The following is a 230,686-nucleotide window of genomic DNA, read 5'->3' as shown; positions in this document are numbered from 1 at the left end:
ATATTTTGATGATGTTTGCTATTTCAGTATTATTGATTTTCTTTGAAGAACTTTCACTCATTCTTCTCTAATTAGGGAGTGAAAGCTGATATACAAAAAATGGGGAGGTCATTGCTATCTTTAGAAAAAGTAGTTTGTTAACAATCCTGTCGTTGGTCGTGCTCAGTATCGTCCTTGCTGCCTGTGGTGGAAGTGACGGCGGAGACGGCAACGCCAGCGGTGATGGTGGAGAAACGTATAACTGGAAGTTCGTAACGGAAGAAGTGGATGGACAAGTCCAATACGAATACGCAGAAGAATTCGCCAAACGGATGAATGAAAAATCGGATGGAGCCGTTAATATTGATGTATACGAATTTGGTGGACTTGGTAGTGAGACTGACCAAGTAGAACAACTTCAAAACGGAACCGTACAGATGGCGATTATGTCTCCTGGTTTTACGGGGAATATGGTAAAAGAGGGACAAATTTTCGCTTTGCATTTCCTTTTCCCTGATAGTGTGGAAAAAACACAACAAATATTGAATGATAGTGAAGCACTAAACACAGATCTTCGTGAGCTGTATGAAGAACATAGCATTTCGCCTCTATCCTACTGGACAGAGGGTGCGATGCAGTGGACATCCAGCAAGCCGATTGAAAAACCTGCTGACTTTGAAAACTTTAAAATGCGCACACAGACGTCACCTCTAATCTTGAAGTCCTATGAAGCATATGGAGCAGACCCTACTCCAATGAGTTGGTCAGAACTTTACACAGCATTGGATAGAGGTACAGTGGAAGGGCAAGAAAATCCAATCTTCTTCATTGGAGATGCTTCCTTCAACGAAGTGCAGGATTACATGACTCTATCCAACCACAACAACTATGTAGCCATGACGACAGTCAACACAGATTGGTACCAGGGTCTTGATGATGAGATGAAAACGATGGTGGACGAAACTGTTAAAGAAATGCAGGACTGGGTATTCGAAGAACAGAAAAAGCAAAATGAAGAATACCTAGAAACGATTAAAAATGATACAGAAAACCCGACAGAAATTATTGAGTTGACAGAAGAACAGCGCCAAGCTTTCAAAGAAAAAGCGCTTCCTGTCCGAGACTTCTACCGTAGCGATGTCTCTACAGTAGACGGTAAGGTCCTTGATAAGCTTCTTGAAGAGATTGAAGGATCAGGCGAATAAAGCATAAAAAAAGTCCAGAGCTCACCGCTCTGGACTTTTTCATGCCTTTTTCTCCTCTTCATCTAAAGCTCCCGATTGTGGAAGACTCCGTTTCGAGACTTTTGTTGAGTGGATGGGGGCTGCGGGGAATGACTCGCTTTCCGCGGGAGCGCGGTGAGCTTCCTCGGACTGCGTCCTGTGGGGTCTCACCCTGCACTTTTTTCTTCGTGATATCCGGTTTCGGTGCCTAGCGGCTAGTGAGACTTCCCTCGCTTCTGTACGATAAGTCAACATCGAATCACTCCGTTCTTCGTGTTTCCTTTATCTCCGCCAGCTCAGTCCAGTCCATACGCCGCTGATCGAGGCACCTCCACACTTAAGATAGGAGTCTCGCCATTCCCCTCCGCCCCTCGGCCTGATAAGTATCTCGAAACCACTCCCAGAATTAGGTGCGTTCTATACGTATTAGGAACTGTAACACAAAGCTTCCATTGTATGGATAGAGCTCATAACCGCTTGTAATAGAGCTATTTCTTGTTATAGGAAGTGATGGTGTAAGATACACCTTCCTGGTATAGGGGTTCGTTTCTCACATAATCGAATGGGGTGGTTGGAAAGCTGCGAGACTCCCGCGGGAATGGAATGGCTGGCGAGACCCCGCAGTGCGAAGCAGGCTTGCCTCAATCACCAAAGGAAATCGAGTTGCTTCCCAGCCACCCCTAACGCCCATAGCAGGCACGAACCCCGAAATATCTCGAAATTGAGTCTTCCACAACCCTGCCATATTTAATAGAATTGTTTTATTCGGGAGCTACCCATGGTTCGGTTTGTTTTCTGTAGTCTAAAATCGTAAGCACTAGAACGAGAACAAACAGGAAGCTGGACAGCTTGAATAACGTAGCTGTTTCTACAAACTGGTAGATAAACCCGAGAATGAATGCACTTGATCCGATTCCGAGGTCGATGGATGAATAGTACATCCCATTAGCAATCCCGCTACGCTCAGTTGTCGTTTTAGAAATGACCCATGCTTGAAGAGCAGGCATCATGGATCCGAATCCGATGCCGAATATAGCTCCTGCAATGATTAAGTGAACGTTTGAACTGGCAAGAGCGAGCACCCACATGGCGCAAAACGAAAGAATGGAACAAATCATGATCAACTTCCATGGACCGTTTTTATCAAAGTAGCGGCCGGTGATAGGTCTGGACAGGGTCGCAAAAACAGCATTGAAGAAATAGAAAAGAAACGTTCCGGAAAGTCCTTGTTCATTACCGAAAATCACGATATACGTAACGACAGACCCGTAGCCGAAAGTGTTCAGGATCGTAACGAGGGCTGGATACCAGCTTCGTTTTTCAATGAGTGAACCCACAAAAGAGAAGCGGGGAGGACTTTCCTGGTTCTTATATACCTGATCAGGTGTTACAAATTGAGTAACGGAAAACAACAGAATGGCAATGATCCCCAAACCGACAGCGATGCCGACCAGTAGATCAAACGAATAATTTTGATAAAGGTAGATGCCTAGACTTGGGGCCATAATCATCCCGACTGTCACGGAGAGACCGAAATACCCCATGCCCTCTCCCACGCGTCTTCTAGGAACGAGGTCAACAGCCGCGGTTCCGTTTACCGTTGTCGACCATCCCCATGCAATCCCGTGAATGAAACGGATGATCAGTAGAATGACAACCACTTGTGTGATTGGGTAAAGAGCGGTCATGACGAGCAGGGAGATGGCTCCAATCAACACAAGGATTTTACGTGGACGCGTCATTAGTAAATGGCCGATGAAAGGGCGGATGATGATTGCGGCAAAAGCAAACGTTGTCGTAATCAGTCCTACTTGTAAACTCGAACCTCCGATCGATTCAATATAGGGAGGCAGGTTAGGAAGAAGCATCTGAAAGCTCATGAATGTGAATAGGTTGGCTAAAATCAAAAAGATAAAGGGCCATGTCCAAAGTTTCGGTTGTGACATTTTCATTTCCTCACTTCCATATCGTGTTGCATTTGCTTGGTACGCGCAAAAAATGAAACCCACTATAATTAGCGGGCTTCACCTGATATTATTCTGGATTCGTTGTTTCTCTTCTCTCTAGCCACTCTTCATAAAAATGACTGACGATGGCTTTCAATACGGCATAAGTCGGAATCGCGAACAGCAATCCAAGGAAACCAGCGAGACTTCCTGCTGCCAGGATCAACGTAATGATGGTCAGTGGATGGATGCTTAGTGCTTTCCCCATAACGTTCGGGGATACAAAGTTTCCTTCCAACTGTTGCGCGATGATGGTAATGACAGCGACCCAAACAGCAAGGATGGGATCCTGGAACAGTCCCACTAGTAACGCTGGGATCACAGCCAAAAATGGTCCGACAAAAGGAATGACGTTCATCACCATCGCAAACAAAGCGAGGGTGAGCGCATATCTCAAGTCTATGATCATGTATCCGATTAACAAAAGGAGACCTACGACAATACTTACGGTCATTTGTCCCAAGATGAAAGCATTCAGTGTGTAGTCGACGGATCGAGCCAGCTTTTCAAAGCTTTTGGCAGCACGGTCATTTAAGAACTTTTTAATGAAGGGAACAAGCTTATCTCCATCTTTTAACATAAAGAAAAGGAAGAAAGGGATCAGCACGAGTGCAAAAACAAAACCAATCAGCTGACTGACGACGTTGATAATGACCGTCGGTGCTCCTTGTAAATATGTCTCTAAATTATTGACTACATTATCAATGGTACTGTTGAACTCACTTGGAATAATATCCTGATTTTGTTGCCAGTACGTAACGGTTTCACTTAGCATTTCTGCCATATCAGGGATATTGTCCACGAGCTTTGTGAATTGCTCCTGAGCAATCGGAGCAATGAAACGGGTGATCAAGAATCCGATGAATATGTAGAGAAGGAAAATGATCAGAATTCCTAGGATCCGAGGGACGCGGTATTTTTCTAATAGCTGCAGCATCGGACGAGAAATATAAAAAAGAATTCCCCCGCCAATGAGAGGAACAGCGATGGCTGCGATATACGTCAGGATGGGTTCAAAAAAGAACTGAATCTGGTTTAATAATAAAACCAACAGGGAGAGAAGAATGGCGGTAACAATGACTTGGAACCAACGTTTATGAATCAAAAGCGTACACACCTTTTTATAAGAGTTTAATCACTAAGTTAAGAATACCAAAGTTTGTCTGTGAAGCAATACATTTACTTTTAATCTTAGTAAGAATAAACTGAAAAAAGAAGCATGGAATTGAAGGAGGAATTTGAATGAAGAATGAATTGCTGGAACGTTTTACTTCCTACGTGAAAATGGATACACAATCGGATGAAAACAGTCTGAACACTCCTTCCACGGAAAAACAATGGGAGCTGGCTAATAAATTGGTGGATGAGCTGAAGGAAATGGGAATGGAAGAGGTCACAGTTGATGACCACGCCTATGTGATGGCCACCCTTCCAGCGAATACGGATAAAGAGGTTCCCGTCATCGGTTTTCTTGCGCACATTGATACAGCTACAGACTTTACAGGGGCAGGAGTAAACCCACAATTGGTAAAAGATTATGACGGCGGAGCTATTCAATTGAACAAGGATGTGATCCTCTCGCCGGAAGAGTTCCCGGAGCTTGCTACATATAAAGGGCAGACATTGATTACGACAGACGGTACGACACTTCTCGGTGCGGACAATAAAGCTGGAATTACGGAAATCATGACAGCTCTGCATCATTTGATCAAGCATCCTGAAATCAAACACGGGAAGATTCGTGTAGCTTTCACACCGGATGAGGAGATCGGCAGAGGTCCCCATAAATTTGATGTGGAACGTTTTGGTGCATCTTACGCCTATACGGTTGACGGAGGGCCACGAGGTGAACTCCAATATGAGAGCTTCAACGCGGCCACAGCCAAAGTGATCTTTCACGGCCACAGCGTGCACCCTGGCACAGCGAAAAATAAAATGGTGAATGCGGCTAAGTTGGCGATGGCGTTTGAAGAAGCTTTACCCGACCATGAAGCTCCAGAGCATACAGAAGGGTATGAAGGATTTTACCACCTTCACTCCATTCAGGGAGATGTTGAGAGAGCCGAGTTGACCTATTTGATTCGGGATCATGACAAAGAGAGGTTTCATCAGAAAAAAGAGAAGATGAAGCAAATAGCTGAAACCATCCGTCTTGAACATGGCATGAAACGAGTGGATCTGACCATTGAAGATCAGTATTACAACATGGGGGACAAAATCGAACCTGTAAAACACATCGTAGATATTGCACATGAGGCTATGCTGAATAAAGAAGTAGAGCCACTTGTGCAACCAATCCGGGGTGGGACGGATGGATCTCAACTCTCCTATATGGGATTACCGACACCGAATCTATTTACTGGGGGAGAAAATTTCCACGGAAAATACGAGTACATTTCTCTTGAAAGTATGGAAAAAGCAACCCAGGTCATTGTCGAGATTGCCCGCTTGTTTGAAGAAAAGGCTGAAAAGTAACCAAAGGCGCGAATGAATCAAACGTCCGTTCAATCGTGCATAAGGAAACCGTCCTGTCCTCATACTAGGATTATTCAATAAAGTGGGCAGGAAAGTCGTTGACAAAACATGGTTGCATGCTATGATGAAGGATAGATGTAGCATTCCTAAAGGGGAGTAGCTGGGACAATAAAGTCGTCATTTCGGGAAATCTTCCCCGGCTTTATTGGCAACGGAAGTTGTTAGCGAGACCTTTACCACTATGGTAAAGGTCTATTCTTTTGGTCCTTACCATTGTGGTGGGGGCCATTTTTTTTGGAAAAGGAGAGAAAAGATTTGGATGCTCAATTATTAATTGAATACGGTTGGGTTTTGATTGTGCTTGTTGGCTTAGAAGGGATTCTTGCTGCGGACAACGCCCTTGTATTAGCAATCATGGTCAAACACCTGCCGGAAGAAAAAAGGAAAAAAGCGTTATTCTATGGTTTAGCTGGTGCATTCATACTTAGATTTGGATCTCTATTCATTATTTCCTTCCTTGTAGACGTATGGCAGGTACAAGCATTAGGAGCCGCCTATTTACTATTCATATCAGGGAAACACCTCTTTGATCGTTGGCGGACCAAGGGGGATGATTATGAAGAAGAAATGGAAGAGGACGCAGGGAATCAACGAGGCAAAGGCTTTTGGGTTACTGTCCTTAAAGTAGAGCTTGCGGACTTGGCTTTCGCTGTAGACTCTATTTTGGCGGCCGTCGCTCTGGCCGTCGCTTTGCCTGAAACGGATTTACCTGAAGTCGGAAGCTTGGATGGTGCACAATTTGGTGTCATTCTTGCTGGTGGGATGATTGGAATTATCATCATGCGATTTGCGGCAGGTTACTTTGTAAAACTGTTGAAATCCCGTCCAGGTTTAGAAGTAGCGGCCTTCGTCATTGTGGGCTGGGTCGGTGTGAAATTAGTTGTATCAACCCTTGCACACCCGAATGTTCAAATTCTGGATGAACACTTTGCTCATTCAGCCTTATGGAAAATCATCTTCTATTCTGTCCTTGTCCTTATTGCAGCACTAGGATGGTTCTTATCAGAGAAAAAAGAAGTGGAAGAAGAATAATTAAAAAGCTGTGGCCTTTGCCGCAGCTTTTCTTATGGGCAAAATCTTTTACTTTCGTGATGAGCAAGGTAAGATGGAAGGAGAGGAAATAAAGGAGGGGTTACCCATGGGCAAGGCAGCTCAACATCCTTCGCAGCAGTTTCATTATATAAAAAATAGAATCCAAATGCTCAATCAAGTCGTCTCCAGTATGGATGAAGAACATGTGGATTTCGAAGATTTCAATCGTGTTCTGGATATGATTGAGCAGTTGCAGTTGAAAATGTCCCGGTTCAAAAAAGATTGGGAACAGGATTCATGAACGTTCAATGGACACCAATCACACAACAGGAAGCAGAAGAAGTGGCAGGATGGAAATACTCTGATCCTTATGATTTTTATGATATGACGGCTGACGAGGAAGATTTGGAGCTGTTTATTAATCCTGAGAAGCGGAGTCCACACACGTATAGCGCACATATGGATGGTGTGTTGATCGGTTTTCTTACGGTAGACGTGAACGAGCATCCAACCGTTGGTCTTGGATTAGGTATGCATCCGGATGAAGTAGGGAAAGGGCAAGGAGAATGGTTCGTTCAATCGTGCCTTACCTTTGTAAGAGAGAAATACGAAGTGGATGCTTTTACACTTTCCGTTGCAACGTTCAATCAGCGTGCCATTTCTGTTTACGAGCGTGCAGGGTTCAGAAAGAAACATACGTTTATGCAGGCAACGAATGGGGGACATTATGAGTTCCTTTTCATGCAAAAATAAAGAAGGAGAGTGACATCATGGCTTTGCATCATTTTCACTTAAAAGCGGATTGGCCAGGCGGCCGGAACGAAGTCGGCTATATTGAATCAGAAAAACTGAAAACAAAAATATCGATCCCGAAAGAGATGGATGGCCCGGATGTAGGCACCAATCCAGACGAGATGCTTCTTGGGGCGGCAGCGACCTGTTACATCATCAGCCTCGCCGCTATGATTGAACGAGCAGCGTTGCCACTGGAAGAAATGGACATGCAGTCAGAAGGCATTGTCGATGTTACGGACGGTGTCTTCACCTATCAAAAAATTATCCACAGACCGCGCGTCGTTCTTCGTAGAGGAGCGGAAGAGAAGGATGTAACGAAACTCAACCGCCTAATTGATAAAGCAGAGAAAGGCTGCATGATATCAAAAGCCATCCAGGGGAACGTTGAGCTTGAAATGGAAGCAGACACAAGCATTGCCAAATGAAAAAGGACGGCCCCCAAGGTGGCCGTCCTTTTTTGTGCTTTTAAGCTGATCGAAGACAATAAAAATTATTGTAGCAAGTAGACACGTGCTTCAAATGGTTTGAGTGTAAAGCTCCTTAGATCTACATGTTTATCAACAATCAGGTTGGAGAGGATTAAATCCTCAGAATTCAGTGCATAGGAGGATTGGAATACTGCTGTGTTTTTCGTCAAGTTCGTAATCACTAAAGCGGTCTTGTCACCAAGCGTCCTTGTATAAGCATAAATCTGTTCGTCGTCTGGCAGAATCAAATCATACGTACCATACGTAAACAGCTCATGCTGTTTTTTCAAACGAATCATTTCTTTATAGTGATTCAGAATGGAGTGGGGGTCGTCCTGTTGGTCGGCCACATTAATCATTTGGTAGTTCGGATTGATTTTCATCCACGGTGTACCGCTTGTGAATCCGGCGTTTTCCTCATGACTCCACTGCATAGGCGTTCGACTATTATCTCTGGAGGTGTTCCAAAGAATCTCCATGATTTTATCATGGGACATGCCTTGCTCTTTTTTCGTTTTGTACAAGTTCTTCGCTGCGACATCATCATAATCTTCAATGGAAGGGAAGGCCATATTTGTCATGCCGATTTCCTGCCCTTGATAGATGTAGGGAGTTCCTTGCATAAAGAAATACATCGTTGCGATCGATGTTGCACTTTCACGCCAATAAACTTCATCGTCTCCCCACGTAGATACAACGCGGGCCTTATCATGGTTTTCTACAAACAGAGCGTTCCAGCCGTCGCCTTCCAAAGCTTTTTGCCAGCGAGTGAGGACTTTTTTCAACCCTGGGATATCCAACTGCTGTTCAGCGTCTTGATCCCAAAGATCCAAGTGCTCAAATTGGAAGATCATATCCATTTTACCATTGTCCCCAACCCAAAGGTCCGCTTCGTCAGCACTGACACCATTCGCTTCGCCGACGGTCATGACATCATAATTGCTGTACGTTTCATCTTTGAATTCTTGTAAAAATTTATGAATGCCTTCCTGGTTCATATGCATATCAAAGGAAGAGACGTATTTCTCTTTCTTAGGGTTTGGCATGTCAGGAAAGCCCGGACGTTTTTTTATGTGACTGATCGCATCGATACGGAAGCCATCAATACCTTTTTCCAGCCACCAGTTGACTGTATCATACAGCGCTTCACGAACTTCGGGATTTTCCCAGTTCAAGTCGGGCTGTTTTGTGGAGAACACGTGCAAGTAATATTGTTCTGTTTTTTCATCGTACTGCCAGGCTGAACCATCAAAGATACTCTCCCAGTTGTTTGGCTCTGCACCGTTTTTACCATCACGCCAAATGTACCAGTCACGTTTCGGATCGTCTTTAGAGCTTCTTGACTCTATGAACCATGGGTGTTCATCACTTGTGTGGTTGAGAACAAGGTCAATGATCAGTTTCATGTCCCGCTTGTGCACTTCCTGAAGCAAACGATCGAAATCTTCCATCGTTCCGAATTCTTCTAATATATCCTGATAATCGGAGATATCATAGCCATTGTCGTCTTTCGGAGACTTGTACATCGGACAGATCCAAATAAAATCAATGCCCATTTCTTTTAAGTAATCAAGTCGTTCAATCATTCCTTGTAGATCGCCGATCCCGTCACCGTTCGAATCTTGAAAACTACGCGGGTAGACTTGATACCCAATCGCTTCCTTCCACCATACACGTTCCATACGAATCCCCTCGTTTCCTTAGTTTCCTTACGTTAATAGATCGATCACCACCAAATGCAACCGATTGCGCATCCGGGTAAAAAATAAAACTTGATGACCATCCAAGTTATGTCAAAAATTATTATTGAGTTAGATTCTTGCACCAATTTGTGCAAACGTTTTCCTAATGTAATCTATCTTAGCTGATTTCATCTAATTTTACAATAGGGAGTATTGTAAAAAGTGAAAATCGACAAGTTCATTTGAATTGCACTTCCATAATAAATCCGATATGATTTAAGATGTAACATACAATTGAATAATGAAACCTTCGGGGTCGGGTGAAAGTCCCAGCCGGCGGTAATGAGCATAAGCTCCGAGCCCGCGACGGAGAATCAGTGTTAGGCACGGTTCTCCCTGATTTGGTGAAACTCCAAAGCCGACAGTTAAAGTCTGGATGGGAGAAGGTTGCAGAAACGTAAAGGTACAAAAATTCAACACACGTGTACCCTTTTTTAAGTGTATGCGATTTACGTTCAATGACCCCGGAGAAGTCTGTCTTCTTCGGGGTTTTTTTATTTGTCAGCTTATGCATGCTGACTAAAAAAGGTGGTGAAGGTCTTGAATCGGGATGAGAGATATATGAAAGTCGCGATCGATATGGCGCGGGAAACCGTCGGGCAAACGAGTCCAAATCCTTCTGTTGCTGCGATTGTCGTTAAGAATAATCAGGTTGTTGGAGTAGGTGTTCATGTGAAAGCAGGAGAACCTCATGCCGAGGTCCATGCCCTTCGCATGGCAAATGAGAAGGCAAAAGGTGCTGAAATTTATGTCACGCTCGAACCGTGCAGCCACCATGGGCAGACCCCCCCATGCGCAGAGGCCATTATCGAGGCTGGCATAAAAAGAGTAGTCGTTGCATCGAATGACCCCAACCCTAAAGTGTCCGGAAGAGGAATACAAATGATGAGGGAACATGGGCTTGAAGTGAAGACGGAAGTGTTGAAGAAAGAAGCGGATGAGATGAATACGTCCTTTTTCCACTTCATGCAAAAGAAAGAGCCTTATGTTCGTTTGAAAACGGCCATGAGCCTTGATGGGAAGATTGCGACGTCTACAGGGGAGAGCCAGTGGATTACAGGAAAAGAAGCACGCCTGGATGGACATCACTATAGACACCGCTCAGATGCCATTTTAGTCGGAATCAACACGGTGCTGATGGATAACCCTAAATTAACGACGAGAATAGAAGGGGAAGGCCGTCATCCGAAAAGGGTCGTCCTGGATACCCACCTCCGAATACCTCCTTCTTCTCAGTTGATTCAGGACAATTCGGCCCCAACATGGATTTTCGTAGGAGATCATGTAAAAAAAGAAGATAGGAAGATCTATGAAAACTATGAACATGTCACCATCATTCCGCTTCCTGGTGAGCAGGTTTCCATAGAAGAAGTCCTTCGGTATTTAGGAGAACAAAAAGTCACATCTTTGCTTGTTGAAGGAGGGGCGACGATTGCTGATGCGTTCGTCCGTGCAGGAAAAGTGGATGAAACCGTAACGTATCTGGCTCCTAAGCTGATTGGAGGAAAAGATGCCTTGACGCCTGTGGGTGGGAAAGGGATCCAGCAATTAAAAAATGTAAGTTCCTTCGAAATCGTATCGACTGAAAAAATAGGGGATGACATTAAAATTGTTTCCGTTAGAAAGGGAGAGTCTTAATGTTTACTGGGATTGTTGAAGAAATAGGAACATTAAAGTCAGTGAAAAATAAAACCGAAGCACTGGAAGTGAACCTGTCTGCTAAAGAAATCTTAGCAGACGTCAAGTTAGGTGACAGCATATCTGTCAACGGCGTTTGTTTGACTGTAACAAATTTTACGAAAGACACGGTATCTTTTGACGTGATGCCGGAAACGTACCGGGCTACGAATATTCATGAACTGCAGCAAGGCGACCCGGTCAATTTAGAACGGGCGATGGCTGCAGGCGGGCGTTTCGGAGGTCACTTAGTATCCGGCCATATCGACGGAACAGGCAAAATCGTCTCAAAAAAGCCTGAATCAAACGCCGTTTATTATGAAATTGAACTATCCGAAGAACTAATCCAATATTTCGTATATAAAGGTTCCATTGCTGTAGACGGTACTTCCCTGACGGTATTTGGTGTGGATGACTCCAAAGTGACGATTTCACTTATTCCTCATACGATGGAGCACACGGTGCTCGGTGCAAAAGGACCTGGCGACAGTGTCAATATTGAGTGCGACATGATCGGGAAATACGTGGCTCATTTTTTGAGCGGACAAAATAACGAAGAGCCGAAGTCGAGACTATCCAAACAGTTTCTTTCCGACAACGGCTTTGCATAAGAGGGTGTAATGATGTTTGATTCAGTAGAGAAGGCAATTGAAGATTTAAAGCAGGGCAAACTTGTCATTGTATGTGATGACGAAGACCGTGAGAATGAAGGAGATTTAATAGGGGTTGCTGAATATGCGTCTGCAGAAATGATCAATTTCATGATCAAGCATGGCCGCGGACTTGTCTGCGCGCCGGTGACCAATGAACTGGCTCAGGACCTGAAACTTGTACCTATGGTCGATAACAATTCGGACCCTAATCAGACGGCCTTTACCGTAAGTATCGATCATAAAGATACGACAACAGGGATCTCCGCGGATGAAAGGGCTTTGACAATTAAGGAAATGTTGAATCCAGAAGCGACGGCAGCAGACTTTCAGAAGCCTGGACATATATTTCCTTTAATTGCGAAAGAAGGAGGAGTCTTGCGTCGTGCTGGGCATACAGAAGCGTCTGTAGACCTTGCGAAACTTGCCGGAGCGCGTCCGGCTGGTGTCATTTGTGAAATCATCAAAGACGATGGAACGATGGCTCGTGTGCCTGACCTTAGAAAAATGGCCGATGAGTTCGATCTTCCCATGATTACGATTGCAGACCTTATTCAATACCGCCATAAGAAAGAAAACCATGTCAAACGTGAAGTAGAAGTGAAAATGCCGACAGAATACGGGGATTTCCGTGCGGTCGGTTTTTCAAACGATATTGATTTTAAAGATCATATCGCGCTGGTCAAAGGGGAGATCAACCCGGATGAACCGACGCTCGTTCGTGTCCACTCCGAATGTTTGACGGGTGATGTGTTCGGCTCCTACCGCTGTGACTGTGGTCCACAGCTGCACAATGCACTGAGACAAATCTCTGAGAACGGAAGCGGCGTGCTTTTATATATGAGGCAGGAAGGTCGCGGCATCGGACTCATGAATAAACTTCAAGCTTACAAACTTCAGGAAGAAGGTTTGGATACAGTTGAAGCGAATGAAAAGTTGGGTTTTGGCCCTGATTTAAGAGATTATGGAGTAGGTGCACAGATTCTTAAAGATCTTGGCATTACAAAGCTGCGCCTTCTCACGAACAATCCAAAGAAAATCTCCGGCCTGGGTGGTTTTGGATTGGAAGTTGTGGATCGCGTTCCAATCCAAATGGAATCGAGAGAAGAAAATGAAAGATATTTGAAAACAAAACAGTCTAAAATGGGACACTTATTTCACTACTAGAAGGGATGATGAAACATGGTAAAAACATTAGAGGGTAATCTCGTAGGCACAGGACTAAAAGTAGGAATCGTTGTAGGTCGTTTCAACGATTTTATTACAGGTAAATTGTACGAAGGTGCTGTTGATGCGTTCAAGCGTCATGGCGTCGAATTGAATGATGTTGAAGTCGCTTATGTACCAGGAGCATTTGAAATTCCTTTAGTCGCAAGCAAAATGGCGAACTCAGGGAAATACGATGCTGTCGTTACACTTGGAGCCGTGATCCGGGGATCTACACCGCACTTTGATTATGTATGTAATGAAGCGGCCAAAGGAGTATCGCAGGCGTCACAACAAAGTGGCATTCCTGTCATCTTCGGAGTCATTACGACTGACACCATTGAGCAAGCGATTGAGCGTGCGGGAACGAAAGCAGGAAACAAGGGTTGGGAAGCAGCTACCGCAGCCATAGAAATGGCAACCCTGCTCAAGAACTTCGAATAAATGAAGGGGAGCTGACCAGCACGAGGGTCAGCTCTTTGATTAGCGAAGGGGGATCCGATTTGAGGATCCCCCTTCGCTAATCAAAGAGCAAAAGATGATCCCGTAGTTTATCTCGACATGTAAAAAGGAAGGGTAAGGAATGAAGGAGGCGGAAGGATGACGAGGAGAGCTGTATGGTTTAGGCGAGACTTAAGGTTACAGGACCACACCGCTTTAGCTAAAGCGATAGAACATACAAAAGACGATGATCAAATCGTTCTGTTTTTTCATATCCATCCATCATTGAATGAAACCTTTACACCGAGACATGATTATTTTTTCCAGACTTTAAAGAGTCTCGTAGACAGAGCAGAAGAAGTGAAGGCTCCTGTCCATTTCATACATGGGGATACCGATGAAGCGTTTCAACACCTCGTTGAGGAATTGAAAGTGGATAGGGTTTATTTCAATAGAGATGAAGTCGGATTTGGGAAAGAGCGGGATGATTCTGTTACCGAATACTTACGTGATCAGGATGTGGAGATTTATTCATACCTTGACCATCATCTGCATGGGGCGGATGAAGTGAAGAAAAACGATGGGGGAGCCTACAAAGTGTTCTCACCCTATCTTAAAAAGTGGAAGCAGCTACAGAAACCGGCCATTCAAAAAGTGGATAGGGATCAGTTATCATCTGCTGCACTGGATGAGAGGAAGAAGTTTTCTAAAGGCCAGCGTGCCTATGATGATTTGATTCGAAAAACAGAGGGTACTTATGAACGCGTTGGAGAGAACGATGCGCTAAAGCGGCTGGAAGATTTTCTGGATGAGGACATCTACGATTATGATGATCGAAGAGACTTTCCTGCCGTCGATGGGACTAGTCTGATGTCTCGTTTTCTTCGTACAGGGGCCATATCCGTCAGGACCATCTTTCATAAAATCGACGAGGAAGTAGATTTTAGAAAAAATACATCTGGGGTGGATACGTACATTTCTGAACTTGCCTGGCGGGACTTTTATAACATGATTTACCATCATTACCCGGATGCTGATTCTACAGAAATGGTGGAAAAATACAGAGGGATTCCGTGGAACAATGATGACGATATGCTTGAAAAGTGGAAAGAGGGTCAGACAGGCTTTCCGCTTATTGATGCCGCGATGCGTCAACTGAATGAAACAGGTTGGATGCATAATCGGTTGCGTATGGCTGTCGCTTCATTTTTGACGAAAGATCTGCTCATGGACTGGCGCGAAGGGGAACGGTACTTCGCTGAACGGCTGGTGGATTATGATCCTGCTTCTAATATAGGTGGGTGGCAATGGGCGGCTTCAACAGGTACAGATCCTGTCCCGTACTTCCGTGTCTTCAATCCGACAAGGCAGTCGGAGCGGTTTGACCCTCATGGCCGTTTCATCAAAGAGTGGATGCCTGAACTTGAAAACGTGAAAAAGAAATACATCCATGAACCCGCTAAGATGACAGAAGAAGAGCAAAAGGAAGCAGGCTGTATCATTGGGGAAGACTATCCTGAACCCATCGTCGACCACAAAACGATGAGAGAACGAGCCATTGAAATGTTCAAAGACAAGGCGTGAAAGCGTTCGTTCTAGGAAACATATCAGGATTATGAAATAATAGTAAGAGAATGAAAAAGTTGGAGGGGTAGACATTGAGTAAACATCAAAAACAATTAGAGAAATATGCAGACCTCGCATTAAAAAAAGGTGTGAATCTACAAAGAGGCCAAGGGTTGATCATCAATGCTCCCATTGAAGCCGCTGAGCTCGTCCGCACAATCTCAGCCAAAGCTTATGGCAGAGGGGCGAAGAATGTTCATTTGGAATGGAATGATGAAGTCCTCAGTTTCATGAAAATGAAGAATGCTCCTATGGAAGTCCTGGAGAGCTTTCCGAAATGGAAAGCGGAAGGGTTGGAGGAAATGGTCAAGGATGGGTATGCGCTTCTATCCATTTACGGACCAAACCCGGACTTGTTCCAGGGCATTGATTCCGAGCGGATTGCTAAAGCGAATAAATCCAGTGCAGAAGCTTTGACGAAGTATAGAGACTATATCATGAATGATAAAACTACATGGTCAATCATTGCCTACCCGCAAGAAGCATGGGCCCAAAAAGTATTCCCGGATGATTCTGCTGAAGAAGCGCAGGACAAGTTATGGGAACAAATTTTCCATATTACCCGCTTGGATCAGGAAGATCCGATCAAGGCATGGGAAGAACATAACGAAAAGCTTCGTAAAGCACGAGAGTATTTGAATCAGAAGCAGTATAAAAAACTTCACTATAAGGCACCAGGTACAGAGTTGTCCATTGAGCTTGTGCACAACCACATCTGGCACGGTGGTTCAACCACTTCAGAAAAAGGGACAGAATTCAACCCGAACATCCCGACAGAAGAAGTGTTCACCATGCCACACAAAACAGGGGTTCAAGGAAAAGTTACGAGCACGAAACCTTTCAATTATGGAGGGAACTTGATTGAGAACTTCACCCTGACATTCGAAAATGGGAAAGTCGTGGACTACAAAGCTGAATCTGGAGAAGAAACATTGAAACATCTACTCGAGAGCGATGATGGTGCCAAACGTCTTGGAGAGGTTGCTCTAGTTCCGAATGAATCGCCAATTTCTAAGTCAGGACATATTTTCTTCAACACCCTTTATGATGAAAATGCTTCCTGCCATTTGGCTCTAGGGAAAGCTTATCCGACGAACATCCGCGGAGGATCTTCCTTCAACAAAGAACAAATGGAGTCCCACGGCGTCAATGACAGCTTGATTCATGAGGATTTCATGATGGGTTCGGATGAGCTTGATATTGACGGTGAAACAAAAGAAGGTGAATTTGAAGCGATTTTCCGTAAAGGCTCATGGGCAATCGACTTTGAATAATACCAAAGAGGCATCCTCAACGGATGTCTCTTTTTTTTGATATCACCATTCACAACAAAAGATAACAATCTGGTTACAGATGGTTTAAGAATGAATAAAAGTGACTTAAAAAGTACAGGAATGTGGTAAATATGAGATAGAGAATGAATCGATAATGAAAGGTGAGACAACATGAAACGTGATGCCTTTTTTGATAATGCCAAACTCGCTTTAATTTTTCTCGTCGTCTTTGGTCATATCATTCAGCCGTTTACAGAGGGATCAAGGCCGATGTACACATTATATACTTGGATTTATACATTCCACATGCCTGCATTCATTTTTCTTGCGGGGTTCTTTGCGAAGGGATCAGGAGAGAAAGACTACATCTTACAATTAGCTAAAAAATTGATCTTGCCTTATCTCATTTTTCAACTCGTTTATACAGGATACTACTTCTTCATTGGAAAAGGAGCGACCTTGAGCGGAATCTTCTATCCTCACTGGTCTCTCTGGTTCCTGTTCAGTTTGTTCTGCTGGCATATCCTGCTTTATTGGTTCAAAAAAATCCCTCCATTCCTTGGAGTGGCTATAGCGGTGCAAATCGGAGTGCTCGTTGGGTATTTCAATGACATCGGTCATCATTTCAGCTTGTCACGAACGTTCGTCTTCTTCCCTTTTTTCCTTGTAGGATATTGGTTGACGAAAGAACATGTGCACAAATGGAGAACCCGCCGAGTGAAAGAAGCGAGCCTAGTCGTTATGGCCATTGTAGCCGCGGTCATCGCTTCATTTCCGGAATTCAGCTCAGGTTGGCTGCTCGGTTCCAAATCGTATGAAGTGCTGGGAAGTCCTGAAATGGGAGGCGTGTTCCGTTTAGGTGTCTACGTGCTTGCCGCCATCATGACGATCAGTGTATTTGCGTGGGTTCCCAATACGCAATACCGACTAACTTACCTCGGTGGAAGGACATTATACGTGTACCTGCTGCACGGGTTTTTCATTCAATTTTTCCGCCAGGCCGACTGGTTCAAGGTCGACCACGTGTTTGATGTCTTAGGTCTTGCGATTGTAGCAGCTGTGATCGTGTATATGTTATCCAGTAAGATTATACGAACGCTCACTCAGCCATTTATCGAAGGGCGCATACAGCTTTTGAAGAAGTGGTGGTACCGAATCCATCATAAAGACTCTTCCCTTCAGTCCTAAGAAGGAATTCCCTCCTCTATAGAGAATGTTAGATTAGGAATAAACGGAGGAGGAAAGAAGATGAAAGTGGTGTCTATGAAAGACTGTTCGACTGAAGATGCTCTTACAGCGTTAAATGAGGGTTTTCAAGATTATCCGGTATCCATTCATATGGATCGGGATGGATTTCTAAGCATGATGAGTGCCAAACGCTTGTCTTCTGCGTATTCATTCATCGTGTTCGATGGGCTGAAGCCTGTAGGGATCGTTTTGAATGGCATTCAAGAAATAGAAGGAATAAAAACGGCATACAACGGAGGGACGGCTGTACATCCTTCGTATCGAAAAAGAGGAGTGGGACGTCTATTGGTCCACTCCTCTTTAACTATGTATGAAAAAGAAAAGGCATCGGTAGCTACATTAGAAGCGATTTCTACGAACCGAGCCGCCATCGCTTTGTATGAAGCCTATGGGTATGATGTCATGGATCGTTTACATATTATGAGATCAACCAAAAGTGGGAAGACTCCCGAAATTCAAATACGTTTAAAATCTATGGATGAGCCAGCTTGGAATGAACAGTCTTTCAAAGGGATATATCCTTGGCAGAACCAGGCCTTTTGCAATGAGAAAGCCGAGCGGGTCAAAGTCCTATACGAGGAGGGAGTCGTCGGTTGGCTGATGTTCACGCTGCCCCAAAAGGGGAGGATGACGCTTTTTCAGATCCACTCAGAAAACAGATGGATAGAAACGGTGACAGCTCTCCTTGCGAGGTATCCAGATACCGTCATCACCGCTTTCAATATACCTGAGAAGTCCCCGGCGTTCGAGTCATTGAAGCAAGAAGGTTTTGAAACCCAAATGCAGCAAGTGTGGATGAAAAAAGTATTGTGATTGAAATGCATTCATTTGTAAATAATAGGAGGGATATGGACAAGGAGGTTGCTGATCATGGATCAAAAGATATTGATGATTGTGACGAATGCGGACCAATTGGACGGAAAACATGAAACAGGATTGTGGCTGCAGGAATTTGTCGAGCCTGCCACGGAATTTCAGGAAGCGGGCTATGAAGTTGTAGCAGCCAGTCCCAAAGGAGGACGTCCTCCCATTGACCCTAATAGTTATAGCAATGAACTGCCAAGAGTCTGGGATGGCGTCATGAAGCCAATCAATAAGACAGTTCCACTTGTAGACATAGACCCAACAGAATTTGCAGGAATTTTTCTTTGCGGTGGACATGGAACGATGGTCGATTTCCCGGATAACCAGGAACTTGAAGAATTACTTCGCCACTTTTTAACCGAGCAAAAAGTGATTGGAGCCGTCTGTCATGGACCAGCAGGCTTTGTAGGCGTGGAAGACCATAATGGTCGCCCGCTCGTAGAAGGAAAAAAAATCACGGGTTTTACGAATGAGGAAGAAAAAGATACGGGTCTCGATTCCGCTGTCTCCTTTCTGCTGGAGGATCGTTTGAAAGACGCGGGAGCAGAGTTTGAGTCAGGGGAAGCCTACTCTGATCACGTCGTCACTGACGATCCCTTCGTCACCGGGCAAAACCCACAGTCCAGCCTGACAACAGCACAAAAAATGCTCGAACTCCTAAAAAACCGCTAAGCCCCCAAAGCTTAGCGGTTTTTCTATATAACCTCCCGATTGTGGAAGACTCAGTTTTGAGATAACCGGGGTTCGTTTGCCGAGTTGAAAGTTAGGGGTATGAGAAAACGAATCCCTTTACCAAGTTGAATTGTCTTCCACTATCAACTGTTAGAAATGAAAGCGCTCTGCATCAAGGTTTTACGTCCTGTAGAACGGTATATATACTCCATTATCGTTTATGATAAAAGCTGATATTCAGGTGTGGTTTCGAGAATCTTGACATGGCAAAGGGGCGGAGGGAAACGGTGAGACTCCTGTGGGAAGTGCGTGGTAGATGAGACCCCGCAGAGCGTTAGCTCGAGGAGGCTCATCACTCGCCCACGGAAAGCGAACCTTTTCCCGGAGCCCCTTAACTCCCACAAAAGTCTCGAACCTGAGTCTTACAGAATCCTGTCATTTACACTAATAAGTAATCAGGGTTTTATAGAGTAGGATATAAAAAGCCCTTCCTTGGTGGAGGAAGGGCTTTATGGGTTAGAACAATAGATGTGCAATTAGAGTGATAATCGGCAGCGTGATGATTGTCCGTAGAAGGAAGATAATGAAAAGATCTTTGATATTGACTGGGACTTTAGACCCTAGCAATAGCCCACCAACTTCAGACATATAAATCAATTGCGTTACAGATAGCGAAGCAATGATAAAACGAGTCAATTCACTTTCAATGGAAGAGCCGATGATGGCAGGGAGGAACATGTCAGCGAAACCAACAAGAATGGTTTCTGACGCTTCCTTAGCATAAGGAACCTGCATCAGCTCAAGAAGTGGAATGAAAGGCATGCCGATCCATGTGAAAAATGGAGTGAACTCAGCAATGACAAGCGCGATTGTACCCAGCGCCATAACGATTGGAGCCACACCCATCCACATATCAAGAATGTTCTTGCTTCCTTGCTTCAGGAAGTGACCGACTCCTTTTGCTTGGCTGCCTTTTTCTACAGCTTTTGTATACCCATAGGTAATTAGATTGTGATGTTCTGGTACTTCTTCTTTTTGATCACTTGGTTCTTCCGTTACATACGTATCCGCTTTTCTTGACAGAGGTGGGATTCTTGGCATGATCAAAGCAGCAATGAATCCTGCAATAGCAACGGTTAAGTAAAATTGACCGAACATATCGCCAAGACCGACCTCTTGAATGACTACAAGACTGAAGGTGATGGATACGACGGAGAAGGTTGTCCCGATGACAGCTGCTTCACGCTTCGTATAATAACCCTCTTCGTATTGTTTACTCGTAAGAAGGACACCGATGGTTCCATCTCCTAACCAGGAGGCTAAGGAATCGATGGAAGAGCGTCCAGGCAGGCGGAAAAGTGGACGCATGATTTTTGTTAAAATGATCCCGAACAGTTCAAGCAGCCCGTAGTTCAGAAGCAGTGGTAAAAATAGACCTGCAAATAGAAAAACGGCGAAGAGAACATGCAGAAGGGAATCAAGAAGCAACCCACCTGTGTTTGCGCTGGTGATTGCTTCAGGTCCAATTTCAAGGTAAACCATGATAGCGAAAATCATACCTAAAAGGCGAGTAACCACCCATACCGGTGGAACATTAAATAGAGACTGGAAAAATGGTGAACCGCTCAGTGCTTCTTTTCCAGCCAACTTTGCTATGACCGTTCCAATGGCAGTAATCGTAATAATAATCGTCATGATCAAGGATAAATAGTCGGCTAGCCATGTCTCCACCCAACCGGCAAGAATTGCGATCGGTATGGTCACGGCTCCGTCATCCCCGAAGATCGGAAACATAAATAGGAAAATCCCGATCAAGGATGGAATAATGAATTTTAAATGGGAAGATGCATTGAAGTCTTTCGCTTTCATCCAAAATCTCTCCTAACGTCGTTTGTTTTATTTATAAGTGGTTGAGAATAATTATGCAACATTACTTATTCTATTACGTTTTCTGTCAAAAACCAATAGGAAATTTGTAGATGTATGCCAAGTTGTGTTTATGGGAGTGGAAATTGAGGAACGTTTGCTAATACTTGTATTTGTGAGAAAGGGGAGAGGATCATGAGTGATTTCCCGAAGCCAAAAGTTGTTGTCAGTCGTTGTCTGGAGTTTGCGGAAGTTCGTTATAATGGTGCTGTTATTCCGGATAAAGCCGTTCAGCGTATGCAGTCGTATGTGGAATTCATTCCGGTTTGTCCAGAGGTTGAGATTGGACTTGGGGTGCCACGTGAAGTGATACGTATGATAGATGGAGAAGAAGAGCAACTCGTCCAGCCAAAAACGGGGAAGAACCTTACGGATACGATGAAACAGTTCTCAGAAGGTTTTCTCGATCATCTAACTGAGGTCGACGGTTTCTTGTTGAAAAACCGATCACCGACATGCGGCATGCATGATGTGAAAGTTTATCAGAGTGAAGAAAATTCTCAAGTGGTTGGAAAGACCTCGGGGTTATTTGCTAAAGAAATTCTTCATCGCCATGGAGGTCTTGCGATTGAAGAAGAAGGGAGATTGAAGAATTTCACCTTAAGGCATCATTTTTTAACGAAATTATTTACGCTGGCTGATTTCCGGGAGGTGAAGAAAGAAAAGGGGATGAAAGGTTTGCAGCAGTTTCACGCCCGAAACAAATATCTATTTATGGCCTATCATCCTGGTACGCTCAAGAAGATGGGGCAAACCGTTGCCAATCATGATCACCTTGCATTTGAAAGTGTCATTCAAATCTACGAACCCTTGCTCCATGAACTCATGAGTAAGCCGGCTAAACCGAGTGCCCACGTGAACGTCTGTCAGCATATTGCAGGATACTTCAAAAAAGAATTGTCTAGAGAAGAAAAGGAAAGCTTCCAGAGCTTGTTGGAACAATATAAAGTTGAAAAATTACCATTGAGTGCTGTTTTGAGTGTATTGAATTGTTGGGTCGCCCGTTTTCAAAGTGAATACCTTAAACAGCAAACGTATTTTGAGCCTTATCCTCTGGAACTTGTAGAAATATCGGATTCAGGAAAGGGGAGAGCCTATTCCTGAATCATCCGATGTAGGATTTCAAAATCCGGTCCACTTGTGATCCGTACATTTCACCAAACATATTAAGGTGGACGAGCAAATAGAAAAGCTGATAGACCGCCTTTGTATCTTGATAGTCATCGGGAAGTTGGAAATGCGTATGGTACTGCTCCAGGAAATTTGGCGGAAATCCTCCAAACAGCTCAGTGAAGGCAAGTTCAAACGCGTGGTCTCCATACAAGATAGACGGATCGATTAAAACAGGTTCACCCTCAGTAGTGGTCATCCAATTCCCTCCCCATAAATCGCCGTGCAGGAGAGAGGCTTTTGGTTTATCTGGAATGTAATCTTCGATTCGCTCCATCAGTTTTTTCAATCGTTCTTCACGATGTCCTGTTATCGTACCTTTTGAAACGCCTATTTCTAACTGTCCACCTAATCGATAGCGACTGTAATACTCTGTCCAAGATTTGCACCACTCATTCTGTTGATCCAATTCACCAACGAACGTTGGCTTGCCATATCCGTACTTCTCAGATGTATGCAGATGCATGTGAGCCAGGCTTTTACCGAGGGAATGGGAAGCATGATTGGGTCCTTTTTCAATCCATTCCATGACAAGAGCGGCTTTTTCATTCCCTTCAGGACAGTCATAATAGTACACGTCAGGCACTCGGATCGCTCCTGTTTCTTTGATCAGACGCAAACCCTCTGCTTCTGCTTTAAAAAAGTGGCTCTCTACTTTTTCATTGACTTTAATAAAATAAGGACGACGATCTGTTTCTACATAATAGGATTGATTGATATCCCCACCGCTCACAGATTGGATGGTACGTAGCGGGGAGGTGTCGTTAACTTTTTCTACTGTTTCACGAATGAAAGATTCCATCGTACTCCCTCCTAATGAATGGTCATGGAAATCGGTGGTTCGGGTTTCATTTCTTTTTGATAGGCATAGATGGTATGAATCTCTTTGAACCCGAATTGTTGATATAAGGCCTCTGCCTGCTCGTTCTCTGTTCTAACCGAGATAGTGACCACATCCAATTCGAGGGCAAAGAATGCATATTGCAGTGCATGATGGATAAGTTCCGAACCGACACCACTGCTCCGGTGATCAGCGGCTACATTTACAAAGCAGATTTCCCCTTCATGGCCTGGGATAATCGTTTCAAAGTAGATGTATCCGATCAACTCTCGATTTTGCTGGTAACCCCAAAGGTAATTGCCCTCATCTCCGGATAGATGCAACATTTCTTTCGTCGTGTAGTAGGCGGCGGAAGGGTGAATGTCATTCAATGCCGCATAGTCTTCCTGTTTAAGTCCGACGATGGATGTGTTTTTTGCTTCATTGGCTTCATACAAAGATTTATGGACAGCTAACGTCCGTTCTACATTGTACATTTGAAAATCATGTCTCTCTGAAAAGGAAACGAGTGCTTGATTTGCAGCAAAACAGGCAACCTTCACGACGTCAAAGTGCAGCTGCGCTGTTAAAGAAGCCTTGTCCCATAAACGCTCAATGACTTCCTCTTGGTTCTTGATCGCGAAAGGCCCCAGTAAACGGCATAACTTTTGTTCGAAAAAAGGAAGAATGCCGAGGAATCCAATGATTTCTTCTCCTTCCCAAGCCACATAGGCAAGAGGCTCTTTGAACTGCGTCAACGTCCAGATCTGTTCAAAGATCTCGTTTTGTTCAGAAGCCATCCAGGCCACATAATGGTGATCTTGTTCATTCATTTTAAACAGCCACTCAGCGACGGTATGCAACTCTTTGACTTCCAATTCACGAATATGCATGAGCAACACTCCTTTGTATAGTAAATTTTCACACAGTTGGGATAGAAGGCGCAACTGTTAGGGGAGATAGCTGCGTGCTGCCATCATCTCTTCTCTTCTTCTAATGTTGACCTCTCTTGAAGTGCCCTGTGAAAACCTATGAAACAAAGCTTTTATTTTTATGATTGACTGAAATGATAGAAGGGAAGAATGAAGTACAGAAGTGTGAAGGGGGAGGAAAATGGGACAACGGTTAAAATACATATCCATATACAGAATTTCCATTATCGTCTGGATGGCGTTGAAATTTCTCATACAAATTTTCTGGTTTGAAAAAAGGCACCGGATTTGGGATCAGGATACGAAGCGCAAATGGGAGGAGATGCTGGCAAAGCAAGCGGAAGAATACCGGAAAAAAGCTGTTTTGTTAGGTGGCCTCTTAATCAAGTTCGGTCAATTCTTAAGTTCAAGGGGAGATCTATTACCTCAATCGTTTATTAGAGAATTAGAGGGGCTCGTGGACAGAGTTGAGCCCATTCCCTTCCAGTATTCAAAGCAGACCATAGAGGAAGATTGGCAGGCCCCTCTCGATGAATACCTTTCAACGATTAATGAAGATTCCATTGCATCCGCTTCGATTGGAGAAGTGTATAAAGCTCATTTGAAAGACGGCACCCCCGTTGCGGTCAAAGTTCAAAGGTACCGCGTCCGCGACACATTTCAAATGGACTTTAAAGCATTGAAAATTGTATTTTGGATGCTGGATAAGCTTACTGTTTACGGGAAGAAAGCAGATCTCCCCGCTTTGTATCGGGAAGTTGTTCGAGTGATCAGCAATGAACTGGATTTCACGATGGAGCTTGAAAACGGCAACCATTTCAAAAAGAGGTTTGCAGACTTTGATGATGTCTATATTCCTGACTATTATTCAGAATTATCGACGAAGCGTGTCCTTGTCATGGAATGGATTGAAGGAGCGAAAATTACGGACTTATCGTTTATTAAAAAGCATAACATCGACAGGGAGAAAATTGCCCGTACGTTGTTTGATTTGTGTGTGGAACAGTTTCTGTATGCAGGCATGTTCCACTCTGATCCTCATCCAGGAAATTTGATGTTAAAAGAGGATGGAACGGTCGTTGTCATCGATTTTGGAATGGTTGGAGAGATCAAAAACGAAGATGCCAATTCAATCCGGAAAATGATTCAAGGCTTCATATTGGATGATTACGACAGAGTCATTGAATCGCTGCAGGAAATGGATTTCTTACTTCCTGATGCAGATACAGAAAAAGTAAAGAAACTGTTGAAACAGACCACAGACATGTACTTGGATGGGAACTTTGACAAGTTGGATGCGCATATGATGAATGATATGCTGGGCGATTTACAAGAGTTTGTGAAAGAGCAGCCGATTCAGCTCCCGGCCGATTATGCATTTTTGGGACGTGCGACGTCAATCATTGTAGGAGTACTGACAACGGTGTATCCTCAAATCGATTTGATTCAGTGGGGCAGACCAGTGATTAAGAAATGGATGTCAGGAGAAGCTTCCAGTTTTTCTTTATATAAAGAAATCGCCAAAGAGACAGCCAGGCCACTCCTTTCCTTACCGAGAGCGTTGGTCGAGTTTCTAGAAGATGGAGATAAGGAGAGAGAATGGAAGAGTTATCATCAAAAAAACCATTTATTTCATCAATTTTATCTCGTTTATACATTTTTTTCACTCGTGATCGCAGGAATCGGTGCAGCTGCTCTTTATTACACATTCATCGTTCCTGTCCTCCCTAATTTATGGATCGGGGGCATTTTATCAGGAATCGGTGTATTAGGATTTCTCGTAAGTTCGTTCAATCATTTGAGGATGTTAAAACGAATTCATCACAATAGGAGGAATGAAGGATGAGTGATCTATTAAAGAAAGGATTCCATCTTGGCTTAGGAGCTGCCATCAGTGGCAAGGAACGTTTTGAGAGAATGGTCAACGATATGGTGAAGCGCGGAGAAATCAGCCCTTCGCAAGCGAAGACCATGGTCAACAATTGGATGAATCACTGGATTTCAAAAGGGCAAAGCAAAGACAAAGAATGGAATGAGCAAGCTAAAGCCAAATTCCAGGACCAAATGAAGGAATTAGGCTTTGTTTCAAAAGCAGAATACGAAAAACTGGAAGCTCGCATCGAAAGGCTTGAAAACATTCATGGAAGATAATCAAAGAAATGCCCCCGTCTCACAAAAACGGGGGCATTTCTTTTTGAAAAACCTTAGTATTAATGGCAGGGTTGCGAGAGGCTTAAATTCGAGATAGACGGGTACGTTGCCCCATGTCGAGGGAGAGACGTACCTATATTTATAACAGTAATGTGTCCCATCAAGTTGGTAAGAAGCCTCTTTTAGGGGAGTCTACCTCGTTTTCTTGATGAGCTTGTAAAGAAAATACGTAAGGGAAAAGACTAAAAATGCTGTAATAACGAGACTGATATAATACATAACCCCTTCTCCCATCCAATCCAGAGGGGTCCCTGCCATAGGAGGACCATTCAAATACAAGTAATTGGTCTGGAAGAACGTATTGAAAATGAAGATGAGCACACTGTAGATCAGTAGGTAGAAGAAAGTTTCCACTAAGTCTTTGCCTTTAATGGCAACCTTTGTCGTTACGATCAAAAAAAGACTGGTCCAGGAGATAGCCATGTGATGCACAAAGAACTTCCAAAAGCGGAAGTGCTCATATCCATGAGGGATGTCTGGAGTGATCAAGGCAATGGCAGCTGGCAGAATCCCTATGAAAAAAGTAATCTTTATGAGTTTCGGTTGATAGGTAAGGAGTGCGACCACACCTAATAAAGAAGCGACCCCGCATAAATGGAGGGGGAGGTGGCTCCCTTCCATCCAAAGCCCATGCATAATCGTCCACGTTTGGTAACTGATTTCAGAAAGAATGAGCAACAGTAATAGACTGTAGCGGACGATGTTATGTAGTCGTACGGATTTTTTTAAGGGTTTATGCATAAGCAGAATCGCTACAGAAACAATCAAATAGGTGCTGAGCATCCATTTATGTCCAGTACCGAATGCAGTAAAGGATTGTTCGATTTGTTCACTGAACCATCTTTCCATAATAGCCTCCTAGAGTAAGGGCTTTAGCTGTGCTATGATTCTACCATATCATTTGGCAGAAAAGAGGGTCGATATGCAAAAGATGAACTGCTTTCGATGCAAGCATTTTCGGACGACCTGGAACCCGGCTTTTCCAAGAGCGTGCGAAGCTTATGGCTTCAAAACGAAAGAAATGCCATCCGCTCTGGTTTTAAAATCGACAGGTACCGAATGCCAGCAATTTGCTGAAAAGAATCTAAAAAAGAAGGAGAGTCGACCTGAGACTTCTTCGATGATCGATTATCGACTGTAAATTAAATGAAATTTCAGAATATGTATTTACACTCGCTTATTCTATGGTATGCTGATGAATATTTCAGTAAGCTGAAGAAAAATAGAGAGCGGCTGAAAAAAGATGAATGAGTGAGAGGAGTGGAGTAAAGTGAGTATGGCGAGAGAACAGTGGGGGACGAAGCTGGGCTTTATGCTAGCCGCAATGGGTTCAGCTGTCGGACTTGGAAATATATGGAGGTTCTCCTTCGTAGCAGGAAATAATGGTGGAGGCGCCTTTTTGATCTTGTATTTATTATTTGTACTCTTAATCGGTGTGCCCCTGTTATTGACTGAAGTTAGTATTGGAAGGAAAGCGGGAAGTGACGTTGTCGGTTCATTCCAGAAGCTGGCCCCTAAGACTCCCTGGTATTTAACAGGGTTCTTTGGTATTGCCAGTGCTTTCTTGATCTTAGGGTTTTATGCCGTAGTAGCTGGATGGGCGATCTTTTACTTTTGGAATTATATCAATGGTTCATTCTTTACTTCGCCTGAAGTTGGCTATGATGGGGCATTTGGTCAATTTATCAGCCACTCCTGGCACCCCATTGCCTGGACGGCACTATTCATGATTCTGACCATCGTCATTGTTTTGAGTGGTGTAAAAAAAGGAATTGAAGCGGCAAACAAAATTTTCATGCCCCTGCTGGCCATCATTTTGATTGGTCTTGCAGTCTTCAGCCTTTCTTTAGATGGGGCTTCAGAAGGTTTGAAATTCTTGTTCCAGCCCGATTGGACGGCATTTAGCAATCCATCCATCTATATAGCTGCCCTGGGTCAAGCCTTTTTCTCCCTGAGCCTTGGTATGGGAGCCATGCTGACGTACGGCAGTTATTTGAAAAAAGAAAACAAGTTGCCGAGTGCAACACTTGGCATCGGGATTATGGATACATTTTTCGCCATCATTTCAGGTGTGGTGATTTTTCCAGCGGTGTTTGCCTTTGGCATTGATCCAAGTTCAGGACCGCCTCTTGTGTTTATTACCCTTCCAAGTATTTTTGAGCAGATGCCATTCGGCGGAATGATCGGATTGGTGTTCTTCTTTGCCTTGATCCTGGCATCCTTATCCTCATCTGTATCTATCTTGGAAGTACCGACTGCCTACTTCATGAGAGCTTTCGGGTGGACGCGTTTTGCTACGAGTGTGTTAGTTGGGTCCATCATGTTTGTCTTTGGAATTGGTGTTTCCCTTGGCTTTGGCTTATGGTCCGGCGTGACACCGATTGGAGACTTGAACATCCTTGATTCTATGGATTATATAGCTTCCAACATCCTGCTTCCACTAGGTGGACTATCCATGGCCCTTCTTGTAGGCTGGTACTTCAAGAAGTCCGAAGCATTGGAAGCTACCGATATGAAAAACGGGCTGCTTGGCAACCTATGGTTCACAATCGTCAAGTTCATAGCCCCTGTTATGATCATAGTGATCTTCCTAAACCAAATCGGAGTCATCTCCCTATAAAGCCACAACCCAAGCCCCCGACCTATCGTCGGGGGCTTTTTTACACGTGGGCTCTTTACATATCCTTATTAAAGAAAATGGCAGGATTGTTCAAGACTCGATTTCGAGACTTTTGTGCTGTGGGTAGGGGCTGAGGGGAATAGCTCGCTTTCCGCGGGAGCGCGGTGAGCCTCCTCAGGCTAACGCCTTGCGGGGTCTCACCCTGCACTTTTTTCCCGCAGGAGTCTCGCCATTCCCCTCCGCCCCTTTGCCATGGGAGACTCTCGAAATCACTCCTGGAAGAATCAGCTTGTAAGATTGAATAAATACGAGAATATTAACCTCCCGACGTCGGGTATTCAGGACCTAAAAGCTCGATACATAGCGCATCATGCCTGCGTAGGAGGGAAGAGTGTCCTCTACTACATTGGTGTTAGGTATAATGATTAACAACCTCCTCTCCTTGTAGGTAAAGCAGCTTATCCTGGAAGGAGTTTCGAGATCCTCTTATGGTCAAGGGGCGGAGGGAAACGGTGAGACTCCTATGGGACGTGTGGGACAGGTGAGACCCCGGAAGGCGTAGCCTGAGGAGGCTCACCGCCCGCCCCATGGAAAGCGAACCTTTTCCCTCCGCCCCTAGAATCACACAAACGTCTCGAAACTGAGTCTTCCATAAAAGGGAGCTTTTCTTCAAAATCAGTAGGGTCACTTTTTAACATTTGATGAAACTGCTGGGAAGAAAAGGACAGAGGAGAGGGGAACGTGTTAAACTACGACAGAGTACCATCTTTTTATGGAAAAGGAGAAAACAACCTATGGCAATCACAAACAAAACAGTCTTGAAAAAGATGTCCAGTGAGATACAGGAAGCCATGCTGCAGCATGGAAACGAACACAAAGTGAGGGAGCATGTGCGTTCTGTGAAACTGCTTGCCGACTTATTGTTAGAGGAAGGCGCAAGTCCACAAAGTTCACCAGGGCCCGTTCAAGAACCAACAGTTGAAGAAATCCGCAAGATGATGGGATCAGACAAGTCTGAGCCTGTCCAGAAAGAGAATAAAGAAACAAAAATCGACCATGATGAGGCCAATGGGTCTTCCATTTTCGATTTTTAAGGGGGAGAAGAAATGAAGCTCTTATTAGTTTTAGCCGTAATCAATGGATTCTTATCCGTCGCTTTAGGTGCGTTCGGAGCTCATGGACTTGAAGGGAAAGTCTCAGAAAAAGGATTGGATCAATGGGGGAAAGCCGTCGATTATCAAATGTTTCATACGATGGCATTGTTCGTCACAGCTTTATTGATGAGCAAAATCCAGACCGGTGTTATGACCGGTGCGGGGTGGTTTTTCTTCATAGGAATTCTGCTTTTCTCCGGAAGTCTTTACATCTATGCTACGTCTGGGATCAAAGTATTTGCCATGATTACTCCGCTCGGAGGCCTGTCATTTTTGATCGGCTGGATTTTGCTGGGCTATGCCGTCATTAAATATATTTAATGTTAAAAGTACAGGATGGTCGTGAAAAATAATAGGATGACAGCTCTCAATAGTTGAATGATGGCATTTACTTTTTGCTGTCTTTTCATCTCGAGCATACCTTCCAGGGCGAAGCTCGCCGCTAGAACATAAAACATCAGTAAGATGATCCACTGGTGGTCGAGTTGGAATATACCAATCACGGCAAGGATGACAGCTAATAAAAGGGCACCTAATTGGGCTCTGTGGTAACTCTCGTATGGAGGTCGCATATGCACACCCTTTTCTTTTGGCGTTTAGCCAGTAATTTTGAATACGGAAATGAAAAACTCGCTACCGAAATAGCGAGTTTTTTACTTCGTTAACGGGGCTGATAATTGGCCATACCCTGACCTGCGCCAAACGGGTAATTGTAGTTGATTTCTTCGTCGAATGTAATGTAATCCAGATAGACCATCAAGAGTAAATAACGTTTCCCTGTTTGAGGATCACTGAGGATGATGTGGTCTCTTCCTGCCGCTTCCACGATACCTTTGAAAACTTTGGCGTTCCATTGGTCGTTGTTTTCAAAAGTCATATACACCGTGGCGGGCTTCCCGGCATTCAGTCGTAAAATGTTTTCAATGTATGATTCTTCGGAAGGTAACATATTCGGAGGGTTTACTCCTTTTGATTGGGCTTGCTGCATTTGTGGAACTTGTAGACCGCCTTGCTGCCCTTGCGGTGGGAGCATACCCTGGTGCATCTGTGCACTTGGATAGTATTGCATATACGGGTTTTGGCCGTAATACGGGGAAGATTGACCGCCATACATCGGCTGTCCTTGACCTTGCCCCTGACCCTGTCCGCCCATTTGCGGTTTCTTTTGTGCCAATTGAATCACTCCTTATTGGAATTAATAAACAGTAGGACAGTCAGACCGAGTCGGAGAATAGAAGCAGTGGGATTTGAACCTGCCCGTATTCCATTGGCCGAACCACTGAGCTGGACAGTCTCCCGAAGGCTTGAAAAACCAAAGAGAATTCGTGGCAGGGTGGAACCGCTCACCGTTGATCGTCCTTCTTGCCAGCCGTTTGTCTTTTTCCCGTGCCCTTTGGTAGAAGTATCCCTTTTGAGTAGCCTCAAACCCACCTGGACTCTGGTACACCATCTTACGAATCGAATCGATGTCCGTAAAATCAATGCAATCCCCACGCACACGGTTGACCCCTGTATTTCCGACCATAAGCATGCCTAGTTTACCTTCTCCCTCAGCCTCTGCTCTCATAAGTCTGGCTAACAATTTGACGTCGGCCTGATTGAAGGGGATAACAGCCATGCGGTCACCTCACTTTAATAAAGGCATGATTGCATGTTCTTTAACACTATATGTTGGACGCCCATGGAGTTATGATTAAAAATAATTTCTGCTGGACAACAAAAAAAGGACCTCCCACGCAGGGATGGTCCTTTTGCTATTCTTAAACAATATGGCAGGTTTCTATAAGACTCAATTTCGAGATGGTTCGGGGTTCGTTGCTGAGTTGAGCGTCAGGGGTGGTTGGGAAGCTACTCGCTTTCCTGCGGGGATGGCGGCAAGCCTCCTCGAGCTAAAGCTCTGCGGGGTCTCGCCAGCCAATCCATTCCCGCGGGAGTCTCGCAGCTTCCCAACCACCCCATTTAATAATGTGAGAAACGAACCCACGCACACGCATGGAGGGTCTTCTAAAATCAATGCTCCCTAACTTAAAGCGCTATATAGCAAGCTTAAAAATACAATTGGGTCGATGCTTTAAGTTAAATCGACCAAATCCTATGACGCAGGAAAACTGCTTATTCTTGAAGTGGTTTCGAGACACTTATATGGCAAAGGGGCGGAGGGGAATGGCGAGACTCCTATCTTAAGTGTGGAGGCGCCTTGGTCAGCGGCGTATGGACTGGACTGAGCTGGCGGAGATAAAGGAAACACGAAGAACGGAGTGATTCGATGTTGACTTATCGTACAGAAGCGAGGGAAGTCTCACTAGCCGCTAGGCGCCGGAACCGGATATCTACGAGGAAAAAAGTGCTTGGTGAGACCCCGCAAGGCGTTAGCCTGAGGAGGCTCACCGCGCTCCCGCGGAAAGCGAGTCATTCCCCACAGCCCTTAAAACCTCTCACAAACATCTCGAAACTAAGTCTTCCACAAAAGGGAGAGTTAGTGGAGGAGGTTGGGGATGTAAAAAAGCTGCCAGGTGAGCTGGCAGCTTTTTTCTTATACTTGTAAAAATTGTTCGACAGCGTCTGGTTTGAGGATATTTCCGATATAGAAAGACCCGAAATCACCATAACGGGAGGTCACTTCATCAAAGCGCATTTCATAAACGAGCTTTTTGAACTGAAGCACATCATGAGCAAATAGCGTGACGCCCCATTCCCAGTCGTCAAAGCCGATGGATCCTGTGATGATCTGACGGATTTTTCCTGCGTACTGACGTCCTGTCATGCCGTGAGCATACATGAGTTTGGCACGTTCATCTTTCTCAAGAACATACCAGTTGTCATTGCCTTGACGGCGCTTGTCCATTGGATAGAAACAAATGTGATTCCATTTTGGAAGGGTAGGGCGCAGGCGTGCCTGAATTTCAGGATCATCCTCATTCGCATTCCCCATGTAATTGGAAAGCTCTACGACAGAAACATACGAATAGGAAGGCTTCGTGAATTCTGCCAACTTGGATTTGTTGAAAGCTGTTTCAATTTCATTCAACTCTTCCATTGTCGGGCGTAGAATCATCATCATGAAATCTGCTTTTTGACCGACTATTGTATATAAAGCATGACTACCTTCTTTGTTACGTTCTGTTTCTTCCCATTGACCGATCAATTCTTTAAATTCATTGATCGCTTCTTGACGGTCTTCGTTTGATGCATGTTTCCATGCTGTCCAGTCGACAGAACGAAAATCATGCAAACAATACCAACCGTCCATGGTAACTACTGCTTCTGGCATAGGATCGATCGCTCCTTTTACAATGAAGTATTGTCCTAATAAAACATCCTTCATAAATATAACACATTTACATTTGGATAGATAACGATGCGGGTATGACAAAAGAGTGAACAGTTTTTGGAGTATCAACTGTAGAGAAATAGGGTAAAGTTATAAAATGAAATCGCTTCAACTGGAAAACTTGATTCGAACCACTTTCATTTGAACACAAAAGGTCTTATCATGTATAACAGAATGAAAAATGGAGGGTTAATCATGAGTAACCTATTTGATACTTTGAAGTCTAAAATTGATGGAAAAGGCAAGAAAGTCGTATTTCCAGAAGCATTAGATGAAAGAATCCTAACAGCAGTAAGTCAATTGGGTGCTGAAGGAATGTTGACACCTGTATTAGTCGGTAATAAAGAAAATGTAGAACAGAAGGCATCTGAATTGGACGTGGATATTTCTGCTGCGGAAATTCTTGATCCTGCTAACTATGATGAGTTTGATGAAATGGTCGCAAGCTTTGTAGAGCGTCGTAAAGGAAAAGCAACAGAAGAAAAAGCTCGTGAAATTCTTCAAAACGGCAACTACTTCGGTACAATGCTCGTGTACATGGGCAAAGCCGATGGTCTTGTGAGTGGTGCGGTACACTCTACGGCAGACACGGTTCGTCCTGCTCTTCAGATTATCAAAACGAAGCCGGGTATCAAGAAGACATCCGGCGTATTCATCATGGTTCGTGATGAAGAGAAATATGTATTTGCCGATTGTGCCATCAACATCAACCCTGACAGTCAGGATTTAGCGGAAATCGCGTTAGCAAGTGCAGAAACAGCGCAACTCTTCGACATCCATCCAAAAGTTGCAATGTTAAGCTTTTCAACGAAAGGTTCTGCTCAGTCCCCTGAAACGGAGAAAGTGACGGAAGCATTGGAGATTGCCAAAGAACAAAACAATGATCTTTTAATCGATGGCGAATTCCAATTCGATGCAGCCTTTGTTCCATCCGTCGCAGAGAAAAAAGCACCGGATTCTCCACTGATGGGTGAAGCGAACACGTTTGTATTCCCAAGCCTTGAAGCAGGAAACATCGGTTATAAAATTGCCCAGCGCCTAGGTAACTTTGACGCTGTCGGACCTATTTTGCAAGGCTTGAACCAGCCAGTGAACGACCTATCTCGTGGTTGTAACTCTGATGATGTGTACAAACTTGCCATCATTACAGCTGCTCAAGCTCTATAAAGTCTTTTGGTCATCCAAAGAAGAAATAAAAAAGCGCTCGACACCCTTATTCCAGGTTGTCGAGCGCTTTTTCGTTTCGTTTAATCATTTGCTCAAACCGCTTATGAAACCAGTCGATTTCGTCTCCTTCTAGGGCATCGGTCACAAGGTGCCCGGAAAGTTCATGCAGCTTCATTAAGATTCGGTCACGGACATCGGCAACGCTTAAAGTGGTGCCCAATAACTCATTCAGGGAAGCCATTACGCCTGGATCGATATCGGGATAGCTGAAGCGCGTCTCTTCCCCGCGTTTGCCCAGTTCATAGAACCGTTTTAAAAGGGCCGCACGCTCTGCACCGCTGCCACTTACGTCAAGGTAAATTTGGACAGCCGACCCGTTTTTGACCCGGCGTTGGGAAATGCCGGCGAATTTTTTACCGTCGATGCTCAAATCATACGTCCCCGGACAATAGGACTGGGTGATTTCATAGGCTTCAATTCCATTAGTAAGATCGGAAAAGAGGTGGCGGATAAATGAGACCATCGCCTCATATCCGTCATGGATGTTTACCTGTTTAGAATCAGGGAAGATCAGGGAAAGGTTCAAAACGCCGTCATCCAGTACGACAGCAAGTCCTCCCGAATTACGGACAATTACATCATAACCGTTTGATTTTACATGTTGGATCGCTTCTTTTATATAAGGAAGGCGGGCATCAGGAATTCCGAGTACAATGGTATCGTGATGGACCCAGAGTCTTGCCGTTGTCGGACTCATACGTTCGCCGACACTCATAGATAACGCATCGTCCATAGCAAAGGATTGTAAAGCCGAAAATCCGGGGCCTAAATTGCTTTGATCGATAAAGCGATACGTATCAGGTTTTAATAATGGATGTAGTTCACTCATAACATTCGTTCTCCTTTTCGAGTAGCAACGTTCATTATACCAAAAGTCGCCTCTTGCATGAATGGATGATCGGTTGTAAAATTCTCTGATGGATAAAAATTTATCGTTTAAAGTTTGAGCGCTTATTGACAGGACTCCAGGCGAATACCTGTCAATTTCTGTCTGTCAAGATGTTTTTTTGTCGGAATTTAAGGTATATAATAGATAAAAATGTCGTGTAGAAAGGACAAACTGATGGCCTATCGTGATGAGAAGTTAAGTGAAGAAAAGGTTTTTAAAGACCCCGTACATCGTTATGTCCACGTTCGGGAACGAGTGATTTGGGATTTGATCGGCACGGCCGAATTTCAAAGACTCCGTAGAATCAAGCAGCTTGGTACATCTTATTTGACGTTCCATGGAGCTGAACACAGCCGTTTCAACCATTCTCTAGGTGTTTATGAAATCGTGAGAAGGATCATCGAGAATTTCAAAGACCGACCGAATTGGAATCAGGAAGAACGTCTGCTTTGTCTTTGTGCTGCACTGTTGCATGACCTTGGGCATGGTCCTTTTTCGCATTCCTTTGAAAAAGTGTACAAACTGGATCACGAAGATTTCACCCAGGCCATTTTACTTGGGGATACGGAAGTGAACAAAGTTCTAAGTAGAGTGGAAAAAGGGTTTCCGAAAAAAGTAGCGGATGTCATCAACAAGACGTACGAAAACAAACTTGTCGTCAGCTTGATTTCCAGTCAAATTGATGCGGACCGGATGGATTACTTGCAGCGGGATGCCTACTTTACAGGTGTTAGCTATGGGCATTTCGATATGGAACGGATTCTACGAGTCATGCGTCCGATGGAAGATCAAGTCGTCGTGAAAGAAAGTGGCATGCATGCCGTCGAAGATTATATAATGAGCCGTTATCAAATGTACTGGCAAGTGTATTTCCATCCTGTAACGAGGAGTGCGGAAGTGATTTTGACTAAAATTCTCCACCGTGCGAAGGAACTATATGAAGATGAGTACAGCTTTAAGCTGGAGCCGGTTCATTTCTTGTCGTTCTTTTCTGGTGAACCTTCCCTGAGTGAATATTTGGCACTGGATGAAGCGGTTGTCCTCTATTATTTCCAGACGTGGATGGAGGAAGAAGATGCGGTGCTGAGTGATTTATGCCATCGTTTCGTGAACCGTAAACTCTTCAAATATATTGAGTTCAATCCGAATGCTCAAATGAATGAATGGATGGAACTATATAAACTCTTCACGAAAGCCGGCTTGAATCCTGATTATTATTTGGTTGTCGACTCCAGTTCAGACCTCCCGTATGACTTTTACCGTCCGGGTGAAGAAGGGGAGAGGCTGCCGATTCACCTTCTGCAGCCGAATGACGAGTTGAAGGAACTATCCAGGCTTTCTGATATAGTTGAATCGATTTCTGGTAAAAAACGGACGGATCATAAATTGTATATTCCTCTGGATCGCCTTGAGGAAATGTCCAATCGCAGCAAAACGAAGAAGCGGATTATGGAAATTTTGTTTGGATAAGGAGTGAACCTCCATGTTGGAGAATCATGCGAAGTTGATGCAGTTTTTCTCAAGCACCGATGAAATTGTAGGCCGAAAGAAGTTACAGAAGATGATTTACATACTGAAAAAGTGTGAAATCCCTTTTGAAGAACGTTACCAATTTCATTTTTATGGCCCCTACTCAGAGGAGCTGACGTTGAGAGTTGAAGAAATGTGTAACCTAGGCTTTATCAGTGAAACGAAAGAAGAAAAGAAGAATTATTATCAATACCGTTACGAGCTGACCGATAGTGGCAGAGATTTTTTGACCCACTATGATATGGACCTGCCACCATTGAATGTCCACATTGAAGAAATGAATGGACGCAGCTCGCGTTTCCTTGAATTGGTTTCCACCATGCTTTTCTTTGAGCATCTGCCGAAAGAAGAAATCACCGAAAAAGTGTTCACGGTCAAGAGCGCTCAAAATTACACAGAAGAAGATATTGATGAGGGATGGAAATTTATTGAATATTTACGTTCCATTCATTAAGATAGATGTAGGTGTACAATGAAGTACACCTTTTTTATTATCTTACAATGTCAGATTATTGAAAAAATAAACTGGGAGCATTCAGTATGATCGTCATACATATCAATGCAAGTCGGTAAAACAAATAAAATGTAGAGTGAGGACGGGTATGTGAAATTCATCAAATTTACTCTTTATTATGCCTTAGGCCTTTTGGGGATTTTATTGATCAGCACATCGCAAGCTTTATTCAGGAATGGATCCTTTTTGGAGTTTAGGAATTATTGGGTGAACTTACGTCAACTTTCGGCCTCTCTTGTAAATCCTGAAGAATGGGTATATCTATACAAAGGGAATGAGGTTCCGATTCTTGAACATTTATGGGACCCTTATCAGTATTCCATGATCGTGTTCTTCGGGGCGATTCTGCTGGGGTTTATTTTGGCGTGTGCAGGAGCCTTATTGACTGTTTTTTTACCAAAGTGGCTGAAAGGGATCGTTGATCGAGGAGTAAGTTTGCTGGAAAGTGTCCCGGACTTATTGTTGGCTTTTTCGTTACAGTTGATCATTGTCTGGGTGTACAACCAAACCGATATCCTTTTGTTCCGGTTTGCTTCCCTTGGGCAGGATAAAGTTTATTTCCTCCCGATGATCGCCCTTGCCGTCCTTCCGATGGTCACGATGTACAGGATTGTTCTTGCACTACTAGAGGAGGAGTGGACCAAATCCTATGTTCAAATGGCCAAAGGAAAAGGTTTAAAAAAGGTGACTATTATTTTTGTACATATTTCACGAAATATAGGCAGGAGCATTTTTTACCACTCTAAAATCATCGTGTGGGGAGCTTTATCCAGCTTACTAATGATCGAATATATATTTAATATGAACGGGATTACGTCTGCCTTTCTTAATGATTTCCGACCGATCGTTACTTTTTTTATTCTCCTCCTGCTTTTTACACCCTTTTATCTTCTGTACCAGGGGACAGAATTGATTCTTACAGCCACTTCTCTGAAGAGGAAGGGGCAGTGGATTGTACTTGCAGTTAAAGAGATTGGTGCTCATTTTAAGAATGTGAAGTTTCTGATTGGGTTTATCATTATCGGGGGTTCAGTTGTGACGAGTATCGTATATACGATGACAGCAGAACCGCTGATCGATCAGTACAGGTTGATTTATGATGACGCTGGAAACCTGGTCAGCTCGGTCCCTCATTCCCCTGAATTTGTTTTTTTAGGGACAGACCCACAAGGTTTCAGTGTATTTGATCAAATTCTTGTAGGAGCAAAATATACCATTCTGTTCGGGATGGCGATCGCCTTGTTGCGAATGCTTCTGGGATTTATCCTTGCGATTCCTTATGCCTTTCTTCTTCCGCAGAAGCTTCAACTTTTTTTCACCAAAATGACGGATAGCATGCATTTTTTACCCATGACCATCTTGGCCTTTTTATTGTTGAGACCGGTTTTATGGATGCCTTATGAGGGATTTACGACAACAGAAAGTGAGAGGATCTTGTATCAAGGCTTCGTTTTAACAATTTTAGCCGTTCCACTTGTCCTGACATTGTTCGGAAATGAAATGAAAATCCTCATGCAGAAAGAGTTCATTACAAGCGCCAAGGTGCTGGGTGGAAGCTCTTTTCATTTGCTTTGGAAACACCTGCTGCCCCATTTGAGTACAAAGATGGGCATTATCTTTGGGCAGCAATTCATTCAAACGATGCTCATTTTTATTCATTTAGGTGTGTTTGATATTTATTTCGGAGGGACGAAGGTAAGTTACGATCCCTTTCAAGCAGACCCTCCCACGAGTACGACTTATGAATGGTCTGGGATGATCGGTGCTGCTAAAGATTCATTGATGACTGGGCAATGGTGGCTCATCGTTCCAACGCTTGTTTGTTTTATGGGTATCATCGTAGCGATGCAGTTAATGATTCAAGGAATGAAGGAAGTTCAGCAACAGCGTGTAGGAGTACCTGTAGAACAGAACACATGGATGAAAAAGATGTTCCGAAGAAGAGAAAAACAAAGGATGAAAGAAGGTTTGGTGAAGGAAGCGGATTTTGTTTTTGTTCAACGCGCTTATGCACGAAAGGGTTCAGAACCTGAAGAACACCAGCCGCAGAGGAGATCTGTGTAATACCGTTTTTTTAACCTGCATCTTTGGGTGATTTGTTTAATCAAAGGTGAGGGAGTAAAGGGAAACAAATGAATGGGCTCTCGTCATGTACGTCGTAGAGGATTCTTAACTTGAAAACTTAAGTGGTTAGTGGAAAAGGAGAATTTAGTATGTCGCATGTTCCTACGTTTCAATTAAAAAAGCGACAGATGAGAGGTTTGGAATTATCTGATGCGCCTTCCCTGTTTTCGTTCATGAGCCGTCCAGATACGATGAAGTACATCACTCCACATCCCGTCCTGTCTTTAAAAGAGATGGAAGCATACGTGGAAGAAAGGTTGGATGGATTTCAGAAGCAAAAAGAAATTCCTTGGGTGATTGAGAATGAAGCAGGGGATTGCATCGGGTTCTTCCGTTTTCACAAATTAAATCTGTGGCATAGGAAAACAGAGATGGGGGCTGTCATTCACCCGAGCAGCCAAAAGACAGGCATAATGACAGAAGTTCTTGAAACGGTACTCCCTTATGGGTTTGACACGCTGAATCTGAACCGGATTGTAGGAGACATTTTCGCTGAGAATGAAGGGTCACGCAGACTGTTAAATAAATTTGGCTTTCGGGAAGAAGGGGTAATGAGGGAAACAGATTTTGATGGGGAAAAATTTCAGGACACGGTCGTGTTTTCTTTGTTGAAGCGGGAATACGATAAGTTTGAACAAACGTTTGATCAAACATGAAGCATCTCATCTAACAAGATCTGTTTTGTATGTTAAAATGGGACAAAATAGTAGGACGAACGAAGAGGAGGATGGCTTTATGAAAGAGTTCGATCAATTTAAGAATCCAGGAGAAAACAGCGATAAAAAGAAAAACCAATTCACTATCATTAAAGATGATTCAACCGATGGTCATGGCGGATATGGTGTCGGTTCCATTAGTCTTGAAAACATGACGCCGGTCATAGTGGATCCGAATGAAGAGGAAGCCTATGTCGATATGGGGGCCCTTCACGCACGTAGTAAAGTAGAAAAACGGATCAAATTTATTACGGATCGTGAAGTGGTTAAAAACGGCCTGCAATATTGGATCGTCTGGGTAACCGTGGATAATCAAGAGGGGAAACCGTGTTACCATGGCGTAGCTGCCAGTGAGCTTGTCGTGGACAGGTCGATCAAGCGTGGATACAAATTGATGCCTGAACACGTCAACCATATGGATAAATCTTTGAAGGGCCGCTTTGTCGTCGATCATCTTGATGAGAAGTCGAAAAAGCTGCTCGGTGAATATTTGCGTGACTTCAAACCAGAACTTTGGGAGAACACAGCCCAGGAATTAAAAGCCTCTCTAGGCGTACAATAATTTATGATTGCAAACGCATAGCATCGGTTGGGAGAGGGGAATCTGAAGGATTTCCCTCTTTCTCATTACATGGTTCATAGAGGAAAGGGGTGGATTTCTATGAAGAAGATTTTAGAAAATGATGTGGTGTTTCACTTTGTAATTGCTCTTGTCGGTTTGATTTCAGGCATTCTTCATTTCCTGTCCAAATGGTCTTTTTATGCGAAGCATGAGTATTTAACATCTGGGTTATGGTTTGTATCCGGCGCATTCGTCATTTATGTGAGTTGTATTTTCGTGTTCGGATATCAGAAGAAAGCAAACGCAGGAAATAATGAAATGGAGTAGATGATGAGTCTATTCCATTGCTGTTCCACCCGGAAGAGCTGCATGAAAATCAGGGTCAGTTTTTCCAAGTATGAAAATTCCAGTTTACGATGCCCTCTTTTATGATAGAATAAGAACAAACGTTCGTGTTGGAGGGAGCCGATGATGGATAACCGGAATCGTGATCGCGGGACGATCAAGTGGACATCGCTCATGTTACCGGAGCATGTAGAAATGGTGAAAAAACTTTGGAAAGAAGATCAGCGTGTAGAAAAAGGAATCATGGATGAACAGAAAGCTGTAGAAATCGACTTTCTATTGCAGCGGGCACTAACGGACAATCTTACGGTCCAAGTTAGAGTCCACAATGGTTTCGAGTATGAAGATATAACGATGAAAGTGACCCATGTCAACCGAAGCAATCACACCGTAGCAGGGGTGGATGGACATACGAAAGAGCAGGTTCGTATACCCCTGGATGATATCGCTGACCTGGCTATTTTATAAGGTGTTCACTTTTTGTTCACAAAATGTTCATGAAAAAAGTGCAAGAATTCAGACGCCGAATCTTGACGAATAAGCGAAAAGGGTAATATATTAAGTAACACATGGGTTATACATGTTTACTAGGACAGAGAAAGCGACCGGTTCCCCCGGTCGTTTTCTCTGTCTTTTTTTAGTGTATGAGTAACGTGAGGAGGGCATCATTGAATGACAAAAAGCGAAAGGTCATCCGTTTTGATGACCTCTCGCTCCAAAATGATTGATGAAAGCATTAAAAGAACCAGTCCACGACATCTTTGAACCATGGATCATCTTTGAATTCATCATTAAGGTCTTTGCTTTCATCACCGCCACAAACATCCTCCGGCACATCGGATTCTTTCATGTACACTAATCGTTCCTGCGGACAATTGGGACCTGCGACGTAGCCGGTTTCCGGGTCAATGTAGACCCCTTTCACCCCTGGGGGTGGGATAAAGGCCGCAGTCGGTTCTGTTTCATGTATTCTCTCCATCGTATCAGCCCAAATGGCTTTCGCGTACCGATGATCGTTGAAGTCTTTGAGTGGCTTGCTTCCTTCATCGTATCCCACCCATACACCGGAGACGTATTGGGGGCTGAAGCCGATCATCCAGCTGTCGTTGTTTGTCGTTCCGGACTTTCCTCCATACATGCGTGACAGCTTTCCTTTGATTGGAGTCCCTGTAACCGATGCATAATCGGCATCCAAAATTGGATCAAACATACCTGTCATCATGTGGGTGACAGAGAATGCCCGTACTCGATCGACCGCATCGTCTTTATTGTAAGTCGGCTTGTATTCATACAGGACATTCCCATGCCGGTCTGTAATTTCAGCAATGGTATGGCCTTCGATTGATTCCGTTCCTTTCACCATTTTTCCATAGGCGCTGACCATATCGAAAAGGGAGATGGATGAGTAACCTAAGGCAAGAGAAGGGTGTGGGTGGAACGTTTCGTCAACGCCGAACGTCTTCATCGTCTCTCCTAATTTTTCCGGACCAATATCCATGTGAGTTTTCACCGCATAAATATTATCCGATACGGCAAGAGCTTGAGCCATAGAAATCGGTTCTTCTGCATATTGGTCGTTGAAATTTGATGGAATATAAGGTTCCGTTTTACCTTCTACTTTGATCTCAATAGGCTGGGTCTCTTTCATCGTCACTGGGGAATATCCTTCCCCAAGCGCAGTGTAATAAAGAAAAGGTTTGATCGTTGAACCGACAGAACGTTTGGCTTGAGTAGCTCGGTTGAATGGACTTTCTCCATAGTCCTTCCCACCGACAAGGGCTGTAATAGCTCCAGAGTGACTATCCATTACAGCGGAAGCGACCTGAATTTCTTCACTCCCTGGAATATTTCGATTCACTTGTTCTTCCAAAATCCGTTGATGGTCTTCAATCAGCGTGGTGTGAATATGGTACCCGCCGGCCTGGACACTTTCTCTGTCTATATCAAGCAGCTGAGCGGCTTCTGTAATGACTTGGTCTTGAAAATAAGGAGCAATCTCCTGAACCTCTTCTTCTTCATCGTCAGCATAGACGATGCTCGCTTCTACAGCTGCTTGTTTTTCAGAGGAAGTGATATAGCCGTTCTGCTCCATGACAGCTAAGATTTGCTGTTGTCTTGCTTCTGCTCGTTCGGTGTTGGCGAGTGGTGAGTAGTAGGTCGGGCCTTTAGGGATGCCGGCTAACATCGAAGCTTCCGTCAAAGTAAGGTCAGAGGCATGTTTATTGAAATATTGCCGGCTTGCGGCTTCAATGCCATACGCCCCGTGGCCGTAATAGATCGTGTTCAAATACCCTTCCAATATTTCGTCTTTGTTATAAAAAATCTCTAATCTAACGGCATAGAGAGCCTCGTTGAGTTTACGCTTCCATGTTTTATCATGGGAAAGGTAGAGGTTTCTCGCATACTGCTGGGTGATGGTACTGGCGCCTTCGGCCATTCTCATCTGCCTAAGATCCGTCAGTGCAGCTGCTGCAATACGTTTCAAGTCGAAACCGAAGTGGTTATAGAAACGCCTATCTTCAATGGCGAGTGTCGCGTCTTTGATAGATTCGGGCATTTCTTCTATGTTAATCCAGTAACGCTCTTCAGCTCCCCGCTCTTCCCCTATGATCTCCCCGTCTGTCCCGTAAAAGACCGTATTCTGTTCGGTCATCAACGATGGAGGGCCTTGAGTGATGGCATAGATCAACACTCCGATAATTCCGACAACCCCTACGATTGTGCCAAAAATAGCGAGTTTCATGCTACGGATTGTCCATCGATAAGTCGTTCTGAAAAATGATCGCATTCTTTTATACTCCTAACTGTTACGAATGTATAAAGACTGCTATTATTATGTGAGAATACGTAGTAAAATAAACTTCTTGAGTGAAACAAACGACTACTAGGATGAAAGTTATTCATAGATGAAAAAGGAGAAATGCAACATGGGTACATGGTTTACTGAGAAACAGACCGATCATTTCGGGATTACGGCGAAGGTCAATCGCTCCCTTCATAGTGAGAAGACAGACTTTCAAGATTTAGAGATGCTGGAAACAGCGGAGTGGGGGAATATGCTCGTTCTTGATGACATGGTCATGACGACAGAGAAAGATGAATTTGTCTATCACGAAATGGTTGCCCATGTTCCATTGTTCACCCACCCGAACCCGAAAAACGTTCTTGTCGTCGGTGGTGGTGACGGAGGCGTCATTCGTGAAGTATTGAAACATGAAAGTGTAGAAAAGGCGACACTTGTGGAGATTGACGGGAAGGTCATCGAGTATTCGAAAAAGTATCTGCCTTCCATTGCAGGGGCACTTGAAGATGAGCGGGTGGAAGTGAAAGTCGATGACGGCTTCATGCACATTGCGAAAAGTGAAAATGAGTATGATGTCATCATGGTTGATTCCACAGAACCTGTAGGGCCTGCAGTCAATCTTTTTTCCAAAGGTTTCTATGAGGGGATTGCCAAAGCGTTGAAAGAAGATGGCATTTTCGTTGCCCAAACGGACAACCCATGGTTTAAAGCGGATCTCATTCGCCAGGTGTACAGCGATGTGAAAGAGACTTTCCAGATCACAAAAGTTTATACAGCCAACATCCCGACATATCCAAGCGGACTGTGGACGTTTACGATGGGAAGTAAAGTTCATGATCCCCTGGAAGTGGGAGAGGAACGTTTTACAGAAATCGATACGAAATATTACACCGACGATATTCATCGGGCGTGCTTTGCCCTGCCGAAGTTCGTCAAAGACCTCACGAAGGAGTGACCGGCATGCGTTTTGATGAATCCTACTCTGGAAAAGTATTTATCATGAGCCGGGCGACCGAAGAGGAAGCGGATGCAGTCATATACGGCATGCCGATGGACTGGACCGTCAGCTTCAGGCCAGGATCACGCTTCGGTCCGAACCGTATTCGTGAAGCTTCCATTGGTCTTGAGGAGTACAGCCCCTACCTGGATCGTCATCTGGAAGAGGTGAACTATCATGATGCCGGCGATTTGATGCTGCCTTTCGGGAATGCTGCACGTAGTCTTGATATCATTGAAGGATATCTGGATGAACTGCTTGAGAAAGGGAAATTCCCCCTTGGTCTTGGAGGAGAACACCTCGTCACATGGCCTGTCATTCAGGCGATGTACAAAAAACACCCGGACATTAAGATCATCCATATCGATGCCCACGCGGATCTGCGTGAGGAGTACGAAGGAGAAGTATTGTCCCACTCGACACCGATCCGTAAAGCGTGTGAGTTGTTAGGAGCAGACAATGTGTATTCATTCGGCATCCGCTCCGGTATGCGTGAAGAGTTTCAATATGCAAAAGAGTCCGGTATGCATATGACCAAGTTTGAAGTGTTGGAACCATTGAAAAAAGTTCTTCCATCGCTTGCCGGCCGTCCGGTCTATGTCACCATCGATATTGATGTGCTCGATCCTGCCTACGCACCTGGAACAGGGACAGCAGAAGCGGGAGGCATCACGTCGAAAGAACTCATTGCGAGTATCCATGCTATAGCCGCGAGTGATTTGAACATCGTAGGAGCGGACCTTGTTGAAGTCGCTCCAGCATACGATCCGACTGAGAAGACGCAGATTGCAGCAAGCAAGTTCATCCGCGAAATGCTTTTAGGGTTCGTGAGATAAATGATAGAATAGAAATTAGCCACTGTGAGAGGTCTTCATAGTGGCTTTTCTGTTTGTGAAGTCTTCATGTTTAGTGGCGGAAGGAGACCGTTCACTTTTCTATAAACAGAAATTTAAAGGACGGCTCTAAATGACTAAGAGCTATGTTCTCCCTTTAAAGATAGAGTGACACGCAAAGACACGATACAAAGGAGCTTTTGTTTTGGATAAAAAGACAATTGGAGTGGCAGGGATTTACCTTTTGATCATGCTCCCTTTGCTGCTTCTCACATACGGAGCAAATTGGAACCCATCTAACATCTCGTATGAGTTGAATGGAGATACACTCCTCATCCTTGAAGGAATCGGGGGAGAAGAGGTGGCAGAAGTGAATGTGGAAGATCGCATGAACGACCTTCTGCAGTTCACCCTCGCTGTCTCTGTGGAAAATAGACAATGGAGCATAGATGTATGGGTGATCGGCCTTCTGCTTCCGTTTTTACTTTTCTCGATTGTCCCGGACCGCCGTCCGTTCAAAAAAAATCTATCGTTCAAGTGGTACTTGACGATTGTTTTGGCTATCCTAGTTCTATATGCGGCTTATTCGATTCCGAATCACGTCGTCCAAGTGCAGGAAGTTCATGAGTACGTTAACCTTCTACTAGAATGATGCTTGCGTTTTTCTGTTCGAATTCTTATAATATATTAGTTATAACTTGTACGTAAAAATGGCGATAGAAAAGGTGGAGGGAAGATGCCAAGTAACGCAAAAGATGTCCAGGTTCAGCTTGTAACCGAAATACAGGATGGGGATCGTAAAGAGACAATGAAGGTCCAGGAACCGGGACAGTTTTTCAAACGAGGCGATACGCAAGTGCTCACCTTTATCGAGCACCCGGAAGATGGAGAACCGGTCAGTACAATGGTGACGATTAAACCGGAACATGTCAGCATCAAACGGAGCGGTGGTGTGGATATGCGCCAGGTTTTCCAGCCATCTACGGAAACGGAAAATTTATATCATCATACGTATGGTGATTTTCATATGAAGACAGTTACAGATAAAGTGGAATTCCGTTCTTTGGAAGAATCCACACAGGGGCGACTGTATTTAAGTTATACCATGACTTTAAACCATGAAGTGACTCAAGCCCACCGCTTGACGTTGACGTTTGAGGAGGAGAGCGATTCATGAATATCGTTGAACAAATGGAACAGAAACTGAAAGATGAAATCGTCCGCTCAGTCCTTGCTGCTGAACTCGCATCTGAGGAAGAGATGCCTGAAGTGATCCTTGAGCAGCCGAAAGACAAAGCGCACGGAGATTATGCCACGAACATGGCAATGCAGTTGGCACGCGTAGCGAAAAAAAATCCACGCGCCATCGCGACCGATCTTGTGGAGCAGTTTGATAAGTCCAAAGCATCAATTGAAAAAATTGAGATTGCTGGTCCAGGATTCATCAATTTTTACATGAACAATCAATATTTGACTGAATTGGTACCTACGATTCTAAATGCTGGCGATCACTATGGACGCAGCAATAGCGGGGAAGGGCACAAAATCCAGGTGGAGTTCGTTTCTGCAAATCCGACAGGTACCCTTCACTTAGGTCACGCACGTGGCGCGGCTGTGGGTGATTCTCTATGCAATGTTCTGGATGCCGCAGGGTACGATGTCTCCCGTGAATACTACATTAATGATGCCGGAAACCAAATGGCGAATCTGGCGAAGTCTTTGGAAGCCCGCTACATGCAAAGTCTCGGGAAAGAGTGGAGCATGCCGGAAGACGGTTACCACGGCCAGGACATCATCGGCTTAGCTGAGAAGCTCGTCAGTGACGATGGAGAGAAGTGGGTGGATGTTGCGGAAGAAGAGCGCCTGCAGTTTTTCCGTGAGTATGGACTGAAGTTCCTATTGGATAAAATCAAAACTGATTTAGAAGAATTCCGTGTTCCATTTGATGAGTGGTTCTCTGAAACTTCTCTGTATAACGACGACCAAATCACAGATGCCCTTGCTGTATTGAAAGACCAAGGCTATGTGTTCGAAAAAGATGACGCGACATGGTTTGAAACGACGAAGTTCGACGATGACAAGGATCGTGTCCTCATAAAAAATGATGGAACGTACACGTACTTGACTCCGGATATCGCTTACCATAAAAACAAATTGGACCGTGGGTTTGATACCCTGATCAATATTTGGGGTGCTGATCACCATGGCTACATTCCACGTATGAAAGCGGCGATTCAGGCGCTTGGTTATGAGAAAGATACACTGGAAGTAGAAATCATCCAAATGGTCAACCTGTTCCAGGACGGCGAAAAAGTGAAAATGAGTAAGCGGACAGGAAAAGCGGTCACCCTTCGTGAATTGATGGAAGAGGTAGGAATTGACGCCATGCGTTATTTCTTCTCCATGCGCTCCAGTGATTCCCACCTGGACTTTGACATGGACCTTGCCCGTTCAGAGTCGAACGAAAACCCTGTGTATTACGTACAATACGCACATGCCCGCATTTGCACGATGCTGAAACAGGCAGAAGAGAAGGGGCTAGTGAAAGACTCCTATGATGGAAGCTATCTCACAGCTGAGAAAGAAGAAGATCTTCTCAAGCGTCTGGGAGAATTCCCGCAAGTGGTAGCGGATGCCGCAGAAAAACGTACCCCGCACCGCATCACTCAATATGCGTTCGATCTCGCATCCAACCTGCACAGCTTCTACAATGCCGTCAAAGTGCTGGATGACGAAAACACAGAACTGACAGCAGCAAGAATCGCCTTGATGAAAGCTGTCCGTACGACATTGAATAATGCCCTTCGATTAATCGGAGTTTCTGCACCAAACCAAATGTAATCCCATATACTAGGAAAAGGGCGTCTTTGCTAATAGAGCAGGGGCGCTCTTTTTCTATACTTATATCAGATTAGTGAAGTGTATAGCAGGATTCTTGAAGACTTGATTTCGAGATGTTCCGGGGTTCGTTTGCTGAGTTGAGAGTTAGGGGTGGTTGGGAAGCAACTCGTCTAGCTCCATCGCCCAGACACTCGCGTCATAAGCAGAACAGCAAAGGAATGAAAAGCACATTCCGTTGCTGTTCTGCTTATGCCAGTCGTGTCTACCAGGGCGATTCCGCATTTGAACACTTTCCTGTGGGGGAGTGGCGAGCTTCCTCGGACTGCGTCCTGCGGGATCTCGCCGATCTCCTCTTTCCCACGGGAGTCTCGCAGCTTCCCAACCACCCCAATCAATAATGTAAGAAACGAACCCCTATACCTTGCAGGAGCATCTTCCACCATCACTACCTATAGGTGGAGAGCGCTTTATCACAAGCGGTTAGAGCTCTATTCATACGATGGAAGCTTTGTGTTACAACTCCAAATATGTGTAGAACTCACCCAATTCTGGAAGTGGTTTCGAGATACTTATTAGGCCGAGGGGCGGAGGGGAACGGCGAGACTCCTGCGGGAAAAAAGTGCTTGGTGAGACCCCACAGGACGGTAGTCCGAGGAGGCTCACCGCGCTCCCGCGGAAAGCGAGTCATTCCCCGCAGCCCCTAAACGCACACAACCATCTCGAAACTGAGTCTCCCACAAACGGGAGCTTGTATGAGAAGCTATTGTGTTATAAGGAGGAGAGGTTTCGTAATATAAAAAGAAGCTTGCATGACAAGAAGCATGCAAGCAAAAACTATTTCTGTGTCTTACCTATCGAAAGGTTGTGGAAAAGATGAAAGAAGTTATTCTCGCACTGATTACAGGGTTCATCGTTGGACTCGTTTTTGCAGGATTCAAACTGCCGATCCCAGCCCCGCCTGCCTTTGCAGGAGTCGCAGGAATTGTAGGGATCTACCTCGGCTTTAGAGTTATGGCATGGGCAGGTCCCATGTTAGCTGAAATTTTCAAGTGAAGGAATTACAAGAAAGGCCTCAACAATACCGCAATTCTCTGGTTCAAACGAGTAGTGAATGAACGGCGTTTGAGCCAGTGTTCATCGAATGGGATCGCATCAGCGGCATCTTCGAAATAAGCGGCCCTCAAGTCTTGGATGAAGTTCTCGTCATACACATAGGTGTTGATTTCCTTGTTCAAAAAGAAGCTCCGGCGGTCAAAATTGGCCGTTCCAATATCCGCGAATGTTCCGTCAATGATGACGATTTTCGAGTGGTAAAAACCTGCATCAAACAAACGGATCGTAGCCCCTTTATGATAAAGCTCTTTTAAATAGGGGATGGCTGCTGGTTTTACAAATGGATGATCGGCCTTCATTGGAATCATGATGTGAAGCTCAACCCCACGGTCAATCGCCTGCTTTAGGCCATTCTGCAATCGGTCTGTTGGAATGAAGTAGGGGGTGCCGATCAGAATTTCTTGTTTTCCAGAATCAATCATCTTCGCAAATTCTTCTTCCAGTTCCACCCCATCCGTCGCCATAATGTTCATTATAAAATCGCCGTCCTCCGAAGGCTCACATGGCGACAGTGTTTCTCCTGAAGCCAGGTACCAATCATCCAGCATCACTTTATGGATTTCTGAAACGACAGGACCGGTCAAACGCAGGTGATAGTCTCTCCAATCCCCGAATTTTGCTGATTCGCCTATATAATTCTTTCCGATATTGAAACCACCCAAATACCCCACTTTTCCGTCAATAACCGTGATTTTTCTATGATTTCTTCTGTTCAATCGATAAAAAAAGAAGGGGAATCCAGGAGTTTCGGCGAAGTAGAAAGCAACACCAGCGTCTTTTAACTTCTTTCTGACGGACTTGTTTATTTTGTATCCCCCGAGTCGATCGACAAGTAATCGAACAGGAACACCGTTACGCGCTTTGTTCTTCAATACTTCTAAGAAATTTTCACTAATATAATCGTTATCGATCAAGTAGAAGTAGACGTCGACCTGTTTCTTCGCTTCGGAAATTTCCTGGAACATCTGCTCGTAAAGAACCGAACCATTTTTATAGAGTTTGTAATTGCCGCGCGTTTCCGGTAACGGAAGGGGCCTGTGATTTTGTTTATGCTTTGCCCGTCCCATTTTGAAGTCAATGAAAAGGAATAAGATAAACAAAAGGATGAATAGAATGATTGTGACGAGCATCTTTCATGCCTCCTATAATAATTGTTCCTGATAGTTTCCCCGTTTTTATAGGTTTCAAAAGGAAAAACACGAAAATATGTTGACTGAATGCTCATTCATAATTTATAGTAAAGCTATAAGATTCAGAAAATTTTAAGTTTCTTTGTCGATTTTCTGATCGGAGAAAAGGGAAGTCGCCATCGTGCGACAACAACAAAGAGGGGGAGAACCAATGAATCCGTTGTTGGTGGCAAACTGGATTTTATTCCTTGGCGTGCTTGTCTACGGCCTTTACTTGTTCGTCCGTGTCGTTCAGACCCGCGTCGCTTACATTAAACTGGGGAAAAAATTCGAGTATGACAGACAGCTGAAGAGGCGTTTGCAGAAGATTTGGATTTACGTATTCGGACAGAAGAAGCTATTGAAAGATAAGAAGTCAGGCATCATCCACGTCATGATGTTTTATGGATTCATCCTCGTCCAATTCGGGGCCATAGACTTTATCTGGAAAGGACTAGCTCCAGATTCTCATTTGCCTTTAGGGCCTTTCTATCCAGGCTTTACATTCTTCCAGGAAATTGTGACACTGACGATCCTTGTCGCTGTCATTTGGGCGTTCTACCGCCGTTATATTGAGAAATTGGTACGCTTGAAGCGTGGCTTCAAAGCGGGACTTGTTCTTATTTTTATCGGAACATTGATGGTCACCGTTCTTGTGGGAAATGGCATGGGCCTTATCTGGCACGGACATGAAGGAGCGTGGACGGAACCTGTTGCGTCTGGAATTGCAAGCGCTTTCGGTTGGTTGCCTCCTGTAGCAGCTGCGACTGTGTTCTTCATCATGTGGTGGATTCACCTGCTTATCCTGCTTACATTTATGGTTTATGTACCTCAATCGAAACACGCACACTTAATTGCGGCACCTGTCAACGTATTTTTAAGCCGTGAAGAACCACCAGGAAAACTGAAGACGATTGATTTTGAAATCGATGAGGAAGCGGATGAAGAAGACGTTTCTTTCGGAGTTGGAAAAATCGAAGACTTCAACCAGCTGCAAATGATCGATTTTTACGCCTGTGTCGAATGTGGACGTTGTACCAATGTTTGTCCTGCTTCAGGTTCAGGTAAAATGCTTTCACCGATGGACCTGATCGTTAAATTGAGGGATCACCTGACGGAAAAAGGAGCGGCTGTCACTGGTCAATCTCCGTGGGTTCCAGCCTATGCGTTTTCTGGAACAGAAGGAAATACACTCGCACAAATGTCCCGGTCTCAAGGTTCTGATGAAGCAGCAGCTACGCTTGATGCAGTCAATAATAAGAGTTTAATCGGGGACGTCATCACAGAAGAAGAGCTTTGGGCTTGTACCACATGCCGTAACTGTGAAGATGCCTGCCCGGTTATGAACGAACATGTCGATAAAATCATCGACCTTCGCCGTTACTTAGTTTTGACGGAAGGGAAAATGGATGCAGATGGTCAGCGTGCGATGATGAACATCGAGCGTCAAGGAAACCCGTGGGGGCTTTCTAAGAAAGAACGGGAAGACTGGAGACAATTGGACGAAGACGTTCATATCCCTACCGTGAAAGAGTTGAAGAAATCAGGAGAAGAATTTGAGTACCTGTTCTGGGTCAGCTCTATGGGATCATACGATAACCGGAGCCAGAAAATCGCGATGGCGTTTGCAAAGCTGATGAATGCCGCGGATATTAAGTTCGCAATTCTCGGGAACAAAGAGCAGAACTCTGGGGATACGGCTCGCCGCATGGGGAACGAATTCCTTTTCCAGGAGCTTGCTGAAAAGAACATGAAAGAATTCGAGAAGAATGATGTGAAGAAGATCATCACGATTGATCCTCACGCCTACAACATATTCAAAAATGAGTATCCAGACTTCGGACTTGAAGCTGAAGTTTACCACCATACGGAATTGCTTGCGGAATGGTTGAAAGAGGGACGCCTGAAACCAGAAGGGGTCGTGAAAGAGAAAATCACCTATCACGACAGCTGTTACCTCGGCCGCTACAACGAAGTCTATCAGCCGCCTCGTGAAGTGCTTGAAATGATTCCTGGGGTTGAAGTGGTTGAAATGAAGCGTAACCGCTCGAACGGCATGTGCTGTGGAGCCGGGGGCGGAATGATGTGGATGGAAGAGAAATCCGGAAACCGCGTCAACGTCGCTCGTACCGAACAGGCACTTGAAGTTGAACCAACGATGATCTCCAGTGGCTGTCCATTCTGTCTGACGATGCTTTCCGATGGAACAAAAGCGAAAGAAGTGGAAGAGGAAGTCAGCACGATGGATATTGCTGAAATCCTGGCTAAATCCATGTTTGATAAAACAGAGGAAAAGACGGCTTAATCAAACGTTTGACCAATAATTTCACCCGTCGAATAAAGACGGCAAAAGAAAAAATAGTATGAAAATTGTGGAAAGTGTACAACGTTTTATGTACACTTTCCTTATGGGACGAATTTGAGCGAGCGTTCAATCGTCTATTTTGAAAGCGTTACCAATAAGAGGAGGAATAAACATGCGTAAAACTGTAATTGTTGCTGGAGCCCGTACCCCTTTTGGAAAACTTGGAGGATCCCTTGCACCTTTGACAGCTGCGAAGCTTGGTGGAATCGCGATTAAGGCGGCTTTGGAACGTTCGAATGTAAAACCGGAAGATGTAGGTGAGGTCATTATGGGCAGCGTCCTTCAGGGCGGACAGGGACAGCTTCCTTCCCGCCAGGCTTCAAGAGAAGCGGGCATTCCCTGGGATGTAAAAACAGAAACCGTAAACAAAGTATGTGCCTCTGGTATGCGTAGTGTAACGATGGGCGATCAGTTCATACGGTTAGGGGAAGAGGACATCATCGTTGCAGGTGGAATGGAAAGCATGAGCAATGCGCCTTACTTCATGCCGAAAGCCCGCTTTGGATTCCGTATGGGCGACGGGGCTGTGAAGGATATGATGGTGCATGATGGATTGACATGTTCCTTTGAAAACGTCCATATGGGCAACTATGGAAACCGTACCGCTGAAGAATATGAATTGACAAGAGAAGCGCAGGATGAATGGGCTTATCGAAGTCATCAAAGAGCTGTAAGAGCCATTGAAGAAGGAAAGCTTGGCGAAGAAATCACGGCTGTCGAAGTTCCTCAAAGAAAAGGGGAGCCTAAAGTCATCGATACAGATGAAGCCCCTAGGAAGGACACGACGGTCGAGGCCCTGGCTAAGCTTCGTCCTGTGTTCGATAAAACGGGAACAATTACGGCAGGAAATGCGCCGGGAGTCAACGACGGAGCTTGCGCTATGCTGCTCATGTCTGATGAGAAAGCAGAAGAATTAGGTGCGGAGACACTGGCTACGATTCTAGCGCATGATGAAATCGCAGTGGAAGCTCAGGACTTCCCGCAGACGCCTGGACTTGTCATTAATAAACTATTGAAAAAAACAGGGAAATCCATAGAAGACATCGATCTATTTGAAGTAAACGAAGCTTTCGCTGCCGTCTCCTTAGCGAGTGGCAAGATTGCGGGTCTTGATCATGAAAAAGTAAACGTCAACGGTGGAGCGGTCGCTCTTGGACACCCAATTGGAGCGAGTGGTGCGCGCATTCTTCTCACTCTTGCACACGAACTGAAGCGACGCGGTGGCGGACTTGGAATCGCGGCCATTTGTTCAGGTGGAGGCCAAGGCGACGCTGTATTGATCGAGGTACCGAAACAATAAGGAGGAATGCGGGATGACAATTAATCAAGTCATGGTCATTGGAGCAGGACAGATGGGGGCGGGTATTGCCCAGGTTTTTGCTCAGGCCGGATTGAACGTGAAACTAAATGATATGAGTCAGGATGCCTTGGATCAAGGACTCTCCGGCATCGAAAAGCGCCTGAGACGTGCCGTTGAAAAAGGGAAGATGACCGAAGAAGCTCAGAAGGCTACGTACGGCCGCTTATCAACGACGACCGATTTGAAGGACGCTTCGGACTGTGACCTCGTGGTGGAGGCTGTTGTTGAGAATATGGATGTGAAGGTGAGTGTTTTTCAACAGCTCGATGCGATCACTCCTTCTCATGCGATTTTGGCTACGAACACGTCTTCTTTACCGATAACGGAAATTGCTGCGGCTACAAAGCGCCCAGAGCAAGTGATCGGCATGCATTTCATGAATCCTGTACCGGTCATGAAGTTAGTGGAAATCATCCGTGCCATCCAAACGAGTGATGAAACGTATCAGGCGATTGAAGATATGACGAAGAAATTGGAAAAAACGCCCGTAGAAGTGGAAGACTTCCCTGGGTTCGTCTCCAACCGTATTTTGATGCCGATGATCAACGAAGCCATCTATACCGTCCACGAAGGCGTGGCATCTCCTGAAGATGTGGACGCGGTCATGAAGCTGGGTATGAATCACCCGATGGGACCACTTACGCTTGCGGACTTTATCGGACTTGATACATGTTTATATATTATGGAAGTTCTCCATGAAGGATTTGGAGACAGCAAATACCGTCCTTGCCCGCTTTTACGTAAATATGTCAAGGCAGGCTGGCTCGGGAAGAAATCTGGCCGCGGTTTTTACACCTACGATTAACGTGTAAAGGGGAGAACGAGAATGAATTTGCAGTTCACGGATGAACAGGAAATGATGAGGAAAATGGTCCGCGATTTTGCGGAAAAAGAGGTAGCTCCTGCTGTGGAGCGTATGGAGCGGGAGGATCGTTTCCCTTCCGAGTTGATTCCAAAAATGGGGGAGCTCGGGTTGATGGGCGTGCCGATTCCTGAAAAGTACGGCGGCGCCGAAATGGATTACATCTCTTATATTATCGCAATTCATGAAATTTCAAAGGTGAGTGCGACGCTCGGGGTTATTTTATCCGTTCACACCTCTGTTGGAACGAACCCGATTTTGTATTTCGGGACAGAAGAACAGAAGAATCAATACATTCCTAAACTGGCATCGGGTGAGTATTTGGGTGCTTTCGCCCTGACAGAACCGAGTGCAGGTTCCGATGCCAGCAGTTTGAAAACGCGAGCGGTTAAGCAAGGGGATCGTTACATTCTTAACGGTTCTAAAGTGTTCATCACGAACGGAGGAAATGCAGATACATTCATCGTTTTCGCCCGTACCAATCCAGACGTGGACACGAAGAAGGGATTGAGTGCGTTTATCGTAGAACGTGACACGCCTGGTTTTTCCATCGGCAAAGCGGAGAAAAAGATGGGACTTCACGGCTCCAGTACGGTATCGCTGAACTTTGATCAATGTGAGGTTCCGGTTTCCCAAAGGCTCGGAGAAGAAGGCGAAGGCTATAAAATTGCGCTTGCCAACTTGAACGTCGGACGAATCGGCATTGCCGCCCAGTCCCTGGGAATCGCAGAAGCAGCGCTTGAGCACGCGGTCTCCTATGCCAAAGAACGCGAACAGTTCGGCCGTCCAATCGCACATTTGCAAGGAGTTTCTTTTAAGCTCGCTGATATGGCGACAGAAGTGGAAGCTTCGAAGCTTCTCGTCTATCATGCCGCATCTCTGCAAGCAGAAGGCAGAAAGTGTGGCAAAGAAGTGTCGATGGCTAAATTGATGGCTTCCAAAACAGCGGTGAAAGCATCTATTGAAGCTGTTCAGGTCCATGGTGGATACGGATATACCGAAGATTATGCGGTCGAGCGTTTGTTCAGAGACGCCAAAGTTTGTGAGATCTACGAAGGTACAAGTGAAATCCAAAAGGTTGTTATCGGCAACCATCTGATTAGAGATTAGGGGGATAACCAGAATGAATTTTACTTTAACAGAAGAACAAGAAATGCTTAGAAAAATGGTCCGTGATTTTGCCAAGAATGAAGTGGAACCAACGGCTGCTGAAAGGGATGAAGAAGAGCGGTTCGACCGTGAGATCTTCGACAAGATGGCAGAGCTTGGTCTGACAGGAATTCCATGGCCTGAGGAATACGGTGGCATTGGATCCGATTTTGTCAGTTATGTCATTGCGGTTGAAGAGCTCTCCCGTGTCTGTGCTTCTACAGGAGTCACTCTTTCCGCGCACATCTCATTGGCAAGCTGGCCGATCTATAAATTCGGAACCGAAGAACAGAAGCAGAAGTATTTGACTCAACTCGCTTCAGGTGAGGCGCTGGGAGCTTATGCTTTGTCTGAACCAGGAGCGGGGAGTGACGTGTCTTCCATGAGGACACAAGCGAAACTGGATGGTGACCACTATGTGTTGAACGGAAGCAAAGTGTGGATTACGAATGGTGGCGTGGCGGATATTTATGTTGTGTTCGCAAAGACGGACCCGAATCAAGGCAACCGAGGCATCAGTGCGTTCATCGTAGAAAAAGATACTCCAGGTTTTACAACAGGTAAGAAGGAGAAAAAACTCGGCATTCGTTCGTCACCGACGACTGAACTGATCTTCGAAGATTGTAGGATTCCGAAAGAAAACTTGCTAGGGGAAGAGGGCAAAGGCTTCAAAGTAGCCATGATGACCTTGGATGGAGGCCGTAACGGCATTGCCGCCCAGGCTGTCGGAATCGCTCAGGGGGCACTGGACGAATCTGTAAGCTATGCGAAAGAGCGTGAACAGTTCGGCAAGCCAATCGCTCATCTGCAGGGAATTTCTTTCAAGCTCGCTGATATGGCAACGGAGATTGAAGCGTCTCGTTTGCTCACATATCAGGCCGCCTATTTAGAGTCAGAGGGACTGCCTTATTCCAAAGCATCTGCTATGGCTAAATTGTTTGCTGGAGACACAGCAATGAAAGTGACGACAGAAGCCGTACAGGTTCACGGTGGCTATGGATATACAAAAGATTATCCTGTCGAACGTTACATGAGGGATGCGAAAATCACCCAAATCTATGAAGGAACCCAGGAAATCCAAAGGCTCGTTGTCGGCCGTATGGTTACGCAATAGAAGGTCATCGTTATGCATCCACTGGCTGAACGAATCCAAAAGCAGGACATGAGGGCGTTGGCCCGAGCCATTACGTTGATCGAAAATGAAGATAAAGAGAAGCTTTCGCTGATGAGTGATGTCTTTTCGATACAAAAACAGGCGCACTACATTGGCATTACAGGTTCACCTGGAGCAGGGAAAAGCTCACTGATCAATCAATTGCTCACCTATTTGAGACAACAGGATCTCACAGTCGCTGTCATAGCAGTCGATCCTACCAGTCCATTCAGCGGTGGTGCGTTGCTTGGGGATCGTACGAGGATGAACCAGCATTTTCTCGATCCCGGTATTTTCATTCGTAGCATGGCGACTAGAGGAAGCCTGGGTGGGTTAGCCCGGGCGACGAAAGACAGCATCCGTGTTTGCGATGCTTACGGATTTGATGTCGTTCTTGTTGAAACGGTGGGCGTCGGTCAGTCCGAACTCGATATAATGAAAGTCGTAGATACAACAGGACTGGTGTTGACTCCGAACAGTGGAGATGTCCTGCAAATTTTCAAAGCAGGAATTATGGAAATTGCCGATCTGTTCATCATCAACAAGGCAGACCTTCCTGGAGTAAGAAAGCTGAAATCCACGCTCGAAGAATACATGATGATTGTCCAGCCGGAAGGATGGGAACCACCAATCGTCCAAACGATTTCGACGGAAGCCAAGGGAATGGAAGAACTCTATGAAAACATGAAAAGCCACCGTGACTTTTTGTATGAGACGAACAAAGGGGCGGAGCGGCGGAAACAGCAGCTCCAGCTCGAAGTGTACGACTTAATCAGGGAAGAAATCTGGCGGGAAGTTAAGGGAGAGATCGAAAGAGACAAACAGAAGCTCGAAGTTTTTCAAAACCCGGATGCGGATCCTTATGAGTTGGCCCGGTCTTGGTTTCGTGAATGGGGAAGGAAGGGTGAGTGAGTTTGGCTGAAAAACAAGTACCTTCAACCATTAAAGATGAAGCGCTCGTCACCAAGCGTAGGAATCAGATGATCAAGGGCGCAGTCACTCTTTTTATAGAAAAAGGGTTCCATAAGACGACGACCCGTGAAATCGCCAAGGCTTCCGGGTTCAGTATTGGAACGCTCTACGAATACATTCGAAAAAAAGAAGATGTCCTGTTTCTCGTCTGTGATTCCATCTACCAGCGAGTAAAAGAACGTATGGAAGATTCCATAGATCCTCACCAGACGAGTGTGCAAAGTCTGATTCATGCGATCCGTTCCTATTTTCAATTGATGGATGATATGCAGGATGAGGTGCTCGTCATGTATCAGGAAGTCAAATCCCTGTCGCGTGATGCTCAAGAATACGTGTTGCAAAAAGAACGCGACATGGTGGCTATGCTTGAACAAGTGATCATCAACAGCCTTCCTGGAGAGCACCCCGAAGAAGAAATCAAGCTGATCGCCAACAATATCTTCGTTCAGGGACAGATGTGGGGATTCCGCCGCTGGATTCTTCAGCGCACGTTCACGATTGAAAGCTATACCGATACGCAAATTCAGTTGTTATTGAAAGGTCTCGATCAGGAAGAAACACTTCAATAGAAAGGAAGATCGGATATGGAACAACCGACAGTCTATAAGCCGAAAAACCCTGTCCGTTTCGTAACGGCCTCGAGTCTCTTCGACGGCCATGATGCATCCATCAATATTATGAGGCGGATTCTACAGGCGACAGGGGCAGAGGTCATCCACCTCGGCCATAACCGTTCCGTTGAGGAAGTGGTCAACGCGGCTATCCAGGAAGATGCTCAAGGAATAGCGATTTCTTCATATCAAGGCGGGCATGTAGAATACTTTAAATACATGGTCGACCTGCTGGATCAGAAGGGCGCTGGGCACATCCGCGTCTACGGCGGAGGGGGAGGAGTCATCATCCCTCGTGAAATCAAAGAGCTTCATGAGTATGGGGTAGCGCGTGTGTTTTCGCCAGAAGATGGCCGTACCTTGGGCCTTCAGGGCATGATCAATCGAATGATTGAGGAGTGTGATTTTCTGCCGCCTCTGGATGTGGAAAAAGGAGTCGAAGGCCTCTCATCTGGTGATCATCAGTCCATCGCGCGATTCATTACTTATGTTGAAAATACGCCGAAGAAAGAAAGAGAAGCCGTTGCGGCCTTTGAGACCGCTGTTGAAAAAATGCAGGAAAAAACGATTCCTGTCCTTGGAATTACAGGAACAGGGGGAGCGGGAAAGAGCTCGCTTACGGATGAATTGATCCGCCGCTTCGTCAATGAAATTCCGGATAAGAAGATTGCGATCTTATCTGTCGATCCTACGAAAAAGAAAACAGGTGGAGCCTTACTCGGTGACCGCATTCGCATGAACGCGATATTCAATCCACGCGTTTACATGCGCTCCCTTGCCACAAGGGACGCCCGTTCTGAACTTTCAACAGCCGTGGAGGAAGCGATTCAAGTCGTCAAAGCGGCCGGTGTCGATTTTATCATCGTGGAGACAAGTGGCATCGGGCAGGGAGATGCAGCGATCACTGATGTGACTGACTTATCCATGTATGTCATGACTGCGGAGTTCGGTGCGCCATCACAGCTTGAGAAAATCGATATGATCGACTTTGCTGACTTTATCGTCATCAATAAGTTTGAACAAAAAGGGTCAGAAGACGCCTTCAATCAGGTGAAAAAGCAGTACCAGCGCAGTCATATGCTTTTCCATGAAGACGACAGCAAGTTCCCGGTCTATGGAACGATTGCAAGTCAATTCAATGACCCTGGCACCAACACGTTGTTCGCAGCTATTGTCGACAAGCTGAACGACAAGTTTAGCTGGGAAGACGAAACCTCTTTTTCAGGATTGGAAAAGGTGGAAAAGCAGAATGTCATCATCCCTAATGAGCGCAAGCAATATTTGCGTGATTTGGCTCTGGCTGTCCGTAATTATCATAACGAAACCGAAAACCAGGCAGAAAAAGCGCGTAAACTCTATCAGTTGAAAGGGACGGCTGAGCTCGTGAAGGATGAAGCAACCAGGGAAAACCTACAGCGCTTGATGGACGACTATGAACAGCACCTCTCTCGTGAGGCAAAAGAGAAGCTTGAAGACTGGGATGACCTTCACGAACGTTATAGCGGAGATACGTACACATTTAAAGTGCGTGATAAAGAAATCACCATGGATATTATGACTGAGAGCCTGAGCGGGACGAAGGTTCCGAAAGTTGCTCTTCCGAAATACACCGACTGGGGCGACCGTTTGTCATGGCTGTTACGTGAAAATGTTCCAGGAGCTTTTCCTTTTACCGCTGGAGTATTTCCGTTCAAGCGGAAAGGGGAAGATCCGAAGCGTCAGTTCGCAGGAGAAGGAACGCCGGAACGTACGAATCGTCGCTTCCACTATTTGTCGGAGGGAGACGAAGCAAAACGCCTCAGTACCGCTTTCGACTCTGTGACATTATATGGAGAAGACCCAGATGAGCGCCCGGATATTTACGGAAAAGTCGGAGAAAGCGGCGTCAATATTTGTACTCTGGAAGATATGAAGAAATTGTACGATGGGTTTGACCTCGTCGACCCTTCCACGTCGGTTTCCATGACAATCAATGGTCCGGCGCCGATCATCCTGGCGATGTTCTTTAATACAGCCATCGATCAACAGCTTGAAAAATTCAAGGAAGAGAACGGTCGTGAGCCGAATGCTGAAGAAGCGTCCTCAATAAAAGCTCAGACCATCAATGTTGTCCGGGGTACGGTACAGGCAGACATTTTGAAAGAAGATCAAGGACAAAACACGTGCATCTTCTCAACAGAATTCGCGCTGCGTATGATGGGGGATATTCAACAATACTTCATCGACAACGAAGTTCGCAATTACTATTCGGTGTCTATTTCCGGCTACCATATTGCAGAAGCTGGGGCGAATCCAATTACCCAGCTTGCCTTCACACTTGCTAACGGGTTCACCTATGTCGAGTATTACTTGAGCAGAGGCATGGACATCAATAAGTTCGCACCAAACTTGTCGTTCTTCTTTTCTAATGGTCTGGATCCAGAGTATACGGTGCTTGGTCGTGTAGCCCGACGTATTTGGGCGATCGTCATGCGTGATAAATATGGAGCGAACGAGCGGAGCCAGAAGTTGAAGTATCACATTCAAACATCCGGACGGTCCCTCCACGCCCAGGAAATCGACTTTAACGATATTCGTACAACGTTGCAGGCCCTGATCGCCATCCAGGATAACTGTAACTCCCTGCATACGAATTCCTACGATGAGGCGATCACGACACCGACAGAAGAATCTGTCCGGAGAGCGATGGCCATTCAAATGATCATCAGTAAAGAGTTCGGCCTGACGAAAAACGAAAACTCCTTGCAAGGCTCTTATATTATTAGAGAGCTGACAGACCTAGTCGAAGAAGCTGTTTTGCAGGAGTTCGAGCGGATCAATGATCGTGGTGGAGTGCTCGGTGCCATGGAACGCCAGTATCAACGAGGAAAAATCCAGGAAGAATCTCTTTACTATGAAGGGAAAAAACACTCCGGCGAACTTCCGATCATCGGCGTGAATACGTATTTGAACCCGAATCCACCATCTGAAGAGGAAATCGACTCCATGGAACTGGCTCGTGCTTCCAAGGAAGAAAAAGAGCACCAGATCACTGAATTACGCAATTTCCAAGCCTCACACGAAAATGAAGCCGGAGAAGCGTTGGCTCGTTTGAAACAAGTAGCGTCCGGTGGTGGGAACATTTTTGAGGAATTGATGGAAACCGTCAAAGTTGCGAGCCTCGGTCAAATCACGAACGCGCTTTATGAAGTGGGTGGGCAATACCGAAGGAATATGTAGCGGTTACCCATATATTGGGTGGAGTTGCTAATATAGTGCAGGAACCAGCTAATATAGGAAGAAATCAGAAAAACAGCCCTCGCTAACTTAGCGAGGGCCATTCTATTAGTGACCACCCACTTGATCATTGTCGTGGGCCTGGTTCACTTCGGTTACATAAGGTTTTTTCGTTCCATACCATTCATACGTAAGGTTATACGTTTCGCCTTCTTTTAACAGCATCCATGTACTCGTATCTTTGACGTGGATTTTCTTATCATCCACTTCTACAAAATACCCTTCATCATTATGAGATTTGGATGTGATTTCTGCTTCTTCTTTGTGTTCCTCATGGATCATACCGAAGCTAGTAAATAGCCAGACGCCTAAGGCTAAGGCAGCAATAATGGTAGCAACCCAATTGAAAGGATGATTTTCCACAGTTCGTCTCTCCTTCTTTCTATTCATTCTACTTTTATTTTAAAATAAAATGGCAGGAACACCAACATTTATGTCTAACCTCTATTTTATATCGAAAGTTTAAAATCATGTGGGTTTGTCTACAAAAGGTAAAGAAGACTACATTTGATTTTTGTACGGCCAACTCATATAATGGATGGTATGATTAAATGTGATTCGTATGCCCATGAGGTCACTTATTCTATTTTGTTTATATAAAGGAGTGCTGGACCGTGAGCTTAAAAGAAATGAGCCAAGAGCAAATTGAAGAAACTTCCATGATTTTGCTGGCTACTAAAATTCTAGAAGAAGAACGTGAAGCGATTGACTTTAACGAGATCTTTAAACGCATCGCAGACATGAAAGGTTTTACTGATGCACAAAGAGAACAATACATTGCTCAGTTCTATACGGACATGAATATCGACGGTCAATTTATGACAATCGGAACAAACCGTTGGGGCTTGAAAAAGTGGTACCCGGTAGAACAATTGGAAGAAGAGATTGCCAACCTTCCACAAAAACGTAAAAAGAAGAAGAAGAAAAAGAAGAAGCCTTCCAAGCTGCTTGAAGATGAATTGGGTGTTTCTGAATATGATGATGCCGAAGAGGACGAGCTCGAAGATGATCTTGAGCTGACAGATGAAGATCTAGATCTTGATGATGACGATGACTTCGAAGGTGATTATGAAGATGATGACCTTGATGAAGAAGAGGAAGAAATCGTCGAAGATGATATTAGCTTCATTGGAGATGACGACGAAGAAGAAGAAAAATAAGGTGGTTGACTTTTAAAAGTCAAATCAGTAGAATCTTATTTGGGCTCTTTAATTTCCTGAAACGAAATTTCCAAACGCTCCCCGAGACAGGGGAGCGTTTTTTGTTTTTTATATGTAAACGCGAGTGGCGCCTTGCTCATGGCTAAGGCGCCTGTGCTTTTGTATTAGTCAGTGTCAGGTGAGGAATCTTCTTCATAGAGAACTCCTCGACACTTGTGCTTTTATGTAATTGCCCCTTATCAAATCGCATGGATTAGTGAATAACTAAATAAGACAAATAGAGAAAGAGGGATTCAACGTGGCAACAAAATACATTTTCGTAACTGGCGGTGTCGTATCATCCTTAGGTAAAGGGATTACGGCGGCATCTTTAGGTCGTTTGTTAAAAAATAGAGGCATGAAGGTAACCATTCAAAAATTCGATCCATACATCAACGTAGACCCGGGGACAATGAGCCCGTATCAACACGGAGAAGTATTCGTAACCGATGATGGAGCGGAGACAGACCTTGACCTTGGTCACTATGAGCGTTTCATCGACATTAATCTGAATAAATTCAGTAACGTAACGACAGGAAAGGTTTATTCCAACGTCATTAAAAAAGAGCGTCGCGGTGATTACCTGGGAGGAACGGTCCAAGTCATCCCTCACATTACGAACGAAATCAAAGAACGCGTCTTCCGCGCGGGTCACGAAACGAACGCAGACGTCGTCATCACGGAAATCGGTGGTACAGTCGGGGACATCGAATCCCTTCCATTCCTTGAAGCGATTCGTCAGATCAAGAGTGACATCGGACGAGAGCATGTGATGTACCTGCATTGTACACTTGTCCCTTATTTGAACGCGGCAGCAGAAATGAAAACCAAGCCGACACAACATAGTGTTAAGGAGCTTCGTTCACTAGGAATCCAACCGGATGTCATCGTTCTTCGTACGGAAATGGCGATTTCTGAAGATATGAAAGAAAAGATTGCTCTGTTCTGTGACATTAATAAAGATGCGGTCATTGAAGCGCGCGATGCCGACACGCTTTACAACGTGCCGATTACTTTGCAGGAACAAAAGCTGGATGAGCTGACGTGTCAGCACTTTGGCTTAGATTTACCACCAGCAGACATGACAGAGTGGAACAAACTGATTGAGCAAGTGAAAAACCTTCAGCATAAAACGACCATTGCGCTTGTTGGTAAGTATGTGGAGCTTCCTGATGCGTACATCTCTGTTGTCGAAGCATTGAAACATGCCGGCTACAGTTACGATTCCGATGTAGAAGTAAAATGGGTGAACTCCGAGAATCTGAATGCACAAAATGTTGCAGATGAACTGCAGGGCGTAGACGGAATCCTTGTTCCTGGAGGCTTTGGTGATCGAGGAATCGAAGGGAAAATCGATGCCATTCGTTACGCGCGTGAAAACCATGTACCATTCCTTGGAATCTGCCTGGGTATGCAGCTGGCAACCGTTGAATTTGCCCGTAATGTCCTAGGTCTAAAAGGGGCCCACTCAGCAGAGATCGATCCTTCGACAGAGCATCCGATCATCGACCTTCTTCCAGAACAAAAAGAAGTGTCTGATCTTGGTGGTACTCTTCGTCTTGGTATCTATCCTTCCCGTCTGCAAGCAGGTACCAAAGCGATGGAAGCTTACGGCGAAGAAGTGGTTTACGAGCGTCACCGTCACCGTTTCGAATTCAACAACCATTACCGTGAGCAAATGGAAGCGGCAGGATTTAAATTCTCCGGTACAAGCCCGGACGGCCGCCTTGTTGAAATTATTGAGGTGGAAGATCACCCATGGTTCGTAGCCAGCCAGTTCCACCCGGAATTCAAATCACGCCCGACCCGCCCGCAGGAACTATTCCACGGCTTCGTCGGCGCAGCAATGAAAACACACCAATAAAACCCGAAAAGAGGCGACATCCTAAAAGGGTGTCGCCTCTTTTATATACAGTCCTTCAAGTATTTGGCAGGACTCATGAAGACTCCGTTTCGAGATGCCTGTGTGCGTTTAGGGGCTCCGGGAAAAGGGTAGCTGGGTGAGACCCCACAGGACGGAGTCCGAGGAGGCTCACCGCGCTTCCGCGGAAAGCGAGCTATTCCCCGTAGCCCCCATCCACTCAACAAAAGTCTCGAAACGGAGTCTTCCACATACAGGAGCGCTAGTGGAAGAGGAAATTATTGCAGGAATTTTGACAAACAGAACGTACGTGCGCAGGAATAAGCAATTCATGTATAGAAAATACATGGATAGAGAGATAGTGAGTGGAATCTAAACAAAACGAATATAGAAGGGAAGGTAAAAAGCATGGCCAATCGAATTCTAATCGTGGACGACCAGCCGGGGATCCGTCTCTTATTAGAAGAAATTCTAAAGACAGAGGGATATGAAACAGCAAGCGCAAAAACGGGAAGGGAAGCCTGTGACTTTGTGGAAGAACAGGATTTGGACCTCATCATTATGGATTATAATCTTCCTGTCATGCATGGGAGAGAAGTGTTGAATTACTTAGAAGAAATGAACTTTGGTTCACCGGTCATCATTATTACAGGGGAATCCAAAGAGTCCATTGAGAAGGAAACTGATTTTCCTTTTGTAACTGATATCATAGCTAAGCCATTTGACATCCATAAATTGAAAGAAATGGTTAATGGAACCCTTGTTCATAGCCGTTCATGACTTTTTTCTCGATGTAAGCGCTATATAATCCTCCTGCTGTTGCACCATAGAAAGGGTATTGGTATTCTAATACTGTAACCAAACTTACATGGTGTGTTTTCGTATGGAAACAGACTTGTAAATACAATGCAGTACGCTAACTAAAGGAGGATTCTTTCATGCCACTAGTATCAATGAAAGAAATGCTAGAAAAAGCCAAGGAAGAACGCTACGGCGTAGGTCAGTTCAACCTTAATAACTTAGAATATGCTCAAGCGATTCTTCAGGCTGCTGAAGAAGAGCAGTCTCCAGTAATCCTGGGTGTATCTGAAGGTGCAGGACGTTACATGGGCGGCTTCAACGTTGTTGTCGACATGGTGAAAGCACTTATGAAATCTTATGGTACAACGGTACCTGTTGCGATTCACTTGGACCATGGTTCAAGCTTTGAAAAATGTGCTGAAGCGATCCACGCTGGATTCACTTCCGTAATGATCGATGCTTCCCACGATCCACTTGAAGACAACATTGCGGTCACTCGTAAGGTTGTTGAACTTGCACACATCCACGGTGTATCTGTTGAAGCAGAGCTTGGCCGTGTAGGTGGACAAGAAGACGACATCATCGTTGACGATGCTGAAGCAGCATACGCAATCCCATCTGAGTGTAAGCAATTGGTTGACGAAACAAACGTTGACGTATTTGCACCAGCTCTTGGTTCTGTACACGGACCTTACAAAGGTGAGCCAAACCTTGGCTTTGACCGCATGGAAGAAATCATGGGACTTGTTGACAAGCCACTTGTTCTTCACGGTGGTACAGGAATCCCGACAGCTGATATCAAGAAAGCAATCTCTTTCGGTACAGCTAAAATTAACGTAAACACTGAGAACCAAATGGCTCAGGGTAAAGCCGTTCGCCAAGTTCTTGCTGAACAGCCTGAGCAGTACGATCCACGTAAATATCTTGGACCTGGCCGTGAAGCGATCAAGGAAACGGTTATTGGCAAGATGCGTGAATTCGGATCTTCTCAAAAAGCGTAATAATTGTTTGAAGGAAGCCGCTACTCTGTAGCGGTTTCCTTTTCATCACGTATGAAAACGCCATCATTCGACTTTTTTCATCAACTTGGAGCAATAAATTAAGAAGCGAAGAGGAGTGGGGATATGAAATTTTTCATTGATACGGCAAACATAGAAGACATTAAAGAAGCGAATGCACTAGGACTCTTGGCCGGGGTTACAACAAACCCGAGTCTTGTAGCAAAAGAAGGGGTCTCTTTTCATGACCGTCTGAAAGAAATTACGGATGAAGTGGATGGCTCTGTCAGTGCTGAGGTCATCTCTGAGGATGCGGAAGGGATGATTCAGGAAGGGAAGAGTCTTGCTGCTATTGCCCCGAACATTACAGTTAAAGTGCCGATGACGCTGGAAGGTCTAAAAGCAGTGAAAGCTTTCAGTGATTTGAATATCAAAACCAATGTAACTTTGATTTTCTCAGCCAATCAGGCGTTGATGGCTGCTCGTGCAGGTGCTTCTTACGTATCGCCATTCCTTGGAAGGCTTGATGATATCGGCCATAACGGGATGGAACTTGTTGCCCAGATTTCAGAAATCTTCGACCGCCATGCCATAGACACGGAAATCATTGCAGCATCTGTCCGCCATCCTGTCCACGTAACAGAAGCTGCGATTCATGGGGCGCACATTGCTACGATTCCTTTCAAGGTTCTGAGCCAGATTGTTAAACATCCGTTGACAGATCAGGGGATTGAAAAATTCTTGAATGACTGGAATAATCAAAAATAGTCGTGTGTTATGGAAAATATTGCACATACTAAAATTATAATCTTCACCTTAAAGCGAGGAATTTTACATGCATAAACTATTAGTGGAAGGCGGAAGGCCTTTACGTGGACAGGTACGGGTCAGCGGCGCCAAAAACAGTGCTGTCGCTTTGCTGCCAGCAGCGATTTTGGCTGAAACGCCTGTGACGATTGAAGGTCTCCCGGACATTTCTGATGTCGGAATTTTGTCGGACTTGCTGGAGGAAATTGGAGGAACGGTGCGTAAAGACGGAAGAACCGTCCATATCGATCCTTCTGAAATGGTCGACATGCCATTGCCAAATGGAAAAGTTAAAAAGTTGAGAGCCTCTTATTATTTTATGGGGGCGATGCTTGGGCGCTTTAATAAGGCTGTCATCGGCTTACCTGGAGGTTGCCATTTAGGGCCGAGGCCGATCGACCAGCACATTAAAGGATTTGAAGCTCTTGGTGCGAAAGTGACCAATGAACAAGGTGCGATCTACCTTCGTGCCAGAGAACTGAAGGGTGCACGTATTTATTTAGATGTCGTCAGTGTCGGAGCCACCATCAATATCATGCTGGCTGCTGTAAGGGCGAAAGGGAAAACAGTTATCGAGAATGCGGCGAAGGAACCTGAAATCATTGATGTGGCGACGCTTTTGACAAGTATGGGAGCGAAAATCAAAGGAGCAGGAACAGACGTCATCCGTATTGAAGGTGTGGATACACTGAAAGGATGTCTTCATACGATCATCCCGGACCGGATTGAAGCAGGGACGTACACGATTATGGCTGCTGCTCAAGGAGAAGAGATGATCATTGATAACGTCATCCCTCAACACCTGGAGTCGCTTTTAGCCAAGCTTCGTGAAATGGGCGTAACCATTGAAGAAAATGATGAACAGCTTTACGTGAAACCAGGAAAAGAATTGAAGAGTGTCGATATTAAAACACTCGTTTATCCAGGCTTTGCGACAGACCTGCAGCAGCCGTTCACTTCATTACTTACTCAAACGCAAGGTACAGGTGTGGTCACGGATACCATCTATCAGGCCCGTTTCAAGCATGTTGATGAATTGAGACGTATGAATGCTTCGATTAAAGTCGAAGGCGGTTCTGCGATTGTGACAGGGCCTTCTAAGTTGCAAGGAGCCAAAGTGAAAGCAACGGACCTTCGTGCGGGTGCCGCTCTTGTCATAGCTGGATTAATGGCTGAAGGCGTTACAGAAATCACAGGTGTGGATCACATTGAGCGAGGATATGAAAACATTACGAACAAGCTGATTGATTTAGGTGCAAAGGTCTGGTATGAGGAAATGTCAGCCGAAGAAATCGAGCAATTCCAAAATTCGTAGGTTCATGATTTCCATGGGGAGATGAGGAAAAATCTTTGATTGATTGGGGAGATCACCATGGAAAGAAGTCTATCGATGGAATTAGTGAGAGTTACGGAAGCAGCTGCACTGTCATCTGCGCGTTGGATGGGAAGAGGAAAGAAAGAGGAAGCCGACGATGCGGCGACCTCAGCCATGCGCGATGTGTTTGATACGATCCCGATGAAAGGGACCGTCGTGATCGGAGAAGGGGAAATGGATGAAGCACCAATGCTTTATATCGGTGAAAAACTCGGCAATGGGTACGGAGCAAGAGTTGATGTCGCTGTCGATCCACTGGAAGGGACGAACATTGTGGCTCAAGGAACGTGGAACGCCCTTGCTGTTATCGCCATCGCTGATCATAAACAGCTTTTACATGCCCCGGATATGTATATGAATAAAATAGCCGTCGGTCCTGAGGCTGTAGGAAAAGTGGATATCAACGCATCCATCTCAGAAAACCTGCAAGCCGTCGCGGAAGCGAAAAAGAAAGATGTAGAAGATGTCGTAGCCGTCGTTTTGAATCGCGATCGCCACCAGCGGATCATTGAGGAGATCCGTGAGGCTGGCGCAAGAATCAAACTGATCCCTGACGGTGATGTCGCTGCAGCTATCAATACAGCCTTCGATCACACAGGTGTAGATATATTGTTCGGAACGGGCGGTGCCCCTGAAGGTGTACTCGCAGCCGTCGGACTAAAGTGCCTGGGTGGTGAAATCCAGGGCAAGCTTCTGCCTGCCAATGACGAGGAACGACTTCGTTGTGAACAGATGGGGATCGAAGATGTGGACAAAGTCCTATACATGGAAGATTTCTGTGGAGGGGATGATGCCATCTTCGCAGCCACTGGTGTGACCGATGGAGAACTTCTGAAAGGTGTACAGTTCAAAGGACAGAAAGCGACGACTCAAACGTTAGTCATGAGGGCGAAATCAGGTACGGTCCGTTTCATTGATGGAGACCACAGCCTGAAGAAAAAGCCGAATCTAGTCATGAAGCCCTAATGAAAACATCCTTCATCAAAGAAAGAGGAAGCTTTGGTCAATCCAGCTTCCTCTTCATCTACAAAAGCCCACCTTCTTAAACATTTCTCAAATTAGCATTGAAACTGTAGAAAGACAGGAGTACAATAAAGATTGTTTGATTAGGATAGAAGATAATGACACCCGTCCCCTTATGCTTCTATTTACTGACTTCACTTAACTTCTTCTCATTCTTCTAACCAAAAAGTTCTGCTGAAAGATTGGATTCCTTTATTGGGAAGCAGATCTTCTATATAGGCAGGCTCATTCTATAAACCCTTTAGAGAAGTATTAACTTTATATGTAAGAAGTTCGAGAGGTTTTTTAACCTTTCCATTTTTCTATTCTGAAAAACATGAGGTCTATAGAGACGTTAATGATTTTCTTCTGTATGAATGATAAATAATGAAAATAAATAAAAAGTGGTGATTACGTGGCGGATTTAACAATCTCCAATCTAGAAACGATGACATTGAAAGGGCTTTATGCGAAAGCTAGGCAGTATAAAGTCTCTTACTATGCAAAATTGACCAAACGCGAATTGATTTTTGCGATTTTAAAAGCCCAGGCTGAAAAAGATGGTTTCCTTTTCATGGACGGTATCCTTGAAATCATTCCTTCAGAAGGGTTCGGCTTCTTACGACCAATCAATTATTCTCCAAGCGCAGAGGACATTTACATTTCTGCCTCACAAATCCGTCGTTTTGACTTGAGAAACGGGGACAAGGTATCTGGTAAGGTGCGTCCACCGAAAGAGAACGAACGTTACTATGGTCTTCTTCACGTAGATGCTGTAAACGGTGAGGATCCAGACTCTGCTAAGGAAAGAGTGCACTTCCCTGCTCTGACTCCGCTTTACCCGGATCGTCAAATGAAGCTGGAAACAGAAACCAAAAAGCTATCTACCCGAATCATGGATCTCATGTCTCCGGTAGGCTATGGCCAGCGTGGGTTGATTGTTGCTCCACCAAAAGCGGGAAAGACGATGCTTTTGAAACAAATGGCCAACAGCATTTCCGCGAATCACCCGGATGCTAAGCTCATCATTTTGCTTGTCGATGAACGTCCGGAAGAAGTGACAGACATTGAGCGCTCGGTAGCTCCGGATGTGGATGTAGTCAGCTCTACGTTCGATGAAGTTCCTGAAAACCACATCAAAGTTTCGGAGCTGGTCTTGGAAAGAGCCATGCGTCTCGTTGAGCATAAACGTGATGTCATTGTTCTCATGGACAGCATTACTCGTTTAGCTCGAGCTTACAACCTGGTCATCCCTCCAAGTGGACGTACATTATCGGGCGGAATCGACCCTGCTGCTTTCCACCGACCGAAACGATTCTTCGGTGCAGCGCGTAACATTGAAGAAGGGGGAAGCTTGACGATTCTTGCTACCGCTCTTGTCGATACAGGTTCGCGTATGGATGACGTCATTTATGAGGAATTCAAAGGGACAGGAAACATGGAGCTGCACCTTGATCGCAGTCTTGCTGAGCGCCGAATCTTTCCTGCGATTGATATTCTTCGGTCAGGAACAAGAAAAGAAGAACTGCTGCTTCCTCAAACACATCTGGATAAAATCTGGGCCATCCGGAAATCCATGTCGGATTCGCAGGACTTTACGGACAGGTTCCTTCGCCGCTTGAGAGCATCAAAAAATAATGAAGAGTTTTTTGATCTTATGGATAAGGATATGAAAGGGAAAGCAACAGCCGCACGTCGTTAAAGGTGGACTCAAGATCTTATGTTTCTTGAAACTGGATGTTGCATCAGGGGGTAGCCCCTGTTATAATCATTCTATGTGAGTTTCAGTACAAGGTGTTATCACGAACCTTCGACGGCTCTTACAATAACTCTGTTTCCAAAGGATTCAGGGCAAAAAGGAGTGGAAGAACATGAAAGCAGGAATTCATCCAGAATACCGTAAAGTTGTATTCCTAGACACAAGTTCTAATTTCAAGTTTCTAACAGGGTCTACTCAGACTTCTGAAGAAACAATCGAGTGGGAAGATGGAAACACGTATCCATTGATCCGCGTAGAGATTAGTTCTGCGTCTCACCCGTTCTACACAGGTAAGCAGAAAGCTGACAAAGCTGGCGGCCGTGTGGATCGCTTCAAGAAGAAATATAACCTTTCATAATTATGATACCCTCTCTTTTGAGAGGGGCTTCATCATTTTGAACAAAAACAGGCAAATTGTCTCAGAGGTTTGCCTGTTTTTTTGTCAAAAAATAGGGGTATAAAAGTCTTTGTTGGAAAGACTTTATCGTATACTCTTCAAAGGACTTATCAATAAGGGGAGCTGTCCTTGGTGATCAAATCAAGGGAGCTCTTTTTTGTTGACATAAAGGGGAGGATACCGGATGATCCCCCCATATTTGAAGCTTGATCGTGTGAGAAGGGAGCGACAGTAGACGTGTATGTAATGAAACAAAGTGGATGGGTCGAACTCATCTGCGGAAGTATGTTCAGCGGAAAATCGGAAGAGTTGATTCGTCGCGTCAGACGTGCAACTTTCGGTAATTTGACGGTCCGTGTCTATAAACCTGCGATTGATGACCGGTACAAGGAAGATGCGGTTGTCTCTCATAATGGCACCTCTGTAATGGCTCGTCCTGTGAAAAGCTCGTTGGACATCCTTCAACATGTGACGGATGAAGTGGATGTTGTAGGAATTGATGAATTGCAGTTTTTTGACGAGCATATCGTAGAGGTCGTGGAGTGTTTAGCAGATAAAGGCATACGCGTCATCGTCGCTGGACTGGATACCGACTTCAGAGGGGAACCTTTTGGCAAAATGCCGGCTATGATGGCCCTAAGTGAAAGTGTTACAAAATTGAACGCAATCTGCCCTGTTTGTGGTTCACCGGCCAGCCGTACTCAACGTTTGATTGATGGAGCGCCCGCTTCCTATGATGACCCGATTATTTTAGTCGGTGCGTCGGAATCATACGAACCGCGTTGCCGCCATCATCACGAAGTACCGAATAAGCCCAGGCAACAGGAAGTGAAAAAGGTTTACGCTGAAAAAACAACATAAACTACTACTTAGACAGCTGACCTCAGCTGTCTTTTTTTCTGCCCAAAATCATGATCTATCTTGCATAAAAGCTCCCTTTTCTTGAAGACTCAGTTTCGAGATGTTTGTTGAGTGGATGGGGGCTGCGGGGAATGACTCGCTTTCCGCGGGAGCGCGGTGAGCCTCCTCGGACTGCGTCCTGTGGGGTCTCACCCTGCACTTTTTCCCCGCAGGAGTCTCGCCATTCCCCTCCGCCCCTTTGCCATATAAGTATCTCGAAACTACTTCCAGAATAAGCAGCTGTCCAGCGTAATGTAAGTTCGTGAATCCAACTAAAAACAAGCAGTTCTCTGCACTTTAACGCTTGCTATGAAGCGCTTTTTTTACTGGAAAGCAGTGTTAATGGAAAATGCTCCAATTGTGTAGGTGGGTTCGTTTCTCACAATATCGAATGGGGTGGTTGGAAAGCGAGTTGCTTCCCAACCACCCCTAACACTCAATTCAGCAACGAACCCTGAAACATATCGATACTGAGTCTTCAACAATCCTGCCAGTTAGATAAACAAATGTTCTGTAAAATATTCTCAATGTGCTGGATTCCGTTTAAATAAACGAGTTTAGTGATATCTTAAAGGATAGATAAACGTATGGTCTGGGGGGATGGGTATGGATAAAAAATCCATTCAGTCTGAAATGTCAAGCTACATTGGCAAGCTGTTGCGTGACCACTTCGGAAAAGGGCCTTCTTCGGTATTCGTATCCATAGAAGGAAAGTTTCTGACTATTTATTTGAAAGATTTTCTAGCGCCAATGGAGCGTGTGTTAGTCGGGCAGAAAAATGATAAAAAAGTGGAAGAAACACGAGACCTTATGATGAGGGAACTAATTCCTGATATAAAAGCAACGTTTCGTGCCAGTTCAAATATCTATATCGATACACTATATTATGATTGGTCGTTATCTAGACAAACCGGCATGCTCATAGGCATCATTGCTACGGATAACACAGAGGATGAAGGGCTTAAATCCTATGCACAAAAAGACGCGGTTCACGAAGAAGTCGAACAACTGAGCCGAAAAGCTGAGAAACCACCCGAGTCCATTCGTTCTTTTTTACTGAATGAACGCACATTGCTCATTGAGCGGAACGGGATCCTCGTAGCGATCGAAAAAGAATTAATCAACGCAGGTTATGAGCAGCCTTTGAAGATTTCTAAACGCCGGTTAGAAAAACGTCTTTTGAACTTTTCTTCTTTTGAAACGGTTCTTGGAAAAACGATAGAAGACGGCTTTGTGGATTGGGATTTTGATAAGGATCGCAGTTATATCGTTCTCATATTGAAGCCGTAAAAAAGGGGGGAGGGCAATGGTCGATGAAAAAGACAGCCATCTGCTGGAGAAGACATTATTACTGGAAGAATGCATGAATGCATATAAATACGCTGTAGAAACTGTACAAAAAAACAGCCCGATGAGAGAGGATATGGTTAGTTCCTGTGCGGAGGTTTGCAGGAAGGCGGCGGAAGATTCCTTGGCTCTCGGAGAACGGGAAAACGGCAGAATCTACCTTATGTGTATAGAATATGTGCACTTGTGTGAAGAACTTAAGGGGTATCATTCGTTTCGGGAACAAAAGAACATGAAGAAATCCATGTAGCTCAACCGGTTTTCATTTCTCCCATTTTGTACTATAATAATGATTGGGATGAAACAAAGACGTTTGATCCTTACTTGTGCTTAACCATTGAACGCTGATCACATTTAAATATATCCATTCGGTATCATTGATCTGGACAATAGAGCTAGACAAAAGCCGAAAAGTATCTTTCTTTCCACAGGTGGATACTTTTCGGCTTTTTTGCGTTTTTCGAGCAAAATTTTGCTCAACGAAAGGAGTATGCGCTCTGTATCGTATAGTTGGATTAGACAGCAACCGTATCGTTATTGAGTTTAGAAAAGATAACAAAGATTTGGTTTTTCAGGATTACGCCGAAGCAGAAAAATTTCTAGAAAAAATCAAGCAAGAGGACATTATCCCTAAAAAATATCAGTTGCTCATCGAAAAGTAACACCCCAAACCCAAGCGGCCTTCCCGCTTGGGTTTTTTTACGCTTTTTTCACTATTGCTCCCTTTTATGGAAGACTCAGTTTCGAGACGTTTGTGTGATTCTAGGGGCTCCGGGAAAAGGTTCGCTTTCCATGGGGCGGGCGGTGAGCGAGCTATTCCCCGCAGCCCCCATCCACTTAACAAAAGTCTCGAGATCGAGTCTTCCACAATCCTGCCATTATGTTGAATAGTTATTGGAGCATAAGTGAAAAGGTTTCGGAGACAATAACGGTAAAAAGAGAAGAGGTGCAAGAGATGATACGATTAATTCTCATGACAGGAATGGCAGTGTTATTGTTGAGTGCGTGCGGCATGCAGGGAGAAAAATACCAGGGCATGACAAGCCGGGATGATGTGGAAAACATGGGCTACACCAATGAAGTGACACGTGGGCAGGAGAGTCCTCGTTCAATGAATAAAGTCGGGGATACATGGGGCCTTAAACAAGACCGTCAAATGATCAAAGAAGCAGCTCAGCAACTTCCTGGCGTTGAAGTGAAACGGATTGCGCTTGAAGCGAGCCAAGTTTGGGTGACGGCACACGTTGAAGGGGATAAGGATTTTTCCAAAGAAGAAAAAGCAGATTGGGAAAAACAAATCCAGGAAGCTGTATACAAGGCTGTCCCCCGGTATGACATTCACGTGAAAATCAATTAACTTTTTAAATGATTTATCCATTTGTTAGAAGGGGAATGACTAGGTTTCTACGGGAGATCCGTGGAAAAGGTTGTTTCCCTTTTCTTCCTCTAGAGAAGAATGCAGCGGCGAAGTCAATCCCTGGTCATCATCTTTTTGTGGAATAGGTTGAGCGGTTGTAACCATGACCTCTCTATAATATAATTAGAATGTTATGGAGAAAGAGGTGCATACCATTGATCGAACGTTTACAAACATTAGAAGATCGTTATGAAAAATTGAATGAATTACTTAGTGATCCTGAAATTATTTCTGATACGAATAAACTGCGCGAGTATTCCAAAGAACAATCCGGATTGCAGGAGACTGTGACTGCTTATCGTGAATATAAAGAAGTGACAGAGCAACTGGATGATGCTAAAGCGATGCTTGACGACAAAATGGATGCGGATATGGTGGAAATGGTCAAAGAAGAAATTCATGAACTTTCCACACGCAAACAGGACCTTGAAGAGCGCTTGAAAGTCCTCATGCTTCCGAAAGACCCGAACGATGATAAGAACGTTATCATGGAAGTGCGTGGAGCTGCGGGTGGAGACGAAGCCGCTCTATTTGCTGGTGACCTTTACCGCATGTACGCACGCTATGCAGAGGCGCAGGGTTGGAAGACAGAAGTCATTGAAGCGAATGCAAGTGATGTCGGCGGATATAAAGAAATTATCTTTATGGTGTCAGGGAACATGGCCTATTCCAAGCTGAAGTTCGAGAACGGCGCTCACCGCGTCCAGCGTGTACCTGAAACGGAATCAGGCGGACGTATTCATACTTCTACCGCGACTGTCGTAGTTATGCCTGAAGCGGAAGAAGTCGAAGTGGAGTTGCACGATAAAGACATCCGAGTCGATACGTTTGCTTCAAGTGGTCCAGGAGGACAAAGTGTCAACACGACCATGTCCGCTGTACGTCTGACTCACGAACCTACAGGAACCGTTGTATCTTGTCAGGATGAAAAATCACAAATTAAGAACAAAGAGAAGGCGATGAAAGTTCTTCGTGCTCGTGTTTATGATAAATTCCAACAGGAAGCACAGGCAGAATACGATGAAAACCGTAAATCTGCTGTAGGTACAGGAGACCGCTCCGAGCGTATCCGTACGTATAACTTCCCGCAAACACGTGTGACGGATCACCGTATCGGTTTGACGTTACAGAAGCTTGACCAGATTCTTCAGGGAAACATGGATGAAATCATTGATGCCCTGATGATCGAAGAGCAAACGAAAAAAATGGAGCAGATTGGTGAATAGTATGCAGCCTACTTTTACGTCGATTCGGGAAGCCCGCCGCTGGGCTTCTCTTTTTTTACAACAACATCAACGAGAACCGAGGGTGGCTGATTTGTTGCTGGAACACCTTTTGGATTGGACACCATCCCAACTTCTTGCTTTTGATGATGAACCAATACCTGCTGAAGTGGAAAAAAGGTTCGTCCAAGATGTGCGGCAGCATGCGGACACAGGGGTGCCTGTCCAGCATCTGACAGGAGTCGGCCATTTTTATGGCAGGGAGTTTAATGTCAATGAAGACGTATTGATTCCGAGACCTGAAACAGAAGAGCTGGTCCTTGGCGTTGTTGATTATGTTCGTGAGAAAAACTTGAAAGCACCTAAAATTGTTGACCTTGGAACAGGGAGCGGGATCATTGCAATCACGCTTGCGACCGAAATCGATGGCAGTGATGTGACTGCGGTGGATGTATCAGAAAGAGCGCTTCGTATGGCTGATAAAAATGCAAAGCTTCATAACGTGGATGTTCGATTTGAACAAGGGAACTTTTTAGCTTCTATGCTAGATGAGCCTTTTGACATCATCGTATCCAATCCACCTTATATCGCTTATGCAGAGAAGCAGGGAATGGTTGATACCGTGGTGGATTTTGATCCGTCCATGGCTCTATTTGCTGAGGAAGAAGGATTGGCCGCTTATCGAACGATTCTCACCCAAATTTCCCTCATGAAACAAAAACCAAACTGCGTCGCTTTTGAAATCGGTCATCAGCAAAGCGAATCTGTATGTGCCCTCATCCATGAGCTGCTGCCTGAATTCACTTCAGAAGTTCGTCAAGATATCAACGGCAAAGATCGTATGGTTTTTGTCTTTTCCAAACATAAAATAGAAGATTGATAGATTGATGGTTTAAAGTAGAGCCTCCCTGACCATACTAGCGACTAGTAGAGGGACAGGGAGGAATTGAGAATGAAAAACAGTTGGCTCTTATTGTTATCTTTATCTATTATTGTTGCAGTCCTCCCATGGGGACAACAATCGAACGCACAACCTGAATTTCAAGTGATTCCGGATGAAGCCATCCGTCTTCGTATATTAGCGGATAGTAACGATAAGAAGGATCAGAATGTTAAACGTTTGGTGAGAGATGAGGTCAATGCTGAAATTACTGAATGGGTAGCCGAATTGACTTCCATCGAAGCCGCGCGAGACTTGATTCAAAGTCGTTTGCCAGAGCTTGAAGAGATTTTAGGGCAGACCTTGGAGAAGCAAGGGATCCAACAGAATTTCACCGTCGACTACGATTCCACGGTTCAATTTCCAACGAAGTTGTATGGCTCGTTTATTTACCCGGCAGGAGAATATGAAGCGATTCTTATCACATTGGGAGAAGGGAAAGGCGATAATTGGTGGTGTGTCTTGTTCCCGCCTCTATGTTTCCTTGATTTCTCAAATGGTACAAGCGTGGCAGAAGCAGAAGAAGTGACGGAAGAAGTAGAGGAAGAAGAGAAAGAAGAAAAAGTAGAAGAAGAAGTACAGTTCTTTGTCGTAAAAATATGGGAAAGCATCTTTTCCTAGCATACAATCCACATCCCTTTTCATAGAGTAGAACAAAGGGGTGTGGATTCTATTATGTATATTGAACAAATAGAAGATGAGCTATATCAGTTAAAAAAAGCCGACCAGCCGATCGGATCGTTCCGCCTGATTCATTTATCTAAGGGAGCAGGTAAGCTAGAACAGCTTCAAGTGAAAGATCATATTTCTCCAGGTAAAATTTTAGCAGTGTTTGAATTGATTCAGTCCTATGTAAAAAAAGCAGGATTGAGAGAATTGCATGTGGAAAGCCATTCCGACACCTTGGATTTTCTTTTGCAGCACCAACAATTCAAGAAGAAGGATGTCGAAAAAAGATTGTGGGTATATGAAGTTAATCACAACTAATTGTGCATAAGTAGCTTAGTTATTCACAAAAAGGGTATTGATTGTTAATAACTTGTGAATATAAAATTTTCAGTCTCATATTTACTAACGGATTCTTTGGATATGTGGGTAAAAATGTGTATAACTTGAGGACATCTTGTGAATAATGTCTAAATTTGCGATATTTTGTAGAATTAATCATAATAGATAGTGACAGTAGATACGGAATAAAGGGGTACGTAAGATGAGTATGGATACGAAATGGTGGAAACAAAGGAAGAATCCTAAGGAGTTTGACGCTCAAGTCGAAGAAGCTTCAGCTCTTCTTAGAGAAAAGCAGGTAGTCGCTTTTCCGACAGAAACGGTGTACGGGTTAGGTGCTGATGCAACGGACGCAGAAGCTGTACAGCGGATCTTCGAAGCCAAAGGTCGTCCAGCAGATAACCCTTTGATTGTTCATGTGGCAAACGAAGATCAAGTGAGCCCGCTAGTTTCAGAGATTTCCCCTGTCGCAAGGAAACTGATGAACGAATTCTGGCCAGGCCCGTTAACTCTTGTCCTCAAGAGCAACGGAACAGCGGCTGAAAATGTGACCGCGGGATTATCCACAATTGGAATTCGAATGCCTGATCATCCACTTGCTTTGGCCTTGCTTCAAAAAACAGGAAAACCATTAGCTGCACCAAGTGCAAATCGGTCAGGACGACCAAGCCCGACAACGGCTGATCACGTCTATCAGGATTTGGATGGAAAAATTGCAGGCATCCTAGACGGAGGACCAACAGGGGTTGGGGTGGAATCCACTGTTGTTGACTGCACGACTGAAATTCCTGTCATTTTAAGGCCAGGTGGGATAACTAAAGAAGATTTAGAATCCGTTCTTCCGCAAGTCATGATGGATCCCGCTCTTGCTGATGAAAAAGAGAAGCCTAAATCACCGGGAATGAAGTACAAGCATTATGCACCGGAATCACCGCTTTGGCTGGTGGATGGCAATGACGATTTCTTCTCGAAGCAACTCCAACAACTAAAGGAAGATGGAACCAGCGTCGGGGTCATTGCAAGTGATGAATTAGCACAAAAACTTGACCATCTTCCTATAATTCGATGTGGTTCAAGGAATCATCTTAATGAAGTAGCAGAAAAACTTTATGGTGCCTTAAGGGAATTCAAAAAGTCTGATGTGGACTTGATCTTATGTGAAACGTTTTCCGAAACAGGTGTAGGAGCGGCTATCATGAACCGACTGAATAAAGCCGCTGTCAAAAGAATCCAGACCTACTGACATACGATTCTCCTCCCATGCATACGATGATATAGCATGTCCGGGGAGGGGAACACTCAGTTGGAGCACATGACATCGTTAATTTTGTTATCAATCGCCTTAGGGTTGGACGCATTCTCCGTTTCTTTGGGAATGGGGATGCAATCAGTAAGGTTAAGGCACGCTTTTTTCACTGGGATTGTCATCGGTGTTTTTCATATGATTATGCCTGGATTAGGTATTTGGCTTGGGAAATGGCTGTCTGATAGCGCGGCTGAATGGGCCGAATTGTCAGGTGGGGTCATGTTATTCGGCTTAGGTGCTTATGCGGTCTTTGCTTCATTCACTGAAAAGCACTCCGTCTCTTACCGAATGACCGGCATTGGGCTGTGGTTGTTCGCATTAAGTGTAAGCATTGACAGCTTCCCGGTTGGTTTCAGCTTAGGTTTAAGGGAAGCGGAAATGGTCATGTCTGTTCTTGCCTTCGGTGTATTTAGCATGGCTCTTACATGGACAGGCTTTATTATTGGCCGTCGAGCAGGAGGTTTACTTGGTACGTACAGTGAACTTCTAGGAGGAAGCATCTTGTGTGCATTAGGATTGAATGCCATTTTTTAACATGTTTTTTCGTCTGATCTGTACCTATGATACTATATAGTAAATGGACTATCGATGAGGAGAAGATTGGTTATGAATATACTATTTGTCTGTACTGGGAACACATGCCGAAGTCCAATGGCAGAAGCATTGCTGAAATCGAAATTTGAAGAAGGAAACGTTCAATCCGCAGGAATCTTCGCAGGAAAAGGCGAGCCTTTAGCGAAGAATTCTGAACTGGTTCTTAAGGAGATCGATTTGGACCTCAACCACCAAACAAAGCCTATAGATCAAGATCTTCTTGAATGGGCAGACCTTGTGCTTACCATGACAGATCGACACAAACAAACCCTAGCACTTCAATACCCAGACGACCAGGAAAAATATTACACACTTAAAGAATATGTTCTCATGGATGAAGCCAAATGGAAACATTTAAAGAACCTTTACGCGTCCTTTGAAGAAAAACGTTTATCTATCTTGAACGAATATAAAGGCAAGATGGATGAGCAGGAATTGGAACAAAAGTTGTTCGACGAACTTGAGGACGAAATAAAAGAGATCGACGAGCGGGAGAAAGAACTGCCTGATATGAATATCATAGATCCTTTCGGTGGGAATGTAGCCATCTACAGGAATACCCGTGATGAGCTAAACCATTACATTGAACGTTTAATAGCTAAACTTCGCGACGAGGAATAAACCGGTTTCCTTAAACATAATACCCTCGTCGCCCAATGTTTTTATGACATCCTTCATACATATCAAAATCCCAGAGAATCCTCTGGGATTTTTTATATCCTTCTTTTCATTCCCCACTCCCAGAAAAGCTCCCTTTTCTTGGAGACTCCGTTTCGAGACTTTTGTTGAGTGGATGGGGGCTGCGGGGAATGACTCGCTTTCCGCGGGAGCGCGGTGAGCCTCCTCGGACTGCGTCCTGTGGGGTCTCACCCTGCACTTTTTTCCCGCAGGAGTCTCGCCATTCCCCTCCGCCCCTTTGCTATATAAGTTTCTCGAAACCACTTCAATAATAAGCAGTTTTCCTGCGTCATAGGATTTGGTCGATTTAACTTAAAGTATTGACCCAATTGTATTTTTAAGCTTGCTATATAGCGCTTTAAGTTAGGGATCATTGATTTTAGAAGACCCTCCATGCGTGTGCGTGGGTTCGTTTCTCACATTATTGAATGGGGTGGTTGGGAAGCTGCGAGACTCCCGCGGGAATGGATTGGCTGGCGAGACCCCGCAGAGCTTTAGCTCGAGGAGGCTTGCCGCCATCCCCGCAGGAAAGCGAGTGGCTTCCCAACCACCCCTGACGCTCAACTCAGCAACGAACCCCGAACCATCTCGAAATCGAGTCTTATAGAAACCTGCCAATTAGTTTAAAAATAGATAGTTGGAAAGAGTCGGAGGGAGAGCATTGACAGGGTGAAGGGAAACTGTCACGATAAGATTGATATTAGAAGACGGGAGTGTCTATAGATGAAAGTGATCCTTGCCTCCGACCATGGCGGAGTAAACTTACGAAAAGAAGTAGCAGACGTGTTGAATGAATTAGAAGTGAAATTCGAAGACATCGGGTGCGACTGTGAAGGTTCCGTCGACTATCCAGACTACGCAATCCCTGCAGCAGAACGTGTAGCAACCGGAGAATTTGATAAAGCGATCCTCATCTGTGGAACAGGTATCGGCATGTCGATCTCCGCGAACAAAGTGAAGGGAGTTCGTGCTGCGTTGGTGCATGACCTTTTCACAGCTAAAGTTACCCGCGAACATAATGACTCGAACGTCTTGTGTATGGGCGAACGCATCATCGGACCAGGTCTAGCTCGTGAAATTGCGCGAACATGGGTGTCTACAGACTTTGAAGCAGGTCGTCACGAAAGACGTGTAAGTAAGATTGCCGAATATGAAAATAAGTAATACAATGGGATATAGAAAAGCTGAAGCTTTTACTAGCTGACGCTGACAATTGAAGGAGGAGCCTGACGCTTCTCCTTTTTTTGTAGAACAAGCCGTTTATAGGAAAATCCTTTCCTATATGTGCTGACACATAGAGGAGGTAGAAGAGTGACGGATTTGAAAAAGATTCAAGCGGATGTTCGCTCTGTTGTTGATCAGCTTATGGAATCAGGGAGTCTTCAACCAGGTGCTTTTGTCATCGGTTGTTCAACAAGTGAGATTGCAGGAGAGAAAATCGGTACTTCAGGAAGTGAAGCCATTGCTGAAGTGGTTTATAGTGAGCTGCAAAATCTTACAGAGCGCTCCCGAGTTCACCTCGCTTTCCAGTGCTGTGAACATTTGAATCGATCATTAGTTGTCGACCGTTCAGTGATGGAAGAGCAGCGTTTGACAGAAGTATCTGCTATTCCTGTTCCGACAGCGGGCGGATCGATGGCCTCCTTCGCTTACAAGCACATGAAAGATCCTGTGCTTGTGGAAGGGATAGAAGCCAAGGGCGGGCTTGATATCGGTGATACACTCATCGGGATGCATTTGAAACGTGTAGCCGTGCCGCTTCGAATGGATCAGAAATCTATCGGCCATGCTCACATTACGGCAGCTAAAACCCGACCTCCTCTCATTGGTGGGGCACGTGCGGTTTATGTAAGTCAAGAAGAAGCAGGTTCTTGTGATCATTAGGAATGGAAAGGGGAAGCTAGACCATGAATCATGTAAAATCAGCAGATGCAGAAATTTTCGCAGCCGTACAGGATGAAAGACAACGCCAACAGGATAATATTGAATTAATTGCTTCAGAAAACTTCGTTTCAGAAGCGGTTATGGAAACGATGGGTTCTGTGCTTACGAATAAATATGCGGAAGGGTATCCAGGCCGTCGTTACTACGGGGGTTGTGAACACGTAGACGTGGTTGAAAATTTGGCCCGCGACCGCGCGAAAGAACTGTTTGGTGCCGATCATGCAAATGTGCAGCCACACTCAGGTGCACAAGCGAACATGGCTGTCTATTTCACCGTGCTTGAGCATGGAGATACAGTTCTTGGTATGAATCTGAATCACGGCGGTCACTTGACCCATGGCAGCCCCGTCAACTTTAGCGGGAAGTTATACAACTTCGAAGAGTACGGCGTGGATGAAAAGAATGAAACGATTGATTATGAGGCTGTTCTAGAGAAGGCTAAAGAAGTACAACCTAAATTGATCGTAGCAGGTGCCAGTGCTTATCCGAGAGAAATCGACTTTGCTAGATTCCGTGAAATCGCTGATGAGGTCGGAGCCTACCTCATGGTCGACATGGCCCATATCGCAGGACTGGTAGCTACAGGTTTACATCCAAACCCAGTACCTCATGCTCATTTCGTGACGACAACGACCCACAAAACATTGCGTGGTCCTCGTGGCGGAATGATTCTTTGTGAAGAATCTTTCGCTAAGAAGATTGATAAGACGGTATTCCCAGGTATGCAAGGTGGACCTTTGATGCACATCATCGCGGCTAAAGCCGTGTCCTTCAAGGAAGCGTTGCAACCAGAATTTAAAACATATTCCCGACAAATCATTGCCAATGCCAAGCAACTCGGCGAATCCCTTGTAGAAAAAGGGGTAGACCTAGTTTCTGGAGGAACAGACAACCACTTACTTTTACTTGACTTACGCAGCAAAGGCTTAACCGGCAAAGTGGTCGAAAAAGCTTTAGATGAAATTGGAATTACGACAAACAAAAATGCCATCCCGTTCGATCCTGAAAGCCCGTTTGTCACAAGCGGTATCCGTATCGGTACTGCGGCTGTTACAAGCCGTGGCTTCAAGGAAGCGGAAATGGAAGAGATTGCAGACCTGATTGCATTCACTTTAGACCATCACGAAGATGAATCTAAAATGAAAGAAGCGGAAAAACGCGTCCGTGAATTAACCTCCCGCTTCCCGTTATATCAGACACTTAACTTTTCTTCCATTTAATAAATGAACCACCAAGAGCCACTAGAATGATCTAGTGGCTCTTATTAAAGAATTTGGCAAGATAGTTAAGGAAAGATTTCGACGTAACAGGGGTTCTTTAACATGTTGAGCGACAGGGGTGGTTGGGAATCTACTCGCTTTCCTGTGGGGGAGTGCCGAGCTTCCTCGGGCTAAAGCCCTGCGGGATCTCGCCGATCTCCTTTCTCCCACGGGAGTCTCGCAGCTTCCCAACCACCCCATAGAGGTTGTAAGAAACAAACCCCTTTACCACGAGGGTGTGTCTTCCACTTCCTCGGAGGTGAAGCCATAAAGCGCTCTATATCAAGCTTTCATATTTAGAATAGCTGCGTGGAAGTAAATACTCTCCTCTTTCCTTGTGTACAAAGCAACTTATCCGAGAAGTGGTTTCGAGACACTCTTATGATAAAGGGGCGGAGGGGAATGGCGAGACTCCTGCGGGAAAAAAGTGCAGGGTGAGACCCCACAGGACGCAGTCCGAGGAGGCTCACCGCGCTCCCGCGGAAAGCGAGCTATTCCCCGCAGCCCCTATCAACTCAACAAAAGTCTCGAAACGCAGTTCCACAAATGAAGCAAATCTGTAACAATTCGTAATCTAATCATAGGTTGCGGATGGGGTTCTTTTTCTGTACAATTTAAAGGATGTAAATTTTCAGAAGGAGTGAATGGCAATGGCAAACGTTTATGTACTGGATCACCCATTGATTCAACATAAGTTGACGTACATACGTAAAAAGGAGACAGGGACGAAAGACTTCCGTGAATTAGTAGATGAGGTAGCGGCATTGATGGCCTTTGAAATCACCAGAGATCTTCCGCTAGAAGAAGTGTCTATCGAAACACCAGTCGTACAGGATGCAAAGGCAAAAGTACTGACAGGGAAGAAAATCGGCCTTGTTCCTATTCTAAGAGCTGGGCTTGGGATGGTAGATGGAATCATCCAATTGATTCCTGCTGCGAAGATCGGACACGTTGGACTCTACCGCGATCCAGAAACATTGCAGCCCGTCGAATATTATGTGAAGCTTCCAAGTGATATCGAAGAACGTGAACTGATTGTCATCGATCCGATGCTTGCGACAGGCGGATCAGCCAATGAAGCAATCCACTCCTTGAAGAAACGTGGAGCACGACAAATTCGTTTGATGTGTCTAGTAGCTGCCCCGGAAGGTGTTGAAGCTGTACAGGAAGAACACCCTGATGTGGACATTTACCTTGCCGCTCTTGATGAGAAGTTGAACGAAAAAGGATACATCGTACCAGGTTTAGGAGATGCAGGAGACCGTTTGTACGGAACGAAATAAAACCACTTCCTCATTAAAGGAGGAGCACTCATGACAGAACGTATCAAAGTAATGACGATTTTCGGGACAAGACCGGAAGCTATAAAAATGGCACCGCTTGTTCTTGAACTTAAAAAACGTACAGAGCAGTTTGAACCGATCGTTGCCGTAACCGCTCAGCACAGAGAGATGCTGGACCAAGTATTAAATATATTTGATATCGAACCTGATTTTGACCTCGATATCATGAAAGCACGGCAGTCCCTTGCTCAGGTAACCACTCGTGCTTTGGAAGGCTTAGACGAAGTGATGAGAGAAACGAATCCTGATGTCGTCCTTGTTCATGGAGATACAACGACTACATTTGCCGCTTCCCTGGCTGCCTATTACAACCAGATTCCAGTAGGTCATGTGGAAGCAGGATTACGTACATGGGACAAGTACTCTCCCTTCCCAGAGGAAATGAATCGCCAATTGACAGGTGTCATGGCTGACCTTCATTTTGCACCGACGAATAAATCTAGAGATAATCTTTTGGCTGAAAATAAGTCAGAGGACCATATCTTTGTAACCGGCAATACAGCCATCGATGCTTTGCAAACAACGGTTGCGGAAGATTATGCATCTGAGGTGCTCAAGGAAGTAGGAGATAAACGCCTAGTCCTTATGACGGCACACCGCCGTGAAAACCTCGGGAACAATATGAAGCAGATGTTTCGTGCAATCAAGCGCCTTGTACAAGAACATGACGACATCCAAGTCGTCTATCCCGTTCACCTAAATCCGGTAGTCAAAGAGACAGCAGATGAAATTTTAGGAAATGACGAGCGAATCAAGCTGATTGAACCCCTTGATGTTATCGATTTCCACAATTTCGCATCGAGAGCTCACTTGATCTTGACTGATTCAGGCGGCGTACAAGAAGAAGCTCCTTCCTTGGGTGTCCCGGTCCTGGTCCTTCGTGACACGACAGAGCGTCCAGAGGGAATTGAAGCTGGTACGTTGAAGCTCGCAGGAACGGAGGAGGATCATATCTTCCATCTTGCTCATGAATTGTTATCAGACGACAAGAAACATGAAGCGATGGCCAAAGCCTCCAATCCATATGGTGATGGACAAGCATCTGCACGTATCGCAGAAGCGATTCGTTACTTCTTCAAACATCGCGATGACAAGCCTGCACCATTTGAAATTGAATAAGCTTTATGCAAAAGGACGAGGTCACTATGACCTCGTCCTTTTTGGTTTATCCTCTAATCAGGGAAGAATATGACTGCTTACTGATAAATAACAAAAACTCACCTATAAAAGTACGAAAGCCACTGATAAAAGCTCAAAAGTCCCTGATAAAAAACGAAACCCACCGATAAATACCTGAAACCCACTGATAACATCCTGGCAATGCCCACTTGAACGATGAAAACCGCATCCCTCAGTGCCAACTACTCTTGAAGATCGACGTAAAAATGACTGAAAGATAAGCTGGAGCTTTCGCATAAACGTGTAGCAATAACAAATGCTATGAAAAAAGGAGCACAAGTTTATGCGATATGGGATTCTCTTTTTTACATGCCTCTTTCTTTTGACCGGATTCAGTGCTCCTGACCCGAACGATGAAGTGACTATCATTGTCGAATTAAAGGAATCGCCCGAGAGTTTCTTAAGAGAAGTAGAAAGAAGACTCCCGAGACTTGAAGTGGTGACGAGTTACGACACCATTTTTTACGGAGTAGCCATTAGAGGGACGGCAGAAGAGCTGGAAAAAGTGGCGCGGATGGAAGCTGTAAAGAATCAGTATCCCATCCACACCTATGAAGCACTAGAGGTGGAGGAAGGTGCATCTTTTTCTACTGCGTCCATTCGAAAGCAGATGCGCCATTCACAAACAGGGAAAGGTGTGAAGGTCGGTATTATCGATACGGGGATCGACTACAACCACCCGGATTTGAAAAAGAATTACAAAGGCGGTTATGACACGGTTGATTTTGATGACGATCCTATGGAAACCGAGGAGGAGGAGGGGGCGACGATTCATGGCACCCATGTCGCCGGTGTTGTAGGAGCGAATGGAGAAATGGTGGGGATTGCATCAGATGCTGATCTCTATGCCTACCGGGCGTTAGGGCCTGGAGGGGTGGGATCATCTGTCCAAGTGATTGCAGCGATAGAAGAAGCGGTTAAAGATGGAATGGATGTGATCAACCTTTCCCTGGGAAACGATGTAAACGGTCCGGACTGGCCCACGACCCACGCCGTCAATAAAGCGGTAGAGTTAGGTACCGTTGTTGTTGTCGCTGCAGGTAATTCAGGTCCGAATGGTTGGACGATTGGATCGCCGGCTACTTCTTCTGATGCCATCACAGTAGGGGCTTCAGCTTTATCTATGAAGGCCCCTGTTCTCATAGTTCCGGGTGAAAAGGAGAGAGTGTTGATTCAAACGATGTCCGGGTCGGCTCCTTGGGAGTTATCAAAAAAATATCCAGTCACCTATGCCGGGACTGGGGAAGAAGAGTTTGGCGATGTACGTGGGGATATTGTTTTGTTTGAACGAGGAAGTATTCCCTTCAGTCATAAAGCTTTAAAAGCCTACCAAAAAGGAGCGGTAGCTGTTCTCATTTACAACAATGAAGATGGAAACTTCCGCGGAGGATTAGATGGGGTGGAACTCCCTATTCCTGTAGCTTCTCTATCAAACGAAGCAGGAAAATGGTTGAAGGAAAAGGTGATCCAACAAAATCAATGGGTCGAAACGTTGAATGTTTCTTTGGGCGATCAGGTTGCTCCCTTCAGCTCGAGAGGCCCTGTTACAACGAATTGGGAAATTAAACCGGACATACTTGCACCTGGAGTGGATATATACAGTACCGTTCCAGGCGGATACCAATCCCTGCAAGGGACGAGCATGGCTGCTCCTCATGTAGCTGGGATGGCAGCGTTGATGAAAGAGGCGCATCCGCATTGGAGTCCAGCAGAAATCAAACAGGCACTAACAAGTACGGCGGATCTGATTCTAACGGGCAAACAGCCTTTTCCTCCAACAGAGCAAGGAGCTGGCTTTGTAGATGTGAATGAAGCTTTGGACCCTGAACTGCTCATAGAACAAAGCTCGCTATCTTTCGGTAAGATAGAAGACCGGCTCTATCGAAAGCAAATGCCACTGACGATTAAGAATTTAAAAGACGAATCTGTGACCCTTTCCATTGAAAAACCGCCCATGGAAAGTGGAGTTTCTTGGACGGTGCCCATGTCGGTAGAGATCGACCCTGGGCAAACACAGGAACTGTCTGTTGAACTTCGTGTGTCTGCGGCTTTTGTAGATGACGGTGTTCATGAAGGTTTCCTTAAAGTAGAAGAGGGAGAGAAGGAGTACACAATCCCTTATGTATATGTGAAAGAGACGTCGAGTTATGAGATCGTTTCAGGTTTTGAAGTAGAGACGTCCTGGCAGAACGATCGAGTGGCCGATTACCGCTTTCACTTAGCGGAAGGTGTAGAAGCATTGAGAGTGGATCTATACCGCGTAGGAACAATGTTAACAGCGGGTACTCTATTAGATGTCAAAGATCTGCAAGCTGGGTTGATCGAAGGAGAAGTCGATATAGATCAAATGAACCTGGATGGTACCTATCTCGCTGTCGTTACGGTTGGAACGGATAAAAAAGAGTCCGTCTACTCGTTTCCTATTTATATAGAAAGAACTAGGTGAAAACGTTGCGCTCTGAAGCGCAGCGTTTTCTATATGGTGGAAGAATAATGCGGGAGGACCAATGATTAGAAAAGATAATTTTTGTATTGTGTCCCATATTTTTGAAGCATGTGTAAATTCGTCGTAAATGTGACGAAAATGTGATCGAATTTTGTCTTTCATTTGTACTTTTACTCACAAACTCATTGACATCATACCACCCCTATTGTATTCTTACATAGTGTGGAATGATAAGGTTTTCATAGGTGACATACAAGGTTTTCAGCCACTAGAAAAATGTGGAGGAAGAGCGGATGAAACAGACCGGACCACCCTTCAAAGCGATGGCTTTAACCAGCATGATCACATCCCAACTCGCAGGCGGCCCTTTAGCCGGCGTTTTCCTCGGGAAATGGATCGATCATCACTTTTCCACAGAACCCATTTTCTTAATCATAGGATTACTCCTCGGGTTAGGGGCAGGTACATATGGGACCATTCATTTAGTACGGACGTACACGGGAGACGATTGACATGCAGCAAGGATATCAACAAATGATGACCCGTCAGCGAAAATGGATGTTCTACCTTCTGGCTTTATTTGTACTTGGTTGGGGCATCACCCCTTGGCAACCGATTTTCCTCGGACTTCTGTTAGGAAGTGCATTGAGCTTCTACAACCTCTGGCTCATGCAAAGAAAGATTCGCAAGCTTGGCGAAGCTTCCGCAGATAACCGCTCCGTTAGAGGAATAGGTACGTTTACGCGATTGGCTTCCGGCGCACTAGCCGTAGTCATTGCCCTTCAGTTTGAAGAATATTTCCATTTGATTGCAGTAGTTTTGGGCTTAATGGCAGCCTATATTGTCATTTTAATAGATTATCTGTTCAATAAATCAACAGTTTAGCATGATGGAAGGTAGGTGAACAGTTTGAATCACGAAGCACCGATGTGGGAGGATGCGTTTGGAATCTCTTGGTTGGATTTCAACTTATCAAACGTTTTGATGATGTTTGTCGCGTCATTAATCGTATTCATCCTCGGCGTAGCGGCGACAAGAAACATGCAGCGATATCCGACAGGTTTTCAAAATTTCATGGAATGGCTGATCGATTTCATCAAAGGAATTATCGGTTCCAACATGGATTGGAGAACAGGTAGGCTCTTTTTACCGCTGGGACTGACATTATTCGCCTACATATTCGTAGCGAACATGCTCGGGGTTGTCACGAATGGTGTGGTTGGACACACACTATGGTGGAAGTCACCGACAGCTGATCCGGGGATCACTTTGACACTCGCGACACTAGTCGTCGTATTGTCCCATTATTATGGAGTGAAACTGCGGGGAGGTAGCGAATATGCAAAAGGATTTGTACGTCCATTGCCGTTCTTGCTACCATTCAAGATTATTGAGGAGTTCTCGAACACGTTGACTCTTGGTCTGCGTCTTTACGGGAACATTTATGCAGGTGAAATCCTATTGAGCTTGCTCGTTGGACTTGCAGCGACTGGCGTAGGTGGGTTTATCGGAGCGACCGTTCCGATGATTGCATGGATGGGCTTTAGTACTTTCATTGGTTTCATCCAGGCGTTTATTTTCGTTATGTTAACGATGGTTTACTTGTCTCACAAGGTGAGCGAAGACCATTAATATAAAGCTTTATAATAATTTTTTTAAAAATATTGAGGAGGATTTTCATTATGGGTCTTTTAGCAGCTGCAATTGCAGTAGGTTTAGCGGCACTAGGTGCTGGTATTGGTAACGGTTTGATTGTTAGTCGTACGGTAGAAGGGATTGCGCGTCAACCAGAATTGCGCAGTGCACTTCAAACAACAATGTTCATCGGTGTTGCCCTAGTAGAGGCGATTCCTATCATCGGCGTTGTTATTGCATTTATCGTAATGGGACAATAATTAGGACGAGCATATACGCTTATGGCGAAGTTCAACTCCATCGATCTTCGCCTTTCCTTTATACCTTACGAAAACTTTATACCCAAAAGTCACGGTAAGAAAACTTCGACGGAAGCTGTATGAAACAGCGGAAGCCGGGTTTTTCGCTTGTCTAGCCCTAGCAACACGGTAGGGCTTTGGCATTAATGAAGTGTAAACCTGTTACGAGATGGTGTGGAGAGGAGTGAAAACTGTGCAAGGATTCACAGAGAGTCTGGTCCTCGGAGCTGGAGGACTTAACATAGGTGACATGATCATTCAACTTGTTTTCTTCCTTGGTCTACTTGCTCTTTTAGGTAAGTTCGCATGGGGACCATTGATGAACATGATGAAAGAACGTGAAGATTACGTAGCAAATGAAATCGACACGGCCGAAAAAAGTCGTGAAGAGGCACAGCGCATGCAGCGTGAAGCTTCGGAAGAGTTGAAAGCGACACGTCAGGATGCACAGAATATCATAGAGGATGCTCGTAAAACAGCAGGCCAGCAAGAAAGAGATATTCTTGAGTCAGCACGCACGGAAGCTGAACGCATCAAGGAATCTGCTCGCCAAGAAATTGAGCAGGAGAAAGAAAAGGCTGTCCAGGCCCTTAAAGATCAAGTGGCAAGTATGTCTGTCATGATTGCTTCGAAAGTGATTGAGAAAGAACTTTCACAAAAAGATCAAGAGGCGCTGATCAACCAATATATCGATGAGGCAGGCGAAGAGCGATGAGTCAATCTATCATTGCCAAACGCTATGCAGACGCACTTTTTCAACTTGGAAAAGAGAAGTCGAAACTAGAAGAGTTTGAATCCGAATTGGTCACATTACGTGATGTTTTTCGCGGCAATAAGGAAATCATCTCATTCCTGAACCACCCACGTTTCTCCATGGAACAGAAGAAAAAGTTTGTAGGCGAATCTTTTCAGTCTTTTTCTACTGAAATCGTCAACACTCTAAAGCTTTTGGTGGAAAGGCACCGTGAAGAAATCATTGTTGATATGATCGGTTTTTATATCGAAATGATGAACGATGCGAAAGGTATTGCAGATGCGGATGTTTATTCTGTAAGGGAACTTTCTGAAGCTGAGAAACAACGCATTTCAGAAACATTTGCACCGAAAGTAGGTAAACAATCCTTGAACCTCACGAATATCGTAGACCCTTCCATTCTAGGCGGCCTTCGTCTGAGAGTCGGTAATCGCATATTTGATGGTTCTGTCAGTGGAAAACTTCGCCGCATAGAGCGTAAGTTAGTTTCTGCGAACAATAGATGATAGGGGTGAAATGGCATGAGCATCAAAGCTGAAGAAATCAGTGCGCTGATTAAGCAGCAAATTGAAAACTATGAATCAGATATAGAAGTCAATGATGTGGGAACCGTAATCGAAGTTGGTGACGGTATTGCCCGTGCTCATGGTCTTGATAATGTCATGGCTGGTGAGCTCGTTGAATTCTCTAATGGTGTCATGGGACTGGCACAAAACTTGGAAGAAAGTAACGTTGGTCTTGTCATTCTAGGACCATATACAGATATTAAAGAGGGCGACGAAGTACGTCGTACCGGACGAATCATGCAAGTACCTGTCGGGGAAGAAATGCTTGGTCGTGTCGTAAACCCACTCGGACAACCCGTCGATGGACGTGGACCGATTGAAACGACAAAAACACGCCCAATCGAATCTCCTGCCCCAGGGGTTATGGATCGTAAATCCGTTGATGAGCCACTTCAAACAGGTATCAAAGCCATCGATGCGCTTGTACCAATCGGACGTGGGCAACGTGAATTGATCATCGGTGACCGTCAGACAGGTAAAACATCTGTCGCGATCGATGCCATTATTAACCAGCATGATCAGGACATGGTTTGTATTTATGTAGCGATCGGTCAAAAAGAATCAACCGTTCGTGGGACAGTAGAAACTCTACGTCGCCACGGTGCGCTTGACTACACGATCGTAGTAACGGCAAGTGCTTCTCAGCCTGCTCCACTACTATACCTTGCACCATATGCGGGTGTATCCATGGGTGAAGACTTCATGTACAACGGCAAGCACGTCTTGGTCGTTTATGATGACCTTTCAAAACAGGCGGCTGCCTACCGTGAACTTTCCCTACTCCTACGTCGTCCTCCAGGCCGTGAAGCCTTCCCAGGAGACGTTTTCTACCTACACTCTCGTTTGCTAGAGCGTGCGGCGAAGCTTAGTGATGCTAAAGGCGGCGGTTCATTGACTGCTCTTCCTTTCGTAGAAACACAAGCAGGAGATATCTCTGCATATATTCCGACAAACGTAATTTCCATTACCGATGGTCAGATATTCTTGCAGTCAGACTTATTCTTCTCAGGTGTACGTCCAGCGATCAACGCGGGTCTTTCCGTATCTCGTGTTGGTGGTTCCGCACAAATCAAAGCGATGAAGAAGGTTGCCGGTACGCTACGACTTGACTTGGCTTCCTATCGTGAATTGGAAGCATTCGCCCAGTTCGGTTCTGATTTGGATAAATCCACTCAGGCGAAATTGAACCGTGGTGCTCGTACGGTTGAAGTCTTGAAACAAGGTCTTCACCAACCACTAGCCGTTGAAAAACAAGTCATGATCATTTATGCACTGACAAAAGGATTCTTAGATGAAATTCCAGTCGGAGATATCACTCGCTTCGAATCTGAATTCCATAACTGGTTGGACAACAACCGTAAAGAGCTTCTTGCTCAAATCCGTGAGACAGGCAAGCTTGCAGAAGATGAAGACATGAGTGGTGCTGTGAAAGAATTCAAGAAAACGTTTGTCGTTTCTGAATAAATGAATCATAGCTAGAAAGGGTGGTGAAACAGCGTGGCATCCCTTAGAGATATTAAAGGTCGGATTACGTCAACAAAAAAGACGAAGCAAATCACGAAAGCGATGGAGATGGTATCTGCCTCCAAGCTTAACCGTGCCGAGCAGAATGCGAAAAAGTTTGTTCCGTATAGTGAGAAAATCCAGGAAGTCGTGGCAAGCATCGCCCAAGGTGGCGGAGATGCAAGTCACCCGATGCTTGAGGCCCGTGATGTCAAAAAGACAGGGTACCTCGTCATCACTTCTGACCGTGGACTCGCAGGAGCATTCAACAGTAGTGTTCTACGTAAGGTGTACCAGCAAATCAAAAGCAAGCATACGTCAGCGGAAGAATATACCTTGATTACGATCGGACGTATCGGGCGTGACTTTTTCCGTAAGCGGAACATGCCAGTGGATATGGATATCACAGGAGTATCTGATCAACCAGATTTCACTGATATCAAAGATATTGCTTCTGATACCGTACAGCTGTACACAGATGAAAGAATAGATCAGCTTTATATCTATTACAACCATTATGTCAGTGCAATCACTCAAGAAGTGACAGAGAAGAAGATTCTTCCACTGACAGACATAAATAAAGAGGGCAAAGCGAGTCAAAGTTCGTATGAGTATGAGCCGAACCAAGAAGAGATTTTGGAAGTCTTGCTTCCTCAATACGCTGAGAGCTTGATTTATGGTGCTTTACTCGATAGTAAGGCCAGTGAGCATGCAGCACGTATGACGGCAATGAAGAGTGCAACAGATAATGCTGATGATTTGATCGGAGATCTTACTCTTTCTTACAACCGTGCCCGTCAAGCTGCTATTACCCAGGAGATCACCGAAATCGTCGGCGGTGCAGCTGCCCTAGAATAGGATCTCTCGGATTTTGAACAGTAAGTTAGGAGGGAAATCGATGAGTAATGGACGCGTGACCCAAATCATGGGACCCGTTGTTGACGTAACGTTCGATGATGGACATCTCCCTGATCTTAATAACGCATTGCACGTAAGTTACGAAGCGAAAAACGAAAACGAAAAGAGCGTCGACCTTACATTGGAAGTTGCCCTTCACCTGGGTGACAATACTGTCCGTACCGTTGCCATGTCATCTACGGATGGTGTCATGCGTGGTACTACAGTTACGGATACAGGTAACCCGATTTCTGTACCTGTAGGGGAAGTAACTCTTGGACGCGTATTTAACGTAGAAGGAAACACGATTGACCTGGATGAGCCAATTGGTGATGTACGTCGTGACCCAATTCACCGCGAAGCTCCTAAATTTGAAAACCTGGCTACAGAAACAGAGATCCTTGAAACAGGAATCAAAGTTGTAGACCTTCTAGCCCCTTATGTCAAAGGTGGTAAAATCGGTTTGTTCGGTGGTGCCGGTGTAGGTAAAACCGTACTGATCCAGGAATTGATCAACAACATCGCACAAGAGCACGGCGGTATTTCCGTATTCGCTGGTGTTGGTGAGCGTACACGTGAAGGAAATGACCTTTACTATGAAATGACCGACTCAGGAGTTATCAAGAAGACTGCCATGGTATTCGGACAGATGAACGAGCCACCTGGAGCACGTATGCGTGTGGCCCTATCTGGACTAACGATGGCCGAATACTTCCGTGATGAAGAGGGACAAGATGTTCTATTCTTTATCGATAACATTTTCCGTTTCACCCAAGGTGGTCTTGAAGTTTCTGCCCTGCTTGGTCGTATGCCATCAGCCGTTGGTTACCAGCCGACGCTTGCTACAGAAATGGGTCAGCTTCAGGAGCGAATCACGTCTACAGACAAAGGTTCCGTAACATCCATCCAGGCGATCTATGTCCCTGCCGATGACTACACGGACCCAGCGCCTGCGACAACCTTCGCCCACTTGGATGCAACAACAAACCTTGAGCGTAAGCTGTCTGAACAAGGGATTTACCCTGCCGTGGACCCACTTGCTTCCACGTCTCGCGCTCTGGACCCTGAAATCGTAGGCGACGAGCACTATGAAGTTGCCCGTGAAGTTCAGCGTACGCTTCAGCGTTATAAAGAGCTTCAGGATATCATTGCGATTCTAGGTATGGATGAACTTTCTGATGAGGATAAACAGACGGTTTCCCGTGCACGTCGTGTACAATTCTTCCTTTCTCAGAACTTCCACGTTGCTGAACAGTTCACTGGCCAGCCTGGTTCTTATGTGCCTGTTTCAGAAACGGTTAAAGGCTTCAAGGAAATCCTTGACGGCAAGTACGATGATCTTCCTGAAGATGCGTTCCGTCTAGTAGGACGAATCGAAGAAGTCGTTGAAAAATCAAAACAAATGCAATAAACAGGTCTGGTGGATAGAGGGGCTTGAAAAAAGTTCCTCTTCCGCTTCATGATCAGCCAAGGAGGAATACGAATGAGCACACTGACGGTGAGTGTAGTCACTCCTGATGGCCCGGTGTTGGAAGATGCATTTGAGATGGTGAGCTGTAAGGCGGAAAGCGGTGAACTTGGAATTCTTCCAGGACACATACCGATGGTCGCACCTTTGACGATCAGCGCTGTTCGTCTCAAAGGGGAAGGCAAATCAGATCGTATTGCGGTAAATGGCGGTTTCTTGGAAGTTCGTCCAGATAAAGTCACGATTCTTGCTCAATCTGCTGAAAAACCAGCGGATATTGATATTGATCGTGCCCGTATGGCCAAAGAACGTGCCGAACGTCGCCTTCAGGACAAACAAGCCGACATTGATTTCCAACGGGCTGAAATGGCACTCAAGCGTGCCTTGAATCGCTTGAATGTTTATGAGAACAACTTCTAAACTGCTTTCTTTATGAGAGCAGTTTTTTTGTGAAAAATACGGCTTTTTTCGTCAGAGAAATTTGGATAGTCCCGTCAAAAAGATGTGAAATGTCTATTATTGCCCGGGAAATGGAGTGGAACATTCCCTCTTTTGTCATTTTATATTCATTGAATGATGAAATAAGGGGGGATCTCGACAAACTTCAGGGAAGGAGAGTCACCTATGGAATCATACTTTGCGGAAGAAGCGATTCTCAGCATGACCTCACACTTAATTTTCATCATCATTACCTGGAGAGTTTTACAGTCGGTTAATTTTGATGCATTTTTCAGAAAGAACAAGGTCTTTGAAGCTAGAGCATTGCTAATTATAGTCACCATCGCTCTTGGTACAACAGTCAGCAACTTTTTTCTTGATTTTATAAAGTGGTCAAACAGCCTCATTTATTTATTTTAATGATGATAGACAAATGTCTAAAGTTGTTAGGAAATGTTCCGTATGAATGTCCTCTTCTCAGGTCAAACTTATAGTAAGTAAATGCTTGGGGAGGCATTCAAAATGAAAAGTGTTTTGGCTGGAATCATTGCTCTATTTATTATAGGAACAGGTGCTTATCCACAGGAAATGACAGAAGCTCAAAAAACTCTTATGGAATTTTCGTCATTTGCTGCGGATAAGCAGCTTGAAGTAAGTGGCTGGACGATAACGATGAAAGAAAAGGTGTCTAGAAAAAAGGCAGATCAGTTAAAGAAGGATCTTTTAGAGTTTTGGTCTGATCCTGTCGTTACGGAAGAGATTACGTTGAATGCCGTGAAATATACCGTCAAAAACAGTCATAAAAACGGACAAATCATCGAAATGTTTAGCATGATTGTTCCAAAAAATGCTTGGAGCGATGTAGAAGTGGTTTATGCCACAGAAGGACAGGGAACACCTTCATTAACAAACATCAATGAAACAAAGTTGAACGCAATATCCCGTCGATTCTTCTCAAGAAATGTCACTATTTTCACTTGTATTAAGGCCGAATTTAGTGGTATTATTGATGATGTTTTAGTGTATAAAATATTCGAACAAGCTTTCGACATAACAACAATAGATGAAATCGACGAAAACGGTTGGACAAGCAGGACCGGATACAGCCAAAAGTGGGATCAGGCCATTGATACAGGGGATCGATTGATGAACGTTCAATTCGCAACCCGAACTTTGGGCGGGGAGACAAACATCACGATTGGCACACCCATAATAACTGCTGAATATTAATAATAATGAATATGGACGCGGAGGAGAATGAACCTTGGAAAAAATCATCGTCCGTGGTGGGAGGCAGCTGAATGGTACCGTGAAAGCTGAAGGTGCCAAGAATGCCGTACTGCCTGTCATCGCAGCAAGTATTATCGCAAGTGAAGGAAAAAGCGTACTGCACGAAGTACCCGCTTTAGCTGATGTATATACGATCAATGAAGTGATCCGACATATGAATGCAGATGTAAATATGGTGGGGAACACAGTCACGGTAGATGCTTCTAATGAATTGGAAACAGAAGCACCAATTGAATATGTGAGGAAAATGCGCGCCTCTGTTCTTGTATTGGGACCACTTTTGGCCCGGTATGGCCATGCTAAGGTTGCCATGCCTGGTGGATGTGCCATTGGTTCACGTCCGATAGATCAACACCTTAAAGGCTTTGAAGCCATGGGTGCTGAAGTAACTGTCGGAAATGGTTATGTTGAGGCTGAAGTAAACGGCCGCCTTAAAGGTGCAAAAATATACTTCGATGTTCCAAGTGTTGGTGCGACAGAGAACGTCATGATGGCTGCAGCTCTTGCAGAAGGAAAGACGATTCTTGAAAATTGTGCGAAAGAACCGGAAATTGTCGACCTGGCTAACTACTTGAATAAGATGGGTGCAAACATCGTCGGTGCAGGTACAGAAACCATCCGAATCGAAGGTGTAGAAAAGCTTATCGGTACGACTCACACCATCATCCCAGACCGAATTGAAGCAGGAACGTTCATGGTAGCTGCAGCGATTACCGGTGGAAATGTTCTCGTACAAGGTGCCATGCATGAACATTTACGTCCTCTTGTATCGAAAATGGAAGAGATGGGCGTAATCATTCAAGAAGAAGAAAGTGGTCTTCGTGTTATCGGACCAGATATTCTTCAAGCCACAGACATTAAAACGATGCCACACCCTGGCTTCCCAACAGATATGCAATCTCAAATGATGGCTCTCATGCTGAATGCAGCAGGAACGAGTGTCATTACGGAAACGGTTTTTGAAAATCGATTCATGCATGTTGAAGAATTCCGTCGTATGAACGCGAATTTGAAAATTGAAGGCCGCAGTGTCATCGTAGATGGACCATCATCCTTACAAGGTGCAGAAGTTGCTGCTACTGACTTGAGAGCAGGAGCTGCCCTAATCCTTGCCGGTTTAGTTGCTGATGGCTATACAAGAGTAACTGAGCTTAAGCATTTAGATCGCGGATATGTGGATTTTGCTGAGAAATTAGCAGCACTCGGTGCTGATATCGAACGTGTTAGAGAAGAAGAAATTTATTCAGAAGACCACGAACCAAGCGAATCAGTATCGACATTATAATATACATCTTTGCAGCTTGCCTGTTTCAATATTTTTGAAATAGGCAAGCTTTTTTAGTTCTATCATTTTCTATTTCTGGATACAATTTTAGTAGAGGGATTTACTTTGTAACCAGGAGGATGCGGATGAAAAAAAACAATGGTATTGGAATCCTTGCTGTATGTGGTTTATTTGCAACAATACTTATCCTACCAACAATGATCGTCGTCCCATTTACGAATTCCGGGGGTACAGAAGAAGTGAAAGAGACTCCGCAAACGGAAGAGGTCGTGAGCGTGGAACAATCTGCGTTTGACGTTAAAGTATTGCGTAGCACCACAAAAGAAATTGAGGAAGTACCTTTAGAAAATTATGTTGCTCGAGTTGTTGCTTCTGAGATGCCCGTGAATTTTGAGATGGAAGCACTAAAAGCACAAGCCCTTGCTGCAAGAACTTATATTACCCGCCATTTGGTCGAACGTGAGAAAGTGTCTGCAGAAGCAGATGTTACTGACACGGTTAGCCACCAGGTCTATAAAGACGAGAATCAACTGCGAAGTCAGTGGAAAGACAGTTTTGAAGAAAATATGAAAAAAATCACAGAGGCTGTCAACGCTACAAAAGGTGAAATCATTACGTACGATCATAAGCCGATTACAGCAGCATTCTTTTCAACGAGCAATGGGTACACAGAAAACGCCGGGGATTATTGGGAGCATGATATCCCATACCTACAAAGTGTAGAGAGTCCGTGGGACCAGGAATCACCGAAATTCGCTGATCAAAAAATCATCACAGTTTCAGCACTTGAACAGACTTTAGGTGTAAGTATAGGGGCAGGAATTCAACAGACAACGATGACGAAGACTGAAGGGAACCGCGTAGATGAAGTTCATTTCGGGGATCAATCATTTTCCGGAAGAGAAATCCGTGAAAAAATCGGGCTGCCCTCCAGTGACTTCAGCATTAAGCAAAAAGGAGAACATGTCATTTTCACAACGAAAGGGTACGGTCATGGCGTTGGAATGAGCCAATACGGTGCCAATGGTATGGCGAAATCAGGCAAAGATTATAAGGACATCATTCATCACTACTACCAGAACACAGAAATTGCTCCTTTAAGCACACAAACAGCTTCCTTAACCATTGAAAAAGAAGAAACCGTAAACTAAAGAGCTGCCCCAAGCAGCTCTTTTTTTGTTCAAACTTATTGTCTTCAACAATATGGCAGGATTGTTGAAGACTCGATTTCGAGACTTTTGTTGAGTGGATGGGGGCTGCGGGGAATGACTCGCTTTCCGCGGGAGCGCGGTGAGCCTCCTCAGGCTAACGCCTTGCGGGGTCTCACCCTGCACTTTTTTCCCGCAGGAGTCTCCCCATTCCCCTCCGCCCCTTTATCATGGAAGATTATCGAAATCACTTCTAGAAGAATCAGCTTGTATTATTGAATGAAGAGGAGAATGTTAACCTCTCCACATTGGGTATTCAGGAAGTAAAAGCTCGATCCATAGCGCTTCATGCCTGCGTAGGAGGGAAGAGAGTCCTCTACTACATTGGTGTTGCAGGCATAATGTGTTCTATACCATGCTTCGTGGTCAGATTAGAAGCCATAGAAGTTAACATCCTCCTCTTTCCTTGTAAGTAAAGCAACTTATCCAGGAAATAGTTTCGAGATCCTCTTATGGTCAAGGGGCGGAGGGAAACGGTGAGACTCCTATGGGACGTGTGGGACAGGTGAGACCCCGGAAGGCGCAGCCTGAGGAGGCTCACCGCCCGCCCCATGGAAAGCGAACTGTTTCCCGGAGCCCCTAAACGCACACAAACGTCTCGAAACTGAGTCTTCAAGAAAAGGGAGCGTATGTTGAATAACGGTTCAATGAGTTAATAAATTTTCCCTGTGGATGTATATAATCCCAAAGAAGTGTTCAGAATGGTTTTTGAGGTGATGAACATGAAAGAGGAAGGTAAGAAAAGCGTGACTAAATTAAAGTTCAAACGCTTGATGCGCAAGAAGTGGTTGTATCCAGCATTGTATTTGTCAGTGGCGGCCTTAGTCCTTGTCGGAGTATTCTGGTATCAACAAGGTGCTGGTGATTTGGAAAATCAAATTGCAGAGCAGCCAGATTCCAAAGTTCAAGATGAATTTTTGACGGCGGACAACGAGAAAGAGACTGTACCAGTCATGGAACATCAGGAAAACTTGGAGATGCCAGTTGCTGATGAAAAAGCTGCATCCATTGTCACTAAATTCTATGATTACGACGCTTCCGAGCAAGATCAAGAAAGTGCACTGGTCCTATACAACAATAAGTATTACCAAAGCGAAGGCGTAGACATTACTAGAGAAGATGGAGAAGCTTTCGAAGTTACAGCAGCCTTGTCAGGAACAGTCACAGAAGTGAAAGAAGATCCGCTATACGGCAATGTTATTGAAATCACACATGATGAAAACCTTTCAACTGTGTATGCTAGTTTAGAAGATGTCGATGTATTAGCAGGATCTGATGTAGCCCAAGGTGATGTTCTTGGTTCTGCAGGTAAAAACTCCTTCGGTCAAGCAAGTGGTGTTCACGTACATTTTGAAGTACGCAGCGATGGACAACCTGTCAATCCTGAAGAATTTTTCGGTCAGCCAATGAGTAACATCATTGAGAAAGCCGGAGAAGAAGCTAAGGAAGAAGAGGATGCTCCAGCTGAAGAGCCACAAGAAGATAGCGAAGAGCCTTCTGAAGGAACAGAGCAATCTACCGAAGAAGAATTGAATACGGATGAAGATCCAGCTGGTTCTGAAGATGGAGAGCAAACACCAGATGAAGATAGTGCCTCTTCCATCTCTACCACACAGACTTAAAAAATGAGGGTTCTGCCCTCATTTTTTTATTTTTCTACTATTAACTTGAAAGGTTAGAGATGTCATACGTTTAAGCTTTTAGGAAGACTTGGATGTACATATGATGAAGAAATGGTTTTATATGGTATGGATCAAGCATGAAATTACAAGAAATCACATCAGCTCATGCATCATCTGGCATATCTTAGAACTTTTATTAATACAATGAGGATAACCGAGCACTCGGTAACATCCAGGGTGATCCAGCATGATTTAACATCCATAGAAAACACCCACCCCATACAATTGAACTGCTTTCCTAAGAATCCCACCCCCTTGGATAGTCAATCACAGGAGGCGAGTGGAGTGCATGATTACATCAAAGAGAGGACCATCAAGATTGGAGAGCACATCATTGAAACGAAAAAAACGGTGAGAGTGATTGCCAAAGAGTTTGGTGTTTCTAAAAGTACGGTACACAAAGACTTGACAGAAAGACTTCCTGAAGTGAATCCTGAACTTGCGAAGGAAGTGAAGAAGATCCTTGATCATCATAAAGAAATCCGCCATCTCAGAGGTGGAGAAGCGACCAGGAGAAAGTACAAATCCCAGTTTGTGGATGATCAACCTGTTCAACCTCTAGCATGAACACTGATTTCCTCCCATTGTCACATTTCCTCGACATTTGGTAACTTTTTTCATCTCTCAAGAGACGGATTTCGTAATTTTGTGATAGAATAAAGTACTAGATGTGCATGAAGAAAATGAAAATATAACTTGAAACAATAGGGAAATATAAGTTGAAGGAGATTGATCTCCATTGCCGGTGTAACGTAACGGATTACGAGGGTCCAGGACGTTACTTGGATTATGTTTTTTACAATAGGGAGGATCTACAGAACATGTTTGCGAGAGATATAGGAATTGACCTGGGTACTGCGAACGTACTCATCCACGTAAAAGGCAAAGGAATTGTATTGAACGAACCGTCCGTGGTTGCCATGGACCGTAACACAGGAAAGGTGCTTGAGGTAGGTGAAGAAGCCCGCCGGATGGTCGGACGTACGCCAGGCAACATTGAAGCCATCCGCCCGTTAAAAGACGGGGTCATTGCAGATTTTGACGTCACTGAGGCGATGCTTAGGCATTTTATCCAAAAAACGAACGTGAGAGGATTCTTATCAAAACCGCGCATGTTGATCTGCTGCCCGACAAATATTACGAAAGTGGAGCAAAAAGCGATCAAAGAAGCGGCTGAGAAATCCGGTGGTAAAAAAGTTTATTTAGAAGAAGAGCCTAAGGTAGCAGCGATTGGTGCCGGTATGGATATCTTCCAACCAAGCGGAAACATGGTTGTCGATATCGGAGGCGGCACGACGGATGTCGCTGTTTTGTCCATGGGTGATATTGTCACGGCTTCTTCTATTAAAATGGCCGGGGATAAGTTTGATCATGAGATTCTACAATACATTAAAAAAGAGTATAAATTGCTAATTGGAGAACGGACAGCTGAAGATATTAAGATCAGCGTGGCCACGGTTTTCCCTGGTTCAAGAAACGAGGAAATTGAAATTCGTGGTCGAGACATGGTGTCCGGATTACCACGAACAATCTCGGTCAACTCTGAAGAGATTGAAAGATCATTACGCGAGTCTGTCCAGGTGATCATTCAAGCAGCGAAACAAGTGCTTGAACGTACACCACCTGAATTGTCTGCGGACATTATCGACCGTGGAGTGATTATGACGGGTGGCGGGGCTCTTTTGCATGGAATTGACCAACTGCTCGCTGAAGAGCTGAAGGTTCCTGTTCTTGTAGCGGAATCTCCAATGGATTGTGTCGCTACAGGTACAGGCATTATGCTCGAAAATATCGATAAGCGTATTTCAACGAAGCTATAGTCTAAAAGGGACGGAAGGAGTGTAGACACCTTGTTGAGGGGATTTTACACAGCAGCAGCAGGTATGATGGCCAACCAACGGATGCAGGAAACATTGTCGAATAATATGGCAAATGCGTACACACCAGGGTACAAGGCAGACCAGGGAGCGATGCGTGCTTTTCCAGAGCTATTAATTGAGCGGATGGGAAGCAGCAAGACGATTCCTACGAAAAATGGATTCACAATACCTGATGGCGGACATGTAGGATCCCTGAACACAGGTGTATATATGCAGGAAGCGATTCCTTCTTTTGTTCAAGGAGACGTTAAAGAAACAGGGGTAGGGACAGACCTTGCCCTTATACAAAATGCAGTACCTGACGAAACCGGTTCCCTTTTCTTTCGGGTCCAGAATGAGGACGGAGAAGAGCGGTATACACGTAATGGAAACTTCACCGTAGATGGAGAAGGTTTCCTGACAACAAATCTCGGGTATTATGTTTTGGATGGAAACGGAGATCCCATCTTTACGGACGGCATGGAGTTTAATGTTTCACAAAATGGACAGCTTACGGTAGATGGACAGGCATTCAATCTTGGAGTGTCTTACACCCCGGATGCTTCTCAAATGGTTAAAGAAGGAAACGATCTTTTTCGTCTTTCTGAAGAGGGGGTCATCGTTGTAAACGCTGAAGCGGAAGATGGAGTGGCTTACTCGATTCGTCAAAACCATCTGGAGCGTTCCAATGTGGATCCGAACAGAACCATGACAGAAATGATGAATACATACCGGTCATTCGAAATGAACCAGCGTGTCTTGAAAGCCTATGATCAAAGCATGCAGAAAGCAGTGACGGAAATCGGAAGAATTCGTTAAGGAGTGTGGCATCGTTCATGAACCGTTCAATGATCCAATCAGCAGTAACGATGGGACAACTGCAAAAGAAGCTGGACCTTGTCGGAAACAACTTGTCCAACAGTGAAACGACAGGGTACAAAAGCCGCAACGCTGATTTTTCTTCGTTATTGTACCAGCAAATCAACAACCAGTCGCATTCTGATGCTGAGATCAGTCGGATGACACCAGAAGGAATCCGGATGGGTACAGGCGCAAAGCTTGGACACACAAACCTTGATCTGACTCAGGGAAGCCTGAAAAACACGGGCAGGGAACTGGATGTAGCTTTATTGGAAGGTAACCATATGTTTGGCCTTAGAGTATCGACGGAACAAGGGGAGGAAGTACAATACACCCGTGCAGGAAACTTCTATTTGAACCCGGTGGATGACGGTCAGTTGCTTTTGACAGATGCGAATGGGCATCCAGTCATCGGAGCAGACGGTGAAAACATTGTACTGGAAGACAATTTTCAATCCATCACGATCGACGCAAATGGACGAATGATCGTCACGCGGGATCAAAACCAAGTAGTTGAAGGCACAGTAGGTGTTCGTGAAGCTGTCCGACCACGTATGTTAGAATCGGTAGGGGCAAATCGTTTCCGTATTCCTGACAATGTTGAAGAGGATGGAATGATGGGAGACGTGCTTGCTGAAGATAAAAAAGTGCAGTCCCGATCGCTTGAAACATCGAATGTGGATGTCGCAAAGCAGATGACAGAAATGCTTATGGCTCAGCGTGCTTATCAATTCAACGCCAAATCCATATCTACAGGTGATCAAATGATGGGGCTTGTGAGTCAACTGAGATCATAAACGTAAGGAGTTTGACGGACCATGGCAACAGATCCTAATTCAAAAGGCAAAAAGCTAAATAAAGAAAAGGAAAGAGAAAAAAAGCGTCAAGCTTTAGATGAAGCCACGAAGCAGAAGCCTGCGAAAACATCGTCCAAACAGAAAAAGTCGGAAGCGAAAGAAAAAGCTCCGAAAAAAGGACGGCGGCGAGTCCTGCCGATATGGCTGCGTATCATCCTTGTCCTTCTTTTCAGTGTGGCTGCCTTACTGATTGGATTGATGGTCGGATATGGGGTTATTGGTGATGGAAACCCGACAGACGCGCTCGAGATGGATACCTGGCGCCATATTTGGGATATCGTTACGAAAACAGAATAATGGAAACCTTGTACTTCATTGTATGGGATGAGGGGACTGAATATGCAGAACACGAGTCGTTACGGCTCGTGTTCTTTTCGTTTCATCTGTGATTTATTGAACAGAAAGTCTGACACCACCCTCCGCCCTTAGCGTACCTGGAACCTAACTTTCTCTTCATGGTACCAGGTAAGGATCATTCACCTCCTGTACCCGGTTCAGCGAAGCATCCGATGTTTTCAAGCTGTGGATTAGGGAATTACACCCTTACAGAGAACAAAGCAGAGGGGAGGGGCAAACATGAAGGCGGATGTATTCATTGCAGGTGGCGGCGTAGGAGGGCTTGCTCTTGCTGCGAAGCTTGCGAGCCGGGGTGTGCACGTGGTTATAGCGGAGCAACTGAAAAGAGAGTCCCCGGTGTATAAAGGAGAACTCTTGCAGCCGAAGACATTAGCTATCCTTGAAAGATTGGGAGTTTTAGACGAAGTAGAAAAGAACGGTCATGTCATCGACCAGCTGCGCTTTCAGGAAGTTCATCGCAACCGTGGCAGTACCCCTGAAGAGATCAACCTTACAGAACTAAGTTACAGCCGAGTGGCAAGCGTTTATGATCACGCTTTAATGGTGCCACATGAAAAGACGAAAGAGATTCTGAGGAATAAAGGGAAAGAGTTTGATGAATTCTTTCATTATCTTCCCGGGGCAAGGTTTCTAGGTTTTGAAAAAGGAATGGCCAAAGTGAAGCGGAAAAAGGAGATCTTCTACGTCCAGGCTCAAGTGTACATAGGGGCAGAGGGACGAAGTTCGCCAACACGTGATGCGATGAATGTCCACGTGAAAAGAAAGGATTACAATCACCACTTTCTGACTGTAACCATCCCAAGGCCGGAAACATTCACAAAAGGGAAGATCATTACGACCTCCAGCTGTTTTCTTGGATTGTTTCCCCTACCTGATAACGAAGTACGAACGGTATTTTTAATCAAAGCGGGAGAGTATAAAAAGATTCAGGAAAAAGGATTGGAAACACTCTATCAAGCTTACAGTGAGCTGGAACCTGAGCTTGCAGAAGGGGTGCGGGCCATCGAAGATTGGAAAACCGTCCAGCTGATGATTCCGTTTACGTATCATGTGGATCGCTATTATTCCGGAAATCTAGCCATCATAGGAGACGCTGCCCACACGGTTCATCCGATGGCAGGAGAAGGGATGAATCTTGCCATCCAGGATGCTGATGTTTTAGGGGAGCTTCTGGCTTGGTGTAAGGAAGAGGGAAAAAGCTATACGGACTACCTTCATTATTATGAAGATATTCGGAGACCACGTGTAGAATTTCTGCTCAACTTGAGCCATTTATCCGCTCTAGTATATTCGTTCCAATATGAGTGGTGGAGAAAGTTTCGAATGAAGGCCGTTCAGAGAATCTTTGACGATGACCAACTTCACGTCAAACAAATGTTGAACATATCAGGACTGGGTAAATGGGATTTCAATTTGGTGGACAGAGCCGTCCAGGGCAGTATGCTTCCATCGAGAAAAAAAAGGGTATCAGATCAAAAACAGCGTCAGTATCTCTTTTCTGAAGCGGAAGACTATCCTTGGAAAAGAATCGAGAAAGGAAGGATATCATGAATGAATGGGTAACGGCGATGCAGGCAAGGAAATGGATGAAAAAGAATGAATCTTTTTTACCAAGCTGGCACGCGTACGTAGGATCAGAACTTGGTCTTTTTGATGAATTCAGGACGGCGCGAACAGTTGAAGCGATCAGTGAGAAAACGGGCTATCCGTATGACTTGCTCGCCTCCTGGGTTAAGGTGGGTGTGGCGGTCAAACATATAAAGAAACGCCCCAACAACCGCTATCGAACCTCGAAGCGAAAATGCGCAAGCTTGATGGGAGACGATCAGTCGCCTGGTATCAAAGCTTTACTAAAAGAAATGATGGAATTACACCTGCCGACATTGTTGAAGTATCCAGACATCATGAAATCCCATGAACGGGCAGAATTTAATCATGAGCGCCATGGAGAAGTGGTGGCAGAAACGTCCGCTCTTCTAGAGCATTTTGCCATTAAGAAAATTAAGCGGATGATCAAAGATAAAAAAGTGACTTCTGTCGTGGATTTAGGTTGTGGACATGGAGGTTATTTAAGGAAGCTAGCTATGGAATATCCACACCTTGAAATGATCGGAGTAGATATCAATCAGAAGGTCATTGATAAAGCACGTACGTTATCAGAAGGTTACCCAAATATCAGTTTTGAAGTGGGGGATATAAGTGAGTGGAAGCCTCGTGAGGGGGAAAAGGTAGACGTTGTTCTCTTACACAACATCTTTCACTATATCCACCCGGATGACCGCAGGAATCTATTGAATCACCTTCACACCTATGTGAATAACCAAGGGCTGATTTCTGTGATTACACCGATCAATGAAACGGAACATGGAGAAGCGTTCTCTTCAGCATTCAACAGTTTCTTTGTCGCTCACTCCAACTTATTCGCCTTACCTAATAAAGGAGAGTTGAAAGAAATCTCTCAAAACTGCAAATATCAAATGTTCGACCTTGATCCAATCGTCAAGGAAGGTTCCTGGTACACGTTTTGGTTGACTCCGACGAGTCCAGTAAAGGAAATGAGACATACGCAAATGGCAGGAAGCAGCGAACAGTCGCTTTCGACCAGCACCCCTAGAGCAAATGAGCTCACACGCAGCTCATAAAGAAAACCGCTATGGGTTATTACCATAGCGGTTTCTTTATTTTGCTATAAGCGACCGCGGCCTTGCACTAGACGGACGATGAGGACGACAAGCGCTACCACTAGCAGAATGTGAATCAAATTGCCGGCAATTCCTCCAAGCAAGCCTAAGAGCCAAAGAACGAGGATAACAATTAAGATCGTCCAAAGCATCGCAGTGGCCTCCTTTTTTGTATTAAGTAAACTATTTGTATATTTTCCCTTCAAAACGCGTTTGAAACAAACCTTCTAGAAAAAACTTTGTCCCGGGCTCATGCTTCTTTTATAATGAAAGAATGGAATAGGAAAGGAGCCTGATTATGCTAGACATACAACAAATTAAAGAGATCATCCCACACCGTTATCCCTTTCTACTCATTGACCAAGTAGAAGAGATTGTAGAAGGCGAACGAGCGGTTGGATACAAAAATGTAACCATGAACGAGCCGTTCTTCCAAGGTCACTTCCCTGATTACCCTGTTATGCCAGGGGTGCTAATTACAGAAGCCCTGGCCCAAATGGGTGCAGTGGCTATGTTGAAAAAGGAAGAAAACCAGGGCAAACTGGCCTTTTTCACAGGAATTGACAAATGCCGTTTTAAACGTCAAGTCAAGCCGGGAGACCGTTTGAAATTGGAAGTCGAAATCGTCCGTCTGAAAGGCCCGATAGGAAAAGGAAAAGCAACAGCCTCCGTTGATGGAGAAGTAGCCTGTGAAGCAGAAATCATGTTTGCTTTGAAATAAGCCAGAAAAAGAACGCAGCAACCGCTGTGTTCTTTTTTTGGTATATGGCAGGATTCTTGAAGACTTGATTTCGAGACTTTTGTGGGGGTTTAGGGGCTCCGGGAAAAGGTTCGCATGAAAACCGAATGAAAACACGAACGTGTATGCCTTTCTCCTGACTGACCCAAAACATTGCAAATCGTCGTTTCCCCGACCCTGTATCCAAGGCCCGGAATTGTCATTCATTATTTCTACTGGACAAGGCCTCCTGTAAGGATGCGCGGTGTGTGATCACCGCCCTCCCGCGGAAAGCGAGCTATTCCCCGCAGCCCCATCCATTCAACAAAAGTATCGAAACAGAATCTTCCACAAAGGGGAAGATAGAAAAATTTTTTCGTCAATATGGATGAACTTACAGGATATGGACATACTAGTTTTGGAAATCATTAAAAGGAGGAAACACCAATGAAAGCATTACTTATGAAACTGTTGGTCGCGTTCTTTGCCGTATCCCTACTAGGAGCTTGTGCAGCTGAAGAAGAGCCTCAAGAAGAAGAAAACATGGAAGAAGAAGAAAATATGGAAGAAGAAGATATGGATGAAGGGAACAACGAAGAAGGCGACATGAATGAAGAAGAAAAAGATAAAGAACAAGATGATATGACAGACGGTGAAAATGGAGAAAACGGCACGACCGATGATGGTGCAACAGAAGACGGAGAAAACAACAACGAATAATAGAAAGCCGCCCTCTCAGCGGCTTTTTTTCATGGAAAGAAAGGTGGAAATGACGAGCATACACACTCCACCAATCGTGAAAACAGGGATGAGAAATGTGAGAACGCTCGGTGGTTGGAGGAGGTAAAGACCTATTCCGATCAAAAATAAGATGAAGCCAATCAGTCCCAGACGTTGTCCCATATCAATCACCCCTTGAAGAGGAGACCGTAGTGCCCTACGGTCTTTCCTTTTTTTACCCTTTCAAATCAATTCGATTGCCAAGATCAGGGTGCGGAATGGATTGCTCTAGCATTTCGACCATTTGGTTTCCCTTTTCTTCCGCATCTCCTTTCACTTTATCCATCAACGCGAGACTGGATTGTTGCTTCAGGCTGGTCGTACTAATCGCCATGGATAGTGCTGCGATGTCCATCAAATCCCTCCTTTTCTTTTACCATCGGTTGTTTCTTTATAAACTGAAGCGGGCAGGCGAACGATAACTTAGTCCGGATCTTTGAAAACCTTTGGAAAACACGCCATTCTTATGTAGAATGGAAGTAGAAATATTCATAAAAAATTTACAATCAGGAGTTTTCAGGTTTCTCATGTGTGGAATAAGCGAATAGAGGTGATTATTGATGAAATACAGAACGGCAAAAGACTTGAAAGATTTGATCTTGGAAGATCATGAAAAAGTAGTGAATCGCATTCCATTGGAAAAGTTGGATGTGTATCTCTATCTTCATACGGTCTTTCAAGATACTTATGTACCTGACGACACGCTCTATCAATTCATCTTTCGGCACTTCTTCCGCCTAGACAACCCAAGTCTGACGAAAGAGTTTGAAACGTACTATTTTAAACTCATGGAAGAACAACGTGGATATGAACGCCCGAACATCGTCCACATTACGAAAAGCCTTTACGAGGTGAAAAATCACAAAGGAAACCCAACGATGCAATTTCCTTTAGCGGCATCGATGCTGCATACCATCAATCCGAGTTTCCCAACGTATGATAGTGATATTGTCAAAGCTTTTGACTACTCATCCACCTACCATTTGTCAGGCTTTGATAAAAAGATGAAGCGTTACATCGGACAGTACCAACATACGTTCCTGACTTACGAAGAACTCCTGGAAGATGAAGCACTAGAACCTGTTTTCGAGCACTTTGATGAACGTTTTCCTGGCTATGAGCTTCCGAAAGTCAAAAAGCTGGACTTGATTGTTGCACAGCTCGGTAATCTTCTGCAATAAAGAATAGAAGCTGAACCTCATCTAAGAGGTTCAGCTTTTTTGTGGGTTTTTTCGGTATCTTTTACGTACCATATCTTTTACGTACCAGGTACAGAGCAGGAAGTATGTCGTACCTGGTACCATGCCTTTGTTAATTGGTACCAGGTACGATTTTTTGTTAATCGGTACCAGGTACAATTTTTAAAACTGCTGTACCTGGTACCAGAAAAGTGATGGAAGTGCCAGGTATGAGATTAGATCCCATCCAGAACCAGTCACAATATTGTCATTTTCGTTTCAATGCTACAAGTTGCATTACAAATCGCGATTTAGTAACATTAATCGTAATTATGACTACATGGTCAGTACGTTTAAATAGGGTATCTCCCCGCGATTTGAGGGGGAAAATAGAGAAAAGTAATCCAGATGTCCGGGAGATTTTACGAGAGTCTGAAATGGAGAGGAAGTCTTAGATGAAACGGTTGATTTTCATGTTCATGGTGCTCTTCTTTGTAACCGCTTGTAATCAGGAAGAAACCAATGAAGAAATAGAGGAGCGGATTACGCCAGTCAAAGTGGAGTCCGTGAAAAAAGATGATTTCGTGGTAGAACGTAAGCTGATCGCCCGTGCGACCGCTGCAGATACGTCACCCGTGCTGCCTGAAACTCCGGGTGAATTAGCGACCTTGAACGTTGCCAAAGGGGACCGAGTGGAAAAAGGTGAAACAGTGGCAGTCGTCCGTCCAGGAGGTAATGTGGATAATCAAGTAGAATTGCAGCAAATTGCCCTCCGCCAAGCACAAACGCAACTTGAAAATGCACAAATATCAAAAAAACAAGCAGCGCAAGGGGTTGAAAATGCCAAGGAGCAGGTGGACCTAGCTAAACAAGCCTCACAATCAGAGGCGAGTCAGACGGCTCAGGCAGCAGAAGCAGCGCAGCAACAATATGAACAGGCCAAGCAGCTGGCGGATGAAACAAAGAAATTGGCCGATGAAGGTACCATTCCTGATGCGCTCTATCAACAAGCGAAAAATCGCGCAGACCAAGCCTATGCTCAATACCAACAGTTGAAAGGTCAACAGCCCCAGTCTTCGTCCGCTGTCGCACAAGCAGAGGCGCAAGTCGATCAAGCGGAACAACAATTGGAGCAGGCTCGTGTAGCAGTTGATCAAGCAGAGCTTCAGGTAGAACAAGCCAATGTTCAATTGAACCAGGCTCAGGAACAAGCAGAAAATGAAGCGATTATTGCACCCACTTCTGGTGAGGTGTCGACAGTGAATGCAAAGGAAGGGGACATGGTAAGCAATCAACAACCGCTTGCCACCATCGTCAGCCTTGATCCTATGACAATCACAGCTTCTGTTACGGCCGACCAACTTTCCCTTTTTGAAAAAGGAGAGGAGTTGACTGTCGACCTTCCTTCTCTGGAAGAACAAGTCACCTCAACGGTAAGCTACGTCTCTTCTGTTCCGGATGATACAGGACTGTATCCCGTGGAGGCGACGGTAAACAATGCAGATGAGAAGATTAAACCGGGGATGATGTCGACCTTCCTACTTCCTGAAAATGTGGTGGAAAATACGCTGATTGTCCCGACAGACAGTCTTGTAGAAGAGAATGATGAAACATTCGTTTATCAGGTTGTCGATGAAAAAGCGGTGCAGGTTCTCGTTTCTGTGCTGGAATCCCAGACGGACTTCACTGCGGTGTCTGGGAACCTTCCTGAAGATGCGACCGTGATCACGACAGGACAACTCACCTTGTCAGACGGCGATCAAGTCACCATCATGGAGGAGGATTCCTGATGAAGCTTGTGAACCTTTCCGTAAAAAGACCTGTCGGAGTCATTATGATCGTTGCTGCGATTCTTGGCCTCGGTTTTGTTTCTTTACGAAGTTTGACCATTGATTTATATCCGGAAATCGATTTGCCGATTGCCGTCGTTTCGACCTCCTATGAAGGAGCAGCACCACAGGAAGTCGAAAAACTGGTCAGCAGACCCGTAGAATCTTCCGTCAGTAGTATCGAAGGACTCGAGGTGCTCCAGTCTCAATCACAGGCTGGGGCGTCACTCGTTCTGATGCAATTCAATACAGGTGTGAATCTTGACAGCACACTCTTGCAAGTAAGAGAAAATGTCGACCAGGTGACAGGGCTTTTGCCAGAAGGGGCATCAGACCCAAGTGTCCTCCGCTTCGATCCGCAACAGCTGCCGATCATGACGGTCGGCCTGTCGGGAGATACTCCGGATGAGCTTCAAAAAGTAGCGGAAAACCGGCTGGTTCCTTTTCTGGAACGACAAGAAGGTGTCGCCTCTGTCAGCATTGAAGGAGGACAGACGAAAGAAGTTCAAGTCCTCGTCGACCGGGCTCAAATGGCTACATACGGCTTGGATTCCCAAACGTTGATTCAGGCGTTGAACGCAGCCAACCAATCGGCATCAGCCGGAACCATCCAAAAAGGACAGAAGGACCTGCAAATCCGGATTGATGGAGAATTCGGCTCTGTCGAAGATGTGAGAAACACGAGGATACAATCTCCTACAGGGGCACAAGTGACACTTGATCAAATTGCTGAAGTGAATGACACGCTGACCAATTCCAACACCATCAGCAAAGTGAACGGCTCTTCTTCTGTCGTGCTTTCCATTTTGAAGAAGACGGATGCGAATACCGTGGAAACCGCTGATAACGTTCGGGAAGCGATGGATGAGCTTGAAGCTGACCTCCCTGAAGGTGTTGGCACAAGCATAGTTTTAGATACATCAGAATTTATTAAAATATCAATCAACAGCGTCGTCTTGAACATTATTCTCGGCGGTATTTTTTCCATCATGATCTTGTTGCTGTTTTTGAAAAGTGTACGCGCAACGCTCGTCATTGGATTGTCGATCCCGATTGCAATTATATCGACATTTACCTTGATGTACTTCACCGGTGAAACGTTGAATGTGCTAACAATGGGTGGTCTTGCTCTTGGTATTGGGATGATGGTCGATAGTTCCATCGTCATCTTAGAAAACATCGTCAGCTACCGCCAGCGGGGATATTCGATGGTCGAAGCGGCTAAAATCGGAGCTTCAGAACTTGCTCCTGCCGTTGTGGCTTCAGCAACTACGACACTCGTCGTGTTTTTACCGATTATATTCGTAGAAGGCATCGCATCTGAATTGTTCACCCCTCTTGCATTGACCATTATGTTTGCGCTCATTGCTTCCTTAGCGGTCAGTGTGACTTTGATCCCGATGTTGTCTTCGAAACTATTAACAAAATCTTTGAAAGAAGAAGGGCGCAGGTATTGGTTTAACCGCTTTTTGGACAAAGTGAATGATGGCTACCGCTCGATCCTTAGATGGGTATTGAAATTCCGGAAAACAACGATTGCCATCACATTTGCCCTTATAGCAGGAAGTGTAGCTCTTATTCCATTGATTGGCACAGAATTTATTCCGCCTTCGGATCAAGGCCAGGTGGAAGTACGAGTGAACATGCCGGAAGGGACATCTCTTGAGGAGACGGAAGCCCTCACAGAAGAGATCGATGAAAAAATCGAGACTTATAGTGAAATCATTGATGTCAGCTACCTTTCCATTGGAGGCGGTTCGATGGGAAGCATCGGTAATGGCTCGTCTGATTTTGCTTCCTACACCATTCAGCTCGTTGAACCTTCACAACGGGAGAAAACAACGCAAACCGTCATGGAAGAATTGAGTGATTCCCTCTCAAGCATTCCAGGTGCTGAAATAGAAGTGAGTGAGCTGGATGCCGGATTAGGAACCGGTGCACCATTGCAAGTGCAAATCAACGGTGGAGAATATGAAGTATTGGATGAGCTTGCTGACCAGGTTGCTTATTTGATGAATGAAATCGATGGGGTCCAGAATGCTACTTCTTCAACGGATGAAGGACGTCCTGAAATGCAGATTGAGGTGAATCAGGATAAGGCGTCACAATACGGCCTTACCGACCAACAAGTCATCAGCCAGGTCCAACTCGGGTTTAACGGTCAAGTAGCCACCCGGTATCGAAATGGAACGGATGAAATTGATGTGCGGTTTATCCTGCCAGAAGATGAACGCCAGACCATTGCAGACTTGGAAGGGATGTCAGTCCAAACACCGAACGGGGCACTCATTCCTCTCGCTACCATTGCAGAGTTGAACCAAGTGCAGGGTCCCGTGTCTCTGCTCCGTCAAAATCAACAGCCGCAAGTGAATGTGGAAGCGGAAATCTCAAATATTGATTTGGGGACAGCAACTGAAGAAGTGCGGGCAGAATTGGAGCGTCTGAATTTCCCTGATGGTTATTCCTATACCATCGGAGGACAGGCACAGGATATGCAGGAAGCCTTTGGCGACTTGTCCCTTGCTTTGATATTCTCGATCTTCCTTGTTTATGCTGTCATGGCGATACAATTCGAGAACTTCTTGTTCCCGTTTATCATTATGTTTTCTCTACCGGCAACGATCATCGGAATTTCAGGAGGCTTATTTGTAACCGGCCTGCCATTCAGTTTGCCGGCCTTTGTAGGAATCATTATGCTTGCAGGTATTGTCGTGAACAACGCCATCGTACTTGTGGATTACATCAACATTTTGAGACGTAAATCGTACGATCGTTATGAGGCCATTTTAGAGGCAGGACCCAACCGTCTGCGCCCAATCCTGATGACGACATTAACAACTGTACTTGGAATGGTTCCATTAGCCATTGGAATAGGACGGGGAGCGGAAGCACAGCAGCCGCTTGCGGTCACCATCATCTTTGGCCTGACCGTATCCAGCTTCTTCACGCTGGTACTCATCCCTGTCGTCTACACATACTTTGACGACTTATCCAACAAAATTACCGGCTTCTTCCGAAGAAGAGCCCAAAAAGAATAACTTCCATTTTTTAGTGTAACAGGTCATCCAATATTTGGATGACCTGTTACACCATTTTTTTACATATGATTGATCTGCGAGGTGCCAGGCCCTATATGAGCACCCATTGGCTAACCAAAACAAAAGAAACTCATTAAAACACAGCAAAATAAAAAAGCCTCCACTACGGAGACTTCGGTTATTTTTGATCATTTCGTACAGCTTCAAGGGACTCCCCGAGCTTTTCAATGATCTCTTTGAGCTGATTTGGAAATTCAAATACGTGGACGCCACACGTCATATGCTGTTCTTCCGTTTTCATCCAAATAAGTCGCCCTTCAGCTGTGAATGTCTTGTTTTCATAGATGAAAGAGAGAATCAATTCATCTTTCATAGACAATCCAGGTTGAGGCTCACAGGAAAAGCGTAATCCGTTCATACTAATGTCTTTCACTTCCATAGGACCTGACACATGGTTACTGAACTTCTTGTTGTAAAAACCTGGGAGGGGTGATTGGAATGGGTACCGGAAGGGTTCCTGTCTGCGTTCATTCATGCTTACATCCCTCTTCCTAAACAAAGATAATTTAATCATATCCTCTGAAGAGTAAACGTTCAAATTTTTTAACTTTTTCTTTATGAAAAAAGTCAATCTTCGTTTTCACCCTCGCGTCTGTCCACTTTAATTAAATCCCAGGTAGTCACGATTCCCATCGGCAAGTCGTCAGGACTTCCGGTTTCAGTCAAAATGACGGCCTTCAGTTTCCGATTTTCATTCAAACTTCGCTCAAACCGTTCTTCCAGGTCAAAAACAGTGGCGCTAGCTTTTAAAAACTCCACACTACGATCCTTCTCCACAGGAAGGACGTCTGATGTACAGATGTTCTCTAGATCGATTTTTCCTTGTTTATGATTTTGAGATAGCCACCGAACGATGCCGTCATTGGTGAGTAACCCTGAGAAATTGCGTTCTCTAGTATAGATAGGAAATTGAGAGATTCCATGCTGATCAAACGCCTCCATCACATGACTGAGCGCTGTATCTTCTTTGAAAAAGAGCACAGGACGTGTGGCGAAATCTAAAGCTTCTGGCGGTTGGTCAAGCGTTCGTTTAATTCGTTTTAATGCCTTTACGACATCCTCATGTGGGGTGGCGATAAAATAATCCCCGCTGATTCGTTCGTGTACGATGGCATTTCTAAGTTTTGCGTACTGCTTCAACTGGTCGAAGTGGACACGGACGACGCTATGTTTCAGTTTGGATCGCTGAAGAAGCTCCACGAAATTATCATTTTTCGGGAAACCATTCAGTTCTTTTAAATGTTGATGGATTTGGTTGAATGTAATTTCAAACTGTTCCACAATGTCATTCATCTTGTTCACCTTTTCTAAGGAATCTCACTTGGTTTTACAGTTAGTGTGTGAATCCTACACAAAAGTGATTCATAATAACCTTAATTCAATGTATGATTTACCCGAAGGTTTATCAAACTATAGCTCCCTTTTCTTGAAGACTCAGTTTCGAGACTTTTGTTGAATGGATGGGGGCTGCGGGGAATGACTCGCTTTCCGCGGGAGCGCGGTGAGCCTCCTCGGACTGCGTCCTGTGGGGTCTCACCCTGCACTTTTTTCCCGCAGGAGTCTCGCCATTCCCCTCCGCCCCTTTGCTATATAAGTGTCTCGAAACCACTTCAAGAATAAGGAGTTTTCCTGCGTCATAAGATTTGGTCGATTTAACTTAAAGCATTGACCCAATTGTATTTTTAAGCTTGCTATATAGCGCTTTAAGTTAGGGAGCATTGATTTTAGAAGACCCTCTATGCGTGTGCGTGGGTTCGTTTCTCATATTATTGAATGGGGTGGTTGGGAAGCTGCGAGACTCCCGCGGGAATGGATTGGCTGGCGAGACCCCGCAGAGCTTTAGCTCGAGGAGGCTTGCCGCCATCCCCGCAGGAAAGCGAGTGGCTTCCCAACCACCCCTGACGCTCAACTCAGCAACGAACCCCGAACCATCTCGAAATCGAGTCTTATAGAAACCTGCCATATACTTGAACAAAAGTTAAAAACGTTCGTTAAAGTAAAACTTTCACTAAATAATTGGTCGGATTGTACGATAATAAGAGGTAAGGAATAAGAAGTATACATAGAAGAGAAGCAAGAAAACACATAGGACTCCATAATGATTTTTCGTGCTTTAAATAGAACGAATGTTCAATCTGTGCTATACTCAAATCAATAGGAAAGAAGGTGAGATCATGATCGGTGAACGCATTCAAAAAATTCGTAAAGACCGACATATGTCGCTATCTGAATTGGCCGAAAGGGCGGGAGTCGCAAAGTCTTACTTGAGTTCGATTGAGCGGAATATCCAGACCAATCCTTCCATTCAGTTCTTGACTAAAATATCCCAGGAACTAGACGTTTCGATTAACTTTTTGCTTCATGGAGAAAGTGAACCTCAAGATGAAACGCTGGATAAAGACTGGATGAATTTAGTTCAGGAAGCGATGAATTCAGGGATCTCTAAAGAACAATTCCGTGAATATCTGGAGTTTAACAAATGGAGAATCCACCAGAATAAATAAAAGCCTGACTCTTTTTAAGAGGTCAGGCTTTTCTCTTTTTTAACCGGAAAACTCTGGTGCTTGCTGAACCATCTGTATACGGAGGCGAAAAGGATTCCACCCAGAACAGCTCCGACCAGCACGTCTGTTACATAATGATGTCCAAGATAGACTCTCGAAATAAGAACAATCAGTCCAACAAGAAGGCACGCCACTCTCAGTCTGCTTCCGGTCATCCAAAGCAAAGCAATGAAAATGCCGACAAATAACGCTTGCTCACTTGGAAAAGAGGCACTTGCTTGTTTTTCAACCAATGGTGTGACCTCTTCAAGGGCTACGAAAGGTCTTTCCCTCGGCGCGATCCAGCGGATGGTTCTAGTCATGACTAAACCGATCAGTGATGCGGTGATAGCTGTAAGACCGAGTTTCCGAGTTGTTTTCAATAAAGCCAACAAAATGAATAGGGCAATGATCGCTTTGTATCCCCATGATGAAAAGAAAACCATAAGTGCATCCACCCAGTCGGCTTCAGAGAAGTGATAAATCCATAATACTAATACTTCGTCCATTTGTTTCTCCTTACATAAAGAAGGAGCGTGAAGAAATCACGCCCTTCCTTTGTTATTTGTTCAATTGAGGAAATTTTTCTTTCAAGTAGTTCATGCTGATCTCTAAGCTTTCTAAAGGCGTGCGTCGGCTTTCATCCTGCTCGACGATCCAATACTTTACTCCGGCTTTTTCGCCAAGAACGAATACCGTATCCAAATCAACGCCGCCCGTCCCGAGCTCAGCAAAGTATTGTTCTTCATCAAGAGTCATATCTTTCAAATGGATCAAGGGTGTGCGTCCCTGGTAACGGTCGATCCAGGCAGAAGGTTGGTCGCCCGCCTTTTGAAGCCAGTAGATATCGAACTCCGCTTGAACTTGATCTTCATCGGTTTCCTCGAGAATCGCTTCCAGTGGTTTTCTTCCGTCTGGCAGCGGCTCCAATTCGAAGTCATGATTATGATAGCACAATGTAAGGCCATGTTGACGGCATTCATCGCCGATTTTTTTCAAATCCTCAATCAAATTCACGTAATCAGATTCACTTCGATCCTCGATGTAGGGACAGACCACATAGTCACTTCCGATCGTTTTTTGATCCTTAATGACTTGTGGAAGGTTGTTTTTCAGTTCATCCAAAGGCACGTGGCTCGAAGCGGCCTTCAAACCAAGTTCATCTAATAAACGTTTGACCTCCGTAGCTGTCATGTCCCCAAAACCGGCAAACTCGACGGCATCAAAGCCTAAATCGGAGACTCTCTTCAACGTTCCAGCGAAGTCTTCCGCTGTTTCATTTCGTAGTGTATAAAGCTGTACTGCAATCGGTATAGGTGTATTCATATCTGATCCCTTTCCTTTCATCCTCATTTAATCCTATATATTTCTACTCTTAATCAAGATTAGATTTCCAGTGTCGAATTCCCTTCCCAAAACGAAAATTAACCAGGGGAAAGTAGAAAAATGACGTCCCAAGGGGAGGAGAAAACCTCTTTTGGTGATTTTGAAAGTTTTAGGGTGCCTTGTAAGATAACGCTATAACCTAACAACTAAAGGTGGGATTGGGATGGAATGGAAAGAAAGGATGCAAGAAATGAATGAAGTTCATACGGTTTGCTGGATTTGTAAGAAAGAGCTCCGTGAATATGAAGTGTGTACGGTTACCGATGGGGGGACCCTTGATATCGACATGTGCTTTGGGTGTTACGGGAAGCATGGGGGAGGCGTAGGGTTGTCCGAAAAAGACACATTCCAAATGTTCTAGAATAGGATATCAGAAGAAAAGGTGAGGTGAATAGGAATGCCTGTATCCGTCGTCTTTAATCAAATCGCTGTCAACTCCATTACTGAAAATGGAATCATATCCACTGGGCAAAACAATCAGCCGGATTGGTCCTGGCAGGGGAAGAACAATAATGCTGCAGGAATACCCGTCGGCTTCTTCATTGCGACCAACAATGTGAATACGATCATTGATAATGATATTACTGATACACCAATCGTTAACCCTACCGTCAACAACCCTCAACCAAACGTCCAGTTATAGGGGGGATTAGGATCGATATTCGATTTGATTCCATCTATGTCAATCATATGACCAGTAACTCCGGGATCTTTGTTGGGCCGAACACACAGACCAATTGGGAAACGCAGGAAAAGCAAAATGCTGCCCTCGGGACCGTTGTAGGGGATGGCAACATCATTTCTTATAATGTCAATGTGATTCATGACAATGATGAAATCGATATGCCGATTACGAAAATGGCACGTCCATCAAAAAAGGAAGATGGAGCCGATCATTCAACAGGATGATCCTCCATTTTCTTTTCCATGAGTTTTTGAACCCACTCAGGGATGTTGTGGTCGTTTTCTTGGGACATCAAGTCCAGGATGGCAGAGTCACTTAAAATAGAGCGTAAGCCTTCAAGGGTATTGCCATCTCCATGCACGTTCCCGAATCCTTGGTTGTGTTTCTGGTAACTTTCAAACCCTGTGGGGACGTTGTTTCCCATGTTCAGACAAGAGGCATTTTCAATACTCCCAATCCTTATATTTCCTATGAAAAAGTAAGGAGACAAACCGGCCATATCAGGAATCCTCCTTTGATTTGATGTTGAACTTCATGCCCTTTTCCGTTCTAGTCCATTCAGGGCGTGAAGAATTTTTCGGTTTGACATTCACACCGAAATTGTTCCCCATGTTCAAGGCTCCGCTCAACTCATCGATATCTAAATGATCCAACTGAAACGTCAGTTGTTCAAGTTTTGGGTCATGGATATCCACTTGGTCAAAATGAATATGGTATTCGACCTGTTTGCCCTGCATCGTTTGAATCACTTGTTTCAGCTCTTTGATTTCCTGCACCAAAGTATCGATATCTGCTTGCTTGCCACGACGCTTTTTAAAAAACATGCCGACTACACTCTTTTAGAAGGCCGCTTAATGACTAAATGTTTATTATGTTGGAGGGTGTTCTGATCACCATTGATTTTCCCGTTTCCTTCCCATTTCTGGTCGACGGCCTTAAATCCTGACTGGAGGTTTGTTCCTGAAAAGATCCCGGATGTGTTCGTCATTTGGTCAACGGACAAATTCTTAAATTGAATGTGACTCATTTCATCACCTCCTATGACTAATGTATGAAAGGAAAAGATAAGCATGAAAGACTTTATGAATTGGTTCAATCCTTTAGGAAAGAACAGCTCTTTTCTGCCTGATGATTTAATGGATATGGAGAAAATGAATGACTTTGTGCAAAAATCGATCCATGATGCCCTTTCTCCTAAAGAACATCAACAGGAACTGAAACACTCGAGCAATGATTATAAAGTGATGGAATTGATGAGAGAAGTCGTCGTCACGATTCCCGTTCCTTATGAAGTCGACATTGAGGGAATAAGATTGAGTGTTGGAAGCGGAAAGTTGTTTGTAGGTGGGATATGGGCTGAAAGGATGGAGATTGATCTGCCTGCTCAGACGAGCAGAAGAAATGGATTTGCTCAATACCTTGATGGAGCCATTGAGGTTCGTTTACAAAAAAAGAGCTCCGATGAAAAAGAGATCTTTTTGCATTATTGATGGTCCTCTAATTCAATGGGGATGTCTCTGTTCTTCTGGCGTTTAAAAATGGTGACAATCAATAGACCTTCTTTGTAGGCGGTCACGATATCTTCAGCCGTAAAATGAAAGGGTACAGGGATTACACGTTTGAAGTTCCCTTTCATCCGTTCATTATGGATTAGATCTTTTTCCGCAACGGGGTAACCGGGAGTAATCTCCCCCCTGATAATCATGGACGTGCCCTCCTGGGTGAGGTAGACCGGGTCGTTTTTCGTCAAACCAGGCAGTTCGATCACAATGACAGCCTGATCTTCCGTTTCATAAAAGTCGTAAGAAGGACCGCGTTTAGGAATGACGTGATGCATGTCGTTCCAGAAATCCTCTCCTAACACCTTTTCAACATTCTCAGAAAAAGCCTCCCAATTGATTGGACCGTTCTTTTTCTTCATTTTGTTCACCTCACTCTTACAAAGTATGAGGTACCGTTGATCTTCATGACAGGACAGATAGGATTTCATGTAAACGTTGTCTATTTGGAGAATAATTTGAAAATTGGTGTTGTATTTGTATGAACCCCGTGTTATGCTTTATTCAACTTCATTAATCAATGAATTTATGCAAACGTATTCACATCTTCATGTATAGCACTTTTATAACTCATTGTTGGACAAGCGGATGAGTTTTTTAACTACCATTTGCGCAAACGTATGCGCTAAAAGTTGCACAAGTTGAAAAACTCTTTTCTTAGATGTGATATGTAAGCGGATTCAATGATTAATAAAAAAATAGGGGTGGATGAGATGAAAAGAAACAAATTTTATTCTGGGATTGCGACAGCATTGTTGGCGTCCACTGTAGCTCTTACTGGTTGTTCATTTGGATCAGACGATAGCAGTGGTTCAGGGGACAATGCTTCAGGCGATGCCGTAACCGTCGATGTCTTTCAATTTAAAGTAGAGTTCAAAGACCAATTCGAAGAACTTGTTTCCATGTATGAAGAAGAAAACCCGGACGTGAACATCAACGTTAAAACCGTTGGTGGAGGAAACGACTACGGTGCTTCCTTGAAGACTTCTTTCTCTTCTGGAGAAGAGCCTGACATCTTCAACGTAGGTGGACCGACAGACGTGGATGAATATGAGCAGTACTTAGCGGACCTTTCCGATACAGAAGCAGCAAACGCAGCTCTTGAAGGAACACTTTCCGGTGTATCCCGTAACGATCAAGTATTGGGTCTTCCATTCAACCAAGAAGGATACGGCCTTCTTTATAACAAGAAAGTTTTTGAAGAAGCAGGAATCAATGCCGAAGAAATTACAACATTTGAAGCTCTAGAAGAAGCGGTTCAAACGTTGGAAGATCAAAAAGGCGAACTTGGAATCGATGCGCCATTTGCTTTCCCGGCTAAAGAGAAGTGGGTCATTGGTAACCACTTAGCCAATGCGTATATCGCTGATGAATTCAACAATGACATTATGGAAGCTTATGAAGCGGATACGATTGAATTTAAAATGGGTGACCAAATGAAGCGTTTCGTAGATCTTCAAAACGAATACTCTGTTCAGCCGACACTAAGCCTTGACTACTCTCAACAAGTAGAAGAAAACTTCTCTCTTGGAAAAGTAGCAATGATTCAGCAAGGAAACTGGGTATATAACACGGTTGAATCCATGGATCCTGAATTTGCTGAAAACAATATCGGCCTTCTTCCGATTCCTGTAGAAGGATACGAAGGAAGCATCCCTGTTGGAGTACCAAACTACTGGGTTGTAAACAAAGATTCTGAAGAAGAAGTGGTACAAGCAAGTAAAGATTTCTTAGACTGGATGTACACATCTGAAAAAGGGAAGCAATTTGTAACGGAAGAATTCAAGTTCATCCCGGCTTACGAAGGGTACGAGGATCAGGAAATTGCAGATCCGATTTCTAAGGAAATCTATGAGTACGCTAACAATGGCAACACGCTAGGGTGGGTCTTCCTTGGAGCGCCGACTGGCTGGACTGAGGACGCATTCGGAGTAGCTGTACAAGAATACCTTGCTGGAGACATCAGCTGGGAAGAAGTAGAACAAAGAGCAACAAAAGCATGGGAAGATTCCCGTCAGTAAGTAGTAGTATTGGAACCAGGAAGGGCTTGCAGCCCTTCCTGGTACTATAAAAGATCCCCTCTATTAGGATATTTAAATAGGTAAGTATGTTAATAGATGGGATGTTTTATCCAATCATATGAAATCGATATCATAATGTGCGGTTCGTACCGCTTAAAGCATTGGAGGAGTAATACATGCAGAATCGAAGTTTATCTTTCTGGCTGTTCCTGACACCGGTGATCATGGGTCTTGGAATAGTTGTCGTCATTCCTTTCTTATACGGTCTCTTCTATTCCTTCACGGATTGGAACGGGATTACAGCAAATGCATTCATAGGTTTTGAGAATTACATCAACCTTTTCCAGGAAAGTGAATTCATGAATTCGATCTGGTTCACGGTCAAATTCGCGGTTGTCACGGTCATCCTCTTGAACATTATGGGACTTGGACTGGCCCTTCTTGTTACTCGTAACATCAAGTCAGGCAACCTTCTACGTACCGTTTTCTTCATGCCGAACTTGATCGGTGGTTTGATTCTAGGGTTTATCTGGCAGTTCATCTTCATCAGCGTGTTCGGCGATCTTGCCGGTCTTACTGGTATTGAAGGATTGAACGGCTGGTTGTCAACAACGAACACAGGTTTCTGGGGTCTCGTCATCCTGACTGCATGGCAGATGGCTGGTTATATCATGATCATTTACATTGCTTACCTTGAAAACATTCCGAAAGAATTGATCGAGGCAGCGAAAATTGACGGAGCAAGCAGTTTCCAGCGCTTCAAAAACATCACGTTCCCACTTGTTGCACCGGCATTTACCGTCAGTATGTTCTTGACGCTTTCCATGGCATTCAAGATCTACGACCAAAACTTGTCCCTGACGAATGGTGGACCATTCAACTCGACACAAATGGTAGCGATGGAAATTGTTCGTACCGCATTCTCTGATAATCAAATGGCTTATGCTCAGGCCAAAGCCGTTATTTTCTTCTTAATCGTTGCTGTCATTGCATTGACGCAAGTGTATTACAACAAGAAACGGGAGGTTGAGATGTAATGAAAAAGAATAACGAAAAACGGAATTTAATTTCCATTGAAATTCTCGGCCTTCTGCTTGGTCTCATCTGGATTGCACCTTTCTATTTGATGATCGTCAATGCATTTAAAACGAAGCGTGGCATCTTCTCAGGTGTTCTTGGTTTTCCTGAAGAAATTGTATTTTCAAACTTTGTTGAAGCATTCATTGATTTGGCATTCCTGAAGTCGCTATTCAACTCTGTGCTGATTACAGGTTTGAGTATTGCTATCATCATCCTGTTTTCTTCCATGGCTGGTTATGCGCTGGCAAGAAACAAAAGTAAACTCAGCGGCGTCATTTTCTTCGTATTCGTTGCTGCGATGTTGATCCCGTTCCAGTCGGTCATGATTCCACTTATCTCTATTTTCGGACAAGCGGACATGTTGAACGCTGGTGGATTGATCTTTATGTATCTTGGTTTCGGTTGTAGTTTGTCCATCTTCCTTTATCACGGAGCGATGACAGGAATCTCGAAATCCATGGACGAAGCGGCCATCATCGATGGAGCGAACCGTTTCCAGACGTTCTGGTATATCATTTTCCCATTGTTGAAGCCAATTTCCGTTACCGTAGCTATCTTGAACGTTATCTGGATCTGGAACGATTATCTCCTTCCATCTCTAGTATTGAGTGAATCCAATGCGACGATTCCATTGAAGATGTTCTACTTCTTCGGTCAATACACGAAACAATGGCACCTGGCGCTTGCTGGTCTGACGATCGCAATCCTGCCAGTTATCATCGGCTACTTCTTCGCCCAGAAACAAATCATCAACGGCGTTTCCGAAGGAGCCGTCAAGTAAAGGTAAACTTCAGTTCATGTAAGGATTTGAAAATTTAGTATTCCGATGCTTTGGAGGTGGAATGGGCGTTTGGGAACGACTCGCTTTCCGCAGGTGTGTGGTCTTGCCATTCCCCAACGCCCCTTTCCGTATCAGTAGATCGGAATGCTTTACTGCTCTAGTATTAAAGAACAGCATAGAACATTTTATGGAAAAAGATGTAGAACGTTTAAAGAGTGAAAGCAGAATAGAAGAAAGGAGGCGATGGGCGTGTCTGTCACGATTAAAGATGTGGCGAGAGTTGCGAATGTCGCTCCTTCTACGGTATCCAGAGTCATCTCCGATAGTCCGCGGATCAGTGAACGGACAAAACGGAAAGTGCGAAAGGTGATGGAGGAACTTGGGTATCACATCAATTACAACGGCCGCGTCCTCGTCAGCCAATCGACGCAGACGATCGGGATTGTAACCAAAGTTTCCACCGTCCACTCTTTCGATAACCCCTTCTTCTCAGAATTGTTGAGGGGAATCAGCGATGCCTGTCATGAACAGGATTACAGCATTTATTTGACGACAGGAAACACGGAGGAAGCGATTTTCAAAGAAGTCGTCAAAATGGTGCAGGGCAAGCGAGTCGATGGAGTCATCGTCCTGTATTCTCGGGAGGATGATCAAGTTGTCCCGTACTTGCGGGATTGCGAGTTTCCTTTCGTGATGATCGGTAAACCCGTAAACCGAGCAGGGGAAACGATGTTTGTGGATAATGATAATATCCTGGCTAGTAAAGAAGTGACGGATTACTTGATTCAACTTGGTCATGAAAGGATCGGTTTCATCGGAGGAGATTATCATTTTGAAGTAGTCAGGGACCGTTTAGAAGGATTTCGACAAGCTTTGGCGAATGGTCAATTAGAGGAAGACAAGAATTTACAAAAAAATATCCAATCAGGGCTGGCGGATGCTGATCAAGTGGTGGAAGAACTGCTGCAGGAGAAGGACCCTCCGACAGGACTTGTCATCACGGATGATTATAATGCGTTGACCGTGATGAGGGCGTTGACGTCGAAAGGGTTGAAACTCCCGGAGGATATGAGCATCGTCGGGTTCAACAATACGATGATTGCCCGTTTATCCAATCCCGCCTTAACAACAGTGGATACACAGTCCTTTCAATTAGGTCATGAATCAGCCAGGAGCTTGATCGATCTATTGAACCGACCGGATATGATCAAAAAGAGTGTGATCATCCCGACGCTCATCGTAGAACGGGATTCCTGTCATCCGAGAAAAGCAATCGAGCAAACGGATTAATTTTTTTTTGCAATAAGAAAGCGCTTATTTTTAAAGAAAAGGGGAATGAACATGAACGTACTAGTATGGAATGAGAACCGCCACGAAAAAGAAAACCAGGTCGTTGCAGATATTTATCCAGAGGGCATTCATAGTGCAATTGCTGATTTTCTTGGAGAAGATCATGAGAATGTAAAAACAGCTACATTGGATGAAGAAGAGCATGGATTGACAGATGAAGTGCTTGCAGAAACAGATGTACTCGTTTGGTGGGGGCACAAAGCGCATGATGAAGTCCAGGATGAAATCGCAGAAAAAGTAAAACAGCGCGTCCTTGAGGGAATGGGACTCGTCGTTCTACACTCAGCTCACTTTTCTAAGCCGTTCAAAAAATTAATGGGCACATCCTGTGACTTGAAGTGGCGCGAAGCGGATGAGAAGGAGCGCATCTGGGTTGTCGATCCAAGCCACCCGATCACAGAAGGCATTGGGGAGTTCATTGAAATTGAAAAAGAAGAAATGTATGGCGAGCATTTTGATATCCCTACACCTGAAGAATTGATCTTCGTCAGCTGGTTTGAAGGTGGAGAGGTGTTCCGTAGTGGAGCTACTTTCCGTCGCGGCAGAGGAAAGGTCTTTTACTTCCGTCCGGGTCATGAAACGTATCCGACCTATTACAACAAAGAAGTACAAACCGTCATCCGTAATGGTGTGAAATGGGCGAAGAACACGGAAACGCCGACACCTGTTTACGGAAATGCTCAACCTTTAGAAGAAATTTTAACTAAATCATAAAGGAGCTTTTACTATGACAAAATTGAAAATTGCTGTAATTGGATGCGGGAGTATCGCTCAGAACCGTCACCTTCCGGAATACGTAGCGAATGAAAATGTCGAAGTCACTGCCGTATGTGACATCGTTGAAGAGCGTGCGCGCGAAATAGCACAATTGCACGGCGCAACTCTTTACACCGATTATGAAGAACTTTTGAAAAAAGAAGAAGTGGATGCCGTGAGCGTTTGCCTGCCGAACTACTTGCATGCCCCGGTATCGATCGCTGCTCTGAATGCCGGTGCTCATGTTCTTTGTGAAAAGCCGATGGCTACATCCAAAGAAGAAGCAGAAGAAATGATTACAGCGGCTGAAAAGAGCGGAAAGAAATTGATGATCGCTCACAACCAGCGCTTTGTTCCGTCTCACGTGAAGGCGAAAGAACTCATCGAATCAGGCGCGATCGGGAAAGTGTACAGCTTCCGTACGGCTTTCGGTCACGGTGGACCAGAAGGATGGAGTGCAGAAGGGGAAGACAGCTGGTTCTTCAAGAAGGATCAGGCGTTCATCGGTGCCATGGGTGATTTAGGAGTACATAAAGCAGACTTGCTCCGCTACATCCTTGGTGAAGAATTCGTCGATGTAGCAGGCTTTGTCGAGAACAACGCGAAGAAAGACATTACGGTTGATGATAATGCGGTTTGCATTCTGCGTTCTCAATCTGGTGTTGTCGGAACAATGGCAGCCAGCTGGGCGTATAACCCGAACGAAGACAACTCTACCGTGATTTACGGGGAAAAAGGAACGCTTCGTCTCGAAGACGATCCTGAATACTCCTTGATCGCTCAATACACGAACGGCGATATCGTCAATTATCAGCTCGGGAAAATTCAATCCAACGAAGAGGGCGGACAGAGCAATTCCCACGTCATCGATCACTTCGTTGACAGCATTTTGAATGATACTGAGCCTCTGATCACAGGAGAAGAAGGTATGAAATCACTGGAAGTCATCCTCGGTGCCCTCCGCTCAGGCGAAACGAGACAAATCAGCAGCCTGGAGAAAGTCACGAAATGACTCGTTTGAAAATGGGAATGATCGGAGTAGGGGGAATTGCCCAAGGACGGCATATTCCCTCTTTCCTTGATTTAAAAGACAAAGTGGAGCTTATAGCTGTCCAGGATGTGAACCAAGAACGAGCGGAAGAAGTAGCTGAAGCCCACCAGATTCCCTACGTTTTCAAAGATTATAAAGATCTATTTGCAAAAGTCGATGCGGTCACAATTTGTACGCCGAACAAGTTTCATGCAGAGATCTCCATTGCCGCTCTTGAAGCTGGCGTGCACGTGTTGTGTGAAAAGCCGATGGCGATTACGACAGAAGAATGCGAAGCGATGATGGAAGCGGCAGAGAAAAATGACCGCCTTTTATCGATTGCTTACCACTACCGCTACACACCGGAAGCCCAGCTCGCTAAAAAAGCAATCCTCAACAATGAAATTGGAGATCCTCTCGTAACGAGAGTACAAGCGATGCGACGCCGGAAAGTGCCAGGTTGGGGTGTATTCACGAATAAAGATTTGCAAGGCGGCGGCAGTTTGATCGATTTTGGTTGTCACTTGCTCGATCTTGCTCTCTGGCTGCTCGATGATCCGAAACCAGTCGAGGTGATGGGACGCACCTATGATCGCTTGAGCAAAACTCCAGGACAAGTCAATGATTGGGGAGCGTTTGATCATGAATCGTTCAACGTGGATGATCATGTGACGAGTTACATCACGTTTGAAAACGGAGAGTCGATGCAGTTTGAATGCTCGTGGGCAGCGAACATCAAGGAAGACCATACATCACTTTCCATTTCTGGTGTCGACGGAGGCCTCAGTGTCTATCCATTTGAACTTTATCAAGCAAAATACGGGGCGCTCCTCGATAGTACAGCGAAAATCCGTGAAGGCGAACCGACCCCTGGTCTCGCTCAGGCAGAGAATTTTATCGACAGCTGTTTAGGAAATGACGAATTAGTCGTGAAACCGGAACAAGCGTTGAAAGTGACCAAACTAATGGAAGCAATCTATCAAAGTAGTGAGACTGGAACGAGTGTGAAACTATAAACCTAGCAGGAGGAGATTGTTCATGAAATTAGGCGTTTTTACTGTATTATTTTCCGATAAATCCTTTGAAGAAATGTTGGACCACGCAAAAGAAGCAGGCTTGAAAGCGGTCGAAATCGGGACAGGAGGCTATCCTGGAAATGCTCACTGTAATGTAGATGAGCTTCTCGAAAGTGAAGAGAAACGAAACGATTACTTGAAGAAAGTTCATGACCGTGGATTGACGATCAGTGCTTTCAGCTGCCACGGCAACCCGGTTTCACCGGATAAAGCTTTCGCAGAAGAGTCTCATGAAGCATTCGTAAAATCAGTAAGACTAGCAAGCTTGATGGATGTCCCTGTTGTGAACACCTTCTCCGGTACGCCAGGCGGCCACGAAAACGATACCGCACCGAACTGGCCTGTAACCCCTTGGCCACCAGAGTATTCAGATGTGTTAGAATGGCAGTGGAACGAAAAACTGATCCCTTACTGGAAAGAGCAAGGGAAGTTTGCCGAAGAACATAATGTGAAAGTCGGTCTTGAACTGCACGCAGGATTCTTAGTCCACACGCCTTACACGATGTTGAAGCTTCGTGAAGCGACAAGTGATGCCATCGGGGCGAACCTTGACCCAAGCCATTTGTGGTGGCAGGGCATTGATCCAGTAGCAGCCATCAAGATTTTGGGTAAAGAAAACGCCATCCACCATTTCCATGCGAAAGATACGTACATCGATCAAGACAATGTGAACATGTACGGTCTGACAGACATGCAGAATTACGGAAAAGTGCAGACACGCGCGTGGAGTTTCCGCTCCGTCGGGTACGGTCACGGAATTGAAGAATGGTCCAACATCATGAGTGCTCTTCGTACGTACGGCTATGATCATGTCGTCAGTATCGAGCATGAAGATCCGATCATGTCGATCAATGAAGGATTCAATCAAGCCGTGAAAAACTTGAAATCTGTACTGATCGAAGAACAGGCTACAGAGATGTGGTGGGCGTAACGAAGGAATGACCAAACCCCTCAGACTTTTTGAGGGGTTTTTCTTTTAGAATTGTTGATTACATATAAGCTCCCGTTTGTGGAAGACTCAGTTTCGAGATTTTTGTTGAGTGGATGGGGGCTGCGGGGAATGACTCGCTTTCCGCGGGAGCGCGGTGAGCCTCCTCGGACTGCGTCCTGTGGGGTCTCACCAAGCACTTTTTTCCCGCAGGAGTCTCGCCATTCCCCTCCGCCCCTTTGCCAAGTATGTATCTCGAAACCATCTCCGGAATTAGGCGCATTCTATACGTATGAGGAGCTGTAACAATAACCTCCCATCGTATGGGTAGAGCTCATAACCGCTTGTTATAGAGCCGTTTTTACTGTAGGTAGTGTTGGTGGAAGATGCTCCTTCTTAGTATAGGGGTTCGTTTATCACACTTTCGAATGGGTGGTTGGGAAGCTGCGAGACTCCCGCGGGAATGGATTGGCTGGCGAGACCCCGCAGTGCGAAAAGCACGAGGAGGCTTGCCGTCATCCCCGCAGGAAAGCGAGTGGCTTCCCAGCCATCCCTGACTCCTAACATGGCATACGAACCCCGGAAAGTCTCGAACCTGAGTCTTCCACAATCCTGCCATATACTTTAATAACTATTTTCTGAGAGCTAGCGTTTTTTATAAAAGGAAGGGGAAAATTATGAAACAGACATCAGGAATCAGAGGCGGATTGTACGCCGTCAGCGAATGGATCAGTAAATTTGCCCTAACCAATTTGCAATGGGCCTTGTTCAACTTGCCTGTCGCACTATTGTTATTGAGCTTACTGAACATCGGAGACATAAAGGATTTGTGGTATTTGCTGCCACCACTTGTTCTCTTCATGCCTTTCATCTTTTTCCCTGCCACAACCGCTATGTTCGCAAAAGCGCGCGACTGGGTGAGGAAAGATCATAAAGAAACCGCTGACCGGTCATACCTCAGCTATTACAAAGAGAATTATAAAAGCAGCATGAAGGCTGGTATCGTTCTTACGGTATTGTGGAGTGTGCTCGCGGCCGATCTTTATTATTTTTCTACGACGAGTTCCCTGCTTATGAATCTATTTCTGATCCTGGGTATCTTATTGTTTGTCTACACGATCAACACGTTCAGTACCCTCGTTCATTTTGATCTAAAAGTAGGGGCGGCCCTGAAAAAAGCATTGATGCTCACGTTTGTCAGTCCGGTACTGTTTTTGACGGTTGCCATCAGTTCGGGATTCATCCTGGCGGTCAGTTTATACATTTTCCCGCTGATTATTCCGATCTTCACAGGATCCATCATCGCCTTTCTCGCCTTCTCCGCTTACTACAGACTGTATTTGAAACTGAATAATATGGAAAATACTGTATGACCTCGTCCGTTTGGGTGAGGTCATCTTTTTTGTATTGCGGACATTAAAGAAAGCGGTTACAATTTAAGTAGTCATTAGTGATAAGCAGGGTGGGGATAGGATGACCCAATCGGTGAAAATAGGGAAGCTTGCGATGCTGCTCGCATCTCTTGATGAAGAAGAACTGGAGTTTTTTGCGAATAAATTCGAACACGTCTCTTATTGCCAGGGGAAAGCGGGTTCGATGGATGTCCAAAAAGTGATCGCAGCCGTAGAAACTGCCGCTAAACGAAACGGCATCATTTCTGAACACATCTACAGGGAGACCCATGCGCTTTATCATGCGATCTTAGAATCCTTGCAGGGTGTGACGCGGGGACAAATCGGAGTCGGCAATATGATGCGGACCGTTGGGCTTCGTTTTGCCGTCGTTCGTGGAGAGCCTTATGACAGGAAGGGTGAGGGCGAGTGGATCGCCGTCGCTTTTTACGGAACAATCGGGGCTCCGGTAAAAGGTTTGGAACATGAGACATTTGGACTCGGTATTAATCATATATAAAGTATAGGTGGCCTATAGTCATGAGTGATGAGGGGGCGACAATGGTATTTCCCATGCCATTGTCGCCTCTTTTTTTAGAAAATCCACCAGAATCTTTTCATTTGAAAGGGGGATTGTGGATGATCGAACTGAATGGAAGAGACTTATCCATCGAGCAAATGAAGGAGATCTGTTTCGAGAATAGCAAAATACATTTATCAAAAACGAGCCTGATCGATGTAAAGGCCAGTAGAGAAACGGTGGAAGATATTGTGTCAAAAGGGCACACGGTGTACGGCATCAACACAGGCTTCGGAAAATTAAGTGATGTCCGAATTGCGGCAGAAGATGTCGACAGCCTGCAGCACCATCTGATCCGTTCCCATGCGTGCGGAGTGGGGGATCCTTTTTCTGAAAAAGTGAGCCGTGCCATGATGGTGCTCCGGCTGAACGCCCTCATGAAAGGCTATTCTGGTGTGCGAGAGGTGATCGTGCAGAGACTTTGTGACCTCGTTAACCTTCATGTCCATCCGGTCATTCCGTCACAAGGGTCACTTGGGGCTTCCGGAGATTTAGCCCCACTCGCCCATCTTGCTCTCGTCTTGATGGGAGAAGGGGAAGTTTTTTATAAAGGAGAACGCAGGGCGACGAAAGATGTGCTGCAAATGCTTTCCCTAAAGCCCTTATCGTTGAAGGCAAAAGATGGGCTTGCGCTCATTAACGGGACCCAGGCGATGACGGCGGTCGGAGTCATCGGATACATCGAAGCGGAGCAGCTGGCCTTGCAGTGTGATTGGGTGGCAAGCCTTACGTTGCAGGCACTGGAAGGGATCCGGGATGCGTTTCATCCGAGCATCCATGAAGCACGCGGTTATCCGGAACAAATGGCTGTCGCCGAACGAATGCGTCATTTGATCAACGGCAGTCACCTCGTCACGTTTCAAGGAGAAAAAAGGGTGCAGGATGCGTATTCTTTACGGTGCATTCCACAAGTGCACGGGGCGACATGGCAGACACTTCATTACGTGCGCGAAAAGCTGACAATCGAGATGAATGCGGCGACAGACAATCCGCTTCTTTTAGAAGGTGGAAAAGTCGTCGTCTCTGGTGGGAACTTCCATGGCCAGCCGATTGCATTTGCGATGGACTTTTTAAAAATTGCCATCAGTGAACTGGCGAACATCTCGGAGCGCAGAATCGAACGGCTCGTCAATCCTCAGCTGAACGACTTTCCCCCGTTTCTCAGTGCCAATCCGGGTTTGGAGTCAGGGTTGATGATCGTGCAATATGTGGCTGCTTCTTTAGTATCTGAAAATAAAACTCTCGCGCATCCCGCAAGTGTCGACTCGATCCCTTCCTCTGCGAACCAAGAAGATCATGTAAGCATGGGCACAACTGCTGCCCGGCATGCATCCATGGTTATCGACAACGCAACAAAAGTTGTAGCGATTGAGCTGATCTGCAGTTTGCAGGCGCTGGAATTGAGAGGGATCGAGCGGGCATCGGTACTTGCTCAAGACCTTTGGAAATCAGCAAGGACGGTCGTACCGAAAGTGACGCAGGATCGGATGTTTTCTAAGGATATCGAACAGGTGGAGAAGTGGTTGAAAGAGGGTAGTTTTGACTGGGGTAAGTGGAAATCCATTCATGAAGGAGGAGAAACGTATGTCGACAACACGTAAGGTGAAAGCCAAAACAGGAACTCAATTGGAATGCAAAGGATGGGAACAGGAGGCAGCATTAAGGATGCTCTGCAACAACCTTGACCCAGAGGTCGCTGAAATACCTGAAGACCTAGTCGTTTATGGAGGCATCGGCAAAGCGGCAAGAAACTGGGAAGCCTTTGATGCGATCATCGCCACATTGAAGCGGTTGGAAAAGGATGAAACGATGCTCGTCCAGTCCGGAAAACCTGTGGGTGTTTTTAAAACACACGAAAGCGCGCCGAGAGTGCTGCTATCCAATTCCGTACTCGTTCCGAAATGGGCCAATTGGCAGCATTTTCACGAGCTTGATCAAAAAGGGCTGATGATGTACGGCCAAATGACAGCAGGAAGCTGGATCTATATTGGGTCCCAAGGCATTTTGCAAGGAACGTACGAAACGTTCGCGTCTCTGGCCGAAAAGCATTTTGGAGGGTCGTTGAAAGGAACGATTACACTGACGGCAGGGCTTGGAGGTATGGGAGGGGCTCAACCGCTGGCGGTCACAATGAATGGCGGTGTGGTCATTGCGATCGAAGTGGACCCTGATCGTATTTCTAAACGGCTGCAATCCGGCTATTGCGATGTGAGTACAGAGTCTCTTGAAGAGGCGGTTTTATGGGCGAAAGAAGCGAAGGCGAATGGAGAGGCTCTATCGATTGCCCTGTTAGGAAACGCGGCTGAAAGGCACGACGAACTTTTACAGAATGGCCTGGAGATCGATATCGTCACAGATCAAACTTCTGCCCACGATCCGCTGAACGGCTATGTCCCTGTCGGGTATTCGCTGTCAGAAGCGACTGTTTTACGGAAAAAGGATCCGGATCAATACGTGCGCCTTTCTTCAACATCCATGGCCAAACATGTCGAGCTTATGCTTCAGTTCCAAAGAAGAGGCAGCATTGTTTTCGATTATGGCAACAACATCCGCCAGGTTGCACTAGAAGAAGGGGTGGAAGATGCTTTTGATTTCCCTGGCTTTGTTCCCGCCTACATTCGGCCGTTGTTTTGTGAAGGGAAAGGACCGTTCCGCTGGGCGGCATTGTCTGGGGATCCAAAGGATATTTACCGCACCGATCAGCTCATCAAGGAGCTTTTCCCTGAAAATGAGAAGCTGCTGAGATGGATCGACATGGCGCAGGAAAAAGTTCAATTTCAAGGCCTTCCATCAAGGATTTGCTGGCTCGGATATGGGGAGCGGAAGAAGATGGGAGTGGCGATTAATGAACTCGTTAGAAAAGGCGAGTTGAGCGCGCCTGTGGTCATCGGACGGGATCACCTGGATTGTGGATCGGTCGCGTCACCAAACAGGGAAACCGAAGCAATGCTGGATGGCAGTGATGCCGTCGGGGATTGGGCGGTGCTGAATGCACTCATCAATACAGCGGCTGGCGGATCGTGGATTTCCTTTCATCACGGCGGAGGGGTCGGTATGGGGTACTCGCTCCATGCAGGAATGGTCGTAGTGGCGGACGGTACAAACCTCGCTGAAGAAAGGTTGGAACGTGTCCTAACAACAGACCCTGGGATGGGGATCCTTCGCCACGCCGATGCCGGTTACGAAAAAGCACTACAAGAAGCGGATAAACACGAACTGGATATTCCGATGAAAAGGAGGGGGCAGTGATGTACGATACACTGATTGAAAATATCGGCCAGTTGGTTTTACCTGCTGAAGGACCGTTAAAAGGGGACGCGATGAAACAACTGGAAGTAAAAGAAAACATGGCGATAGCTTTTGAGAATGGCAAAATCGCCTGGATTGGCACCCACAAAGAGAGCCAAAAACTAAAAGCCAGCGAGCGAGTCGATGCAATGGAAAAAACTGTAACACCTGGTCTCGTCGATCCGCACACCCACCTTGTCTTCGGAGGTTCCAGGGAGCATGAGTTGGCGATGAAGCAAGCGGGTGTCCCTTATCTTGAAATTTTGCAACGAGGGGGCGGGATTTTATCAACCGTGAAAGCGACGCGCGCAGAAAGTGAGACCCAACTTTACAATAAGGCAAGACAGACGCTGGAACAGATGGCTGCCCACGGGGTGACGACACTTGAAGCCAAGAGCGGCTACGGACTGGATCGGGAAGCGGAGTTGAAGCAGCTTAGGGTTGTGAAACGATTGAACGAAGATAGCATCCTGGATGTAGTTTCAACTTTTCTCGGTCCTCATGCGATCCCACCAGAGTACAAAGGGGAAGCGGATGCGTTTCTCGATGAAATGATTCGCCTGCTTCCTGAGATCAGTGATGAAGGGTTGGCAGAGTTCACCGATATTTTTTGTGAAACAGGGGTCTTCACCATTGAACAGTCCCGACGTTTTATGAAAGCTTCCCATGAACTTGGATTTCGGACGAAGATTCATGCGGATGAAATCGACTCGCTCGGCGGGACGGAGCTTGCCGTATCGATGGGAGCGGCATCGGCAGATCATCTTGTCGCAGCTTCTGATGAGGGAATTAAGAGCCTCGCTGACGGTGGGACGGTGGCCGTGCTCCTCCCAGGGACGACTTTTTACTTAGGGAAAGACCATTATGCGGATGCGAGAAAGATGATCGACAGCGGAGTGGCAGTCGCCCTGGCTACGGACTTCAATCCCGGAAGTTGTGTCACCTATAACCTTCAAATGATCATGTCGCTTGCCGCTTTGAAAATGAAAATGACTCCGGAAGAGATCTGGAATAGTGTGACGGTAAATGCCGCCCATGCCATTGGTAGAGGGGGCGACGCTGGGTGTCTGAGCGTTGGGAAAAAAGCGGATGTGGTTTTGTGGGATGTCCCGAATTATAAATACCCGCCTTATCATTATGCGGCGAACCACACAAAGGCAGTATGGAAGAACGGAAGAAAGGTGTGGGAGAGGAGGGGCGCTCGTGTCTTTTCAGTACCTCAACCCGGGCAGGGATGCTAGATTCAAAGATCGCTATACGACCAAAGTAGATGAAACGATTTCGTTTTACGAGAAAGGAAAAACCGGGGATGTTGGGGTGATCGGACTCCCTTTATCAAAGACGTCAATCTCTTTGTCAGGCGCATCAGAAGCGCCTTCGACAATACGAAAAGCGCTCGGCGCCTACAGTACGTATTCTGGAGAAAAAGATCAAAGTTATGAGGATGTAAAGGTGTTGGACTTTGGAGACGTACCTGTCCATCCAACGGATAATGAAGAAACACAGAAGCGGCTGAAGACCAGTGTGAAAGAAATGATTGACACCGAAACTTGCTCCAAATACGTCATGCTCGGGGGAGACCATGGGATCAGCTTTCCTAGTATCTCTGCCTTTCAGGAGAAATACGGAAGAGTTGGAGTCATTCAATGGGATGCTCACCATGATCTGCGGAACGTAGAAGACGGGGGACGGACGAACGGAACCCCGTTCCGAAGTTTGCTAGAAGAAGGAGTCATCCGAGGAGAAGACCTCATCCAAATCGGTATTCGCGACTTCTCCAACGCCAAAGCCTACGCCGACTACGCAAAAGAACACAACATCCACACCTACACAATGGCCGACGTCGAAGAGGAAGGCATCCATAATCTAACAGACCAGGTCATACAGATATTGGAAAATAAATGTGACTGCATTTACTTGTCCGTTGATATGGATGTGGTTGATCAGGCGTATGCGCCAGGGTGTCCTGCTATCGGGCCGGGAGGGTTAACGGCGAGAGAGCTGCTGAACAGCGTAGCACTTGCTTCTCGTCATCCTCTGGTTAAAGGAATGGATATTGTAGAAGTCGACCCAACTAAAGATTTCAGGGATATGACGAGCAGGCTGGCAGCTCATGTTATGGTGCGCTACATGTATGTTTGATATGGAAATAACTGTTAGACCTGGTCATCCATGAAATGGGTGACCAGGTCTAACAGTATTTGTAAGAAATCATATACAAGCGTTTCTCCTTATGATATTTTTAGTTTATTCTTACGGTTTGTTTTAGTTTTTGAGATGGAAGAATGAGAGGGTAGCAATGAGAGAGATTATTTTGTTATTGGCCGATGTGGTCAATGTTTGGCATGATGTCATTATGAAGTTCACGCGCGCAATGGGGTGGAACCTGACAGATAAGGACCTCCACTTCTGGGTTATTGGTATACTTGGATTCTTTGGTCTTATTTTCGTGGATATTATTTTCCATGCTATTGCAAAATGGAGCATCACAGCCATTTCGTTTTTATTCACGTTTGCTATGGTGCTTGTGTTTGTTTTTGCGGTTGAGATTCAGCAGAAAATAACCGGCAGTGGGAATATGGAGTTTGCAGATGCCTTTGTCAGTGTACTGGGTTTCTTCCTGTTTTGCGGCATTTATTTTGTCTTTGTTGGGATCACCCGTGCCATAAAAAGATATACAGCAAATAAAAATAAAGACGAGGATGCAGCTTAAGCAAGGTATCCGACTGCAAATGAAAAGCCCCCTTCTCCGTTGAGAAGGGGGCTTCTTGTTATTCAGAACCGAAATTAGCAATCATGTTATGCGTTTTTTGAATTTCTTCTTCCGGCATGTCAATTAAATACATGCCGTTCGCCCGGAAGTTATTTCCCTCCATTTGATAGGTGTTTGAATTTTTACGGGCACTGCTGTAATTGGTCACGAGTCTGCGCATATCTGCAAACTGCATGTTTGTGCTCACATTATCACCAAGCACATCCATGACGTTGCCGACTTTGTTTACGGCGTCGAGACGCGCGCCTTTATCGATGATTCCCTGGATGACCTGGCGTTGACGTTCATTACGGCCTAAGTCCCCACTAGGGTCATTTTTACGCATGCGGACGTAAGCAAGAGCTTCACGACCATCCAGTTTAATTTCACCTTCTTTGAAATTAAAATTACCTGAGGTGAACGCACGGTCGTTATTTACTGTGATTCCATTCACCGCATCGACAACTTGCGATAATCCTTCCATATTGACCCGGATGTAATAATCCAACTCAATGTCCAGGAAGTTTTCAACGGTATTTACAGCCATGTCGCTACCCCCATAGGCGTAGGCATGGTTAATGCGTGTCTTGCGTCCGTCACCGGCAATTTCTGCATACGTATCCCGAGGGATACTCACCATCTGCATTTGGTCATTGTTCGGATCAAGCGTCATGACAATCATCGTATCTGAACGACCAACATCGTTCTCTCGTTCATCGACCCCGAGAAGAAGGATGTTCAACGGTTCCTTGTTATCTACTTTTTCTTTGGTTTGATCTGTATCAATAGAAGTTACATCTTCGTGTAAATCCTGGTTCACAGTGGTACGAACTTCGTTATATATGGTATATAAATAAACGCCCCCGATTAAAAATACGAGTGCTACTACAAATAAAAGGACTTTCCAACGTCGGCGCTTACGCCTTTTCTTTCTCTTCAGTTCCCTGCGTTCCATTCACCCACCTCTTTCTATAAACTACTATCCTATTATACGATTTTTGTAGATACATGTAAAAACTCTCCTGAAACAGGGGGGGGCGAACGAATAAATCTGGAAATTTCTAACGTACCAGGTCATCCAGATTCTGGATGACCTGGTACGTTATTTTCTGGAAGGTGTGGTACGAGAGAGGGGATCGGCATATAGTGGTATAAGCTATTCTTTGGAGGAATGTAAATTGAGAAAGTGGTTGGGACTGTTGCTCGTTTTGGGTCTTTTAGTGGGATGTGCACAGAGTGCGACAGAGAGGTCGATCCAACAGTTTACATCCTCGATGGAAAATGAACTGCATTTTGTTTATTTTTATGAGGAAGAACCACCGGATAAGAAAGTCCGTTCGCAGTTGAATGGAATGAAAGTGTATTTGGCACGCAAAAATGTCATTGCAACCATCAGCTATCAAAAAATCGTGGCCGACAAAAATTATGAAGAACTTCTCAATGTGAAGGACAGTCAGATCCTTGTTTTTGATTACAAAGGGATCCGGTACAACGCAAGGAACATTCATGTATTAGAAGGAATGGTCCTGCAAATGCAAAACAATCCATAAAGAAAGAGCCTGCCGTCAGCTTTACCGTGTCGGCGGGCTCTTTTTCTTACCTTGAGAAAAATTCTTCTAAGATCAATACGCAGGCCCCGATGGCTGAAGCGTGATCCTCTAATTTCGATAAAACGATATGTGTTTCCTTCGCCTTGCTCGTCAGCCCGCGGGAATGGATCGTTTCTTTGATTCCATCCATGAGAAAGTCGCCGGCTTTCGAAACGCCCCCACCGATAATGATTCGTTTCGGGTTCAACGTATGAATCAAGTTGGTCAAGCCGATCCCTAAAAACCTTCCTGTCTGATTCAACAGTTCAATGCTGAACTCGTCCCCTTCGCAGGCCGCCTCATAAACAAGTTTTCCGTCCACTTTTTCAAAATCGTCATCCACAAGGTCGCGAATCATAGAGGGCTTCCCTGTTTTTAATTCTTTGCGCGCTTTTTCGGCAATGGCTGGGCCGGCTGCAAGCGTCTGCAGGCAGCCATAATTCCCACACGTACATTTTGGTCCGGAAAGGTCGATAGTAATGTGGCCGATCTCCCCTGCGATATTGTTTTCTCCATGGAAGAGTTGTCCTTTGATCATCATCCCAGCGCCGATTCCGTTCCCGACGTTGACACCGACCAAATTATCCGCATCGTTTCCATTTCCGAACCAATACTCCCCAAGCGTCATCGCCTTCGCATCGTTCTCCACTTTGACAATCATATTGAACTCATTTTCAAGTTCTTCTTTTATTGGAATGTCGTAGAGCTGAAAGGATGGGGCGAAACGTGAGACTCCTTCCACCGGATCCACAATCCCGTGCATGCCGATTCCTATGCCCAGAAATTTCTTTGGATCACACTTTCCAGACGTGAAAAGTTCCCGAATGCCGCCTTTCATCGTACTTAGAATATCCTCTTTTGATGGATAAGAAGGGATTTCTTTTTTTACGACATCCTTAAGTTCTCCATATAAGTTCGTAACGACGAAGTTCATATGCAGGGTTCCTACATCAACGCCAACGACGTAAAAGTGATCCGCGTTGATTTCTAGTAAAGTCGGTTTGCGTCCACCTTTTGATTGCCCCTGTGTCGTTTCAATCACAAATTGTGTTTGGATGAGCTCCTTGACGATATTGCTCACGGTAGGTGGAGTCAATCTTGATTGCTTCGCGATATCTGCGCGGGAAATAGGCCCATGTTCACGAATCATATTTAATATAATCGAGCGGTTCATCGATTTCATCAACTGAAAACTGCCTCTAGTATAGTGCGTGCTCATACGATTCCTCCAACTATGTGTACTACTTCCATCTTACCATAAAAAGAAACTTATTAAATTTATTTTACTAAGTTATCATCAAGAAAGCCATCCCTTTAGAATCTATTATAGAACAGAACTCGATTTAAATAAGTTAATTTTGAAAAAACTCTTTTCATTCGTAAAGTTATGTGCTACCTTATAACTAGTTAGTTAATTTATTTTATTAAGTTTTGAAAACGCTATCAAATATGGGGGAGGAAGACAGAATGAAAAAGTGGTTGAAAAGTTTTCTTTTGGTGGGCCTTGTAGCTGGTGGACTGGCTGCATGTTCTGGTGAAACAGGAGGAGAGTCCTCTGGTGAGAGTGGAGAAGGTGGAGATCCATCCGACGAAATCACGGTATGGGGTTGGAACGTAGCTGCTGAATCCATGGAACTTGCCGTTGATGGGTTCAAAGAACAATACCCGGATGCCGAAGTAAACGTGGAAGATATCGGACGGTTGGATATATATGAAAAATTAACGGTCGGACTAGCTTCCGGCGGAAATGGACTACCGGACGTCGTGATGGTCGAGTCTGATCGTCTGGCGAACTATCAGGATCAATTCCCTGATGCAATTGCGAACCTTTCTGAGCTCGGTTACGATGAGCACGCAGATAAATTCGGCGATTATAAAAAATCAGTGACGCAAAACGAAGACGGTGAATTTTTCGCAGCTCCTTGGGATGTAGGACCTGCAGGCGTCTTCTATCGTACAGACATTTTTGAAGAAGCGGGCGTCAACCCTGAAGATATCAACACTTGGGATGACTACATTGAAGCAGGTAAAACCATTCAAGAAGCAACAGGAACAAAAATGGTTCCGATTGACATCGCAGCGGACGATGCCCTTTACCGCATGATGATGAACCAGCAAGGGGCGTTTTACTATGATGAGGAAGGCAACATTGATGTAGCTTCCGAAGAATCACAAAAAGCATTTGATGTGATTAGCCGCTTGCATGAAGAAGACCTTGTGCTGAACAACAATGGTTGGGATGGCGTTGTTTCTGCAACCGTTAACGGTGAAGTGGCAACTGTTCCATTCGGTGTATGGTATTCCGGTACGATCATGGATCAGGCACCAGATCAAAGCGGCAACTGGGACGTTTTCTACTTGCCGGCATTTGAAGAAGGCGGCAACCGCGCAGCCAACCTTGGTGGATCTGATTTAGTAATTCCATCTTCTACGGACAATAAAAACACGGCATATGCATTCGTTGAGTACTTCACAACAGAAGTAGAGCCGCAAATGACGGCCCTTAAAGAAAAAGGGATCTTCCCATCTTTAGAACCAGCATATGAAGAAGAGTATTTCAGCCAGGAATCTGAGTTCTTTAACAATAAGCCTGTATTCCAGCTGTTTGCAGAGGAAGTATCTGATATTCCTGTAGCGAATTACACGTCTGATTATGCACGTGCGTTCGATACGATGTCTGATACGCAAGCATCCATCCTTCTTGATGGCACGCCAATTGAAGAAGCGCTTCAAAACGCAGCTGACAAGCTTGAAAGTGAAACAGGACGCAGCGCAAACTAGATCTCCCTATATGAAATATTAGAAAAAAGGTCGATCTCCGCTTTTGGAGATCGACCTTTTTTGTTTCATGCCTTTATTAAAGTATATGGCAGGATTGTTGAAGACTCAGTTTCGAGACTTTCCGGGGTTCGTTGCTGAGTTGATCGTCAGGGTTGGTTGGGAAGCCACTCGCTTTCCTTTGGTGATTGAGGCAAGCCAGCTAAAGCTCTGCGGGGTCTCGCCAGCCAATCCATTACCGCGGGAGTCTCGCAGCTTCCCAACCAACCCTTTCAATAATGTGAGAAACGAACCCCTGTACCAAGAAGGAGTAACTTCCGCCATGACTACCTATAGTAAGAAAGTGCTCAATAGCAAGCGGTCATGAACTCTATCCATACTATGGAGGTTTTGTGTTACAACTCACAATACGTATAGAACGCACCTAATAATGGAAGTAGTTTCGAGATACTTATATGGCAGAGGGGCGGAGGGGAATGGCGAGACTCCCGCGGAAAGCGAGCTATTCCCCTCCGCCCCCATCCACTCAACAAACGTCTCGAAACTGAGTCTTCCACAAACGGGAGCTTTTATGAAGTTAAAAATGAATGTAATTTTTCTGAAAATGAAGCAGACAAACGGAAAAAGCTATGTTACTATTAAGTAAATTAAATTAATTAACAAAGTCTAAACGCTGAATTTTGAAAGCGCTTTTAGAACCAACCAATATCTTCGAGGGGGTAGAACATTGTGAGTCAAACGAATGCTGAACAGATGGCAGATGCGAACCACGAACCAAACAAGCAGCCATCTAAGAAACCTAGTCCGTCCGGCCAACAAAAGAAATCACGTAAGAAATGGATTACACCGAAAACGGTTCCGTACTTATTTATTCTTCCTGCGGTTACGTTCTTCTTGATCTTCACCGTATATCCGGTCATTTCGTCTTTATTATTGAGTTTTCAAACGCGAGCAGGATCAGGGTACGAATTCGTCGGACTGGACAACTATATTCGATTGTTCCAGGACACGTTATTTTACAAAGCTCTCGGGAACACGTTCCTCATTCTACTGATTCAAGTGCCGATCCAGTTGTTTTTAGCCGTTGTCATAGCGGTAGCTCTTAACTCTCAACTGGTGAAAATGAAGAGCTTTTTCCGGGTGGCCTTCTTCATGCCGGCCATTACGGCATTGGTCGCATCCTCAATTATCTTCATGATCATTCTTGATGAAAACTACGGCCTTGCGAACTATGTGCTTTCTCTATTTGGGATTGAGGCGATCGCCTGGTTGTCTGATCCATTCTGGGCAAAAGTTGCTTTGATGGCAGCGATCACGTGGCGCTGGACCGGATACAACATGGTCATTTTCCTTGCCGGACTCCAAAACATTCCTGGCTCGCTATATGAAGCGGCGGAGATGGACGGGGCAGGTAAGGTCCGCCAGTTCTTTTACATTACCGTGCCACAGTTGAAGCCGATTTTCTTGTTCACATTCGTACTCTCAACGATCGGTACGCTGCAGTTGTTCGATGAGCCTTATATTCTTACGCAGGGCGGTCCGAACAATGCCACACTGACCATCACCCTTTACTTGTATCAAAATGGTTTCCGTTACTTTGATTTCGGCTACGCTTCCGCGATTGCTTACGTTCTTGTATTAATTATCGGGGTCCTATCCTGGGCACAAATGAAATGGGCAGGTGAAGATAAATGAATCAACAAGTTAGTCCACTTAGAAAGACGCTCCTATACGCGTTCTTATTCATTGGAGTCATCATATCCGTCTTCCCGTTCTATTGGATGTTTGTCGGGGCGACAAACCCGTCCGGGGAAATCTTCAAGGTTCCACCGAACTTCCTGCCAGGCGATTATGGCTGGGAGAATTTTAAGAATCTGAATGAAAATGTCGGCATCATCCGCGTGATGGGGAACTCCTTGTTCATTACGCTGACGTTTACAGCGATATCCGCCATCATTTGTACAGCGGCCGGCTATGCGTTTGCGAAGTTCCAATTCAAAGGGCGGAACGCGATTTTCTTCATGTTGCTTGTTGCGATCATGATTCCTTATCACGTTACCTTGATCCCATTGTTTGAGATTTTCGGAACGGTCGGTTGGTTGAACACCTTCCAGGCGGTAATCCTGCCGCAGGTGGCTTATCCATTCGCCATTTTCTTAATGAGGCAGAACATGCAGTCGATTCCGGATTCCTTGCTTGAAGCTGCGCGAGTCGACGGGGCAGGAGAGTTTCATATTTTCTTCCGTATCGTACTTCCGGTTATGCGCCCGGCTCTTGCTGCTGTCGCGATTTTCTTATTCATGTTCCAGTGGAACAACTTCATCTGGCCGCTCGTCGTCCTGCAATCACAGGAGATGTACACATTACCGGTGGCTCTATCAAGTCTTGTCGGGATGTCACGGATTGATTATGGACAAGTCATGATGGGAACCACACTGTCTACATTGCCAATCATGATTTTCTTCTTGTTGCTGCAAAAGCAGTTCATCTCCGGAATTCTCGGCGGATCTGTCAAAGAGTAGAAGGAGGACCAGCTGTTGATCTATATTAATGAAGAAACACAACAATTTCATCTAACCAATGGAAGAATCAGTTACATTTTTCATGTCATGAAAAACGGGCAGCTCGGCCACCTTTACTATGGCAAAGCCCTCCGTGATCAGGACTTCCGTCACTTCCAAGACTATGAAACGACCAACCCTTCGATGACACATGTATTCGAAGGGGATCCTGGTTTTTCCTTAGAAAACGTCAGGCAGGAGGCGCCTGTTTACGGAAAAGGAGACTTTCGTACGCCAGCCATTATTTTGGAAGAGCAAAATGGCGCTTCCGTCGCTGATTTTCGTTATAAAAAGCATCAGATCATTCAAGGAAAACCGAAGCTCGAAGGCCTTCCGGCAACTTTTGCAAAAGATGCAGAAGCAGAAACGCTGGTGGTTACGCTTATCGATGATCAAGCGGAAGTCGTATGGGAGCTCATGTACACCATTTTCAGTGACTTACCAGTGATCACAAGAAGTAGCCTTCTCATAAATGAAGGCTCAGCTCCTGTTTACTTAAAGCACTCGATGTCATCGTCTATTGATCTCCCTGACTCAGAATATGAAATGGTTCACTTATCAGGGGCATGGGCCCGCGAACGGCACTTGGAAACGAGGAAACTCACACCCGGCGTCTCTTCAATCGGAAGTGTGCGCGGCGCGAGCTCCCATCAGCACAATCCTTTTCTAGCTTTGAAAAGGGAAGAGACGACGGAAGACAGTGGGGAAACGATTGCGATGCAGTTCGTATACAGTGGCAACTTCCTCGCTCAGGCTGAGGTCGACCATTACGACACGACACGCTTATCGATGGGGATCCATCCGCAGGCTTTTCAATGGAAACTAGCACAGAATGACAGCTTTCAAAATCCGGAAGTGATCTTGTCATTCACGGAAAATGGCTTGAACGAAATGAGCCAGACGTTCCATGACTTACACCGCAAGCATTTGATTGCCCCGAGGTGGATGGAAAAAGAACGTCCGATTTTAATCAACAATTGGGAAGCGACATACTTTGATTTTAATGAAGAAAAATTGGACCGTTTCACAGATGAAGCGCGTGACCTCGGCGTTGAACTATTCGTTCTTGATGACGGCTGGTTTGGAAAACGCAACGATGATACGTCTTCGCTTGGAGATTGGTTTGTCGATCACAAGAAACTTCCGAACGGGATTGGAACGTTAGCGAAGAAAGTAAAAGAAAAAGGCCTTCAATTCGGGCTCTGGTTTGAACCGGAAATGATCAGTCCTGAAAGCGAATTGATGAAACAACACCCGGAATGGGTTGTCGGTCCACCCGACAGACATCAAACGCTGGAACGAAATCAAAAGGTGCTCGATTTTGCCAACCCTCAAGTAGTCGATTACTTGTTCGAGCGCATGAGTTCCCTCATCGAAGAGACCGGGCTCGACTATATCAAATGGGACATGAACCGGAACATAACCGAACCGTTTTCCCAATATCTGGATGACCAGGTCAACTTCTTTCATCAGTACATCCTAGGAGTCTATGACTTGTATGAGCGTTTGACGACGAAGTATCCGGAGGTATTGTTTGAGTCTTGTGCGGGTGGAGGCGGACGGTTTGATGCGGGTCTTCTTTATTATGCCCCGCAGTCTTGGACGAGTGATGACACGGACGCGGTTGAGCGATTGAAGATTCAATATGGGACATCTCTTGCTTATCCATTGTGCAGCATGGGTTCTCACGTATCTGCCGTACCAAATCATCAAACTTACCGCCACACGCCTTTGAAGTTCCGTGCAGATGTCGCTTATTTCGGAACGTTCGGCTATGAATTCGATCCCAGCCAGCTGACAAAAGAAGAAAAGATCATCGTAAAAGAACAAATCACTGAATTTCAATCGCTTCGTCGTTTGATCCATTCCGGTACGTTTTACCGCTTGTCAGATCCATTCAAACAACAGGATACCGCCTGGATGGTTGTCTCAGAAGAAAAAACAGAGGCTGTCGTCGGCTGGTACCGTTCCCAATATCACCCGAATCCGAAGAACGACCAGGTTTTGAAATTGCGCGGTCTGGATCCTGAAAAACGATATGAAATCGAGGGAACCACAACGGAGTTTTATGGAGACGAACTGATGTATAGAGGACTCCCGCTTGGTGTGGAGTTCAATGGAGCGAATCATGCGAATGCAGAACGAAAGGGAGATCACCAGTCTCAGCTTTTCGTGATAAAAGAGACAAAAGAATGAGGGAGGGTACAGAAATGGAAGATTTACTTTCCGTTTTTTACGAGAAATTCAACGGTGAACAGGAAGCACAAACGTTTTTCGCTCCGGGTCGTGTGAATTTGATTGGTGAGCACACTGACTATAACGGAGGGCACGTTTTTCCTTGTGCCTTGAGTGTAGGAACCTATGTCGTGGCGAGAAAAAGAGAAGATCAGAAGCTCAATTTTTATTCAATGAATTTTCCAGACAAAGGAATTGTTGAATCTCATCTAGAAGGACTTGTATATGAGGAAGATCATGACTGGGCGAATTACCCGAAAGGGGTCATCGATACCTTTCGGAAAGCCGGGTATAACATCGATGCAGGACTTGATCTTGCTTTTTACGGCAATATCCCGAATGGTGCCGGACTCTCTTCTTCAGCTTCGATTGAACTCGTCACAGGAGTCGTGCTGGAACAATTGTTTGACTTATCGATCGACCGCGTGAAAATGGTCCAGCTTGCCCAACAAGCAGAAAATGAGTTCGTCGGAGTCAACTGCGGAATTATGGATCAGTTCGCGATCGGATTAGGAAAAAGTGATCACGCCCTGCTTTTGAACTGTGACACGTTGGATTATCAGTACACCCCCATTCAGCTCAAAGAACATGCTCTGATCATTGCCAATACGAACAAGCGCCGCGGCCTTGCCGATTCCAAGTATAACGAACGCAGAACGGAATGCGAACGGGCGTTGGAACAGCTGAAGCAGAAGGTATCGATCAATAGTTTAGGAGAATTGAGTGTCGAAGATTTTGAAACCCACCAGTCAGTAATTGAGGATCCGACCGTCCGAAGACGCGCGAAGCACGCTGTCTACGAAAACGAGCGCACGATCGAAGCGGTCCACTTGTTGAATGCCGGCGACATCGAAGGGTTCGGCAAGCTGATGAATGCCTCCCACGTATCCTTAAGAGATGATTATGAGGTGACAGGAAAAGAGCTGGATGCCCTCGTTGAAGCAGCCTGGAACGAAGGGGCTGTCGGGTCGCGCATGACAGGTGCAGGCTTCGGTGGTTGTACGATCAGTATCGTCAAACGAACACACGTTGATGGTTTCATCGAAGCTGTCGGGCGTCGTTATCATGAACAAACCGGCTTAGAAGCTGACTTTTATGTTGTAGAAATCGGTGATGGAGCGAAACGCTTGGAGGAGGAGAGAATATGACTGTACTTGTGTGTGGAGGAGCAGGCTACATCGGAAGTCACGCCGTAGCACAGCTTCAGGACAAAGGTGAAAACGTCATCGTCGTTGATAACCTTCAGACGGGACATCACCCGGCCGTACTGGAGGGAGCGAAACTGTATAAAGGAGACTTACGAGATGAGTCATTTTTGAGCACGGTTTTCAAAGAAAATGACATCGACTCCGTTCTCCATTTTGCTGCCGATTCCCTTGTCGGGGAAAGTGTTGAAAAACCGCTGCAATATTACGACAACAACGTCGGAGGAGCCACGTCCCTTTTAAAAGCGATGGCTGCCAACGATGTGAAACGGATTGTCTTTTCTTCAACGGCCGCCGTTTATGGGGAGCCCGAGCAGATTCCGATTCAGGAAAACGATTCAACCCAGCCGACGAACCCATACGGAGAAACAAAGCTTGCGATTGAAAAAATGCTGAAATGGGCCGAAAAGGCGCACGGCATTCAGTACACCGTCCTTCGTTATTTCAATGTGGCAGGAGCGGATGTTGAAGGGCGGATCGGAGAAGATCACCGTCCTGAGACGCACCTCATTCCGATCGTTTTACAAGTTGCCCTCGGAAAAAGGGAGAAAATCATGATCTTCGGTGACGATTATCCGACAGCTGACGGGACGTGTATCCGGGATTACATTCATGTGGAAGATTTGGTGGCTGCTCATCTGCAGGCGATTGACCGTTTGAAAAAAGGAGGCACAAGCGCCACGTACAACCTCGGAAACGGTCAGGGCTTCAGTGTGAAAGAAATCATCGAAGCCGTACGTCGTGTGACGGGACATCCAGTGCCGGCAGAAGTGGCTCCAAAGCGCGCAGGAGACCCGGCACAGCTGGTCGCTTCCTCAGATAAAGCGAAGAAAGAACTTGGATGGAACCCTCAATATCCAGAGGTCGAATCGATGATCGAATCTGCTTGGAAGTGGTTTCAAGAGCATCCACATGGGTACGAAGATTAAAAGGGTGGTGAGGATATGACGATTTATCAAGACATTGAGCATCTGATTCAATATGGCCTGCACAAAAACATGATTTCGGTATGGGACGTCGATTACGTCCGGAACCGATTTTTTCATGTATTCAAGCTCGACGGGGCTTCTGTAGAGATTTCTCGTGAAGGCGAAGACTACACAACCCCCGTCGCCATCCTTGACCGCATGCTCGCTTATGCGGTTGAACAAAAGATTATCGAAGAAGATACCGTCACAGACAGGGACCTCTTTGATGCGAAAATCATGGATGTTCTCGTCCCCCGACCATCAGAAGTAAACAGGGATTTCTATTACAAATTAGAAAAAGAAGGACCAGAAGCAGCGACGGACTATTTTTATCAACTATCCAAGAGTTCGCATTACATCCGTACAGACCGCATCGCTAAAAACAAGCACTGGTACAGTCCGACAGAATATGGAGATTTAGAGATTACGATTAATCTCTCAAAACCCGAAAAAGATCCAAAAGCGATTGCAGCTGCGAAAGGGAAGAAACAAGCCTCTTATCCGGATTGTCTGTTGTGTAAAGAGAATGTCGGGTATGCCGGCAGGCTCGACCACCCGGCAAGGGACAACCACCGAATCATTCCGGTCGATCTTGAAGGTGAGCATTGGTTCCTGCAGTATTCGCCGTATGTGTATTATAACGAGCATGCGATCGTTTTATCACGGGAGCACCGTCCGATGAAGGTCTCCAAAGAAGGATTCGATCGTCTTCTTGATTTCACGGATCAACTGCCGCACTATTTTGTCGGCTCGAACGCCGATCTCCCTATTGTAGGCGGATCGATATTGAGTCACGATCATTTTCAGGGAGGCCACCATGAATTCCCGATGGCGAAAGCGCCGGTGGAAGAAACGTTTGATATTCCGAGATTCAAAGATATCGAGGCAGGGATTGTCCGCTGGCCGATGTCAGTCATTCGCCTGAGGGGCGAAGATCGTCACAGGGTTGCTGAACTCGGAGACGTGATTCTACAGTCGTGGAAAACGTATACGGACGAAAAAGTGGATGTTTTCTCAGAATCGGAGGGCGAACCTCATAATACGGTTACCCCGATCGCCCGCTACAGAGATGGACGCTATGAGCTTGATCTTGTCCTCAGAAACAACCGGACGGATGAAACCCATCCGATGGGAATTTTCCACCCTCATGAAGAAGTGCATCATATTAAAAAGGAAAATATCGGTTTGATTGAAGTCATGGGTCTTGCCGTGCTTCCAGGCCGACTCGTCAATGAGATGGAGTCGTTGAGCCGTTTTATCAAAGAAGGAAGACTAGACGCAGCTGCAGATGATGGGGATGTTGGAAAACATGTACCGTGGGCGAAGCAGATCGAGTGGGACACAACATCGGAACAAGCGGTTTGGGAACAGATGCAGGAAGAAATCGGCAGACGTTTTTCTACGGTTTTGGAACATGCAGGGGTGTTCAAACGTACAGAAGAAGGAAAGGAAGCATTCCGACGTTTCATGAAACAATTAGGATAAGGAGGCGGTGACCAATGGTCGATGTTTGCACGTACCAGAAGACGAAATTTAAGAGTCTGGATGCCGTTGTATTGGAAAATGAGAGTGTACGAGCGGTGATTTTGCCTGAATACGGGGGAAAGATGGTTAGTTTTTTTGATAAAGAAGCCGATTATGAATGGTTGTATCAGACTGATCGTCCGAACCTTGAAATCCCACCGTACGGAGCGGATTTTTCTAAGTACGATTCTAGTGGTTTTGACGAAATGTTCCCAGGGATTGATCAGGGTCCTCACCCGACCGATTGGAAGGAGATCCCGGATCACGGGGAAGTGTGGGCGCTGCCGTGGGAATATAAAGCGACACATGACGGAGTCTCGCTTGAGGTGCACAGTCCTGAATTTCCATATGCGCTGAAAAAGAAGATCTGCCTTCATGGTGCTGATTTGACGATCAAGTATGAGGCGGTCAACAAAAGTGATGAGCCGTTTCCATTCATTTGGACGCCACATGCGCTACTGAATCTTGATGAACATACAGCCATCGAAGTGCCTGATGATTTGAAGCAGGTGATGAATGTTGAAAAAGGAACCCAGCATCTTGGCGCCTGGGGAACAACCCATGCTTATCCGGAAACAAAGTCAGAGAAAACAGGTCACACCATCGACCTCAGCCAGCTGGAGCCGATGGAAGAAGGAACGGCTGAGAAATTCTATTTCACTGAGCCGCTTTCTCATGGTTGGTGCGCTCTCGTCCAGCCTAACTTGAACAGAAAATTGACGTATCGTTTTCCTGAAAATAAAGTGCCGTATCTCGGCGTATGGAAGACGCGCGGCGGTTACCGTGGAGAGCATAACATTGCATTAGAACCTTGCACCGGCGTATACGACGATGTGTACCTTGCTGAAAAAATCGGCAAAGTATCCTATATCCCGGCTCAGGGGTCCTACAAGTGGACATTGAACATCGAGACAGGAGGCTTATAAATGACATATTTAGGTGTCGATTACTATCCGGAACATTGGCCGGAACAAATGATGGAAGAAGACATTCAAGGCATAAAAGACATGGGGGCAAACATCGTACGGATCGGGGAATTCGCTTGGCATCTGATGGAGAAGGAAGAAGGCGCATTCGACTTTTCCTACTTTGATCGTGTCATTGAAAAAGTGAAGCAGAATGGCCTGGATGTCATGTTCGGGACACCGACAGCAACATTCCCAGCCTGGCTCGCTCAAAAACACCCATCCATTTTGTCTGAAGATGAAAACGGTAACACGAGGGTGTTTGGCGGACGTCGTCAATACTGCTTCAACTCTGACAAGTACCGTCAGTATGCTGCGGGTATTACGGAAAAACTTGTTCAGCATTATAAAGATGAAGAAGCGATCGTTTCCTGGCAGATCGACAATGAATTCGGCCATGAAGGGAGCGACATGTGTTACTGTGATCAGTGCCATAGCGCGTTTCATCAGTATTTGGAAAACAAATACGAAAGCGTCGATCAGCTTAATGATGAGTGGGGAACGATTTTCTGGGGCCAGACGTATAACGACTTTTCTGAGGTCCCGATTCCAAAGCCAACGGTGACAACCCATAATCCGACGTTGAAGCTCGAATGGGCACGCTTCCGATCCGCTTCCGTCAACGAGTTCGCCCACCAAATGACAGCGATTGTGAATGAACACAAAGGCAGCCATCAAACCGTGACCACAAACGTGTCCGGCGGATTTTTCGATAAATGGTTTGACCACGAAGAAAACGTGAAGCAGATGGATTTCGTTTCCTATGATAACTACCCGGTCTGGGGTGGCCTCGAAAAACCGATTCCTCCAGAAGCGATTGCGATGACGCATGATTTCAACCGCGGCCTGCTTGATAAAAACTACTGGATCGTCGAAGAACTGATGGGAGCTCAGGGACATGATGTCATCGGTTACCTGCCACGGCCAAATCAGGCGAAAATGTGGTCGTATCAAGCGTTCGCGCATGGCTGTTCCAACATGCTGTATTTCCGCTGGAGAGGCATGACAAAGGGAGCGGAGCAGTTTTGTTACGGTGTCGTCGACCACGATAATGTATATGGACGCAAGTATAAAGAGGTACAGTCTCTTTTCGGAGAAATCAAAGAGCATGAAGAACTGCTGAATGCGGAGATCCAATCCGATATCGCGGTCCTTTATGATTACGACAACATCTGGTCCTGGCGTTCCCAAATCCAGAGCAAAGACTTCGATTTCAACGAAGAATTGCTCCGTTTGTATCGTCCGTTTTACCGGAAGAACACAAACATCGATGTCATACCGGCAAGCCGTGAACTCGGTACATACAAAGTCGTCCTGGTCCCTGTCATGCAGTTGATGGACGATGCACTCGCCAGTCGTCTCCGAACCTTTGCAGAAGAAGGAGGCACCGTCATCTTCTCCTACCGTGCCGGCTTGAAAGGTAAAGACAACAACATCCGCCTTGGCGAAGTTCTTCCAGGTCCAGTCCGGGACTTGATTGGAGCTCGCGTCGAAGAGATTGAATCCTTAACGGCCGAACACCAGTTGGAACTGCAAGGGGAAGGGGCGTTTGCGGATGTGCCCGCTCATATTTCCGTCTGGCGAGACCTCCTTGTTCCAGAACAAGCTGAGACACTGTATTCTTATCAGGATCAATTTTATAAAGAATACGCTGCCGTGACGAAGAACACGTTTGGAAAAGGAAACGTCTACTACGTCGGTGGTGGCTTGAGTGAAGAGGCTTTGGAGAAAATCGCTCAGGATGTAACAGATGAGTGCGGCATTGAAACAATAGAGTCCGATTGCGATGTGGAAGTATACCGCCGGGAAGTCGGAGGTTCCTCATACCTGTTCTTGATGAATCATAGCGATGAAGAAAAATCGTTCGGTGAAGAGAAACTTGGTTCATTTGAAAGCAGAATCGTGAAGGAATAAGGAAAGTGCAGGAGAAAGCTCCTGCACTTTTTTTGTTTGATCGAATATATACTTACAAAAACTGGTGTACCAGGTCATCCAGATTCTGGATGACCTGGTACACCAGAAAAAGGAAACTACAGGAACAGCAGTGCAACTGTGGTGGAGGCGATCAAGCCGAGGATGACGGGGATGAAGTTTTTTCGGACGAGGTCCATGACGGGGACGCCGCAGAATCCGGCGATTGCGATTAAGGATGACCAGGCGATGATCGTTCCGCCTCCTGTCCAGATCGATCCCATCTGCCCGATGGCAGCGAGGGTGGAAGCGTCGATGGTGCCGTTAGCGAGAGAGGCGGATAACGCGCCAGTCAGCGGTAGCCCCGAGAAACCAGAACCGTCCAACCCTGTAATGATTCCAATGATCAAAATACTAAAAGCGGTCAAAAAGGCGTTCTGGGGCAGAAAATCCTGGCTCGACTGGACAAGATCGAACAAGAAAGAAGGGGTCGATTCTGCAGGCAGAACAAGAATATCTTTGGCAAACTCCCCACTGCCAAGAAAGAAAAATCCGGCAATCGGAATGACCGGCCCCATCGCCTTGAACGCGAATACGAACCCTTCGGTAATGTGGGTACTCACATCATCCAGCGCTTTCTGTTTTCCAAAGGCAACACTTGAGAGCAACAACAAAACGACCGCGACGCCTCCGATAAAAGCCGCTCCGTTCCCTCCTTCAAATCCTCCCATCCGACCTGAACCGAGCTTGGTTGAAACCATGTGAATCATAACAGCAAGCATAGACAGCGGAACGAGAACAGCGAAAACTTTGCTCCAGATGGGAACGCGTGAACTTTTCGCTCCTTCTGTTTCTTTCAAACCCTGCATCTGGACAATCTCCTGTTGGTTCTCGGGATTGTCTTTGGAACGGAAACTTTTCCTATTGAAAAGGTACGCGAGACCAATCGCAACAAATCCTGTAACGACTGACAAAAGCAGTGCCTGATCCATCACGCTCGCCGTATCGATCCCTGCAGATTTGGCCGATAGCTCAGGTGCTACCTGGATAATGTAGTCGGACGACAGCGCCATCCCCTGTCCGGCAAGCGCCACAGCCATCGCAGCCACCAAAGCAGGCAAACCTGTCCGGATGGCAGCAGGGACGAGTAAGGCGCAAATGAGCGGCACAGCCGGGGTCGGCCAAAAGAACAGGGAGACAACATAGGTGACGCCGACGAGAATGAAAAACGACACATGACTGTTGACCATCACTTTTTGAATCGGTTGGATCATCATCGTGTCCGCCCCGAGGTCTTTCAAGGAACGTAACAAGGCAACCATAAAGGTGATGATCAAAAAGATATTGAACAATTCTTTTGCCGCCACAAGGTTGGCATTGAAGACGCCGACAAAACCACTGATCAAACTTCCATTAAACATCCAGGCAACCAGAAACGTACCGAGCAGCGTAGGGAGCACGACCCCTTTACGGAGAATCATCGTCAAGATGATAAGAAGAGTGAATAACCCATAAATCCAATGAGACATTGTCAATTCCATAAAAATGCCTCCTCTTTTTTACATAGGCTATTCAAGGAGTTCAGGAGGGGTGAAAAAAGGAACCGGGACTTTTGTCAAATATTGACCTTGCAATAAATATTCTGAACATTATAATGATTAGTATTATTTACTTTTTAGGGGGGATCATCAATGAAACAACAACTCACAAACATTTGGAAAGATTGGAGGCTCCATGCGGTTGTGCTTGCGATTGTTCTGGTTACAGAAATCATCGGCACGCACTCCTTCAACGTCGGTCCTGGTGTGGTACTTTTATTACCTATGCTTTATGCCATCATTATTGGTCTTGCTTTATTTTTCACACCAGTGATCAAAGAGAAGCAGTCGAAAAACGCGGAACCGATCATCGTTCTTGGCGTGACGGTTCTCATTGCGAAAATCGGAGTCATCATCGGCCCGGCGCTCCCGCAGATCATTGAGGCGGGTCCTGCATTACTATTACAGGAATTCGGGAACCTTGGTACGATCCTGATCGCACTGCCTGTAGCCGTGTGGCTCGGACTGAAACGCGAGAGTATTGGAATGGCCCACTCAGTCGCGCGTGAACCGAACGTTGGGTTAGTCATGGACAAGTATGGGTTCAACTCACCCGAAGGACGAGGAGTCATGGCGATTTACATATTCGGTACCGTGTTTGGAGCTGTTTTTATGGGGTTGATTTCAGGTTTTCTTGCTACATGGACACCGCTTCACCCGCTATCCTTCGCGATGGCATCTGGAATCGGCAGTGGAAGCATGATGGCAGCCGCCAGCGGCTCTCTTGTTGCAGCTTTTCCGGCAATGGAAAATGATATCCTCGCCTTTGCAGGAGCCAGTAACCTTTTATCCTTATCGACAGGGTTGTATATGAGCATTTTTATTGGACTGCCGCTTACCGAACGTCTTTATCAGCTCATGACATCGAAGAAAAAAGAAAATACAAGTGTAAGGAAAGGGGCGTAAACGATGCTGAAAAACATACAAGAATGGGTGCTTTTGCTGGGGATCTTCGGGGTTGTGGCGCTCATTGGAAACTGGGTCGGATATGAGATTCTTCCAACAGCCGCTATTCCGGGGATGCTCATCCTCATCGGCATCTGCCTGGCCGGATTAATTCTAGGCGACATCCTCCCAGGCTCGCTGCCAAGTATTGCTTATGTAGCGCTTGTCGGTGTCCTTCTTTCCATGCCGTGGATGCCGGGATCAGAGTATATTGTCTCCGCAACAAGCGAAGTTCAACTACTGGCCTTAACGACTCCGATCCTTGCTTATGCAGGAATCGCGATCGGCCGCTCCTGGACAGACTTTGTCAAACTGGGGTGGCGCAGCATTGTCGTTGCGGTTTGTGTCATGCTCGGCACCTTTTTAGGTTCCGCACTCATTGCAGAGGCGATCTTGAGATTCCAGGGAATTATATAACGGCCTAGCGCTATTCAACATCATAAAAAAAAGCCGCGGGAGCTCCGCGGCTTTTCTTATTACTTATGATTTTCACTAGGCACTTCACAGCCGTCTTCCGTACAAGCCGCTCCGCTTTCACTAGATAAATCTTCAAAAGCAGGCGTCTCTTCTTCTTCAGCAAAAGCTTTTTCAAGCCCCTGAACGAATACTTCCGTCGGCTGGGCACCGGAGACCGCATACTTTCGGTTGATGACGAAAAATGGAACACCCTGAACACCGATCTGCTGGGCTTCTGCTTCTTCACGGCGAACCGCTTCCGTATATTCAGAGCCTTCCAGGACAGAAGTCACGGCATCACGATCGAGACCGACTTCCACCGCAAGTTCTGTAATCGTTTCATGATCGCCTACATCTTTGCCGTCCGTCAAAACCGCCTTGAAAAAACGTTCAGCAAAGGCTTTGCCCAGTCCTTTTTCGTTCGCGAGCTGGGAAACACGATGGGCATCAAATGTGTTCGTCGGTACTACGGAATCAAAGTGGAAATCCAGTCCCACCATTTTGGCCTGCTCGGTCATGTTCTGCGTCATCTCACGTGCTTCGTCCATCGTCCGGCCGTATTTAACCGCAAGTTTTTCATGCATGTTTCGGCCTGTGTTGCGCTCGGCGTTTGGATCAAGTTCAAAGCTTTTATAAACGACATCCACCTGTTTGCCAGGAAAATGTTCGAGTGCCTCTTCTAGTCTTCTTTTTCCGATATAACAAAAAGGACAGACGAAATCTGACCAAATTTCTATTTTCATGGAGATCACCTCTTCTTTAGATTCCCTTCCATTTTACGATGCTTATCGCCGGAATTCCATGATTCTGTTTGAACGCCCCTTTGCGTATATATGGGAAAAAAGGAGGTTGGATTTTATGGGGATTACATTGATCAAAATTTCAACCATCTATTTTGCCATTGGAATCGCGATCGGATATTACATGTCGAGTGCCCATGATTATACCCTTACACCTGTTCACGTCCACATCAACTTACTCGGATGGACTGCACTTACGCTTGCAGGTATTTTGTATCATCTTTTTCCATCACTTGCAAAATCGTTATCTGGAAAAATCCATTTCTGGCTCCATAACATCGGACTCCCGGTAATGATGATCGGACTGTTTTTCGTCGTCGTTTCTGAAAACGAAGCGTTGCTGCCACTTGTTGCTACCGGCGCAACCGTGACATCCCTCGGCATTTTTTCATTTGTGTTCAATGTCTTAAAAAATTTAAAAGCTTCCTGACACCACATCCCTCCCCGCTTCGATTATAGAATCAGGGAGGGATGTTTAATGATTACATTAGAAACGTTGAAACAACGCAGCCTGAACAAAATGGGAAACGTCCAAACGATTGTGAAGGAAAAGGCGTGGAAAATGATTGAGCAAGCCTATAAAGATGGGATTCTTGTTCAAATCTCCTCAGGTCATCGCACTTATGAGGAGCAGGCCCATTTGTATGGACAAGGCCGTCCGGATTACTACTGGAAAGGCAAAAGGTACGGACACAGCGGCAACATCGTCACCTATGCCAAACCAGGGAGTAGCAACCATCACAGCGGGCGGGCAATCGACTTTTTCCTACTTAGTTCAGATGGAAAAAGAGCACTGTGGACGGTGAATCAGGACTGGCGGTACGTAGCATCCATCGCAAAATCTCTAGGTTTCCAGTGGGGCGGGGATTGGTCGAGTTTTAAAGATTATGCCCATCTTGAATGGCCTGAAAAATCACGCAATGTCAGTGATCTTCAGATGAAGCTACAGAATTTAGGGTACCAGCCAGGACCCGTTGATGGCATGTATGGACCGCGAACAAAGCGTGCCGTCGTAGCTTTTCAGCATCAGGAAGGGTTGGAAGTGGATGGGAGTGCAGGTCCTTTGACGACAGACAGGCTCAACGCTCGCACCTATCCGGGCTCTCCTATCCACTTCGGTGCCAAAGGCCCTGTCGTCAAACGAATCCAGCGAGCGGTCGGAACAGCGGATGACGGTCATTTCGGCCCATTAACAGAAGCCGCCGTCTGTACCTTTCAGCAGCAACACCACCTTGAGGTCGACGGCATCGTAGGTCCTAAAACATGGCGTGAATTGTTTGGTTACCAGCATCCATCCTAGGGTGCTGGTTTTTAGTTGAAAAGGAACAAATCCTCGAAATATGTCTAGTCACATTGTACCTGTTGACAAATAATGAGAATTTTAGAATAATACAAGTTGTAATATTCAGTTAAATCTAAATATTCTTAAAAATTTTTGAGCGCGTATGTTAACGCTTACACAAAGGAGGGTAGAGCGTTGCTGATTCCGATCATTCTTTCTGTCATTACCGTGCTTTCTGTCGTTTTCGCACTGAAAAAGAAACGGCCGTTTTTACTGGCTGTTCCGTTCATCGCGCTGTTTGGTGTTGCACTCATCAAGGTCATCATGGTTCCGATGCCGTTTTGGGAAACGGTGCAATTCATTTTTAACTTAAAAGGATAAAAGGAAGGGAGGTGAACCATGTGAAAAAGATGGATCCAGAGAAGGCGAAAGCCTATTTCCGTTTACGTACCACATTGATTATCATCTATCTTGCCATTGGAGCTGTTGTATCTTTTGGTGTTGTTCTTTTTGCCGAAAGTCTTCAGTCCTTTACAGTGATGGGGATTCCGCTTCCGTATTATATGGGAGCGCAAGGCGCCATCGTTACCTTCATTGCACTCCTTTTTTTCAATGCCATCATCAGTGATATCGTCGATAAAAAATTCGGATTAATTCCAAAAGATGATTCCGACCAAAATCAAGCCGTTAACCAATAGGATAGGGGGAGAAATATGGACGCACAGTTTATGGTCTCCCTTGCTTTAATTGTTGCTACTTTTGCATTGTACATAGGGATTGCTGTCTACAATAAAGCAAGGGCTACATCAGATTTCTACGTTGCCGGCCGTGGGGTACCGCCCGTCTTCAATGGGATGGCGATCGGAGCCGATTGGATGAGTGCAGCTTCATTCATTGGACTCGCAGGTACGGTCATGATTCTTGGATACGATGGACTCGCATACATTATGGGATGGACAGGCGGTTATTTGCTGCTTACGTTCCTTTTAGCTCCACAGTTAAGAAAATATGGACGGTACACGGTGCCTGAATTCATCGGGGACCGCTACCGCAGCAACGCCGCACGATTGATTGCAGCTGTAGCCACAATCATCATCAGCTTCACTTATTCCGTAGGACAACTGTCTGGATCAGGAGTTGTCATCGGGCGACTGTTTGAAGTGGATACGGTTATCGGAACATTGATTGGGGTTGTCCTAATCGCCTTCTACTCAGCGATGGGAGGAATGAAGGGAATTACGTGGACACAGGTAGCTCAGTACATCGTATTGATCATTGCTTACCTGATTCCAGTTATTTTCATGTCGATGCAGCTGACTCAAAACCCTGTGCCATGGCTTTCTTACGGTGATGTCGTGTCGGAAATGCGTGCGATCGATCAGGATTTGGGCATTTCTGAATACATTGTACCGTTTACAGAAGGGTCGAAATGGCAGTTCATCGCCTTGATGTTCACATTGACGGCGGGAACAGCTGGTCTGCCGCACGTCATCGTCCGCTTCTATACGGTTGCAACAATGAAAGCTGCGCGCTGGAGTGGCGCTTGGGCTTTGCTATTCATCGGACTGCTCTACTTGTCCGCACCTGCTTACGCCGCTTTTTCCCGTTTTATCTTAATGACGGAAGTGGCTGGTTCACAATTGAATAACTTGCCCGCTTGGACACAAGCCTGGGTCGACACAGGGAGGCTTTCCCTTGCCGACAATAATAGTGACGGCGTCCTGCAATGGTCGGAACTTGTGATCAGTAATGATATCGTCGTTATGGCAACACCGGAGATTGCAAACCTTGGCATCTTCGTCATCGGTTTGATGGCTGCCGGTGCGATGGCGGCTGCCTTATCGACGGCCGGTGGATTGATGATTGCCATTTCAGCAGCGTTGTCCCACGACATTTATTTCCGCTCCATCAATCCGAATGCGAGTGAGAAAAAACGTCTCTCGGTCGGACGCTGGTCAATCGTTCTTGCAACTGTCGCCGCAGGTTTGATCGCCTTGAACCCGCCAGGTGCCATCACACAGATCGTCGCATGGGCTTTTGCCTTGGCATCCGGATCGTTCTTCCCAGCTCTGCTTCTCGGGGTTTGGTGGAAGCGAGCCAATGGACCTGGGGTTATCGCAGGCTTGGTTGTCGGACTTTCTGTGACACTCGGGTATATCTTCGCAGCAAAATACGGTGGATTCACCATTCTAGGAATTATCGATACGGGGGCTGGAGTCTTCGGCGCGACAGCTGCTATTTTAGCCAACGTTGTTGTATCCCTGATGACAGCACCACCATCAAAACAAACCCAGGAAGAAGTCACAGACCTACGATACCCAGAACAAATCCACTACAAAGACGGAGAATACTGGCTCAAAGAAAACGTCAAATAATAATGGAAAAAACAGGTGTACCAGGTCATCCAATATTTGGATGACCTGGTACACCATTTATTTCCTATTCCATGCGATGAAGTTTTTCGAAGTCGGTTTGCAGTTTGGTTGAAACCGATTCGTACACTTCAAAGAGAGCTTTGTATTTCTTATGATTTTCAGCGTTTGGTTCGTAATGGTCCTTCATCGGAATGGAGGATTTGATGGAGGCAAGGCTATCAACATGACCGAGGCTGTACAACGCAACCCAGGCCGCTCCCCAGGCGGAACTCTGATGGCTCACCGGAAGATCGATCCGCTTGTTGAAAAGATCAGCAAGCATCTGAACCCACGTCTCTGACCGCGCAAATCCGCCGCTGGCATAAATTTTGTCATGCTTGTTCCCGAGACGCTCCAGAGCACTTCCAATATGTAAAATGGAAAACAGCACCCCTTCCATAGCGGCTCTTGTTATATGCGCTTTGCCGTGAGCAGGTGTCAGCCCGATGAACGATCCTTTCGCTTCCGCGTTCCAAAACGGCGCGCGTTCGCCATTCAAGTAAGGAAGGAAAATTAAATTCCCCGCACCAGCTTCCACTTCACTCGCAAGCTTCGTCAGTTCTTCTACTGGAATTTCATCCTCATTCGAAAACAGCTGCTGGACCCATTTCAACACAAGACCTCCGTTATTGGACGGTCCGCCTGTAATCCATAAATCATCCGTAAAGCTGTAAGAGAACACTTCCTGCTGATCATCAAGTAGCGGTTCACTGGAAAATTGGCGGATCGCGCCGCTTGTCCCAATGGTAATCGCCGTCTCGCCAGGCTGAATGGCTCCAATTCCGAGGTTCGCAAGCGGACCATCACTGCCACCGATGATAAACGGCGTTCCGGCATCCAACCCGGACTTTTCAGCGACCTCTGCGGCCATGCCTTTCATAGCATAGGTAGGCTCGACCGGTTGGAAAAGCTGCTCACGGTGGATACCAGCTAGAGCCAGTGTTTCTTCATCCCATTCGTTTTCGTGGATGTTGAAAAGACCAGTAGCTGAAGCAATCGAATAGTCGGCTACTTTTTCACCAAACCAGCGGTACAGTAAAAATTCTTTCACAGATACAAAGTAATCGGCTTTCTTCCATGGTTCGTACTGGTTGTTTTTCATCCATAACAGCTTCGATAACGGAGACATCGGATGCAGCGGTGTCCCTGTCCGCCTATACACATCGGAATGCTTTTCCTTCAATGTTGAGGCTTCGTTCGCACTGCGCGCATCCGCCCAAATGATCGACGGTGATAAGGGCACTCCTTTTTCATCCATACAAATGACCGAGTGCATGGCGGCTGAGATTCCGACACCGACAATCTCCTCACGTTCAATGGACCGCGTACTTAAATTCAGAGCTTCAAGCGCGGCTTCTTCCATTTGCAGCGGATCCTGTTCGGCATGACCGACGGCAGGGTGGGCGAGAGGGTAAGCCACTTCGTATTCAGCAGCAACCTCGCCATTTTTATGAAAAACGACGGATTTCGCACTCGTCGTTCCTAGGTCTAACCCAATCACATAACTCATAAATATAACTTCCTTTCTAGACACGCTTCCTTGATATAGCATCACGCATGCGCTGCGTAGCGGCTTGCGCTTGTTCCTTCTTCTTCACACTATAATTTACGAAAAGGGAATCGATCAGCGAGAGACCGGCGATTCTCGAGGCGAGCGCTTCTGATCGGAATTCCGTTTCCTCTGCGACCGTATATAAGGATAAATCGACGACTTTTGTCAGTGGGGATTTAGCGAAGTTCGTAATCGCAATCGTTCGTACGTTGTTTTCTTTAGCAACATCGACAATATCCAAGATATCCTGGTTCGACCCCGTATGGGAAATGACGACAGCCACATCACTTTCTCTCATTTGAGAGGCAGACATCAACTGTAAGTGCGTGTCCGGATATGCATGCGCTTCCATTCCTGTCCGAATAAATTTGTGCTGAGCATCCATCGCGAGGATGTTCGAGCCACCGCTTCCGAAAAAGAACACACGATCCGCTTCAATCAGACATTCCATCGCTTTTTTTAAAGATTGAGGGTTTTGAACATCACGGGATGTTTCCAACGCACGGATATTGGCTTGAAATACTTTTTCCGTAATCTCAAAATCCGTGTCCTCTTCCGATATCTTTTCATGGATATCCTGAATCGGATTGACGATTTCAGAGGCCAGCGCAATCTTCATTGCCTGGTAACCTTTAAAACCTAAGCGCTTACAAAATCTGAAAACGGTTGCATCTGCGACCATAAGATCGTCAGCGACCTGATTAATGGTAGAGTGAACGATCTCCTCTGTATTTTCCATAATGTAATCAGCGATCAGCTTCTCCTTTTCACTGAACTGCGTGTAAGAAGAACGGATTCTACTGATGACGTGTTTCGTTGGAGCTTCAATCATAGGAATTCCTCCTTCGAATTTGCAACTTGTTATTATTGTATATGAAATTTATTTCAAAAGAAAGAATACGATCAGTGAAATTTTTTTCTGGAAAACTATTGAACTAAAAAAGATTTATTGTATAATCGGAATTGTAGAAAATAATTTTCAAAGATTCCCTTCATTTTCTTTTTTTAGTAGTTCTTTGAAAGCGCTTCTAATTAAAGAGAGGAAGAGGTTGAAAAATTGGAGAGTATTTTCTTATGGAATCGATTTCTGCTTTTTTGGTCTTTGTTGAAAGCGATTACCAGAACAGGGATAGCAAATGAGCTTTGTGAAAAAATTTTACATACAAAGGAGAGAAAATTGAACATGAAGAAGTTATTTGGTTTATTGTCCATGGTTCTTTTGATTACGGTTTTAGCTGCATGTGGCAACGGCGGTGCAGAATCCAGCAGTGGCGAAGGTGAAAGCGCTTCAGGAGATGGCGGCGAAACAAAAACGATCAAAGCCGGGATTGGTCTGAACAGTGAACACCCTCAATACAAAGGTCTATTGAAGTTTAAAGAAATTGTAGAAGAAAAAACGGACGGCGCGATCACAGTGGATACATATCACAGCGGTCAGCTAGGTGACGACCGTACCATGACAGAAGCGCTTCAGCTTGGTACACAGGAAGTCGTTATTCCTTCCACAGCACCACTAGCGAACTTCGTACCGGAATTCAGCGTTTTCGATATTCCATTCCTATTCCCAAACGAACAAGTCGCGGACCAAGTATTAGATGGTGAAGTTGGACAGGAATTGCTGAAGAAGTTGGAAAGCCAGAATCTTGTCGGTCTATCGTATTGGGAAAATGGTTTCCGTGATCTTACAAACAGTGAACGCCCTGTGAAAACTGTCGATGATTTCGACGGTTTGAAAATCCGTACAATGGAAAATGATCTTCACCTGGAGGCCTTCAAAGCACTAGGAGCGAACCCTACTCCTATGGCATTTACAGAATTGTTCACAGCGATGCAGCAAGGAACTGTAGATGGTCAGGAAAATCCATATTCAACGATTTACCTGCAAAAGTTCTATGAAGTACAAGACTATGTATCTAACACACACCACATTTACAGCCCATGGGTATTCTTGATGAGTAAATCTTTCTATGATGGTCTGACAGAAGAACAGCAGAAGATTGTGAAAGATGCGGCAGTAGAAGCGGGACAGTATGAGCGTGAAATGAACCGTGAAGCCAACGATGAGTATTTGGAAAAACTTCAAGAAGAAGGCATGGAGTACACAGAAATTTCCGATGAAGCTCGTCAGGAAATGAAGGATGCCGTAGCTCCAGTTGTTGAAGAATACAAGAGCAAGATCGGTGAAGAGACAGTAAACAAAGTTTATAAAGCGATTGAAGAAGCGCAAAAATAATAGAATGACAGAGAGTACGCTGTAGCGAGACTGCAGCGTATTCTTCGCCATTCAGGGTCAGTTGAGGTGAAGAAAATGAACATCATTCGAGCGATCGACCGCAGATTAGAAGAAGTATTGCTCGTCATTTTCTCGACCATCATGGTCAGTGTCATTTTCCTGCAAGTCGTCATGCGTGTGTCAGGAAATTCATTGTCATGGTCAGAGGAACTCGGACGATACTGCTTCATTTGGTTAGTGTATATCGGAATCAGTTACGGAGTGAAAAAGCAGCGCCACATTAAAGTGGACGTCATGCTGCTCTTACTAAAAGGAAAAGCAAAATTGATGCTCGCCATCATTGCGAATCTACTATTCTTCGTTTTCAGTTTGTACGTTGTCGTCAACGGATACAGCATCGCTTCCCAGCTGCTGTCGTTCGGCCAGCAATCACCGGCCTTACATATACCAATGGGACTCGTTTATATGGCGACGCCAATCGGTTTTGCTTTAACAGCGATCCGTCTCGTACAAAACTTGATCGTACAGTTTAAAATGCTGTTTGGGAAAAAAGAACTCGACATCGACGATGAACGCGATCGTATGCAAAAGCAGGAAGGAGAGGATGAATCATGACAACAATCGTATTATTCGGGACGTTCGCCCTCTTCCTTCTGCTTAGTGTACCGATTGGAATCGCTCTCGGACTATCGACGCTTGCGACCATCTTCTACACCGGTGCTATCCCGGTTCAGTTTTTAATGAAGGAACTCGTCACATCTGTCGATTCATTTCCACTAATGGCCGTTCCATTTTTCATCTTAGCTGGTGAAATCATGGGGAAAGGCGGTATTTCTGAGAGACTGTTCAACTTCGCGAACGCCCTCGTTGGTAACAAAACGGGTGGATTTGCGATGGCAACCATCGTCACGTGTATGTTCTTTGCGGCGATTTCTGGTTCAGGACCAGCGACGGTTGCCGCGATCGGTGGAATCATGATTCCAGCGATGGTCAGACAAGGGTATGACAAAAAGTTCGCAACAGCTACTGTAGCTGCTGCGGGATCGATTGGTGTCATCATTCCTCCAAGTATTCCGATGGTCATTTACGGAGTCGTGGGTGGAGCATCAATTGGAGACATGTTCATCGCGGGAATTATCCCAGGATTTATTGTCGGTGGAGCACTTCTTGCTTGGGCGTACATTTATTCAAGACAACAAGGGTATAAAGGCTTGGCAGAAAAAACGTCCCTCGCAAACATTGGCAAAACGTTCTGGGAAGCCAAATGGGCGCTTGTCATTCCAGTCATCATCCTGGGCGGAATCTACGGCGGTATTTTCACGCCGACAGAAGCTGCAGTGATCGCGGTTGTTTACGGAATGATTGCAGGCTTGTTCCTGTATCGTGAACTTGGCATCAAAGACATGCCGAAAATCTTTGCTGACTCAGCATTGACGACAGCAACTGTTCTGATCATCGTTGGATCCGCAACTGCTTTCGGACGTCTGTTGACGATCGAGCAGATACCAACACAAGTGGCGAACTTCTTGTTGTCCATTTCAGAAAATGAGATCATTTTGATTCTATTGATCACATTGCTATTACTCATCGTCGGATGTTTCATGGATACGCTCGCAGCGATCATCATTTTGACGCCGATCCTGCTTCCGATTGCGGTAAACCTTGGTTACGATCCGATCCACTTCGGAATCATCATGGTCGTGAACCTGGCGATTGGTTTCATTACACCACCACTTGGCGTAAACTTGTTCGTCGGCTCAGGAATATCGGGACTGTCGATCGAGCAGCTGTCTCGAGCCATCATCCCGTACTTTTTCGCGATGATCTTCTCGTTACTGATGATCACGTTTATTCCAGAATTATCTCTATGGTTGATCAGCTTCGCTGACTGATGAAAAAGGACTGACCCTCCTTGGCGTCACCGAAATCCCTTGCTTTTAGGCAAGGGGTTTTTCGGTTTATGGAAGGATTGTGTAAGACTCGATTTCCAGGTGTTTCGAGGTTCGTTGCAGGGTTGAGCGTCAGGGGTGTTTGGGAAGCCACTCGCTTTCCAAACACCCCATTCAATAATGTTAGAAACGAACCCCTTTACCCTGGGAGAGTGTTTTCCACTACCAGAGAGTTGTATGCTTAATGCGCTCTATACCATGCTTTTGTGTTTAGAATAGTAAACCAGGAAAGTTAATACCCTATACTTTCTTTGCAGGTGAAGCACTTATACTGTAAGTAGTTTCGAGATACTTATATGGCAAAGGGGCGGAGGGGAATGGCGAGACTCCTGCGGGAAAAAAGTGCAGGGTGAGACCCCACAGGACGCATGCCGAGGAGGCTCACCGCGCTCCCGCGGAAAGCGAGTCATTCCCCGCAGTCCCCATCCACTCAACAAAAGTCTTGAAACTATGTCTCCAACTAAAGGGAGCTATAGTGGAAGAATGAGAAATTAGTAGAATAAATCGATCAGTTCAAAAAGAAAGGCGGTGCGGATGCTGTCTGTTTGATGGCAGGACGCAGCCGAACGGTAATTTTTGATATGAGTGTATTCATCCAAGTCGTATTGCCGGTCATTTTGATTTTCGGAGCAGGCTTTACGATCCAAAAAATCGTTAAATTAGACGTAAAATCCGTATCAACAATCGCTTTGTATGTAATGCTTCCCTGTTTAGTTTTCCAAACGTTTTACGAAGCGGATCTGAACGGAGAGTATTTGATGATGCTCGTCTTTTCTGGCCTGCTGCTTTTCAGTATTCTTGGAATCAACAAGATTGTCAGTAAGTTGAAAAACTATGACCAGAGCATGGAGAGCGGGTTGATTCTATCGACAGCGTTCATGAATTCAGGGAACTATGGTGTGCCGATCATTCTGTTTGCCTTCGGGGAAGAAGGGTTTGTTTATTCTGTTTCTTTCATGGTTCTTCAAGCGATCATTATGAACTTTTTCGGAGTTTACTATGCTGCTAAAGGAACATCTGGTTTGAAAATGGCCCTGTTTTCTGTTTTGAAAATGCCTCCGACGTATGCAGTACTTGTAGCACTACCGATGAACCTTGGAGGAGTGCCTGTGCCTGGAAACCTAATGAACAGTATCGACTTACTTGCAGCCGCAACGGTTCCGATGGTGATGGTCGTGCTCGGCATGCAGCTCGCAGGCATACCATTGAAGAACCTGGAGTGGCCGAAAGTTTCCTATGCAACGACTCTCCGTCTCATCGGTTCACCGCTGATCGCTTTTGTTTTGACACTCCTATTGCCGATGAGTGATATGATGGCGGCTGTTCTGATTGTGTCAGCTGCGATGCCTTCAGCCGCAACGACGACGATCTATGCGGTCCAGTTCAATTCGAAGCCGGACCTGGTTTCAAGCATTACCTTAGTGACGACAGTATTCAGCATTGTCACCATCCCTATATTGTTAAACCTGTTCATATAAAGGAGGACGATAGAAATGAGTGAAAAAGTATCCAGAGATGTAAAGGTGCATATGAAAGAAACGCAGACCATCATGGAGTTGTCCCAGATTATCCAGCGTTATGATTCAGAAATTCTTCTAAAGAAAAACGTTCAAGGAAGCGTGCATGAAGCCAACCTGAAAAGCTTCCTCGGACTCATCAACCTGAGACTGCAGGAAGGCGACGAAATCGAAGTCACCTGCATCGGCCCAGACGCCACAGACGCGCTGGAAGAAGTAGAAACCTTCCTTCAGCCTTAATTGGTATTTTATGTAAGACCTGGTCACCCATGTTATGGGTGACCAGGTCTTACTTTATTTTCCATATAGAAGCCTAATGTCCTAAGCCCCTTATTTATTTCATCTCGTACCATGAGGGAATCGTTAACCTTTTGAATTTACGTTATACTGCAACATACTTTCTTCAATACACCAAAAGAAGAAAGCGGGAACAGCAGTTAAGAATAAATACAGCATTATGGAATAAAAGTTGGTGGCGACCTCTTCTAGATTGCTTTCCAAAAGAGGAAAGAAAAAAAGAAATAATGGACCTCCAACGATATGGAAGAGAAGAGAGGTTTTCCGTATTTTCTTATATTTAATTTTTTCTTTCCTATATAAGAGTTCACTTAACCCTTCACTGATGATCGACCAGAACGGGGCATACACTAAAAATCCAAAAAGAAAAAGACTGTTTGTAACGGCCGACAAAGATTCATTTTGCTCCCATCCTAATATGAAGCCTGTGAAAAGGATAAATGTGAGGAAAATTAAATAGTAAATGGCCCCCACGAAGAACTTCCTGGTGAACATATTTTCAATTAAATTCATTGTTTCTCTCCCTTATATATTCAGTGATTATCCTGAATCCGGATTATAAGTATAATCTATCACAATTAGTATGAATGATAGTTACGTGTAAGAAAAAGACCTGATTACCCATTACTTGGGTGACCAGGTCTTACTTTATTTTCCAGTTGGACAAAAAACTCGTACTGTTTCACATCTTTGAAATAAGAAAGAATGGTAGAGGTGGTAACGAAGTCGGAGTAATAAGGGGAGGGGGACAAGTAGTGGGCGTAGCTGCTCCACTTATAGTCCTCAGGCTGGAAGGTAATCAGTGCTCGACAAGGGTTCAAGTGGATATAGCGACTGACCTGAAGGACCGCATTGACATCATTCTCAAGCTTAGCTTTATAGGGCCCTTCAAAGAGATGACCGACATAGCCGTATTTTTTATTAAAGTACATCGCGTATTGAGAGTGAACATCTTTCATGAACGTACCCGGTGGGAGTTCAATCGTTTCGATCAGGAGATGAACGTGGTTGGACATGAGGCAAAAAGAGTGGAGGTGGAACGGGTGGGAAAGCTTTGCTTCTTGAAGAAGTGTTAGATACTTATATCTGTCTTTCTCATCATAAAAAATATCTGCTTTTCGGTTTCCTCTGGCCGTAATATGGTACCAGGCTTTCGGAAACCAATGACGCTTACGCATTACATCATTCCTTCCTCATTGTAATCTTGCACCTAACCTTTATTCGACAAAAGCATCCAAACTCCTGCTCGATTTCCAAATATTGTCGTACCAGGTCTTACAGTTTATGGTGTACCAGGTCATACAAATAATTCCAATTAAAACTCCGCTCCTCTTCTCTCCACATAAAAAAGATCCGTCTTTGAAGACGGATCTTTTTTATGTGGAGCTTTGTTTTTTCTTATCTTTCCAGAACATGTAGAGGTTCAGGCATAGAAACGCAACACTGAAGATGGCGCTGAACGTTGACATTTCAATGGTGTTCGTGAACCATCCTAAAATTAAATAAATGAGAAAAAATCCGGCAAAACCGAGATAGATCATCGTCTCTTCCTTTCCATAAAACGTCGCATTCATTATAACACTCTATGGAACGCTGAGGAAAATCGCGCTCAATCCGGCGGATACATATGAAAACGATACACGGTGAATTCAGTGCCGGCTTCAATGCTGTAGGACTGGATGGGAAGGTTGGCGAATATTGTTCCATCGGTTTGTTCGATGGATATATCGAGTACTAGTTCTCTATCTTCTAATAGAGGCAGGGGGAATGGGTTGACGATCTCAACCATCCATTCGTAAGCCAGGCGCTCGAGGAAGGCATGAGTGAACGTTGTTGGCGCTTCATCGAGCCATATGTTCGCAAGGGGGAACAAGGATCGGGACGTTTGTTCCAAAGAGGATTCCTCCGTTTTTATAGGATATAAGTATGTTCCCTATTTATTCCATGGATAAACCGATGGAAACTTTCCTTTTGATCTGCTTCCGTGCCCTTTTTATAGTAGAGGGACTTTTGCCCATAAAAAAAGCGATTTGTTTCACGGTGTAGCCGTTACAACATTGTTCCAGGATGTCTTTTTCCATAAGAGTTAGGGAGGAATAGTTGTGGATGTCAAAAAGGAAAAGAGGTTCTTGCAGAGGGTCTTTATCATAGGGGTGTTGTTGTAGGGAGAGATAGTGAACAGCTTCCCTGTCTCGATGCCTCTTCCGGTTCATCGTTTGAAAGTGTCGAAACAAGGACTGAATGAAAAACGTGGAAAACTTACTTCGTTCGGGATCATACTTTTCTACACATCTCAAGTAAACGAGATAGCTCTCCTGCAGGCAGTCTTCATAAGGATCTGGCAGGCTCCAATGACGGAGGGAGGAATGGATGAGGCGGTGATAGCTGTCGAACTCAAGAATAGAATCTTTCATGACACACTCCTTTCTATGCATCTATTATCCTATATTTACCATGGAATAGGAAGCAAAATTCAATTTTCTTCTAGAGAAAATTGAAAATATCAAAAAATATGACACCGAAATCCCCTTTTCTATCGATTATAGTATGAAGAATCATTTAGGGAGGGTGTCTTATGGTCACAGATGACATGTTTGAAAAACTAGTATCAGAAAGTGAAGACTTGATTTATTATCATATTCATAAGCTGAACATCCGAGATAACAACGGGGATTTTTATGCCGAAGGTCTTTTCGCCCTATGGAACGCCTACCGTACATATGATCCGGAAGCAGGGACCTTAAAGTCCTACTTACACTGGAAAGTTCGCAACGCATTAATTGATAAAATCCGCAAAGATTCCAGAATCTATGAACAGGAGGAGGGGATTGCTGAGCGGATGGTACACGAAGGGCTCAGTCAATGGGAGGATCATATTACGGATGAACAATTATGGAAGCAAGTGAAAGCCAGTCTTACAGACAATCAGTGGAAGTGGGTGTACCATTTTATCATAATGGACCGGTCGATCACTCAGATTGCTCGGCTGGAAAAAGTAACGCAGGATGCCGTGAAAAACTGGGGCAGACACGCGAGAAAGAAACTGAAAGAACTTGGAAAGACCATGTAAAAAGCCTCGGAGAAAACCCCGAGACTCTAAACTTATTTATTAATCGTTATGTTTATCTTACTCAATCCAAGAGCACGTGCAGCCTTGATCATTCGTGCCGCCTCTTCTTCTGCATCCTGGATTTGGACGTTATTTCTAGAAATGCTCAGTGTCGTCCCGCCAGACAACATCGTTGCATCCTCTGATGTAGGTTGTTCTTCTTTAATTGATAAAAACGATTGCGGTTGTTCTTCAATCATCTCTTCCTGACGCATGCGATTGACGCGTCCGCGGATTTTACGACCATGATACACGACGCTCGCGTACGGGCATCCTGTCTCAGCAGCGATTTCACGGTAATTCTTATCTGTCTCGCCGATCAGACGCTTTACTTCGCTGAGGTCATAGTCGTATTGTTTGCTCTTCTTCGCCATGGCGAATCCCCCTTTATATTTTCTAGTAATATTGTATACAAGTTTTCCCCATAATAATAGTAGTAGTTAGTAATTCTTTAAATCTTTTAAATATACTTACATTTGTTGTAAACTATAAAATATCATTATAGGAAAGTGTGAAGCTAATTGGTTAAAAGAATTATTTTTGGGGTCATTCCCTTAGTCGTTATGGGAGTGATTTTTTTCTTTTCTTCCCAACCCTATGAACAACAGGACCTACGTCCAACAATGAATCTTTATATGAATTTGGACTTACTCAAGCCTTTATTATCTCTTATTGAATTTACTTATTATGGGGAAACCATCAATGTAGAAAACCGCGGGGTGGACGGAATGCTCGAGTTTCTCATTCGTAAAGCTGCCCACTTGACCATATTTTTCATTCTGATGGTTACCACATATCTTGCTTTCCATCACAACACAGGATGGGGGTTAAAAGTAAAACTGGTGACGTCTTACATCATCACTGTCCTTTATGCTTGTCTGGATGAGTACCACCAGTCACTCACGCCAAACCGGACGCCCTATGCAGGGGATGTGGTTTTAGACAGCATCGGTGGCCTCATGGGAGGCTTATTGATTCTTCTCTTTGCCTTTAGAAAAAGCATGGGTAAACGTAGATGAATCCAGGTCGAAACATAGGATTAATGAAAAAAAGAGACCCAGCAGGATCGTCCTGCTGGGTCTCTTCTTTATTTTTCCGGTGCTAGGACAAATGTTTCCGCGCCACTCAAGTTCACTTGAAGCGGTTCGATATGGTAGTCCTCGAGAGCCAATGCAAGCCGTCCCCGTTTTTCTTCATTCCACTTATCAAAGAGAGCCACGGTGGTTGGGCCTGCACCGCTGATGTAGTGCCCGAGCGCATCCTCTTTGTCCAGAATGTCTTTAAAGGAAGAAAATCCTGGGATGAGCACTTCTCGATAAGGCTGATGCCAGCGATCGCTCTGCATCATCTTCCCTGCGAGTGACCAGTTTTTCGTAGCTAATGCGGCGACGAGAACATTAGCGCTGCCGCTATTGTTGACCGCCTGCTTGTAGTCCATCTCTACAGGCAGCAATCCCCGTGCTTTCTCTGTTTCCAAGTGATAGTCGGGGATGATGGCGAGCCATGTCAACTTATCCATTCCTTCTGTAAAATGGACATAGTCCAAATGCTCTCCATCGTAGTTGGAAACCATGATGCCTCCGAAAATCGCGGGACCGACATTGTCGGGGTGTCCTTCGATTTCACAGGCGATTTTAAACTTTTCATAACGACTCAAACTGAGATCGAGGAGATAATCGGCCAATTCAATTCCTCCGACGACAGCTGTTGATGAGCTGCCAAGCCCACGGGCAATTGGGACATCATTCGTCAGCTCGACATGGGTCGGTGGAAGTTCTTCATGGCCCATGGCTTCAGCTGTAAACAACGCTGTTTTGTAAATGAGATTCCTTTGATCTGAAGGGATATAAGGCTGATCTTCTTCAGGAACGGAAAACGACCACTTTTCGGCCGGTTGGCATTCGAGCGTCACATATTTCGAGAGCGCAATGCCGACCGAATCAAATCCTGGGCCAAGGTTCGCGGATGTCGCAGGCACTCGGATTTGAAACCGGCTCATGATTGGACACCTGTCACAGCAGAAGCGAAGATGTTGTAGTCATTTTCGATCCGTGTCGGCTTGACCGGGCTCTTCTCAATCGCTGTATTAGGATCTTTCAATCCGTTTCCTGTCAGCACATGGACGATTTTAGAACCTTGAGGAATCGTGCCATCTTTCACTTTTTTAATCATCCCAGCGATGGAAGCGCAGGAAGCTGGTTCAGCGAACACGCCTTCTTTCTCTGCTAAATATTGATAGGCTTCTACGATTTCTTCATCCGTCACTTCATCGATCAAACCGTTCGATTCATCACGTGTGCGCAACGCGTTATCCCATCCTGCCGGGTTCCCGATCCGAATCGCTGTCGCCAACGTTTCTGGATCTTCGATAATTTGATTGCGGACGATGGCGGCAGAGCCGCTCGCTTCAAAGCCCATCATCTTAGGCAGGCCGGATCCATGGCGTTCATTGTATTCTTTGAATCCTTTCCAGTAGGCGGTGATGTTACCGGCATTTCCAACCGGGATGCTTAAAATATCCGGAGCAGATCCGAGCGCATCACAAACTTCGAATGCAGCTGTTTTCTGCCCTTCGATGCGGTAAGGATTCACAGAGTTGACCAGGGTGACCGGTTCGTGCTCTGCCATTTTCCGGACCATACGAAGAGCGTCATCAAAGTTTCCTTTGATTGCAAAAATTTCCGCGCCGTACATGACGGCTTGCGCCAATTTTCCTTCTGCAATCTTCCCATCAGGGATGACAACGATGCAGCGGAGTCCTGCCCGTGCGGCAAACGCGGCAGCCGAAGCGGAAGTGTTCCCTGTAGACGCACAGATAACCGCCTCAGACCCTTCTTCGATCGCTTTTGCCATCGCCATCACCATGCCACGGTCTTTAAAGGAACCTGTCGGATTCGCTCCTTCAATTTTTACATACCCTTCGATGCCAAGATCCTGTGAAATGGACGGAATCGGAAGGAGCGGGGTATTCCCCTCATGCAACGTCAATTTTGGTGTTTTTTCTGTAACGGGTAAAAACTCGCCATATTCATGAATCAATCCACGCCACATGTCAGTTTCCTCCTTCAACGCGGAATATACTGTCGATGCTTCTGACAGAATCGAGCGCCTCAATGTCCTGAATCGCTTTTTCAAAATCTTCCTCACTGACCTGGTGGGTGATCATCATCAGTTCCCTTTCACCATCCTGTTCTGTAGAACGCTGAGTGAACTGATCAAAAGACAGGTCGTATTGAGCAAAAATGTTCGTCAAGTCGTTCAACATACCTGCCTTGTCGTCGACATGAAGGCGGATATATTTCTTCGTCAGCTGTTCTTTCTTCGTTTTCACCTGCTTAGGGAACTGTGGTTGCACATAAGCTGTCCCCGTTGTTCCGAGGCGGATGTTTTTCAACACGGCGATCAAGTCAGCTACAACGGCAGTGGCTGTCGGAAGTTTACCGGCCCCTGGTCCGTAGAACATCGTTTCACCGACGGCATCCCCATACACATAAACCGCATTGAATTCATCATTAACAGAAGAGAGCGGGTGTTGAATGGGTAGCAATGTCGGTTCGACACTAACAGAAACCCCATTGCTGTCATTTTCCGCAATACCAATGAGCTTGATGCGATAGCCCAGCTCTTCTGCGTAGGTAATATCATCAGAAGAAATGCCGCGAATCCCTTTAATATCCACATCTTCTAAACGATAAGGCATAGAAAAACCTAAGATTGATAGAATCGTCATCTTTCTTGCCGCATCCAGACCATCCACGTCAGCAGTCGGATCCGCCTCTGCAAAACCAAGATCCTGCGCTTCCTTCAAGACGCTGTCAAAATCAACGCCGTCCTGCGCCATCTTCGTCATAATATAGTTTGTCGTGCCGTTGACGATTCCCATCATTTTTGTAATACGATCGGAGGACAGGCCATCCATAATTGAACGGATGATCGGAATACCTCCGGCCACACTCGCTTCATAATACAAGTCACAGTTGTGCTTTTGACACGCTTCAAACAGCTGCTCGCCGTGCTGGGCGACAAGATCCTTGTTGGCCGTCACGATGTGTTTTCCATGTTCAATCGCTTCTAATAATATAGTAAGCGTGTGATCGATCCCGCCCATCACCTCTACGATGACATCAATCTCCGGATCTCTCGTAATATCCTGATACTGATCCGTCAACTGGGTATCAGCCGGAACCTCGCGGGGCTTAGACATGTCACTGACAAGTACAGATTTAATCGTGACATCACACCCTGTCTTATGTTCAATGCGTTCTTTATGATCGCGGAGAATCTCAATCACTCCACTTCCGACCGTCCCAAGTCCTAGTAGTCCTACGGTAATGGCTTTATTCATCGTTCACACTCCTTGTCTACTTGAAATAAACATTATTCTTTGTATAAAGGACATTGTAACGGAAAGGAAATTGAAGCACAAGAGTGAATTATTAGACTATTTTTATTTTCCATAATATGTATGACCTGGTACAACAATATATGGAAGGTTGCAGACCGTAAAACTTTTTCAAACAGGGAAATAGGGAACTTTTACATTACATTAACAAAACATATAAATTTAACTTTATATATCATTTTTGTTTAGAAAAGACCCTTTTAGAATAACTTTCAGGGTTGAAAATCGCTTTCTTAGGATAATAGATTGTAAAGTTTACAAAAAAGATAGTTTGAAAATAATAGGATATATTGACTAATAATGGAAGTTACTTTATAACTAAATGGTGTGTAAGAGGAGGTGAAACCATAAATGGATACTTATACACAGGAGGAAATACCTGACGTTCCATTATTACCTAAGAATCTTGAAGTTTATGATGAATTTGTAAGGGGACTCATGCAAAAATGGAGAATACGTGGCCGGGAAGATGAATTTATTAGAGAAGGAAGAGCGACCGTATATCGCGTCCGTAAAGAAAAGAAAGAGACGATGGATTTAGACATATGCATAGAGATTAGAAACGATCTACTTAAATTTTTCCCCACAGATTAAACTCTTTATATGAAGCAAAAGAAAAAGAGGGCCGCTAGCCTCATCCACAGCGGCCTTCTTTTTCTTTTGGTAATGACAGGATGACCAGGTCATACAAATATTTCCACACCTAACTCCTATCGTTAATAAAATGGTGGGAATGTGGTGGTGGTAATAAAAGGAGTACCAGGTCATACAGATATTTCCATGGCACCTCCCACATACTTAAATGGTACAATGATAGCAGTTACATAGTGTCATAGCTTTCCATATGAAAAGGGAAGAAAATGAAAAGATTTCTATCAAAATGCGTAGAAAAAACAGGAATTTAAGTACATGGTGGCGAATGAAAAGAACTAGAGAAGAACGAGTAGGAATCTATGCATGGCTACCATACCTTTTACTAGTCGAATTCCACTCTTAGAAAATGCCTTCCCTAAAAATATTAATGAAAATAATCACGAAGGAGTGTTGTGCATGTGGAAAAATGATTACAACCGTTGGAAAGAATTTACCGAACTTGATGCAGATCTTGCATCAAAGCTAGAAGAACTAACATCAGATGAGCAATCTTTGGAAGATGCTTTCTACAAGAACCTGGAATTCGGGACCGGTGGAATGCGCGGGAAACTCGGGCCAGGAACAAACCGCATGAACATTTACACGGTGCGAAAGGCAGCCGAAGGTCTGGCTACGTATGTCAACGATCAGGGCTTGTCCAACAGGGGCGTAGCGATCGCTTATGACTCCCGCTATATGTCTAAGGAGTTCGCAGTGGAAACCGCTCGTGTCCTTGGTCATCACGGCATCCCTTCTTACGTATTCACATCCTTAAGACCGACACCGGAATTATCTTTTGCTGTCCGTCACTTGAACGCAGCAGCAGGTGTGGTCGTAACGGCAAGCCACAACCCTCCGGAATACAATGGGTTCAAAGCCTACAACGAGGACGGCGGTCAGCTTCCTCCTGAGCAGGCAGAAATCATGATCGATTTTGTGAACAAAGTGGAAAACGAATTGAAGGTAGAAGCGGCTGATCAGCAGGAACTTGAAGAAAAAGGTCTTCTTCGCTGGATCGATGCTGAGGTGGATGAGGCTTATCTTGAAGCACTCAAAGGTGTTACTGTCCAATCCGATATCAAGAAGGATTTATCACTCGTGTTCACACCTCTGCACGGTACGGCCCGTGACCTCGTAGAAAAAGGATTGGAACAAAGTGGGTTCACTTCAATTCACATTGTGGAAGAGCAGGCGAAGCCGGATCCTGAATTTTCTACGGTCGCATCTCCAAACCCTGAGGAACATCAGGCTTTCGAAATGGCGATTGAACAAGGAAAAACCATCGGTGCTGACTTGTTGATGGCGACAGATCCTGATGCGGATCGTCTTGGAATCGCTGTCCCGAATGAAGATGGAGAGTATGTTGTCCTTACAGGGAACCAGACAGGCGCACTGTTGTTGGATTACATTCTTGGTCAATCCGAGCAGCTGCCGAAGAACGGTCTATTAATCAAGACCATCGTGACGTCTGAATTCGGTCGTGTCATTGCGAACTCTTATGGCATTCGCTCACTGGACACTCTGACAGGATTCAAGTTCATCGGTGAAAAAATCCGTGAATACGAACAGACAGGCGAGCATACATTCATGTTCGGTTATGAAGAGAGTTACGGATATCTTGTAAAAGACTTTGCGCGCGATAAAGATGCTGTCCAGGCTGCTGTTCTTGCAGCGGAAGTTGGCGCGCATTGGAAGAACCAAGGTAAAACGCTGCTGGATGCGCTGGATGAGTTGTATGAAAAGCACGGCTATTTCCTTGAGGATCTTCAGTCCATGAAGCTTGAAGGGAAATCAGGCGCTGACCAGATCAAGGCGATTATGGATGATTTCCGGAACGCAGAGATCAAAGAAGCGGGTGGAAAGAGTGTTGTTGCTATCGAAGATTACGCGACAACGATTCGTAAAAACGTCCAGGACGGAACCGAAGAGGAAATTGATCTTCCGACGTCCAATGTCGTCAAGTTCATCCTTGAAGACGACTGCTGGTTCTGCTTACGCCCATCAGGCACAGAGCCGAAAATTAAGTTTTATTATGGTGTGAAATCCGGCACTAGAAAAGAAAGTGAAGAACTGTTGGCCGCTGTGAAAGCCACCGTTAACGAACGCTTGCACGCGCTTATTTAAGTAAACAAAACCTCGATGCGAAATTTTAAGGCATCGGGGTTTTTCTTTTGTCTGAAAAAATCTTTCTTCTTTACTCACCCCGGGAATCCTCAATTCAACCTTCCCTCTCAAAACAACCATACACCTACGCCTATTCCTAATAAATCGCTTTCATTTTGTTGACAAATGCGCGATAATAGAATAAAATACTGAAAATTCAGATTTAATGAAAAAAGGGGTGGGCCCATGTTGAACATAAAAATGCTAAAACCATACTATGTTAAAGAAGACAAACGTTTCATTCGCGTCGTTCTAGCCTACCAGTACTTTTCGCTACTCATTGACAACGAGTTGTATCAGTTCATCCCAATGGAATCAAGAGAAATTATAATCGACCGCAATCGTCAACGGGTGCATAACGTTTTCGATATATTCGTCTTCCAAAGGGGCAAGAAAATGGTCTATGTTTCTGTCTCTGATTTACTGCAAGTTCCTGAGTTTATCAAGCACCTTCATTCGATTGTGTCGCCGTATTATGAAGAGGGGATCGAAATCAGTCAGCAATCATCTAAAGAAGTGAAGGAAATCATCCGTGAATTAGAAAAAAACAACCTTCGACGCCTCATCGACAAGGCGATCGATCAGAATGATGAGGACGCCTTCCGTCTTCTCACTGAAAAATGGAATGACATGTACACGTGAAAATCCCCAGGTATGTTCTTCTCATGCCTGGGTGTTTTTTATATGGATACTATTCTACAAAAAGTTACAATAACTTTATGAAATTTCAGAAAAATTAAGTGAGATATGTGAAAAAATAATGATAATTTTTAAATTGTAATCCTTTTCCATCCATTATAATAGTACATAGAAGAACACGAATAATGAACATGAGAGCTTATAGGGACGGCGGTCATAGCCGTTCTGGAGGCTCACCTCATCAATTTGACCAATTTAGGGAGGGTGACCGGATGAAGATGCTGCCTGCGAAGTTTAAGTTGGATGATGAATGGGTTTCTCTTATAAAGGAAGCAAAACAGCTGGGATTAAGCACGGAAGAAGTCAAACGCTTTTTGCAAAATAACCAGAAACAAAAGAAAACAGTTTGACACCCTGTACTTGAAAGGGTGTTCTTTTTTTGACATGATATAGAAGTACTGAGTCTATAGATGGGGAAGAAAGAGAGGTCCATATGAGGAAATATGAGCTTATTAACTTGTTGAAAGATTGTTCTATAGCCATTCAAACCCCTGTATTGTTGTTTAATGAACGTAGTAAAATGGTGTACCATTTTCCAGATAGTTTTAAAAAACCACCCGAAGTACTCACAGAAATACATAATACTTACATTGAAGAAAGTAGAAAGCGTCCGTTTACGTTGCAATTATATACAGATCCCTACCATCAACACCTCCTCCTATATCCTTGCTTGGATGATGATGGAAAGGAATTAGTTGTAGGGGTCGGGCCATTTCTGCAGCAGGAAATGTTGAGAAAACACGTGAGAATGAATCTCGTCATGAACGAGCTGGGTGCTGAGCTGGAGGAACAATTTGTTAATTATTTTGACCAGCTACCAGTAATCAACCAAGTGCAGATCAGTTCGCTCAAGCGGTTGCTAAGCCAACTATTACCGAAACGTAAGAACCGATCAGGACCGGGTTTTGAACAGGAAAAAATCCACAAACAGTATCAATCGTACACTCAAACACTTTCTTCTTACACTGAAACCGTAGCTTCCAAACAAAGATTCATTGAATTATTTAAGAACGGCGATGAAGAGGCGATTGAGGAGTATCAAGAACTCAGAGAAAAGCTAATCGATGCGGAAGATATTCGTAAGCATAAGAATCAACTGATTCGCTTGATTTCTGAATTAGGTCATTTGTGTGTGGAAAAAGGGAGTCAGCATGATGAAATTGATTCTCTATGTGATTTCTATATCAATTTTCTCGAAGCGAGAGAAACGGCAGAAGATCTGAAGGCATTGGAGGCGAACATTCTATATTCTTTTTTGGAGCGCATACGAAAAAGCGGCGATCATGTGTTGTATTCTCCATTGGTTGAACGAACGCAGCGGTATATTTTTCAAAACCTAACGAAGAATCTAACTTTGAAAGCCATCGCTGAAACACTTAAGGTGAACCCCAATTACTTATCAGGGGTCTTTGCCAAGGAAAAAGGGGTTTCCATTACGCAGTTTATTAATCAACAGAGAATCAAGGAAGCCAAAGAGCTGCTCTGTATCAGCCCCCATTCACTCATGGATATAAGTACACTGCTTGGTTACAACAGTCAAAGCTACTTCACCAGGGTCTTCAAAAGTATAGAAGGAATAGGGCCGAAAGAGTTCAGGCAAAAATATAGAGTGCACGAAGAGTAAAGACGAATGAGAACCCATTCGTCTTTTTTTTATGGAGAAAAACGCCCCTGACTTAAAAAAGTAGAAGTGAGTATCTCATTGCTGCAATCGTCAGAATCCTCCATGTTTTCCCTCGCGTTTTAAAATGAGTCATGCATAAAGGAAAAAAGAGGAAAATAATAAGATTTACGTATATAATGTTCTCAATATAGGAATTAATTGTTTCTTTTAAAGAACTTTCATATTATAATATTCTTAATAAAGAACAAAAAATCATATCCATACGTCAAGTTTATGAAAGTGAGGAAAGGTAATGACCCCTATCGGTGAGAAGATCCGCGTATTAAGAACGGGTAAAAATCTTTCGGTCAATGAATTTGCAAAAAAATCAGGGGTGTCGAAATCCTACATCAGCAATATTGAGAGAGGGGTGCAAACCAACCCATCACTTATTGTCATGGGGAAATTAGCCAAGACCCTTGAAGTTCCTCTGGAGGAATTGTTGACACACAAGTATGCGCATATGAAGGATGATGAGGAAGATACCAGATGAGTGGGTGTAGGAGAGTAATGGATGACCAACAACTGGAACTCAAAAGGGAAGGAGAGGAGGAGAATGAGAAACAAAACCATATTCACTAGGGACGCGGCACAAAAAAACGTTTGTTCTTCTCCTCTCCCGTCTTTCATGAATCCACCTGAGGAATCACTAAGTTTGAATGCGGTGGTTTCACACTATTCCCAGTTGCGTGTGAAGGCAGGATGGAATTTGTTGCGGCGGGACGGTTGTGTTTATGCGGAACATGAGGAAGACGAAGGGAGAGATCCTGAATGGATGGCAGGGATTACAGGGGATGAATCTCCACTCTCCTATTTGCAGGCGGCTGTTTGCTACCATCACCTTAAAGCCTACAGTGATCAGGAAGCCGACGTGATCCAGCAAGCCATCATTGATGACGCATACGTGAGAGAACTGGATCTATTTCATCGGTGGAATTTTGGGAAGTGGAATAGAAGTTTCAATCCTCTCTTTTTTTATGATTCCCTCCATCATCCAGCGGTCATTTTTTTCACCTATTACCAAGAAGGTGGGGAAGTGATACAAAAACATATCCATCGGTTCAGCAGAACCAGCTATCACTTGAAGACTCTCAAACGAACGTGGAGCACAGTTTCGTAAGCGTGAAAAGACCAGGCCGGCCATGTCTTATGGCCGGCCTGGTCTTTTTTTATCGGTTGTCCACGTTTACCCACACGGAAACTATTCATCGTTCATATTATATTCTGACATTTTTTATTTAATTATGCGGAAGAATAGTATAAGATAAGAGATAGATTGAAAGATTTAACATATTTCCCCGGAAATAATCATATTTTGAAACTTTTTTAGTGCTGTTACGTCTAATAGGATAAGAGTTACATAGAAAAACAGACAGAAAAAGTCGTTTAATGACGAACGTTTAAGTAAATAGAGGACATAGAGTAAACGAATAGAAAAGGTGGAAAGCATGGAAAATTTAAAAGATGTGCTGCAAAACATTATTCAGAAGACAGAAGATGCCGAGTTGCTAACTTCTAAGGAAGTCATTGATAAATTGATTGAACAACTTCAACAATAATCAAAAAGCATCGCCACAGTGGATCAGGTGAGCGGTGTTTTTTGTGTGCATATGTACATAAGAGACTATGCCTCCACCTCCTATGTTATGATTTAGACTGCTCAGAGGAAACTTAAGATGTAAGTGAGGACTATTATGAATATTTACGTAGACATTATAATTGCAATCGTTTTATCAATGAGTGTTAGTTTCATTCTTGTTTTCCCTGTGATGAAACTCGCTGTGAAATGGAAAATGATGGACTATCCTGAGATGAGAAAAATTCATAAAGAAATCACCCCGCGTATGGGGGGACTCGCAATATTTGGCGGTGCCGTGGCGGGCATGCTTTACATCCGTCCGGACATCCCTTATCTGATTCCTATTTGTATAGGGGCATTCATTATCGTATTAACAGGTCTGTTTGATGACCGCTATCAAATTCGCCCTGTGTTTAAGCTGCTGGGTCAAGTGACCGCAGCGGGTGTGCTGATCTTCTCCGGTTTGAAGATTGATGTGCTGAGCATCCCATTCATTGGCATGGTGTCGTTAAATGATCCGATTAGTATCATTCTTACGTTTCTATGGATCATCGGGATTACCAACGCGATTAATCTGATTGATGGTTTGGACGGGCTCGCGGCAGGAGTTTCGACCATTTCATTGATCAGTATAGCTGTGATGGCCCTGGCGATTGAACCACAAGTGGCCATTGTGTACTTGTGTGTCGTCCTCATCGGCAGCAATATTGGTTTCCTGTTCCATAATTTTCATCCAGCCTCCATCTATATGGGCGATACTGGTTCCCTGTTTCTAGGTTACTCCATGGCTGTCATTTCTATGGTTGGTTTATTTAAGAACGTTACGCTTTTCAGTTTTGTTATTCCGATTATTGTGTTGGCTATTCCTGTCTTTGACACGTTGTTTTCGATCGTCCGCAGGCTGATCAACAAACAGAAAATTATGATGCCGGATAACAAACATATCCACTACCAGATTCTTGAGGCGGGCTTCAGTCATAGAGCCACTGTTTTAATCATTTATGCTTTCAGCGCTGTTTTTGGTTTGTTAGCCCTGTTGTTCTCCCTTACGTCTTTCGGAATTTCATTGATTATCACGCTTGTGATCCTCTTCCTGCTTCATTTGTTCGCAGAGATGACAGGTGTGGTTTATCGTGGGAAACGCCCGGTGATCGGATTGTTCTCCAAGAGGCAAAGAGAAAAGGATAAAGAAAAAGGATAAAAGAAGCACGTTGACCATGGGAGTCAACGTGCTTCTTTTTAATAGGAGTCTACATCTCCTGGTGTAATGAACCATTGATCGGCATCATCCATCGTTGTATAAGCAGGGTCGATGGCTTTTCCTACAAGAGGCATGGGGCTGTCTTTATGCAGGAATCCTTCATCTTTTAACGTTTTGGCTGCAATGCTTTGAGGTAATGCCCATGATTGCAGTACATCCATGTCTTCTAACTCTTTGCGGGCAGCGGCTAATAACACGGGCCATAGTTTTTCGTCTGAGGCCAGCCAGTCTACCAACATGCCGTTGTTGAAGGACTTGGACTGTTTATGGGTAACAACATAACCAAGCAATTGCCCATCTTCGTATAGTCCGAGCATTTTATAGTTGTATTCAGGGTGATCGAAATATCGATAGTTCAAGTATTCGGCATCCCTCACTACTAATCCATTGGCGGTCCTTTTGGTTTTCTCCGCCAAAGAATCGAAAGCTTCATCGCAGCGTTGGACTTCTTTGATCTCATAACCTGATGGTTTTATGTTTGGGCTTTTCAATTTCTCGAAGATTTTATCCAAGGGCTTCAAAATGGCCATAGGTGAAAATTTTGAAGCGAGCAGGTGGATCGGTTTTTGGACCAACATCCAGCGAGGCATATCCGTGAGATGACTCGCTCCTGTATATCGTAAGAATAATTCTTTTGCTTTCGGAGCAGGGAAACCATATAGATAATCGATTCCATCACGTTCCGCCTCCAGTAAGAGGGCGTCATTCAGTTTTTTATAGATTCCTTTTCCGCGTGCATCCGGGTCCACCATCGTATCCACACGTAGGCCAACCCTGCTCTTATTTCCATTTAAGTAGGCATCTGTTACCCATAAGCTGATATGGCCGAGAATTTCCCCCTGTTCTTCAAACACTAGAATGAAAGGGCGGTCCTGTTTAGGATTTTCTTTGAATTTCCATTCCCATGCCTTCAATGTGCGTGTATGGTTGAATGTCTTTGTGTATAGAGTTTGAATCTGTTCCTCATCACCCTTAAGGTAACGTCGAACTGTCATGGCGTGTCGTCCTTTCTTTATGAAACATACTTCATACGAGTATATCAAAAAATAACTTTTCCGCGCATGACTGGATCATTACAATTTTTTGACTTTTCATTTAAGATAGGGAGCAGGAATAGCGCACGGGTAAGGAATCAGATATAATGAGTAGTGGATAGCATTCACTTGCCAGACCGCGTTTTAGCGACTGTTCCCTTTCCTGAAAAATAAGGAGTGAAAAAAGGGAATCAATGCTATACCTTCACTTTCTCCCATTTTATATGAAAAGTTTGGGTGTCTGACTCTTTACTAACGTTTAAAGAGACAAACAGTGAGGGAAGAAGGGTATAAGACGATTCATGGTAGTTTTTAACTTATGAATGGTACCGAACGTCATAAATTTCAATTTTTTACGAATGCTATGAAGAACAGAATGAACGAATCGATGAATCCAGTAATTTTTAATAGAATATATGTCTACGAAGGTGTAGGTGCAAGAGAAAGGGAGTATTGTTGTATGAAAAAGTCACTGTGTGTGGTTGGCCTGGGTTATATTGGTCTGCCGACTTCAGTTATGTTTGCGATCCATGGGCATAAGGTCCATGGGGTGGACGTGAATCAAAAAGCTGTAGAAATGATCAACGCGAAACAGCTTCATATAGAAGAAAACGGCTTGCAGGAACGTTTGGAGGAAGCGGTGGATGCTGGGAATTTCAAAGCATCCATGGAACCTGAAGAAGCGGATGTTTTCGTGATTGCTGTTCCATCCCCAATCAGGGAAGATAAAACAGCCAATCTTGATTATGTACGCAAAGCAACAGAAGCGATCGTTCCATTCATTAAGGAAGGGAACCTGGTTATTCTTGAATCGACCGTCCCTCCACGTACAGTCGAAGACGTGATGCTTCCTGTTCTTGAGCAGACCGGCCTTGATATTGGGAAAGAGCTGTTCGTTTCCCATTCACCGGAACGTGTCATTCCTGGAAAGGTCTTTCAAGAGCTCGTTGATAATGACAGAATCGTCGGCGGGATCAATGAGGAATCTTCTGTAATGACGAAGGAATTGTACGAGTCTTTCGTTAAAGGAAACATCCACTTGACGGATGCTACAACGGCTGAAATGGCGAAGGTCATTGAGAACACGTACCGTGATGTGAACATTGCTTTTGCCAACGAACTTGCGATGATCAGCGACCGCATCGGAGTGAATTCCTGGGAAGCGATCAAGCTTGCCAACTACCATCCTCGTGTCAATATTCATACGCCAGGTCCTGGTGTAGGTGGACACTGTATTGCGGTGGATCCATGGTTCCTGGCAGAGCTTGAGCCAGAACTATCCGAAATCATCCGACTATCGCGTCATACCAACGACAACATGCCGCGGTACACAGCAGATCAAGTAGAGAAGCTGATGAAAGATCAATTCATCCAGGATCCGAAGGTGGCCCTTTTTGGATTGTCATTCAAAGCGAACATCGATGACCATCGGGAGAGTCCTTCCTTGAAGGTGATCATGGAGCTTGTGGAGCGAGGCATCAGTTTTACAACTTATGATCCCCATATTAAAGAGAATATCGCTTCCAATCAGACGCAGGATATGGAAGAAGCATTGAATGGAGCTGATATTCTAGTTGTATTGACCGATCATAATGAATTCAAGACCCTTGATGCTTCCTTTGTAAAAGAAAAGATGGGCAATCGTGTCGTTCTTGATACAAAGAATTGCTTGAATCTCGATGACTGGAAAGAAGCCGGTTTCGTAACGAAGCGTCTGGGCGACTCCAAGAATGTATAAAAAGGTGACTATATGAAAGAGCAGTTCTTAGGTGTGGATGTCAGCAGTTATTCATACGAACAATTAAAAAAGAATGTAGTCGAAGACATTAACCATAAGCGTAAATCGTTTATCGTGGCCATCAACCCGGAGAAGATTCTTAAAGCCCAGCATGATGGGGACTTGAAGCATCTCTTGAATAAAGCGACCTATCAAATCCCTGATGGGGTCGGCGTTTTAATTGCGTCCCGTCTGAAGCGGGGGAACATCAAAGAACGCGTGACGGGCATTGACATGCTGCTTACCCTTTGTGAACAGGCACAACAACATGACAAGTCGGTTTTCCTCTATGGAGCGAAGCCTGGGATAGCAGAAGAAGCAAAAGGTGAGCTGATTCAAAAATACCCAGGATTGAAAATCGCCGGAGTCATTGACGGCTATGAGAAAGATGAACAAAAAATCATCCAGACCATCAACGAATCCAAGGCGGATATTCTGTTCGTCGCCCTAGGCAGCCCGAAGCAGGAATATTGGATTGTCGACCATATGGATGAATTGGATGTCAGCATCTTTCAGGGTGTGGGTGGATCTTTTGATGTCATCTCAGGGAGAATCAAAAGAGCGCCTGCCTTCTTCCTACGCTTCGGTTTGGAATGGTTGTATCGACTGATCATTGAACCTTGGCGGATTAAAAGACAAATTAAACTCCCTGCTTTTCTATTGAAAGTTTGGAGAGATAAATAAAAAAAGAGCAGCTGCTTGATTAAGCAGCTGCTCTTTTTGTTTGGGAAAAAATGGTTCAGACATAGTGAAAGCGCTGTCCATCTCTTTAGTTATACAAATCTAGTACAATCTTTCCAGAAGGTGCATGATACTTTTGGAGGGATTAAAGAAAATTTAGGAAAGTTCATAAAGGAACGGTTGTTAGTTACATTTGTGTTATATATAATTACATATTGTCAAGAGAATGACTTTATTCGACATAATTGTTCCAAAACATCTATAAATTGATAAAAATTTCCGGGTCCGTTCAACAATCGTTTTGAATCGTCCGATAATACATATAAGAAGACTCTTCTATGAATCTTTGAAAAGGTAGGTAGAGTCTATGATGTTTCGAATGGGTGCTTGTTTCATTTTACAAGTGATTTCAACACATACTCCCTACTATTACACTACCCGATATTAAATAAACTAAAACTTACATACACAACCCGAACAAAACATCGAAAATTCAACAAAGTCAGCTGAGGTGGTACCCCAAAAACAAATCAATCGGCCATTGGATCCTTTACAAAAAACTATGAAAATATTTCACTATTAGGAGGAAATTATGAAAAGACTGTACACGTTGCTATTCTTTGCGCTTTTTACTCTTTTTGTTCTTTATCCTGCAGCGGAAGCCCATGCAGAGAAGACGGTTGTTATTGACCCGGGACATGGAGGGAGGTTCTCAGGAACGACAGGTTATTCCGGTGGATCTACAGGATATTACGAAAAGCATTTTAACCTCGAAGTTGGAGAAAAACTTTACGATGCTTTGAAAGCAAAAGGCTATAACGTACATATGACGCGCACCACAGACAGCCATTTCGCTTATAATCTGCATGATGATCTGCAGGCAAGAGTAGATATCTCGGATGAAGCAGCGGATGGGGATCATGATAATGCCATTTTCCTATCCCTTCATTCCAATGCCCTTCCATCTAATCCTTACATGAGAGGGTATGAAACGTATTATTTTGATATGAGCAATAGAAGTTCTACATACACGCCTTCTCCGGAGCAGATTGCATACGCTCCAGAAAGTAAGCGTTTAGCACAGACGATGCACCGTCACATCCTAGATGGAACACCGCTTGGAGAAGGTAGAGGGATGGTTCCAAGTAACCTCTACGTAACAAGAAAAGCGGTTATGCCGGCAGCCTTGCTGGAGTTTGGCTACATGTCAAACCCGACAGAAGAAAAGCTTATCAAGACAGAGAGCTTTCAGAAAAAAGCCGTCCAATCGGTGACCGAAGCCGTGGATCGTTATTTCAGCGTATATGAGGTATTCGACCACGAAGGTAAGAAAGTTAAACTGACAAGTGATAAAGAAGATGCGATCCACCATGCAGAAAACATGGACAATGGGTATGTTTTCGACAAGTACGAGCAGGAAATCATCTATGAAAATATGAGTAAACGATACGGTGTCTATCATAAGTCTGACCGATCCAAAGATCGCCTGTTCATTTCCCGAAATGATGCCGTCGAGTTTGCGAAAGAGCTCAGTAATGTAAGAGTCGTAGACAACAAACAAGGGGAAGTCATCTGGTCCGATTACTTGACCAAAGCTTACGAAGTTGTCCACTCATCCCAAGGGCTCCTGATTGAGACACACAGTTTGGAAGAAGCACTGGATTATGCAGGTGACTGGAAGAACACAGCTGTCATTGGAAAAGAAGACGACGAAGTGATTTGGAGCAACTATTTAAATGAAGAATTTGAAGTTGTTCATTCAGAAAAAGGTGTCTTGAAAACATTCTACCGTGAGGAAAAAGCAATTGCCTATGCGGAAGAATGGAAGAATACGAAAGTTAGAAACATAACAACAGAAGAAGTGGTATGGGATCATACGTCTTCTGACTATCAGTATACGTTCAACACTTCAGAGCTTGCCGGGAAAGATCGAATCAAGACAGCCATTGAAGTTTCCAAGAGTCTTTACCCGAACGGTTTCGATAACGATGGAGAGCGTACGGTTGTCCTGGCGACAGCGTTTGAATTTGCGGATGCTCTTTCTGCAGGGCCGCTCGCAGCTGAGCTTGGCAATGCACCGATTCTATTAAATCGAGATGATCGTCTGGACCCAGCTGTAGTAGATGAACTGAAAAGGCTAAACGCGAATAAAGTCGTAATTCTTGGTGGAACCAATGCCATATCAGAAAACGTTGAAAACGAATTGAGCCGTCACTTGTCCGTTGAACGTATTTCCGGAAAGGATCGAATTCAATCGAATCTGGAAATCAACCAACGTTTGTCTGATGTCGAGGGTGTCTTTGTCGCCTCTAGTACAAGTTTCCCTGATGCTCTTGAAGCCTCTTCCGTAGCAGCAGCCAACGGATGGGCCATCGTTTTGACAAACCAGGAGAAGATCACGGAAGAAAGCCTTGAGTTCCTGCACGGTAAAGAAGTAGCTATTCTTGGCGGTACAGCCGTTGTTTCAGAAGAAGTCGAAGAGACATTGGTTGAGCATAACGGTGGCGATCGTGTCGTCCGACTGTCTGGAATCAACCGTTACGAAACAGTCGCTGCAACGATCGATTATTTCAAAGATGATATGCGTTCGAACACCATGCTTGTAGCAACAGGACGCAATTATCCTGATGCCTTGACTGCATCAGCGATTTCAGCCCGTACGAAAGCGCCACTTATCTTAGTAGGGGGCGACTTGAATGCAGACCTTCAAAAAACATTGAACTGGTACGGAACGGAAAATGTGGTTCAAAACCTTCGTGTCATCGGAGGTGTCGTTGACAACGCTCAACGGAATGAAATTGCTGGTTACCTCAAATAAGCACGCATCTTGATACAGCAAAGGAGAGGTGTCAATGAAGAAACTGTTAACCATCATGCTGTCCGTCACTTTTATTATGAGTGCCTGCGGAGCAGATGTAGATCCGGAAAGCTTGGAAAGTAGCGAGGCCGAACAAAATGCTTCCGAAACCCCTGAAGAGCCTGAGAATACAGAGACTACAGATCAACCTGAAAGCTCGGAAAACGAGGGGGAAGAAGAAAGCGAAAGTAAAGAACAGAACGATGATACAGCTTCAAATGAATCAGAGGAAGAAGCTGCAGAAGAGCAGACAGAAGAAGACACAACAGCCGAAGAATCTGGTGAAGAAGATACGGTCGTAGCTTCTGGTAATGACAGTTCTTCTGAAGAAGAGGAAGCGAAAGAAGAAAAGGCTTCTAACGTTGGGTTGAAAGCTTACATGCCAGAACAGCCAATGACGAAGACCTTCATGCAGAATGATGAGTTTGAAGCCGTATATGAAATCGTAGATATCCAGGGTGATCTTGTTCAACAAGTCATCACATTCGGAGATATGGTTACCCTTCAAGTCCTGCAGTGGACAGAAGGAACGGTATCAGTTGTCTATGAAGAGTTTAATCCTGAAGATACGAAAAGCATGCTTGATGGCTTCAAGCCGGTAGAAACGGTAGACGTTCTGATGGATGTGACTCAATCAAGCCAAAGCGATAGTTCCTTTAAGATCATTGATCAGCAACAGTCAACAAGTACACCAGCCCGTGATTTTGAGGACGTTTTAGTTGTACAGAAGATTGAAAAAGCAGATTCAACAGGAGCGGAAGTACGATCTACTTTCCACTATGCTCCTGACTATGGACTCGTCAAAGAGAAGGTCGTCAACAAAGGAGAAAATGGGTACACCATGAACTCTGAATTGATGGAAATCAAGTAAAACTGCAAAGGACGGTATGAATGTTAAGAAAACTAATTACTTCAACTTCAGTGCTATTAGCTACAAGTCTTTTGGTCCCCGCTGCGATTAATGCCGAGCAATCAGAGGCATGGGTCGTAGAGGATAGCAAGGCAACGATTCAGTTGAATGAAACGACGGAAGTCAATGTCACAAGGCATGAATTCGAGACAACGGTTGATATCGAACAAAACGGAAAAACGGTTGTAGAAGAAGTGGAATCATTGGCTGAAGTCACAGATGTGCATTTTGTCGGGGGAGAATCTCTCGTTGTGATTTATCGAGCGGAAGGCTCGGCAAGCAGCTTGTATTTTGACGTCTACCAAATCAACCCAGATGGAATAGAGAAAGTCTATGAGTCTCCGAATTATGATCGAGCGACGATGGACGTTCAAGGAGAGCAGTTGAAAATCTCCTATCCAGAATATAATGAGGGAGACATCAGCACAGAACCATCAGCGATGCTGGAGGATGTCTTCACGATTGGAAATGGTGAGGTAGCGAAACGAGAAGGGCAGGAGAAGATGACTGCTCAAAGTCAGGTCACTACCCAAAGCAGTACAGAAGTCGATGAAAAATATAAAAACCCGAGCTATGCGGAGATCAATCGCATGCTCACAGAAGAAGCTAAGGACTTTAATATCCCACCTGAAATTGTCAAAGCGATCGCTTTCCAGGAAAGTGGATGGCAGCAATATTGGGGATCAGAGCGGACACCTGTTGAACATTACGAAAACCAATGTACCCCAGAGAAGACCCGCGGAATGGCCTGGGACGGAACAAACCTGAAGCTTGGCTATGACTGTATCGGCATCGGTATCATGCAGGTGTCGGACTACCGATTCATCGATAATGATGAAGAACGTCAGGAAGAAATTACGAAATTGGCAACAGACATTCGTTACAATATCCGTGAAGGTTTGAAAATCCTTGAAACGAAGTGGAATTATGCGGAACATGAATTGATTCCAACCGTTAACAATGCGGATCGTGATGTGATCGAGAACTGGTACTTTGCCATTCTCGCGTATAACGGATTATCTCAAAGGAACGACCCAATCGCGAACGGATATATCGCGTATCAGGAGAAAATTTTCAACCGAATCAAGAGTTATGGACTACTAAATTTGACTCCATTCCCGACACACAAACTGAACCCATCATCAGATGGACTGCTTTCATTTGGTGTCGATAATGTAGAAACAACAGGACCTGTGCACACGTCCAAGCACTACTTCCGTACAGGGGAGAAGGTCTATGTAACCGCAGGAAGTTTGAATATGCGTCAATCTCCGAACGGTCAAGTCATTACCGGACTGTCCCAAGGGGATGCACTGACAGTCACAGATGTTCCAGTAGGTTCAGACAGCAATACCCAACACTGGATGTGGTACCCGGTTGAAACAGCGGGTGGCACGAAAGGATATGTAGCTTCAAGCTACCTGTCTAAACAAAAGCAGCCGAACTCTTACCGCCTCTCAGGGATCAATCGTTATGAAACGAGTGCAGCCCTGTCCAATTTCGGATGGCACTGGAACAACCCTGATGCAGCGGTCATCGGTCGAGGCGATCTGCCGATTGATTCATTAACAGGAAGCGTGCTTGCTTCTTATTACGATGCCCCGCTTCTTTTGACTCAGACAGACGAACTGCCTGAAACCGTGAACAAAGAATTGAAACGGATGGGCCCTTCCAAGATTTACTTGCTTGGAAGTGAGGCGGCGGTCTCTTCTTCTGTTGAAACACAATTGAAGGATGAATACGGCGCTGGAAATGTTGTTCGCCTTTCTGGTAAAACCCGGTTCGAAACAGCATACGAAGTCGCTGATGAACTGAGCAGCCAAGTAAATGTCGATGAAATTTTCATCACGACCTCCGATGAGACATCACCGGATGCATTGTCCATCGCATCTTATGCAGGACAAGAAAATACACCGATCCTTTTGACACTGCCTTATCGACTTGAAGACCACATCGTGGAGTTCATTCAAGAAAATGGCGTAGAAAAAGCGACGATCATCGGTGGATCAGGAGCGGTTCATAAGAAAGTCGAAGAACAGCTAAAGTCAGTCGTGAGTGAAGTAGAACGTGTATCTGGTAAAGACCGTTACAGCACAAGTGTCGAAATTGCCGAACGTTACTTTAACGATCGCAGAATCGAAGACGTGTTTTTCGCAAGAGGCCACGTACTTGTAGACGCGCTGGCAGCTTCACCACTTGCCGCTAACTATGAATCTCCAATCCTTTTGACAAAAACAGATCACGTACCATCAAGTGTTCGTAACTACATGAAAGGACTTCCAATCAGTCCGAAGCAATATTACCTAGGTGGAGATGCAGCCATTTCTGATCAAACAGCTAATGAGCTTCTACACATCCGCTAAACAGACAAAGAACGACCTTCCTCGAGAAGGTCGTTTTTTTGTATCAAAAATTATTATTTAAAGTTTGATTTCGAGATGCTTATGAGAGATTAGGGGCTGCGGGAAAAGATTCGCTTTCCATGGGGCGGGCGGTGAGCCTCCTCAGGCTAAGCCTTCCGGGGTCTCGCCTGTCCCACACGTCCCATAGGAGTCTCATCGTTTCCCTCCGCCCCTCTACCATATGAAGGACTCGAAATCTCCTTATATAATAGAAGCGAGTTCTGCTGCAAATCATATACTCAGACTTTCTCATCTAAAGAATTTTCAAGCGTTAGATCTCCTGTTATTTGTAGGTGGTTTCGAGAATTTTTTCATGGCAAGGGGCGAAGGGGGATGGGGAGACTCCTGCGGGAAGAGAGTGCTTGGTGAGACCCCACAGGACGGCAGTCCGAGGAGGCTCACCGCGCTCCCGCGGAAAGCGAGTCATCCCCCGGAGCCCCTAAAACCTCTCACAAACGTCTCGAAACACGGTCTTCCACCATAGGGAACTCATATCAAAGTACGGGGGGAGTAAAAGAATCATATATGGAAGGTTAAAAAAGAAGGAATAAGGGAAGGAGGAGTGGGTGCAAAGTTGTGGTGGAATTGTATGAACATGGAAAAGATATGACTGTACGATTACGATTCCATTAAGGTTATGGTAAAATCGAAAAGTATGGACTATAGTTATACATAGCATTCTACTCCAGTGGTTTTGCATTAAGAGAGGGTTAGAAATTGAAATCAAAATTAGGCTTAGCAAGCATACTATTTATCGGCGCGACCCTGATCCTGAAAGTGTCCGGACTACTCCGTGACATGGTCATCGCCTATTACTTCGGTGACAGTTATGTCGCCGATGCGTATTTGGCTGCCTTCATCATCCCGAACATGCTGATCTTGTTCATGCAGAATGGGATGAAGAACGCGCTCGTGCCAAGTTATATCGATGCCAAAGAAGAAAAACGTGGCAAATCCCATTTGGGACATGTGTTCAAGGGAACGGCTGGTTTGGCGTTGGTCTTTTCCATACTCGGAATGGTCCTCGCCCCGCTGATGATTCGTCTGTTTTATCCGGATTTCAGCGGACAAGCGACAGAAATTGCGACATGGGTGACGGTGATCTTCTTCGCTTGTATCGCTTTTGTCGGGATGAACTCCGTCCTAGAAGCTTTTTTCGATGCGGAAAACAGATTCGCTTTATCGATCGTCTCCCAGATTATCGTCATTTTAAGTTCCATTCTAGGAGCTTTTCTGTTTGCCAATCAAATCGGAGCGTATTCGCTTGCCTTTGGTTACCTGGCCGGAACGATTTTCTCATTGATCTTCAAATCTTTCATTGTCGTGCCGCAAAGGGCGCTGTCACTGAAACAAAAGATGGATTGGCCTGAAGTCAGAAAGTTCTACTGGGTCTTCCTTCCTGTCGGATTGACGGTAGCGGTCGGTCAGGTGAATTTGATGGTGGGATCTATTTTCGCCAGTTACCAGGGGGAAGGGGCCGTCACGTATATCAACTACGCAAAGAACCTTGTGCATATGCCTCAAGGGATTTTTGGCGTGACAATTGCGACCATCATTTTCCCTATGCTTTCCAAAGCGATTACGACGAACGATACAGGGCAGTTTAAGAAAGGGATTGAGAAAGGTCTCACCACGATGTACCTCGTTCTTCTGCCTGCGATCATCGGTATGATGCTGTTGATGCCGAATCTGATCGAGCTTTTTTATGAACGGGGAGCGTTCAACAATTCAGCGACAGCTGCGACATCACAAGTGGCCTACTTTTACTTCGGATCGGTGTTGTTCTTCAGTTTGAATAACATCATCAATAAAGGATTTTACACCATGAAAAAAGGCCACCTGATTTTGATCATCAGCCTGGGTTCGATCCTATTAAACATCGTGTTCAACTTTATTTTCGCTGAGTGGCTCGGATACTTAGGGATCCCGCTTGCTGCTTCTCTGATGGCTCTCTTCTATACAGGGGCCTGCCTGATCGTGTTCGTGAAACTTGTTGGTGGACTCAACTTCAAGTACATTACGATCGATTATGCCAAAATTACAGCGGCAGCACTCGTCATGAGTGGAGCGGTTCTTGGGCTGCAGCAGGGAATCGGCAACATGCCGAATCTTGTCCAGATTATCCTAGTAGCCATTGTAGGTGCAGCCGCTTTCGCAGCAACGGCTTTTGTATTAAAAGCGGACGCCTTTTTGTTCTTATTGAATCAAGTACGTAAACGCAAAAAGAAAGGAGGAGCCTCATGAATAAAAAAGAGCTTCTCATGAACGCTGTAAGACCCGTCAATGCTCCGGTCACGAACGTAATCCTTGGCAGGCATTACAATGGGGACATGGATGCAGTCAAGGGTGAGAAAGTAAACAACGTGCTCGTTCTCGCTCCTCATATGGACGATGAGACCATCGGGCCAGGAGGGACGCTTAGACAGCATGCGGACCAGGGGGCGAACGTGCACTGCCTGTTCATCACAGACGGGGGAAAAAGTGTATCTGACCAAAGTGTGGAAGAGTTGATGGAGCTGAGACGCAATGAAATCGACAAAGTTCAGGACATCCTTGGCCTAGCGAGCGTCACCTACATGAACCAGCCGGACGGACAAGTGAAGAGTACGAGAGAAAGCATCGAGCTGTTGAAAGAAAAAATCACCACCATTCAGCCGGATCTGATTTACTGCACGCCTTATATAGATGCCCATGTCGATCACACGGCGACAGCGAAACTGCTGAGCGATACGCTTCAGGAGATGGAAGACTTCCAAGGGAAGGTCCGTATGTATGAAATCAACTGTGCCTTCCCACCAAGTGCCATCAACGTACTCGTCGATACGTCGGCCCAACATGCGAAAAAAGTCGAAGCGACAGAGGTGTTCGACTCACAGGCAATCGCGTTCGATGGGTTTCTAAGGTTGAATGAATACAAGGGAAAGCTGGCTCAGCCAAACGTTCGAACCGCAGAAGGCTTCATCCAATGGGATCGCAGCGGTTTCATCAATCATTGTGAAACGTTGGAAAAAATGGAGTACAATTTCCCGCGCAGTTTCAAGCAGGTGAACCGGACGGATACGTTGTTATGGGCCATTTTCAAGAACTACGCCATGAAGAAAGATTTATATAGAAAAACATATTCCCAGTCAACATAGAAAAGAGGTGCACAACATTGCCGATTGATATCAAAAAACTTTATTTCGTCCCATTGACGCTCCTGCTCCTCCTCGGAGGTGCATACATGGATGTGACGATTCTCGATCTAGCGATTATGCTGGCTTTTGCCGCTTATGCGTTATTCAAGCCGAAGAATTCATTGATCATCTTATTCATGTATTTCCCCATCCGTCCTTATTTATTGGAATTCAACCCTACGTTGAAAGGGATCGGGGACATCATCATCTTCGCACTATTATTCCGGATTTTAATCATGTACCGGAAAGACTGGAAGAAGCTGTTCGACTTTTACTGGTTTGAATATGCCTTCTTCGCTTTTTGTGGAATCGGAGCGGTCTCCGCATTGATTACAGGTGTATCTCCTGTCGCAATCATTTTCCAAATACGTGGAATTCTTCTATTCTATCTCGTATTCTATATTGTCAGAAGGCTGCACATCACAAGGGAAGATATTCGCAAGTTCATCTTCACTACGTTGATCGTTGCTCTTATGATTAGTGTTCACGGGATTATTGAGAAGCTATCCTTGAGAAGTTGGCTGCTTCCCGAGAGTTGGGAGAACATGCCATTGTCTTCGAAAAATAGAATCCGTATCTACGGGATGATCGGGAACCCGAATGTACTATCCTACTATTTGAGTTTTGCGGTTGTTCTTGTGCTCTATTTCCGGGAAATCTTCACAGGTAAATGGCGCACTTTCCTTTATGTGAGTATTGCACTCATGTTCGGTGTGTGGTCGCTCACATATTCAAGAGGCACATGGATTGCTTTCGGTGTCGCTTTACTCGTCTACTTGGTCGTAACAAAGACATGGAATTTCATGAAGCCAATGCTGATCGCCCTGGTGGCAGGGATTGTCCTCGTGTCGGTTCCGGTAAGTGTCGGCACATCAATTGTCGAAAATACGAACTTCGGCCAGGAGAGCAAAGAGCGTCAGTCTCAATATGACGATAGTGAAGGAAGTTTCCGAGATCGTATGGGCTCGACGTTTGATAAAGAAACGCGCGAACAAAGCAGCCAGTCCGGGAGAATATGGATTGTAAACAAAGGCTTTGAAATTTTCCTTGATCATCCGATCATCGGAACCGGATTTGCGACGTTCGGAGACGGGGCGACGCTAAGCTTCGGGTCCCCGATCTACGATGAGTACAACATCGAGCGGGAATTTTATTCCGATAACCAATATATCCAAGTGATTACCCAGACAGGGATCGTGGGTGTCATTCTATTCGCGATCTTCCTATTGAATATGCTGTATTTGATTTGGAAACGCAGAAAAGAAACACTGCTTGCCCCGTTCTTATTGGCTGTTCTGATCGGAGCTTATGCTTCCGGAATGGTATATAACATTTGGGAAGGCGATTCCTTTACGATCTTCTACTTCGCCATGCTTGGCTATCTTCTGAATATGAGATCTGAGCATGAACACGACATGTAAGGGGGAGGAAGATGAGTAAACGCGTACTTGTCATCAGTAATATGTACCCGAGCAAGAGAACACCGACCTACGGGATTTTCGTGAAAAATCAGGTTGAGGCGCTAAGGCAGAAAGGCTTGCACATCGACACTGCTGTGAACAAAGACAACCGTTCTGGCAAGGGCAACCTCTTGAAGAAATATGCGGTATGGTTTTTAAAAATCTTGTCCTTGCTCCTTACTAGAGGAAAGAACTACGATGTCGTCCATGCACATTACATTTTCCCAAGCGGACTTCCGGCTCTCTTTTTCAAAAAAATGTTCGGAGCCAAGTTGATTGTCACTTCCCACGGGGGAGACTTGGATCAGATGGCGAAGAAGGGCGGATTGATCCGGAAAGCCACACAGAAAATTCTTCAGGAAGCGGATGCGGTCATTGTCGTCGGAGAAGCTTTGAAGTCTGAAGTAACAGGTGAATTCGGTATACCAGAAGAAAAAGTCTCGGTCATCAATATGGGCGTTGACCGTGAAGTGTTCCAGCCACGCGATGCCGACCGAGCGAAACAGGAGTTGCAGCTCTCTACGGCAAAGCAGCATATTCTTTTTGTTGGGAACCACATCAAGGCAAAAGGTCTTCAGGAACTCATCCAAGCGTTTCAGGATCTGAATGAAGGGAAGACAGAGCTTCACTTCATTGGAAGTGTGAAAGATGAAAGCTTCCTGCAAGAGCTGAAACAATCGGTTCTGCCTGAACACAAGGAAGCTGTTCATTTCCACGGCACCAAAGATCAAGCGCAGCTTGCCCTTTGGATGGCAGCGGCTGATGTTTTCGTCCTGCCTTCCCACATCGAAGGCTTCGGACTTGTCGCGCTTGAGGCGATGTCCTGCCATACGCCAGTCGTTGGCACAGATGTCGGTGGCTTGTCCTACTTGCTTCGTGATGACACGGGTGTCCTTGTACAGCCGAAAGACTCTGATTCATTAAAAGAAGGCATCCAACGTGTCCTTACAGAACCGGACTTACGAAAAGCCTTGATTGAAAAAGGGGAAGCGGCGGCAGAGGAGAATGATACGAAGGTTCTTCTCGATCGAATCGTAACCCTGTATGAAAAGTAAATTTGTAATGATATAGGAAACACCTTCACCATAGTGAAGGTGTTTTTTTTGTTCGAAGTTGGATCATAGATTACGCTGCCTTCTTGCTTCTGTTTTGATGGGATAGAAAGAGTGGTTATCCCGATAACATCCCATTTGATCCCGGTAAACCTATTCGACAAAACGTGATAAACTCTATATACTTCGAAAAATTCTGTTTTTTAATAGTTGGCATGAAACTTGCATGTATATAAGCAGGAATAACTTTTGAGAAAATTATTGAGGGGGAAAAGAGATGAAACAAAAACCGAGTTTCTTGTTAGCCATTACGCCAATCGTATCGATGCTGCTTCTTTTAGGGATCGGATATGGGGTATTCCATATGGAGGCCGAGCCGCTACTTATTATCGCGGCGATCATTGCAGCTCTCGTTGGTCTGAAAGTTGGCGTGAAATGGGAAGAAATGCAGCAGGGTATTGTCGAAACCACGGCAAAAGCGTTGCCGGCAATTTTGATTTTAATTACAGTTGGTATTTTAATCGGGACGTGGATGGTCTCAGGAACCATTCCTGTCATGATTTATTACGGAATGAAATTAATTAATCCTGAGTTCTTAGTCGTGACGGCATTCGTCGTTACCGCAGTTGTTTCTGTCTTTACAGGTACTTCCTGGGGTTCAGCAGGTACCATGGGTGTCGCGATTATGGGGATTGCCCTCGTACAGGACGTCTCTCTTCCGATGACAGCTGGGGCTGTTGTTGCTGGTGCATACTTTGGAGATAAGTTGTCTCCATTATCAGATACAACGAATCTAGCACCTGCGGCGGCTGGAAGCAAATTATATGAACATATCAAACATATGCTCTATACAACGATTCCGGCTGCTGTGGTCGGATTGGTCATTTACGTTTTCGCTGGCAGCGGAGCCGCTGGAGGTGGTGCTGGTGCTGATGAGAAACTAGCGATGATGACGGAGACATTGAATGCTTTATATGATTGGAACCTACTTTTGATTCTTCCAGTGATTATCGTTCTTGCTGGATCGATCATGAAGTTTCCGACCATTCCTGTTATGTTAGCTTCCGTAGTAACGGCCATTGTCATTGGTGTGACGATGCAGGGCGTAACGCTTGAGAGTGCTTTTGTAGCCAGTGTGAGCGGGTTTGATGTGACAATGATGGGTGGCGCATCATCTCTATCTACCATCTCCGAGGATGTTTCCGGGCTATTGAACCGTGGAGGAATGGAATCGATGATGGGCACGACGCTGATTGCCTTTTGTGCGTTTTCTTTCGCCGGGGTTCTAAGTAAGACAGGTTCTCTTGAAGTGGTCCTTGAAAAAGTGAATGAAGTTGCGAAATCAACAGGTAGTCTGATTCTATCCACGGTTCTCTCTTGTTTGACGATGGCGATTACGACAGGAAGCTCTTACTTGTCCATCCTGGTCCCAGGTGAGTTGTTCCAGAAGGTATACCAGGAACGCGGCCTTCATGCTAAGAACTTATCTCGTACTCTGGAAGATTCAGGAACAGTGGTTGTTCCAATCGTACCTTGGTCATTAGCCGGCGTTTATATGTCAACGACCCTAGGTGTTCCGGTTATGGAGTACTTACCTTGGGCGATTATGTGTTACGTTGGATTTATTTTCGCGATTATCTTTGGCTTCACAGGGTTCTCTATTGAACGTACGACACCGTCTGAACAACGTGTTGTAGAAGACAACCATGATCAACAACAATACAATGTAAAATAGATGCTGGAGGGACCTATCGTGCTTCGTTTATTGAAAAATGCTCAAGTCTATACACCACAATTCATCGGCCAGAAGGACATTCTTCTTGCCGGTGGCAAAATCGTAGAAATCAATGACTCGATCCAACTAACAGGCGTTGAGGTGGAGGTTCTCGATCGTTCAAACACGATCGTTATGCCAGGCATCGTCGATCGCCATGTGCACATAACCGGAGGTGGGGGTGAAGGAGGATTCGCCTCGAGTACACCTGAAGTTCAGTTAAGCCACGTGGTCGAGAGTGGAATCACCACCGTTGTAGGGCTGCTAGGTACGAACGACGTAGGGAGAACGCCGAAGAACCTGCTGGCAAAAGCAAAGGCTCTAAGGGAAGAAGGGTTGAATGCCTATATGCTCACAGGAGGATACGGTTATCCTTCGAATACAATTACCGGAGAAGTTCGGGAAGATCTTTTATTCATTGAAGAGGTTCTAGGATTGAAGCTCGCAATTGAAGATCATCGTTCTTCATATGTGACGACAGAAGAATTGAAACGACTCGCCTCTTATGTGCGCGTATCTTCCATGCTTGCTAAGAAGAAAGGCTTTATCCATCTACATATGGGAAGCGGCAATGGGCATTATGAACAGCTGTATCAGATTCTTGAGGAAACGGATTTGCCTATCAGTCTATTCAGCCCCACACACGTGAACAGGACAGCTGCTTTGCTTGAGGCTTCTGTAGAATTTGCCAAGCGGGGCGGCCTTGTAGATATCACGTCAAACGTTGGGATGAAAGGGGAAGGGAAGAGCCTGACCCCGGCTGAAAGTCTGCTCTATTTATTAGATCAGGGAGTCCGTATTGATCAAATTACCGTCAGTTCGGATGCGAATGGGAGTTTGCCAGTGTTTGATGAAGATGGACAGTTGACAGGGATGAAGGTAGCGGGTTTTGAACCTACGTTAGAAGCCCTTCGTAGTCTTATCAAGGAGGAGAGTATATCCATTGAAGACGCGATCAAGCCATTCACAACAAATCCGGCTCAAGGTCTTGGCCTGAATGAGCGCGGTCACATCACACAGGGAAGTTATGCGGATCTGTTGGTGTTAAATGAAGAGGATCTATCGATTTCTGATGTGCTGATCAACGGGACATCGTTCGTCCATAACGGAGAGACCGTTCGAAAAGGAATGTTTGAGTAATTATGAGCTCCCGGGCCTTGTTTAGGAAACTAGACAAAGCCCGGGAGCTCTTTCATACTAAAAGAAAAACACGTGAAGGAGCAGTCACCTTATGAGAACAATCAGCGTGGTTTCATTAGGGGAGAATACATTACATAGTGTCGTTGGGCAGTTGCGCCGATATTTAGGAGAAGAAGTGGACGTCCGTGGTTTTTCACTAGAGAAGGGGTTCGACCAATCCTTTGACGATGAAGTTGTGGTATTGACCGGAGGTACGGTCTACCGGCTTGTTTATGAGAAGGTTCAAACGGCAAAGAAAGTCATCATCGCTAGAAGAGCGCTTCGTTACGAGTTTATCGAGCCGCTTTTATCGATTAAAGAGAACGAACACGTCCTGCTTGTGAACGATACAGAAGAGAGTTGCACGGAAGCGATTGATCAACTGAAAAGACATGGATTTGATTCATTCACGTATCATCCCTATTTTCCCGGGGTGAAAGACTACACCCCCTGCCCTGTCGCCATTACTCCAGGTGAGTCCCACCTCATTCCCAAGCGGGTTCAGGAAGTGATTGATATTGGCACGAGACAGATGGATATCACGACAATCACCGAGGTGCTGGTGGAGCTCGGGATGCTCGAGACGTCGGGTTCACTTGCTTCAGCTGAATATGTAAAAGATATTATGAATGTGACGAAACACCTATCGACGCTCAACCAGCGCTTGGATTATTCGAATTTCCTTACAACGACCATCCTCGATAAATTTCCAAAAGCACTTTTATTCTGCGATGACGCAGGAACGATTACTTATTTTAATGAGAAAATGACGCACATCTTTCATGAACGCGAGATGGAGAAGTATGGGATCCAAGAGTTATTCGGGGAGGACTTCGTTTTATCAGAAGCCTATTCAGAAAGAGATCATATTGTAGATGTGCGCGGCATGACGTTGATTACATCTGTTGAAAAGATTGAGGACCCTGAAGAAGTGGTCACCTATTTATTAGAGGTTGAAAACTATGACACGTTCCAACAGGTGGATCGTAAGCTGCGAAAGAAATTACAATCTCATGCCTACACGGCAAAGTATACCTTCGAGCACCTCCATACACGAAACCCTGTGATGAAAGATATGATAGGACTGGCGAAAAAAATGGCACGGAGAGAATCAACCATTCTTATTCAAGGAGAAAGCGGAACAGGTAAAGAAATCCTGGCTCAATCGATCCATAATGAATCGGCGCGTTCGAAACGCCCTTTTGTTGCGGTGAACCTGGCTGCCTTGTCTTCTTCGATTTTAGAAAGTGAATTGTTTGGGTATGAGAGCGGAGCATTCACAGGCGCACATAAAAGGGGAAGGAAAGGTTTGTTTGAAGAGGCGCACACGGGGACGATTTTTATGGATGAGATTGGAGACGCACCGCTTGAATTGCAGGTGAAATTATTGCGGGTCCTTCAGGAAGGGGCTGTCCGTAAAGTCGGCGGAACAGAACAGATCCCCATTGATATCCGGATCATTGCCGCCACGAACAAAGACCTCGAAAAACGAGTGCAGGAGGGGAAATTCCGAAGAGATCTCTATTATCGTCTCAACATTCTGCCGGTTGAAACCCTTCCTCTTAGAGAGCGGCGGGAAGACATTCCCCCTCTTGTTCAATACTATTTGAATCATTTTGCGGAAGAAGAAGTGTACGGCTTGAGTCAGTACTTGGACGAAGAGGCGATTTCGTTTCTTGAAAATCACCCTTGGCCGGGGAATGTGCGCGAGTTAATGAACGTGGTGGAATATATCGTGAACATGCGCTCTGTCAGTGGAAAGCTAACCTATGACGAGTTACCTACGTATCTAAAGAGAGAAGGGGCATCCCCTCAGAAGAAATCTGAGAATCCTCTACTATTATCGGAAGAAGAGGAAGTCCTTCTTGTGGTTTACCGGAAATTTGGCATCGGAAGGAGAAAGGTTGTCGAGGAACTGAGGCACAAGGGCATCCTTATCGGCGAAGGGAAAGTGAAATCTATTATCCATTCTTTGAAAGATAAAGGATGGGTCGAGGTGAACAAAGGCGTACGAGGCTGTACGATTACAGAAGCAGGGCGGGCTTATGTGAAAGAGAATGTGAGTGTTTAAAAGTAGAGATGGTAAGGTCTTCCCTTCCGGTGGCATCGGAAGGGATATTTTTGTGGGGTTCAAAGTCGGGCATAGGGAAGGGTTGAAGCAGGTGGATTTGTTCCTAAAAGGGATTTATAAAATTCAGAAAACATCCATCCTAAGCATCTCCTCTTATGTTACGATGAAATAAGATAACGTTTTCATAGGTGGAGATGTCATTGAAGGTTTCCCTGCGCACGAAAATCATGGTCCTCATTTTATCCTTACTCATTTTAGTTATCGGGCTGTTGGCCGGTGTTTTTGCCTATATGGAAAAAAGAGATGTAGAAGATCAAATGGGCCAACTCGCCCTCCAGGTCGCAAGTACTGTCTCTTTTATGCCTTCCATCAAAGAGGCGTTTGACTCAGAAAATCCTTCCGAAGTCATTCAGCCGATTGCTTTGAGTGTGCAGGAGGAATCAGGAGCCGAGTTTGTTGTCGTCGGCAACAAGGAGAGTATCCGCTATGCGCATCCCGACGAGTGGAAAATCGGCAGGCGTATGGTGGGTGGAGACAATGAACGGGCGCTGAAAAACGGGGAGTACTACATATCGAAAGCGGAAGGGACGCTCGGGCCATCGTTACGAGGGAAAGCTCCCATCATTGGTGAGAACGGAGAGATTATCGGCATCGTCTCTGTCGGGTTTTTGCTGGAGGATGTCCGTTCGATTGTGTGGGATAAGCTCGAGAACGTATTTGGTGTCGCGGTTCTTGTGTTGATCGTCGGTGCTGTCGGTAGTCTCTTACTGGCTAAGAGTATAAGAAAAGATACGCTGGGTTTAGAACCTTATGAAATTACTTCTTTTTATCAAACGCGTGAAGCGATTCTTTCTTCAATCAAAGAAGGAATCATATCCATCGATGCGGATGGACGGGTGACGATGATCAACCAGTCGGCGATCGATCTGTTGAACCTGTCTGAGGGAGCCGAGGGGCGTTTAATTACAGAGGTTTTTCCGAATACACAAATGCTCAAGGTGCTGGAGACGGGGGAAGCGATCAGGGATGAAGAGATCATCCTGCTTGATAAGGTCGTCATCGTCAACCGCACCCCGATTATACACGATGGCAAGGTAGCGGGAGTCGTTTCCAGTTTTCGTGATAAAACGGAAGTGCGGAATATGGTCCAGGCGCTGTCAGAAGTGAAACGCCACTCGGAGGGCCTTCGTTCACAAACCCATGAGCACGCGAACAAAATGTACGTGCTGCTCGGGCTTTTACAGTTAGGAAAACAGGAAGAGGCCATGGGAATGATTGAAGAAGAATTCCAAACATCTCAAAAACATCAGTCGTTAATCTTCGATCGGATCCAGGATGAAACTGTCCAGGCAATCCTGACTGGAAAAATGAGTGCGGCTTCTGAACAGAAAGTGGACTTCATCATCCAGGAAGATTCAGAATTGCAGCAGGTTCCACGACATATCACAAGGACTGAACTTGTTACGATGCTGGGGAACATTATCGACAATGCTTTTGAAGCAGTGAGTGGTCAAAAGGAGAAGCGTGTAGAGTTCTTTGTCACGGATGTAGGAAATGACATCGTTTTTGAAGTATCCGATAACGGACCTGGCATTCTGGATGAGGTTTATGCTTCCTTGTTTGTCAGAGGTTTTTCTACCAAAAAAGGAGAGCTTCGAGGTTATGGTCTCCATAACGTAAGAGAGATTGTTGAGCGTCTATCTGGAACGATGGAAGTGGATCACAGCGAAGACGGTGGTGCTGTGTTCTCAATCTTTTTGCCAAAAATCATAGGAGGTGGACAGGGTGAAGGTAATGATCAGTGAAGATGACTTTCGAGTAGCGGAACTCCATGCACAATTTTTGCGTGTGGTAGATGGAGTAAACGTTGTGGGGAAGGCGCTGAACGCTGAAGAGACTCTAGTGATGCTTGATGAACAACAGCCGGATTTGCTATTGCTGGATGTCTACATGCCTGATCAGCTCGGCGTTGACCTCCTGCATCACATCCGTTCGATCGCACCAAAGACGGATGTGATCATGATTACGGCTGCAAAGGAAAAGCATGTGGTGGATAAAGCGCTGAAGTATGGCGTGTTCGACTACATCATCAAGCCAATTACGATGGAGCGCTTCAAGGAAACGATTGAAAATTACCAGGAACGAAAAGAACGGATGGATCAAATCGACACATTCGATCAGGCAGCTGTCGACCAGTTAATTAAGTCTTCTAATCAGGAAGCGGCCGCCACTGCTTCTCTATCCGTTCCAAAAGGCATCGATCCATTGACACTGGAGAAAGTGGAAAAGATGCTTTCTGATGCTGAAGTACAAGGACTGACCGCAGAACAGGCGAGCGCTCAGATGGGAGCATCCAAAACGACAGCGCGCAGATACTTGGAGTATTTGATCAGCATAGGGAAAGGCAAAGCCGAGATGAACTACGGAAAAGTCGGAAGACCGCAAAGGAAGTACTATACGAATTGAACCAAGGAGAAACTCGTCATAAGGACGAGTTTTTTTATTGGAGTGAAATAAGTGGATGGATAAAATTGTAAGACCTGGTCACCCAATTCTTGGGTGACCAGGTCTTACAGTTTTATCCTTTTATCCCCTCGCACTCTCGTGAATTTTATTTGGTTAATTGATTTTATGCTTTTAATTTCGGTTATTTTGAAAACGGTTACATTTAGGCTTGTTTCTTATAAACTAGCAACAAATAGTAAGAAGAGAGGGGATTCATACTTATGAAAAAGCACTTATGGATGTTAGGTGGTTTATTAATGGTTTTGATTTTGGCTGCTTGTGGCGGTGACTCGTCGGAAATGAGCGGGGATGGTGGGGATGGCGAATGGACACCGAGTAAGAACATTGAAATTGTCGCTCCTGCTGGTGCAGGCGGTGGCTGGGATACGACGGCTCGATCGGTCGGAAAAATCCTTGAAGAAGAGGGCATCACCGAACAGAATGTCGGTGTCGTCAACAAAGAAGGTGGCGGAGGAGCTGTCGGTTGGTCGTACATCAACAGCACGGACAACCCGCACAACATTTTTGTTTCTTCTCCTCCACTGGTTTTCGTTCCGTTAAATGGCCAGTCTGACCTTTCTCATGAAGATTTCACACCCCTGTCCAACATGATTGCCGACTATGCAGCTTTTGCTGTCGCAGATGATGCAAAATGGCAGGACTTGAATGAACTGTTTGAAGATATGAAAAACGATCCTTCTAGTGTAACGGTTGTCGGAACTTCTTCTCCTGGTTCGATGGACCACATGCAGTTCGTCACCATAGCAAAAGAAGCGGGTGTTGATATTCAAAAAATCAAATACGTCTCTGCACAAGATGGTGGAGGAATGACCCAGATCCTGAACGGCAGTGCGGATGTTTATTCTACCGGTATTGCTGAAACGGTCGAACAAGTGAAAGCTGGAAAAGTTCGTGTGCTTGGTATCACAGCTGAAGAGCGTTTGGATGGCGAAGTGCTTGAAGATTTCCCAACGGCGAAAGAGCAGGGCATTGATGCAACTTTTGTTAACTGGAGAGGCTTCTTCGGACCTGGCGATATGACAGAAGGACAAGTCGCTTATTACGAAGAGAAACTGAAAGAAGTCAGTGAATCGGAAGCATTTGCAGAGATCCGGAACAACTATGGTTGGGATGAAATGTACATGAATAGTGAAGAGTACAGCCAGTTCCTTGATGAACAAAGGGAACAGCTTGGAAGCTTAATGGATGAGCTTGGTTTGAATCAATAATAGATAGGAAGGGGGTCTGTACGCAGGCCCTTTTCTATTAGATTGAAGGTGATGTTATTGCTGAAAACGTTGAACCAGAAAGTGAGTATCTTTTTAATTCTGTTCGCTGCTGGTTACCTCTATTTGAGTTACAACTTGAAGGACTATCCATATGTGCCGGTCGATTCTGATCTTGTTCCTAAGATTCTAGGTTATTTATTGATCTTTCTTGCTATTTTCCTATTCTTTGATAAATCTTCCGAAACCGAAGAGGAAAAAGAAAAACGCCAGGTACCGAAAAAAGAAATGCTCGTTCTCCTTGCGGTCGGAGGCATGATTTTTCTTTACATCTTCTTGCTGGAAATTATCGGTTTTGTGTTGAGTTCCACACTATTCATTATCGCCTGTTCCTGGTTCCTCGGTTATCGAAAGCTCATGACGACGATCCTCGTAGCGGTTCTATTTCCACTGATCATGTACCTCTCGTTCAATTACTTATTGCAAATTCGACTCCCACAAGGATTACTACCATTTTAAAAGGAGGTGAGTCACTATGGGTGCAATGGAAGGGTTAATGCAGGGGATTCAAGTCGCATTCAGCTGGCAGGGGATCTTGTTCGTTCTCATCGGCGTTGTTGCGGGTACCCTGATTGGAATGATGCCGGGTCTTGGTCCGATCAGTGCGATAGCGATCATGATTCCGATCACATATGGGATGGATCCGTCTGTCGCGTTAGTGATGATGGCGGGTGTTTATTACGGAGCGGTTTTCGGCGGTTCGACATCATCGATTCTCCTGAATGCTCCAGGAATATCCGGAACCGTAGCCACTTCGTTTGACGGCTATCCGATGGCCCAACGGGGAGAAGCGGGAAAAGCATTGGCCATTGCAGCGATTTCCTCTTTCGTCGGAGGGACGGTCTCCGTCGTCCTTTTAATGTTATTCGCTCCGGCTTTGTCTGCGGTCGCCGTTTCCTTCGGTCCGCCTCAATATTTTGCCCTCATGTTCTTAGGTCTGACAGCCATCGCCAGTCTATCGGATGGCTCAACGATCAAAGCATTGATCACTGCAACCATTGGCTTTATGGTCGCAACCATCGGAATTGACGGCCAGACAGGAACAAGCCGTTTTACATTCGGAAACCCGAATTTACTCGAAGGCATTGATTTTCTTGTCATCGCGCTTGGATTGTTTGCCTTAGCTGAGATTTGTTTTCTTGTGAAGAAGCGGAAGGATCAGTCCTTGCAAAATCAAGGAGATATCGGAAGCTTGAAGCTCAGTAAAGCAGATTTCAAAGAAATGCGCGGTCCGATGAGCAGACAATCGTTCCTCGGTTTCCTTCTTGGGGTTTTGCCAGGAGCTGGGGCAACAATTGCCTCCTTCATCGGTTACATTTCAGAAAAGAAAATCGCCAAAAATCCAAAAGAATTCGGAAAAGGATCAATCAAAGGGTTGTCTGCTCCGGAAACGGCTAATAATGCAGCGACCAGTGGTGCCTTCGTTCCTTTGCTGAGCCTTGGTATTCCTGGATCCGGAACGACAGCCGTCATGTTAGGGGCTTTTCTCGTCCTAGGAATTCAGCCAGGTCCACTATTGATGGCCGACCGTCCGGAAGTCTTCTGGGGCATCATCGCTAGTATGTACATCGGTAACATTTTTCTACTGATTCTGAATTTACCACTGATCCCGTACATCGCAAAAATATTGAAAATCGCACGTCCGATGCTCATTTCCTTAGTCGCGATTTTCAGCTTAATCGGTGTATATGCGATTAGCTTCAGCACCTTTGATTTGTATCTATTGCTGATCTTTGGTTTTGTCGGTTATTTAATGAGGCTTTTCAGTTTCCCTGCCGCCCCGTTTATCTTAGCTTTCATCCTCGGTGGCATGATGGAGCAATCCCTAAGGCAGTCATTGACGGCAGCAGGTGGAGACATGATGATCCTTATCTCCGATCCGGTATCCATTGGACTTTACATCGTAAGTATTTTATCGTTTGTTGTTCCAATCATTCGCAATCGAAAAAATAAACAAGCTGAGCAAGAGGACCAAGAGTCGAATGCTTCCTAATAAGGAGCATTCGGCTTTTTTTGTTTTCGTATGGCAAATGATGAGGAGTTGCTTCTCAATGTTAGAAAGAATCTCTGGTCTGAAGCTGAAATATGAAAAAAATAAATAACTTAAATAAAGTTGTTATAGTCATTCAAAGTCAACAAAAGAGCAACCATATGAGTCCCAATTCACCCAAATAGGAATGGCCCAGATCAAAGATATTATGAAAAATTTTTTCAATCTATTGCAAATAAGAGTGAAAACGCTCACACTAAGAGTATAGCCGACATATAAGGCGTCATGTTTCTCACATCGCTGAAATTAAGCCCTTTGCGGTCTGTGTGCCTCCTGTTACCTCTTTAAAAACAGCTAAATTTTCAGTAAAATAATTTTCATGACAATCTACATATTTTAGACACATTTCATAAATGTCATAGCTGAGGTAAACAATAAAACAGTGTTCCTGGCGCAAGCCTGCTCACTTACATATTTGGTGCTCATGCTTTATACTAATAAAAGCGCAAAAGTACAGGAGGTAACACGAATGATGGACCAATTCAATACCAACAGTCATGGAATCGATACCGCAGAAATGATGGACGACATGACCTTTGTTTTATTCGGAGCAAGCGGTGATCTGGCGAAGCGAAAAATCTATCCCGCTCTCTATAATTTATATATTGAGGGGAAAATGCCGAATTCCCTCTCCGTCGTAGGGCTTGGACGTAGACCTTATACACAGGAAGACTTCCACAGCATCATCAAAGAGTCGTTGGAATCTTTCTCAAGAAGAGATGTAGACGAATCGAACTTGGATGATTTCCTTGCTTCTTTCCGTTACTACATATTCGATGCGATGAAGGAAGAATCGTATCAAGGATTAAAAGCTTTCATTGAAGAACGGGAAAACGAGCTTTCCATTCCAGAAAACCGTCTGTTCTATCTTTCAGTCGCGCCTAAGCTGATTGAACCGATCTCAGCGGCTCTTCATGATCATGGCATTACGGGTACGAGTGGTTGGAAACGTCTCATCGTTGAAAAGCCATTCGGAAGTGATTTGCACTCTGCGCGTCATTTGAACGCAGAACTGAACAAAGTATTCGAGGAAGAGGAGATCTTCCGGATCGACCACTACCTCGGGAAACCGATGGTACAGAACCTTGAATCATTGATCCGTCCGAACCCGATCTTGAAGGCCCTTTGGAGCCATGAACAAATTGCAAACGTCCAGATTACAGCGAGTGAGACCGTCGGTGTTGGAACACGAGCTGGTTATTATGATAAGGCAGGGGCTGTTCGTGATATGGTGCAGAACCATTTGCTGCAGCTTGTGATGATGACTGCCCTTCACCACCCGGAAAAACTGACGCCAAAACAAATTGAAGAAAAGAAAAAAGCGATTATGGAATCCCTGCGCCCTGTAGAGGAAGATGGAATTTCCAAGAACATCGTGCGTGGACAGTATGAAGCAGGTGAGATGAATGCAGAGCCGATTCCTGGTTATCTAGAAGAAGACGGTGTCGAGGAGAACTCCAACAACGATACGTACTTCGCCGCCCGCTTGTATATCGACAACGATTACTGGAAAGGCATTCCTTTTTACATCCGTACAGGGAAACGTTTGGAGAAAAAGTCCACACGCATCATCATCGAGTTCAAAAATGATGTATCTGCTGAGGAAGGTGCCGCTGGTGCCGTATCCAATCTGTTGATGATTGAAATCAACCCGAACGAGAGTGTCGGGCTGCGCATCAACTTGAAGGACGACTCCAATGAGAAGTTTGAACCTGCGTACATCAACTTTTCTAAAAACTTGGATGCTCAACCAGAGGCGTATGAGAACTTATTGGATGATGCGATGCTTGGGCATTCCACATATTTCGCTCACTGGAGTGAAGTGGAGCTTTCTTGGAAATGGGTTCAGCCAATCTTGGAAGCATTCGAAAACGATGCTCTTCCTCTTCACGGATATCAAGCCGGATCTGAAGGGCCGGAAGCGGCTGAGAAACTCTTGAACGAAGACGGCTATACATGGTGGTAAGAACTTTTACAGATAGTATGGAAAGGATTTGATCGGAACATGGATAAGCAGAATATCGGAGTGATCGGTTTAGGAGTCATGGGAGCGAATCTAGCTCTGAACATTCAGGATAACGGCTACACGGTATCTGTCTACGATTACTGGACAGACCGTGTGGACGAACTGGTTGGAAATGATGAAAATACAGGCAACGTCTCTGGTGCCTACAGTGCAGAGGAGTTCGTCGCTTCTCTTGAAAAACCACGCAAAATCTTGATGATGGTGAAAGCAGGCGAAACAACAGATAAAGTCATCGAGAGCTTAGTTCCACACTTGGAAGAAGGCGACATGCTGATCGATGGTGGAAACACGTACTATGAAGATACAGAACGCCGTGCCGCACACTTAGAAGAAAAAGGCATCCACTTCATCGGTACAGGATTCTCCGGCGGTGAAGAAGGCGCTCGTAAAGGACCTTCCATCATGCCTGGCGGACCAAGTGAAGCGTATGCGGAAGTGAAGCCGATTTTTGATGCGATCGCAGCAAATGTCGAAGGCACACCATGTGCCGCCTACATGGGCCGCGGCGGTGCCGGCCACTACGTGAAAATGGTTCACAACGGCATTGAGTACGGCGACATGCAGTTGATCTGTGAAGCCTACTTCATCATGAAGAACGTTCTTGGCCTATCTGCACAAGAACTTCATGAGGTATTCAAAGAGTGGAACGAAGGCGAACTCGACAGCTACCTGATCGAGATTACTGCAGACATCTTCACAAAAGTGGACGAAGAAACAGGCAAGCCACTTGTTGAAGTGATCTTGGATACAGCCGGTCAAAAAGGAACAGGAAAATGGACAAGTAAGAGTGCCCTTGATCTTGGTGTCCCACTTCCAATCATCACAGAATCCGTATTTGCACGCTTCATATCTGCGATGAAAGAAGAGCGCCAGAAAGCAAGCCAGTACTTGACGGGTCCAGAAGTCACTTTTGACGGAAACAAAGAAGAAGTGATCGAATCTCTTCGCAAGGCGTTGTACATGAGTAAAATCTGTTCCTACGCGCAAGGTTTCGCACAAATGCGTGCACAGTCCGAAGAAAAAGGCTGGGATCTTCAGTACGGCGATATCGCCATGAACTTCCGCGGCGGCTGCATCATCCGTGCCCAGTTCCTGCAGAAGATCAAAGATGCTTACGACAAAGACGAGAACCTGACAAACCTGCTTCTCGATCCTTACTTCCAGGATATCGCTGTATCTTATCAAAAAGAGCTTCGTGAAACACTCGCTCTTGCGATTCAAAACGGTGTACCGGTACCTGCGTTCTCCAGTGCGCTTGCGTACTACGACAGCTACCGTACAGCCAAGCTTCCAGCAAACTTGCTGCAAGCACAGCGTGACTACTTCGGTGCGCACACGTATCAGCGTGTGGACAAAGAAGGTACGTTCCACACAGATTGGATTAATGGATAATCATTTTAAGGAAGAGCGCAAGCCAGATCTATGGCTTGCGCTCTTTTGTGTTTAGAAATCTAGGCAGACGAATGGCAAGTGAAGGACCTTGAATAGATTCCTCAGGCCTATTACCCAGAGTTGCAATGAATTTAATTAAATAGGAAGAAAGTGAACGTATGCTTTCTATTCCTTGTTATTGAACCCTCATTCAAAAGACTAAAAATTCCAAAATGTGGTATATACCTTATAACTACGAAAGGAGATGGAAGCATGAACATCAAACAACCAGCAGGGTTTTGGGCACGCTTTGCCGCCCGGTTGCTGGATGGCATCATTCTCGGCGTGGTCTTCAGTGTCCTTACGTATTTCATTTATGGGGAATTCTTCAGAAACTATAGTCCATTGGATGCTCTGAACGTGGTTTATTTCGTTGTCCTCCCTATACTATGGTACGGATACACGATTGGGAAGAGGGCGGCTGGAATCCGCATTCTGCAAAAGGACGGGTCGGAAGTAGGCCTAGGAAGAATGTTATTAAGAGAGGTCGTAGGCTCGCTTGTTTATGCCATTACTCTAGGAATTGGTCTCATAGTCAGTGCGTTTATGGTCGGTATGCGTGAGGACAAACGTGCGATTCATGACTTTATTGCAGGTACTTATGTCACAAACCAGGCTCCCGAGACGTCTTCGAAACAGATCATGGAAGGGGAACGTGCTTGAAATAAGAAGAAAAATAAATCACAAGCCTAAGAGGGCTTGTGATTTTATTTTTTATGACCAGTTTCTTCATTATAATAGATGGGGTGTTAATTGGTCGTACACGTTCTCTCACTGAATACTCACTTACAGAACTTTCGTCAAAAACAAACAAAAAATTGTAAAATATTCTCTCGAACTCTTCATACTGGAACTAAATACTGTTATAATGGCTAGTATTGAAATATATTTGTAATAATTTCTTTCATAGATTTACGGATCTGTTCATACAATGTGCCCATCTGCTTTCTTCTTTTAGACAGTTGGGTTTTTTTATGGAATGGGTAATTTGAAGGATATTGTAGAATTTCTAAATCTTTTGTCAATAAACATACATAATCTATGACTCTATCTTCGTATGTTTATGGAAAGAGGGAATATGGCGAAAAAAATACTGCTAATATCACAAAACTTTTATCCCGAAATTGGAAGTGCAGGAAATAGGATGAAAAACATATATCTTATGCTTAAAAAGGAAGGCTATGAGATTGATGTTTTGACCACGGACCCTACATATCCAAATCGTAACTTTTATGAGGATTCCTCTTTCTGGGATGATCAAGAATTAAATGAGGCAGCGGATGTAACTAGAGTGAAGATTCATAACCGTAAGTATTCCCGTAGCTTTATGAACCGGCTCCTTTATTATTTGGAAATGGCAATAAAAATGATAGGAATTGTGTTAGGGAGAAGAGAGAAATACGATTATATTTATACCACCTCACCTCCCATTTTTGTGGCTGTTGTTGGCCTGATCGCAAAAATTAGATTTAAAGGCAAGTTGATCTTAGAGATAAGGGATTTGTGGCCCGATTCATTAAAAGGGGTCGGGGTATTTAATTATCCTTTCATCATAAGATATTTCCGTAGAATTGAAAAATTATTATATAAACGAGCGGATGAAATTGTTGTCAACAGCAAGGGGTTCATTGATCATATCGAAAGTGAACAGCTGGGAGCAGGTGAGAAAATCACTTACGTTCCTAATGGTGCGAGGACTCATGAATTTAAGAAACCTACCTATAACCCTATTAATTTTAAAGCTATTTATGCAGGGAACCTTGGTCTTGCTCAAGATAATGAAATCCTTCTCCTATTAGCTGAGAAGCTTAAATCTCGGAATGTAGAACTTACAATTATGGGGTACGGGTATCACAGTCAGCATTTAAAAGAGGAAATTAAAGCAAGATCCCTGGATAATGTCACCTTTGTTCATCCGGTAACTCGTGCCGAATGTTTTGAAATCATTGCAGAACATCAGGTGGGGATTGTTACGTTAGTTGATAAAGATGTATTTAAGACAGTTCTTCCAGGAAAGATCATTGACTATATGACTTGCGGAGTCCCAATAATAGGTTCTGTCGATGGATTTGCTAAAGATGTCATTGAGGCTAATGAAGCAGGTTTTGTTTCTGAGTCGAAACAGGCAGAGGAGCTGGTTGCTTATATTGATAGGCTATTAGAGGACCCTTTGTTACAGAAACGTTTGAGCAATAATGCGCAGCAATATGTGAAACGTAATTTCCTATGGGAAGAGAACATTTATTCACTTATTGACATCATGGAGAAACAAGAACAAAGAGTACCAAATAAACTACGTAAGGTTGAACTATAATGAACAAAAATGTTTGTATGTTTGTCTGGAATCATTTCACAAACGATGCCCGTGTTTTACGGGAATGTACAGCTTTATCTGAGCAGAACTATAAAGTCGATCTCATATGTATTCATGACCCTAAAGATGATGCGCTTCCTATGTACGAAGAAAGGAACGAAAACTTCAGGGTCTTTCGTGTGAGGAGATATCCAGTATTGTTAGAGGCTATGCAGAAGGCTTACAGGATGCTTCTTAGCAATAAACTTTTAGCGTTTTTAGCTTTAATTTGCTGGTTAGTGCTTATGTATGTGAGTCCTTTCCTTGTTGGGGCTTTATCAATCTTAGGTTTTGCTTTATTAAAGACAAAAGTAAGGGTCGCGTGGATCCGTGGTAGTATTATTCTTCGTATGATCTTGAGAGGTTATCAGAGGGATTATTCTATTTATCATGCCAATGATCTCAATACGCTTCCGCAAGGTTACATTTCCTCTAAGCTCCGTTTAAGAAGGAAAAAGTTGATTTACGATTCTCACGAAGTCCAGACAAGTCGGACAGGATACGAAAGTGCATATCATGGGAAGTTAGAAAAGTTTTTCATTTCTAGAATCAATTCCATGATTGTAGAGAATCACACACGTGCAAAGTATAACGAAGACTTGTATGGCTTTTATCCTAATGTAGTACACAATTACCCATTTAAACAAGAAACGAAACATACGCAGGAGAAAGCCCCTTTACATGAAATGCTTGACCTGCCACAAAACGAGAAAATCCTTTTGTATCAAGGCGGCATTCAAACTGGACGAGGTCTGGATAAATTAGTAGAAGCCATGCCACTCATTGAAGAAGGTACTCTTGTCTTCATAGGTGACGGGAAGATTAAACCTCAACTAAAGAAGATGGTTCAAGAAATGAATCTGGTAGACAGAGTAAAGTTTCTCCCCAAAGTACCTTTGGCTGAACTTCCTGGTTATACAAGAAATGCTTACCTTGGGTTCCAGGTGTTAAATAATGTTTGTTTTAATCATTATTCAGCCTCTTCAAACAAATTGTTTGAATATATGATGAGCGGGATTCCGGTTGTAGCGTGCAGTTTTCCTGAAATCGAAAGAGTTGTTAAAGGAGAAAAGGTAGGCGTTTGTGTGGATTCACACAGCGCTGTATCGATTGCAGAAGGTGTAAATAAATTACTGTCAAATGAAAAACTTCACAGTGAATTGGTACGAAATTCTCATAGAGCAAAGGGCTTGTATAATTGGGACAATGAAAAGAGATTTTTAACAGAGGAGTATGACCGTCTTTTAATGGGAGGTATTCTATATGAAAAAACAGGATGAATATACGAAACACAGTAAGTACCTGCAAATGGAAATAGATTATTTGAAGAATGAATTGCTTGCAGAATTGGAAGCTAGAGAAAAAGATTTAAAAGAAATGAAGGAACTCAAGAATAAGTATGAAAAACTAGAGAATCGCTATAGAGCCCTTCGAGATTCATCTTTAGGGCGTGTGACTAGAAAGTATTGGACGGTTAAAAAGAAGTTTAGTACGAAAGGGGCTAATTAATCTTGGTTGTAAGCATTAAAGATAGAATGGAGTCTATCTTAAAAAAGAAAAAAGAAATTCAAAACAGAACATTCGTCCCTTCTTACTTTGAGGAATTAGAATCAGGAACTGGGTGGTTCAAAAGTTTCGACAAAAACGTTTCTTACCTACCTGAGACAAATTGCCTGACAGTAGATTTGGAAGAAAACAAGCATGCTTATCTTTCATATTTAGAAACGAATAACGACTTTTCAAAAAAACCGAACAATCCTTTCTTCTATTTGGCCGATATAGATCAGTTAAGTATAATCTTTGAAGGAAAAAAAGACGATGAGGTCTCTGTTGAATTCTTTATCATTGAGTATGATGAGCTTAACAAAGTGAACGTAAATAGTGTGAAATTGAATGAAGAAAAAATCATTCAATTGTCCAAGGAAACAAAGGACCTTCGTTTTGCTTTACGAGTAGCAGGAAGCGGCGAATTTTCAATTGATTCTCTTGACGTTGGTGGTATCTCTCTGTGGCACCTTCCGTTTCAGGGCTCTAGGGATGTAAAAGGTTTCGGTGTCTATAACAACTGGTATTACCCAGAACAAATATCCTTCAATAATGAAGATGGTACGTTCGAGTTGAAGGAACATGCTGCAAAAAAAGCGAAATACATCCTCTTTGATGAACCTAATGGGGATTTTAATTATGTGGAAAATGGCATCAACGTGGATAGTGAAAGGCTTGCTGTGTCATTTTTAGTTGATAAAGAGGATAATATTGACCTTAAATTAGCTGTTATTTTCTATGAGGGAACTGAAAAGCATTCGGCATTAAATATTAATGCTGGGGAAAGTCATTCTATTTCTGTACCTTCTGGTGTTGATACCTATCGGTTAGCAATAAGAGTATCAGGATTCGGATATTTCAATATTAATCAGGTAACGATCAATAGTCTTGCTTATTGGTGGAAAGAAAGAAAGCTTCCACCGAAATCAGTAGTAAATTTTGATAGTGATTATACATTCACCTTAACTCCACAGAATTTATCGGGGTGGCAAGAGGCCAAGAGTGGAATCCGATATTATCCTAATGAGAAATTCTTTGAATCCTATTTAAAAGGGAAGCAATTTCATTACTTGGAGTATCTTGGAGATGATGAATCATACATGGAGATCTCTCCATTAGATAGACACTTTTACAAAATTAAGCCAGTTTCAGAAATTCATGGAAACGTAAAAGTCTCCTTACTTGTAGTTGGGTATGATAGAGATCGGAAGTTTATTTACGATGAAATATTATTCAATGATGTAAAAGAAATCTCTTTTGATGAGAGTATAGATACAGTTCGCTTCTTTGTACGTGTAGTTGGAGATGGATTTTTCAGAAGTCTCAAAGTTCACATCGATGAATATCCAATCAAGGTTACCAAGGAACTTAAGCTGGATAATGACCATACTCTATGGTATCCTGCATCACCAACTACAGCATCTTTATACAATGAAGATACCTTATTGAAAGGAGATATAAGCGTTCCTGATGGAAAGAATGTTTATATTTCTTATAAGGAAAACAACAATAGTTTCAGCAAATTACCTGAGTTACCTATTCTGAGCGTTGATCACTCCCATAACTATGAGTTTTATATTGGGGTAGCAGCGGACGAAGGGGTAACCGTTATTCCCATGTTGATTGGCTATTCAGATGAAGAGAAACAACAAGTATTTCAATTGAAGGCAAATGCGAAGACTACGATTCAACCCAATGAAAATGTGACGCAATTCCGTGTTGCATTGAGGGTTTCAGGAAGCGGTTCGTTCTCTCTGACAGAGTTTACAATTCAAGAAGTTGAACCTGTAGATAAAGGTGAAGGTATCCGGGAAATTGATAAATTTGAAGTGGATCAATTAAACCTTGTCCCTTCAAAACCATTGGAAACTTTAAAAATGGCCGTTATTTTTGATGAATTCACAAAGGCTTCTTATGAGCATGAAGCTAATCTGATCACGTTCACTCCAGATAACTGGTTGGCAGTGATGACTAAGGAACAGCCGGATATGTTAATGGTTGAATCAGCATGGAACGGTAATGGAGGCTCATGGAACAAGAAAATCGGTTATTACGGAGAGGAAAACTTTAAATCGTTAAAAGCACTATTAGAATGGTGTAAACAAAACAATATCCCAACAGTGTTTTGGAACAAGGAAGATCCTGTCCACTTTAACCGTTTCATTGAAACAGCAAAGCATTTTGATCACATTTATACGACAGATGCTAATATGGTAGAGCATTACATGGAACATGCTGGACATCAAGATGTTTATGCTTTGCCATTCGCCGCACAACCAAGTATTCACAACCCTATCAGTATCGTAGATGAAAGAATTAACAAGGCTTGCTTCGCAGGTTCTTATTATAAACACCATGAAGAGCGTTGTGTTGATATGGATCGATTATTAGATTCAGCTTCTGATCATGGACTGCACATATTTGATCGGAATTATCACATCACAAAGCAAGGGAAAATGCCCAACCATCGGTTCCCTGAGCGATTTGAAGCTCATATTCAAGGGAATCTTAAGTATTATGAAATTGATAAGGCTTATAAAGGCTACAAGGTAATGATTAACGTTAATACAGTCAAACATTCGCCGACGATGTTTTCAAGACGTGTCTTCGAGGGACTTGCGTGTGGAACTCCAGTTATAAGTACGTATGCTGAGGGGATTGAGAATATCTTTCCAGGACTAATTGAAATGTCCGAGGATACTACAAAATTACAAGATGCTTTTAAAATATTGTTAGAAAATGAACAATTTTATCGAGAAAGGGCCATGGTAGGCATCAGAGAAGTTTTGAGCAAACATACTTATGCTCATAGGCTTTCTTATGTCGCTCAAAATGCAGGATTGAACTTCAAATACCAGCTGCCAGAAGTTAATGTAATTGCACATGCTGAGTCTGAGCAGGAATTTTTTGAAATAAAGTCTCAATTTGAGCGTCAGAACTATGAAAATAAGAAACTTATCGTACTTGTTGACACGTTTGATGGATATTTGGATTTGTTCAATAACTATAACAACGAAAGTATTGAAGTGTTTGTAAGAAGTTATATGCACAACTACTCTAACATTATGGAATGGATTGATTCGCCATATATAACCTACTTTGTTAAAGACGATTATTATGGTGAATATTATTTATCTGATTTAATGTTATGCACGTTGTACACATCTAGTGATTTTATTGGGAAATCCAATTACTTTGAAGCGACTGATAACCAGTTGGTTGAGCGTAATAAAGGAGAAGAATACAGATTTGTACCTGATCTTAACCCGGCTAGAACTGTAATGAAGACGGAAGTGTTTAATAAAGAGCCCTTGCGAGATGTGTTAATGAAATTTAAGACACAAGAGCAATTAACAGGTTATTTTAAATATGGAAAGCAATTCTATAGCTCAGATAAATACAATTATGTGAGTGAAGGAAATCGAGCAGAGTGTAATATTAGAAATGCTGCTTTAGAAACTATTGAGATTTGAGGATGAATGAACAATGACAAAGATAGTGTTTGCAGGTCATGATCTTAAATTCGCGACTCACATCATTAATCATTTCGAAAAGAAAAGAGATTACGAAGTAAAGATAGATCAATGGACAAGCCATACCGGACATGATGAATCTCATAGTTTGGAATGTTTGGAATGGGCAGATGTCATTGTTTGTGAGTGGGGATTGGGCAATGCTGTGTGGTATTCGAAGAGGAAGAAAACTAATCAAAAACTAATCGTACGTATGCATTTGCAAGAAGTTAAGACAGACTATCCCAACCAATTCGATATGCAGAATATAGATCAAATCATTGCTATATCTCCATATGTATATGAAGAATTTTATCGAACCTTTAAGCTTCCTCGAAATAAGATGACGATGATTTACAATATAGTGGATACGCAAAGTTTTGATAATGAGAAAAAAGAAGAATCGAAATTTAATTTAGGGTTTATCGGTATGACCCCCAAACGTAAGCGGCTGGACAAAGCTGTAGATATCTTGGAGGAATTATGGAACAAGGATTCTAGATATAAGCTCTTTATCAAAGGTAAAAATCCTATGGAATATCCTTGGATCCAAAATAATGAAGAAGAGAAAGAATACTACGATTCTTTGTTTAAAAGGATTGAAGATGCTCCTTGGAAGGATTCGGTAGTATTCGGTGGCTTCGGTAACGATATCCCTGAATGGTTCACTAAGATAAGTTTTATTTTATCTACCAGTGACTTTGAAAGCTTCCACTTGTCTCCGAGTGAAGGAATGGCTTCCGGGGCGCATCCGCTGGTACTGAACTGGGATGGAAGTGAAACCATATATCCGAAAGAGTATATATTTGATAATACAGAGGATACCGTTAAAGAAATACAGCGGATCAATGCTTTGAAATCTGACAAAGAACTACGTCTTCATGCTAAAAATTATGTAAAAGAAAAATTCAGTATAGAGCAAATAACTAACCAATGGGAAAAACTTATTACATCTGTGTAGGTGTTGAAACTTTTTGAGGAAACTTTTGGATGTTAGAAAGGGGAGTGTTTTAATGAAGTTTATGATTCCTGACTCTATGCCTGCAAAGCGTTTGGATACAATTTTGAACGCATTGCCAGGTAGTAGGAATAAAGACCCCCTAAAAACTGCTGATGACATTGTTCAACGAAATGCATATGCGATACCTCCGTTTGGAGTGGTTAAATACAATGAATTGGTCGACTGGCAGGATCGTCGTTCTCGTAGTTTTGAACGACTTATCCACGGCCATACTTTTTTAGGGTGTTTACTGGCTGGCTATGATCATACTTCTGATGAGAAATACCTAAACAAAGCCCGTAAGCTAGTGGCAGATTGGATACAAAAACATAATTATGAGACTCATAGTGAGACCATGGCTTATCACGATGAGACAACAGCGTTGAGACTCCAACATTGGCTTAAGTTATTTATTTATGCTGGAGATAAAATGGAAGATAGTGAAAAAGATATATTGAAGAGTCGAATGTGGAGTACAGCTAAGTTATTAAGCGAGGACAGCTTCCATTCTACAAATACAAACCACGGAATGTTTCAAGACATATCCTTGCTATTGTTTTCTCTATACTTTGAATATGAAAGTCCCGAAGAATGTTTGGTATATAAAGAGTTGTCAATTATGCGATTGGATAATTACTTCAGGTCAGTGTACACAGTAGAAGGTGTTCATAAAGAACACTCTCCTTCTTACCATATGCTGGTCTCTTCCTATATTAAACGTTTAATAAAATGGTTAAGAGAAGTAGAGCCGGAAATGTGTGAAAGGTTTACCTCAATATTCAACCAAACGGAGGACTTCTCTAAGTATATCGTCTATCCCAATGGATACTTCCCCCCTTTATGTGATACAGAACCGAAACCTCTGATCAGTGGAAGTTACCGTTCATTGTATAGCTCACCAGAATATAAGTATTCCATTTCTGGTGGAAAAGAGGGAAGGGCTCCTAAAATAGCTGATAAAGTTTTTCAAGAGTCTGGATATGCGATTTTTAGGAATGATTGGAGATTAAAGGAGAAGGGGACTTATGTACTTTTTTCCGCTGCCTATCATGCTGACTATCATAAGCATAGTGATGACTTGAATGTGTTAATCTATTCTGATGGTGAAATCATTTCTGAAGCTGGTCCTAATGGTTACAACTATCAGGACCCTTTCACGAAATATGCCTATTCATCTCGTGCTCACAACACTTTAATGGTAGATAAAAAAGGATTGCCTAGGACTGATGGTCATTATGATAAAGTCAGATTAACAAGTTATGAAATAAATGAAAGTGCATCCAAAGCCCGTGGGCTAAATGAGAGGTTCAGTGGTGTAACACACCACAGAGAAGTCACTTACAATAAATCCTCCCAGAATGTAAAGGTTCATGATACGGTGAAGTCTCAATCACAACATGAATACAAGTTTTTATGGCACTTAGCAACAGACATTGAGGCTACTGTGCAAAATAACGTTGTCGAGCTATTTAGAAAGAATGAGAAAGTTTGTGAAATTGAATTCACATCTGAATCTTCGTTAACAATAAACAAAGTCCATGGACAGGAAAAGCCGGAAGTTCAAGGATGGAAATTTGCAAAAATGGAGCACAAAGCTCCTGCAACATGCTTAGAAGTTACGATTCAAGGAGATCGTATAGAATATCAAACAGAGTTCAGGCTGAATGATTTCAAGATGGACCACTCAAAATCTTTTGAACCTGTTGAAACTCCAGTAGATTCTCCGCATGAAACAATTAAATACTATTTCGAACCAGCAAAGAAAAGTGAATTAAATGATCAGTTATTAGTTTTGTTCCAAGACAGCCAGGAGAATAACGTTGAAGCAAGTTACATGAATGCTTTTGACCTGGTCAACTGTAACAAAATCTATTTTTTAGGTGACTTTGGAAAATATAATTCCTCGTCTAATAAGATGGACTATAAAACTGAAAGTTATATAAACTCTTTATTATCCTACAAAATGTCGAAATTAAATATTTTGAATAGTAACGTCACTACAGTAGGATTGGATGGCAGCGGATCTCAGGCTCTCTCTTTTGGGATGAAGTATTTCCATGGAAAGGTTATCGCGGAGATAACCAATTTAGAAGATAACTACAATATCAATAATGCTACTAGTGTGGCACCATTAATAAATATTATTACTAATGAAAACAATGATTATGTAAATTCCAATCTTCACCAGGAACTGAAGAAAAATTCATATACGGTGGAGGTAATGACTTCTACTTCAACAAGTAACCAAGATAAATTACTGGATATCCTTGAAAGTTATAAACTTGCTGAATTCAATAATCAAAAGAATATAAAACCTAAGATTAATAAGGTTCAGATTAAAGGGATCAACGGTAACCAATTAAAAGTAAGTTGTGATGCCGAAGGTGAAAACCTTCAATATGCTTACTATGTATATAAAGATGGAGAAGTTATTAATAAACAACCTTATAAGAAAGAACGTAGCACCTTCGATTACATAGTTGAAGGACAAGGGTCTTTTAAAGTAAGGGTATATGTAAAGTCTCGGGGATTAAAGACAGCTAAAAACACAAAAGAGATTCAACTGAATTAGGGAAAGGGAGTTACTTATGAAAATTACAACAATTGGCTTAGGATATATTGGATTACCAACCTCCGTAATGTTTGCAAAATACGGTGTAGAAGTCGTAGGTGTGGATGTGAATCCTACTGTAGTGGATTCTCTAAACAAAGGTCAAATACACATTGAAGAACCAGGATTGCAAGAGGCTCTGACTGAAGTTGTAGATCAAGGCAAATTTAAAGCTTCTTTCACACCGGAAAAATCTGATGCATTTATTATTGCCGTTCCTACTCCGAATAATGAAGATGAACACAAATCTTGTGATTTAACTTATGTGAAAACTGCAGTAAAAAATACTATTCCCTACTTGGATAAAGGAAATGTAGTCATTGTAGAATCTACAATTGCTCCAAGAACAATGGATGATCACGTGAAACCACTTATTGAAGAAGCTGGTTTCATCATTGGTAAAGATATCTACCTTGTGCATTGTCCAGAACGTGTGTTGCCTGGTCAAATTATGCATGAACTTATCTACAACAATCGAATTGTTGGTGGAATTACTCCTGAATGTACGGAAAAAGGGGCAGAAGTTTATGAAACTTTTGTCGAAGGAGAAATTATTAAGACTCAAGCGAAAACAGCAGAGATGTCTAAATTGATGGAAAACACATATAGAGATGTGAACATCGCACTAGCGAATGAACTGACACAGGTTTGTGATGAGCTTGAGATCAATGCTTTAGAAGTTATTTCCATGGCCAATAAACACCCTCGTGTTAATCTGCATACTCCGGGACCTGGTGTGGGTGGACACTGTTTGGCTGTAGACCCATATTTCATAGTTTCCAAAGCGCCTCAAAAAGCTAAATTGATTGAAAAGGCTCGTTCTATTAACGTAGGTATGCCAGAATTTGTTGTCGGAAATGTCCATAAACTGATGAAAAAAGTTAGTGGCACGACTGTAACTGTCTTCGGCTTAGCTTATAAGGGAAATGTTGATGATATCCGAGAAAGCCCTGCAATGGAAATTTACGAGATGCTAAAAGAACAAAGTAATTTTGAAGTAAGAGCCTTTGATCCACATGTAGATCAAGATTTTGTTGAAAAAGATATGGCAACAGCTGTGGAAGATTCAGACCTAGTGTTGGTATTAACAGATCATAACGAATTCAAGCAACTAGACTGGGATTTATTAGCTAAAATGAAGAATACTCAGGTTTTTGATACTAAGAACATCGTAAATAATATTCCTGAAAACGGAAAATATATCAACTTCGGAAACTTATATCAATTCAATAAGAAAGATCTTGTTTTGGCATGACCCCAATTCTGAAGGTATTTAAGGAACAATTTTTAAACCTTCCTTTAATATTCAGGCTTGCTCTTTATGATATAAAAGGCAAGTATCAAATGCACTACTTAGGTATTTCCTGGCAGTTTTTAAACCCCCTTATACAAGTAGGAGTATATTGGTTCGTATTTGGGGTTGGGTTACGCCAAGGAAATGCAATAGAAGGCGCGCCATTTATTGTATATTTGCTATTAGGGCTGATTCCATGGTTTTTTATCAGCCCTGCAATTGTACAAGGATCGAATAGTGTATATGGTAAAGTGAACTTAGTTTCAAAAATGAATTTTCCAGTTAGTGTGTTACCTTCAATTACGATATTAGCTAATATGGTTAATTTCTTGTTTATGTTAGTGGTCCTTATCGTCATATTGTTTGTATATGAAATCAATGCGGGGTTATTCCTTCTTCAATTCCCATACTATCTCCTATGTCTTTTTGCATTTTTATATGCATTTACATTGTTATCGTCAACAATTGCGACGATTATTAGAGATTATCAATTAATCCTGCAATCCTTTATGAGAATGCTTTTCTTCTTAACTCCTATATTTTGGAGTGTTGATAATATACCAGATCGCTTTCAAACACTTATTAAACTGAATCCTTTTGCTTATATCATTGAGGGATTCAGAAACTCCTTCCTGGGAGGGCAGTGGTTTTTTGAGGACTGGAGATACATGTTGTATTTTTGGTCTATTACTATACTGTTTCTTTTTGTTGGTGCCGTTATTTATGAAAACTTTAAAGATAAGTTTGTTGATTACTTATAGCATGGAGGCTTGTTGTTATGAAGCCAGTGGTTAAATTTACGAATGTTTCAAAGGAATTTAGTCTTTTTAAAAAGAAATCAGATCAACTGTTAGAAGTACTCTCTTTTAAGAAAGAAAAAAAAGCTTTGCAGCTTTATCAGATATATCCTTTGAAGTTTATCAAGGTGAAACGATCGGTATCATAGGAATTAATGGCTCTGGAAAATCAACCTTATCAAACCTGCTATCTCAAGTAACTCAACCGTCATCCGGGAAAGTTGAGATTAATGGAGAAACCACATTAGTAGCTATATCTGCAGGGCTCAATAATAGCCTTTCCGGCTTGGAAAATATTGAACTTAAGTGTTTGATGCATGGGATGGATAAAAAGCAAATTGAAAAAATCACACCTGACATCATTGAATTTG

222 protein-coding genes and 1 riboswitch (2 of these 223 only partly in view) are annotated in these 230,686 nt (G+C 44.6%); of the genes, 180 read left to right on the top strand and 42 right to left on the bottom strand.

Annotated elements, in window-relative coordinates; genetic code table 11:
• Both ACXACN_RS13110 and ACXACN_RS13105 read left to right on the top strand, forming a co-directional pair.
• Nucleotides 1-71 carry the 3' portion of a TRAP transporter large permease gene (locus tag ACXACN_RS13110; protein WP_474965001.1) on the top strand. Its footprint begins 1,195 nt before the window's first position, so only the last 71 of its 1,266 coding nucleotides appear in the window; its start codon lies beyond the left edge, outside the window; its stop codon occupies nucleotides 69-71.
• A gap of 63 nt (nucleotides 72-134) precedes the next feature.
• Entirely contained in the window at nucleotides 135-1,184 is a 1,050-nt protein-coding gene (locus ACXACN_RS13105) for a DctP family TRAP transporter solute-binding subunit (protein WP_474964999.1), read from the top strand.
• A 779-nt stretch (nucleotides 1,185-1,963) separates the two neighbouring features.
• On the opposite strand, the gene ACXACN_RS13100 is transcribed toward ACXACN_RS13105, so the two are convergent.
• Both ACXACN_RS13100 and ACXACN_RS13095 read right to left on the bottom strand, forming a co-directional pair.
• Nucleotides 1,964-3,148: an MFS transporter gene (locus tag ACXACN_RS13100; protein WP_474964998.1), complete on the bottom strand. Its 1,185-nt coding sequence runs from the start codon at nucleotides 3,146-3,148 to the stop codon at nucleotides 1,964-1,966.
• A gap of 88 nt (nucleotides 3,149-3,236) precedes the next feature.
• Nucleotides 3,237-4,313 (bottom strand): AI-2E family transporter, encoded by a 1,077-nt coding sequence (locus ACXACN_RS13095; protein WP_474964997.1) that lies wholly within the window; start codon nucleotides 4,311-4,313, stop codon nucleotides 3,237-3,239.
• Between the two features lie 137 nt (nucleotides 4,314-4,450).
• Here ACXACN_RS13095 and pepT point away from each other — a divergent pair, with 137 nt between their 5' ends.
• From pepT to ACXACN_RS13070, 5 genes are all read left to right on the top strand, one after another.
• On the top strand, nucleotides 4,451-5,683 hold the full coding sequence (gene pepT, locus ACXACN_RS13090) for a peptidase T (RefSeq protein WP_474964995.1): 1,233 nt from the start codon (nucleotides 4,451-4,453) through the stop codon (nucleotides 5,681-5,683).
• A 315-nt stretch (nucleotides 5,684-5,998) separates the two neighbouring features.
• Entirely contained in the window at nucleotides 5,999-6,775 is a 777-nt protein-coding gene (locus tag ACXACN_RS13085) for a TerC family protein (RefSeq protein WP_474964994.1), read from the top strand.
• Nucleotides 6,776-6,881: 106 nt separating this feature from the next.
• On the top strand, nucleotides 6,882-7,076 hold the full coding sequence (locus ACXACN_RS13080; RefSeq protein ID WP_474964993.1) for an SE1561 family protein: 195 nt from the start codon (nucleotides 6,882-6,884) through the stop codon (nucleotides 7,074-7,076).
• Nucleotides 7,073-7,528, top strand: a complete 456-nt coding sequence (locus ACXACN_RS13075; RefSeq protein WP_474964991.1) for a GNAT family N-acetyltransferase — start codon at nucleotides 7,073-7,075, stop codon at nucleotides 7,526-7,528. The genes ACXACN_RS13080 and ACXACN_RS13075 overlap by 4 nt, the downstream gene beginning before the upstream one ends.
• A 17-nt stretch (nucleotides 7,529-7,545) precedes the next feature.
• The gene (locus ACXACN_RS13070; RefSeq protein WP_474964990.1) at nucleotides 7,546-7,995 is read left to right on the top strand and encodes an OsmC family protein; all 450 of its coding nucleotides are present in this window, start codon (nucleotides 7,546-7,548) and stop codon (nucleotides 7,993-7,995) included.
• Nucleotides 7,996-8,060: 65 nt separating this feature from the next.
• Here the strand turns inward: ACXACN_RS13070 and ACXACN_RS13065 are convergent, their stop codons facing one another.
• Nucleotides 8,061-9,719, bottom strand: a complete 1,659-nt coding sequence (locus ACXACN_RS13065) for a glycoside hydrolase family 13 protein (RefSeq protein ID WP_474964989.1) — start codon at nucleotides 9,717-9,719, stop codon at nucleotides 8,061-8,063.
• A 302-nt stretch (nucleotides 9,720-10,021) separates the two neighbouring features.
• A riboswitch (FMN riboswitch) is annotated at nucleotides 10,022-10,171 on the top strand.
• A gap of 169 nt (nucleotides 10,172-10,340) precedes the next feature.
• Here ACXACN_RS13065 and ribD point away from each other — a divergent pair.
• From ribD to ACXACN_RS13020, 9 genes are all read left to right on the top strand, one after another.
• Nucleotides 10,341-11,417 carry a bifunctional diaminohydroxyphosphoribosylaminopyrimidine deaminase/5-amino-6-(5-phosphoribosylamino)uracil reductase RibD gene (ribD, locus tag ACXACN_RS13060; protein ID WP_474966878.1) on the top strand — a complete coding sequence of 359 codons (1,077 nt, stop codon included), beginning with the start codon at nucleotides 10,341-10,343 and terminating at the stop codon, nucleotides 11,415-11,417.
• A complete protein-coding gene (ribE, locus tag ACXACN_RS13055) occupies nucleotides 11,417-12,067 on the top strand; it encodes a riboflavin synthase (protein ID WP_474964987.1) in 651 nt (216 codons plus the stop codon). The genes ribD and ribE overlap by 1 nt, the downstream gene beginning before the upstream one ends.
• A 12-nt stretch (nucleotides 12,068-12,079) precedes the next feature.
• On the top strand, nucleotides 12,080-13,273 hold the full coding sequence (locus ACXACN_RS13050; protein ID WP_474964986.1) for a bifunctional 3,4-dihydroxy-2-butanone-4-phosphate synthase/GTP cyclohydrolase II: 1,194 nt from the start codon (nucleotides 12,080-12,082) through the stop codon (nucleotides 13,271-13,273).
• A gap of 15 nt (nucleotides 13,274-13,288) precedes the next feature.
• A complete protein-coding gene (gene ribH / locus ACXACN_RS13045; RefSeq protein ID WP_474964985.1) occupies nucleotides 13,289-13,756 on the top strand; it encodes a 6,7-dimethyl-8-ribityllumazine synthase in 468 nt (155 codons plus the stop codon).
• A 156-nt stretch (nucleotides 13,757-13,912) separates the two neighbouring features.
• Complete coding sequence (locus ACXACN_RS13040; protein ID WP_474964983.1) at nucleotides 13,913-15,337, top strand: cryptochrome/photolyase family protein; 1,425 nt, start codon at nucleotides 13,913-13,915, stop codon at nucleotides 15,335-15,337.
• A gap of 74 nt (nucleotides 15,338-15,411) precedes the next feature.
• Nucleotides 15,412-16,653 (top strand): aminopeptidase, encoded by a 1,242-nt coding sequence (locus tag ACXACN_RS13035; RefSeq protein ID WP_474964982.1) that lies wholly within the window; start codon nucleotides 15,412-15,414, stop codon nucleotides 16,651-16,653.
• Between the two features lie 171 nt (nucleotides 16,654-16,824).
• On the top strand, nucleotides 16,825-17,841 hold the full coding sequence (locus ACXACN_RS13030) for an acyltransferase family protein (RefSeq protein ID WP_474964980.1): 1,017 nt from the start codon (nucleotides 16,825-16,827) through the stop codon (nucleotides 17,839-17,841).
• 60 nt (nucleotides 17,842-17,901) lie between these two features.
• Complete coding sequence (locus ACXACN_RS13025) at nucleotides 17,902-18,714, top strand: GNAT family N-acetyltransferase (RefSeq protein WP_474964979.1); 813 nt, start codon at nucleotides 17,902-17,904, stop codon at nucleotides 18,712-18,714.
• 57 nt (nucleotides 18,715-18,771) lie between these two features.
• Nucleotides 18,772-19,437, top strand: coding sequence for a type 1 glutamine amidotransferase domain-containing protein (locus ACXACN_RS13020; RefSeq protein WP_474964978.1), 666 nt, complete (start codon nucleotides 18,772-18,774; stop codon nucleotides 19,435-19,437).
• 516 nt (nucleotides 19,438-19,953) lie between these two features.
• On the opposite strand, the gene ACXACN_RS13015 is transcribed toward ACXACN_RS13020, so the two are convergent.
• Entirely contained in the window at nucleotides 19,954-21,306 is a 1,353-nt protein-coding gene (locus ACXACN_RS13015) for a YjiH family protein (protein WP_474964976.1), read from the bottom strand.
• Nucleotides 21,307-21,498: 192 nt separating this feature from the next.
• On the opposite strand from ACXACN_RS13015, the gene ACXACN_RS13010 reads away from it, so the two are divergent.
• A complete protein-coding gene (locus tag ACXACN_RS13010; protein WP_474964975.1) occupies nucleotides 21,499-22,467 on the top strand; it encodes a YbgA family protein in 969 nt (322 codons plus the stop codon).
• A 1-nt stretch (nucleotide 22,468) separates the two neighbouring features.
• On the opposite strand, the gene ACXACN_RS13005 is transcribed toward ACXACN_RS13010, so the two are convergent.
• Both ACXACN_RS13005 and ACXACN_RS13000 read right to left on the bottom strand, forming a co-directional pair.
• Nucleotides 22,469-23,335 (bottom strand): fructosamine kinase family protein, encoded by an 867-nt coding sequence (locus ACXACN_RS13005; protein ID WP_474964973.1) that lies wholly within the window; start codon nucleotides 23,333-23,335, stop codon nucleotides 22,469-22,471.
• Between the two features lie 11 nt (nucleotides 23,336-23,346).
• On the bottom strand, nucleotides 23,347-24,246 hold the full coding sequence (locus ACXACN_RS13000; RefSeq protein WP_474964972.1) for a GNAT family N-acetyltransferase: 900 nt from the start codon (nucleotides 24,244-24,246) through the stop codon (nucleotides 23,347-23,349).
• A 220-nt stretch (nucleotides 24,247-24,466) separates the two neighbouring features.
• On the opposite strand from ACXACN_RS13000, the gene ACXACN_RS12995 reads away from it, so the two are divergent.
• Entirely contained in the window at nucleotides 24,467-26,131 is a 1,665-nt protein-coding gene (locus ACXACN_RS12995) for an ABC1 kinase family protein (protein WP_474964970.1), read from the top strand.
• The gene (locus ACXACN_RS12990) at nucleotides 26,128-26,436 is read left to right on the top strand and encodes a phasin family protein (RefSeq protein WP_474964969.1); all 309 of its coding nucleotides are present in this window, start codon (nucleotides 26,128-26,130) and stop codon (nucleotides 26,434-26,436) included. Before ACXACN_RS12995 ends, ACXACN_RS12990 begins: the two co-directional genes overlap by 4 nt.
• Before the next feature lie 192 nt (nucleotides 26,437-26,628).
• Here ACXACN_RS12990 and ACXACN_RS12985 read toward each other — a convergent pair whose 3' ends face one another.
• Nucleotides 26,629-27,345, bottom strand: coding sequence for a YwaF family protein (locus ACXACN_RS12985; protein ID WP_474964968.1), 717 nt, complete (start codon nucleotides 27,343-27,345; stop codon nucleotides 26,629-26,631).
• A gap of 73 nt (nucleotides 27,346-27,418) precedes the next feature.
• Between ACXACN_RS12985 and ACXACN_RS12980 the strand changes: the two genes are divergently transcribed.
• From ACXACN_RS12980 to ACXACN_RS12965, 4 genes are all read left to right on the top strand, one after another.
• Entirely contained in the window at nucleotides 27,419-27,637 is a 219-nt protein-coding gene (locus ACXACN_RS12980) for a uracil-DNA glycosylase (RefSeq protein WP_474964966.1), read from the top strand.
• Nucleotides 27,638-27,772: 135 nt separating this feature from the next.
• Nucleotides 27,773-29,116, top strand: coding sequence for a sodium-dependent transporter (locus ACXACN_RS12975; RefSeq protein WP_474966877.1), 1,344 nt, complete (start codon nucleotides 27,773-27,775; stop codon nucleotides 29,114-29,116).
• Between the two features lie 794 nt (nucleotides 29,117-29,910).
• Nucleotides 29,911-30,210, top strand: a complete 300-nt coding sequence (locus ACXACN_RS12970; RefSeq protein WP_474964965.1) for a YwdI family protein — start codon at nucleotides 29,911-29,913, stop codon at nucleotides 30,208-30,210.
• A gap of 12 nt (nucleotides 30,211-30,222) precedes the next feature.
• Complete coding sequence (locus ACXACN_RS12965; protein ID WP_474964964.1) at nucleotides 30,223-30,591, top strand: DUF423 domain-containing protein; 369 nt, start codon at nucleotides 30,223-30,225, stop codon at nucleotides 30,589-30,591.
• A 2-nt stretch (nucleotides 30,592-30,593) separates the two neighbouring features.
• Here ACXACN_RS12965 and ACXACN_RS12960 read toward each other — a convergent pair whose 3' ends face one another.
• From ACXACN_RS12960 to hemQ, 4 genes are all read right to left on the bottom strand, one after another.
• Nucleotides 30,594-30,842: a hypothetical protein gene (locus tag ACXACN_RS12960; protein ID WP_474964962.1), complete on the bottom strand. Its 249-nt coding sequence runs from the start codon at nucleotides 30,840-30,842 to the stop codon at nucleotides 30,594-30,596.
• 89 nt (nucleotides 30,843-30,931) lie between these two features.
• Nucleotides 30,932-31,444 carry a spore coat protein GerQ gene (gerQ, locus tag ACXACN_RS12955; protein WP_474964961.1) on the bottom strand — a complete coding sequence of 171 codons (513 nt, stop codon included), beginning with the start codon at nucleotides 31,442-31,444 and terminating at the stop codon, nucleotides 30,932-30,934.
• Nucleotides 31,445-31,465: 21 nt separating this feature from the next.
• Nucleotides 31,466-31,888 (bottom strand): cell wall hydrolase, encoded by a 423-nt coding sequence (locus ACXACN_RS12950; protein WP_474964959.1) that lies wholly within the window; start codon nucleotides 31,886-31,888, stop codon nucleotides 31,466-31,468.
• Between the two features lie 915 nt (nucleotides 31,889-32,803).
• Nucleotides 32,804-33,541 (bottom strand): hydrogen peroxide-dependent heme synthase, encoded by a 738-nt coding sequence (hemQ, locus tag ACXACN_RS12945; protein WP_474966876.1) that lies wholly within the window; start codon nucleotides 33,539-33,541, stop codon nucleotides 32,804-32,806.
• 255 nt (nucleotides 33,542-33,796) lie between these two features.
• Between hemQ and pta the strand changes: the two genes are divergently transcribed.
• Nucleotides 33,797-34,768, top strand: a complete 972-nt coding sequence (pta, locus tag ACXACN_RS12940; RefSeq protein ID WP_474964958.1) for a phosphate acetyltransferase — start codon at nucleotides 33,797-33,799, stop codon at nucleotides 34,766-34,768.
• Between the two features lie 46 nt (nucleotides 34,769-34,814).
• On the opposite strand, the gene lipL is transcribed toward pta, so the two are convergent.
• Nucleotides 34,815-35,657 (bottom strand): octanoyl-[GcvH]:protein N-octanoyltransferase, encoded by an 843-nt coding sequence (gene lipL / locus ACXACN_RS12935; RefSeq protein ID WP_474964956.1) that lies wholly within the window; start codon nucleotides 35,655-35,657, stop codon nucleotides 34,815-34,817.
• A gap of 234 nt (nucleotides 35,658-35,891) precedes the next feature.
• Between lipL and ACXACN_RS12930 the strand changes: the two genes are divergently transcribed.
• The 7 genes from ACXACN_RS12930 to ACXACN_RS12900 all read left to right on the top strand — a co-directional run bounded on the left by ACXACN_RS12930 (nucleotide 35,892) and on the right by ACXACN_RS12900 (nucleotide 41,976).
• The gene (locus ACXACN_RS12930; RefSeq protein ID WP_474964954.1) at nucleotides 35,892-37,187 is read left to right on the top strand and encodes an HD domain-containing protein; all 1,296 of its coding nucleotides are present in this window, start codon (nucleotides 35,892-35,894) and stop codon (nucleotides 37,185-37,187) included.
• A gap of 13 nt (nucleotides 37,188-37,200) precedes the next feature.
• Nucleotides 37,201-37,701 carry a YwgA family protein gene (locus ACXACN_RS12925; protein ID WP_474964953.1) on the top strand — a complete coding sequence of 167 codons (501 nt, stop codon included), beginning with the start codon at nucleotides 37,201-37,203 and terminating at the stop codon, nucleotides 37,699-37,701.
• 267 nt (nucleotides 37,702-37,968) lie between these two features.
• On the top strand, nucleotides 37,969-39,825 hold the full coding sequence (locus ACXACN_RS12920; RefSeq protein WP_474964952.1) for an ABC transporter permease subunit: 1,857 nt from the start codon (nucleotides 37,969-37,971) through the stop codon (nucleotides 39,823-39,825).
• Between the two features lie 149 nt (nucleotides 39,826-39,974).
• Nucleotides 39,975-40,541, top strand: coding sequence for a GNAT family N-acetyltransferase (locus ACXACN_RS12915; protein WP_474964951.1), 567 nt, complete (start codon nucleotides 39,975-39,977; stop codon nucleotides 40,539-40,541).
• A 79-nt stretch (nucleotides 40,542-40,620) separates the two neighbouring features.
• Complete coding sequence (locus tag ACXACN_RS12910) at nucleotides 40,621-41,163, top strand: YwhD family protein (RefSeq protein ID WP_474964949.1); 543 nt, start codon at nucleotides 40,621-40,623, stop codon at nucleotides 41,161-41,163.
• Nucleotides 41,164-41,262: 99 nt separating this feature from the next.
• Nucleotides 41,263-41,490, top strand: coding sequence for a hypothetical protein (locus ACXACN_RS12905; RefSeq protein WP_474964948.1), 228 nt, complete (start codon nucleotides 41,263-41,265; stop codon nucleotides 41,488-41,490).
• Between the two features lie 141 nt (nucleotides 41,491-41,631).
• On the top strand, nucleotides 41,632-41,976 hold the full coding sequence (locus ACXACN_RS12900; RefSeq protein WP_474964947.1) for a YolD-like family protein: 345 nt from the start codon (nucleotides 41,632-41,634) through the stop codon (nucleotides 41,974-41,976).
• 268 nt (nucleotides 41,977-42,244) lie between these two features.
• On the opposite strand, the gene ACXACN_RS12895 is transcribed toward ACXACN_RS12900, so the two are convergent.
• Nucleotides 42,245-44,296 (bottom strand): transglycosylase domain-containing protein, encoded by a 2,052-nt coding sequence (locus ACXACN_RS12895; RefSeq protein WP_474964945.1) that lies wholly within the window; start codon nucleotides 44,294-44,296, stop codon nucleotides 42,245-42,247.
• Nucleotides 44,297-44,435: 139 nt separating this feature from the next.
• Here ACXACN_RS12895 and speE point away from each other — a divergent pair, with 139 nt between their 5' ends.
• The 6 genes from speE (at nucleotide 44,436) to ACXACN_RS12865 (ending at nucleotide 50,035) form a co-directional block, all read left to right on the top strand.
• Nucleotides 44,436-45,266, top strand: coding sequence for a spermidine synthase (gene speE / locus ACXACN_RS12890; RefSeq protein WP_474964943.1), 831 nt, complete (start codon nucleotides 44,436-44,438; stop codon nucleotides 45,264-45,266).
• Nucleotides 45,267-45,271: 5 nt separating this feature from the next.
• On the top strand, nucleotides 45,272-46,144 hold the full coding sequence (gene speB, locus ACXACN_RS12885; protein ID WP_474964941.1) for an agmatinase: 873 nt from the start codon (nucleotides 45,272-45,274) through the stop codon (nucleotides 46,142-46,144).
• A 202-nt stretch (nucleotides 46,145-46,346) separates the two neighbouring features.
• Entirely contained in the window at nucleotides 46,347-46,793 is a 447-nt protein-coding gene (locus ACXACN_RS12880; protein ID WP_474964939.1) for a hypothetical protein, read from the top strand.
• Nucleotides 46,794-46,877: 84 nt separating this feature from the next.
• Nucleotides 46,878-47,318, top strand: a complete 441-nt coding sequence (locus ACXACN_RS12875; RefSeq protein WP_474964938.1) for a YwiB family protein — start codon at nucleotides 46,878-46,880, stop codon at nucleotides 47,316-47,318.
• Nucleotides 47,315-48,982 (top strand): arginine--tRNA ligase, encoded by a 1,668-nt coding sequence (argS, locus tag ACXACN_RS12870; RefSeq protein WP_474964937.1) that lies wholly within the window; start codon nucleotides 47,315-47,317, stop codon nucleotides 48,980-48,982. Before ACXACN_RS12875 ends, argS begins: the two co-directional genes overlap by 4 nt.
• Before the next feature lie 873 nt (nucleotides 48,983-49,855).
• On the top strand, nucleotides 49,856-50,035 hold the full coding sequence (locus tag ACXACN_RS12865) for a XapX domain-containing protein (RefSeq protein ID WP_474964936.1): 180 nt from the start codon (nucleotides 49,856-49,858) through the stop codon (nucleotides 50,033-50,035).
• Nucleotides 50,036-50,040: 5 nt separating this feature from the next.
• On the opposite strand, the gene cls is transcribed toward ACXACN_RS12865, so the two are convergent.
• Complete coding sequence (gene cls, locus ACXACN_RS12860; RefSeq protein WP_474964934.1) at nucleotides 50,041-51,225, bottom strand: cardiolipin synthase; 1,185 nt, start codon at nucleotides 51,223-51,225, stop codon at nucleotides 50,041-50,043.
• A 211-nt stretch (nucleotides 51,226-51,436) separates the two neighbouring features.
• Between cls and ACXACN_RS12855 the strand changes: the two genes are divergently transcribed.
• The 8 genes from ACXACN_RS12855 (at nucleotide 51,437) to icmF (ending at nucleotide 62,955) form a co-directional block, all read left to right on the top strand.
• Complete coding sequence (locus tag ACXACN_RS12855) at nucleotides 51,437-53,569, top strand: heterodisulfide reductase-related iron-sulfur binding cluster (RefSeq protein ID WP_474964933.1); 2,133 nt, start codon at nucleotides 51,437-51,439, stop codon at nucleotides 53,567-53,569.
• 172 nt (nucleotides 53,570-53,741) lie between these two features.
• Entirely contained in the window at nucleotides 53,742-54,929 is a 1,188-nt protein-coding gene (locus ACXACN_RS12850) for an acetyl-CoA C-acetyltransferase (protein WP_474964932.1), read from the top strand.
• A 13-nt stretch (nucleotides 54,930-54,942) separates the two neighbouring features.
• A complete protein-coding gene (locus ACXACN_RS12845) occupies nucleotides 54,943-55,794 on the top strand; it encodes a 3-hydroxybutyryl-CoA dehydrogenase (protein WP_474964930.1) in 852 nt (283 codons plus the stop codon).
• Nucleotides 55,795-55,815: 21 nt separating this feature from the next.
• A complete protein-coding gene (locus ACXACN_RS12840) occupies nucleotides 55,816-56,961 on the top strand; it encodes an acyl-CoA dehydrogenase (RefSeq protein ID WP_474964929.1) in 1,146 nt (381 codons plus the stop codon).
• Nucleotides 56,962-56,974: 13 nt separating this feature from the next.
• A complete protein-coding gene (locus ACXACN_RS12835) occupies nucleotides 56,975-58,114 on the top strand; it encodes an acyl-CoA dehydrogenase (RefSeq protein WP_474964928.1) in 1,140 nt (379 codons plus the stop codon).
• A gap of 12 nt (nucleotides 58,115-58,126) precedes the next feature.
• Nucleotides 58,127-59,065, top strand: a complete 939-nt coding sequence (gene meaB / locus ACXACN_RS12830; RefSeq protein WP_474964926.1) for a methylmalonyl Co-A mutase-associated GTPase MeaB — start codon at nucleotides 58,127-58,129, stop codon at nucleotides 59,063-59,065.
• Between the two features lie 2 nt (nucleotides 59,066-59,067).
• Complete coding sequence (locus tag ACXACN_RS12825; RefSeq protein ID WP_474964925.1) at nucleotides 59,068-59,694, top strand: TetR/AcrR family transcriptional regulator; 627 nt, start codon at nucleotides 59,068-59,070, stop codon at nucleotides 59,692-59,694.
• A 15-nt stretch (nucleotides 59,695-59,709) separates the two neighbouring features.
• Nucleotides 59,710-62,955 carry a fused isobutyryl-CoA mutase/GTPase IcmF gene (gene icmF / locus ACXACN_RS12820; RefSeq protein WP_474964924.1) on the top strand — a complete coding sequence of 1,082 codons (3,246 nt, stop codon included), beginning with the start codon at nucleotides 59,710-59,712 and terminating at the stop codon, nucleotides 62,953-62,955.
• A 105-nt stretch (nucleotides 62,956-63,060) separates the two neighbouring features.
• Here the strand turns inward: icmF and ACXACN_RS12815 are convergent, their stop codons facing one another.
• Nucleotides 63,061-63,375, bottom strand: a complete 315-nt coding sequence (locus ACXACN_RS12815) for a hypothetical protein (protein WP_474964922.1) — start codon at nucleotides 63,373-63,375, stop codon at nucleotides 63,061-63,063.
• A gap of 251 nt (nucleotides 63,376-63,626) precedes the next feature.
• On the opposite strand from ACXACN_RS12815, the gene rpoE reads away from it, so the two are divergent.
• The 48 genes from rpoE to ACXACN_RS12575 all read left to right on the top strand — a co-directional run bounded on the left by rpoE (nucleotide 63,627) and on the right by ACXACN_RS12575 (nucleotide 110,396).
• Entirely contained in the window at nucleotides 63,627-64,172 is a 546-nt protein-coding gene (gene rpoE / locus ACXACN_RS12810) for a DNA-directed RNA polymerase subunit delta (RefSeq protein WP_474964921.1), read from the top strand.
• A gap of 298 nt (nucleotides 64,173-64,470) precedes the next feature.
• Nucleotides 64,471-66,075 carry a CTP synthase gene (locus tag ACXACN_RS12805; RefSeq protein ID WP_474964920.1) on the top strand — a complete coding sequence of 535 codons (1,605 nt, stop codon included), beginning with the start codon at nucleotides 64,471-64,473 and terminating at the stop codon, nucleotides 66,073-66,075.
• Between the two features lie 405 nt (nucleotides 66,076-66,480).
• Nucleotides 66,481-66,852, top strand: coding sequence for a response regulator (locus ACXACN_RS12800; RefSeq protein ID WP_474964918.1), 372 nt, complete (start codon nucleotides 66,481-66,483; stop codon nucleotides 66,850-66,852).
• A 158-nt stretch (nucleotides 66,853-67,010) separates the two neighbouring features.
• Nucleotides 67,011-67,874, top strand: coding sequence for a class II fructose-1,6-bisphosphate aldolase (gene fba, locus ACXACN_RS12795; protein WP_474964917.1), 864 nt, complete (start codon nucleotides 67,011-67,013; stop codon nucleotides 67,872-67,874).
• A gap of 123 nt (nucleotides 67,875-67,997) precedes the next feature.
• On the top strand, nucleotides 67,998-68,639 hold the full coding sequence (gene fsa, locus ACXACN_RS12790) for a fructose-6-phosphate aldolase (RefSeq protein WP_474964916.1): 642 nt from the start codon (nucleotides 67,998-68,000) through the stop codon (nucleotides 68,637-68,639).
• A 67-nt stretch (nucleotides 68,640-68,706) separates the two neighbouring features.
• On the top strand, nucleotides 68,707-69,993 hold the full coding sequence (locus tag ACXACN_RS12785) for a UDP-N-acetylglucosamine 1-carboxyvinyltransferase (protein WP_474964914.1): 1,287 nt from the start codon (nucleotides 68,707-68,709) through the stop codon (nucleotides 69,991-69,993).
• 57 nt (nucleotides 69,994-70,050) lie between these two features.
• Nucleotides 70,051-71,019, top strand: a complete 969-nt coding sequence (gene glpX, locus ACXACN_RS12780; RefSeq protein WP_474964913.1) for a class II fructose-bisphosphatase — start codon at nucleotides 70,051-70,053, stop codon at nucleotides 71,017-71,019.
• 451 nt (nucleotides 71,020-71,470) lie between these two features.
• Nucleotides 71,471-72,757: a transcription termination factor Rho gene (gene rho / locus ACXACN_RS12775; RefSeq protein WP_474964912.1), complete on the top strand. Its 1,287-nt coding sequence runs from the start codon at nucleotides 71,471-71,473 to the stop codon at nucleotides 72,755-72,757.
• Nucleotides 72,758-72,926: 169 nt separating this feature from the next.
• Nucleotides 72,927-73,172: a type B 50S ribosomal protein L31 gene (locus tag ACXACN_RS12770; protein WP_115823370.1), complete on the top strand. Its 246-nt coding sequence runs from the start codon at nucleotides 72,927-72,929 to the stop codon at nucleotides 73,170-73,172.
• A 276-nt stretch (nucleotides 73,173-73,448) separates the two neighbouring features.
• Nucleotides 73,449-74,072 (top strand): thymidine kinase, encoded by a 624-nt coding sequence (locus tag ACXACN_RS12765; RefSeq protein WP_474964910.1) that lies wholly within the window; start codon nucleotides 73,449-73,451, stop codon nucleotides 74,070-74,072.
• A 645-nt stretch (nucleotides 74,073-74,717) separates the two neighbouring features.
• Nucleotides 74,718-75,401: a Na-translocating system protein MpsC family protein gene (locus tag ACXACN_RS12760; RefSeq protein WP_474964908.1), complete on the top strand. Its 684-nt coding sequence runs from the start codon at nucleotides 74,718-74,720 to the stop codon at nucleotides 75,399-75,401.
• Nucleotides 75,402-75,417: 16 nt separating this feature from the next.
• Complete coding sequence (locus ACXACN_RS12755) at nucleotides 75,418-75,708, top strand: hypothetical protein (protein WP_474964906.1); 291 nt, start codon at nucleotides 75,418-75,420, stop codon at nucleotides 75,706-75,708.
• 705 nt (nucleotides 75,709-76,413) lie between these two features.
• Complete coding sequence (locus ACXACN_RS12750) at nucleotides 76,414-76,815, top strand: hypothetical protein (RefSeq protein WP_474964905.1); 402 nt, start codon at nucleotides 76,414-76,416, stop codon at nucleotides 76,813-76,815.
• A 215-nt stretch (nucleotides 76,816-77,030) separates the two neighbouring features.
• Nucleotides 77,031-78,101, top strand: a complete 1,071-nt coding sequence (gene prfA, locus ACXACN_RS12745; protein ID WP_474964904.1) for a peptide chain release factor 1 — start codon at nucleotides 77,031-77,033, stop codon at nucleotides 78,099-78,101.
• A gap of 1 nt (nucleotide 78,102) precedes the next feature.
• Complete coding sequence (prmC, locus tag ACXACN_RS12740) at nucleotides 78,103-78,978, top strand: peptide chain release factor N(5)-glutamine methyltransferase (protein ID WP_474966874.1); 876 nt, start codon at nucleotides 78,103-78,105, stop codon at nucleotides 78,976-78,978.
• A 72-nt stretch (nucleotides 78,979-79,050) separates the two neighbouring features.
• Nucleotides 79,051-79,659 carry a stage II sporulation protein R gene (gene spoIIR, locus ACXACN_RS12735; RefSeq protein ID WP_474964903.1) on the top strand — a complete coding sequence of 203 codons (609 nt, stop codon included), beginning with the start codon at nucleotides 79,051-79,053 and terminating at the stop codon, nucleotides 79,657-79,659.
• Nucleotides 79,660-79,713: 54 nt separating this feature from the next.
• Nucleotides 79,714-80,025 (top strand): hypothetical protein, encoded by a 312-nt coding sequence (locus ACXACN_RS12730; RefSeq protein ID WP_474964901.1) that lies wholly within the window; start codon nucleotides 79,714-79,716, stop codon nucleotides 80,023-80,025.
• A 223-nt stretch (nucleotides 80,026-80,248) separates the two neighbouring features.
• Nucleotides 80,249-81,289 (top strand): L-threonylcarbamoyladenylate synthase, encoded by a 1,041-nt coding sequence (locus ACXACN_RS12725; RefSeq protein ID WP_474964900.1) that lies wholly within the window; start codon nucleotides 80,249-80,251, stop codon nucleotides 81,287-81,289.
• A gap of 69 nt (nucleotides 81,290-81,358) precedes the next feature.
• Nucleotides 81,359-81,886, top strand: a complete 528-nt coding sequence (locus tag ACXACN_RS12720; protein ID WP_474966873.1) for a manganese efflux pump MntP — start codon at nucleotides 81,359-81,361, stop codon at nucleotides 81,884-81,886.
• Between the two features lie 72 nt (nucleotides 81,887-81,958).
• Nucleotides 81,959-82,567, top strand: coding sequence for a low molecular weight protein arginine phosphatase (locus ACXACN_RS12715; RefSeq protein ID WP_474964898.1), 609 nt, complete (start codon nucleotides 81,959-81,961; stop codon nucleotides 82,565-82,567).
• Nucleotides 82,568-83,347: 780 nt separating this feature from the next.
• Nucleotides 83,348-83,788, top strand: coding sequence for a ribose 5-phosphate isomerase B (gene rpiB / locus ACXACN_RS12710; RefSeq protein WP_474964896.1), 441 nt, complete (start codon nucleotides 83,348-83,350; stop codon nucleotides 83,786-83,788).
• A 156-nt stretch (nucleotides 83,789-83,944) separates the two neighbouring features.
• Nucleotides 83,945-84,508, top strand: coding sequence for a TIGR01440 family protein (locus tag ACXACN_RS12705; protein WP_474966872.1), 564 nt, complete (start codon nucleotides 83,945-83,947; stop codon nucleotides 84,506-84,508).
• A 23-nt stretch (nucleotides 84,509-84,531) separates the two neighbouring features.
• Nucleotides 84,532-85,788, top strand: a complete 1,257-nt coding sequence (locus tag ACXACN_RS12700; RefSeq protein WP_474964895.1) for a serine hydroxymethyltransferase — start codon at nucleotides 84,532-84,534, stop codon at nucleotides 85,786-85,788.
• A 689-nt stretch (nucleotides 85,789-86,477) separates the two neighbouring features.
• Nucleotides 86,478-87,110 carry a uracil phosphoribosyltransferase gene (upp, locus tag ACXACN_RS12695; RefSeq protein ID WP_474964893.1) on the top strand — a complete coding sequence of 211 codons (633 nt, stop codon included), beginning with the start codon at nucleotides 86,478-86,480 and terminating at the stop codon, nucleotides 87,108-87,110.
• Nucleotides 87,111-87,140: 30 nt separating this feature from the next.
• Complete coding sequence (gene wecB, locus ACXACN_RS12690; RefSeq protein WP_474964892.1) at nucleotides 87,141-88,289, top strand: non-hydrolyzing UDP-N-acetylglucosamine 2-epimerase; 1,149 nt, start codon at nucleotides 87,141-87,143, stop codon at nucleotides 88,287-88,289.
• Between the two features lie 343 nt (nucleotides 88,290-88,632).
• Entirely contained in the window at nucleotides 88,633-90,795 is a 2,163-nt protein-coding gene (locus ACXACN_RS12685; RefSeq protein WP_474964891.1) for a S8 family serine peptidase, read from the top strand.
• A gap of 293 nt (nucleotides 90,796-91,088) precedes the next feature.
• Entirely contained in the window at nucleotides 91,089-91,307 is a 219-nt protein-coding gene (locus ACXACN_RS12680; RefSeq protein ID WP_474964889.1) for an AtpZ/AtpI family protein, read from the top strand.
• 22 nt (nucleotides 91,308-91,329) lie between these two features.
• The gene (locus ACXACN_RS12675) at nucleotides 91,330-91,680 is read left to right on the top strand and encodes an ATP synthase subunit I (RefSeq protein ID WP_474964888.1); all 351 of its coding nucleotides are present in this window, start codon (nucleotides 91,330-91,332) and stop codon (nucleotides 91,678-91,680) included.
• Nucleotides 91,681-91,704: 24 nt separating this feature from the next.
• Entirely contained in the window at nucleotides 91,705-92,427 is a 723-nt protein-coding gene (atpB, locus tag ACXACN_RS12670; protein ID WP_474964887.1) for a F0F1 ATP synthase subunit A, read from the top strand.
• Between the two features lie 50 nt (nucleotides 92,428-92,477).
• Complete coding sequence (gene atpE, locus ACXACN_RS12665; protein ID WP_014644824.1) at nucleotides 92,478-92,690, top strand: F0F1 ATP synthase subunit C; 213 nt, start codon at nucleotides 92,478-92,480, stop codon at nucleotides 92,688-92,690.
• Between the two features lie 232 nt (nucleotides 92,691-92,922).
• On the top strand, nucleotides 92,923-93,444 hold the full coding sequence (atpF, locus tag ACXACN_RS12660) for a F0F1 ATP synthase subunit B (RefSeq protein ID WP_474964885.1): 522 nt from the start codon (nucleotides 92,923-92,925) through the stop codon (nucleotides 93,442-93,444).
• Complete coding sequence (locus ACXACN_RS12655) at nucleotides 93,441-93,989, top strand: F0F1 ATP synthase subunit delta (protein WP_474964884.1); 549 nt, start codon at nucleotides 93,441-93,443, stop codon at nucleotides 93,987-93,989. The genes atpF and ACXACN_RS12655 overlap by 4 nt, the downstream gene beginning before the upstream one ends.
• A 15-nt stretch (nucleotides 93,990-94,004) precedes the next feature.
• Complete coding sequence (gene atpA / locus ACXACN_RS12650) at nucleotides 94,005-95,513, top strand: F0F1 ATP synthase subunit alpha (protein WP_474964883.1); 1,509 nt, start codon at nucleotides 94,005-94,007, stop codon at nucleotides 95,511-95,513.
• Nucleotides 95,514-95,546: 33 nt separating this feature from the next.
• Nucleotides 95,547-96,410, top strand: coding sequence for a F0F1 ATP synthase subunit gamma (locus tag ACXACN_RS12645; RefSeq protein WP_474964882.1), 864 nt, complete (start codon nucleotides 95,547-95,549; stop codon nucleotides 96,408-96,410).
• A gap of 40 nt (nucleotides 96,411-96,450) precedes the next feature.
• The gene (gene atpD / locus ACXACN_RS12640; protein ID WP_474964880.1) at nucleotides 96,451-97,860 is read left to right on the top strand and encodes a F0F1 ATP synthase subunit beta; all 1,410 of its coding nucleotides are present in this window, start codon (nucleotides 96,451-96,453) and stop codon (nucleotides 97,858-97,860) included.
• 72 nt (nucleotides 97,861-97,932) lie between these two features.
• Nucleotides 97,933-98,337 (top strand): F0F1 ATP synthase subunit epsilon, encoded by a 405-nt coding sequence (locus ACXACN_RS12635; RefSeq protein WP_474964879.1) that lies wholly within the window; start codon nucleotides 97,933-97,935, stop codon nucleotides 98,335-98,337.
• A 204-nt stretch (nucleotides 98,338-98,541) separates the two neighbouring features.
• Nucleotides 98,542-98,775: a DUF1146 family protein gene (locus ACXACN_RS12630; protein WP_474964877.1), complete on the top strand. Its 234-nt coding sequence runs from the start codon at nucleotides 98,542-98,544 to the stop codon at nucleotides 98,773-98,775.
• Between the two features lie 102 nt (nucleotides 98,776-98,877).
• Nucleotides 98,878-99,585: a YwmB family TATA-box binding protein gene (locus tag ACXACN_RS12625; RefSeq protein ID WP_474964876.1), complete on the top strand. Its 708-nt coding sequence runs from the start codon at nucleotides 98,878-98,880 to the stop codon at nucleotides 99,583-99,585.
• Between the two features lie 34 nt (nucleotides 99,586-99,619).
• On the top strand, nucleotides 99,620-100,930 hold the full coding sequence (gene murA, locus ACXACN_RS12620; protein ID WP_474964875.1) for a UDP-N-acetylglucosamine 1-carboxyvinyltransferase: 1,311 nt from the start codon (nucleotides 99,620-99,622) through the stop codon (nucleotides 100,928-100,930).
• 125 nt (nucleotides 100,931-101,055) lie between these two features.
• Nucleotides 101,056-102,081 (top strand): stage II sporulation protein D, encoded by a 1,026-nt coding sequence (spoIID, locus tag ACXACN_RS12615; RefSeq protein ID WP_474964873.1) that lies wholly within the window; start codon nucleotides 101,056-101,058, stop codon nucleotides 102,079-102,081.
• Between the two features lie 803 nt (nucleotides 102,082-102,884).
• Nucleotides 102,885-103,760, top strand: coding sequence for a peptidoglycan DD-metalloendopeptidase family protein (locus ACXACN_RS12610; protein WP_474964872.1), 876 nt, complete (start codon nucleotides 102,885-102,887; stop codon nucleotides 103,758-103,760).
• A gap of 345 nt (nucleotides 103,761-104,105) precedes the next feature.
• Nucleotides 104,106-104,387 (top strand): sporulation transcriptional regulator SpoIIID, encoded by a 282-nt coding sequence (spoIIID, locus tag ACXACN_RS12605; protein WP_160910936.1) that lies wholly within the window; start codon nucleotides 104,106-104,108, stop codon nucleotides 104,385-104,387.
• 254 nt (nucleotides 104,388-104,641) lie between these two features.
• On the top strand, nucleotides 104,642-105,640 hold the full coding sequence (gene mreB, locus ACXACN_RS12600; protein ID WP_220584462.1) for a rod shape-determining protein: 999 nt from the start codon (nucleotides 104,642-104,644) through the stop codon (nucleotides 105,638-105,640).
• A gap of 30 nt (nucleotides 105,641-105,670) precedes the next feature.
• Nucleotides 105,671-106,498 carry a flagellar hook-basal body protein gene (locus tag ACXACN_RS12595; RefSeq protein ID WP_474964870.1) on the top strand — a complete coding sequence of 276 codons (828 nt, stop codon included), beginning with the start codon at nucleotides 105,671-105,673 and terminating at the stop codon, nucleotides 106,496-106,498.
• Between the two features lie 17 nt (nucleotides 106,499-106,515).
• A complete protein-coding gene (locus ACXACN_RS12590) occupies nucleotides 106,516-107,337 on the top strand; it encodes a flagellar hook-basal body protein (protein WP_474964868.1) in 822 nt (273 codons plus the stop codon).
• Between the two features lie 21 nt (nucleotides 107,338-107,358).
• A complete protein-coding gene (locus ACXACN_RS12585; protein ID WP_474964867.1) occupies nucleotides 107,359-107,694 on the top strand; it encodes a DNA-directed RNA polymerase subunit beta in 336 nt (111 codons plus the stop codon).
• 279 nt (nucleotides 107,695-107,973) lie between these two features.
• Entirely contained in the window at nucleotides 107,974-109,305 is a 1,332-nt protein-coding gene (locus tag ACXACN_RS12580; RefSeq protein WP_474964865.1) for an FAD-dependent oxidoreductase, read from the top strand.
• Nucleotides 109,302-110,396 carry a class I SAM-dependent methyltransferase gene (locus tag ACXACN_RS12575; protein ID WP_474964864.1) on the top strand — a complete coding sequence of 365 codons (1,095 nt, stop codon included), beginning with the start codon at nucleotides 109,302-109,304 and terminating at the stop codon, nucleotides 110,394-110,396. Before ACXACN_RS12580 ends, ACXACN_RS12575 begins: the two co-directional genes overlap by 4 nt.
• Nucleotides 110,397-110,440: 44 nt before the next feature.
• Here ACXACN_RS12575 and ACXACN_RS12570 read toward each other — a convergent pair whose 3' ends face one another.
• A complete protein-coding gene (locus ACXACN_RS12570) occupies nucleotides 110,441-110,587 on the bottom strand; it encodes a lmo0937 family membrane protein (protein ID WP_474964862.1) in 147 nt (48 codons plus the stop codon).
• Between the two features lie 146 nt (nucleotides 110,588-110,733).
• Here ACXACN_RS12570 and fabZ point away from each other — a divergent pair, with 146 nt between their 5' ends.
• Both fabZ and ACXACN_RS12560 read left to right on the top strand, forming a co-directional pair.
• Nucleotides 110,734-111,156 (top strand): 3-hydroxyacyl-ACP dehydratase FabZ, encoded by a 423-nt coding sequence (gene fabZ / locus ACXACN_RS12565; RefSeq protein ID WP_474964861.1) that lies wholly within the window; start codon nucleotides 110,734-110,736, stop codon nucleotides 111,154-111,156.
• 444 nt (nucleotides 111,157-111,600) lie between these two features.
• Nucleotides 111,601-111,873: a hypothetical protein gene (locus ACXACN_RS12560; protein ID WP_474964859.1), complete on the top strand. Its 273-nt coding sequence runs from the start codon at nucleotides 111,601-111,603 to the stop codon at nucleotides 111,871-111,873.
• 15 nt (nucleotides 111,874-111,888) lie between these two features.
• Here ACXACN_RS12560 and ACXACN_RS12555 read toward each other — a convergent pair whose 3' ends face one another.
• Nucleotides 111,889-112,056 carry a hypothetical protein gene (locus tag ACXACN_RS12555; RefSeq protein ID WP_474964858.1) on the bottom strand — a complete coding sequence of 56 codons (168 nt, stop codon included), beginning with the start codon at nucleotides 112,054-112,056 and terminating at the stop codon, nucleotides 111,889-111,891.
• A gap of 52 nt (nucleotides 112,057-112,108) precedes the next feature.
• Nucleotides 112,109-112,288, bottom strand: coding sequence for a YjfB family protein (locus tag ACXACN_RS12550; protein WP_474964857.1), 180 nt, complete (start codon nucleotides 112,286-112,288; stop codon nucleotides 112,109-112,111).
• A gap of 205 nt (nucleotides 112,289-112,493) precedes the next feature.
• On the opposite strand from ACXACN_RS12550, the gene ACXACN_RS12545 reads away from it, so the two are divergent.
• The 3 genes from ACXACN_RS12545 to ACXACN_RS12535 all read left to right on the top strand — a co-directional run bounded on the left by ACXACN_RS12545 (nucleotide 112,494) and on the right by ACXACN_RS12535 (nucleotide 117,978).
• Nucleotides 112,494-113,114, top strand: a complete 621-nt coding sequence (locus tag ACXACN_RS12545; RefSeq protein WP_474964856.1) for a hypothetical protein — start codon at nucleotides 112,494-112,496, stop codon at nucleotides 113,112-113,114.
• Nucleotides 113,115-113,566: 452 nt separating this feature from the next.
• The gene (locus ACXACN_RS12540; RefSeq protein ID WP_474964854.1) at nucleotides 113,567-114,901 is read left to right on the top strand and encodes an efflux RND transporter periplasmic adaptor subunit; all 1,335 of its coding nucleotides are present in this window, start codon (nucleotides 113,567-113,569) and stop codon (nucleotides 114,899-114,901) included.
• Nucleotides 114,901-117,978 (top strand): efflux RND transporter permease subunit, encoded by a 3,078-nt coding sequence (locus tag ACXACN_RS12535; RefSeq protein ID WP_474964853.1) that lies wholly within the window; start codon nucleotides 114,901-114,903, stop codon nucleotides 117,976-117,978. The genes ACXACN_RS12540 and ACXACN_RS12535 overlap by 1 nt, the downstream gene beginning before the upstream one ends.
• 178 nt (nucleotides 117,979-118,156) lie before the next feature.
• On the opposite strand, the gene ACXACN_RS12530 is transcribed toward ACXACN_RS12535, so the two are convergent.
• Both ACXACN_RS12530 and ACXACN_RS12525 read right to left on the bottom strand, forming a co-directional pair.
• Entirely contained in the window at nucleotides 118,157-118,513 is a 357-nt protein-coding gene (locus ACXACN_RS12530) for a PilZ domain-containing protein (RefSeq protein WP_474964852.1), read from the bottom strand.
• Between the two features lie 92 nt (nucleotides 118,514-118,605).
• The gene (locus ACXACN_RS12525; protein ID WP_474964850.1) at nucleotides 118,606-119,331 is read right to left on the bottom strand and encodes a CBS domain-containing protein; all 726 of its coding nucleotides are present in this window, start codon (nucleotides 119,329-119,331) and stop codon (nucleotides 118,606-118,608) included.
• A gap of 881 nt (nucleotides 119,332-120,212) precedes the next feature.
• Here ACXACN_RS12525 and ACXACN_RS12520 point away from each other — a divergent pair.
• Nucleotides 120,213-120,542 carry a helix-turn-helix domain-containing protein gene (locus ACXACN_RS12520; RefSeq protein ID WP_474964849.1) on the top strand — a complete coding sequence of 110 codons (330 nt, stop codon included), beginning with the start codon at nucleotides 120,213-120,215 and terminating at the stop codon, nucleotides 120,540-120,542.
• Nucleotides 120,543-120,556: 14 nt separating this feature from the next.
• On the opposite strand, the gene ACXACN_RS12515 is transcribed toward ACXACN_RS12520, so the two are convergent.
• Together ACXACN_RS12515 and ACXACN_RS12510 are read right to left on the bottom strand one after the other, a co-directional pair.
• A complete protein-coding gene (locus tag ACXACN_RS12515; protein ID WP_474964847.1) occupies nucleotides 120,557-121,090 on the bottom strand; it encodes a phosphatase PAP2 family protein in 534 nt (177 codons plus the stop codon).
• A gap of 52 nt (nucleotides 121,091-121,142) precedes the next feature.
• A complete protein-coding gene (locus ACXACN_RS12510; protein WP_474964846.1) occupies nucleotides 121,143-121,928 on the bottom strand; it encodes a sugar phosphate isomerase/epimerase family protein in 786 nt (261 codons plus the stop codon).
• Nucleotides 121,929-122,130: 202 nt separating this feature from the next.
• On the opposite strand from ACXACN_RS12510, the gene ACXACN_RS12505 reads away from it, so the two are divergent.
• From ACXACN_RS12505 to ACXACN_RS12495, 3 genes are read left to right on the top strand one after another with little or no spacing between them, the layout of a single operon-like run.
• The gene (locus tag ACXACN_RS12505; RefSeq protein WP_474964845.1) at nucleotides 122,131-122,328 is read left to right on the top strand and encodes a hypothetical protein; all 198 of its coding nucleotides are present in this window, start codon (nucleotides 122,131-122,133) and stop codon (nucleotides 122,326-122,328) included.
• A 36-nt stretch (nucleotides 122,329-122,364) separates the two neighbouring features.
• The gene (locus tag ACXACN_RS12500; protein WP_474964843.1) at nucleotides 122,365-122,610 is read left to right on the top strand and encodes a hypothetical protein; all 246 of its coding nucleotides are present in this window, start codon (nucleotides 122,365-122,367) and stop codon (nucleotides 122,608-122,610) included.
• A gap of 47 nt (nucleotides 122,611-122,657) precedes the next feature.
• Complete coding sequence (locus tag ACXACN_RS12495; RefSeq protein WP_474964841.1) at nucleotides 122,658-122,876, top strand: hypothetical protein; 219 nt, start codon at nucleotides 122,658-122,660, stop codon at nucleotides 122,874-122,876.
• Here ACXACN_RS12495 and ACXACN_RS12490 read toward each other — a convergent pair.
• From ACXACN_RS12490 to ACXACN_RS12480, 3 genes are read right to left on the bottom strand one after another with little or no spacing between them, the layout of a single operon-like run.
• Entirely contained in the window at nucleotides 122,861-123,151 is a 291-nt protein-coding gene (locus tag ACXACN_RS12490) for a hypothetical protein (RefSeq protein ID WP_474964839.1), read from the bottom strand. The genes ACXACN_RS12495 and ACXACN_RS12490 overlap by 16 nt on opposite strands.
• Before the next feature lies 1 nt (nucleotide 123,152).
• Entirely contained in the window at nucleotides 123,153-123,476 is a 324-nt protein-coding gene (locus ACXACN_RS12485; protein WP_474964837.1) for a hypothetical protein, read from the bottom strand.
• Between the two features lie 5 nt (nucleotides 123,477-123,481).
• Nucleotides 123,482-123,679 (bottom strand): hypothetical protein, encoded by a 198-nt coding sequence (locus tag ACXACN_RS12480; RefSeq protein WP_474964836.1) that lies wholly within the window; start codon nucleotides 123,677-123,679, stop codon nucleotides 123,482-123,484.
• 43 nt (nucleotides 123,680-123,722) lie between these two features.
• Between ACXACN_RS12480 and ACXACN_RS12475 the strand changes: the two genes are divergently transcribed.
• A complete protein-coding gene (locus ACXACN_RS12475; protein ID WP_474964835.1) occupies nucleotides 123,723-124,142 on the top strand; it encodes a hypothetical protein in 420 nt (139 codons plus the stop codon).
• On the opposite strand, the gene ACXACN_RS12470 is transcribed toward ACXACN_RS12475, so the two are convergent.
• A complete protein-coding gene (locus ACXACN_RS12470; RefSeq protein ID WP_474964834.1) occupies nucleotides 124,136-124,573 on the bottom strand; it encodes an Hsp20/alpha crystallin family protein in 438 nt (145 codons plus the stop codon). The two genes, ACXACN_RS12475 and ACXACN_RS12470, sit on opposite strands and share 7 nt — an antisense overlap.
• Nucleotides 124,574-124,924: 351 nt before the next feature.
• Here ACXACN_RS12470 and ACXACN_RS12465 point away from each other — a divergent pair, with 351 nt between their 5' ends.
• The 15 genes from ACXACN_RS12465 (at nucleotide 124,925) to ACXACN_RS12395 (ending at nucleotide 141,205) form a co-directional block, all read left to right on the top strand.
• Nucleotides 124,925-126,232, top strand: a complete 1,308-nt coding sequence (locus tag ACXACN_RS12465) for an ABC transporter substrate-binding protein (RefSeq protein WP_474964832.1) — start codon at nucleotides 124,925-124,927, stop codon at nucleotides 126,230-126,232.
• Between the two features lie 176 nt (nucleotides 126,233-126,408).
• Nucleotides 126,409-127,269 carry a carbohydrate ABC transporter permease gene (locus ACXACN_RS12460; protein ID WP_474964831.1) on the top strand — a complete coding sequence of 287 codons (861 nt, stop codon included), beginning with the start codon at nucleotides 126,409-126,411 and terminating at the stop codon, nucleotides 127,267-127,269.
• Nucleotides 127,269-128,093, top strand: a complete 825-nt coding sequence (locus ACXACN_RS12455) for a carbohydrate ABC transporter permease (protein WP_474964829.1) — start codon at nucleotides 127,269-127,271, stop codon at nucleotides 128,091-128,093. The genes ACXACN_RS12460 and ACXACN_RS12455 overlap by 1 nt, the downstream gene beginning before the upstream one ends.
• A 243-nt stretch (nucleotides 128,094-128,336) precedes the next feature.
• Nucleotides 128,337-129,383: a LacI family DNA-binding transcriptional regulator gene (locus tag ACXACN_RS12450; RefSeq protein WP_474964828.1), complete on the top strand. Its 1,047-nt coding sequence runs from the start codon at nucleotides 128,337-128,339 to the stop codon at nucleotides 129,381-129,383.
• 51 nt (nucleotides 129,384-129,434) lie between these two features.
• A complete protein-coding gene (locus ACXACN_RS12445; protein ID WP_474964827.1) occupies nucleotides 129,435-130,157 on the top strand; it encodes a ThuA domain-containing protein in 723 nt (240 codons plus the stop codon).
• 13 nt (nucleotides 130,158-130,170) lie between these two features.
• Nucleotides 130,171-131,211, top strand: a complete 1,041-nt coding sequence (locus ACXACN_RS12440; protein WP_474964825.1) for a Gfo/Idh/MocA family protein — start codon at nucleotides 130,171-130,173, stop codon at nucleotides 131,209-131,211.
• Nucleotides 131,208-132,245 carry a Gfo/Idh/MocA family protein gene (locus tag ACXACN_RS12435; RefSeq protein WP_474964824.1) on the top strand — a complete coding sequence of 346 codons (1,038 nt, stop codon included), beginning with the start codon at nucleotides 131,208-131,210 and terminating at the stop codon, nucleotides 132,243-132,245. Before ACXACN_RS12440 ends, ACXACN_RS12435 begins: the two co-directional genes overlap by 4 nt.
• Before the next feature lie 22 nt (nucleotides 132,246-132,267).
• A complete protein-coding gene (locus ACXACN_RS12430) occupies nucleotides 132,268-133,236 on the top strand; it encodes a sugar phosphate isomerase/epimerase family protein (protein ID WP_474964823.1) in 969 nt (322 codons plus the stop codon).
• 674 nt (nucleotides 133,237-133,910) lie between these two features.
• Nucleotides 133,911-134,606 (top strand): YesL family protein, encoded by a 696-nt coding sequence (locus tag ACXACN_RS12425; RefSeq protein ID WP_474964821.1) that lies wholly within the window; start codon nucleotides 133,911-133,913, stop codon nucleotides 134,604-134,606.
• A 100-nt stretch (nucleotides 134,607-134,706) separates the two neighbouring features.
• Nucleotides 134,707-135,144 carry a hut operon transcriptional regulator HutP gene (hutP, locus tag ACXACN_RS12420; protein ID WP_474964820.1) on the top strand — a complete coding sequence of 146 codons (438 nt, stop codon included), beginning with the start codon at nucleotides 134,707-134,709 and terminating at the stop codon, nucleotides 135,142-135,144.
• Nucleotides 135,145-135,263: 119 nt separating this feature from the next.
• Nucleotides 135,264-136,805, top strand: coding sequence for a histidine ammonia-lyase (gene hutH / locus ACXACN_RS12415; RefSeq protein ID WP_474964819.1), 1,542 nt, complete (start codon nucleotides 135,264-135,266; stop codon nucleotides 136,803-136,805).
• Nucleotides 136,789-138,453 (top strand): urocanate hydratase, encoded by a 1,665-nt coding sequence (gene hutU, locus ACXACN_RS12410; RefSeq protein ID WP_474964817.1) that lies wholly within the window; start codon nucleotides 136,789-136,791, stop codon nucleotides 138,451-138,453. The genes hutH and hutU overlap by 17 nt, the downstream gene beginning before the upstream one ends.
• Nucleotides 138,453-139,733, top strand: coding sequence for an imidazolonepropionase (gene hutI, locus ACXACN_RS12405; protein WP_474964815.1), 1,281 nt, complete (start codon nucleotides 138,453-138,455; stop codon nucleotides 139,731-139,733). The genes hutU and hutI overlap by 1 nt, the downstream gene beginning before the upstream one ends.
• Nucleotides 139,696-140,634 (top strand): formimidoylglutamase, encoded by a 939-nt coding sequence (gene hutG, locus ACXACN_RS12400; RefSeq protein WP_474964813.1) that lies wholly within the window; start codon nucleotides 139,696-139,698, stop codon nucleotides 140,632-140,634. The genes hutI and hutG overlap by 38 nt, the downstream gene beginning before the upstream one ends.
• A gap of 157 nt (nucleotides 140,635-140,791) precedes the next feature.
• The gene (locus tag ACXACN_RS12395) at nucleotides 140,792-141,205 is read left to right on the top strand and encodes a hypothetical protein (RefSeq protein ID WP_474964811.1); all 414 of its coding nucleotides are present in this window, start codon (nucleotides 140,792-140,794) and stop codon (nucleotides 141,203-141,205) included.
• Between the two features lie 58 nt (nucleotides 141,206-141,263).
• Here ACXACN_RS12395 and ACXACN_RS12390 read toward each other — a convergent pair whose 3' ends face one another.
• Nucleotides 141,264-142,199 (bottom strand): LCP family glycopolymer transferase, encoded by a 936-nt coding sequence (locus tag ACXACN_RS12390; protein WP_474964809.1) that lies wholly within the window; start codon nucleotides 142,197-142,199, stop codon nucleotides 141,264-141,266.
• 223 nt (nucleotides 142,200-142,422) lie between these two features.
• On the opposite strand from ACXACN_RS12390, the gene ACXACN_RS12385 reads away from it, so the two are divergent.
• On the top strand, nucleotides 142,423-142,794 hold the full coding sequence (locus ACXACN_RS12385) for a hypothetical protein (protein WP_474964808.1): 372 nt from the start codon (nucleotides 142,423-142,425) through the stop codon (nucleotides 142,792-142,794).
• A gap of 46 nt (nucleotides 142,795-142,840) precedes the next feature.
• On the opposite strand, the gene ACXACN_RS12380 is transcribed toward ACXACN_RS12385, so the two are convergent.
• A complete protein-coding gene (locus tag ACXACN_RS12380; RefSeq protein ID WP_474964806.1) occupies nucleotides 142,841-144,052 on the bottom strand; it encodes an ROK family transcriptional regulator in 1,212 nt (403 codons plus the stop codon).
• A gap of 248 nt (nucleotides 144,053-144,300) precedes the next feature.
• Between ACXACN_RS12380 and ACXACN_RS12375 the strand changes: the two genes are divergently transcribed.
• The 9 genes from ACXACN_RS12375 (at nucleotide 144,301) to ACXACN_RS12335 (ending at nucleotide 156,983) form a co-directional block, all read left to right on the top strand.
• On the top strand, nucleotides 144,301-145,614 hold the full coding sequence (locus ACXACN_RS12375) for an ABC transporter substrate-binding protein (protein WP_474964805.1): 1,314 nt from the start codon (nucleotides 144,301-144,303) through the stop codon (nucleotides 145,612-145,614).
• A gap of 726 nt (nucleotides 145,615-146,340) precedes the next feature.
• Entirely contained in the window at nucleotides 146,341-147,306 is a 966-nt protein-coding gene (locus tag ACXACN_RS12370; RefSeq protein ID WP_474964803.1) for a carbohydrate ABC transporter permease, read from the top strand.
• Entirely contained in the window at nucleotides 147,303-148,133 is an 831-nt protein-coding gene (locus ACXACN_RS12365) for a carbohydrate ABC transporter permease (RefSeq protein ID WP_474964802.1), read from the top strand. Before ACXACN_RS12370 ends, ACXACN_RS12365 begins: the two co-directional genes overlap by 4 nt.
• 12 nt (nucleotides 148,134-148,145) lie before the next feature.
• Nucleotides 148,146-150,368: an alpha-galactosidase gene (locus ACXACN_RS12360; RefSeq protein WP_474966870.1), complete on the top strand. Its 2,223-nt coding sequence runs from the start codon at nucleotides 148,146-148,148 to the stop codon at nucleotides 150,366-150,368.
• 14 nt (nucleotides 150,369-150,382) lie between these two features.
• Complete coding sequence (locus ACXACN_RS12355) at nucleotides 150,383-151,555, top strand: galactokinase (protein ID WP_474964801.1); 1,173 nt, start codon at nucleotides 150,383-150,385, stop codon at nucleotides 151,553-151,555.
• Complete coding sequence (galE, locus tag ACXACN_RS12350; protein ID WP_474964799.1) at nucleotides 151,552-152,541, top strand: UDP-glucose 4-epimerase GalE; 990 nt, start codon at nucleotides 151,552-151,554, stop codon at nucleotides 152,539-152,541. Before ACXACN_RS12355 ends, galE begins: the two co-directional genes overlap by 4 nt.
• A 15-nt stretch (nucleotides 152,542-152,556) precedes the next feature.
• Nucleotides 152,557-154,065, top strand: a complete 1,509-nt coding sequence (gene galT, locus ACXACN_RS12345) for a UDP-glucose--hexose-1-phosphate uridylyltransferase (protein WP_474964798.1) — start codon at nucleotides 152,557-152,559, stop codon at nucleotides 154,063-154,065.
• A 14-nt stretch (nucleotides 154,066-154,079) separates the two neighbouring features.
• A complete protein-coding gene (locus ACXACN_RS12340) occupies nucleotides 154,080-155,030 on the top strand; it encodes an aldose epimerase family protein (protein ID WP_474964797.1) in 951 nt (316 codons plus the stop codon).
• Nucleotides 155,031-156,983 carry a beta-galactosidase gene (locus ACXACN_RS12335; RefSeq protein ID WP_474964796.1) on the top strand — a complete coding sequence of 651 codons (1,953 nt, stop codon included), beginning with the start codon at nucleotides 155,031-155,033 and terminating at the stop codon, nucleotides 156,981-156,983. It begins immediately after the preceding gene.
• Between the two features lie 116 nt (nucleotides 156,984-157,099).
• Here the strand turns inward: ACXACN_RS12335 and ACXACN_RS12330 are convergent, their stop codons facing one another.
• Complete coding sequence (locus ACXACN_RS12330) at nucleotides 157,100-158,521, bottom strand: hypothetical protein (protein ID WP_474964794.1); 1,422 nt, start codon at nucleotides 158,519-158,521, stop codon at nucleotides 157,100-157,102.
• 150 nt (nucleotides 158,522-158,671) lie between these two features.
• Here ACXACN_RS12330 and ACXACN_RS12325 point away from each other — a divergent pair, with 150 nt between their 5' ends.
• Nucleotides 158,672-159,484: a DUF3100 domain-containing protein gene (locus ACXACN_RS12325; RefSeq protein WP_474964793.1), complete on the top strand. Its 813-nt coding sequence runs from the start codon at nucleotides 158,672-158,674 to the stop codon at nucleotides 159,482-159,484.
• Between the two features lie 3 nt (nucleotides 159,485-159,487).
• Nucleotides 159,488-159,940 carry a hypothetical protein gene (locus tag ACXACN_RS12320; RefSeq protein ID WP_474964791.1) on the top strand — a complete coding sequence of 151 codons (453 nt, stop codon included), beginning with the start codon at nucleotides 159,488-159,490 and terminating at the stop codon, nucleotides 159,938-159,940.
• A gap of 59 nt (nucleotides 159,941-159,999) precedes the next feature.
• On the opposite strand, the gene ACXACN_RS12315 is transcribed toward ACXACN_RS12320, so the two are convergent.
• Entirely contained in the window at nucleotides 160,000-160,722 is a 723-nt protein-coding gene (locus tag ACXACN_RS12315) for a DsbA family oxidoreductase (protein ID WP_474964790.1), read from the bottom strand.
• A gap of 115 nt (nucleotides 160,723-160,837) precedes the next feature.
• Here ACXACN_RS12315 and ACXACN_RS12310 point away from each other — a divergent pair, with 115 nt between their 5' ends.
• The 5 genes from ACXACN_RS12310 (at nucleotide 160,838) to ACXACN_RS12290 (ending at nucleotide 164,436) form a co-directional block, all read left to right on the top strand.
• Nucleotides 160,838-161,209 (top strand): cytochrome-c oxidase, encoded by a 372-nt coding sequence (locus tag ACXACN_RS12310; RefSeq protein ID WP_474964789.1) that lies wholly within the window; start codon nucleotides 160,838-160,840, stop codon nucleotides 161,207-161,209.
• 48 nt (nucleotides 161,210-161,257) lie between these two features.
• Nucleotides 161,258-162,079: a peptidoglycan-binding protein gene (locus ACXACN_RS12305; protein WP_474964787.1), complete on the top strand. Its 822-nt coding sequence runs from the start codon at nucleotides 161,258-161,260 to the stop codon at nucleotides 162,077-162,079.
• 177 nt (nucleotides 162,080-162,256) lie between these two features.
• Nucleotides 162,257-162,442 carry a hypothetical protein gene (locus ACXACN_RS12300; RefSeq protein WP_474964786.1) on the top strand — a complete coding sequence of 62 codons (186 nt, stop codon included), beginning with the start codon at nucleotides 162,257-162,259 and terminating at the stop codon, nucleotides 162,440-162,442.
• A 20-nt stretch (nucleotides 162,443-162,462) separates the two neighbouring features.
• The gene (locus ACXACN_RS12295; RefSeq protein WP_474964784.1) at nucleotides 162,463-162,759 is read left to right on the top strand and encodes a DUF4212 domain-containing protein; all 297 of its coding nucleotides are present in this window, start codon (nucleotides 162,463-162,465) and stop codon (nucleotides 162,757-162,759) included.
• A 15-nt stretch (nucleotides 162,760-162,774) separates the two neighbouring features.
• Complete coding sequence (locus ACXACN_RS12290) at nucleotides 162,775-164,436, top strand: sodium:solute symporter family protein (RefSeq protein WP_474964783.1); 1,662 nt, start codon at nucleotides 162,775-162,777, stop codon at nucleotides 164,434-164,436.
• Between the two features lie 64 nt (nucleotides 164,437-164,500).
• On the opposite strand, the gene ACXACN_RS12285 is transcribed toward ACXACN_RS12290, so the two are convergent.
• Nucleotides 164,501-165,985, bottom strand: coding sequence for a gluconokinase (locus ACXACN_RS12285; RefSeq protein WP_474964781.1), 1,485 nt, complete (start codon nucleotides 165,983-165,985; stop codon nucleotides 164,501-164,503).
• Nucleotides 165,986-166,001: 16 nt separating this feature from the next.
• The gene (locus tag ACXACN_RS12280; RefSeq protein ID WP_474964780.1) at nucleotides 166,002-166,859 is read right to left on the bottom strand and encodes a MurR/RpiR family transcriptional regulator; all 858 of its coding nucleotides are present in this window, start codon (nucleotides 166,857-166,859) and stop codon (nucleotides 166,002-166,004) included.
• Nucleotides 166,860-167,210: 351 nt separating this feature from the next.
• Here ACXACN_RS12280 and ACXACN_RS12275 point away from each other — a divergent pair, with 351 nt between their 5' ends.
• The 5 genes from ACXACN_RS12275 (at nucleotide 167,211) to ACXACN_RS12255 (ending at nucleotide 171,966) form a co-directional block, all read left to right on the top strand.
• Complete coding sequence (locus ACXACN_RS12275; RefSeq protein WP_474964779.1) at nucleotides 167,211-168,260, top strand: DctP family TRAP transporter solute-binding subunit; 1,050 nt, start codon at nucleotides 167,211-167,213, stop codon at nucleotides 168,258-168,260.
• 75 nt (nucleotides 168,261-168,335) lie between these two features.
• Nucleotides 168,336-168,875, top strand: a complete 540-nt coding sequence (locus ACXACN_RS12270; protein ID WP_474964777.1) for a TRAP transporter small permease — start codon at nucleotides 168,336-168,338, stop codon at nucleotides 168,873-168,875.
• Nucleotides 168,872-170,152 carry a TRAP transporter large permease gene (locus ACXACN_RS12265; RefSeq protein WP_474964776.1) on the top strand — a complete coding sequence of 427 codons (1,281 nt, stop codon included), beginning with the start codon at nucleotides 168,872-168,874 and terminating at the stop codon, nucleotides 170,150-170,152. Before ACXACN_RS12270 ends, ACXACN_RS12265 begins: the two co-directional genes overlap by 4 nt.
• A 638-nt stretch (nucleotides 170,153-170,790) precedes the next feature.
• Entirely contained in the window at nucleotides 170,791-171,687 is an 897-nt protein-coding gene (locus ACXACN_RS12260) for an AEC family transporter (RefSeq protein ID WP_474966869.1), read from the top strand.
• A gap of 15 nt (nucleotides 171,688-171,702) precedes the next feature.
• Complete coding sequence (locus tag ACXACN_RS12255; protein WP_474964775.1) at nucleotides 171,703-171,966, top strand: HPr family phosphocarrier protein; 264 nt, start codon at nucleotides 171,703-171,705, stop codon at nucleotides 171,964-171,966.
• 123 nt (nucleotides 171,967-172,089) lie between these two features.
• On the opposite strand, the gene ACXACN_RS12250 is transcribed toward ACXACN_RS12255, so the two are convergent.
• The 5 genes from ACXACN_RS12250 to ACXACN_RS12230 all read right to left on the bottom strand — a co-directional run bounded on the left by ACXACN_RS12250 (nucleotide 172,090) and on the right by ACXACN_RS12230 (nucleotide 174,437).
• Nucleotides 172,090-172,536 (bottom strand): hypothetical protein, encoded by a 447-nt coding sequence (locus ACXACN_RS12250; RefSeq protein ID WP_474964773.1) that lies wholly within the window; start codon nucleotides 172,534-172,536, stop codon nucleotides 172,090-172,092.
• 104 nt (nucleotides 172,537-172,640) lie between these two features.
• The gene (locus tag ACXACN_RS12245) at nucleotides 172,641-173,201 is read right to left on the bottom strand and encodes a transposase (RefSeq protein ID WP_474964772.1); all 561 of its coding nucleotides are present in this window, start codon (nucleotides 173,199-173,201) and stop codon (nucleotides 172,641-172,643) included.
• Nucleotides 173,202-173,399: 198 nt separating this feature from the next.
• Nucleotides 173,400-173,597, bottom strand: a complete 198-nt coding sequence (locus ACXACN_RS12240; RefSeq protein WP_474964770.1) for a hypothetical protein — start codon at nucleotides 173,595-173,597, stop codon at nucleotides 173,400-173,402.
• A gap of 35 nt (nucleotides 173,598-173,632) precedes the next feature.
• Nucleotides 173,633-173,917 (bottom strand): hypothetical protein, encoded by a 285-nt coding sequence (locus ACXACN_RS12235; protein WP_474964768.1) that lies wholly within the window; start codon nucleotides 173,915-173,917, stop codon nucleotides 173,633-173,635.
• Nucleotides 173,918-173,960: 43 nt separating this feature from the next.
• Nucleotides 173,961-174,437 carry an RNA polymerase sigma factor gene (locus ACXACN_RS12230; RefSeq protein WP_474964766.1) on the bottom strand — a complete coding sequence of 159 codons (477 nt, stop codon included), beginning with the start codon at nucleotides 174,435-174,437 and terminating at the stop codon, nucleotides 173,961-173,963.
• A gap of 161 nt (nucleotides 174,438-174,598) precedes the next feature.
• Between ACXACN_RS12230 and ACXACN_RS12225 the strand changes: the two genes are divergently transcribed.
• Nucleotides 174,599-175,093, top strand: coding sequence for a sigma-70 family RNA polymerase sigma factor (locus tag ACXACN_RS12225; protein WP_474964765.1), 495 nt, complete (start codon nucleotides 174,599-174,601; stop codon nucleotides 175,091-175,093).
• Between the two features lie 32 nt (nucleotides 175,094-175,125).
• Here ACXACN_RS12225 and ACXACN_RS12220 read toward each other — a convergent pair whose 3' ends face one another.
• A complete protein-coding gene (locus ACXACN_RS12220) occupies nucleotides 175,126-175,506 on the bottom strand; it encodes a hypothetical protein (RefSeq protein WP_474964763.1) in 381 nt (126 codons plus the stop codon).
• A 147-nt stretch (nucleotides 175,507-175,653) separates the two neighbouring features.
• Between ACXACN_RS12220 and ACXACN_RS12215 the strand changes: the two genes are divergently transcribed.
• On the top strand, nucleotides 175,654-176,151 hold the full coding sequence (locus ACXACN_RS12215) for a VanZ family protein (RefSeq protein WP_474964762.1): 498 nt from the start codon (nucleotides 175,654-175,656) through the stop codon (nucleotides 176,149-176,151).
• Between the two features lie 68 nt (nucleotides 176,152-176,219).
• Here the strand turns inward: ACXACN_RS12215 and thrB are convergent, their stop codons facing one another.
• From thrB to ACXACN_RS12200, 3 genes are read right to left on the bottom strand one after another with little or no spacing between them, the layout of a single operon-like run.
• Nucleotides 176,220-177,131 (bottom strand): homoserine kinase, encoded by a 912-nt coding sequence (gene thrB / locus ACXACN_RS12210; RefSeq protein WP_474964761.1) that lies wholly within the window; start codon nucleotides 177,129-177,131, stop codon nucleotides 176,220-176,222.
• The gene (gene thrC, locus ACXACN_RS12205) at nucleotides 177,128-178,183 is read right to left on the bottom strand and encodes a threonine synthase (RefSeq protein WP_474964759.1); all 1,056 of its coding nucleotides are present in this window, start codon (nucleotides 178,181-178,183) and stop codon (nucleotides 177,128-177,130) included. The genes thrB and thrC overlap by 4 nt, the downstream gene beginning before the upstream one ends.
• Nucleotide 178,184: 1 nt before the next feature.
• Nucleotides 178,185-179,477: a homoserine dehydrogenase gene (locus tag ACXACN_RS12200; RefSeq protein WP_474964758.1), complete on the bottom strand. Its 1,293-nt coding sequence runs from the start codon at nucleotides 179,475-179,477 to the stop codon at nucleotides 178,185-178,187.
• 408 nt (nucleotides 179,478-179,885) lie between these two features.
• Between ACXACN_RS12200 and ACXACN_RS12195 the strand changes: the two genes are divergently transcribed.
• The 8 genes from ACXACN_RS12195 (at nucleotide 179,886) to ACXACN_RS12160 (ending at nucleotide 187,472) form a co-directional block, all read left to right on the top strand.
• Entirely contained in the window at nucleotides 179,886-180,128 is a 243-nt protein-coding gene (locus tag ACXACN_RS12195; RefSeq protein ID WP_474964756.1) for a hypothetical protein, read from the top strand.
• Between the two features lie 456 nt (nucleotides 180,129-180,584).
• The gene (locus tag ACXACN_RS12190; protein ID WP_474964755.1) at nucleotides 180,585-182,291 is read left to right on the top strand and encodes a phospho-sugar mutase; all 1,707 of its coding nucleotides are present in this window, start codon (nucleotides 180,585-180,587) and stop codon (nucleotides 182,289-182,291) included.
• A 225-nt stretch (nucleotides 182,292-182,516) separates the two neighbouring features.
• Complete coding sequence (locus tag ACXACN_RS12185) at nucleotides 182,517-182,972, top strand: IDEAL domain-containing protein (protein WP_474964754.1); 456 nt, start codon at nucleotides 182,517-182,519, stop codon at nucleotides 182,970-182,972.
• Between the two features lie 269 nt (nucleotides 182,973-183,241).
• The gene (locus tag ACXACN_RS12180; RefSeq protein WP_474964752.1) at nucleotides 183,242-183,379 is read left to right on the top strand and encodes an anti-repressor SinI family protein; all 138 of its coding nucleotides are present in this window, start codon (nucleotides 183,242-183,244) and stop codon (nucleotides 183,377-183,379) included.
• Nucleotides 183,380-183,462: 83 nt separating this feature from the next.
• Nucleotides 183,463-184,653 carry a helix-turn-helix transcriptional regulator gene (locus ACXACN_RS12175; protein ID WP_474964751.1) on the top strand — a complete coding sequence of 397 codons (1,191 nt, stop codon included), beginning with the start codon at nucleotides 183,463-183,465 and terminating at the stop codon, nucleotides 184,651-184,653.
• Between the two features lie 292 nt (nucleotides 184,654-184,945).
• Nucleotides 184,946-185,185 (top strand): helix-turn-helix domain-containing protein, encoded by a 240-nt coding sequence (locus ACXACN_RS12170; protein WP_474964749.1) that lies wholly within the window; start codon nucleotides 184,946-184,948, stop codon nucleotides 185,183-185,185.
• 63 nt (nucleotides 185,186-185,248) lie between these two features.
• Nucleotides 185,249-185,812 carry a hypothetical protein gene (locus ACXACN_RS12165; RefSeq protein WP_474964748.1) on the top strand — a complete coding sequence of 188 codons (564 nt, stop codon included), beginning with the start codon at nucleotides 185,249-185,251 and terminating at the stop codon, nucleotides 185,810-185,812.
• 574 nt (nucleotides 185,813-186,386) lie between these two features.
• Complete coding sequence (locus ACXACN_RS12160) at nucleotides 186,387-187,472, top strand: glycosyltransferase family 4 protein (RefSeq protein ID WP_474964747.1); 1,086 nt, start codon at nucleotides 186,387-186,389, stop codon at nucleotides 187,470-187,472.
• 38 nt (nucleotides 187,473-187,510) lie between these two features.
• Here ACXACN_RS12160 and ACXACN_RS12155 read toward each other — a convergent pair whose 3' ends face one another.
• Nucleotides 187,511-188,527 (bottom strand): GNAT family N-acetyltransferase, encoded by a 1,017-nt coding sequence (locus tag ACXACN_RS12155; RefSeq protein WP_474964745.1) that lies wholly within the window; start codon nucleotides 188,525-188,527, stop codon nucleotides 187,511-187,513.
• Nucleotides 188,528-189,026: 499 nt separating this feature from the next.
• Between ACXACN_RS12155 and ACXACN_RS12150 the strand changes: the two genes are divergently transcribed.
• The 30 genes from ACXACN_RS12150 to ACXACN_RS12005 all read left to right on the top strand — a co-directional run.
• Nucleotides 189,027-190,304 carry a nucleotide sugar dehydrogenase gene (locus ACXACN_RS12150; RefSeq protein WP_474964744.1) on the top strand — a complete coding sequence of 426 codons (1,278 nt, stop codon included), beginning with the start codon at nucleotides 189,027-189,029 and terminating at the stop codon, nucleotides 190,302-190,304.
• A 12-nt stretch (nucleotides 190,305-190,316) separates the two neighbouring features.
• Nucleotides 190,317-191,027 (top strand): WecB/TagA/CpsF family glycosyltransferase, encoded by a 711-nt coding sequence (locus tag ACXACN_RS12145; protein WP_474964742.1) that lies wholly within the window; start codon nucleotides 190,317-190,319, stop codon nucleotides 191,025-191,027.
• A 589-nt stretch (nucleotides 191,028-191,616) separates the two neighbouring features.
• The gene (locus ACXACN_RS12140) at nucleotides 191,617-193,842 is read left to right on the top strand and encodes a cell wall-binding repeat-containing protein (protein WP_474964741.1); all 2,226 of its coding nucleotides are present in this window, start codon (nucleotides 191,617-191,619) and stop codon (nucleotides 193,840-193,842) included.
• Nucleotides 193,843-193,876: 34 nt separating this feature from the next.
• Complete coding sequence (locus tag ACXACN_RS12135) at nucleotides 193,877-194,752, top strand: hypothetical protein (RefSeq protein ID WP_474964739.1); 876 nt, start codon at nucleotides 193,877-193,879, stop codon at nucleotides 194,750-194,752.
• A gap of 20 nt (nucleotides 194,753-194,772) precedes the next feature.
• Nucleotides 194,773-197,154, top strand: coding sequence for a cell wall-binding repeat-containing protein (locus tag ACXACN_RS12130; RefSeq protein ID WP_474964737.1), 2,382 nt, complete (start codon nucleotides 194,773-194,775; stop codon nucleotides 197,152-197,154).
• Nucleotides 197,155-197,910: 756 nt separating this feature from the next.
• Nucleotides 197,911-199,437, top strand: coding sequence for a murein biosynthesis integral membrane protein MurJ (murJ, locus tag ACXACN_RS12125; RefSeq protein WP_474964736.1), 1,527 nt, complete (start codon nucleotides 197,911-197,913; stop codon nucleotides 199,435-199,437).
• The gene (locus tag ACXACN_RS12120) at nucleotides 199,434-200,330 is read left to right on the top strand and encodes a PIG-L deacetylase family protein (RefSeq protein WP_474964735.1); all 897 of its coding nucleotides are present in this window, start codon (nucleotides 199,434-199,436) and stop codon (nucleotides 200,328-200,330) included. The genes murJ and ACXACN_RS12120 overlap by 4 nt, the downstream gene beginning before the upstream one ends.
• Nucleotides 200,331-200,347: 17 nt before the next feature.
• Nucleotides 200,348-201,790 carry an O-antigen ligase family protein gene (locus ACXACN_RS12115; RefSeq protein WP_474964733.1) on the top strand — a complete coding sequence of 481 codons (1,443 nt, stop codon included), beginning with the start codon at nucleotides 200,348-200,350 and terminating at the stop codon, nucleotides 201,788-201,790.
• 11 nt (nucleotides 201,791-201,801) lie between these two features.
• Complete coding sequence (locus tag ACXACN_RS12110) at nucleotides 201,802-202,884, top strand: glycosyltransferase (protein WP_474964731.1); 1,083 nt, start codon at nucleotides 201,802-201,804, stop codon at nucleotides 202,882-202,884.
• A 274-nt stretch (nucleotides 202,885-203,158) separates the two neighbouring features.
• Nucleotides 203,159-204,616 (top strand): Na+/H+ antiporter NhaC, encoded by a 1,458-nt coding sequence (nhaC, locus tag ACXACN_RS12105; RefSeq protein WP_474964730.1) that lies wholly within the window; start codon nucleotides 203,159-203,161, stop codon nucleotides 204,614-204,616.
• A gap of 18 nt (nucleotides 204,617-204,634) precedes the next feature.
• On the top strand, nucleotides 204,635-205,795 hold the full coding sequence (gene iadA / locus ACXACN_RS12100; RefSeq protein WP_474964728.1) for a beta-aspartyl-peptidase: 1,161 nt from the start codon (nucleotides 204,635-204,637) through the stop codon (nucleotides 205,793-205,795).
• A gap of 91 nt (nucleotides 205,796-205,886) precedes the next feature.
• The gene (locus tag ACXACN_RS12095) at nucleotides 205,887-207,905 is read left to right on the top strand and encodes a sigma-54 interaction domain-containing protein (protein WP_474964727.1); all 2,019 of its coding nucleotides are present in this window, start codon (nucleotides 205,887-205,889) and stop codon (nucleotides 207,903-207,905) included.
• On the top strand, nucleotides 207,898-208,077 hold the full coding sequence (locus ACXACN_RS12090) for a hypothetical protein (protein WP_474964725.1): 180 nt from the start codon (nucleotides 207,898-207,900) through the stop codon (nucleotides 208,075-208,077). The genes ACXACN_RS12095 and ACXACN_RS12090 overlap by 8 nt, the downstream gene beginning before the upstream one ends.
• A 22-nt stretch (nucleotides 208,078-208,099) precedes the next feature.
• Nucleotides 208,100-209,710: an ATP-binding protein gene (locus tag ACXACN_RS12085; RefSeq protein ID WP_474964723.1), complete on the top strand. Its 1,611-nt coding sequence runs from the start codon at nucleotides 208,100-208,102 to the stop codon at nucleotides 209,708-209,710.
• Nucleotides 209,700-210,371, top strand: a complete 672-nt coding sequence (locus tag ACXACN_RS12080; protein WP_474966867.1) for a response regulator — start codon at nucleotides 209,700-209,702, stop codon at nucleotides 210,369-210,371. The genes ACXACN_RS12085 and ACXACN_RS12080 overlap by 11 nt, the downstream gene beginning before the upstream one ends.
• 260 nt (nucleotides 210,372-210,631) lie before the next feature.
• Nucleotides 210,632-211,639, top strand: a complete 1,008-nt coding sequence (locus ACXACN_RS12075) for a tripartite tricarboxylate transporter substrate binding protein (protein ID WP_474964721.1) — start codon at nucleotides 210,632-210,634, stop codon at nucleotides 211,637-211,639.
• A 51-nt stretch (nucleotides 211,640-211,690) separates the two neighbouring features.
• A complete protein-coding gene (locus ACXACN_RS12070) occupies nucleotides 211,691-212,155 on the top strand; it encodes a tripartite tricarboxylate transporter TctB family protein (RefSeq protein ID WP_474964719.1) in 465 nt (154 codons plus the stop codon).
• Nucleotides 212,156-212,171: 16 nt separating this feature from the next.
• The gene (locus ACXACN_RS12065) at nucleotides 212,172-213,689 is read left to right on the top strand and encodes a tripartite tricarboxylate transporter permease (protein WP_474964717.1); all 1,518 of its coding nucleotides are present in this window, start codon (nucleotides 212,172-212,174) and stop codon (nucleotides 213,687-213,689) included.
• 577 nt (nucleotides 213,690-214,266) lie between these two features.
• Nucleotides 214,267-215,712: a glucose-6-phosphate dehydrogenase gene (gene zwf / locus ACXACN_RS12060; RefSeq protein ID WP_474966866.1), complete on the top strand. Its 1,446-nt coding sequence runs from the start codon at nucleotides 214,267-214,269 to the stop codon at nucleotides 215,710-215,712.
• Between the two features lie 39 nt (nucleotides 215,713-215,751).
• Nucleotides 215,752-217,164, top strand: a complete 1,413-nt coding sequence (gene gndA / locus ACXACN_RS12055) for an NADP-dependent phosphogluconate dehydrogenase (protein WP_474964715.1) — start codon at nucleotides 215,752-215,754, stop codon at nucleotides 217,162-217,164.
• Between the two features lie 252 nt (nucleotides 217,165-217,416).
• The gene (locus ACXACN_RS12050; protein ID WP_474964713.1) at nucleotides 217,417-217,866 is read left to right on the top strand and encodes an RDD family protein; all 450 of its coding nucleotides are present in this window, start codon (nucleotides 217,417-217,419) and stop codon (nucleotides 217,864-217,866) included.
• Between the two features lie 415 nt (nucleotides 217,867-218,281).
• Nucleotides 218,282-219,517 carry a glycosyltransferase family 4 protein gene (locus tag ACXACN_RS12045; RefSeq protein WP_474964711.1) on the top strand — a complete coding sequence of 412 codons (1,236 nt, stop codon included), beginning with the start codon at nucleotides 218,282-218,284 and terminating at the stop codon, nucleotides 219,515-219,517.
• The gene (locus tag ACXACN_RS12040) at nucleotides 219,514-220,836 is read left to right on the top strand and encodes a glycosyltransferase (protein ID WP_474966864.1); all 1,323 of its coding nucleotides are present in this window, start codon (nucleotides 219,514-219,516) and stop codon (nucleotides 220,834-220,836) included. Before ACXACN_RS12045 ends, ACXACN_RS12040 begins: the two co-directional genes overlap by 4 nt.
• Nucleotides 220,820-221,065 (top strand): hypothetical protein, encoded by a 246-nt coding sequence (locus ACXACN_RS12035; protein WP_474964709.1) that lies wholly within the window; start codon nucleotides 220,820-220,822, stop codon nucleotides 221,063-221,065. Before ACXACN_RS12040 ends, ACXACN_RS12035 begins: the two co-directional genes overlap by 17 nt.
• 2 nt (nucleotides 221,066-221,067) lie before the next feature.
• The gene (locus ACXACN_RS12030) at nucleotides 221,068-224,574 is read left to right on the top strand and encodes a CgeB family protein (protein WP_474964708.1); all 3,507 of its coding nucleotides are present in this window, start codon (nucleotides 221,068-221,070) and stop codon (nucleotides 224,572-224,574) included.
• Between the two features lie 13 nt (nucleotides 224,575-224,587).
• Nucleotides 224,588-225,574, top strand: coding sequence for a glycosyltransferase family 4 protein (locus ACXACN_RS12025; protein WP_474964707.1), 987 nt, complete (start codon nucleotides 224,588-224,590; stop codon nucleotides 225,572-225,574).
• A 52-nt stretch (nucleotides 225,575-225,626) separates the two neighbouring features.
• Entirely contained in the window at nucleotides 225,627-228,185 is a 2,559-nt protein-coding gene (locus ACXACN_RS12020; RefSeq protein WP_474964705.1) for a heparinase II/III family protein, read from the top strand.
• 16 nt (nucleotides 228,186-228,201) lie between these two features.
• Nucleotides 228,202-229,479 (top strand): nucleotide sugar dehydrogenase, encoded by a 1,278-nt coding sequence (locus tag ACXACN_RS12015; protein ID WP_474964703.1) that lies wholly within the window; start codon nucleotides 228,202-228,204, stop codon nucleotides 229,477-229,479.
• Nucleotides 229,476-230,279: an ABC transporter permease gene (locus tag ACXACN_RS12010; protein WP_474964701.1), complete on the top strand. Its 804-nt coding sequence runs from the start codon at nucleotides 229,476-229,478 to the stop codon at nucleotides 230,277-230,279. Before ACXACN_RS12015 ends, ACXACN_RS12010 begins: the two co-directional genes overlap by 4 nt.
• Before the next feature lie 142 nt (nucleotides 230,280-230,421).
• Nucleotides 230,422-230,686, top strand: the 5' end (the start) of a protein-coding gene (locus tag ACXACN_RS12005) for an ABC transporter ATP-binding protein (RefSeq protein WP_474966863.1). The gene runs 1,220 nt beyond the window's last position; 265 of the gene's 1,485 nt are visible here — the first part of the coding sequence; its start codon is at nucleotides 230,422-230,424; the stop codon falls past the right edge of the window.

It is taken from the genome of Halobacillus sp. AWM4_238 (assembly GCF_056158265.1).
This window is presented reverse-complemented; position numbering and strand designations above follow the sequence as displayed.

What these genes read in the sequence shown, in the direction of transcription:
- ribE (WP_474964987.1), top strand. Translation starts at nt 11,417, where the DNA reads ATGTTTACTGGGATTGTTGAAGAAATAGGAACATTAAAGTCAGTGAAA.
- ACXACN_RS13070 (WP_474964990.1), top strand. Translation starts at nt 7,546, where the DNA reads ATGGCTTTGCATCATTTTCACTTAAAAGCGGATTGGCCAGGCGGCCGG.
- ACXACN_RS12635 (WP_474964879.1), top strand. Translation starts at nt 97,933, where the DNA reads ATGAGCACACTGACGGTGAGTGTAGTCACTCCTGATGGCCCGGTGTTG.
- ribH (WP_474964985.1), top strand. Translation starts at nt 13,289, where the DNA reads ATGGTAAAAACATTAGAGGGTAATCTCGTAGGCACAGGACTAAAAGTA.
- ACXACN_RS13010 (WP_474964975.1), top strand. Translation starts at nt 21,499, where the DNA reads ATGAGTGATTTCCCGAAGCCAAAAGTTGTTGTCAGTCGTTGTCTGGAG.
- ACXACN_RS12915 (WP_474964951.1), top strand. Translation starts at nt 39,975, where the DNA reads ATGTCGCATGTTCCTACGTTTCAATTAAAAAAGCGACAGATGAGAGGT.
- ACXACN_RS12395 (WP_474964811.1), top strand. Translation starts at nt 140,792, where the DNA reads ATGAGAGAGATTATTTTGTTATTGGCCGATGTGGTCAATGTTTGGCAT.
- ACXACN_RS12720 (WP_474966873.1), top strand. Translation starts at nt 81,359, where the DNA reads ATGACATCGTTAATTTTGTTATCAATCGCCTTAGGGTTGGACGCATTC.
- ACXACN_RS12960 (WP_474964962.1), bottom strand. Translation starts at nt 30,842, where the DNA reads ATGCGACCTCCATACGAGAGTTACCACAGAGCCCAATTAGGTGCCCTT.
- ACXACN_RS12025 (WP_474964707.1), top strand. Translation starts at nt 224,588, where the DNA reads ATGACAAAGATAGTGTTTGCAGGTCATGATCTTAAATTCGCGACTCAC.
- ACXACN_RS12220 (WP_474964763.1), bottom strand. Translation starts at nt 175,506, where the DNA reads ATGGCGAAGAAGAGCAAACAATACGACTATGACCTCAGCGAAGTAAAG.
- atpE (WP_014644824.1), top strand. Translation starts at nt 92,478, where the DNA reads ATGGGTCTTTTAGCAGCTGCAATTGCAGTAGGTTTAGCGGCACTAGGT.
- galT (WP_474964798.1), top strand. Translation starts at nt 152,557, where the DNA reads ATGACGATTTATCAAGACATTGAGCATCTGATTCAATATGGCCTGCAC.
- ACXACN_RS13030 (WP_474964980.1), top strand. Translation starts at nt 16,825, where the DNA reads ATGAAACGTGATGCCTTTTTTGATAATGCCAAACTCGCTTTAATTTTT.
- ACXACN_RS12440 (WP_474964825.1), top strand. Translation starts at nt 130,171, where the DNA reads ATGACAAAATTGAAAATTGCTGTAATTGGATGCGGGAGTATCGCTCAG.
- ACXACN_RS12575 (WP_474964864.1), top strand. Translation starts at nt 109,302, where the DNA reads ATGAATGAATGGGTAACGGCGATGCAGGCAAGGAAATGGATGAAAAAG.
- ACXACN_RS12475 (WP_474964835.1), top strand. Translation starts at nt 123,723, where the DNA reads ATGAAAGACTTTATGAATTGGTTCAATCCTTTAGGAAAGAACAGCTCT.
- ACXACN_RS12010 (WP_474964701.1), top strand. Translation starts at nt 229,476, where the DNA reads ATGACCCCAATTCTGAAGGTATTTAAGGAACAATTTTTAAACCTTCCT.
- ACXACN_RS12990 (WP_474964969.1), top strand. Translation starts at nt 26,128, where the DNA reads ATGAGTGATCTATTAAAGAAAGGATTCCATCTTGGCTTAGGAGCTGCC.
- ACXACN_RS12185 (WP_474964754.1), top strand. Translation starts at nt 182,517, where the DNA reads ATGTTGAACATAAAAATGCTAAAACCATACTATGTTAAAGAAGACAAA.
- ACXACN_RS13075 (WP_474964991.1), top strand. Translation starts at nt 7,073, where the DNA reads ATGAACGTTCAATGGACACCAATCACACAACAGGAAGCAGAAGAAGTG.
- ACXACN_RS12155 (WP_474964745.1), bottom strand. Translation starts at nt 188,527, where the DNA reads ATGACAGTTCGACGTTACCTTAAGGGTGATGAGGAACAGATTCAAACT.
- pepT (WP_474964995.1), top strand. Translation starts at nt 4,451, where the DNA reads ATGAAGAATGAATTGCTGGAACGTTTTACTTCCTACGTGAAAATGGAT.
- gndA (WP_474964715.1), top strand. Translation starts at nt 215,752, where the DNA reads ATGGATAAGCAGAATATCGGAGTGATCGGTTTAGGAGTCATGGGAGCG.
- ACXACN_RS12850 (WP_474964932.1), top strand. Translation starts at nt 53,742, where the DNA reads ATGCGTAAAACTGTAATTGTTGCTGGAGCCCGTACCCCTTTTGGAAAA.
- ACXACN_RS12425 (WP_474964821.1), top strand. Translation starts at nt 133,911, where the DNA reads ATGAAACAGACATCAGGAATCAGAGGCGGATTGTACGCCGTCAGCGAA.
- ACXACN_RS12570 (WP_474964862.1), bottom strand. Translation starts at nt 110,587, where the DNA reads ATGCTTTGGACGATCTTAATTGTTATCCTCGTTCTTTGGCTCTTAGGC.
- ACXACN_RS12800 (WP_474964918.1), top strand. Translation starts at nt 66,481, where the DNA reads ATGGCCAATCGAATTCTAATCGTGGACGACCAGCCGGGGATCCGTCTC.
- ACXACN_RS12315 (WP_474964790.1), bottom strand. Translation starts at nt 160,722, where the DNA reads ATGAAAATAGAAATTTGGTCAGATTTCGTCTGTCCTTTTTGTTATATC.
- ACXACN_RS12085 (WP_474964723.1), top strand. Translation starts at nt 208,100, where the DNA reads ATGTCATTGAAGGTTTCCCTGCGCACGAAAATCATGGTCCTCATTTTA.
- ACXACN_RS12340 (WP_474964797.1), top strand. Translation starts at nt 154,080, where the DNA reads ATGGTCGATGTTTGCACGTACCAGAAGACGAAATTTAAGAGTCTGGAT.
- ACXACN_RS12065 (WP_474964717.1), top strand. Translation starts at nt 212,172, where the DNA reads ATGGGTGCAATGGAAGGGTTAATGCAGGGGATTCAAGTCGCATTCAGC.
- ACXACN_RS12840 (WP_474964929.1), top strand. Translation starts at nt 55,816, where the DNA reads ATGAATTTGCAGTTCACGGATGAACAGGAAATGATGAGGAAAATGGTC.
- ACXACN_RS12095 (WP_474964727.1), top strand. Translation starts at nt 205,887, where the DNA reads ATGAGAACAATCAGCGTGGTTTCATTAGGGGAGAATACATTACATAGT.
- ACXACN_RS12540 (WP_474964854.1), top strand. Translation starts at nt 113,567, where the DNA reads ATGAAACGGTTGATTTTCATGTTCATGGTGCTCTTCTTTGTAACCGCT.
- ACXACN_RS12950 (WP_474964959.1), bottom strand. Translation starts at nt 31,888, where the DNA reads ATGGCTGTTATCCCCTTCAATCAGGCCGACGTCAAATTGTTAGCCAGA.
- ACXACN_RS12715 (WP_474964898.1), top strand. Translation starts at nt 81,959, where the DNA reads ATGAATATACTATTTGTCTGTACTGGGAACACATGCCGAAGTCCAATG.
- ACXACN_RS12750 (WP_474964905.1), top strand. Translation starts at nt 76,414, where the DNA reads ATGATACGATTAATTCTCATGACAGGAATGGCAGTGTTATTGTTGAGT.
- ACXACN_RS12845 (WP_474964930.1), top strand. Translation starts at nt 54,943, where the DNA reads ATGACAATTAATCAAGTCATGGTCATTGGAGCAGGACAGATGGGGGCG.
- ACXACN_RS13050 (WP_474964986.1), top strand. Translation starts at nt 12,080, where the DNA reads ATGTTTGATTCAGTAGAGAAGGCAATTGAAGATTTAAAGCAGGGCAAA.
- thrB (WP_474964761.1), bottom strand. Translation starts at nt 177,131, where the DNA reads ATGAGCCGGTTTCAAATCCGAGTGCCTGCGACATCCGCGAACCTTGGC.
- galE (WP_474964799.1), top strand. Translation starts at nt 151,552, where the DNA reads ATGACTGTACTTGTGTGTGGAGGAGCAGGCTACATCGGAAGTCACGCC.
- ACXACN_RS12865 (WP_474964936.1), top strand. Translation starts at nt 49,856, where the DNA reads ATGAAAGAAGTTATTCTCGCACTGATTACAGGGTTCATCGTTGGACTC.
- zwf (WP_474966866.1), top strand. Translation starts at nt 214,267, where the DNA reads ATGGACGACATGACCTTTGTTTTATTCGGAGCAAGCGGTGATCTGGCG.
- ACXACN_RS12200 (WP_474964758.1), bottom strand. Translation starts at nt 179,477, where the DNA reads ATGAATAAAGCCATTACCGTAGGACTACTAGGACTTGGGACGGTCGGA.
- ACXACN_RS12165 (WP_474964748.1), top strand. Translation starts at nt 185,249, where the DNA reads ATGAGAAACAAAACCATATTCACTAGGGACGCGGCACAAAAAAACGTT.
- ACXACN_RS12515 (WP_474964847.1), bottom strand. Translation starts at nt 121,090, where the DNA reads ATGGACGAAGTATTAGTATTATGGATTTATCACTTCTCTGAAGCCGAC.
- ACXACN_RS12585 (WP_474964867.1), top strand. Translation starts at nt 107,359, where the DNA reads ATGGCAACAGATCCTAATTCAAAAGGCAAAAAGCTAAATAAAGAAAAG.
- ACXACN_RS12250 (WP_474964773.1), bottom strand. Translation starts at nt 172,536, where the DNA reads ATGAATTTAATTGAAAATATGTTCACCAGGAAGTTCTTCGTGGGGGCC.
- pta (WP_474964958.1), top strand. Translation starts at nt 33,797, where the DNA reads ATGAGTAACCTATTTGATACTTTGAAGTCTAAAATTGATGGAAAAGGC.
- ACXACN_RS12980 (WP_474964966.1), top strand. Translation starts at nt 27,419, where the DNA reads ATGCAAAAGATGAACTGCTTTCGATGCAAGCATTTTCGGACGACCTGG.
- fsa (WP_474964916.1), top strand. Translation starts at nt 67,998, where the DNA reads ATGAAATTTTTCATTGATACGGCAAACATAGAAGACATTAAAGAAGCG.
- ACXACN_RS12285 (WP_474964781.1), bottom strand. Translation starts at nt 165,985, where the DNA reads ATGAGTTATGTGATTGGGTTAGACCTAGGAACGACGAGTGCGAAATCC.
- ACXACN_RS12050 (WP_474964713.1), top strand. Translation starts at nt 217,417, where the DNA reads ATGAACATCAAACAACCAGCAGGGTTTTGGGCACGCTTTGCCGCCCGG.
- ACXACN_RS12760 (WP_474964908.1), top strand. Translation starts at nt 74,718, where the DNA reads ATGGATAAAAAATCCATTCAGTCTGAAATGTCAAGCTACATTGGCAAG.
- ACXACN_RS12465 (WP_474964832.1), top strand. Translation starts at nt 124,925, where the DNA reads ATGAAAAGAAACAAATTTTATTCTGGGATTGCGACAGCATTGTTGGCG.
- hemQ (WP_474966876.1), bottom strand. Translation starts at nt 33,541, where the DNA reads ATGCCAGAAGCAGTAGTTACCATGGACGGTTGGTATTGTTTGCATGAT.
- ACXACN_RS12480 (WP_474964836.1), bottom strand. Translation starts at nt 123,679, where the DNA reads ATGAGTCACATTCAATTTAAGAATTTGTCCGTTGACCAAATGACGAAC.
- ACXACN_RS12150 (WP_474964744.1), top strand. Translation starts at nt 189,027, where the DNA reads ATGAAAAAGTCACTGTGTGTGGTTGGCCTGGGTTATATTGGTCTGCCG.
- ACXACN_RS12770 (WP_115823370.1), top strand. Translation starts at nt 72,927, where the DNA reads ATGAAAGCAGGAATTCATCCAGAATACCGTAAAGTTGTATTCCTAGAC.
- ACXACN_RS12145 (WP_474964742.1), top strand. Translation starts at nt 190,317, where the DNA reads ATGAAAGAGCAGTTCTTAGGTGTGGATGTCAGCAGTTATTCATACGAA.
- ACXACN_RS12725 (WP_474964900.1), top strand. Translation starts at nt 80,249, where the DNA reads ATGAGTATGGATACGAAATGGTGGAAACAAAGGAAGAATCCTAAGGAG.
- ACXACN_RS12835 (WP_474964928.1), top strand. Translation starts at nt 56,975, where the DNA reads ATGAATTTTACTTTAACAGAAGAACAAGAAATGCTTAGAAAAATGGTC.
- cls (WP_474964934.1), bottom strand. Translation starts at nt 51,225, where the DNA reads ATGCTCGTCACAATCATTCTATTCATCCTTTTGTTTATCTTATTCCTT.
- fabZ (WP_474964861.1), top strand. Translation starts at nt 110,734, where the DNA reads ATGCTAGACATACAACAAATTAAAGAGATCATCCCACACCGTTATCCC.
- ACXACN_RS12245 (WP_474964772.1), bottom strand. Translation starts at nt 173,201, where the DNA reads ATGCGTAAGCGTCATTGGTTTCCGAAAGCCTGGTACCATATTACGGCC.
- ACXACN_RS12435 (WP_474964824.1), top strand. Translation starts at nt 131,208, where the DNA reads ATGACTCGTTTGAAAATGGGAATGATCGGAGTAGGGGGAATTGCCCAA.
- ACXACN_RS12035 (WP_474964709.1), top strand. Translation starts at nt 220,820, where the DNA reads ATGAAAAAACAGGATGAATATACGAAACACAGTAAGTACCTGCAAATG.
- ACXACN_RS12675 (WP_474964888.1), top strand. Translation starts at nt 91,330, where the DNA reads ATGATGACCCGTCAGCGAAAATGGATGTTCTACCTTCTGGCTTTATTT.
- icmF (WP_474964924.1), top strand. Translation starts at nt 59,710, where the DNA reads ATGGAACAACCGACAGTCTATAAGCCGAAAAACCCTGTCCGTTTCGTA.
- ACXACN_RS12080 (WP_474966867.1), top strand. Translation starts at nt 209,700, where the DNA reads ATGATCAGTGAAGATGACTTTCGAGTAGCGGAACTCCATGCACAATTT.
- ACXACN_RS13065 (WP_474964989.1), bottom strand. Translation starts at nt 9,719, where the DNA reads ATGGAACGTGTATGGTGGAAGGAAGCGATTGGGTATCAAGTCTACCCG.
- ACXACN_RS13025 (WP_474964979.1), top strand. Translation starts at nt 17,902, where the DNA reads ATGAAAGTGGTGTCTATGAAAGACTGTTCGACTGAAGATGCTCTTACA.
- ACXACN_RS12140 (WP_474964741.1), top strand. Translation starts at nt 191,617, where the DNA reads ATGAAAAGACTGTACACGTTGCTATTCTTTGCGCTTTTTACTCTTTTT.
- rpiB (WP_474964896.1), top strand. Translation starts at nt 83,348, where the DNA reads ATGAAAGTGATCCTTGCCTCCGACCATGGCGGAGTAAACTTACGAAAA.
- ACXACN_RS12290 (WP_474964783.1), top strand. Translation starts at nt 162,775, where the DNA reads ATGGACGCACAGTTTATGGTCTCCCTTGCTTTAATTGTTGCTACTTTT.
- argS (WP_474964937.1), top strand. Translation starts at nt 47,315, where the DNA reads ATGAATATCGTTGAACAAATGGAACAGAAACTGAAAGATGAAATCGTC.
- ACXACN_RS12320 (WP_474964791.1), top strand. Translation starts at nt 159,488, where the DNA reads ATGCTGAAAAACATACAAGAATGGGTGCTTTTGCTGGGGATCTTCGGG.
- ACXACN_RS12995 (WP_474964970.1), top strand. Translation starts at nt 24,467, where the DNA reads ATGGGACAACGGTTAAAATACATATCCATATACAGAATTTCCATTATC.
- upp (WP_474964893.1), top strand. Translation starts at nt 86,478, where the DNA reads ATGGCAAACGTTTATGTACTGGATCACCCATTGATTCAACATAAGTTG.
- hutU (WP_474964817.1), top strand. Translation starts at nt 136,789, where the DNA reads ATGTCGACAACACGTAAGGTGAAAGCCAAAACAGGAACTCAATTGGAA.
- ACXACN_RS12170 (WP_474964749.1), top strand. Translation starts at nt 184,946, where the DNA reads ATGACCCCTATCGGTGAGAAGATCCGCGTATTAAGAACGGGTAAAAAT.
- ACXACN_RS12970 (WP_474964965.1), top strand. Translation starts at nt 29,911, where the DNA reads ATGGCAATCACAAACAAAACAGTCTTGAAAAAGATGTCCAGTGAGATA.
- ACXACN_RS12455 (WP_474964829.1), top strand. Translation starts at nt 127,269, where the DNA reads ATGAAAAAGAATAACGAAAAACGGAATTTAATTTCCATTGAAATTCTC.
- ACXACN_RS12505 (WP_474964845.1), top strand. Translation starts at nt 122,131, where the DNA reads ATGGAATGGAAAGAAAGGATGCAAGAAATGAATGAAGTTCATACGGTT.
- ACXACN_RS12195 (WP_474964756.1), top strand. Translation starts at nt 179,886, where the DNA reads ATGGATACTTATACACAGGAGGAAATACCTGACGTTCCATTATTACCT.
- ACXACN_RS12525 (WP_474964850.1), bottom strand. Translation starts at nt 119,331, where the DNA reads ATGAATGACATTGTGGAACAGTTTGAAATTACATTCAACCAAATCCAT.
- hutP (WP_474964820.1), top strand. Translation starts at nt 134,707, where the DNA reads ATGACCCAATCGGTGAAAATAGGGAAGCTTGCGATGCTGCTCGCATCT.
- ACXACN_RS12685 (WP_474964891.1), top strand. Translation starts at nt 88,633, where the DNA reads ATGCGATATGGGATTCTCTTTTTTACATGCCTCTTTCTTTTGACCGGA.
- ACXACN_RS12975 (WP_474966877.1), top strand. Translation starts at nt 27,773, where the DNA reads ATGGCGAGAGAACAGTGGGGGACGAAGCTGGGCTTTATGCTAGCCGCA.
- ACXACN_RS12310 (WP_474964789.1), top strand. Translation starts at nt 160,838, where the DNA reads ATGGGGATTACATTGATCAAAATTTCAACCATCTATTTTGCCATTGGA.
- spoIIR (WP_474964903.1), top strand. Translation starts at nt 79,051, where the DNA reads ATGAAAAACAGTTGGCTCTTATTGTTATCTTTATCTATTATTGTTGCA.
- ACXACN_RS12390 (WP_474964809.1), bottom strand. Translation starts at nt 142,199, where the DNA reads ATGGAACGCAGGGAACTGAAGAGAAAGAAAAGGCGTAAGCGCCGACGT.
- ACXACN_RS12555 (WP_474964858.1), bottom strand. Translation starts at nt 112,056, where the DNA reads ATGGGACAACGTCTGGGACTGATTGGCTTCATCTTATTTTTGATCGGA.
- ACXACN_RS12375 (WP_474964805.1), top strand. Translation starts at nt 144,301, where the DNA reads ATGAAAAAGTGGTTGAAAAGTTTTCTTTTGGTGGGCCTTGTAGCTGGT.
- ACXACN_RS13015 (WP_474964976.1), bottom strand. Translation starts at nt 21,306, where the DNA reads ATGAAAGCGAAAGACTTCAATGCATCTTCCCATTTAAAATTCATTATT.
- speE (WP_474964943.1), top strand. Translation starts at nt 44,436, where the DNA reads ATGGGTACATGGTTTACTGAGAAACAGACCGATCATTTCGGGATTACG.
- ACXACN_RS12355 (WP_474964801.1), top strand. Translation starts at nt 150,383, where the DNA reads ATGGAAGATTTACTTTCCGTTTTTTACGAGAAATTCAACGGTGAACAG.
- ACXACN_RS12045 (WP_474964711.1), top strand. Translation starts at nt 218,282, where the DNA reads ATGGCGAAAAAAATACTGCTAATATCACAAAACTTTTATCCCGAAATT.
- atpD (WP_474964880.1), top strand. Translation starts at nt 96,451, where the DNA reads ATGAGTAATGGACGCGTGACCCAAATCATGGGACCCGTTGTTGACGTA.
- ACXACN_RS12530 (WP_474964852.1), bottom strand. Translation starts at nt 118,513, where the DNA reads ATGAATGAACGCAGACAGGAACCCTTCCGGTACCCATTCCAATCACCC.
- ACXACN_RS12380 (WP_474964806.1), bottom strand. Translation starts at nt 144,052, where the DNA reads ATGAGCACGCACTATACTAGAGGCAGTTTTCAGTTGATGAAATCGATG.
- ACXACN_RS12930 (WP_474964954.1), top strand. Translation starts at nt 35,892, where the DNA reads ATGGCCTATCGTGATGAGAAGTTAAGTGAAGAAAAGGTTTTTAAAGAC.
- ACXACN_RS12070 (WP_474964719.1), top strand. Translation starts at nt 211,691, where the DNA reads ATGTTATTGCTGAAAACGTTGAACCAGAAAGTGAGTATCTTTTTAATT.
- ACXACN_RS12365 (WP_474964802.1), top strand. Translation starts at nt 147,303, where the DNA reads ATGAATCAACAAGTTAGTCCACTTAGAAAGACGCTCCTATACGCGTTC.
- ACXACN_RS12330 (WP_474964794.1), bottom strand. Translation starts at nt 158,521, where the DNA reads ATGGAATTGACAATGTCTCATTGGATTTATGGGTTATTCACTCTTCTT.
- ACXACN_RS12260 (WP_474966869.1), top strand. Translation starts at nt 170,791, where the DNA reads ATGAGTGTATTCATCCAAGTCGTATTGCCGGTCATTTTGATTTTCGGA.
- ACXACN_RS12265 (WP_474964776.1), top strand. Translation starts at nt 168,872, where the DNA reads ATGACAACAATCGTATTATTCGGGACGTTCGCCCTCTTCCTTCTGCTT.
- ACXACN_RS12240 (WP_474964770.1), bottom strand. Translation starts at nt 173,597, where the DNA reads ATGAATGCGACGTTTTATGGAAAGGAAGAGACGATGATCTATCTCGGT.
- ACXACN_RS12445 (WP_474964827.1), top strand. Translation starts at nt 129,435, where the DNA reads ATGAACGTACTAGTATGGAATGAGAACCGCCACGAAAAAGAAAACCAG.
- ACXACN_RS12680 (WP_474964889.1), top strand. Translation starts at nt 91,089, where the DNA reads ATGAAACAGACCGGACCACCCTTCAAAGCGATGGCTTTAACCAGCATG.
- ACXACN_RS12160 (WP_474964747.1), top strand. Translation starts at nt 186,387, where the DNA reads ATGAATATTTACGTAGACATTATAATTGCAATCGTTTTATCAATGAGT.
- ACXACN_RS12020 (WP_474964705.1), top strand. Translation starts at nt 225,627, where the DNA reads ATGAAGTTTATGATTCCTGACTCTATGCCTGCAAAGCGTTTGGATACA.
- ACXACN_RS12325 (WP_474964793.1), top strand. Translation starts at nt 158,672, where the DNA reads ATGAAACAACAACTCACAAACATTTGGAAAGATTGGAGGCTCCATGCG.
- glpX (WP_474964913.1), top strand. Translation starts at nt 70,051, where the DNA reads ATGGAAAGAAGTCTATCGATGGAATTAGTGAGAGTTACGGAAGCAGCT.
- ACXACN_RS12560 (WP_474964859.1), top strand. Translation starts at nt 111,601, where the DNA reads ATGAAAGCATTACTTATGAAACTGTTGGTCGCGTTCTTTGCCGTATCC.
- ACXACN_RS12895 (WP_474964945.1), bottom strand. Translation starts at nt 44,296, where the DNA reads ATGCGATCATTTTTCAGAACGACTTATCGATGGACAATCCGTAGCATG.
- ACXACN_RS12470 (WP_474964834.1), bottom strand. Translation starts at nt 124,573, where the DNA reads ATGAAGAAAAAGAACGGTCCAATCAATTGGGAGGCTTTTTCTGAGAAT.
- meaB (WP_474964926.1), top strand. Translation starts at nt 58,127, where the DNA reads ATGCATCCACTGGCTGAACGAATCCAAAAGCAGGACATGAGGGCGTTG.
- ACXACN_RS12855 (WP_474964933.1), top strand. Translation starts at nt 51,437, where the DNA reads ATGAATCCGTTGTTGGTGGCAAACTGGATTTTATTCCTTGGCGTGCTT.
- hutI (WP_474964815.1), top strand. Translation starts at nt 138,453, where the DNA reads ATGTACGATACACTGATTGAAAATATCGGCCAGTTGGTTTTACCTGCT.
- ACXACN_RS12535 (WP_474964853.1), top strand. Translation starts at nt 114,901, where the DNA reads ATGAAGCTTGTGAACCTTTCCGTAAAAAGACCTGTCGGAGTCATTATG.
- ACXACN_RS12985 (WP_474964968.1), bottom strand. Translation starts at nt 27,345, where the DNA reads ATGGAAAGATGGTTCAGTGAACAAATCGAACAATCCTTTACTGCATTC.
- ACXACN_RS13100 (WP_474964998.1), bottom strand. Translation starts at nt 3,148, where the DNA reads ATGTCACAACCGAAACTTTGGACATGGCCCTTTATCTTTTTGATTTTA.
- ACXACN_RS12255 (WP_474964775.1), top strand. Translation starts at nt 171,703, where the DNA reads ATGAGTGAAAAAGTATCCAGAGATGTAAAGGTGCATATGAAAGAAACG.
- ACXACN_RS12450 (WP_474964828.1), top strand. Translation starts at nt 128,337, where the DNA reads ATGGGCGTGTCTGTCACGATTAAAGATGTGGCGAGAGTTGCGAATGTC.
- ACXACN_RS12550 (WP_474964857.1), bottom strand. Translation starts at nt 112,288, where the DNA reads ATGGACATCGCAGCACTATCCATGGCGATTAGTACGACCAGCCTGAAG.
- ACXACN_RS13080 (WP_474964993.1), top strand. Translation starts at nt 6,882, where the DNA reads ATGGGCAAGGCAGCTCAACATCCTTCGCAGCAGTTTCATTATATAAAA.
- fba (WP_474964917.1), top strand. Translation starts at nt 67,011, where the DNA reads ATGCCACTAGTATCAATGAAAGAAATGCTAGAAAAAGCCAAGGAAGAA.
- ACXACN_RS12015 (WP_474964703.1), top strand. Translation starts at nt 228,202, where the DNA reads ATGAAAATTACAACAATTGGCTTAGGATATATTGGATTACCAACCTCC.
- ACXACN_RS12270 (WP_474964777.1), top strand. Translation starts at nt 168,336, where the DNA reads ATGAACATCATTCGAGCGATCGACCGCAGATTAGAAGAAGTATTGCTC.
- ACXACN_RS12135 (WP_474964739.1), top strand. Translation starts at nt 193,877, where the DNA reads ATGAAGAAACTGTTAACCATCATGCTGTCCGTCACTTTTATTATGAGT.
- ACXACN_RS12500 (WP_474964843.1), top strand. Translation starts at nt 122,365, where the DNA reads ATGCCTGTATCCGTCGTCTTTAATCAAATCGCTGTCAACTCCATTACT.
- nhaC (WP_474964730.1), top strand. Translation starts at nt 203,159, where the DNA reads ATGAAACAAAAACCGAGTTTCTTGTTAGCCATTACGCCAATCGTATCG.
- ACXACN_RS12225 (WP_474964765.1), top strand. Translation starts at nt 174,599, where the DNA reads ATGGTCACAGATGACATGTTTGAAAAACTAGTATCAGAAAGTGAAGAC.
- ACXACN_RS12905 (WP_474964948.1), top strand. Translation starts at nt 41,263, where the DNA reads ATGAAGAAGATTTTAGAAAATGATGTGGTGTTTCACTTTGTAATTGCT.
- ACXACN_RS12510 (WP_474964846.1), bottom strand. Translation starts at nt 121,928, where the DNA reads ATGAAAGGAAAGGGATCAGATATGAATACACCTATACCGATTGCAGTA.
- ACXACN_RS12305 (WP_474964787.1), top strand. Translation starts at nt 161,258, where the DNA reads ATGATTACATTAGAAACGTTGAAACAACGCAGCCTGAACAAAATGGGA.
- ACXACN_RS12730 (WP_474964901.1), top strand. Translation starts at nt 79,714, where the DNA reads ATGTATATTGAACAAATAGAAGATGAGCTATATCAGTTAAAAAAAGCC.
- ACXACN_RS12430 (WP_474964823.1), top strand. Translation starts at nt 132,268, where the DNA reads ATGAAATTAGGCGTTTTTACTGTATTATTTTCCGATAAATCCTTTGAA.
- ACXACN_RS12655 (WP_474964884.1), top strand. Translation starts at nt 93,441, where the DNA reads ATGAGTCAATCTATCATTGCCAAACGCTATGCAGACGCACTTTTTCAA.
- thrC (WP_474964759.1), bottom strand. Translation starts at nt 178,183, where the DNA reads ATGTGGCGTGGATTGATTCATGAATATGGCGAGTTTTTACCCGTTACA.
- ACXACN_RS13040 (WP_474964983.1), top strand. Translation starts at nt 13,913, where the DNA reads ATGACGAGGAGAGCTGTATGGTTTAGGCGAGACTTAAGGTTACAGGAC.
- ACXACN_RS12875 (WP_474964938.1), top strand. Translation starts at nt 46,878, where the DNA reads ATGCCAAGTAACGCAAAAGATGTCCAGGTTCAGCTTGTAACCGAAATA.
- ACXACN_RS12280 (WP_474964780.1), bottom strand. Translation starts at nt 166,859, where the DNA reads ATGATTGAAGCTCCAACGAAACACGTCATCAGTAGAATCCGTTCTTCT.
- ACXACN_RS12110 (WP_474964731.1), top strand. Translation starts at nt 201,802, where the DNA reads ATGAGTAAACGCGTACTTGTCATCAGTAATATGTACCCGAGCAAGAGA.
- atpA (WP_474964883.1), top strand. Translation starts at nt 94,005, where the DNA reads ATGAGCATCAAAGCTGAAGAAATCAGTGCGCTGATTAAGCAGCAAATT.
- ACXACN_RS13020 (WP_474964978.1), top strand. Translation starts at nt 18,772, where the DNA reads ATGGATCAAAAGATATTGATGATTGTGACGAATGCGGACCAATTGGAC.
- ACXACN_RS12175 (WP_474964751.1), top strand. Translation starts at nt 183,463, where the DNA reads ATGAGGAAATATGAGCTTATTAACTTGTTGAAAGATTGTTCTATAGCC.
- ACXACN_RS12785 (WP_474964914.1), top strand. Translation starts at nt 68,707, where the DNA reads ATGCATAAACTATTAGTGGAAGGCGGAAGGCCTTTACGTGGACAGGTA.
- ACXACN_RS12755 (WP_474964906.1), top strand. Translation starts at nt 75,418, where the DNA reads ATGGTCGATGAAAAAGACAGCCATCTGCTGGAGAAGACATTATTACTG.
- ACXACN_RS12075 (WP_474964721.1), top strand. Translation starts at nt 210,632, where the DNA reads ATGAAAAAGCACTTATGGATGTTAGGTGGTTTATTAATGGTTTTGATT.
- ACXACN_RS13005 (WP_474964973.1), bottom strand. Translation starts at nt 23,335, where the DNA reads ATGGAATCTTTCATTCGTGAAACAGTAGAAAAAGTTAACGACACCTCC.
- ACXACN_RS12580 (WP_474964865.1), top strand. Translation starts at nt 107,974, where the DNA reads ATGAAGGCGGATGTATTCATTGCAGGTGGCGGCGTAGGAGGGCTTGCT.
- hutH (WP_474964819.1), top strand. Translation starts at nt 135,264, where the DNA reads ATGATCGAACTGAATGGAAGAGACTTATCCATCGAGCAAATGAAGGAG.
- spoIID (WP_474964873.1), top strand. Translation starts at nt 101,056, where the DNA reads ATGAAAAAAAACAATGGTATTGGAATCCTTGCTGTATGTGGTTTATTT.
- ACXACN_RS12925 (WP_474964953.1), top strand. Translation starts at nt 37,201, where the DNA reads ATGTTGGAGAATCATGCGAAGTTGATGCAGTTTTTCTCAAGCACCGAT.
- ACXACN_RS12965 (WP_474964964.1), top strand. Translation starts at nt 30,223, where the DNA reads ATGAAGCTCTTATTAGTTTTAGCCGTAATCAATGGATTCTTATCCGTC.
- lipL (WP_474964956.1), bottom strand. Translation starts at nt 35,657, where the DNA reads ATGAGTGAACTACATCCATTATTAAAACCTGATACGTATCGCTTTATC.
- mreB (WP_220584462.1), top strand. Translation starts at nt 104,642, where the DNA reads ATGTTTGCGAGAGATATAGGAATTGACCTGGGTACTGCGAACGTACTC.
- ACXACN_RS12335 (WP_474964796.1), top strand. Translation starts at nt 155,031, where the DNA reads ATGACATATTTAGGTGTCGATTACTATCCGGAACATTGGCCGGAACAA.
- ACXACN_RS12190 (WP_474964755.1), top strand. Translation starts at nt 180,585, where the DNA reads ATGTGGAAAAATGATTACAACCGTTGGAAAGAATTTACCGAACTTGAT.
- ACXACN_RS12900 (WP_474964947.1), top strand. Translation starts at nt 41,632, where the DNA reads ATGATGGATAACCGGAATCGTGATCGCGGGACGATCAAGTGGACATCG.
- ACXACN_RS12275 (WP_474964779.1), top strand. Translation starts at nt 167,211, where the DNA reads ATGAAGAAGTTATTTGGTTTATTGTCCATGGTTCTTTTGATTACGGTT.
- ACXACN_RS12910 (WP_474964949.1), top strand. Translation starts at nt 40,621, where the DNA reads ATGAAAGAGTTCGATCAATTTAAGAATCCAGGAGAAAACAGCGATAAA.
- wecB (WP_474964892.1), top strand. Translation starts at nt 87,141, where the DNA reads ATGACAGAACGTATCAAAGTAATGACGATTTTCGGGACAAGACCGGAA.
- ACXACN_RS12545 (WP_474964856.1), top strand. Translation starts at nt 112,494, where the DNA reads ATGAAATACAGAACGGCAAAAGACTTGAAAGATTTGATCTTGGAAGAT.
- ACXACN_RS12460 (WP_474964831.1), top strand. Translation starts at nt 126,409, where the DNA reads ATGCAGAATCGAAGTTTATCTTTCTGGCTGTTCCTGACACCGGTGATC.
- ACXACN_RS12230 (WP_474964766.1), bottom strand. Translation starts at nt 174,437, where the DNA reads ATGAAAGATTCTATTCTTGAGTTCGACAGCTATCACCGCCTCATCCAT.
- ACXACN_RS12700 (WP_474964895.1), top strand. Translation starts at nt 84,532, where the DNA reads ATGAATCATGTAAAATCAGCAGATGCAGAAATTTTCGCAGCCGTACAG.
- ACXACN_RS12485 (WP_474964837.1), bottom strand. Translation starts at nt 123,476, where the DNA reads ATGTTTTTTAAAAAGCGTCGTGGCAAGCAAGCAGATATCGATACTTTG.
- ACXACN_RS13000 (WP_474964972.1), bottom strand. Translation starts at nt 24,246, where the DNA reads ATGCATATTCGTGAATTGGAAGTCAAAGAGTTGCATACCGTCGCTGAG.
- ACXACN_RS12495 (WP_474964841.1), top strand. Translation starts at nt 122,658, where the DNA reads ATGACCAGTAACTCCGGGATCTTTGTTGGGCCGAACACACAGACCAAT.
- ACXACN_RS12490 (WP_474964839.1), bottom strand. Translation starts at nt 123,151, where the DNA reads ATGGCCGGTTTGTCTCCTTACTTTTTCATAGGAAATATAAGGATTGGG.
- speB (WP_474964941.1), top strand. Translation starts at nt 45,272, where the DNA reads ATGCGTTTTGATGAATCCTACTCTGGAAAAGTATTTATCATGAGCCGG.
- ACXACN_RS12630 (WP_474964877.1), top strand. Translation starts at nt 98,542, where the DNA reads ATGGAATCATACTTTGCGGAAGAAGCGATTCTCAGCATGACCTCACAC.
- ACXACN_RS12625 (WP_474964876.1), top strand. Translation starts at nt 98,878, where the DNA reads ATGAAAAGTGTTTTGGCTGGAATCATTGCTCTATTTATTATAGGAACA.
- ACXACN_RS12130 (WP_474964737.1), top strand. Translation starts at nt 194,773, where the DNA reads ATGTTAAGAAAACTAATTACTTCAACTTCAGTGCTATTAGCTACAAGT.
- prmC (WP_474966874.1), top strand. Translation starts at nt 78,103, where the DNA reads ATGCAGCCTACTTTTACGTCGATTCGGGAAGCCCGCCGCTGGGCTTCT.
- ACXACN_RS12120 (WP_474964735.1), top strand. Translation starts at nt 199,434, where the DNA reads ATGAATAAAAAAGAGCTTCTCATGAACGCTGTAAGACCCGTCAATGCT.
- ribD (WP_474966878.1), top strand. Translation starts at nt 10,341, where the DNA reads ATGAAAGTCGCGATCGATATGGCGCGGGAAACCGTCGGGCAAACGAGT.
- ACXACN_RS12520 (WP_474964849.1), top strand. Translation starts at nt 120,213, where the DNA reads ATGATCGGTGAACGCATTCAAAAAATTCGTAAAGACCGACATATGTCG.
- ACXACN_RS12180 (WP_474964752.1), top strand. Translation starts at nt 183,242, where the DNA reads ATGAAGATGCTGCCTGCGAAGTTTAAGTTGGATGATGAATGGGTTTCT.
- ACXACN_RS12590 (WP_474964868.1), top strand. Translation starts at nt 106,516, where the DNA reads ATGAACCGTTCAATGATCCAATCAGCAGTAACGATGGGACAACTGCAA.